General features: G+C 59.2%; 223 protein-coding genes, 3 tRNA genes, 2 pseudogenes and 2 riboswitches (2 of these 230 cut by a window edge). Of the genes and pseudogenes, 142 read left to right on the top strand and 86 right to left on the bottom strand.

Features of this window, described 5'->3' with window-relative positions; translation table 11 throughout:
• From AB3Y40_RS02295 to AB3Y40_RS02245, 11 genes are all read left to right on the top strand, one after another.
• Window positions 1–139, top strand: the final stretch of a protein-coding gene (locus tag AB3Y40_RS02295; protein WP_369437185.1) for a carbohydrate ABC transporter permease. It extends 806 nt beyond the left edge of the window; only the last 139 of its 945 coding nucleotides appear in the window; its start codon lies off the left edge, out of view; the stop codon is at window positions 137–139.
• A gap of 1 nt (window position 140) precedes the next feature.
• Window positions 141–983, top strand: coding sequence for a carbohydrate ABC transporter permease (locus tag AB3Y40_RS02290; protein ID WP_369437184.1), 843 nt, complete (start codon window positions 141–143; stop codon window positions 981–983).
• Window positions 984–1,029: 46 nt separating this feature from the next.
• Window positions 1,030–2,232 (top strand): ABC transporter substrate-binding protein, encoded by a 1,203-nt coding sequence (locus AB3Y40_RS02285; RefSeq protein ID WP_369437183.1) that lies wholly within the window; start codon window positions 1,030–1,032, stop codon window positions 2,230–2,232.
• 85 nt (window positions 2,233–2,317) lie between these two features.
• Window positions 2,318–3,418: an ABC transporter ATP-binding protein gene (locus AB3Y40_RS02280; protein ID WP_369437182.1), complete on the top strand. Its 1,101-nt coding sequence runs from the start codon at window positions 2,318–2,320 to the stop codon at window positions 3,416–3,418.
• Window positions 3,419–3,428: 10 nt separating this feature from the next.
• Window positions 3,429–4,688, top strand: coding sequence for a Gfo/Idh/MocA family protein (locus tag AB3Y40_RS02275; protein ID WP_369437181.1), 1,260 nt, complete (start codon window positions 3,429–3,431; stop codon window positions 4,686–4,688).
• The gene (locus AB3Y40_RS02270) at window positions 4,685–5,689 is read left to right on the top strand and encodes an SIS domain-containing protein (protein ID WP_369437180.1); all 1,005 of its coding nucleotides are present in this window, start codon (window positions 4,685–4,687) and stop codon (window positions 5,687–5,689) included. Before AB3Y40_RS02275 ends, AB3Y40_RS02270 begins: the two co-directional genes overlap by 4 nt.
• Window positions 5,686–6,738, top strand: a complete 1,053-nt coding sequence (locus AB3Y40_RS02265) for an SIS domain-containing protein (protein WP_369437179.1) — start codon at window positions 5,686–5,688, stop codon at window positions 6,736–6,738. Before AB3Y40_RS02270 ends, AB3Y40_RS02265 begins: the two co-directional genes overlap by 4 nt.
• Window positions 6,735–7,640 (top strand): ROK family protein, encoded by a 906-nt coding sequence (locus AB3Y40_RS02260; protein WP_369437178.1) that lies wholly within the window; start codon window positions 6,735–6,737, stop codon window positions 7,638–7,640. Before AB3Y40_RS02265 ends, AB3Y40_RS02260 begins: the two co-directional genes overlap by 4 nt.
• Window positions 7,633–8,862, top strand: a complete 1,230-nt coding sequence (locus AB3Y40_RS02255; RefSeq protein ID WP_369437177.1) for a class II D-tagatose-bisphosphate aldolase non-catalytic subunit — start codon at window positions 7,633–7,635, stop codon at window positions 8,860–8,862. The genes AB3Y40_RS02260 and AB3Y40_RS02255 overlap by 8 nt, the downstream gene beginning before the upstream one ends.
• Window positions 8,859–9,998: an N-acetylglucosamine-6-phosphate deacetylase gene (gene nagA, locus AB3Y40_RS02250; RefSeq protein WP_369437176.1), complete on the top strand. Its 1,140-nt coding sequence runs from the start codon at window positions 8,859–8,861 to the stop codon at window positions 9,996–9,998. The genes AB3Y40_RS02255 and nagA overlap by 4 nt, the downstream gene beginning before the upstream one ends.
• Window positions 9,985–10,710, top strand: a complete 726-nt coding sequence (locus AB3Y40_RS02245; RefSeq protein ID WP_369437175.1) for a copper homeostasis protein CutC — start codon at window positions 9,985–9,987, stop codon at window positions 10,708–10,710. Before nagA ends, AB3Y40_RS02245 begins: the two co-directional genes overlap by 14 nt.
• Before the next feature lie 230 nt (window positions 10,711–10,940).
• Here AB3Y40_RS02245 and AB3Y40_RS02240 read toward each other — a convergent pair whose 3' ends face one another.
• From AB3Y40_RS02240 to AB3Y40_RS02220, 5 genes are all read right to left on the bottom strand, one after another.
• Complete coding sequence (locus AB3Y40_RS02240) at window positions 10,941–12,962, bottom strand: putative bifunctional diguanylate cyclase/phosphodiesterase (RefSeq protein ID WP_369437174.1); 2,022 nt, start codon at window positions 12,960–12,962, stop codon at window positions 10,941–10,943.
• Between the two features lies 1 nt (window position 12,963).
• On the bottom strand, window positions 12,964–13,401 hold the full coding sequence (locus tag AB3Y40_RS02235; RefSeq protein WP_369437173.1) for a molybdopterin-dependent oxidoreductase: 438 nt from the start codon (window positions 13,399–13,401) through the stop codon (window positions 12,964–12,966).
• A gap of 273 nt (window positions 13,402–13,674) precedes the next feature.
• Entirely contained in the window at window positions 13,675–14,652 is a 978-nt protein-coding gene (locus AB3Y40_RS02230; protein ID WP_369437172.1) for an ABC transporter permease, read from the bottom strand.
• Window positions 14,653–14,664: 12 nt separating this feature from the next.
• On the bottom strand, window positions 14,665–16,170 hold the full coding sequence (locus AB3Y40_RS02225; RefSeq protein WP_369437171.1) for a sugar ABC transporter ATP-binding protein: 1,506 nt from the start codon (window positions 16,168–16,170) through the stop codon (window positions 14,665–14,667).
• Window positions 16,171–16,265: 95 nt separating this feature from the next.
• Window positions 16,266–17,438, bottom strand: coding sequence for a sugar ABC transporter substrate-binding protein (locus tag AB3Y40_RS02220; protein WP_369437170.1), 1,173 nt, complete (start codon window positions 17,436–17,438; stop codon window positions 16,266–16,268).
• Between the two features lie 270 nt (window positions 17,439–17,708).
• On the opposite strand from AB3Y40_RS02220, the gene AB3Y40_RS02215 reads away from it, so the two are divergent.
• Window positions 17,709–18,623 carry an AraC family transcriptional regulator gene (locus tag AB3Y40_RS02215; protein ID WP_369437169.1) on the top strand — a complete coding sequence of 305 codons (915 nt, stop codon included), beginning with the start codon at window positions 17,709–17,711 and terminating at the stop codon, window positions 18,621–18,623.
• Here AB3Y40_RS02215 and AB3Y40_RS02210 read toward each other — a convergent pair.
• Window positions 18,607–20,043 carry an arabinose isomerase gene (locus AB3Y40_RS02210; protein WP_369437168.1) on the bottom strand — a complete coding sequence of 479 codons (1,437 nt, stop codon included), beginning with the start codon at window positions 20,041–20,043 and terminating at the stop codon, window positions 18,607–18,609. The genes AB3Y40_RS02215 and AB3Y40_RS02210 overlap by 17 nt on opposite strands.
• A 560-nt stretch (window positions 20,044–20,603) precedes the next feature.
• The gene (locus AB3Y40_RS02205; protein ID WP_369437167.1) at window positions 20,604–21,257 is read right to left on the bottom strand and encodes a GntR family transcriptional regulator; all 654 of its coding nucleotides are present in this window, start codon (window positions 21,255–21,257) and stop codon (window positions 20,604–20,606) included.
• 133 nt (window positions 21,258–21,390) lie between these two features.
• Between AB3Y40_RS02205 and AB3Y40_RS02200 the strand changes: the two genes are divergently transcribed.
• The 11 genes from AB3Y40_RS02200 to AB3Y40_RS02150 all read left to right on the top strand — a co-directional run bounded on the left by AB3Y40_RS02200 (window position 21,391) and on the right by AB3Y40_RS02150 (window position 30,944).
• Complete coding sequence (locus AB3Y40_RS02200; protein ID WP_369437166.1) at window positions 21,391–22,665, top strand: ABC transporter substrate-binding protein; 1,275 nt, start codon at window positions 21,391–21,393, stop codon at window positions 22,663–22,665.
• A 68-nt stretch (window positions 22,666–22,733) separates the two neighbouring features.
• On the top strand, window positions 22,734–23,618 hold the full coding sequence (locus AB3Y40_RS02195) for a carbohydrate ABC transporter permease (protein ID WP_369437165.1): 885 nt from the start codon (window positions 22,734–22,736) through the stop codon (window positions 23,616–23,618).
• Complete coding sequence (locus tag AB3Y40_RS02190) at window positions 23,615–24,430, top strand: carbohydrate ABC transporter permease (protein ID WP_369437164.1); 816 nt, start codon at window positions 23,615–23,617, stop codon at window positions 24,428–24,430. Before AB3Y40_RS02195 ends, AB3Y40_RS02190 begins: the two co-directional genes overlap by 4 nt.
• Before the next feature lie 25 nt (window positions 24,431–24,455).
• A complete protein-coding gene (locus AB3Y40_RS02185; protein WP_369437163.1) occupies window positions 24,456–25,508 on the top strand; it encodes an ABC transporter ATP-binding protein in 1,053 nt (350 codons plus the stop codon).
• A gap of 14 nt (window positions 25,509–25,522) precedes the next feature.
• Window positions 25,523–26,650, top strand: coding sequence for a cupin domain-containing protein (locus AB3Y40_RS02180; RefSeq protein ID WP_369437162.1), 1,128 nt, complete (start codon window positions 25,523–25,525; stop codon window positions 26,648–26,650).
• Entirely contained in the window at window positions 26,650–27,438 is a 789-nt protein-coding gene (locus AB3Y40_RS02175) for an HpcH/HpaI aldolase family protein (RefSeq protein ID WP_369437161.1), read from the top strand. The genes AB3Y40_RS02180 and AB3Y40_RS02175 overlap by 1 nt, the downstream gene beginning before the upstream one ends.
• Window positions 27,439–27,493: 55 nt before the next feature.
• Window positions 27,494–28,135: an alpha/beta fold hydrolase gene (locus tag AB3Y40_RS02170; RefSeq protein WP_369437160.1), complete on the top strand. Its 642-nt coding sequence runs from the start codon at window positions 27,494–27,496 to the stop codon at window positions 28,133–28,135.
• A complete protein-coding gene (locus AB3Y40_RS02165; protein WP_369437159.1) occupies window positions 28,128–28,271 on the top strand; it encodes a hypothetical protein in 144 nt (47 codons plus the stop codon). The genes AB3Y40_RS02170 and AB3Y40_RS02165 overlap by 8 nt, the downstream gene beginning before the upstream one ends.
• Window positions 28,268–29,542 carry a 3-oxo-tetronate kinase gene (otnK, locus tag AB3Y40_RS02160; protein ID WP_369437158.1) on the top strand — a complete coding sequence of 425 codons (1,275 nt, stop codon included), beginning with the start codon at window positions 28,268–28,270 and terminating at the stop codon, window positions 29,540–29,542. The genes AB3Y40_RS02165 and otnK (AB3Y40_RS02160) overlap by 4 nt, the downstream gene beginning before the upstream one ends.
• Window positions 29,539–30,189, top strand: a complete 651-nt coding sequence (otnC, locus tag AB3Y40_RS02155; RefSeq protein WP_369437157.1) for a 3-oxo-tetronate 4-phosphate decarboxylase — start codon at window positions 29,539–29,541, stop codon at window positions 30,187–30,189. The genes otnK (AB3Y40_RS02160) and otnC (AB3Y40_RS02155) overlap by 4 nt, the downstream gene beginning before the upstream one ends.
• Window positions 30,186–30,944 carry a hydroxypyruvate isomerase family protein gene (locus AB3Y40_RS02150; protein ID WP_369437156.1) on the top strand — a complete coding sequence of 253 codons (759 nt, stop codon included), beginning with the start codon at window positions 30,186–30,188 and terminating at the stop codon, window positions 30,942–30,944. The genes otnC (AB3Y40_RS02155) and AB3Y40_RS02150 overlap by 4 nt, the downstream gene beginning before the upstream one ends.
• Window positions 30,945–31,321: 377 nt before the next feature.
• Here AB3Y40_RS02150 and AB3Y40_RS02145 read toward each other — a convergent pair whose 3' ends face one another.
• Window positions 31,322–32,023, bottom strand: a complete 702-nt coding sequence (locus AB3Y40_RS02145) for a GntR family transcriptional regulator (RefSeq protein ID WP_369437155.1) — start codon at window positions 32,021–32,023, stop codon at window positions 31,322–31,324.
• Window positions 32,020–33,384: a formimidoylglutamate deiminase gene (locus AB3Y40_RS02140; protein ID WP_369437154.1), complete on the bottom strand. Its 1,365-nt coding sequence runs from the start codon at window positions 33,382–33,384 to the stop codon at window positions 32,020–32,022. Before AB3Y40_RS02140 ends, AB3Y40_RS02145 begins: the two co-directional genes overlap by 4 nt.
• A 69-nt stretch (window positions 33,385–33,453) precedes the next feature.
• Between AB3Y40_RS02140 and hutI the strand changes: the two genes are divergently transcribed.
• From hutI to hutU, 4 genes are read left to right on the top strand one after another with little or no spacing between them, the layout of a single operon-like run.
• Complete coding sequence (gene hutI, locus AB3Y40_RS02135) at window positions 33,454–34,647, top strand: imidazolonepropionase (protein WP_369437153.1); 1,194 nt, start codon at window positions 33,454–33,456, stop codon at window positions 34,645–34,647.
• Window positions 34,644–36,185: a histidine ammonia-lyase gene (hutH, locus tag AB3Y40_RS02130; RefSeq protein ID WP_369437152.1), complete on the top strand. Its 1,542-nt coding sequence runs from the start codon at window positions 34,644–34,646 to the stop codon at window positions 36,183–36,185. The genes hutI and hutH overlap by 4 nt, the downstream gene beginning before the upstream one ends.
• A complete protein-coding gene (hutG, locus tag AB3Y40_RS02125) occupies window positions 36,182–36,982 on the top strand; it encodes an N-formylglutamate deformylase (protein ID WP_369437151.1) in 801 nt (266 codons plus the stop codon). The genes hutH and hutG overlap by 4 nt, the downstream gene beginning before the upstream one ends.
• Window positions 36,979–38,649 carry a urocanate hydratase gene (gene hutU / locus AB3Y40_RS02120; RefSeq protein WP_369437150.1) on the top strand — a complete coding sequence of 557 codons (1,671 nt, stop codon included), beginning with the start codon at window positions 36,979–36,981 and terminating at the stop codon, window positions 38,647–38,649. The genes hutG and hutU overlap by 4 nt, the downstream gene beginning before the upstream one ends.
• A gap of 194 nt (window positions 38,650–38,843) precedes the next feature.
• On the opposite strand, the gene AB3Y40_RS02115 is transcribed toward hutU, so the two are convergent.
• Window positions 38,844–39,860 (bottom strand): LacI family DNA-binding transcriptional regulator, encoded by a 1,017-nt coding sequence (locus tag AB3Y40_RS02115; RefSeq protein WP_369439585.1) that lies wholly within the window; start codon window positions 39,858–39,860, stop codon window positions 38,844–38,846.
• Window positions 39,861–40,042: 182 nt separating this feature from the next.
• On the opposite strand from AB3Y40_RS02115, the gene AB3Y40_RS02110 reads away from it, so the two are divergent.
• The 11 genes from AB3Y40_RS02110 to AB3Y40_RS02060 all read left to right on the top strand — a co-directional run bounded on the left by AB3Y40_RS02110 (window position 40,043) and on the right by AB3Y40_RS02060 (window position 49,036).
• Complete coding sequence (locus AB3Y40_RS02110) at window positions 40,043–40,186, top strand: hypothetical protein (RefSeq protein ID WP_459553959.1); 144 nt, start codon at window positions 40,043–40,045, stop codon at window positions 40,184–40,186.
• Between the two features lie 21 nt (window positions 40,187–40,207).
• A complete protein-coding gene (locus AB3Y40_RS02105; protein ID WP_369437149.1) occupies window positions 40,208–41,359 on the top strand; it encodes a TRAP transporter substrate-binding protein in 1,152 nt (383 codons plus the stop codon).
• A gap of 117 nt (window positions 41,360–41,476) precedes the next feature.
• A complete protein-coding gene (locus AB3Y40_RS02100) occupies window positions 41,477–41,989 on the top strand; it encodes a TRAP transporter small permease (RefSeq protein ID WP_369437148.1) in 513 nt (170 codons plus the stop codon).
• Between the two features lie 12 nt (window positions 41,990–42,001).
• The gene (locus AB3Y40_RS02095) at window positions 42,002–43,330 is read left to right on the top strand and encodes a TRAP transporter large permease (RefSeq protein ID WP_369437147.1); all 1,329 of its coding nucleotides are present in this window, start codon (window positions 42,002–42,004) and stop codon (window positions 43,328–43,330) included.
• A gap of 12 nt (window positions 43,331–43,342) precedes the next feature.
• The gene (hisD, locus tag AB3Y40_RS02090; protein WP_369437146.1) at window positions 43,343–44,650 is read left to right on the top strand and encodes a histidinol dehydrogenase; all 1,308 of its coding nucleotides are present in this window, start codon (window positions 43,343–43,345) and stop codon (window positions 44,648–44,650) included.
• Entirely contained in the window at window positions 44,643–45,404 is a 762-nt protein-coding gene (locus tag AB3Y40_RS02085) for an SDR family NAD(P)-dependent oxidoreductase (RefSeq protein WP_369437145.1), read from the top strand. Before hisD ends, AB3Y40_RS02085 begins: the two co-directional genes overlap by 8 nt.
• Window positions 45,401–46,381 carry an alcohol dehydrogenase catalytic domain-containing protein gene (locus AB3Y40_RS02080; RefSeq protein ID WP_369437144.1) on the top strand — a complete coding sequence of 327 codons (981 nt, stop codon included), beginning with the start codon at window positions 45,401–45,403 and terminating at the stop codon, window positions 46,379–46,381. Before AB3Y40_RS02085 ends, AB3Y40_RS02080 begins: the two co-directional genes overlap by 4 nt.
• Before the next feature lie 30 nt (window positions 46,382–46,411).
• Window positions 46,412–46,819: a universal stress protein gene (locus AB3Y40_RS02075; protein ID WP_369437143.1), complete on the top strand. Its 408-nt coding sequence runs from the start codon at window positions 46,412–46,414 to the stop codon at window positions 46,817–46,819.
• A gap of 49 nt (window positions 46,820–46,868) precedes the next feature.
• Window positions 46,869–47,375, top strand: coding sequence for a sulfopyruvate decarboxylase subunit alpha (comD, locus tag AB3Y40_RS02070; protein WP_369437142.1), 507 nt, complete (start codon window positions 46,869–46,871; stop codon window positions 47,373–47,375).
• Complete coding sequence (gene comE, locus AB3Y40_RS02065) at window positions 47,372–47,926, top strand: sulfopyruvate decarboxylase subunit beta (RefSeq protein ID WP_369437141.1); 555 nt, start codon at window positions 47,372–47,374, stop codon at window positions 47,924–47,926. Before comD ends, comE begins: the two co-directional genes overlap by 4 nt.
• Window positions 47,927–49,036: an alpha-hydroxy acid oxidase gene (locus tag AB3Y40_RS02060; RefSeq protein WP_369437140.1), complete on the top strand. Its 1,110-nt coding sequence runs from the start codon at window positions 47,927–47,929 to the stop codon at window positions 49,034–49,036.
• 22 nt (window positions 49,037–49,058) lie between these two features.
• Here the strand turns inward: AB3Y40_RS02060 and AB3Y40_RS02055 are convergent, their stop codons facing one another.
• From AB3Y40_RS02055 to AB3Y40_RS02040, 4 genes are read right to left on the bottom strand one after another with little or no spacing between them, the layout of a single operon-like run.
• Window positions 49,059–49,979, bottom strand: coding sequence for an amidohydrolase family protein (locus tag AB3Y40_RS02055; protein WP_369437139.1), 921 nt, complete (start codon window positions 49,977–49,979; stop codon window positions 49,059–49,061).
• Window positions 49,976–50,716, bottom strand: a complete 741-nt coding sequence (locus AB3Y40_RS02050; RefSeq protein WP_369437138.1) for an SDR family NAD(P)-dependent oxidoreductase — start codon at window positions 50,714–50,716, stop codon at window positions 49,976–49,978. Before AB3Y40_RS02050 ends, AB3Y40_RS02055 begins: the two co-directional genes overlap by 4 nt.
• Complete coding sequence (locus tag AB3Y40_RS02045; protein WP_369437137.1) at window positions 50,713–51,768, bottom strand: Gfo/Idh/MocA family protein; 1,056 nt, start codon at window positions 51,766–51,768, stop codon at window positions 50,713–50,715. The genes AB3Y40_RS02050 and AB3Y40_RS02045 overlap by 4 nt, the downstream gene beginning before the upstream one ends.
• A 31-nt stretch (window positions 51,769–51,799) precedes the next feature.
• The gene (locus AB3Y40_RS02040) at window positions 51,800–52,819 is read right to left on the bottom strand and encodes a LacI family DNA-binding transcriptional regulator (RefSeq protein ID WP_369437136.1); all 1,020 of its coding nucleotides are present in this window, start codon (window positions 52,817–52,819) and stop codon (window positions 51,800–51,802) included.
• Window positions 52,820–52,989: 170 nt separating this feature from the next.
• On the opposite strand from AB3Y40_RS02040, the gene AB3Y40_RS02035 reads away from it, so the two are divergent.
• The 9 genes from AB3Y40_RS02035 to AB3Y40_RS01995 are packed head-to-tail and all read left to right on the top strand — an operon-like array spanning window position 52,990 to window position 61,530.
• Window positions 52,990–54,306: an ABC transporter substrate-binding protein gene (locus tag AB3Y40_RS02035; RefSeq protein ID WP_369437135.1), complete on the top strand. Its 1,317-nt coding sequence runs from the start codon at window positions 52,990–52,992 to the stop codon at window positions 54,304–54,306.
• Between the two features lie 25 nt (window positions 54,307–54,331).
• Window positions 54,332–55,216 (top strand): carbohydrate ABC transporter permease, encoded by an 885-nt coding sequence (locus AB3Y40_RS02030; protein ID WP_369437134.1) that lies wholly within the window; start codon window positions 54,332–54,334, stop codon window positions 55,214–55,216.
• Window positions 55,213–56,070, top strand: coding sequence for a carbohydrate ABC transporter permease (locus AB3Y40_RS02025; RefSeq protein ID WP_369437133.1), 858 nt, complete (start codon window positions 55,213–55,215; stop codon window positions 56,068–56,070). Before AB3Y40_RS02030 ends, AB3Y40_RS02025 begins: the two co-directional genes overlap by 4 nt.
• Entirely contained in the window at window positions 56,067–57,209 is a 1,143-nt protein-coding gene (locus tag AB3Y40_RS02020) for an enolase C-terminal domain-like protein (protein WP_369437132.1), read from the top strand. Before AB3Y40_RS02025 ends, AB3Y40_RS02020 begins: the two co-directional genes overlap by 4 nt.
• 3 nt (window positions 57,210–57,212) lie before the next feature.
• Window positions 57,213–58,283, top strand: a complete 1,071-nt coding sequence (locus tag AB3Y40_RS02015) for an ABC transporter ATP-binding protein (RefSeq protein WP_369437131.1) — start codon at window positions 57,213–57,215, stop codon at window positions 58,281–58,283.
• Window positions 58,280–59,443: an enolase C-terminal domain-like protein gene (locus tag AB3Y40_RS02010; protein WP_369437130.1), complete on the top strand. Its 1,164-nt coding sequence runs from the start codon at window positions 58,280–58,282 to the stop codon at window positions 59,441–59,443. The genes AB3Y40_RS02015 and AB3Y40_RS02010 overlap by 4 nt, the downstream gene beginning before the upstream one ends.
• A complete protein-coding gene (locus AB3Y40_RS02005) occupies window positions 59,440–59,784 on the top strand; it encodes an L-rhamnose mutarotase (RefSeq protein ID WP_369437129.1) in 345 nt (114 codons plus the stop codon). Before AB3Y40_RS02010 ends, AB3Y40_RS02005 begins: the two co-directional genes overlap by 4 nt.
• Window positions 59,781–60,671, top strand: coding sequence for a dihydrodipicolinate synthase family protein (locus AB3Y40_RS02000; protein WP_369437128.1), 891 nt, complete (start codon window positions 59,781–59,783; stop codon window positions 60,669–60,671). The genes AB3Y40_RS02005 and AB3Y40_RS02000 overlap by 4 nt, the downstream gene beginning before the upstream one ends.
• 16 nt (window positions 60,672–60,687) lie before the next feature.
• Entirely contained in the window at window positions 60,688–61,530 is an 843-nt protein-coding gene (locus AB3Y40_RS01995) for a fumarylacetoacetate hydrolase family protein (protein ID WP_369437127.1), read from the top strand.
• Window positions 61,531–62,057: 527 nt separating this feature from the next.
• On the opposite strand, the gene AB3Y40_RS01990 is transcribed toward AB3Y40_RS01995, so the two are convergent.
• Both AB3Y40_RS01990 and AB3Y40_RS01985 read right to left on the bottom strand, forming a co-directional pair.
• Window positions 62,058–62,147: transfer RNA gene (locus AB3Y40_RS01990), tRNA-Ser, on the bottom strand.
• A 268-nt stretch (window positions 62,148–62,415) separates the two neighbouring features.
• On the bottom strand, window positions 62,416–62,565 hold the full coding sequence (locus AB3Y40_RS01985) for a hypothetical protein (protein ID WP_369437126.1): 150 nt from the start codon (window positions 62,563–62,565) through the stop codon (window positions 62,416–62,418).
• Window positions 62,566–62,725: 160 nt separating this feature from the next.
• On the opposite strand from AB3Y40_RS01985, the gene AB3Y40_RS01980 reads away from it, so the two are divergent.
• A complete protein-coding gene (locus AB3Y40_RS01980; protein WP_369437125.1) occupies window positions 62,726–64,312 on the top strand; it encodes a helix-turn-helix domain-containing protein in 1,587 nt (528 codons plus the stop codon).
• Between the two features lie 408 nt (window positions 64,313–64,720).
• On the opposite strand, the gene ychF is transcribed toward AB3Y40_RS01980, so the two are convergent.
• The gene (gene ychF, locus AB3Y40_RS01975; protein ID WP_369437124.1) at window positions 64,721–65,818 is read right to left on the bottom strand and encodes a redox-regulated ATPase YchF; all 1,098 of its coding nucleotides are present in this window, start codon (window positions 65,816–65,818) and stop codon (window positions 64,721–64,723) included.
• 88 nt (window positions 65,819–65,906) lie between these two features.
• Here ychF and AB3Y40_RS01970 point away from each other — a divergent pair, with 88 nt between their 5' ends.
• From AB3Y40_RS01970 to trpA, 4 genes are all read left to right on the top strand, one after another.
• A complete protein-coding gene (locus AB3Y40_RS01970) occupies window positions 65,907–66,326 on the top strand; it encodes a VOC family protein (protein ID WP_369437123.1) in 420 nt (139 codons plus the stop codon).
• Window positions 66,326–66,535 carry a hypothetical protein gene (locus tag AB3Y40_RS01965; RefSeq protein ID WP_369437122.1) on the top strand — a complete coding sequence of 70 codons (210 nt, stop codon included), beginning with the start codon at window positions 66,326–66,328 and terminating at the stop codon, window positions 66,533–66,535. Before AB3Y40_RS01970 ends, AB3Y40_RS01965 begins: the two co-directional genes overlap by 1 nt.
• Complete coding sequence (locus AB3Y40_RS01960; protein WP_369437121.1) at window positions 66,516–66,908, top strand: DUF1801 domain-containing protein; 393 nt, start codon at window positions 66,516–66,518, stop codon at window positions 66,906–66,908. Before AB3Y40_RS01965 ends, AB3Y40_RS01960 begins: the two co-directional genes overlap by 20 nt.
• A gap of 215 nt (window positions 66,909–67,123) precedes the next feature.
• Window positions 67,124–67,915: a tryptophan synthase subunit alpha gene (trpA, locus tag AB3Y40_RS01955; RefSeq protein WP_369437120.1), complete on the top strand. Its 792-nt coding sequence runs from the start codon at window positions 67,124–67,126 to the stop codon at window positions 67,913–67,915.
• A 365-nt stretch (window positions 67,916–68,280) separates the two neighbouring features.
• Here trpA and AB3Y40_RS01950 read toward each other — a convergent pair whose 3' ends face one another.
• The gene (locus tag AB3Y40_RS01950) at window positions 68,281–69,327 is read right to left on the bottom strand and encodes a LacI family DNA-binding transcriptional regulator (protein WP_369437119.1); all 1,047 of its coding nucleotides are present in this window, start codon (window positions 69,325–69,327) and stop codon (window positions 68,281–68,283) included.
• A gap of 245 nt (window positions 69,328–69,572) precedes the next feature.
• Between AB3Y40_RS01950 and AB3Y40_RS01945 the strand changes: the two genes are divergently transcribed.
• From AB3Y40_RS01945 to AB3Y40_RS01890, 12 genes and pseudogenes are all read left to right on the top strand, one after another.
• Window positions 69,573–70,607, top strand: coding sequence for a TRAP transporter substrate-binding protein (locus AB3Y40_RS01945; RefSeq protein WP_369437118.1), 1,035 nt, complete (start codon window positions 69,573–69,575; stop codon window positions 70,605–70,607).
• Between the two features lie 83 nt (window positions 70,608–70,690).
• Window positions 70,691–71,254, top strand: a pseudogene (locus AB3Y40_RS01940) (TRAP transporter small permease subunit); the annotation flags it as partial.
• A gap of 174 nt (window positions 71,255–71,428) precedes the next feature.
• Complete coding sequence (locus AB3Y40_RS01935; RefSeq protein ID WP_369439583.1) at window positions 71,429–72,706, top strand: TRAP transporter large permease; 1,278 nt, start codon at window positions 71,429–71,431, stop codon at window positions 72,704–72,706.
• 1 nt (window position 72,707) lies between these two features.
• Entirely contained in the window at window positions 72,708–73,625 is a 918-nt protein-coding gene (ltnD, locus tag AB3Y40_RS01930; protein ID WP_369437117.1) for an L-threonate dehydrogenase, read from the top strand.
• A complete protein-coding gene (otnK, locus tag AB3Y40_RS01925; RefSeq protein ID WP_369437116.1) occupies window positions 73,622–74,893 on the top strand; it encodes a 3-oxo-tetronate kinase in 1,272 nt (423 codons plus the stop codon). The genes ltnD and otnK (AB3Y40_RS01925) overlap by 4 nt, the downstream gene beginning before the upstream one ends.
• Window positions 74,890–75,540 (top strand): 3-oxo-tetronate 4-phosphate decarboxylase, encoded by a 651-nt coding sequence (otnC, locus tag AB3Y40_RS01920; RefSeq protein ID WP_369437115.1) that lies wholly within the window; start codon window positions 74,890–74,892, stop codon window positions 75,538–75,540. Before otnK (AB3Y40_RS01925) ends, otnC (AB3Y40_RS01920) begins: the two co-directional genes overlap by 4 nt.
• Window positions 75,537–76,310 (top strand): hydroxypyruvate isomerase family protein, encoded by a 774-nt coding sequence (locus AB3Y40_RS01915; RefSeq protein ID WP_369437114.1) that lies wholly within the window; start codon window positions 75,537–75,539, stop codon window positions 76,308–76,310. Before otnC (AB3Y40_RS01920) ends, AB3Y40_RS01915 begins: the two co-directional genes overlap by 4 nt.
• Window positions 76,311–76,320: 10 nt before the next feature.
• Window positions 76,321–77,328 (top strand): class 1 fructose-bisphosphatase, encoded by a 1,008-nt coding sequence (locus AB3Y40_RS01910; RefSeq protein WP_369437113.1) that lies wholly within the window; start codon window positions 76,321–76,323, stop codon window positions 77,326–77,328.
• A 66-nt stretch (window positions 77,329–77,394) separates the two neighbouring features.
• A pseudogene (locus tag AB3Y40_RS01905) lies at window positions 77,395–77,565 on the top strand (class II fructose-bisphosphate aldolase); the annotation flags it as partial.
• Between the two features lie 628 nt (window positions 77,566–78,193).
• On the top strand, window positions 78,194–79,357 hold the full coding sequence (locus AB3Y40_RS01900) for an alpha-hydroxy acid oxidase (protein ID WP_369437112.1): 1,164 nt from the start codon (window positions 78,194–78,196) through the stop codon (window positions 79,355–79,357).
• Between the two features lie 50 nt (window positions 79,358–79,407).
• Window positions 79,408–81,267, top strand: a complete 1,860-nt coding sequence (locus AB3Y40_RS01895) for an alpha-amylase family glycosyl hydrolase (RefSeq protein ID WP_369437111.1) — start codon at window positions 79,408–79,410, stop codon at window positions 81,265–81,267.
• Between the two features lie 113 nt (window positions 81,268–81,380).
• Window positions 81,381–82,040 (top strand): 50S ribosomal protein L25/general stress protein Ctc, encoded by a 660-nt coding sequence (locus tag AB3Y40_RS01890; protein WP_369437110.1) that lies wholly within the window; start codon window positions 81,381–81,383, stop codon window positions 82,038–82,040.
• Window positions 82,041–82,357: 317 nt separating this feature from the next.
• On the opposite strand, the gene AB3Y40_RS01885 is transcribed toward AB3Y40_RS01890, so the two are convergent.
• A complete protein-coding gene (locus AB3Y40_RS01885; RefSeq protein WP_369437109.1) occupies window positions 82,358–83,191 on the bottom strand; it encodes a LysR family transcriptional regulator in 834 nt (277 codons plus the stop codon).
• A 130-nt stretch (window positions 83,192–83,321) separates the two neighbouring features.
• On the opposite strand from AB3Y40_RS01885, the gene AB3Y40_RS01880 reads away from it, so the two are divergent.
• Window positions 83,322–83,795 (top strand): ester cyclase, encoded by a 474-nt coding sequence (locus tag AB3Y40_RS01880; protein ID WP_369437108.1) that lies wholly within the window; start codon window positions 83,322–83,324, stop codon window positions 83,793–83,795.
• A gap of 297 nt (window positions 83,796–84,092) precedes the next feature.
• Here AB3Y40_RS01880 and AB3Y40_RS01875 read toward each other — a convergent pair whose 3' ends face one another.
• Entirely contained in the window at window positions 84,093–85,631 is a 1,539-nt protein-coding gene (locus AB3Y40_RS01875; protein ID WP_369437107.1) for a 4-hydroxyphenylacetate 3-hydroxylase family protein, read from the bottom strand.
• A 98-nt stretch (window positions 85,632–85,729) separates the two neighbouring features.
• Here AB3Y40_RS01875 and AB3Y40_RS01870 point away from each other — a divergent pair, with 98 nt between their 5' ends.
• Window positions 85,730–86,362 (top strand): TetR/AcrR family transcriptional regulator, encoded by a 633-nt coding sequence (locus AB3Y40_RS01870; RefSeq protein ID WP_369437106.1) that lies wholly within the window; start codon window positions 85,730–85,732, stop codon window positions 86,360–86,362.
• 1,028 nt (window positions 86,363–87,390) lie between these two features.
• Here the strand turns inward: AB3Y40_RS01870 and AB3Y40_RS01860 are convergent.
• The 3 genes from AB3Y40_RS01860 to AB3Y40_RS01850 all read right to left on the bottom strand — a co-directional run bounded on the left by AB3Y40_RS01860 (window position 87,391) and on the right by AB3Y40_RS01850 (window position 90,109).
• Window positions 87,391–87,702, bottom strand: coding sequence for a c-type cytochrome (locus AB3Y40_RS01860; protein ID WP_369437105.1), 312 nt, complete (start codon window positions 87,700–87,702; stop codon window positions 87,391–87,393).
• 68 nt (window positions 87,703–87,770) lie between these two features.
• A complete protein-coding gene (locus AB3Y40_RS01855) occupies window positions 87,771–89,510 on the bottom strand; it encodes an FAD-dependent oxidoreductase (protein WP_369437104.1) in 1,740 nt (579 codons plus the stop codon).
• Between the two features lie 140 nt (window positions 89,511–89,650).
• Window positions 89,651–90,109, bottom strand: coding sequence for a nuclear transport factor 2 family protein (locus tag AB3Y40_RS01850; protein ID WP_369437103.1), 459 nt, complete (start codon window positions 90,107–90,109; stop codon window positions 89,651–89,653).
• Window positions 90,110–90,474: 365 nt separating this feature from the next.
• On the opposite strand from AB3Y40_RS01850, the gene AB3Y40_RS01845 reads away from it, so the two are divergent.
• Window positions 90,475–91,326, top strand: coding sequence for a helix-turn-helix domain-containing protein (locus AB3Y40_RS01845; protein ID WP_369437102.1), 852 nt, complete (start codon window positions 90,475–90,477; stop codon window positions 91,324–91,326).
• Window positions 91,327–91,552: 226 nt separating this feature from the next.
• Here AB3Y40_RS01845 and AB3Y40_RS01840 read toward each other — a convergent pair whose 3' ends face one another.
• The 3 genes from AB3Y40_RS01840 to AB3Y40_RS01830 form a co-directional block, all read right to left on the bottom strand.
• Window positions 91,553–92,407 carry an SDR family oxidoreductase gene (locus tag AB3Y40_RS01840; RefSeq protein WP_369437101.1) on the bottom strand — a complete coding sequence of 285 codons (855 nt, stop codon included), beginning with the start codon at window positions 92,405–92,407 and terminating at the stop codon, window positions 91,553–91,555.
• 145 nt (window positions 92,408–92,552) lie between these two features.
• On the bottom strand, window positions 92,553–93,431 hold the full coding sequence (locus AB3Y40_RS01835) for a DMT family transporter (RefSeq protein ID WP_369437100.1): 879 nt from the start codon (window positions 93,429–93,431) through the stop codon (window positions 92,553–92,555).
• Window positions 93,428–95,380: an MBL fold metallo-hydrolase gene (locus AB3Y40_RS01830; RefSeq protein WP_369437099.1), complete on the bottom strand. Its 1,953-nt coding sequence runs from the start codon at window positions 95,378–95,380 to the stop codon at window positions 93,428–93,430. Before AB3Y40_RS01830 ends, AB3Y40_RS01835 begins: the two co-directional genes overlap by 4 nt.
• A 71-nt stretch (window positions 95,381–95,451) precedes the next feature.
• Here AB3Y40_RS01830 and AB3Y40_RS01825 point away from each other — a divergent pair, with 71 nt between their 5' ends.
• Both AB3Y40_RS01825 and AB3Y40_RS01820 read left to right on the top strand, forming a co-directional pair.
• Window positions 95,452–96,081 (top strand): TetR/AcrR family transcriptional regulator, encoded by a 630-nt coding sequence (locus tag AB3Y40_RS01825; RefSeq protein WP_369437098.1) that lies wholly within the window; start codon window positions 95,452–95,454, stop codon window positions 96,079–96,081.
• A gap of 553 nt (window positions 96,082–96,634) precedes the next feature.
• Entirely contained in the window at window positions 96,635–96,853 is a 219-nt protein-coding gene (locus tag AB3Y40_RS01820; protein ID WP_369437097.1) for a hypothetical protein, read from the top strand.
• Between the two features lie 239 nt (window positions 96,854–97,092).
• Here AB3Y40_RS01820 and AB3Y40_RS01815 read toward each other — a convergent pair whose 3' ends face one another.
• Window positions 97,093–97,422 carry a hypothetical protein gene (locus AB3Y40_RS01815; protein WP_369437096.1) on the bottom strand — a complete coding sequence of 110 codons (330 nt, stop codon included), beginning with the start codon at window positions 97,420–97,422 and terminating at the stop codon, window positions 97,093–97,095.
• Between the two features lie 85 nt (window positions 97,423–97,507).
• On the opposite strand from AB3Y40_RS01815, the gene AB3Y40_RS01810 reads away from it, so the two are divergent.
• Window positions 97,508–98,236 (top strand): helix-turn-helix transcriptional regulator, encoded by a 729-nt coding sequence (locus AB3Y40_RS01810; RefSeq protein ID WP_369437095.1) that lies wholly within the window; start codon window positions 97,508–97,510, stop codon window positions 98,234–98,236.
• Window positions 98,237–98,548: 312 nt separating this feature from the next.
• On the opposite strand, the gene AB3Y40_RS01805 is transcribed toward AB3Y40_RS01810, so the two are convergent.
• The gene (locus AB3Y40_RS01805) at window positions 98,549–99,220 is read right to left on the bottom strand and encodes a hypothetical protein (protein WP_369437094.1); all 672 of its coding nucleotides are present in this window, start codon (window positions 99,218–99,220) and stop codon (window positions 98,549–98,551) included.
• Window positions 99,221–99,223: 3 nt separating this feature from the next.
• On the bottom strand, window positions 99,224–100,621 hold the full coding sequence (locus tag AB3Y40_RS01800; RefSeq protein WP_369437093.1) for a selenium-binding protein SBP56-related protein: 1,398 nt from the start codon (window positions 100,619–100,621) through the stop codon (window positions 99,224–99,226).
• Window positions 100,622–100,851: 230 nt separating this feature from the next.
• Between AB3Y40_RS01800 and pth the strand changes: the two genes are divergently transcribed.
• Genes pth through AB3Y40_RS01780 form a run of 4 tightly spaced genes read left to right on the top strand, consistent with a single transcriptional unit; the run spans window position 100,852 to window position 103,512 of the window.
• The gene (gene pth, locus AB3Y40_RS01795; RefSeq protein ID WP_369437092.1) at window positions 100,852–101,526 is read left to right on the top strand and encodes an aminoacyl-tRNA hydrolase; all 675 of its coding nucleotides are present in this window, start codon (window positions 100,852–100,854) and stop codon (window positions 101,524–101,526) included.
• Window positions 101,523–102,560, top strand: a complete 1,038-nt coding sequence (locus AB3Y40_RS01790; RefSeq protein WP_369437091.1) for a DUF2332 domain-containing protein — start codon at window positions 101,523–101,525, stop codon at window positions 102,558–102,560. The genes pth and AB3Y40_RS01790 overlap by 4 nt, the downstream gene beginning before the upstream one ends.
• Before the next feature lie 9 nt (window positions 102,561–102,569).
• The gene (locus tag AB3Y40_RS01785; RefSeq protein WP_369437090.1) at window positions 102,570–102,944 is read left to right on the top strand and encodes a DUF2237 family protein; all 375 of its coding nucleotides are present in this window, start codon (window positions 102,570–102,572) and stop codon (window positions 102,942–102,944) included.
• Window positions 102,928–103,512, top strand: a complete 585-nt coding sequence (locus AB3Y40_RS01780; RefSeq protein WP_369437089.1) for a DUF4893 domain-containing protein — start codon at window positions 102,928–102,930, stop codon at window positions 103,510–103,512. The genes AB3Y40_RS01785 and AB3Y40_RS01780 overlap by 17 nt, the downstream gene beginning before the upstream one ends.
• Window positions 103,513–103,515: 3 nt before the next feature.
• Here AB3Y40_RS01780 and AB3Y40_RS01775 read toward each other — a convergent pair whose 3' ends face one another.
• The 9 genes from AB3Y40_RS01775 to rpsA all read right to left on the bottom strand — a co-directional run bounded on the left by AB3Y40_RS01775 (window position 103,516) and on the right by rpsA (window position 110,780).
• Window positions 103,516–104,019 carry a helix-turn-helix transcriptional regulator gene (locus AB3Y40_RS01775; protein WP_369437088.1) on the bottom strand — a complete coding sequence of 168 codons (504 nt, stop codon included), beginning with the start codon at window positions 104,017–104,019 and terminating at the stop codon, window positions 103,516–103,518.
• A 19-nt stretch (window positions 104,020–104,038) separates the two neighbouring features.
• A complete protein-coding gene (locus tag AB3Y40_RS01770; RefSeq protein ID WP_369437087.1) occupies window positions 104,039–104,599 on the bottom strand; it encodes a hypothetical protein in 561 nt (186 codons plus the stop codon).
• 87 nt (window positions 104,600–104,686) lie between these two features.
• Window positions 104,687–105,274, bottom strand: a complete 588-nt coding sequence (locus AB3Y40_RS01765) for a PepSY domain-containing protein (RefSeq protein ID WP_369437086.1) — start codon at window positions 105,272–105,274, stop codon at window positions 104,687–104,689.
• Between the two features lie 174 nt (window positions 105,275–105,448).
• Window positions 105,449–106,696, bottom strand: a complete 1,248-nt coding sequence (gene trpB, locus AB3Y40_RS01760) for a tryptophan synthase subunit beta (RefSeq protein WP_369437085.1) — start codon at window positions 106,694–106,696, stop codon at window positions 105,449–105,451.
• A gap of 223 nt (window positions 106,697–106,919) precedes the next feature.
• Complete coding sequence (locus AB3Y40_RS01755) at window positions 106,920–107,150, bottom strand: N-(5'-phosphoribosyl)anthranilate isomerase (RefSeq protein WP_369437084.1); 231 nt, start codon at window positions 107,148–107,150, stop codon at window positions 106,920–106,922.
• Window positions 107,151–107,184: 34 nt separating this feature from the next.
• Window positions 107,185–107,832, bottom strand: a complete 648-nt coding sequence (locus tag AB3Y40_RS01750; protein WP_369437083.1) for a phosphoribosylanthranilate isomerase — start codon at window positions 107,830–107,832, stop codon at window positions 107,185–107,187.
• Window positions 107,829–108,188, bottom strand: coding sequence for a LapA family protein (locus AB3Y40_RS01745; protein ID WP_369437082.1), 360 nt, complete (start codon window positions 108,186–108,188; stop codon window positions 107,829–107,831). The genes AB3Y40_RS01750 and AB3Y40_RS01745 overlap by 4 nt, the downstream gene beginning before the upstream one ends.
• A gap of 28 nt (window positions 108,189–108,216) precedes the next feature.
• Window positions 108,217–108,498 carry an integration host factor subunit beta gene (ihfB, locus tag AB3Y40_RS01740; RefSeq protein ID WP_369437081.1) on the bottom strand — a complete coding sequence of 94 codons (282 nt, stop codon included), beginning with the start codon at window positions 108,496–108,498 and terminating at the stop codon, window positions 108,217–108,219.
• A 575-nt stretch (window positions 108,499–109,073) separates the two neighbouring features.
• Window positions 109,074–110,780: a 30S ribosomal protein S1 gene (rpsA, locus tag AB3Y40_RS01735; RefSeq protein ID WP_369439582.1), complete on the bottom strand. Its 1,707-nt coding sequence runs from the start codon at window positions 110,778–110,780 to the stop codon at window positions 109,074–109,076.
• A 285-nt stretch (window positions 110,781–111,065) separates the two neighbouring features.
• Here rpsA and AB3Y40_RS01730 point away from each other — a divergent pair, with 285 nt between their 5' ends.
• On the top strand, window positions 111,066–112,256 hold the full coding sequence (locus AB3Y40_RS01730; RefSeq protein WP_369437080.1) for a class I SAM-dependent methyltransferase: 1,191 nt from the start codon (window positions 111,066–111,068) through the stop codon (window positions 112,254–112,256).
• 356 nt (window positions 112,257–112,612) lie between these two features.
• Here AB3Y40_RS01730 and AB3Y40_RS01725 read toward each other — a convergent pair whose 3' ends face one another.
• Both AB3Y40_RS01725 and rpsD read right to left on the bottom strand, forming a co-directional pair.
• Window positions 112,613–113,236 carry a CatA-like O-acetyltransferase gene (locus AB3Y40_RS01725; protein WP_369437079.1) on the bottom strand — a complete coding sequence of 208 codons (624 nt, stop codon included), beginning with the start codon at window positions 113,234–113,236 and terminating at the stop codon, window positions 112,613–112,615.
• A gap of 90 nt (window positions 113,237–113,326) precedes the next feature.
• On the bottom strand, window positions 113,327–113,947 hold the full coding sequence (gene rpsD, locus AB3Y40_RS01720) for a 30S ribosomal protein S4 (RefSeq protein WP_369437078.1): 621 nt from the start codon (window positions 113,945–113,947) through the stop codon (window positions 113,327–113,329).
• Between the two features lie 290 nt (window positions 113,948–114,237).
• On the opposite strand from rpsD, the gene AB3Y40_RS01715 reads away from it, so the two are divergent.
• The 8 genes from AB3Y40_RS01715 (at window position 114,238) to AB3Y40_RS01680 (ending at window position 119,646) form a co-directional block, all read left to right on the top strand.
• On the top strand, window positions 114,238–114,816 hold the full coding sequence (locus AB3Y40_RS01715) for a hypothetical protein (RefSeq protein WP_369437077.1): 579 nt from the start codon (window positions 114,238–114,240) through the stop codon (window positions 114,814–114,816).
• Window positions 114,816–115,499, top strand: a complete 684-nt coding sequence (locus tag AB3Y40_RS01710) for an ABC transporter ATP-binding protein (RefSeq protein ID WP_369437076.1) — start codon at window positions 114,816–114,818, stop codon at window positions 115,497–115,499. The genes AB3Y40_RS01715 and AB3Y40_RS01710 overlap by 1 nt, the downstream gene beginning before the upstream one ends.
• Window positions 115,496–116,665: an ABC transporter permease gene (locus tag AB3Y40_RS01705; RefSeq protein WP_369437075.1), complete on the top strand. Its 1,170-nt coding sequence runs from the start codon at window positions 115,496–115,498 to the stop codon at window positions 116,663–116,665. The genes AB3Y40_RS01710 and AB3Y40_RS01705 overlap by 4 nt, the downstream gene beginning before the upstream one ends.
• A gap of 15 nt (window positions 116,666–116,680) precedes the next feature.
• A complete protein-coding gene (locus AB3Y40_RS01700) occupies window positions 116,681–117,457 on the top strand; it encodes a DUF4198 domain-containing protein (protein WP_369437074.1) in 777 nt (258 codons plus the stop codon).
• Window positions 117,454–117,789: a hypothetical protein gene (locus AB3Y40_RS01695; protein ID WP_369437073.1), complete on the top strand. Its 336-nt coding sequence runs from the start codon at window positions 117,454–117,456 to the stop codon at window positions 117,787–117,789. The genes AB3Y40_RS01700 and AB3Y40_RS01695 overlap by 4 nt, the downstream gene beginning before the upstream one ends.
• Before the next feature lie 5 nt (window positions 117,790–117,794).
• Window positions 117,795–118,685 carry a metal ABC transporter substrate-binding protein gene (locus AB3Y40_RS01690; protein WP_369437072.1) on the top strand — a complete coding sequence of 297 codons (891 nt, stop codon included), beginning with the start codon at window positions 117,795–117,797 and terminating at the stop codon, window positions 118,683–118,685.
• A gap of 89 nt (window positions 118,686–118,774) precedes the next feature.
• Window positions 118,775–119,227 (top strand): DMT family transporter, encoded by a 453-nt coding sequence (locus tag AB3Y40_RS01685; protein WP_369437071.1) that lies wholly within the window; start codon window positions 118,775–118,777, stop codon window positions 119,225–119,227.
• Complete coding sequence (locus tag AB3Y40_RS01680) at window positions 119,224–119,646, top strand: DMT family transporter (RefSeq protein WP_369437070.1); 423 nt, start codon at window positions 119,224–119,226, stop codon at window positions 119,644–119,646. The genes AB3Y40_RS01685 and AB3Y40_RS01680 overlap by 4 nt, the downstream gene beginning before the upstream one ends.
• Here AB3Y40_RS01680 and iolG read toward each other — a convergent pair.
• From iolG to iolD, 5 genes are all read right to left on the bottom strand, one after another.
• Window positions 119,627–120,622 carry an inositol 2-dehydrogenase gene (iolG, locus tag AB3Y40_RS01675; protein WP_369437069.1) on the bottom strand — a complete coding sequence of 332 codons (996 nt, stop codon included), beginning with the start codon at window positions 120,620–120,622 and terminating at the stop codon, window positions 119,627–119,629. The two genes, AB3Y40_RS01680 and iolG, sit on opposite strands and share 20 nt — an antisense overlap.
• Before the next feature lie 75 nt (window positions 120,623–120,697).
• Entirely contained in the window at window positions 120,698–121,522 is an 825-nt protein-coding gene (locus AB3Y40_RS01670; RefSeq protein ID WP_369437068.1) for a class II fructose-bisphosphate aldolase, read from the bottom strand.
• A gap of 72 nt (window positions 121,523–121,594) precedes the next feature.
• Entirely contained in the window at window positions 121,595–122,449 is an 855-nt protein-coding gene (locus AB3Y40_RS01665; protein ID WP_369437067.1) for a 5-deoxy-glucuronate isomerase, read from the bottom strand.
• A gap of 12 nt (window positions 122,450–122,461) precedes the next feature.
• Window positions 122,462–123,439 (bottom strand): 5-dehydro-2-deoxygluconokinase, encoded by a 978-nt coding sequence (gene iolC / locus AB3Y40_RS01660; RefSeq protein WP_369437066.1) that lies wholly within the window; start codon window positions 123,437–123,439, stop codon window positions 122,462–122,464.
• Window positions 123,439–125,304: a 3D-(3,5/4)-trihydroxycyclohexane-1,2-dione acylhydrolase (decyclizing) gene (gene iolD / locus AB3Y40_RS01655; RefSeq protein WP_369437065.1), complete on the bottom strand. Its 1,866-nt coding sequence runs from the start codon at window positions 125,302–125,304 to the stop codon at window positions 123,439–123,441. The genes iolC and iolD overlap by 1 nt, the downstream gene beginning before the upstream one ends.
• Window positions 125,305–125,410: 106 nt before the next feature.
• Between iolD and AB3Y40_RS01650 the strand changes: the two genes are divergently transcribed.
• The 4 genes from AB3Y40_RS01650 (at window position 125,411) to AB3Y40_RS01635 (ending at window position 129,062) form a co-directional block, all read left to right on the top strand.
• Window positions 125,411–126,511 (top strand): Gfo/Idh/MocA family protein, encoded by a 1,101-nt coding sequence (locus tag AB3Y40_RS01650; RefSeq protein ID WP_369437064.1) that lies wholly within the window; start codon window positions 125,411–125,413, stop codon window positions 126,509–126,511.
• A gap of 10 nt (window positions 126,512–126,521) precedes the next feature.
• Window positions 126,522–127,412 (top strand): sugar phosphate isomerase/epimerase family protein, encoded by an 891-nt coding sequence (locus AB3Y40_RS01645; RefSeq protein ID WP_369437063.1) that lies wholly within the window; start codon window positions 126,522–126,524, stop codon window positions 127,410–127,412.
• Window positions 127,413–127,424: 12 nt separating this feature from the next.
• Complete coding sequence (locus tag AB3Y40_RS01640) at window positions 127,425–128,564, top strand: Gfo/Idh/MocA family protein (RefSeq protein ID WP_369437062.1); 1,140 nt, start codon at window positions 127,425–127,427, stop codon at window positions 128,562–128,564.
• 90 nt (window positions 128,565–128,654) lie between these two features.
• Window positions 128,655–129,062, top strand: coding sequence for a RidA family protein (locus AB3Y40_RS01635; RefSeq protein ID WP_369437061.1), 408 nt, complete (start codon window positions 128,655–128,657; stop codon window positions 129,060–129,062).
• 62 nt (window positions 129,063–129,124) lie between these two features.
• Here AB3Y40_RS01635 and AB3Y40_RS01630 read toward each other — a convergent pair whose 3' ends face one another.
• On the bottom strand, window positions 129,125–130,126 hold the full coding sequence (locus AB3Y40_RS01630) for a LacI family DNA-binding transcriptional regulator (RefSeq protein ID WP_369437060.1): 1,002 nt from the start codon (window positions 130,124–130,126) through the stop codon (window positions 129,125–129,127).
• Window positions 130,127–130,296: 170 nt separating this feature from the next.
• Between AB3Y40_RS01630 and AB3Y40_RS01625 the strand changes: the two genes are divergently transcribed.
• The 3 genes from AB3Y40_RS01625 to AB3Y40_RS01615 all read left to right on the top strand — a co-directional run bounded on the left by AB3Y40_RS01625 (window position 130,297) and on the right by AB3Y40_RS01615 (window position 133,236).
• Entirely contained in the window at window positions 130,297–131,256 is a 960-nt protein-coding gene (locus AB3Y40_RS01625) for a sugar ABC transporter substrate-binding protein (RefSeq protein WP_369437059.1), read from the top strand.
• Between the two features lie 86 nt (window positions 131,257–131,342).
• Window positions 131,343–132,455: an ABC transporter permease gene (locus AB3Y40_RS01620; protein ID WP_369437058.1), complete on the top strand. Its 1,113-nt coding sequence runs from the start codon at window positions 131,343–131,345 to the stop codon at window positions 132,453–132,455.
• A 1-nt stretch (window position 132,456) separates the two neighbouring features.
• Window positions 132,457–133,236 carry an ATP-binding cassette domain-containing protein gene (locus AB3Y40_RS01615; RefSeq protein WP_369437057.1) on the top strand — a complete coding sequence of 260 codons (780 nt, stop codon included), beginning with the start codon at window positions 132,457–132,459 and terminating at the stop codon, window positions 133,234–133,236.
• Window positions 133,237–133,317: 81 nt separating this feature from the next.
• Here the strand turns inward: AB3Y40_RS01615 and AB3Y40_RS01610 are convergent, their stop codons facing one another.
• Window positions 133,318–135,597 (bottom strand): adenosylcobalamin-dependent ribonucleoside-diphosphate reductase, encoded by a 2,280-nt coding sequence (locus AB3Y40_RS01610; RefSeq protein ID WP_369437056.1) that lies wholly within the window; start codon window positions 135,595–135,597, stop codon window positions 133,318–133,320.
• 159 nt (window positions 135,598–135,756) lie between these two features.
• Between AB3Y40_RS01610 and AB3Y40_RS01605 the strand changes: the two genes are divergently transcribed.
• Together AB3Y40_RS01605 and AB3Y40_RS01600 are read left to right on the top strand one after the other, a co-directional pair.
• Window positions 135,757–136,188 carry a DUF1489 family protein gene (locus AB3Y40_RS01605; protein WP_369437055.1) on the top strand — a complete coding sequence of 144 codons (432 nt, stop codon included), beginning with the start codon at window positions 135,757–135,759 and terminating at the stop codon, window positions 136,186–136,188.
• 45 nt (window positions 136,189–136,233) lie between these two features.
• On the top strand, window positions 136,234–137,769 hold the full coding sequence (locus AB3Y40_RS01600; RefSeq protein ID WP_369437054.1) for an AMP-binding protein: 1,536 nt from the start codon (window positions 136,234–136,236) through the stop codon (window positions 137,767–137,769).
• Window positions 137,770–137,795: 26 nt separating this feature from the next.
• Here the strand turns inward: AB3Y40_RS01600 and hisG are convergent, their stop codons facing one another.
• The 4 genes from hisG to AB3Y40_RS01580 all read right to left on the bottom strand — a co-directional run bounded on the left by hisG (window position 137,796) and on the right by AB3Y40_RS01580 (window position 141,647).
• Window positions 137,796–138,485: an ATP phosphoribosyltransferase gene (gene hisG / locus AB3Y40_RS01595; protein WP_369437053.1), complete on the bottom strand. Its 690-nt coding sequence runs from the start codon at window positions 138,483–138,485 to the stop codon at window positions 137,796–137,798.
• The gene (locus AB3Y40_RS01590; RefSeq protein WP_369437052.1) at window positions 138,485–139,564 is read right to left on the bottom strand and encodes an ATP phosphoribosyltransferase regulatory subunit; all 1,080 of its coding nucleotides are present in this window, start codon (window positions 139,562–139,564) and stop codon (window positions 138,485–138,487) included. Before AB3Y40_RS01590 ends, hisG begins: the two co-directional genes overlap by 1 nt.
• The gene (hisS, locus tag AB3Y40_RS01585) at window positions 139,564–141,111 is read right to left on the bottom strand and encodes a histidine--tRNA ligase (RefSeq protein WP_369437051.1); all 1,548 of its coding nucleotides are present in this window, start codon (window positions 141,109–141,111) and stop codon (window positions 139,564–139,566) included. Before hisS ends, AB3Y40_RS01590 begins: the two co-directional genes overlap by 1 nt.
• 74 nt (window positions 141,112–141,185) lie before the next feature.
• Window positions 141,186–141,647, bottom strand: a complete 462-nt coding sequence (locus tag AB3Y40_RS01580) for an Lrp/AsnC family transcriptional regulator (protein WP_369437050.1) — start codon at window positions 141,645–141,647, stop codon at window positions 141,186–141,188.
• Window positions 141,648–141,752: 105 nt separating this feature from the next.
• Here AB3Y40_RS01580 and AB3Y40_RS01575 point away from each other — a divergent pair, with 105 nt between their 5' ends.
• From AB3Y40_RS01575 to AB3Y40_RS01560, 4 genes are all read left to right on the top strand, one after another.
• Window positions 141,753–142,544, top strand: a complete 792-nt coding sequence (locus AB3Y40_RS01575; RefSeq protein ID WP_369437049.1) for a phenylalanine 4-monooxygenase — start codon at window positions 141,753–141,755, stop codon at window positions 142,542–142,544.
• Between the two features lie 9 nt (window positions 142,545–142,553).
• The gene (locus tag AB3Y40_RS01570) at window positions 142,554–142,757 is read left to right on the top strand and encodes a SlyX family protein (RefSeq protein WP_369437048.1); all 204 of its coding nucleotides are present in this window, start codon (window positions 142,554–142,556) and stop codon (window positions 142,755–142,757) included.
• Window positions 142,758–142,915: 158 nt separating this feature from the next.
• Window positions 142,916–143,644 carry an NTP transferase domain-containing protein gene (locus tag AB3Y40_RS01565; protein WP_369437047.1) on the top strand — a complete coding sequence of 243 codons (729 nt, stop codon included), beginning with the start codon at window positions 142,916–142,918 and terminating at the stop codon, window positions 143,642–143,644.
• Complete coding sequence (locus AB3Y40_RS01560; RefSeq protein ID WP_369437046.1) at window positions 143,641–144,609, top strand: GHMP family kinase ATP-binding protein; 969 nt, start codon at window positions 143,641–143,643, stop codon at window positions 144,607–144,609. The genes AB3Y40_RS01565 and AB3Y40_RS01560 overlap by 4 nt, the downstream gene beginning before the upstream one ends.
• Before the next feature lie 22 nt (window positions 144,610–144,631).
• Here the strand turns inward: AB3Y40_RS01560 and AB3Y40_RS01555 are convergent, their stop codons facing one another.
• From AB3Y40_RS01555 to miaB, 13 genes are all read right to left on the bottom strand, one after another.
• Window positions 144,632–145,075, bottom strand: a complete 444-nt coding sequence (locus AB3Y40_RS01555) for a GNAT family N-acetyltransferase (RefSeq protein ID WP_369437045.1) — start codon at window positions 145,073–145,075, stop codon at window positions 144,632–144,634.
• A gap of 111 nt (window positions 145,076–145,186) precedes the next feature.
• Window positions 145,187–145,705 carry a hypothetical protein gene (locus AB3Y40_RS01550; protein ID WP_369437044.1) on the bottom strand — a complete coding sequence of 173 codons (519 nt, stop codon included), beginning with the start codon at window positions 145,703–145,705 and terminating at the stop codon, window positions 145,187–145,189.
• 57 nt (window positions 145,706–145,762) lie between these two features.
• Window positions 145,763–146,377 carry a (d)CMP kinase gene (gene cmk / locus AB3Y40_RS01545; RefSeq protein ID WP_369437043.1) on the bottom strand — a complete coding sequence of 205 codons (615 nt, stop codon included), beginning with the start codon at window positions 146,375–146,377 and terminating at the stop codon, window positions 145,763–145,765.
• Window positions 146,374–147,726, bottom strand: coding sequence for a 3-phosphoshikimate 1-carboxyvinyltransferase (aroA, locus tag AB3Y40_RS01540; protein ID WP_369437042.1), 1,353 nt, complete (start codon window positions 147,724–147,726; stop codon window positions 146,374–146,376). Before aroA ends, cmk begins: the two co-directional genes overlap by 4 nt.
• Before the next feature lie 176 nt (window positions 147,727–147,902).
• A complete protein-coding gene (gene trmB, locus AB3Y40_RS01535; RefSeq protein WP_369437041.1) occupies window positions 147,903–148,616 on the bottom strand; it encodes a tRNA (guanine(46)-N(7))-methyltransferase TrmB in 714 nt (237 codons plus the stop codon).
• Between the two features lie 99 nt (window positions 148,617–148,715).
• Window positions 148,716–149,897, bottom strand: a complete 1,182-nt coding sequence (metK, locus tag AB3Y40_RS01530) for a methionine adenosyltransferase (protein WP_369437040.1) — start codon at window positions 149,895–149,897, stop codon at window positions 148,716–148,718.
• A gap of 4 nt (window positions 149,898–149,901) precedes the next feature.
• A riboswitch (SAM-SAH riboswitch) is annotated at window positions 149,902–149,952 on the bottom strand.
• A 36-nt stretch (window positions 149,953–149,988) separates the two neighbouring features.
• Entirely contained in the window at window positions 149,989–151,464 is a 1,476-nt protein-coding gene (gene lnt, locus AB3Y40_RS01525; protein WP_369437039.1) for an apolipoprotein N-acyltransferase, read from the bottom strand.
• Between the two features lie 4 nt (window positions 151,465–151,468).
• On the bottom strand, window positions 151,469–152,347 hold the full coding sequence (locus AB3Y40_RS01520) for a hemolysin family protein (RefSeq protein WP_369437038.1): 879 nt from the start codon (window positions 152,345–152,347) through the stop codon (window positions 151,469–151,471).
• A gap of 23 nt (window positions 152,348–152,370) precedes the next feature.
• A complete protein-coding gene (ybeY, locus tag AB3Y40_RS01515) occupies window positions 152,371–152,871 on the bottom strand; it encodes an rRNA maturation RNase YbeY (RefSeq protein ID WP_369437037.1) in 501 nt (166 codons plus the stop codon).
• The gene (locus tag AB3Y40_RS01510) at window positions 152,868–153,881 is read right to left on the bottom strand and encodes a PhoH family protein (RefSeq protein ID WP_369437036.1); all 1,014 of its coding nucleotides are present in this window, start codon (window positions 153,879–153,881) and stop codon (window positions 152,868–152,870) included. Before AB3Y40_RS01510 ends, ybeY begins: the two co-directional genes overlap by 4 nt.
• Window positions 153,882–154,033: 152 nt before the next feature.
• Window positions 154,034–154,372 carry a hypothetical protein gene (locus AB3Y40_RS01505; RefSeq protein ID WP_369437035.1) on the bottom strand — a complete coding sequence of 113 codons (339 nt, stop codon included), beginning with the start codon at window positions 154,370–154,372 and terminating at the stop codon, window positions 154,034–154,036.
• Between the two features lie 11 nt (window positions 154,373–154,383).
• Window positions 154,384–154,944, bottom strand: coding sequence for an OmpA family protein (locus AB3Y40_RS01500; protein WP_459553958.1), 561 nt, complete (start codon window positions 154,942–154,944; stop codon window positions 154,384–154,386).
• A gap of 212 nt (window positions 154,945–155,156) precedes the next feature.
• Window positions 155,157–156,476 (bottom strand): tRNA (N6-isopentenyl adenosine(37)-C2)-methylthiotransferase MiaB, encoded by a 1,320-nt coding sequence (gene miaB, locus AB3Y40_RS01495; protein ID WP_369437034.1) that lies wholly within the window; start codon window positions 156,474–156,476, stop codon window positions 155,157–155,159.
• 117 nt (window positions 156,477–156,593) lie between these two features.
• Between miaB and AB3Y40_RS01490 the strand changes: the two genes are divergently transcribed.
• Entirely contained in the window at window positions 156,594–157,457 is an 864-nt protein-coding gene (locus tag AB3Y40_RS01490) for a hypothetical protein (protein ID WP_369439580.1), read from the top strand.
• A gap of 4 nt (window positions 157,458–157,461) precedes the next feature.
• Here the strand turns inward: AB3Y40_RS01490 and AB3Y40_RS01485 are convergent, their stop codons facing one another.
• The 4 genes from AB3Y40_RS01485 to AB3Y40_RS01470 form a co-directional block, all read right to left on the bottom strand.
• A complete protein-coding gene (locus AB3Y40_RS01485; protein ID WP_369437033.1) occupies window positions 157,462–157,929 on the bottom strand; it encodes an REP-associated tyrosine transposase in 468 nt (155 codons plus the stop codon).
• Window positions 157,930–158,007: 78 nt separating this feature from the next.
• Entirely contained in the window at window positions 158,008–158,439 is a 432-nt protein-coding gene (gene irr, locus AB3Y40_RS01480; RefSeq protein ID WP_369437032.1) for a Fur family transcriptional regulator Irr, read from the bottom strand.
• Between the two features lie 45 nt (window positions 158,440–158,484).
• Window positions 158,485–159,330 (bottom strand): sugar phosphate isomerase/epimerase family protein, encoded by an 846-nt coding sequence (locus AB3Y40_RS01475; protein WP_369437031.1) that lies wholly within the window; start codon window positions 159,328–159,330, stop codon window positions 158,485–158,487.
• Window positions 159,327–160,310 carry a fatty acid desaturase gene (locus AB3Y40_RS01470; RefSeq protein WP_369437030.1) on the bottom strand — a complete coding sequence of 328 codons (984 nt, stop codon included), beginning with the start codon at window positions 160,308–160,310 and terminating at the stop codon, window positions 159,327–159,329. The genes AB3Y40_RS01475 and AB3Y40_RS01470 overlap by 4 nt, the downstream gene beginning before the upstream one ends.
• Before the next feature lie 274 nt (window positions 160,311–160,584).
• On the opposite strand from AB3Y40_RS01470, the gene fabA reads away from it, so the two are divergent.
• Window positions 160,585–161,094, top strand: coding sequence for a bifunctional 3-hydroxydecanoyl-ACP dehydratase/trans-2-decenoyl-ACP isomerase (gene fabA, locus AB3Y40_RS01465; RefSeq protein ID WP_369437029.1), 510 nt, complete (start codon window positions 160,585–160,587; stop codon window positions 161,092–161,094).
• A 17-nt stretch (window positions 161,095–161,111) separates the two neighbouring features.
• Here the strand turns inward: fabA and AB3Y40_RS01460 are convergent, their stop codons facing one another.
• Complete coding sequence (locus tag AB3Y40_RS01460) at window positions 161,112–161,540, bottom strand: GNAT family N-acetyltransferase (protein ID WP_369437028.1); 429 nt, start codon at window positions 161,538–161,540, stop codon at window positions 161,112–161,114.
• A 28-nt stretch (window positions 161,541–161,568) separates the two neighbouring features.
• On the opposite strand from AB3Y40_RS01460, the gene AB3Y40_RS01455 reads away from it, so the two are divergent.
• Window positions 161,569–162,798, top strand: a complete 1,230-nt coding sequence (locus tag AB3Y40_RS01455; protein WP_369437027.1) for a mandelate racemase/muconate lactonizing enzyme family protein — start codon at window positions 161,569–161,571, stop codon at window positions 162,796–162,798.
• On the opposite strand, the gene AB3Y40_RS01450 is transcribed toward AB3Y40_RS01455, so the two are convergent.
• The gene (locus tag AB3Y40_RS01450; RefSeq protein ID WP_369437026.1) at window positions 162,789–163,700 is read right to left on the bottom strand and encodes a hypothetical protein; all 912 of its coding nucleotides are present in this window, start codon (window positions 163,698–163,700) and stop codon (window positions 162,789–162,791) included. The two genes, AB3Y40_RS01455 and AB3Y40_RS01450, sit on opposite strands and share 10 nt — an antisense overlap.
• A gap of 187 nt (window positions 163,701–163,887) precedes the next feature.
• On the opposite strand from AB3Y40_RS01450, the gene AB3Y40_RS01445 reads away from it, so the two are divergent.
• The 8 genes from AB3Y40_RS01445 (at window position 163,888) to AB3Y40_RS01410 (ending at window position 173,116) form a co-directional block, all read left to right on the top strand.
• Complete coding sequence (locus AB3Y40_RS01445) at window positions 163,888–164,493, top strand: TetR/AcrR family transcriptional regulator (protein WP_369437025.1); 606 nt, start codon at window positions 163,888–163,890, stop codon at window positions 164,491–164,493.
• Between the two features lie 81 nt (window positions 164,494–164,574).
• A complete protein-coding gene (locus AB3Y40_RS01440) occupies window positions 164,575–165,249 on the top strand; it encodes a PspA/IM30 family protein (protein WP_369437024.1) in 675 nt (224 codons plus the stop codon).
• Between the two features lie 27 nt (window positions 165,250–165,276).
• Window positions 165,277–165,561, top strand: a complete 285-nt coding sequence (locus AB3Y40_RS01435) for a hypothetical protein (protein ID WP_369437023.1) — start codon at window positions 165,277–165,279, stop codon at window positions 165,559–165,561.
• 79 nt (window positions 165,562–165,640) lie between these two features.
• On the top strand, window positions 165,641–166,306 hold the full coding sequence (locus AB3Y40_RS01430; RefSeq protein WP_369437022.1) for a lysophospholipid acyltransferase family protein: 666 nt from the start codon (window positions 165,641–165,643) through the stop codon (window positions 166,304–166,306).
• A 23-nt stretch (window positions 166,307–166,329) separates the two neighbouring features.
• Entirely contained in the window at window positions 166,330–167,274 is a 945-nt protein-coding gene (locus AB3Y40_RS01425) for a phosphatidate cytidylyltransferase (RefSeq protein ID WP_369439579.1), read from the top strand.
• Between the two features lie 169 nt (window positions 167,275–167,443).
• Window positions 167,444–169,192 (top strand): hypothetical protein, encoded by a 1,749-nt coding sequence (locus AB3Y40_RS01420; protein ID WP_369437021.1) that lies wholly within the window; start codon window positions 167,444–167,446, stop codon window positions 169,190–169,192.
• A 43-nt stretch (window positions 169,193–169,235) separates the two neighbouring features.
• Window positions 169,236–170,918: a calcium-binding protein gene (locus AB3Y40_RS01415; RefSeq protein WP_369437020.1), complete on the top strand. Its 1,683-nt coding sequence runs from the start codon at window positions 169,236–169,238 to the stop codon at window positions 170,916–170,918.
• 161 nt (window positions 170,919–171,079) lie between these two features.
• On the top strand, window positions 171,080–173,116 hold the full coding sequence (locus AB3Y40_RS01410; protein WP_369437019.1) for a calcium-binding protein: 2,037 nt from the start codon (window positions 171,080–171,082) through the stop codon (window positions 173,114–173,116).
• Between the two features lie 12 nt (window positions 173,117–173,128).
• Here AB3Y40_RS01410 and AB3Y40_RS01405 read toward each other — a convergent pair whose 3' ends face one another.
• From AB3Y40_RS01405 to AB3Y40_RS01395, 3 genes are all read right to left on the bottom strand, one after another.
• The gene (locus tag AB3Y40_RS01405; protein WP_369437018.1) at window positions 173,129–173,602 is read right to left on the bottom strand and encodes a CAP domain-containing protein; all 474 of its coding nucleotides are present in this window, start codon (window positions 173,600–173,602) and stop codon (window positions 173,129–173,131) included.
• A 1,009-nt stretch (window positions 173,603–174,611) separates the two neighbouring features.
• Window positions 174,612–174,688, bottom strand: a tRNA-Arg gene (locus AB3Y40_RS01400).
• Between the two features lie 182 nt (window positions 174,689–174,870).
• Window positions 174,871–175,182: an ETC complex I subunit gene (locus AB3Y40_RS01395; RefSeq protein ID WP_369437017.1), complete on the bottom strand. Its 312-nt coding sequence runs from the start codon at window positions 175,180–175,182 to the stop codon at window positions 174,871–174,873.
• 88 nt (window positions 175,183–175,270) lie between these two features.
• Between AB3Y40_RS01395 and AB3Y40_RS01390 the strand changes: the two genes are divergently transcribed.
• Window positions 175,271–176,236, top strand: coding sequence for a hypothetical protein (locus tag AB3Y40_RS01390; RefSeq protein ID WP_369437016.1), 966 nt, complete (start codon window positions 175,271–175,273; stop codon window positions 176,234–176,236).
• Here AB3Y40_RS01390 and AB3Y40_RS01385 read toward each other — a convergent pair.
• Genes AB3Y40_RS01385 through AB3Y40_RS01375 form a run of 3 tightly spaced genes read right to left on the bottom strand, consistent with a single transcriptional unit; the run spans window position 176,233 to window position 178,835 of the window.
• Entirely contained in the window at window positions 176,233–177,471 is a 1,239-nt protein-coding gene (locus tag AB3Y40_RS01385; protein ID WP_369437015.1) for an aminopeptidase, read from the bottom strand. The two genes, AB3Y40_RS01390 and AB3Y40_RS01385, sit on opposite strands and share 4 nt — an antisense overlap.
• 50 nt (window positions 177,472–177,521) lie before the next feature.
• On the bottom strand, window positions 177,522–178,136 hold the full coding sequence (locus AB3Y40_RS01380) for a hypothetical protein (protein ID WP_369437014.1): 615 nt from the start codon (window positions 178,134–178,136) through the stop codon (window positions 177,522–177,524).
• Window positions 178,137–178,175: 39 nt separating this feature from the next.
• Entirely contained in the window at window positions 178,176–178,835 is a 660-nt protein-coding gene (locus AB3Y40_RS01375) for a VPLPA-CTERM sorting domain-containing protein (RefSeq protein ID WP_369437013.1), read from the bottom strand.
• Between the two features lie 205 nt (window positions 178,836–179,040).
• Between AB3Y40_RS01375 and uvrB the strand changes: the two genes are divergently transcribed.
• From uvrB to AB3Y40_RS01360, 3 genes are all read left to right on the top strand, one after another.
• Entirely contained in the window at window positions 179,041–181,251 is a 2,211-nt protein-coding gene (gene uvrB / locus AB3Y40_RS01370) for an excinuclease ABC subunit UvrB (protein WP_369437012.1), read from the top strand.
• 84 nt (window positions 181,252–181,335) lie between these two features.
• Complete coding sequence (locus AB3Y40_RS01365; protein WP_369437011.1) at window positions 181,336–181,596, top strand: aspartate aminotransferase; 261 nt, start codon at window positions 181,336–181,338, stop codon at window positions 181,594–181,596.
• Window positions 181,597–181,666: 70 nt separating this feature from the next.
• Window positions 181,667–182,089, top strand: coding sequence for an excinuclease ABC subunit B (locus AB3Y40_RS01360; RefSeq protein WP_369437010.1), 423 nt, complete (start codon window positions 181,667–181,669; stop codon window positions 182,087–182,089).
• A gap of 18 nt (window positions 182,090–182,107) precedes the next feature.
• Here AB3Y40_RS01360 and AB3Y40_RS01355 read toward each other — a convergent pair whose 3' ends face one another.
• Together AB3Y40_RS01355 and AB3Y40_RS01350 are read right to left on the bottom strand one after the other, a co-directional pair.
• Entirely contained in the window at window positions 182,108–183,031 is a 924-nt protein-coding gene (locus AB3Y40_RS01355; protein ID WP_369437009.1) for an endonuclease/exonuclease/phosphatase family protein, read from the bottom strand.
• Window positions 182,986–183,492 (bottom strand): NYN domain-containing protein, encoded by a 507-nt coding sequence (locus AB3Y40_RS01350; protein WP_369437008.1) that lies wholly within the window; start codon window positions 183,490–183,492, stop codon window positions 182,986–182,988. Before AB3Y40_RS01350 ends, AB3Y40_RS01355 begins: the two co-directional genes overlap by 46 nt.
• Window positions 183,493–183,840: 348 nt before the next feature.
• On the opposite strand from AB3Y40_RS01350, the gene AB3Y40_RS01345 reads away from it, so the two are divergent.
• The 3 genes from AB3Y40_RS01345 to AB3Y40_RS01335 all read left to right on the top strand — a co-directional run bounded on the left by AB3Y40_RS01345 (window position 183,841) and on the right by AB3Y40_RS01335 (window position 186,107).
• Complete coding sequence (locus AB3Y40_RS01345; RefSeq protein WP_369437007.1) at window positions 183,841–184,095, top strand: hypothetical protein; 255 nt, start codon at window positions 183,841–183,843, stop codon at window positions 184,093–184,095.
• A 54-nt stretch (window positions 184,096–184,149) separates the two neighbouring features.
• Window positions 184,150–185,532, top strand: coding sequence for an aminotransferase family protein (locus tag AB3Y40_RS01340; protein WP_369437006.1), 1,383 nt, complete (start codon window positions 184,150–184,152; stop codon window positions 185,530–185,532).
• Window positions 185,533–185,780: 248 nt separating this feature from the next.
• Entirely contained in the window at window positions 185,781–186,107 is a 327-nt protein-coding gene (locus tag AB3Y40_RS01335; RefSeq protein WP_369437005.1) for a hypothetical protein, read from the top strand.
• Window positions 186,108–186,213: 106 nt separating this feature from the next.
• On the opposite strand, the gene AB3Y40_RS01330 is transcribed toward AB3Y40_RS01335, so the two are convergent.
• Together AB3Y40_RS01330 and AB3Y40_RS01325 are read right to left on the bottom strand one after the other, a co-directional pair.
• Window positions 186,214–187,980, bottom strand: a complete 1,767-nt coding sequence (locus AB3Y40_RS01330) for a DCC1-like thiol-disulfide oxidoreductase family protein (protein ID WP_369437004.1) — start codon at window positions 187,978–187,980, stop codon at window positions 186,214–186,216.
• Window positions 187,977–188,939: a sterol desaturase family protein gene (locus AB3Y40_RS01325; RefSeq protein ID WP_369437003.1), complete on the bottom strand. Its 963-nt coding sequence runs from the start codon at window positions 188,937–188,939 to the stop codon at window positions 187,977–187,979. The genes AB3Y40_RS01330 and AB3Y40_RS01325 overlap by 4 nt, the downstream gene beginning before the upstream one ends.
• A gap of 111 nt (window positions 188,940–189,050) precedes the next feature.
• Between AB3Y40_RS01325 and AB3Y40_RS01320 the strand changes: the two genes are divergently transcribed.
• On the top strand, window positions 189,051–189,746 hold the full coding sequence (locus AB3Y40_RS01320) for a hypothetical protein (protein WP_369437002.1): 696 nt from the start codon (window positions 189,051–189,053) through the stop codon (window positions 189,744–189,746).
• 75 nt (window positions 189,747–189,821) lie between these two features.
• On the opposite strand, the gene AB3Y40_RS01315 is transcribed toward AB3Y40_RS01320, so the two are convergent.
• Window positions 189,822–190,667, bottom strand: a complete 846-nt coding sequence (locus AB3Y40_RS01315; protein WP_369437001.1) for a DMT family transporter — start codon at window positions 190,665–190,667, stop codon at window positions 189,822–189,824.
• 67 nt (window positions 190,668–190,734) lie between these two features.
• Window positions 190,735–190,879, bottom strand: a riboswitch (FMN riboswitch).
• 164 nt (window positions 190,880–191,043) lie between these two features.
• Here AB3Y40_RS01315 and pdxR point away from each other — a divergent pair.
• The 10 genes from pdxR (at window position 191,044) to AB3Y40_RS01265 (ending at window position 202,663) form a co-directional block, all read left to right on the top strand.
• Complete coding sequence (gene pdxR, locus AB3Y40_RS01310) at window positions 191,044–192,498, top strand: MocR-like pyridoxine biosynthesis transcription factor PdxR (protein ID WP_369437000.1); 1,455 nt, start codon at window positions 191,044–191,046, stop codon at window positions 192,496–192,498.
• 179 nt (window positions 192,499–192,677) lie between these two features.
• On the top strand, window positions 192,678–194,447 hold the full coding sequence (gene xsc / locus AB3Y40_RS01305; RefSeq protein ID WP_369436999.1) for a sulfoacetaldehyde acetyltransferase: 1,770 nt from the start codon (window positions 192,678–192,680) through the stop codon (window positions 194,445–194,447).
• Between the two features lie 3 nt (window positions 194,448–194,450).
• On the top strand, window positions 194,451–195,191 hold the full coding sequence (locus AB3Y40_RS01300) for a sulfite exporter TauE/SafE family protein (protein ID WP_369436998.1): 741 nt from the start codon (window positions 194,451–194,453) through the stop codon (window positions 195,189–195,191).
• A gap of 9 nt (window positions 195,192–195,200) precedes the next feature.
• Window positions 195,201–196,136: a phosphate acyltransferase gene (locus tag AB3Y40_RS01295; protein ID WP_369436997.1), complete on the top strand. Its 936-nt coding sequence runs from the start codon at window positions 195,201–195,203 to the stop codon at window positions 196,134–196,136.
• A 9-nt stretch (window positions 196,137–196,145) separates the two neighbouring features.
• Window positions 196,146–197,210 carry an acetate/propionate family kinase gene (locus AB3Y40_RS01290; RefSeq protein ID WP_369436996.1) on the top strand — a complete coding sequence of 355 codons (1,065 nt, stop codon included), beginning with the start codon at window positions 196,146–196,148 and terminating at the stop codon, window positions 197,208–197,210.
• Entirely contained in the window at window positions 197,207–197,962 is a 756-nt protein-coding gene (locus AB3Y40_RS01285) for a TSUP family transporter (RefSeq protein WP_369436995.1), read from the top strand. The genes AB3Y40_RS01290 and AB3Y40_RS01285 overlap by 4 nt, the downstream gene beginning before the upstream one ends.
• Window positions 197,963–198,014: 52 nt before the next feature.
• Window positions 198,015–200,840: a molybdopterin oxidoreductase family protein gene (locus AB3Y40_RS01280; RefSeq protein WP_369436994.1), complete on the top strand. Its 2,826-nt coding sequence runs from the start codon at window positions 198,015–198,017 to the stop codon at window positions 200,838–200,840.
• Window positions 200,837–201,025 (top strand): hypothetical protein, encoded by a 189-nt coding sequence (locus AB3Y40_RS01275; protein ID WP_369436993.1) that lies wholly within the window; start codon window positions 200,837–200,839, stop codon window positions 201,023–201,025. Before AB3Y40_RS01280 ends, AB3Y40_RS01275 begins: the two co-directional genes overlap by 4 nt.
• A gap of 4 nt (window positions 201,026–201,029) precedes the next feature.
• On the top strand, window positions 201,030–201,791 hold the full coding sequence (locus tag AB3Y40_RS01270) for a 4Fe-4S dicluster domain-containing protein (protein WP_369436992.1): 762 nt from the start codon (window positions 201,030–201,032) through the stop codon (window positions 201,789–201,791).
• Window positions 201,791–202,663: a dimethyl sulfoxide reductase anchor subunit family protein gene (locus AB3Y40_RS01265; protein WP_369436991.1), complete on the top strand. Its 873-nt coding sequence runs from the start codon at window positions 201,791–201,793 to the stop codon at window positions 202,661–202,663. Before AB3Y40_RS01270 ends, AB3Y40_RS01265 begins: the two co-directional genes overlap by 1 nt.
• Here AB3Y40_RS01265 and AB3Y40_RS01260 read toward each other — a convergent pair.
• On the bottom strand, window positions 202,575–203,135 hold the full coding sequence (locus AB3Y40_RS01260) for a hypothetical protein (RefSeq protein WP_369436990.1): 561 nt from the start codon (window positions 203,133–203,135) through the stop codon (window positions 202,575–202,577). The genes AB3Y40_RS01265 and AB3Y40_RS01260 overlap by 89 nt on opposite strands.
• 96 nt (window positions 203,136–203,231) lie before the next feature.
• On the opposite strand from AB3Y40_RS01260, the gene AB3Y40_RS01255 reads away from it, so the two are divergent.
• Window positions 203,232–203,792, top strand: a complete 561-nt coding sequence (locus AB3Y40_RS01255; RefSeq protein WP_369436989.1) for a Crp/Fnr family transcriptional regulator — start codon at window positions 203,232–203,234, stop codon at window positions 203,790–203,792.
• Here AB3Y40_RS01255 and AB3Y40_RS01250 read toward each other — a convergent pair.
• Together AB3Y40_RS01250 and AB3Y40_RS01245 are read right to left on the bottom strand one after the other, a co-directional pair.
• Complete coding sequence (locus AB3Y40_RS01250) at window positions 203,789–204,853, bottom strand: ABC transporter ATP-binding protein (protein ID WP_369436988.1); 1,065 nt, start codon at window positions 204,851–204,853, stop codon at window positions 203,789–203,791. The genes AB3Y40_RS01255 and AB3Y40_RS01250 overlap by 4 nt on opposite strands.
• A 2-nt stretch (window positions 204,854–204,855) precedes the next feature.
• Window positions 204,856–205,662 carry an IclR family transcriptional regulator gene (locus AB3Y40_RS01245; protein WP_369439578.1) on the bottom strand — a complete coding sequence of 269 codons (807 nt, stop codon included), beginning with the start codon at window positions 205,660–205,662 and terminating at the stop codon, window positions 204,856–204,858.
• 160 nt (window positions 205,663–205,822) lie between these two features.
• Between AB3Y40_RS01245 and AB3Y40_RS01240 the strand changes: the two genes are divergently transcribed.
• From AB3Y40_RS01240 to AB3Y40_RS01195, 10 genes are all read left to right on the top strand, one after another.
• A complete protein-coding gene (locus tag AB3Y40_RS01240) occupies window positions 205,823–207,082 on the top strand; it encodes an ABC transporter substrate-binding protein (protein ID WP_369436987.1) in 1,260 nt (419 codons plus the stop codon).
• Window positions 207,083–207,218: 136 nt separating this feature from the next.
• Window positions 207,219–208,163, top strand: a complete 945-nt coding sequence (locus AB3Y40_RS01235) for a carbohydrate ABC transporter permease (RefSeq protein ID WP_369436986.1) — start codon at window positions 207,219–207,221, stop codon at window positions 208,161–208,163.
• A gap of 1 nt (window position 208,164) precedes the next feature.
• Window positions 208,165–209,013, top strand: a complete 849-nt coding sequence (locus tag AB3Y40_RS01230; protein WP_369436985.1) for a carbohydrate ABC transporter permease — start codon at window positions 208,165–208,167, stop codon at window positions 209,011–209,013.
• Window positions 209,014–209,019: 6 nt separating this feature from the next.
• Window positions 209,020–211,101 carry an alpha-galactosidase gene (locus AB3Y40_RS01225; protein ID WP_369436984.1) on the top strand — a complete coding sequence of 694 codons (2,082 nt, stop codon included), beginning with the start codon at window positions 209,020–209,022 and terminating at the stop codon, window positions 211,099–211,101.
• Entirely contained in the window at window positions 211,098–211,862 is a 765-nt protein-coding gene (locus tag AB3Y40_RS01220) for an SDR family NAD(P)-dependent oxidoreductase (protein WP_369436983.1), read from the top strand. Before AB3Y40_RS01225 ends, AB3Y40_RS01220 begins: the two co-directional genes overlap by 4 nt.
• Window positions 211,859–212,755 (top strand): 2-dehydro-3-deoxygalactonokinase, encoded by an 897-nt coding sequence (locus AB3Y40_RS01215; protein WP_369436982.1) that lies wholly within the window; start codon window positions 211,859–211,861, stop codon window positions 212,753–212,755. Before AB3Y40_RS01220 ends, AB3Y40_RS01215 begins: the two co-directional genes overlap by 4 nt.
• Complete coding sequence (locus AB3Y40_RS01210) at window positions 212,755–213,360, top strand: 2-dehydro-3-deoxy-6-phosphogalactonate aldolase (RefSeq protein ID WP_369436981.1); 606 nt, start codon at window positions 212,755–212,757, stop codon at window positions 213,358–213,360. The genes AB3Y40_RS01215 and AB3Y40_RS01210 overlap by 1 nt, the downstream gene beginning before the upstream one ends.
• Window positions 213,357–214,178: an SMP-30/gluconolactonase/LRE family protein gene (locus AB3Y40_RS01205; protein WP_369436980.1), complete on the top strand. Its 822-nt coding sequence runs from the start codon at window positions 213,357–213,359 to the stop codon at window positions 214,176–214,178. Before AB3Y40_RS01210 ends, AB3Y40_RS01205 begins: the two co-directional genes overlap by 4 nt.
• A gap of 72 nt (window positions 214,179–214,250) precedes the next feature.
• Complete coding sequence (locus AB3Y40_RS01200; protein ID WP_369436979.1) at window positions 214,251–216,152, top strand: beta-galactosidase; 1,902 nt, start codon at window positions 214,251–214,253, stop codon at window positions 216,150–216,152.
• Window positions 216,149–217,120 (top strand): aldose epimerase family protein, encoded by a 972-nt coding sequence (locus AB3Y40_RS01195; protein ID WP_369436978.1) that lies wholly within the window; start codon window positions 216,149–216,151, stop codon window positions 217,118–217,120. The genes AB3Y40_RS01200 and AB3Y40_RS01195 overlap by 4 nt, the downstream gene beginning before the upstream one ends.
• Here the strand turns inward: AB3Y40_RS01195 and uraH are convergent.
• Window positions 217,117–217,476 carry a hydroxyisourate hydrolase gene (uraH, locus tag AB3Y40_RS01190; RefSeq protein ID WP_369439577.1) on the bottom strand — a complete coding sequence of 120 codons (360 nt, stop codon included), beginning with the start codon at window positions 217,474–217,476 and terminating at the stop codon, window positions 217,117–217,119. The two genes, AB3Y40_RS01195 and uraH, sit on opposite strands and share 4 nt — an antisense overlap.
• A gap of 162 nt (window positions 217,477–217,638) precedes the next feature.
• Between uraH and AB3Y40_RS01185 the strand changes: the two genes are divergently transcribed.
• From AB3Y40_RS01185 to AB3Y40_RS01165, 5 genes are all read left to right on the top strand, one after another.
• On the top strand, window positions 217,639–218,964 hold the full coding sequence (locus tag AB3Y40_RS01185) for a uracil-xanthine permease family protein (protein WP_369436977.1): 1,326 nt from the start codon (window positions 217,639–217,641) through the stop codon (window positions 218,962–218,964).
• 156 nt (window positions 218,965–219,120) lie between these two features.
• Window positions 219,121–220,527 (top strand): cytochrome ubiquinol oxidase subunit I, encoded by a 1,407-nt coding sequence (locus AB3Y40_RS01180; RefSeq protein ID WP_369436976.1) that lies wholly within the window; start codon window positions 219,121–219,123, stop codon window positions 220,525–220,527.
• An 11-nt stretch (window positions 220,528–220,538) separates the two neighbouring features.
• Window positions 220,539–221,549: a cytochrome d ubiquinol oxidase subunit II gene (locus AB3Y40_RS01175; RefSeq protein WP_369439576.1), complete on the top strand. Its 1,011-nt coding sequence runs from the start codon at window positions 220,539–220,541 to the stop codon at window positions 221,547–221,549.
• Window positions 221,550–221,600: 51 nt separating this feature from the next.
• Window positions 221,601–221,677 (top strand) — tRNA-Met (locus AB3Y40_RS01170).
• 156 nt (window positions 221,678–221,833) lie between these two features.
• On the top strand, window positions 221,834–223,258 hold the full coding sequence (locus tag AB3Y40_RS01165; RefSeq protein WP_369436975.1) for an FAD-binding oxidoreductase: 1,425 nt from the start codon (window positions 221,834–221,836) through the stop codon (window positions 223,256–223,258).
• Here AB3Y40_RS01165 and hemC read toward each other — a convergent pair.
• The gene (gene hemC, locus AB3Y40_RS01160) at window positions 223,255–224,190 is read right to left on the bottom strand and encodes a hydroxymethylbilane synthase (RefSeq protein ID WP_369436974.1); all 936 of its coding nucleotides are present in this window, start codon (window positions 224,188–224,190) and stop codon (window positions 223,255–223,257) included. The genes AB3Y40_RS01165 and hemC overlap by 4 nt on opposite strands.
• Before the next feature lie 81 nt (window positions 224,191–224,271).
• On the opposite strand from hemC, the gene hemE reads away from it, so the two are divergent.
• Window positions 224,272–224,900, top strand: the 5' portion of a protein-coding gene (hemE, locus tag AB3Y40_RS01155; RefSeq protein WP_369436973.1) for a uroporphyrinogen decarboxylase. Its footprint extends 400 nt past the window's final position; only the first 629 of its 1,029 coding nucleotides appear in the window; the start codon lies at window positions 224,272–224,274; the stop codon falls past the right edge of the window.

The raw sequence follows: 224,900 nt of genomic DNA, 5'->3' as shown, positions 1-224,900 counted from the left end.
CTACAAGACCGCCATCAGCAACTTCAAATTTGGCGAAGGCTCTGCCCGGGCCGTGATCATCGTGATCCTGCTGGGCATCTTCTCACTGCTGTACCTCAACGTGCTCAAATTCGTGAACCGCAAGTACGGGACCAAATAAGATGATGGACAAGTACACAAAGCTCCAGATGCTGGGCATTTACGCAGCGGTCACGGTTTTCCTGATCTTCATCTTGCTGCCCTTCTTCGAGATGTTCATGGCATCCTTGCGTCCGCTCGAACATCTGTTCCGAAGCCCCTATCAGTTCTGGTCGGATGACTTCAGCTTTCAGGCCTATTCCGACATGTGGGAGACAGTGCCGCTTTTGGGGCGCTACATCTTCAATTCGGTGTTCATCGCAACAGCGGTGACTCTTCTGACGATGATCTTTGTGGTGCCTGCGGCATATGCCTATGCGCGGCTGGAGTTTCCGTTCAAGAACGGGTCATTGGCCATTTTCCTTGGTGTGAACATGTTCACCGGCGCTGTGCTGTTGATCCCGCTTTACCGCGTGCTCAGGTCGATTGGATTACTGAACACCTATTGGGCGATGATCGTGCCGGGTGTGGCGTTCTTGATTCCGACAGGCATCTGGCTGCTGCGGTCGTACTTGGAAAAGATCCCGCGCGAGCTGGAAGAGGCCGCTTTCGTTGATGGGGCCAGCCGGATGTACACGCTGCGCCGCGTGGTGCTGCCGCTGGCGACGCCGGGTCTGATCGTGGTCAGCACGGCGGTCTTTATCGGGGCTTATGCCCAGCAATTCCTTTTTGCGATCACGTTCAACCAGCAGCGTGAACTGCAACCCCTGCCAGCCGGATTGTTTGAGTTCATCGGCTATCAGGATGTCACCTGGAACCAGATGATGGCCGCTGCCCTGACCGGCATTCTGCCTGTCATGGTCATTTTCTTGTTCCTTCAGAAATACCTCGTGGCGGGTCTGACGGCAGGTGCCGTGAAAGAATAGCCACCAACGACGATTGATAACCTAGGGAGAAGACCAAATGAAATTGATGAAACTCACATACGCGGCGGCTTTGCTGTCCAGCGGTGCCTCGGTTGCGATGGCCGATAGTCACGCCACAGAACTGCACTTTATCATGTGCGGCGGCGAAGTGCGCGACGCAGACCAAGCGGTCGTGGACCAGTTCGAGGCTGACAACGAAGGCGTCACCGTGAACCTTGAGGCCGTGCCATGGGGCACATGTCAGGACAAATCCCTGACGCTGGCCGCCGCTGGTGATCCGCCGTCGATCGCATACATGGGGTCCCGGACGCTGCGCCAGTTGGCCAACAATGATCTGATTGTGCCTGCTGAAATTCAGGATGACGTGATCTATCAGGATGGTGTGCTGAACACCGTCACGATCGAGGGTACGCAGTGGGGATATCCACACGCGTTTTCAACCAAGGCGCTTTATATCAACTGTGACATCGTCGAAGCCTCTGGTCAGGAATGTGTTGCGCCGACAACCTGGGACGAGATGTATGCGATGGCCGAAGGCGTGGTTGCCAATACCGATGCAGCTGGCGTTGGCCTGGCTGGCAAAGATTTTGACAACACAATGCACCAGTTCCTGAACTACCTTTATTCCAACGGCGGTGTAGTGATCGACAGTGCAACCGGTGAAAACATGCTGGACAGCCAGCAGACCCGTGAGACGCTGGAGTTCTACGGCAAACTGGCATCTGTCAGCCAAGAGGGTCCGACCGCTTGGGAACGCGATCAATTGAAGGACCTGTTTAACGACGGTCAGATCGCGATGTATGTCCAAGGTCCTTGGGGTTACGGCCAGCACAACGAAGACATTAACCAGTTGGTGGCGCCTGTGCCTGCCGGTCCGTCCGGTGAAAGCGGCACGATCCTGATCACCGACTCCATTGTCGTTTTCAAAGGGTCTGGCCACGAAGAGTTGGCACAAGAGCTGGCACAGCGGATCACATCCGGCGACAGCCAGTACGACCTTGACAGCTCTTGGGGTCTGACACCGATCCTGGACTACGCTGCGATGGGAAAAACCGACCTTTACTATGAGGACGGTATCTGGCCGAACTTCACAGCCACAATCTCGACCGGCGGGCCAGAGCCGCTGCTGGAAGACTTCAAGTCATTGCAGTCGGTCTTCACCAATATGGTGCAGGGGATCATCCTTGAGGACGATACCGTCGACAATCTGGTGACCATCGCCGCGGAAGAGCTTGACGACGCTCTCTAAGCGAAACTCCCTGCCTCCGGGCGACCCGATGATGGGTCGGCCGGGGGACCTCTTATAGCTCTTTTTGAAACGAACGGACGGATCAATGGCGACGCTTTCACTGAATGCCATCAACAAGTCTTTTGGCGCAGCCAAGGTGCTGCATGACATTAGCCTTGCAATCGAGGACAAGGAATTCGTTGTGTTCGTTGGCCCGTCAGGTTGCGGGAAATCGACCCTGCTGCGGATCATTGCCGGGCTGGAAGAAGCGACCACCGGCTCTATCGTGATTGGCGGCGAGGATGTCAGCGCGGCACCACCGGTGGAGCGCGGCATTTCGATGGTGTTCCAATCCTACGCGCTTTATCCACACCTGAGCGTCTATGAAAACATCGCCTTTCCGCTGCGCGTTCAAAGTTTGGAAAGGGCGGACATGGACAGTCGCGTCCAACAGGCCGCCGAGATTTTGCAACTGACCGACAAGCTGCAATTGAAGCCCGGCCAGTTGTCAGGCGGTCAGCGCCAGCGGGTCGCAATTGGTCGGTCCATAGTGCGCAACCCCAAGGTCTTCTTGTTCGACGAGCCGCTGTCCAATCTGGATGCCGCACTGCGCGGGGATATGCGGGTCGAGCTTAGTCAGCTCCATCAAAACCTCGATGCCACAATGGTCTATGTCACGCACGATCAGGTCGAGGCGATGACGATGGCTGACCGGATCGTTGTGCTGAACGGTGGTCGGGTCGAGCAATTTGGCACCCCCATGGAATTGTATCACCACCCCAAGACCAAGTTCGTCGCCTCTTTCATCGGCCAGCCCAACATGAACCTGATCCCCGCCACGGTGCTCGGTGTCGATGCCAGTGGCATCAATGTAGAGCTTTCCGGCGGACATCAGATGGTGCTGCCGGTTGAGGCCGCATCGGTCAGCACCGGCGACAAAGTCGAAGTTGGCATTCGCCCCGAACACGTCAGCCTTGGCGCAAGTGGTCTTGAGATTTCGGTCAAGGTTCTGGAACGGCTAGGTGGCGTGTCGATCACCTATGGCACAATTGGCGACGAGACGCGGTTCTGCGCTTCATTGCCGGGCGATGCAGTCATTGCTGAAGGCGCGCCGCTCAAGCTGAGTGTGGCGCCTCAGGACTGTCACGTCTTTGATGCCGCAGGTGATGTCTTGCGTCGCAAATCAGCACCCGCTCTGGTCGCTTAGGGAGAAGCCGATGAAAGTCGTCACGGCCGGAATTGGACTGCGCGCGGCGCATGTTTTGTCGATCCTCAAACAAGCTATGCCAGAAGCAGAGCTGATCGGATACTACGACCCACAACCAGCCTCGGCCCTTCAAGTCGATGGCGCCACAATCGACAAAGACGCAGCTCGAAATTTGGTGGCTGACAATGTGTACCCGGGCTACCCGGACGCACCCAAGATCAAACAGCTCAAAGAAGGGTTCGCCACTTGCGTTGATATGCGACGCAACACGCCACGCTTTGATGACATCGACAGCATGCTGAAAGAGACCAAGCCCGATCTTCTTTTTGTAGGCTCGCCCAATTGTTTTCATTTGGAGCATATCAAGGCCGGCCTGCGTGCCGGAGTGCGCATTTTCACAGAAAAACCCGTCGTGACCACCAAAGAAGAAACGATGGAGCTTGCGGCGCTTTTGGCGGAACACGGCACCGACCGGGTGATGGTCGGGCTGGTGCTGCGCTATTCCCAGCACATGGTCGATCTGCGTGCGGTGTTGGATGACTTGGGGTCAATCGTTTCGCTAGAGGCCAATGAACACATCGCACCATACCACGGCGCATTTTTCATGCGGGATTGGCGGCGGATGGTGTCCTGGTCCGGCGGTTTCATGTTGGAAAAGTGCTGCCATGACATTGACATCTACAACATGGTGACCAGGTCACGCCCCGCAAAACTGGCAAGCTTTGGCGGGCGCAAATCCTATGTGCCGGACAATGCGCCTACCGCGAATGTCGAAAACGAGATCATGCATCATAAGCCGTCCGTCTGGAACAGCGTGTCGGACGCGTTTCATTCGGACGGCGATATCATCGATCACCAGACCGCACTTGTGCAATATGACAGCGGCGCGTCGCTGGTGTTTCACACCAACCTGAATGTTCCTGACGAACATCGCCGCTTCTGCGTGATGGGGACCCACGGCATGGCAGAGGGCGACTTTGTGCGCGGCACGCTGAAAGCGACGGCGCGCGATGGGTCGGTCATAGCTGCTCATGACTATACCAAGATGGACAGCAAACGCGCCTCTGCCCACTACGGTGCGGACCACATGATGGTTGATGACATCGTCGCCTTCTTGCGCGGCGAAACAGACAATCTGCCGGTCAGCGTCGTTGATGCGCTGGAAGCGGGACTGGTCGCCATGGCGTTGGATGAAGCGCGGATCAGCGGCGCAATGGTAGACATGACGCCAACTTGGCAAGCCTTTGACACATACGGATTACGGACATGATAAACGCAAACAAGACGCCCGGCCGCCTAATGGCCGCTGAATCGGCGGACTGCATCGATGTGCTGACCCGTGCAGCGTCTCAAAGCACGGAACGAGCGCGGTTGGGTGAACCAAAAGCGATCTATACAGTCGCGCGCGGGTCATCAGATGCAGCCGCAAACGTGCTGTCATATGAGTTCATGCGCGAATTGGGGGTTCCTGCGACCTCTTTGCCTCCATCAGTTTTCTCAATCGGCAGCGGTGTCGATTTACGCCAGGCAGCGGCGCTTGTGATCAGTCAGTCGGGATCAAGCGATGACCTTGTGCTGTCGGCAAGAGGGGCGATGCAGGCGGGCGCAAACGTCATCGCCATCACCAATCAACCCGCCAGCGCCGTTGAGGCGGCGTCAGAGACAACCCTGCCCATCTGCGCTGGCCCCGAGCTTGCCGTTCCCGCAACAAAATCGGTCGTCGGCGCGATTGGTGCGGGCATGGCCCTGCTGGGGGCGGCACGTCCGGCCTATGCCCAAAAAATCCAAGAATCCTTGACAGAAATTGCGAATGTCTCGATCCAACATCCACGGGCCGCACAGCTCCAAGCAGCGTTTCTGCGGGCGCGCCATGTTTATGTGATCGGGCGAGACACGGGGTATGGCGCGGCACATGAGGTGGCGCTGAAACTCAAGGAATGCTGCGCACTTCACGCTGAAGCCTATTCAAGCTCTGAGGTCTTGCATGGACCGCTGCAATTGGCCACCAACCCGTTGATGGTGCTCATGTTGGATATTGGCCTTGCAGAGGTTCAGGACAGCTTGGATCAGGCTGAGGCGCGTTTTCGCGCGATTGATTGTGACGTATTCCGCTTGCGATTGAGCGATCTCGGACTGGATCAGATCACCCCTGCTGCGGCGGCTGCCGTGCTGTTGGCAACGATGTACCCTATTATCTTGAATACTGCGCTCGCGCTGGGTCTTGACCCTGATGCGCCTGCGACCTTGTCGAAAGTCACGCAAACCACATGACCGAGCATCTTTCAAAGTGGGCAACCTGGCGCGAAATCCACAATCAACCTGCGATCTGGCGCAGTTGGGGGGCCACCTTAGATGTGGCCGGTCTGCGGGACTGGATTGCTGACCAGACCTTTGATGAGGTTTGGTTCGTTGGGGCGGGCACAAGTGCTTATATCGGCGACATCATCGCGGCATCACTTAAAGGAACTCGGTCCGTCCCAAGCACAGATATCGTCGCTGATCCGGCACATGTCTTGTCTGGTGTGCGGCCCCTAGTGGTCAACTTCGGGCGATCCGGCAACAGCACCGAGAGCATCGGCACCCTTGATGCGCTGGACGCACTGCTACCTGATGCGCCCCGCCTGAATATTACCTGCAATGCGGACAGTGCGCTGGCGACACGAGCCTCGCGCGGGCCGACAGAGGTGGTCATCTTGCCTGACGCTACGCACGACGCCGGATTTGCGATGACGTCAAGCTTTTCCACGATGTTGTTGACCGGGCTGGCGCTGTTTGATGCCTCCAGCGATTGGACCAACCGGATGACTGCGCTGGCCGATCAACTGGACCGGCTGCTGCCAACGCTCGCTGCGGGGCCACGCCCTGAACGGGTTGTCTATGTGGGTTCAGGGCCGCTTTGCTTTGCCGCGCGCGAAGCGGCACTTAAGGTGATGGAGCTTTCGGCAGGCCAAATGCCCGCGCTTTGGGAAACCACGCTGGGATTTAGGCACGGACCAAAGGCATTTGTCACAGACGCAACAGACATCACCATTTTCCAAAGCCCCCACGCACCGACCCGGAACTATGACAGTGATCTGGCGGCAGAACTGCGGATGCAATTTCCTGCGGCAAGCGTGGAAACAATTGGAGCTGGAGGAGACATCGACATCGCAATGCCATTTGGACCTGCGTGGGCCGCCCCCTTATGTGTCGCAGCGGCCCAGATCCGAGGGGTGATGTGGTCCGACGCGCTTGGCTTGAATGTCGACGATCCGTTTGCTGGTCAGTCCACTCTGAGCCGGGTGGTGTCTGGTGTGAAGCTTTATCAGGTGGCGTCATGACCGCCATCGGCATCGATCTGGGCGGCACAAAGATTGAAACGCAGCTCTTTGATGATGACTGGGCCGTCGTCGCCCGCCAGCGGCATGATACGCCGGGCATCTATGAAGACCTTGTGCATGTGGTCGCCGACCAAATCCGATGGGCAGAGGCGCAACTGGGTGTAAGCGCGCCTGTTGGGATTGGGGCAGCTGGCCTTGTGAACCCCAGAAACGGCAAAGCACTGACGGCAAATCTCGTCGCGACCGGCCAGCCCTTTCCAGCGGACATTGCAGGTGCTGCTGGGCGCGCTGTGACATACATCAACGACTGTCGGGCGCTGGCGCTTTCAGAGGCGGTCTTTGGTCAGGGACGCGGGCATCGCACCGTCATGGCACTGATCCTGGGAACCGGTGTGGGTGGCGGATTGTGCGTAGACCAACGGATCTTGCAGGGTCCAACCCACACAGGTGGAGAATTTGGGCATACCGCCGCCCCGGCGCATCTTGTCGCACAACATGATCTTCCGATCCTGACATGCGGCTGCGGGCGCAAGGGCTGTATCGAGACCTATATCGCGGGGCCCGGCCTATCTGCTCTTGCCAAACACCTGACAGGCCAAGACACGACACCGCCCCAGATCGCGGCATCAAAGAGCGGCCCGATGAAGAACGTTTGGCGGATATGGTGCGCGCTGACGGCAGAGTTGATCCACACGCTGACCTTGACGGCTGACCCTGACTTGATCGTCCTTGGCGGCGGATTAAGCCGCATTGATGGCATCGTGGACGATCTGAAAAGCGCAGCCCAAGCCACGCAATTGCCCGGTTTTGGCACCCCACCGCTGGTACTGGCCGAGGGAGGCGATACCAGTGGCGCGCGCGGGGCTGCGTTTGCGGCTTGGCAGGCAGATCAGAATGACTGACGTGCTGCGCGATATCATTCGGCGCAACCGCGCAGGGCAGCGGGTCGCTATTCCATCAGTTTGTTCTGCCCAACCTGATGTTTTGCGCGCCTCTCTGGCGCTCGCCCAGCGCCTTGACCGGCATGTGGTGATCGAGGCGACCTCGAACCAGGTCAACCAAGACGGCGGCTATACCGGCATGACACCAAGCGATTTCATGCGCTTTGTCAGTCGCTTGGCGGATGAAACCGGGACGGATCGCGAACGGATCATCTTTGGCGGTGATCACCTTGGCCCGCAGGCGTGGCGCAATCTGGACCCCGATGCCGCGATGGCAAAAGCCGACGTTTTGGTCGGCGACTACGTGGCGGCTGGTTTCGGCAAAATTCACCTGGATTGTTCCGAAGGCTGTTTTGGTGAGCCCGCACAACATGACGATGAGGTGACCGCCGCGCGTTCGGCCCGATTGGCGAGAATCTGCAGCAAGGTGCGGGATGATGTCCTGTTTGTGGTCGGTACAGAGGTGCCGCCGCCGGGCGGCGCGCGTGTCGACGAACACGGCGACATCAGCCCCACAAAGCCATCAGACGCGCGTCGCACCCTTTTGGCCCATGATGCAGCATTTGGCGATCTTGCAGGGCAGATCGGCGGCCTTGTGGTGCAGCCGGGCGTGGAGTTCGGCCCTAAATCCGTCCATGCCCTAACGATGGATCGTGATCCGAACCTATTGGGTGCTTTGGACGACCATCCGCATGTTTGTCTCGAAGCGCATTCGACCGACTACCAGGACCCGGGCGTCTATCCACGACTGGCCGAACTCGGCTTTGCGTTCCAAAAGGTCGGACCGGCACTGACGTTTGCCTATCGCGCGGCTCTTTATGCGCTTGACCAATTGCGTTCGCCCAGCGGTGAACTGCAAGCCACGATGGAAGCAGAGATGCTGGCCGATCCATCCCATTGGCAAGCGCATTGTGCGGGTGACGCAGCCGCGCAATTCGCGCAGCGCCATTATGGGCTTGCCGACCGGATCCGCTATTACTGGCAAACCCCCAGCGCGCAAAAGGCGGTGCAGGTCCTAAAGGCGCAATTTGAGCAACCGATACCTGACGCCAAATTGCGCGCTGCATTCGATCCGCTTGTTCTGGATCGCGCAGACGGGCTACACGGTCCACAAGTCCAACGGCTTATTGATGCGCAAATATCCCACGCGCTGGCCCCTTACTTTTTTGAGGAAGCATCATGAGTGAGAATTGGATTGCACCGGATCAGTTGTTCGATGGCAAATCCGTGGTGTCTGGGCATGCCCTGCGCATCGTGGATGGCAAAGTGGCAGACCTCGCCCCTGCCCCGCATGCAGCCGTTCCGATCAAAGGGTGCCTGACACCCGGGTTTGTCGATTTGCAGGTGAACGGCGGTGGCGGTGTGATGCTAAACTCTGCCCCGGCACGCGACAGCATGGTGACAATCGCAGCGGCGCATCGCACATTCGGCACGGTTGCGATAATGCCCACAGTGATCACGGATGCGGCTGACGTGCTGGACCGCGCCGCCGACGCTGTTTTGGCCGCCCGGCAAGATGATGGGATCGTGGGGCTGCATATTGAGGGACCGCACATTTCGGTAGCCCGGCGCGGCACCCACAACGGGGCCAACATCCGCAAACTGGATGATCGCACCATGAATGTGGTGCAAATGCTGCGCCAACATGGGGTCGCGGTGATGATTACCGTCGCGCCAGAAGCCGCGACAAACACCCAGATCGCTACACTTGCCGCCTTGGGCGCTGTCGTTTCAATTGGTCACACGGACGCAACGGCCGACGCGGTTGAAGCGGCAATCGCGGCCGGCGCGTCCTGCGCGACACATCTGTTCAACGCAATGTCCCCGATGACCGGGCGCGGGCCGGGCGCGGTTGGCGCAATTATCAATTCAGATATGCGGTCCGGTATTATTTGTGACGGCCACCACGTCGATGATCGCATGATCCGGTTGGCGATCCGGGCGCGTCCGAAAGACGATCTGATGTTCCTTGTATCAGACGCAATGGCCACTGTCGGTGGACCGGATCACTTCGACCTTTACGGTCAGGGCGTTCACCTCAAAGAGGGTCGCTTGATCAATGCTGAGGGTGGTCTTGCCGGGGCGCACATTACGCAAGCCGAAGGCGTCGCGCGCCTGGTACACCATGTTGGCATTCCACTTGACCACGCGCTACGCATGGCGGTGACGATCCCGGCCCAGGTGATCGGACGTGATGATTTGGCGAGTTTGGTTGGCCGCAAGACTCGCGATCTTGTGGTGCTGTCCAACAACCTTGCGCAGGCCGATGCGCTTAATGCGATGCTTGGCGCAACTTTGGCATATGATGCCGCGGAATAACCCCTACACGCTTGAAATCTGCGCCAGTTCGCCCGATGCCGTCGCGGCCTGTGCCGGAATCGCGGACCGGATAGAGCTGTGCAGCGCGCTGGATCTTGGCGGGCTGACCCCAGACATAGGCATGATGGAGCTAGCGGCATCGTTGGGGATCGAAACACATGTCCTGATCAGGTCGCGCAGCGGCGACTTTGCGATGACAGCAAGCGATCAGGCGACCGCCGTCACAAGTATTCGTGCCGCACGCGCGATAGGGTTAAAAGGTGTTGTTATCGGCGCAGAAAGCAATGGCGCCTTGGACCGTCGCTCACTTGAAACTCTGGTCGCCGCTGCGGACGGCCTGGACATCACATTGCACCGGGTCATCGACGTGGTCGACGATCCTTTTGCCGCGTTGGAGGTCGCCATCGATCTTGGCATCCGGCGCGTTCTGTCATCCGGCGCGGCCTCATCAGCGATCGAAGGGATTGCTGGCCTCGACAGGCTACATGCGGCGGCAGCGGGTCGGATCGAAATTATGGCTGGTGCTGGTATCAACAGCGCCAACCTTCCGGTGATCATGGCAAAGACAAGGTTGACCGCTTTCCATACGTCCTGCACGCGCGTTGAAGCCGCGAAACCGCATTACGCGAAGCTAGGATTTGGCACCACTCAACGATCGATCGACCTGACCGAACTGGATCGGCTTGCGCGGCTTTGTCACAAATTGAGCTGATCTGGCGGCACGGCGAACCATTATTCACCAATTTTGATTGACATGGCGCGCACATTCCCTGTGGGCCGGATTGTTTGTCACCTCATTGGGACCTTCGAGCCATCGGCAGGGATGCTATCCAGCAAGGGTGAAAGGTAACCAACCGCGGCTTGGAACACAGTCTAAGCTGCGAAAGTGCCGCTGTGAATGGAAATGGATACGACCAGGCGAATGGGAATGTCACACTGGCTCTAGGCCGCTCCACTACATTCATCGAAATGCTTTGAGACATCAGAATGGGAACGTGTCCGCTCCATCGCCACATGCGGAGGTTCAGGTCTGCCGTACAAAAAACCCTGCGCCTGCCGTGCGCCCATCTCTTGAACAACCTGTGCAACCTCGACGGTCTCGATACCTTCAACCGTGACGTCCATCTCAAGATCTCGCGCAATATTCAGGACTGACGAAAGCAGCATTCGTGCCTTCTTGGACGTCTCGATTTCAAGCACAAGCGACCTATCAATCTTCAGCTCGTTTGCCTTGGTCGTGCGAAGATAAGCGAGCGAGGAGTACCCGGTGCCGAAGTCATCAATCGCAATTTTGCAGCCCAAGTGGTGAAGCGCCGCAATGATTTTTTGCGCCTGCTGCCAATCCCGCACCTCCATTGTTTCCGTAATTTCGAGGGTTAGGAATTCCGCTGGAAGATTGGAGCAATTGAGAACGCCTTGGACGAGCGCAACAATCCTATCGGTATTGAAATGGAGGGCCGAAAGGTTAACGCTGACCGTAAAGCGGGTTTTGTTTCTTTCGTTCCACTCTGCGACGTACTCCGTCGACCGTTCGAGGACATATCGGTCAATTTCGAGGACGAGGCCACTCTCTTCAGCCAAGGCGATAAATTCAATGGGCGGTACAATTCTATCACCTCGTCTCCAACGGACTAAGGCCTCGAACCCAAACACTTCGCCTTCGGGAAGCATCACCTTGGGCTGGAAATGCACCTCAAGGTCACCGGCATTTATTGCCTGAGGCAACTCTTCAAGCATTGCGCGACGTTCAAGGAACCGCTGTTCAAGCGGTTGATCGTAGATTGTGAATTGATTGCGACCTTCCGATTTCGAAGCATAAAGCGCAAAGTCGGTCACTCTGGACAGGTGATCGACCGATGGATGCTTTTGGTAGCCAATTTGCTTCGTTGAACAGGCGCCGACACTGACGGTCGTCGATAGCGTCTCGCCTTCAAAGGTGATGGCGGACCGTGTTTGGACAATCGCTTCTTCACAGGCTTCTATGACCATGTCGGTATCGTCGCCTGGAAGTACAATTGCAAATTCATCGCCACCAAGTCGCGCCGCAAATCCGAGGTTCGCGGCGGCCAAATGCCCAAGTTTGGTTGCAATGTGCTTCAGAACCGCATCGCCGGCGGCATGACCGTAGGTGTCGTTAACGATTTTGAAGTCATCAAGGTCAACTAAAAGCAGTGCCAATGGTTGACCTTCATCCAACTTCTTTTGCAGTCGTTCCTGAAACTGAACCCTGTTCGGCAAGTTGGTCAATGGGTCAAAGTAAGCAAGGAATTCGACCCGTCTTTCGGCAACTTCGCGGGCTCTGCGACCCAGCACCTCGCGACGCAATAGCAGAATGGCAACACTTCCAAAGATACTCAGGCCGCCGAGGCTGGCGAGCAAAAATAGCTGTTGTTCACGGACGGCCACGGACTGCGCTTCGAGGACAGTGTCAGCCTTCCGGCGTGTTTCATCAAGGAATTGCACCATATGACTACGCGCTTCAGAGCCGGCTTGCACCAGTTCAGTGGCCAGCCCCTGAACATTTGAAAAATCATCTTTGATCGCGGCGTCAGCGATATCCACAATGTCCCGAAGTGCGGCGACTGATCTGACACCTGTTTGCAAACCATCGCTTTTGGCCATTTGCCGTTCGAAGTTGTCTGCGCGAACATAGAGAATGTCGGTGGCATTCTTGAAGTCATCCTTTAGCGCTTCGGTAATTTCACCGATTACGACTGCGGACTGGACAATGAGAATGAGCCTTTGAACGTCGCTCATCCCTACGTATCCATTCCGAACTTGAGTATCCCGAAAGACAGAGTGGTTCTCTTCAAGCTGCGTGACGACCGTCTGAATGTAAAAACCTGCACCAACACAGATCGAAACAAGAACTGCTAACGCAGTTGAAATTCCGACCCGTGCAGCCAATACATCGAGAAAGCCATCGACTTGGTTGGCATTGTCGCGAGCAGGCCGAGGGTACATTTCAGTCTGCGGCCTCGATACGAGCGGCCATCCAGACAAAATTCGACTCCGACGTCAAAGGCGAACCTTCGAACTGGGACTTTTCGATTACGAATTGGATTGGTCCGCGTTCTCTGCGGCTATGAGGCTCACCATTGACGCGCGTCGCGACCAGGATTTCAACACTATCGATCAACTCTCGGGTCAGGGTGGTAGTGTAGTCGTTTTCAGCAGTGACCAAAATCGCGTCCGCACCGCCAAGTCCGTTCGCGTCGAGCAAGTCGGAAAGCAAGACACCATCAAAGTCTGCGGGTTGTTCGCGCCAAGGGGTCGTTGTGGTCACTCTGTAGGTTGGAAGAGTTTCGAGCTCTGCGGGGCTATAACTCATCTCGGTGCTGTCTTGCCCGACGATGACCAATGTGGCCTGGTCATGTGCAATTGGCTCAAGTGAAACTTGCACAGAAGGACCAGCGATTGCGACACTTGAAGACAATATCCAAGACGCAACTATGACTGATACAAATCGTTGCACGTGATTCTCCTTTGTTGTTGGAGCAATCACGTTAGGAGTTTTCTAGAAATAAGAGGTTAAGAGGCGCGGGTACACTAGAGGCAACAATTCACCCGATCACAAAGGCAGCCGCGGTGGCCGCAACCGTTTCCCAGCGCCGGCTGACACGCTTCTAAGTTTGGGCTCTCGTTGAGGTACGGGCATTCGATTGGTGCCATTGCACTAACCCATCCGTTGCCGCAAACCATCGAATCCGACCGCAAGGATCAAGACGACTCCGCGTGTGACGTCCTGCCAAAAGCTGGTGACGTTCATCAATGTCAGCCCATTGTTCAGCGTTCCAAGAATAAGCACAGCCACCAGCGTACCCCACACAGAACCACGTCCGCCTTGCAGGGATGTCCCCCCTAGAATGATCGCAGCAATGACGGTTAACAGGTGCGGGCCTGCGGCATTCGGAGCGGCAGCCCCCAGCATGGCCGCCAGCACGGTGCCAGCAATTGCACCCGATACGGCTGACAAAACATAGAGCGAGATTTGCGTGCGATCCACGGGCAGACCGATCAGGCGACTGGCGTCAGGGTTTCCACCCACGGCAAACGCATGACGCCCGAAATGCGTCTTTTGCATGACCAGCCACAAACCGATGTACACGGCCAACATCAACAACGCAGGTACAGGGATACCCAAAAGACGGCCTTGCCCGATCCAGTTGAAACCGTCCACCGACAACGGTTTGGTCAGTCCCCCCGTCAGGATCAACGACACCCCAGAAACAATGGACATCGTCGCAAGCGTCACAATCAAAGGGTTCAACCGCAGATAGGTCGCCAAAATCCCATTCACCAAGCCGACGACAACAGCGATCCCAACCGCGCATAGGACGGCAAACCATATAGGAATACCCGCAGCGTGTAGCAAAGCAATGATGACCCCTGTCAGACCCGCAATGGCTGCGACAGACAAATCCAACCCCCCCGCGATGATAAGGGGGGTCCCCGCAGCGGCCATAAGCCCAATCAGTGCAATATTGGAACTGATAGAGGTCATGTTGCGCATGGTCATGAAGAAGGGTGACAGGAACGAAAACACGACGAGCAACAGAACATAAAAGACGAGCAGGATCAGAACGGTCGTTCCGACTCCTGATCCACCGAAGAGGCGTTTCAACACACCTTGGGACAACGTTGTGTTAGACATCTCAAGCGCCCCTTAAGGATGGTTTGCGGTCATTGCGGTGGCCGACATCAAATCGTTTGCAGTAGCTCTGCTTCCGAATTCCGCCAAGATGCGCCCCCGATCAATCACAAGGGACCGATCCGACAGACCTGCGATTTCTTCCACATCTGACGATAAGACCAGCACGGCAAGACCGCTTCGGGCAAAGTCGACCAGATGACTATAAATCTCGCGTCGCGCGCCGACATCAACCCCGCGTGTCGGTTCTTCGAGGATCAGCATCTTAACCTTTGGGTTCAGCCAACGGGCGACGCAAACCTTTTGCTGATTGCCGCCAGACAGTAGTCTGATCGGTTGTTCCGGCCCGGAGGTTTTGATCCCCAGCTTACTGATCCAATCATTCGTATGAGCAGTTTCGCGGGCCGGGGACGTGAAGACGGTATTTCCGAAATCCTGTTGGAACGCGGCGACAAGATTCTCGCGCACGCTCATATCTGCCATGATGCCATCGGTTTTACGCTCAGCCGTGACAAACCCTATACCAGCGTCTTTCCCTTTCAAGGGAGATACGGGCTGATACGGTTTGCCAGATAACATCATTTCGCCGGCAGACGGGCGGCCCTCTGCCCCGAACACCAGACGCCCCAGAACCTCAACACCAGAGCCAATCAAACCGAATACGCCCAAAATCTCGCCCGCGTGCAGATCAAAGGAAACGTCTTCGATCTTGCCGGGCTGCGTCAAACCTTTGCAAGTGAACACGACAGGCGCATTGGCCGGCAAAGGATCACGATCCTCAAACATGGACCCGGCCACCTTGCCCAGCATCGCATTGACCACTTCCCCCACTTGCGAGGTATGCGGATCAAATTCGCCTGCATTCAAACCATCTCGCAGCACAACGATCCGGTCTGAAATCTCGAACACCTCCTTTAGGAAGTGCGAGATGTAGACAATGCTTGTGCCGCGCTCTTTAAGGCGGCGCAGAATGGTGAAAATCTGTTCGCTTTCCTGTTCAGACAACGACGCTGTCGGTTCGTCCATCACCAGAATTTCAGCCTGCGATTCAAGGGCCCGGGCAATTTCGATAATGCGCCGCTCGGCGACAGGTAGATCTGCTACCAAGGTATCCGCGCCAAGGTGTCCAAATCCTAGGTCTTCAAGCACCGCTTGCGCGCGACGTGCTATGTCTGACCAGTCAACCGTCCCCTTGCCGTCAGCATTCATGCAGATGTTTTCCGCGATGCTGAGCTCTGGAAAGACAGAAATTTCCTGCGGCAAAAACGTGATCCCAACACGCGCGGCGTCGCGCGGAGAATTGAATTGAACCACCGCATCGTTGACCCGAATTTCACCAGAATTTTTTGTATAATTCGCAGTGAGAATTTTCATCAACGTCGATTTGCCAGCACCGTTGGACCCCAGTAACGCAACGATTTCTCCGGCTTTCACATCAAGTGACACCCCTTCCAGAACCTGCACAGGACCAAAGCTCTTGTAGATGTCGCGCATCTGAATTCGGGGAAGCGGGGCGTTCATCGGAACATGCCTTGGTAGGTTAAGAAAGGAATGAAGTCTTCGAGAAAGCAGTGCCACGCGGCCTTTCAGCCACGTGGCCTAGCATTTTCAACGTTTTATTGCGTCGGGATCAAGTTTTGCACATCCGCCAACGACGGATCATCCCGCAGCGCTTCGAGGTGGGCTAGAAAGCCCTCTTCGGGGAACGAATAGTCAACGACGTCGACCTCTTGGCAGGCGATGTTGGCGTTGAATTCACAGATATTGGCCGGCGTCACCATTTGGTGGTTGATCAACACCGCATCAGGAAGCTCTTCACCGGCCAAAGTTGCAAGCGCGATCGGGATCAGTGAATTGCCGTAGCGTTCCGGAAAGGACCCGACAGCCGCAACAAAGTCTTTTTCGTTTGCAAGTGTTTCGCCTTCATCGGCGCCAAGCCCGACGACTGTGATCATGTCGCGCCCGTCCTGCTGGGCTGCGCGCAAGATGCCGGTTGCCGCCTGGTCGTTGATCGCGGTGCCCATGATCGGCACACCTTCAGGCACACGGCTGAGCAAGTTATTGGTCTGGGTAAAGCTCTCTTCGAGCGTGTTTTTGCTGTCAAACGTCAGGATCTGGTCTTCGGGAAAATCCGGCAATGCGGCACGAAACCCTGCGATTTGTCCGCCCGTTCGCATCGCTGGGATGGGGCCGGATTGTGGCAATTCACCTTCGATGAAAAAGCCGTTCATCACGGCATCCATGCCATGACGCGCAACAGCAGCCTGCGCGAGATATGACCCGCCCATGAATCCGGCACGCGGGTTGTTCACACCGAAAAATCCGGCGCCCGGCATCGGAATGTCGATTGCGACGACGGGGATGTTGGCCGTGTTCAATTTGTCCATGATGACGGCCCCAAATTCGGCGTCTGTCTGGAATTCAATCACGAAGTCGACATCCCGGATAATGAAGCTCTCGGCGTTCGCAAGGGCCGTTGCACCGTCCAAGCGGTTGTCGGCTATAACAACTTCAATTCCGGCCGCCTCTGCGTTCTCAAGGATACCCTGTTCAACCAGCCCGCAGAACGGGATGTCGCGTTGCAAGTTGGCAAACCCGATCACGTAGTTTTCACCGTTCTTGGGGGGTGTTACTTCCATCGCGGCTTTTACCATTGCCATCAGGCTCTCAGCCGGGAACATCGATCCATCGTGTGTCGCAGGATCAAAGCCTTGGAAATCAGCGTATGCAGGTGCCGCAGCGACCGATAGTGCGAGCGCGGCCGCCGTGGACAGAATGAAATGTCTCATTGATGGGTCTCCTCCCTATTAACGTGGTGCCGTGACCCGCGGGGGTCCGGCACCCTCCCTTCAAAAAGACTAGACGAGGTCGATTGCAAAAATCTGGCAAAAGAAATACACTTATTGCTCAAATATGCGGTGCAGTATTCTTCCTTGATTGATCGGCATTTTTCGATTCTTTTTCAGCATTTCATGGACTTACTGATCACCCCGCCCCATCAGAAGTCGCAATGTACATATCTTAGTTGATTTGTGGACATCCATGGTCATGCTGCTGTCATGACCGATCAAAGCGAAAACTATTTCAGCTACATCCCTGAAAGTCGTCTTTGCCGGACACTTGGGTGCACGCTGCGTTCTTCGGGGTTTACCCGGGTCTTGCCACACGCTCAGTATCCCGCTCAGACCCATCCACAGGGACACCTTTTTAGCCGGACCCGAGGGCGCGTTCTGCAAGCCTATCAACTCGTCTATATTTCAGAGGGCCGTGGGCGCATTGAACTTGGACGCGGCAGCAAGCCCCAAGACATCCGCGCAGGACAGGTCTTTGTGCTGTTTCCAAATGTCTGGCATCGCTACGCGCCCGAACCCAGCGTGGGCTGGACCGAACACTGGGTCGAGTGCGAAGGCACAGTGTTTGACATGTGTACCAATGCTGGCCTTCTTAACAAAAGCAGGCCCATTATCCGCAATCCAAGCATCGCTGCGATAGAGACGTCCTTTTCAGAAATCCACATGCTTTCAAGACAGGACGCCGTCGGCAACCAACCCGTCCTGTCCATGCTTGGCCTAAAGCTTCTTGCCATTCTTGCTGGCCCTCGCAATGCCAATGAAGACAGCACCAACCAGTTGGTCAACAGCGCGCGTATGCTGTTGCTGGAAAGGTGCGCGGCGCAGCATCCCATGGAAGATATCGCCGATGAGCTAAACGTCAGTTATTCGACCCTGCGGCGTACTTTTCGCGCACAAACCGGCATGTCCATGAAGGACTACCAAATGGCAATGCGGATTCAAAAAGCCAAAGACCTGCTTGATAATACAGAGCTGTCCATCAAAGGTGTTGCGGCACACCTCGGTTTTAGCTCGGCATTCCATTTCTCCAACCAGTTCAGGAAATCTGTCGCGTGCCCGCCGTCAGATTGGCGGGCACGCCTTGGCCAAGGACGGGAGGACGGCCCTAGCAAACCCGAATAACGTCAAGCCCCAACAAAGCGCCAAGTTTCTCGATCCGGCTTGCAACATGACCAACCCCGACGGCGCAATGATGCGCAGGGGCCGCCGCATTCCATGCTTCGACAAACTGGCGCGCTCCAATGTCAAAATGGTATCGACTGTTGGTGTTGCCGATTTCAAGAATTGGGCCCGGAACAGATTCCCCTTCGGCAACCAAAAGCGACACCCGACCGTCGTGCTCGAGAACGGAAAGGCATGTCACCGGCCCGTGCTTCACGCTCATCTCGACACTCAGTCCCGCGCCCACTTTTCCGTGGAACACCTCGAGTGGCCGTACCTTGGTCTTGCCTTCGGCAATCTGCGTGTGTCCTGGCCCGTCATGGCCCATCAGGACAACATCTTCGGCATAATCAATCGCGTAATATTCGGTGAACGACCCCCCTGCCCCGAAAGAATCCATGATCTTCATGGCCTGGGCGTTTTTGACTTCGTATTCGCCTGCGATCGGCACACCTGACGCCGTCAACATTGAACATCCAAGGATAACGGATGTGATAATATCTTCATGTACGGTGCCGGGAGTGGATTCGTAATAGTATGCCATCGCCCCCAAGCCATGCTGCTCGACCATTTTGAACAGGGCTGCTGCGGTCGATGCTGCGCGCCAGAGCTCGAACTCAGAACAGTCCGATTGGATATCAAAGTCGTCATGGATACGCGCAAGCGCAGTGTCGATTTCAATGTCGGTCAACCCTGCGCGAATAGACGCGAGCTCATCAATCTCGACGATCTCAATGATTGTTCCAAATGCCGCTGACTGCAGCGCCATGTCGGAATAGATATCCAGCATGCCATTGTAGTATCGGCCCATGACGCCCAATTTCGTATGGGCCATCACATGACCAACACGCGCGGCTTCGATCCAGTCTTCTATTTCGGAATCGACGTGATCGTCACCCTCCAGAACGCCCGTGATCTGATGGAAATCAATGCCGGCGCGTGTAAAAACATTTGCGATTTCGGGTACAGGACAAGCGGCACAATGGGCCAACCATTCACCGGTCATTTTGGAACGGCTTCCCAGTGCGTTAAAGCTGGCCAAATCGATTGATGCGACAGGCTGCAGGTTTAGAATGATCACTGGAACACCGGCGCGGCGCACAACAGGCAAGACCGTCGACGACACTGCATAGGTCGTCACATACAAAAATATGACATCAACATCGGCCGATCTGAAGTCATGCCCTGCCTGCAGCGCTTTTTCCGGTGTATCGATCAGCCCCAAGTTGACGACTTCGACATCGTCCCGTTCCAGCTTTCGCTCAACGACCTCAACGTAGGATTTCAGTCGATCCTCAAGCCCATCGAATTGCGACCAATATGCTTCTAACCCAATGCCAAATAGACCGACTTTTAATTTGCTCGCCGCGATTTTGACCATTTCGTATTCCTCCGCAACAGATGGATCAGTTGCCTCTATTGCAACCCAATCCGGCCCTGCATGATCCGTTCATGAATGATGCTACGCAGTAAGACATTGCAAATTGTGACCGCACGCATGCAAAAATTGCTCAGTTTTTTGAATGCCGCGCATCAGGCCAAGAGCTCTACTGCCAGCATGTCTGGCTGAACAACTCAAAGCCACTGTGGCGCACAATCTCAGCAATACGGGCCACTCGAATAGTTCTCCGTCCGCAGGGCCTGCACCTTCGATGACAACAAGTTCGAACCATTGGCGCGCCAAAGGCGTAGGTTGCATTGCAAAAGGAAGCCTGGAAAATCGCCGATCCAATGCGAAACCGGCAAAAGCCAGAAGCGTTGGCGGCGTTTTCGCGGCTTGGACAGTGCAACCTCCTGAAATTCCAAAGTAGAACCAAGCACTTTCGTCGGCTCGACAATCAGGACCAGTCGGAGGTTTTCCGTGTTGCGACACGAAGGCAATTCTTGACTGCCCTCAATCGGATGTCTTGCGACTGTTTCGGGAAGGTCGCGCTGACGGTGTTAGGCTGTCCGGGCGCGCGCTCCGAAACGGCGGTTGTAAAGATTGCGGTAGGCTTCTGCGGACGCAGGCAAATGCGCGCGAACCGCTGCGACAAGTGCATCTTGCGACGTGCCGCGCAACGCCGCGATGATGTCAAAATGCTGGCTGACGATCCGATTCATATGGGCCTCATCTTCGTATTTGACGACGCGAATGGGCTGCGCAGCGCGGGCATGATTGCTAATCAATTCGGCCAAGCGCGGATTTCCGCAACAGGAATACTGCACTTCGTGGAATTCTTGATTGAGCCAGAAAACCGCCCGAAAGTCGTGCTCTTTGACCGCTTTTTCATGGCGATGTGCAATGTCTTCCAACCTTGCCGAAATCTCCGTGTCACAGGGAAGCTTGGTCCGTTCCGCCGCAGCCGTTTCGAGTATGACGCGCACATCATATAGGGCGTCGACTTCATCTGGCGTGAAGTCCACCACTTCGACACCCCGGTTAGGTCGCCGCACGATAAGACCGCGGGATTCAAGCTCAGTGAATGCGTTTCGGACGGCGTGCCGTTTCGCCCCGTGATCCTCCATGACGCGGTCTTCGATGATTCGGGCGCCCGGAGGGAAGACCCCAAAGATGATGTCGTTTTCGAGTTCTTCTACCAGTTGGTCGGGCATTGCGCGCGCTCCGTCTCGTTCAATAAATCAAGACTATCAGCTAGATTAATTCTGTCCATTCAAGATTATCAATAATTTTATTGACGAAATCTGGTTCGCCCGTCTACGGTTAAAGAACTTTAGGGAGGAAACCATGAAATTATTTACCAGTGCGATTGCGATCGCAGCATCACTCTATGGCGCGCAGGCCTTCGCTTGGGAGGCAACCGAGGGCAAACCATATGAAGGCCAGACCGTGAACGTGCTTGCGGTGAAATCCAGCCAGTTCGAAGCGCATGAAGCCCGCCTTGCTGAGTTCGAAGAGGCCACCGGCATTGACGTCGTATACGACTACGTACCGTTCCCTAACATGAAAGAGGCACTTACAACCGAGATGGTTGCAGGTGGCGACTATGACGTTGTCTCGGTCATGGATCAGTGGGTTCACTCGCTTCAGATGCTCATGGAGCCGATTGGGCCGGGCATTGAAGCGCAGGGCACCGACCTGAGCGATTTTCCTGCCGCGCATTTGCGTCATGGCATGCTGAACGGCGAGTTGATCGGTCTGCCAGTACGTGGCCACGTGCAGTTGATGTTCTACCGCACGGATATTCTGGAAGAAGCCGGTGTGACCCCCCCACAAACCTGGGAAGAAATGGTTACAGCAGCGAAAGCCATTCAGGAAAAAACTGACGCCGCTGGCGTGGCGCTGCCTTATGGCAAGCTGAATGGTCAGAACCTGATGGTTTGGATGAACCTGCTTTGGGGCAAGGGTGGTGATCTGTTTGATGCAGACGGCAATGCGATCTTCAATTCCGAAGCTGGCGTTGCGGCGACTGAAACCTACATCAGCTATTTGACTGAAGAAGAAATCGTGCCCGCAGGTTCTGCGGTGTTTGTTGAGCAGGACGCCGTGACCAGCTTTAAGCAGGGCAACTCTGCGATGCTTCCTGTCTGGTGGTGGGTGCGCTCGCAGCTGAGTGATCCCGAACAGTCCACGCTTACGGCCGACCAAATCGGGTTCACAGCCCTTCCATCGGTCGCTGGTGCAGATCGCACAACTTTCACCAACACGTGGATTTTCGGCGTCACTGCTGAATCCGACAACAAGGACGCGGCGACCGAGTTCCTTGGTTGGCTGACCGATCCCGCACTTGAACGTGACGTCTTGATGGACCCTGATCTGTCCGAGGTTGTTGCCGTTCACATGTCCAACCTGACCGACGCCGAAGTCAACGAACGCTGGGGCGGTATGCACCAAGCGGCGGCCGACGCCCTGGCGACGGCAGACGGTGTGGAATTCGGCGACAACTGGCCGCGTATCGTGCTGATCCTTGAGACAGCGATCTCGAGCCTCGCCTCTGGCGAAGCGACGGACGTGCAGGCCGTCTTGGACGCTGCTGCCGAGGATATCGCGGCGATCCGCTAACCTCCCGAGGGCTGGGCGGCATCTGTCGCCCGGCCCATTTCATTTCCCAACACGACATGAGGTGCCCCGTGAAAGATCGGCTGCTTCCATATTGGTTATTGATCCCGGCCTTCGTCATCGTGCTGGCGACAACGATCTACCCACTCGCCTATTCCTTCATCACTTCGTTTCGGGCGTGGGACCTCACCAAAAGCCGGCGGCCCGAAGGTTTTGTCGGCATCGACAATTACATTTACGCCATGGGTGAAAGCCAATTCCTGAATTCGCTTTGGGTGACGTTCATTTTCGTCATTACCAGTGTCATCCTGACGGTGATCTTGGCCATGGCGCTCGCGCTACTGCTGCGCCGCAAGGGGCCAATGCACACCTTCACGCGCATCATTCTGATCTTGCCCTTTGCGATGAGCCCGGCCCTTATCGGTGTCAGCTACCGGTTCATGTTCAACCCTGAATTCGGCGTGATCGCCAATGGTCTGGGCGCAGTTTTCCCGGCCTTGCAAGGCGTGCCGTGGCTGGCCGATCCACAACTGGCGATGGGCATCTTGGTGCTGACGGACGTTTGGCACTGGACCCCCTACATGACGTTCATGTGCCTCGGCGGCCTTGCGTCCATTCCGCGAGAAACGGAAGAAGCCGCGCGCATTGACGGTGCATCCAACCTGCGCATCATCTTTGGCATAATCCTGCCGCAGATGCGCGGTGTGATCCTTGTGATGGCGGTTCTGAAAACGATCTTTGCCCTTAAGATGTTCGATCAGGTCGTCACGCTGACGGGTGGTGGCCCGGGCACATCGACCGAAACCCTTGCTTATTTCATCTTCAACGTTGGCTTCCGCTGGTTCGACATGGGCTATGCCTCAGCACTGGCGTGGATCCTGACCGCGATCATGATGTTCATCTCAATCTGGTATGTCCGCATGCTGCTGAGCGAAAGAAAGATGGCAACCGCATGAAACGCACACTTTCCTATGTGGGCGAACGCGCCCTTCTGGTTGTCATTTCCATCGTGGTCCTGTTTCCGATTGCATGGATGTTCCTGACCGCTTTCAAACAGCCGCGCGACGCTTATTCCCTGTCGCTGATTTTTGAGCCGACTTTGCAGAATTTCATCACGGTGTTTTCAGCACCATGGAACCTAGGCTCAATGGTGATGAATTCGGTGATCGTCGCGACAGTCACAGTGGCAATTGCGGTACCCTGCGCGGCACTGGCGGCCTATTCCTTTTCGCGCTTCCGGGTGAAGGGGCGCAAGTTTCTGTTCTTCCTGATCCTGTCTACCCAGTTCATTCCCGCCGTCGTCATCGTTCTGCCGTTCTTTTTGATGTTCCGCCAACTTGATATGCTGGATACGCGGCTGGCCCTGATTATCGTCAACCTTGCGATCGTCACGCCATTCGTCATCTGGATGATTAAAGGCTTCATCGATGCGATCCCCACCGACAGCGAAGAGGCCGCAATGATTGATGGAGCATCGCGTCTGCGGGTCATCAAAGACATCGTTTTGCCCATGGCCGCGCCCGGGATCATGACGTCTTCGATATTCTGTTTCATCCTGACATGGAACGAGTTCCTGTTCGCGCTGATCTTGTCACGCCGTGAGGCGGTAACCCTTCCCGTGGGCCTTGTCAGTTTCCGCACCGAACGCGGTGACCTTTGGGAGTTGATGAGCGCCGCAGGCGTCATGATCACAGTGCCAATCTTCGTGATGGCCCTGTTCATCCAGAAACACTTTACGCGCGGCATGACGGCCGGCGCCGTGAAATAAGAATTTAGAGAGAAGGAACAAGATCATGGCCGAAGTCCGTCTTGTCGATATCGAAAAGAAATACGGTGCGTTTCTTGCTGTCCCAAAACAAAGCCTGACAATTCATGATGGTGAATTCCTGGTTCTGCTGGGGCCGTCAGGCTGCGGCAAGACAACAACCATGCGCATGATTGCAGGGCTAGAGGACATCACCTCGGGCGACATCATGATCAAGGGCGAGCGGATCAACGACAAGCCGCCCAAGGACCGCGATATCGCGATGGTGTTCCAGAACTATGGTCTTTACCCGCACATGACGGTGCGTCAGAACATCGAATATCCGCTTAAGCTGCGCGGGATGCCCAAAGCTGATCGTAAAGAGCGCGTGCGTGAAACCGCTGAGAAAGTCGAACTCGACGCCCTGCTGGATCGGCGCCCGTCTGAACTGTCCGGTGGTCAGCGACAGCGTGTGGCCCTGGCCCGTGCAATCGTGCGCACACCCAGCATCTTCCTGATGGACGAGCCGCTTTCAAATCTGGACGCCAAACTGCGCGTGACAATGCGGGCCGAACTTAAACACCTGCACCATGAATTGGGCGTGACCACCGTCTACGTGACACACGACCAGATGGAGGCAATGACGCTGGCCAATCGTGTCGCAGTCATGCGCGAAGGTCGGATCGTACAGCTTGATACGCCCAAAAAGATCTACGCCGAACCGGCTGATCTGTTTGTCGCGGGCTTCATTGGTTCGCCGTCGATGAATCTGATCGACGGATCCGTAAAAGGCGGCGTTTTCAGCGCGAGCGGCGTGGAAGTTGCCGTCGATCTTGCGGACCGAGACGGGGTTGTTCTTGGCATCCGCCCGGAAGAGCTCGACATCGTACAAGATGAAAAGGCCCCGATCACTGGTAAGCTCTACGCGCTCGAACTCACCGGAGAGTCGACCCTGGTCACTTTGCGCAACGGACAGTCTTCGGTCTGCGCGCGTGGACACGCCGATTTTGAGGCGGACATCAATTCACCTTGCCAATTGGCCCCCAAAGATGGCGCCCGCATTCATTTGTTTGATCGCGCGTCAGGCGAACGGCTCGGATAATAAGGGGACAGACCATGACGACCGAAATCACTCAGGACATCGCCGATGCGCGTCACATCAAGCGGGAGGAATATGTGTCCTGTACGGTGGCCTTCATTGACTGCAAAAAGCCTGGATCAGACACCAAGGAAAACTATTCGATCATCGGTCCGGGTGTGACGTCATCTGATGATCAGGTCATCAACCTGCCAGAGGCCCATGGGTTCAACATCGGCGCTGCGGCCATGCCTCATGGCATTACCAACAACTTGCATATTCATTTTACCGCCGAAGTTTTCATTGTGCAGGCGGGCGAATGGACGTTCCGCTGGGGTTCAAACGGAGAAAACGAGATCAAGGGCACCAAAGGCGACATCGTGTCGGTGCCGACATGGATCTTCCGGGGCTTCACCAATGCTGGCCCTGATGACGGCTGGTTGTTCACCATCCTGGGCGGCGACAACACTGGCGGCGTGATTTTCCACCCCGAGATCATCCGCGAGGCCGCCGACTACGGCCTTTATATTTCGTCCGAAAATCGCCTTATCGATACATCGCGTGGGGATGAGGTGCCGCCCGAAAGCGGGCGTATCCCACCGATGCCCGACGAAGACGTGGCCGCCCTGCGCAATGTGTCACGCAATGAAATGTTGTCGCGTATCGTCACCGCTGACGCCCGCGATTTCCGGCCTGCATTCATCGATCAGGCTTCGCCGAATGGCGGCGCAGAAATCGCCCCTGTCATCGGGTTCGGCATGACGCAGAACCGCGACCATGCAGCACCTATCACCAACCCTCACGGGTTCTCCGTCGAATGGCTTCGCATCGCGCCCGGCCAGTCTGTCGGCCCATTCCTGCTGGACGAAAAGATGGTCCTGATGATGCATGAAGGTCAGGCGCGGCTGGACTACGTCAACGGTGGCGCATCTGTAACCTTGAACGCATGGGACACATATTCGGTCCCAGCCGGCATGTTCCGCACCCTGACGGCAACAGGCCACACCGCCGTAGAGGCGCTCGTTGTGCTGAGTGGTGATCACCGAAAGCGCCCTGTTTTTGCGACTGAAGTGCTGGAAGCCGGACGGGATGCCGGACTTGGTCTTGACGCAGGGGGCTTTGTCGCCAAAGCCAGCCTTTTGCCAACCTACGGGCGGGCGGGTTGATGCGCGCCAACACCGTCAGGACCCGCCTCGCAGCGTCTGAAGTTGTGATAAATGGCTGGCTGTCGATTGGGTCCTCCTATTCGGCCGAAGGTGTTGGCCACAGCGGCGTGCATGCGGTGACCGTCGATCTGCAACATGGAATGCTTGGGTTCTCGGATGCGCTTACCATGATGCAGGCGATTTCTGCCACTCCAGCAACACCGATGGTCCGCGTGCCCGACTTGAACCCAGCGCAGATCATGCATCTTCTGGATGCTGGCGCTTACGGCATCATATGCCCGATGATCTCAACACCAGAGCAAACCAAAACGCTTGTGGATGCGTGCCGCTATCCACCTTTGGGCAACCGCAGTTTTGGTCCGTCGCGCGGGTTACTATACGGCGGGCCCGATTATGTGACGCAAGCCAACGAGGCGGTGATGGCCATCCCGATGGTCGAGACCGCAGAAGCTGTGGACCGGATTGAAGAAATCCTCGATGTGGATGGCGTTGATATGGTCTATATCGGTCCGAACGATCTGGCGTTTGAATTGGACGGGCACTCCGGCCACCCACGTCCCGAGTCTGAGGCTGCGATACACCATGTGCTGAACGCGGCCATCAAACGCAACATACCTGTGGGTATCTTTTGCGCCTCTGGCGAAGATGCCCGCCTGCGGATTGAACAAGGGTTCCGCCTTGTGACACCCGGCAATGATTTCGCCCATCTCACGCGCAGCATGCGGGAAGCCGTGCGCATCGCGCTTGAGGAACCTCCCGTCACAGCAGCCGCGCAAAATGGGTACTAGGGACCTATCGGACAAGCCTTGGATCTTGCTGTCAGGCACGTTGTGCACAGGTACGATGTTTGATCCCTTTCTGGACGTTCTGGGCATCGCAAAGGCGAACCGGCGGTATATTGAGCTGGATCGCCCTAATGCGGAAGACTTCCGCGATGTCTTTGAAAGTGTGACACCAGAGACCGTTGTTTGTGGTTTTTCGCTTGGCGCGATCGTTGCGGCTCATGCAGCTGGCCAAATGATGCCCTACTCATTGATCCTATTTGGCCTGAACCCCTTTCCGGATCCTCCCGAGAGGGCCCCGGGTCGACATGTGCTTTGCGATGATGTCCAGCGACTTGGTGGGGCAGCTGCGCTCGCTACACAAAATCTTGAGTTCCACGGGCCTACATCAGATACGGCCCGCACGGCAGTCTTGGCGATGGCCGACCAAACAGCCGATTTGATTGCGCCGCAGACCCAGCTTGCGCTGACGCGGCCCGGCGCATTACCCCAATTGGCCAAATGCGCCGCGCCGGTGCTTTGCCTGACCGGATCGTGCGATGCCACTGCGCCACCGGCACAGGGCCGTGCTGCGGCCGATCACGCGCCCCATGGACAGTTTTATGAACTGAACAAATTGGGACATTTCGCCCTGATTGAAGACCCTGACGCCTGTGCAAAAGCAGTGCGCGAAATGCACAAGGCCTTGCATGAACATGTCTGATCTGAATGGGTTGATTGCCCGTCAAGGTGACGGTGACGCGCTGATCACGTGCAATGCGACCAATGCTGCTGGCCCGTGGTACGGCCTTGACGGCTTCATGGCTCTTTGGACCGATTTTCGGAAGGCACGCACATGAGCGGAACAGTACTGGGCGTCATCGCGGACGATTTTACCGGGGCGACCGACATCGCAGGGCTTCTTGCACGATCCGGTGTGCAGGTGTCATTGCGCATCGGCGTGCCAAGCACACCGCCCGTGGACACCAGCGCATTTGAAGTCATCGCACTCAAATCCCGCACTGCCCCGGTGCAAGACGCGATCGACGAAACCCGCGCCGCGCTGGCCTGGCTTCGCACTGCAGGCGCTCGTCGTTTCTTCTGGAAATATTGCTCGACCTTTGACAGTACCGCCGAAGGCAATATTGGCCCCGTGGCCGAGGCGCTGATGGCTGACCTCGACTCAGACCAAACGATTTACTGCCCTGCCTTTCCCGAAAACGGAAGGTCGATCTTTATGGGGCATCTGTTTGTTGGGCAACAGCCATTGTCCGAGAGCCCGATGAAGGACCACCCGCTGACCCCCATGCGCGACAGCAGCTTGGTGCGATTGCTAAAGCCGCAAGTGACCAAACCGGTCGGCCTAATCGACCGAATGGTCGTCGCTCAAGGCGTCGATGCGCTCCGTGCCAGCCTTGCGCAACACCGCACCGAGGGCACCGCTCATGTCATTGTCGACGCAGTGGCCAACGCCGACCTTGAAACCATCGCAGCAGCCTGTCGCGACATGCCGCTGATCACGGGCGGTTCCGCCGTAGCGATGCCGTTGCCCGCGCTTTTTCTGGCTGACGGGCTATTGTCTGCGGATGCGAAAAAGCAGGCAGTTCACAGCATTGATCAAAAGACCATCGTCCTTTCAGGCAGCTGCTCTGCGATGACGAACGCGCAAGTGGCCGCGTATATCGCAACCGGTGCGCCATCGTATCGCCTCGACCCGCTGACGCTTTCGCAATCGGGCCTGCATGCGGTGCTTGTATGGCTCGCCAAGCAGGATTTGACCGAAGCCCCACTGATCTACGCCACCGCTGATCCCTCAACCGTCAAAGCAGCGCAGGCCAAACTCGGTGTTGCTGAGGTCGGATCTTTGATCGAAAACACTCTGGCCGCCTGTGCCGTTGCGTCCCGCGATGCTGGTGCGCGCCGCATCATCGTCGCGGGCGGTGAAACATCCGGTGCCGTGACCAAAGCGCTGGACGTTTCCCAGTTGGATATCGCTGCCGAAATCGCGCCCGGTGTTCCGTGGTCCTATTGCACTTCGCAGGGCACGCAGATCGCCTTGGCCCTCAAATCGGGCAACTTCGGCGCAGAAGATTTCTTTAGCCTGGCCCAAACAAAACTGAACGACACATGACCTCCGAAGCCCAGCTCAGGGAACAAATCTGTCTGCTCGCGAAATCCATGTTTGATCGCGGGCTTACAGGGGGAAGCACGGGCAACATTTCAGCGCGCACGGCCGATGGCGGACTGCTCGTTTCACCGACCGGGACAAGTTTCGGGCGCCTTGATCCTTCCCGCCTCAGCCGGTTTGACGTGAAAGGTGTTCTGATCGACGGCGATCCACCAACCAAAGAAATGCCGCTGCATTCCGCATTCTACGACACGAGGTCCACAGCGGGCGCTGTTGTGCATCTTCATAGCTGTCATTCTGTGGCGCTGTCGATGATGCCTAATGTGAATGAGGATGATTTTCTGCCGCGCCTGACACCCTACGCAATCATGAAGCTGGGGCGTGTAAAGCTGCTCCCGTTCTATCTGCCCGGTGATCCGGCGATGGGGGATGCGGTGCGAGGTCTTGCGGGAAAACGCTCGGCAGTGATGTTGGCCAATCACGGTCCTGTAGTCGCCGGCAAGGACATTGAAGCCGCCTGCAACGCGATTGAAGAACTTGAAGACACCGCGCGCCTGGCGATGATGACGCGCGGCATGTCACCGCGCGGGCTGTCGCAAACTGATGTGGAGCGGCTGGTGACGACATTCGACGTGGAGTGGGATATATGAAGTTTTCAGCCAACTTGGGTTTTTTGTGGTCAGAGCTGTCGCTTCTCGATGCCATACGCGCGGCAAAATCTGCGGGTTTTGATGCGGTCGAATGCCATTGGCCCTTTGCAACGCCAGCGGCTGAGGTGCGCAGCGCCTTGGACAAAACCGGTTTGCAAATGCTGGGATTGAACACAGTGCGGGGCGACGTGGCGGCCGGTGAAAACGGTCTTTCTGCATTGCCTGATCGCGTTGATGATGCGGTCTCTGCAATTGATGAGGCAATTTCCTACGCAAGCGCCATTAGCTGCAAAGCAGTGCACCTTATGGCGGGCTTTGCGAGCGGAGCAAATGCCCACGACACCTTTGTAAGGAACCTGAAATACGCATGCGCCCAAGCGGCGCCGCACGGGATCACGATCTTGATCGAGCCACTGAACCGCTATGACGCGCCGGGGTATTTTCTGACAACGACGACGCAGGCCGTCGATCTAATCGGTGCCGTGCAAGCGCCCAACCTTAAGCTCATGTTTGATTGCTATCATGTGCAACTGATGGAGGGCGATCTTTGCCACAAGCTGGAAGATCTTATGCCTTACATTGGGCATATCCAGTTTGCTTCGGTGCCTGATCGTGGACCGCCCGACACCGGGGAGGTGAACTTCGACCACATATTTAAAGTGCTTAGCGCAATGGGATACGGCAAACCGATAGGCGCGGAATATAAGCCAAATGGCCCAACGGATAAGACCTTGGGCTGGCTGACCAAACATTGATCTCGCCCGGACCACGCTTCCCGCTTCAGCACCAAGACCTCAAACGTCGTCCCCACAAAAAGATCTGATTTCGGTTCAACATGATGCGGCAAACAGCTCACTTCGAAATACGGACAAATCGAAGACCGCCATGCGACTGAGCCTAGGCTATCCCCGGAAATTTGGACACGGATACAAACAGCGATTTGTAGCCCGCTGATCTTCGAAGAGAACGAGGCCAGAAATGTCGAAACGGAAGCAATGGGAAAACGCGCCGACATTCAGTTGCAAGAAGTTGGAACAATTGGTGAGCAGCGCTGGTTCTACGTGCGTCCGCAAACTGCGCTAACTCTGCAAAACATCAAACGGCAAAGTTTCAGTGCAGCAACACAGATCGACTAAAGCGCCGTTCGAATTTCGTGTCCTGGCGCAAAAAGCAAACGGACTTGCGTTACTGCGTTTTCGCGGTCCCACGTTACACGCTCAATCGCGAACAGGGCGCTTTGGTCTGGGCAGTGAAGCAGCGCGGCGCTATCCTCGGTCGCTGTGGCTGCGGAAAAGACGATTTCGCCATGCGTATATGGTGTGTTCCTCAGAAGCCATTCGTTGGCGCTCACGGTCTCGAAACTCTCGTTGGACACGTTCGGCACAACTTGCGGATCAATCCAGCGGTCCTCGAAAGCATAAGGAGCACCGTCAGCGAGATGCAGGGCAGTAAAATGCAAGAGTGAACGTGCCTCGCCTGAATTGAAGGTCTCCTGAATTGGTTTTGGGGGCACAGCCTCTTTAGATGAAATCCGTCGGTAGCCATATTTTTGGCCTCGCGCCTCGACCTCTTTGCGGATCACGGCAATGTTCAACTTGGCCATTGCAACCGGCTGTGCAGCAACACGTGTTCCTGCTTTGCGGCGTCGATCCAAAAGCCCGCTCTCGGCCACGGCGCGCAAGGCGCGGTTGACAGTTGTGCGCGCGCAGCCAAACTCTTGCGCGAGATCGGCTTCGTTGGGGATGAGGTCGCCCGGTTTCCATTCGCGCGCATGGATACGACGCCGAACCTCTGTCTGAACGCTTCGCCAGTCCCGAAAAGTTTGAGTTTTCATAGGGCGTCCTTCAAGGCGTCAATGGTCCGTTTATAGGCCGTTGTAATCTCTTCTTTCGCAAAATGTCTTCCGTCAGCAACCAAGTGACGGCCCGCCGACCAGACATCCCGCACGCGGCGATCATCACCTGCGAAAATCCAAGCATCAAGAGCGGTATCGCCGGCCCGGCCCCACAGGTGTGGATGGTCCGTATCAAGAGCCAACATATCAGCCCAATAGCCCGTTTCGAGCCGACCAGTTTGTCGGCTCGTTGCCTGCGCACCGCCGGTCAACATCCCCTCGAACAAGCGCCGACCTGTTGAAAACTCCCCCGTGGCGAGCGCAGCCCTGGTCCCGTCGCGCAAGCGCTGCGAATACTCCAGCGTCCGCAGTTCTTCGGTAAGCGAAATGCGGATGTTGCTGTCAGACCCAATGGCAACCTGACCACCCGCCCCCATCCAGCGGACGGCATCAAAAATCCCGTCTCCAAGGCTACTTTCCGTAATGGGGCAAAGTCCAGCGACTGCCCCGGTTTGGGCAAGACGTAGGGTTTCTGCAGGGGTCATCTGCGTACAATGGATCAGACACCAGCGCGCATCCAGCCCCATGTTGTCCAGCGCCCATTCCACGGGCCTTGCGCCCCAATGCGCCTTTACCTCGCTGACTTCAGGGATCTGTTCCGCCAAATGCATATGGAGCGGACCTGTCGGGAAATGCTCTCCATAGGATCGCAGCGCATCAACACCAACGGCCCGCAAGGAATGCGGGGCCACGCCATGTGTTGTGTCATCAGGGAGCGCAGAAAGCGCGGCAACCGCTTGTTTGTGCAGCCGCCCGAACCTGTCCAGATCATTTCCAAACCTAATCTGACCCGCAGTCAGCGCACGTCCGTCGCAGCCGCCGAATTGATAGTGAACCGGCAGCAGACAAAGCCCGATCCCGCTTTGCGCCGCTGCCGAGGCAATGCGTTCAGACATCTCAGCCAAGTTGGCGTAAGGCGTCCCTCCGTGCTGATGGTGGAGATAGTGAAATTCGGCGTTGGTGGCATAGCCTGCTTCCAGCATTTCCATCTGAACAAAGGCAGTGATCGCCTCAACGTGTTCCGGGCTCAACTTATCAAGAAACCTGAACATTAGCTGTCGCCAAGTCCAAAAGCTATCGCTTGGATCTGGACCGCGCCGTTCGGTCAATCCCGCCATAGCACGTTGGAACGCATGGCTGTGCACGTTCACGGGTGCGGGCAAAAGAAGATCGGTTTTGGTGCCTTTTGGGGCGGTTTGGGTTTGCACCCCAACAATGCGCCCGCCACTGCCAACCTCGACACAGACATCCGATGCCCAACCGGATGGCAGCAATGCCGCTTTAGCCCAAACAGTTTTCATGACGCTCTCGCTTGACAAGCATATTATGTATGCACATAAAAACACCGAAACGCAAGCAAGGCAATGCGGATGCTTTTGACCAATGCACATATTGCGACGCTCCAAACTGATGACAGCTATGGTCTGATTAAGGATGGCGTCATCGCGCTGGAGGGTGAGCGGATCGCGTGGGTTGGCCTTGCTTCGGACCTTCCTACGCACTTCCAGAACCACCCACGCCACGATCTTGCGGGGAAACTGGTCACCCCTGCCCTTATCGATTGCCATACCCATGTTGTCTTTGGCGGCAACCGGGCGACGGAATTCGAACAACGCCTGAATGGCGCCAGCTACGAGGAAATCGCCACAGCAGGTGGTGGTATCGTCTCGACCGTTACCGCAACACGCGCAGCATCCGAAGACGACTTGCTTGCAGATACTTTGACGCGCGTTGATGCGATGATTGCCGAAGGCGTGTGCTTGATTGAGGTGAAGTCCGGTTATGGATTGGACAAGCACACCGAGCTGAAGATGCTGCGGGTCGCACGAGAGATTTCAAACGTGCGCCCGATTGACGTGCGCACCAGTTTCCTTGGGGCCCATGCCGTCCCTCCTGAATATGCAGGAAACCCGGATGCGTATATCGACAAGGTGTGTATCCCGACCCTGCGCGCCGCTCATGCCGAAGGGCTGGTCGATGCGGTTGACGGTTTCTGCGAGGGCATCGCTTTTGACACGGCACAGATTTCGCGCGTTTTTGCGGTCGCAAAGGATCTGGACGTGCCGGTCAAACTTCATGCCGAGCAATTGTCCCACGTCGGGGGTACGGCACTGGCCGCGCAATTCGGAGCGCTCAGTGCGGATCACGTGGAATACGCGACTGAAGCCGACGCCATGGCATTGTCCAAGGCGGGGACCGTTGCTGTGGTTTTGCCCGGCGCGTTCTACACGCTCCGCGAGACCCAAATGCCGCCCGTCCAGTCCTTCCGGGATCATGGTGTTCCGATGGCGCTGGCAACCGACTGCAATCCCGGCTCGTCTCCTCTGACCTCGCCTTTGTTGGCAATGAACATGGCCTGCACGATGTTTCGAATGACCCCGCTGGAAGCACTGCTTGGCTTAACGGCGCATGCCGCGCGCGCACTGGGCGAGACAAACCTAGGCCGTCTTGTTGCGGGGCATCGCGCCAACCTGAATGTCTGGGACGTCTCTCACCCAGCAGAGTTGTCCTACCGTATTGGCTTCAACCCTTTGCACGCACGCTTTTTTAAGGGATCGCTATGACCATCTCACTCCGGCCCGGCAGTGCGACCTTGGCGCAATTGCGCGATATCTGGTCTGGTGAACATGCGGTCAAGCTGGACCCTTCGTCGCATCCGGCGATCACGGCTGCGGCCAATGCTGTTGCGAAAGCCGCCGCTGGGGATGGTGCGGTCTACGGGATCAACACCGGGTTTGGAAAGCTGGCAAGCGTCAAGATTGCGCCTGACGATGTGGCAACCCTTCAGCGCAATCTGATCCTGTCGCATTGCTGTGGTGTGGGCGAAACGCTGGACATCGCCACGACCCGGTTGATGATGGTTTTGAAGCTTTTGTCGCTCGGACGTGGCGCATCTGGGGTCGCCCTTTCGACAGTGACCAATATCGAAGCGATGTTGGCCAAAGGTGTGACGCCTGTGATCCCGAGCCAAGGGTCGGTCGGTGCATCTGGCGATCTTGCCCCGTTGGCACACATGGCCGCCGTAATGATTGGCGAAGGTGAGGCCGTGTTCGAAGGTGCGCGCATGAGCGCCGCTGATGCGATGCGAAAGGCCAAGATCACCCCGATTGTGCTGGGCCCAAAAGAGGGCTTGGCGCTGATCAATGGTACACAGTTTTCGACCGCCTGCGCTTTGGTCGGCCTTTGGGGCGCATGGCAAAACGCGGCGACCTCTGTTGTGACCTGCGCAATGTCAACAGATGCGATCATGGGCTCAACCGCGCCGTTGCAAGACGCTATACACACCCTGCGGGGGCACCGGGGCCAAATCGCGGTTGCACGGGCACAATCCGCGTTGATGGCCGGTTCAGAGATCAGAGCAAGCCATGTTGACGGCGATACCCGAGTGCAAGACCCCTACTGCATCAGGTGCCAGCCACAGGTCACCGGCGCTGCGATGGATTTGTTGCACTTCGCGGCGCGCACCCTGGAGATCGAAGCGAACGCTGTGACGGATAATCCGCTGGTTTTGGTGGACGCTGACATGATCGTCTCGGGCGGAAATTTCCATGCTGAACCAGTCGGCTTTGCCGCGGATCAGATTGCCGTCGCGGTTTCTGAGATCGGCGCGATTGCGCAGCGTCGCGTGGCTTTGATGGTTGATCCGACGCTCAGCTTTGATCTTCCGCCCTTTTTGACACCGGACCCTGGGCTAAATTCGGGCCTGATGATCGCCGAGGTGACGACCGCAGCGCTTATGAGCGAAAACAAACATCTGGCCAATCCTTGCACGACGGACAGCACGCCGACCTTTGCAAACCAAGAGGACCATGTGTCGATGGCCGCACACGCGGCCCGTCGTTTGCTGCGCATGAACGCAAACCTTAACGTAATCCTCGGGGTCGAAGCGGTGTGCGCCACGCAAGGGATTGAGTTCCGCGCGCCATTGAAAACCAGCACATCACTAACGGCAGCCATGGATGTTTTGCGCGCCAAGGTGCCTGCCATCGACAAGGATCGCTATTTGGCCCCTTCGATCGAAGCGGCCGGTGATCTCGTAGCGAACGGCGTGCTGACCGCCGCGGTTGATCTTCCGGGTTTTGTCAAAGGAGAGAGCGATTGACGCCTGTTTCTGTCGTTCAAGGCTCTGGCCCTCTGGTTTTAGGTTTGCCGCACGCGGGTACTTTTGTGCCTGATGACATAGGCGCGAACCTCAATGAGAATGGGGAAAGACTGACCGACACAGATTGGCATATTGACCGCCTCTATGACGGTCTCTTGCAAGACGTCACAACGGTCAAAGCCAACTTTCATCGCTATGTGATTGACGCCAATCGCGATCCATCGGGCGAAAGCCTTTATCCGGGGCAAAATACAACGACACTTATTCCGCTCACGGATTTTGACGGCAAGTCGATCTGGAAAACGCCCCCATCAACCGAAAACCTCGCGGCGCGGCGCGACGCTTTTCACGCACCCTATCATGCGGCGCTTGCGGCAGAGCTTGCGCGTGTGCGTACCATTCATGGCATCGCAATCCTTTATGACTGTCATTCAATCCGCTCTGTCATTCCGCATCTTTTTGACGGGACATTGCCGGACTTCAACATTGGCACAAACTGTGGCGAGACATGCGCGCCAAAGATCGAGGCCGCCACCATTGCGATCTGCGAGGGCACGTGCGCCTACAGCTCTGTCCTGAACGGCAGGTTCAGGGGGGGATGGACAACGCGCCATTACGGCAAGCCTCAAACCGGCATTCATGCGATTCAGATGGAGCTCGCGCAATCTGCATATCTGACGGATGAAGCCGCCCCTTGGACCTACGACGAAGACAAGGCCGCGCGCCTGCGCCCTTTCCTGACGAACATCCTTGCAACTCTGGGCGCATTGGCCCCCACACTTGGAGCTTCCAAATGACCAAAGCACGCCACAATACGCGAGACGTGTTTCCCCCCACCGGGTCCGAGATCACTGCGAAAAGTTGGCTGACCGAGGCCCCAATGCGGATGCTGATGAACAATCTGCACCCGGACGTCGCCGAGAACCCGCATGAACTGGTGGTCTATGGTGGGATCGGTCGCGCAGCCCGCACATGGGAAGACTTCGATGCAATCGTGGCCGCTTTGAAAGACCTTGAAGAGACGCAAACACTTTTGGTGCAGTCAGGCAAACCCGTGGGTGTGTTCAACACCCACAAGGATGCACCGCGGGTTCTGATCGCGAACTCCAATCTCGTGCCGCATTGGGCGACCTGGGACCACTTCAATGAGCTCGATAAAAAGGGCCTTGCGATGTACGGGCAAATGACGGCCGGGTCGTGGATTTACATTGGAACGCAGGGCATCGTTCAAGGCACCTACGAAACCTTCATGGAGGCGGGGCGCCAGCACTATGATGGCAACCTCAAGGGGCGCTGGATATTGACTGGTGGCCTTGGCGGCATGGGTGGTGCGCAACCACTTGCGGCAGTGATGGCCGGTGCTTGCTGTCTGGCAGTTGAATGCGATGAGACACGCGCCGATTTTCGACTGCGCACCCGCTACGTCGACGAGAAAACCCACGACCTGGACGAAGCGCTCGCCATGATTAATCGCTGGACCGCAAAGGGCGAAGCAAAATCCGTGGCGTTGATCGGAAATGCGGCGGACGTGTTCCCAGAATTGGTCAAGCGCGAGGTAAAGCCTGACATCGTCACTGACCAAACCTCGGCTCATGATCCGAGCCACGGGTACCTGCCGCAGGGATGGACGGTCGCTGAATGGCGCGCCAAGCAGGAAAGCGACCCTATCGCCGTGGAAAAAGCCGCGCGAGTCTCAATGAAAACCCAAGTTGCGGCGATGGTCGACTTTTGGGATGCCGGGGTGCCAACGTTGGATTACGGCAACAACATCCGGCAGGTCGCTCAGGAAGAAGGGCTAGAGAACGCCTTTGCATTTCCGGGCTTTGTTCCTGCCTACATCCGCCCGCTGTTTTGCCGCGGCATAGGCCCGTTCCGTTGGTGCGCCCTGTCTGGCGACCCAGAGGACATCTATAAGACCGACGCCAAGGTGAAAGAACTGATCGACGATCCGCACCTGCACAACTGGCTCGACATGGCGCGCGAACGAATTGCATTCCAGGGTCTTCCCGCGCGGATTTGTTGGGTTGGGCTGGGACTGCGACACAAATTGGGGCTGGCGTTCAACGAGATGGTCCGAACCGGCGAATTGTCGGCGCCAGTCGTCATTGGCCGCGACCACCTGGATTCGGGTTCAGTTGCCTCGCCCAATCGCGAGACAGAGGCCATGAAGGACGGCTCGGACGCTGTGTCTGACTGGCCGCTCCTGAACGCTATGCTGAATGTCGCAGGTGGCGCGACCTGGGTGTCGCTGCATCACGGCGGCGGCGTTGGCATGGGATTTTCCCAACACTCAGGCATGGTGATCTGCTGTGATGGCTCTGAGGATGCGGATCGACGCATCGCAAACGTGCTATGGAACGACCCCGCGACTGGTGTGATGCGTCATGCGGATGCCGGATATCAGCACGCACGAGACTGTGCCCGCGAACATGGCCTGAACTTGCCCGGCATTTTGGGGAGGTAAGCCTGTTAAGCGACGCCTGGTTTATCTTGGAATAGCATCCCGAGATTGCGCGCGCGCTTCAAACCGATCGCCCAGCGCCATATTTGCCTTGTGTCAGATGAGACCCCGAAAATCTTAGGCTCGGAAATCCGACGCCAATTTGAAACAGTCGACTTGATGCGATCCTGCCGGTCTAGGGTGCGTCTTTCTCGGTCCTAGGCCTGCGTCAAAGACCCGCGGATTTCTATCCTGACATCCAGCTTTCGCGTGACGGCTGAACTTTGCTTTTCGACCATATTGATCAGTTCCTGCGCCGCTATGTGGCCCATCTCGCGGTGCGGAACATGGACAGTTGTCAGCGGGGGGTGCAGGATACTTGCCAATTCAATGTCGTCAAATCCCGTAATGGAAATCTCTTCGGGAACACGCAGACCCAACTGTCTTGCTCTACTGATCGCGCCTGCCGCTAAAACATCGTTGCCGCACATGATGACGGTGGGCTTCACTTCAGCTTGCATCAACGCCTCAAATGCATCTGCCCCGTTCTCAATTTCATAGGCTGTTTCGATGATCGGCAGCACGGCCGGGTCAAAGCCATGCGCTGATAAGCTTTCCTTGATACCCCTTAGTCGGCCTTCGGCCCGGTCGTTGCCTTCGATGATACCTGAAATGACAGAGATCCTCGTATGCCCCAACGACAGGACATGGTCGGCCAGTCTTCGCATGGCTGCGCAGTTGTCAAAGCCGACTGATGCGTGAACACCCTCTGGCGTTGTTATCCATGCCAACATCGTTGGAATGCCACGCCTTTCGAGGTAGTCATAAATGGATTGATCCCGCTCATGACCGATCAGCAAAAGACCATCTGCGCCGCGGGCAACAAGGGCCCGGATCTGTTCCGCCTCCAGTTCCGGCCGATAGGCGCTACTGGATACCAGGAGGTTGTAGCCGCTGTCGTGGAGGGTTTCCTGAAATGCCTGCAAACCTCTGGCAAAGATCGCGTTTTCCATCGTGGGGATGATGGCACCGATGGTGTGGGTGCGTTTTGCGGCCATGGCTCTGGCATTGAAATTGGGCGTGTATCCCAAAGTATCAATGGCCTTCATCACGTGCTCGAGGGTCTTTTGGGAAACCTTCTGCTTTTCATTGAGACACCGCGATACCGTAGCCGTTGATACACCTGCAAAGCGCGCCACATCATCCAGCGTCGGTATGTCTGGGGTCTGAGACATAAAGCAGGTGCTCTCCATTTGTTGCCTTTAGCTATATCTTAGAACCAAATGCGGTCTCGAGCACAGGGAAAATGTAAGGGCTTGCACGAATCGTTTGTAAGCGCTTACACTTTCTTGGAACCAGTCGCTTGGAGGCTTGCATGTTCCTCATCAGTTCATTCGTCGTTTTCGCGATTTTCTTTTTGAACGTCGCCTTGGGCGCTTTTGCAGACAGCGCATTTCTGGGGGATGTCGGCGAGATGTTGGTTCTGTTTTTCGCGACGGTTCTTTTTGTCGTCGCCATTTTGAAGAAAGAAGCTGATCGGAAAAAAAACGACAGCGAGTGATTCCAACGGGAGGAGAACCAAATGGATAAGCAAGATCGTACCGAACTCGAGTCGGTGGAGCGCCGGAATTTTCTGAAGATTGCGTCAACGACTGGGTTTACAGCGGCCCTGGTCGCCGGGGCTGCAGGAACGCTCTGGTCGACCGAAGCTGCGGCGCAATCTGCCAACGAAGAACGCGAGCGTGAGCAAGCGGCAGAGCACACCATGACCATCGCCACGGCCTATGTTCTGGGTGCATCTCGCAGCTATCCAATCATGCAGTTGGACCTCAAAGAGAACATCCAGAATGCAACCAACGGCAAGGTCTACGTCAAATTGGCGCCGGGCGGTCAATTGGGTGCAGGTGGCGCCCTTGTGCAGGCTGTTCAAGGTGGCACGATTCAGGCGGCCCAGCATTCGCTGTCTAACTTCGCACCGTTTGCGTCTACAGTTGACCTGATCAACATGCCTTACCTGTGCGGATCCAATCAGCGGTTCACAAACCTCGTGAATTCTGACTTCTGGAACGCAAACGTTACGCCGAAAATTGAAGAAAACGGTTTCAAGCCGCTGTTCTACATCAACATTGATCCACGTGTTGTTGCAGTCCGCAAAGGCGGTGCCGGTGCGGTCATCACACCCGGCGATCTGGATGGCGTGAAGTTCCGCGTTCCCGGGTCAGCAATGCTGCAGCAGTATTACCGTTTGGTCGGTGCGAACCCGACACCCGTTGCATGGGGCGAGACACCGTCAGCCATTCAGCAAGGCGTGGCTGATGCGCTTGACCCGTCAGTTGGCGCGCTCTTTGTCTTTGGCTTCAAGGACATCCTAAGCCACGTGACCTTCACCCAGGCAGTGCCGGACAGCCAAGTCTACTCGTGTAACCTTGAGTGGTTCAACTCGATGCCAGCCGACGTTCAAGACGGCATCATGTGGGGCTCTGAAATGACCGCACATCAGAACCTTGCAAAGGTGCCATCGGCCCGTGCCTATGCCATGGCCGAGTTGAGAAAAGCCGGCGTCGAATTCCACAGTCTCAGCGAAGATCAGCTGGCAGAATGGAGAGACGCAGGTGGCTACCAGCGCCCAGAATGGGATGAGTTCAAAGTGGAACTCGCAGGCTCCATGGATGCCTTTGCCCAGATGGAAGAAGCGGCAGGCACGCAGGGCAAATACTACGTCCACGACGCCTAAAGCGACCTATTGGGGCGTCCCCTTGCCGGGGGCGCCCGACAACCCTTTTCGACATGACCAAAGATCTCTCGCGAACCAAGCGCCGTCTTTTGTCGTGCAAACCAAATGGGCCACGTCATGAACTTGCTTCGCAAACTTGACCAAAATGCAGAACGCTGGCTGCTTCTGACCTTCTACGTGATGTTGGTCATCACCATGGCGGTCGAAGTGCTGCGCCGCGAGATTTTTGCTTACTCATCAATCTGGGGCGAAGAGATCGTGCGCTACGCGTTCATCTACCTCGCCTGGATCGGGGCCGCCGCCGCTGTCAAGGAACGGGCGCATATCCGGATCGACGTGATCATGCACTACCTATCGCCGCGGCCCAAAGCGCTGCTCTATATCTTTGGCGACGTGATCATGATGCTTGTGGCCGTGATTGCCCTCTACTGGTCTTACGAATCTGTTCACGTGTCCTGGAAATTTGGCTCCGTGACCGACGGTCTGCGCATTTCGAAGGTCTGGTTTCTGATGGCTGTGCCGACAGGCTTCGCCCTCATGATTTTGCGACTGCTGCAATCCATGCGCCGTGATTTCACCTCCCTCCGGACAGGTAAGCCTGTCTACGAGGGCGACACATTGTTCGACTAAGGAGCGCGGAAAATGCTTTGGAATACTGTCGCGCAAACGGTTGAGCTGGGGTGGGATTTCTACCTGCCTGTCATCATCTTCGTTGCTCTTATCGCCATGGCCGTGCCCGTTTGGGCCGCCATCGGCTCCTCTGCCATCCTGATGCTGCTGATGTCGGGGGATCTGCCCCTGTCCTTGGTCGGCGAGCGTCTTTTCACCGGGATCGACGCTTTTGCACTTACAGCGATCCCACTGTTCATTCTCACGGGTGACGTGCTTGTTCGTACCGGGCTCAGTCGAAAGTTTCTGGACGTCGCTGAGGCGCTGACTTGCTTTACCAAAGGCGGTTTTGGCTCGGCGACGGTTCTGGTCTGCGGCATGTTCGCAGCCATCTCTGGTTCGGACGCCGCGGGTGCTGCCGCAGTTGGTCGCATGACGATCGCCCGTCTGGTCGAGGCTGGCTACCCGCGCCCTTATGCTTGCGCCTTGGTCGCGGCAGGTGCCTGTACTGGCATCCTGATCCCGCCTTCAATTGCCTACATCATCATCGGCCTTGTTCTGGGCATATCCGCATCGACCTTATTCCTTGCAGCGCTGATCCCGGGCCTGTGCATTCTGTTCGCGATCCTGATCACCAACCTCATCGTGAACCGCATCTATGCCTATGAAGGCGGCGGCAATCTGACGTTTGGCGAGTGGCTGGGTAATCTTGGCCGGTCCCTGAAGTCCGGCTGGTATGCCTTTATCGTGCCGGGCATCATTTTCTATGGCATCTTCTCGGGCCGTCTGACCCCGACCGAGGCCGGGGCGACAGCTGTTGTTGTCACGATCTTGATGGGCTTTCTGCTGCGGACACTTAAATGGTCTGATTTTCCGGCCATGCTGGTCAGCTCCGCCAAGGTGAATGGCGTCATTTTGCCAATCATCGCCTTCTCAGCACCGCTCGCCGAAGCGCTTGCCATCATGGGGGTGCCGCAGGGCTTTGTGACATCCGCAACAGGCCTTACCGAAGAGCCTTGGGTGCTGATACTGCTCATGATCGGAATTCTGGTCGCGGCAGGCTGCGTCATGGAGACGACGCCCAACATCGTGATCCTTGCGCCGATCCTTCAGCCCCTTGCTGAAAACATCGGCATGAACGAAATTCAATTCTGCATCATGATGATCACGGCATTGGGTGTGGGCTTCATCACGCCTCCGCTTGGGCTCAACCTCTTTGTGGTGTCGGGAATTACCGGTGAATCGATCCTCAAGATAGCTGCGCGCGCCGTTCCTTTCGTGCTATGCATGTTTGTTGTGGTCTTGTTCATCGCCTATGTCCCGGCCGTCTCCACGACCCTACTTCCAGACATCTACAAATAGGACTTCTTTGACATGGCATATGAATACCTGAAGAAAGCGACGCTGACCTCGGCCTCAGGTGCGTCGGATGTGCATGAAACGGTTGTGTCGATCCTTGATGATATCAAGGCAGGCGGTGACGCCAAGGCGATGGAATATGCGGCCAAGTTTGATCGTTACGACGGCAACGTGTTGCTGACCAAGGAAGAGATCGAGGCAGCCATCGCGCTGGTCCCGGAAAAGCTCAAGTCGGACATCCAATTTGCCCATGACAACGTGAAACGGTTTGCCGAATTGCAGAAAAGCACTGTTGCTGATGTGGAGATGGAGATTCAGCCGGGCTATGTCGCGGGTCAAAAGGCGATCCCTGTGAATGCAGCCGGTTGTTATGTGCCGGGCGGGCGTTACAGCCACATTGCCAGCGCCATCATGACTGTCACCACAGCCAAGGTCGCTGGCTGCAAGCACATCACAGCCTGTTCGCCACCGCGCCCGGATGTGGGCATCGCTCCGGCCATTGTCTACGCCGCTCATATCTGTGGTGCCGACAATATCCTCGCCATGGGCGGGGTGCAGGGCGTGGCCGCCATGACTTATGGTCTGTTTGGATTGCCCAAGGCCAATATTCTTGTGGGTCCGGGCAATCAGTTCGTCGCCGAAGCAAAGCGCATCCTGTTCGGCAGCGTAGGCATCGACATGATTGCCGGCCCGACCGACAGCCTCATCTTGGCGGACAGCACTGCGGATGCCCACATTGTTGCCACCGATCTCGTGAGCCAGGCTGAACACGGCTACAACAGCCCGGTCTGGTTGGTCACGGATGATCGCACGCTCGCAGAGGATGTGATGAACCGCGTGCCTGCCTTGATCGAGGATCTGCCCGAACTGAACCGTGACAACGCCTTTGCAGCATGGCGCGACTATGCCGAAGTCATCGTCTGCGCCGACCGCGTCGAGATGGCAAAATGCAGCGATGACTACGCACCCGAGCACCTGACCGTGATGGCAGCGGACCTTGATTGGTGGCTTGAGAACCTGACCTGCTACGGTTCCCTTTTCCTGGGCGAAGAAACGACTGTGTCTTATGGCGACAAGGCCTCGGGGACGAACCACGTTCTGCCAACTTCTGGTGCCGCGGGCTATACCGGTGGGCTTTCGGTCCACAAGTATATGAAAATCGTCACATGGCAGCGCGCCACAAAAGAAGCCTCCAAAGATGTGGCAATTGCGACCGCACGGATATCACGCTTGGAAGGCATGGAAGGGCACGCCCGCGCAGCCGACGTACGTCTGGCCAAATACTTCCCGGGTGAGAACTTCGACCTAACCGCAGATGGCTAACCCAAGTCCACTTTTTGATCTGAGCGGAAAGGTGGCCTGCATCACCGGCGCAAGCTCAGGACTGGGCCGCCGTGCGGCCATTGCCTTGGCTGATGCCGGGGCAAAGGTCGTTGGTGTGGCCCGCCGGCAAGAGGCGCTGGACAGTCTGAATTCAGAAATTGGCGCCTCGGCGACGGGTGTTGCGGCGGATGTGGCTGATCGGGCGAAGCTGTCAGAACTGGTGGACAGGGTGTCGGCACCCTTTGGCGCGCCGGATATTCTGATCCATGCTGCTGGTGTCAACACCCGCGAAGTCGCGGACGAGGTGACGCCCGAAGGCTGGGACCAGACGCTTGCGCTCAATCTTTCGGCCCCGTTTTTCCTGAGCCGGGCCATGGTGCCCGCGATGAAGAAAAAGGGCTGGGGGCGGATTGTGAACTTTGCCTCCTTGCAGTCGACCCGCGCCTTTCCAGGAGGCATTGCCTACGGCGCAACGAAAGCCGGGATCGGCCAGTTGACGCGCGCCATGGCGGAAGCCTGGTCCAAAGACGGGATTACAGCGAATGCAATCGGACCGGGGTTCTTCCCCACCGAACTGACCGCCGCCGTCTTCGAAGACGATGCACGCGCGGCGCGCAACGCCGCGCAGACCTGTGTGGGTCGCAATGGGCGTTTGGAAGACATTGATGGACCTATCTTGTTTTTGTGTTCAGACGCCTCTTCGTTCGTCACGGGACAAGTGCTGATGGTTGACGGGGGGTTCACTGCAAAATGAAGGCCTTGGTTTATGACGGCGTTGAAACGTTGGGGTATCGCGATGTGCCGGATGCAGTTCCCGCGCCGGACGAGCACCTGATCAAGGTTGCCGCTGTGGGCATCTGCGGATCCGACATGCATGCCTATCTGGGCCATGACGACCGCCGACCTGCCCCCCTGATCCTTGGCCACGAAGCTGCGGGAAACGTCCAGGGCGGCGTCCGTGATGGGATGCGCGTCACCGTCAACCCGCTGGTAACATGCATGACATGCTCTGCCTGCCAGAGCGGCCGGGAAAACCTGTGTCCGACGCGTCAGATCATCTCAATGCAGCCGCGCGAAGGCGCATTTGCACAATACATCACGATGCCGGACCGCAATCTGGTTGAAGTCCCGCAGAATGTACCGCTGGAAAAGGCGGCACTTGCCGAACCACTTGCGGTCAGTTGGCACACCGTTCGGCTTGCGCTTGAAGCACTGCATCCGTCAATGGAGCGTCGCGCGTTGGTTTTGGGTGGCGGCGCAATCGGCCTTGCTGCGGCTTTGGCGCTTGCTGCAATGGGTGTGGAAGACATCACCATCGCAGAGCCAAATGATGCGCGCCGGGCCATGCTGACGGATACCTGCGGGCAGCATACCGTTGCAAATGTGGCCGAGAACTACCCGTTGATCATTGATGCAGTGGGCTTTGCCGCAACCCGGGCAACGGCCTCTGAACATGTGCTGCCCGGTGGGGTCATTGCGCATGTCGGTCTTGGTCAAGACGACGGCGGCGTCAACGTGCGTCGCTATACACTACAAGAAGTTACATTTATCGGCACCTATACCTACACAGCTCAGGACTTCCGCGATACGGCTCAGGCCATATTCGACGGCCGCCTTGGCCCGCTCGACTGGACAGAACATCGCCCCCTCGCGGATGGTGCTGCCGCGTTCAGGGATCTGCGGGCCGGTACGGTCGCATCCCCAAAGATCGTTCTGGACCCTTGGGCCTGAAGCAAAACCCGCAATTGATGGAGTTAGATCATGTATAAGAAGATACTTGTTCCCATGGCGCTTGATCACGGTGTGTCCGCGAACACGCTCGAAATCGCGCGCGCGCTAACAGGCGGTGCTGGCGAAATCATTGCGCTGCATGTCTACGAGGCACCGCAAGGATCGGTTCAGGCCTATGTAGACGAAGACATCCGAAAAGAGGCCATGGCCCGCGCAAAGGCGGAACTGGCGTCCAAGACCGCTAACCTTGACGGTGTCGCAGCCGAAATGGTCGTCGGGCACACCTATCGGTCCATCATCGACTATGCCACAGCGCATAAGGTGGATTGCATTGTGATGGGATCACACAAACCGGGCTTTAGCGACTACTTGCTGGGCTCCACCGCGGCCCGCGTCGTGCGTCATGCGCCCTGCGCCGTGCATGTTTACCGAAGCTGATAATCATAACCCACGCGCTCCGGCGCTCCCTCGAAAGGCAAAGACTGAAATGAATATCGACAAAAAGATCGTAGACGATCTTGTCGCCAATGAGGTCTCGTTCGTCACAACCGTTCCCTGCAAACAGCTGGCGGGTGTGATCGACGAGGTCGAGAACCGCGATGAGATTTTCCACATTCCTTCCAACAAGGAAGACGAAGGCATGGGGCTTTGTGCCGGGGCCTTCATGGGCGGCAAACGCCCGGCGATCATCATGCAGAATACGGCAATTGGTGTGACGATCAACACGCTGGCCACCCTGACACAGTTCTACCGGATGCCGCTGCCGATGATCATCTCTTACCGGGGCGAGCTGCGCGAACCCGTGGCCTGCCAGGTCGAGATGGCGGTGCATACCAAGGCGCTGTTGGCGCAGTTGAACATTCCGACCTACCATTTCCATTGGCAAAAGGACGTCGAAGAGTTCGACAACATCCTCAAATACACCTTCATGTCCAACAAACCCGTGGCGATCCTGACCGACGCCAACTTCTGGGGAGGCTACGGCGACCAATGATCCGTTCTGAAATTCTGCGCGAAATCGCGCCCATCCTGAACCCGCATCTTGTCGTCTGCAACATCGGTCTGCCCAGCCAAGAGCTGCACATGATCGACGACAATGAGCGCAACTTTTACATGCTTGGCACCATGGGCCTTTCGTCCTCCATCGGCTTTGGTCTGGCATTGGCGCAGGATAAGCCTGTGATCTCGATCGACGGAGACGGGTCTGTCCTGACCAACCTCGGCACGCTGCCGACCATCGCCAATAACGCCACAGGCAACTACACGTTGTTGATCATCGACAACGGCTCTTACGGCTCCACCGGCGATCAGCCGACCTATGCCGGCCAAAAGACCAACCTTACGGACGTGGCCCGCGCCTGCGGATGCGACAACGTGATCGAAGTGCAGGACAAGGAGCTTGGCCCAGTTTTGCAAGGCGCGATTGATAGTGATGAGATGACGATCATCGTCTGCAAGTGCGACAGCGGTAATATCAAGCTGCCGGTTATCACACTTGATCCGGTCGTGATCCGTCATCGCTTTATGGAAGCCGTGAAGGCCTAAATGGCGGCCGCCGACATCCATAGCGCTGCGGATGCCCGGCGGCTTGCCAAGCGCCGCCTGCCGTGGATGGTCTTTGACTACATCGACGGGGCGGCGGGCAATGAAACGGGGGCTGCGCGCAACCGCGCGGCCCTTGACGCCCTTACGCTGGAACCGCGGATTCTGCGGGACGTCAGCGACCGAAGCCTAGCAACAACGCTGTTCGGCGCGCCCGCCGACCGGCCATTTGGCATCGCGCCCATGGGAATGTGCAACCTGTCGGCCCCCGGTGCCGACCTGATGCTGGCCCGGTTAGCCGCAAAGTACCGGGTGCCACATGGGGTCAGCACTGTCGCCTCCACGCCCATGGAGCAGATCATCGAGGCGGCCGAAGGACACGCCTGGTTTCAGCTTTATTTCTCAGGTGACGGCACAGGGACCTTCAAGCTGGTCGAACGGGCAAAGACCGCAGGCTACGACGTGCTGGTCCTGACGGTGGATGTACCCGAGGTTGGCCGCCGCCCGCGCGAGCTGCGCCACGGCTTCAAGATGCCATTCTCCATCGGGCCCCGCCAATTCGTCGATTTTGCGCTGCATCCCTACTGGTCACTGGCCCAACTGGTTGCGGGAAAGCCGCAAATGGCGAATTTTGAGATGGAAGGCTATGATTTCGACCGCACGGAAAGCCGCGCAAAGGCAGATTGGAATACGCTGGCGCGCCTGCGCGAGATGTGGCCCGGCAAGCTGGTGGTCAAAGGTGTCCTGAACATCGACGACGCTGTGGCGTTGAAAGCGGCAGGTGTGGATGCCATTCAGGTTTCCAGCCATGGCTCACGCCAGCTCGAAAGCGCACCGGCGCCTATCCTGATGCTGCCAAAAATCCGCAAGTCTGTAGGACCGGATTTCCCTCTGTTTTACGACAGCGGCCTCAGATCCGGCGAAGATGTTCTGAAAGCGTTGAACGCCGGGGCAGATTTTACGTTCTTTGGGCGGTCCTTGCAGTTCGCCATGGCTGCGGGCCGCGAGGAAGGCTTGCGGCAACTGTGGGAGGTCTTCAGCGAAGAGCTGTCCTCTGCCATGGCCCAAACCGGAATGACCCAGGTCAGCGAGGCTGACGCGAATGCGAATTGACCCCTGTCACGTTTTGCGGCCGTTACGCGAGACGATACAGGTTTCGCGCAGTACCAGAGAATATCGCTTGAATTGCCGCATCCGGCACGTCCGAAAGGATCTGCTCCAGACTGTGAAACTGTTGCAGCGCTGAACAGTTGACGCCCTCCACTGGAAGATTCGAGCCATAAAGAATCCTTTGTGGGCCTAAGTGCGCAAGCGCATGCATGACGTATGGACGAAGCACCTTGGCAGACCATGACTTATCGACGGTCCACAACCCCGACAGCTTGAGAAAGACATTCTGCCTTTGGGCGATGCTTGCAATGCCTTCCAACCAAATGTCTGCATTACCCGGAACAGCGGGCTCCAACGTCGCAAAATGGTTGATGACAATTCGAAGCGCGGGCATGGCGCGCGCTAATTCCGCGACTTCGGGCAGTTGGTCGGGCACGACCACCATTTCGAGCACCAGATTGCGGGCAGCAAGTTCTCGTGCGGATTTGCGAAAGCCAGCATCAGCCAGCACGTTGGCGCGAGAGGCGACGCGCCACCGCCCGGCTTCATCCCATGCAACCGGAGTGCGAATGCCGCGCAAGCGGGCGCTGGCTATGGCGTGCCGCGCAATGTCCACGGCTGCATCGGGTGCCAATAGATCAACTTCGGCAATTATGGCGCTTGGCCAGCCGCTCTGGTCGGCAAGCTTCTCTAGCCATCGCGTTTCATCCACGGGATCGGCGGCTCCGGAATTGGCCTGAACATGGACGCTGCCCACTAAGTCGATGGCGGTCATATCTGACAGGTAGTCTTGTGGCAGATAGTTCCTCTGGATCGCATCCTTGGCGCCGAACCGCGCGGGGCCGGAATCCGGGGCCAACCAGCGGTATGGAAAGCGGCTCAATTCCCAGAAGTGGTGGTGCCCGTCGATCACCGGCACAGCGGGAAACCGACGGGTGATGCTCAATAGGTCGCCCGCCCGCCGGACAGATCGAACACAGCGCCGGTTGTGAAACTGTTTTCTGGGGAACAAAGCCAAGCAATCATCGCGGCAGCCTCATCAAGTTCCAGAAAACGCCCGCGCGGGATTTTGGAAAGCATATAGTCAATGTGCTCCTGGCTCATCTGGTCAAAAATCCGGGTGCGAGCGGCAGCCGGGGTGACACAGTTCACAGCAATGTCGAGGTCAGCCAGTTCTTTGCCCAGCGATTTGGTCAACCCCATCACAGCAGCCTTGGACGCGGAATAGGCCGAAGCGTTCGGATTGCCGTCCTTGCCAGCGACGGACGCGATATTCACGATCCGTCCGTAGCCTGCGGCGGTCATCGAAGGCACGACCGCACGGTTGACGTGAAAGGTGCCCAAAAGGTTGATTTCGGTAATCGCGCGAAATTCGTCCACGGGGTATTCAGCAAGTGGTCCGTTTGACCCCGCGACACCGGCAGAGTTGACCATAATGGCAATCGGTGCGCCGGGCGCGAGCGTGGCCTTTGCCGCGGCTTCGACACTCGACCAGTCCGCAATATCAACGGCATGTGCCGTTGCTCCGCCGCCAATTTCAGCCGCGGCTTGCTTGCATAAGTCGGCATCGCGATCCCACAGCGCGACCCGCGCGCCACCCGCGGCGAGCCTGTCCGCCACCGCGCGCCCGATCCCCTGTGCGCCGCCGGTGACAACGGCAAGTTGGTCTTGAAACTGTTTCATTCGATTTCTGCCTTTTCGTTCTGCGAAATATCAAAAGGAGCGCCGCCCGCCTCGCTTGAGCTTAAGAGCGCGTGCAGCGCCTCTACTGCGCGCGCGCCAACATTGCCGGGGCTTTCGTTGCTGCCCTGCCCCAATGCGATGTCCACCAATCGGTTAGCGGGGCCTTCGCAGCTATAGCGCCAGGCGCCGGGCGTGACGGGCGCGATCTCGGTCTTGCCGTCTGCGGTTTTCAAGACCAATCGTTCAGTCTCAATGTCGAGCACAAGCGATCCCTTGTCCCCATAAAGCCGGATGTCGACTTCAAATCCGTGCCCCTCGGGGACACCGCAACTGCCTGAAAAGACACCTGTGGCCCCGTTGGTGAACCTCACCGCCGCAGCGTCGTGCAGGTCGATGGTGCTGGGGGCCTGAAAAACCGACGCCTGCACCGAGGCGGCACGCAAGTCAGTAGCCCAGAACAGAATGCCAAGCGCGTGCGACAGCTGCCCAAAAGCATAACCGCCGCCCTGATCGGGGGCCTCCCAAGTGCTTCGGTCAGGTTGGATAGCGATATGCTTCCACCGCTCCATGCCACCACCCGAAAATATCCCGCGCGTGAATGACGCCATGTGGCAGACGACATGCTCAATGGTTCCAATGCGGGCCGCAAAGTCACGAATCTGCGTGAAACCATCCTTATAGTTCCAGCCATAGGCCACCAGCAGCTCGCCCTTCGAGCGACTTTCCACGTCAACAAGGCTCCACGCCTCGTCAGGATCGAGGGACATGGGTTTTTCCACCAGAACATGGCAGCCCTTCTCAAGAAAGGCGCGGGCCTGCTCGTAATGCAGATCATGAGGAGAGGCGATGACCACAATGTCGATGTCGCGGTCAAGAACGTCGCGCCAGTTCTCGGTTGCAAAAGCAAAGCCAAATTCGTCGCGAATGAGGTCCAGTTCGTCCCGTCCCAGACGGCACACGCTATCAAGCGTCACTTCGCTGCGCGCCGCCAGAACTGGAATGTGCATGCGATAGGCGAAATGCCCTGCCCCGATAATAGCGGCCTTCAACATGCCATCACCCAGTAAGGGTTTGAATCCAATGTCATGTGCTTTTCCTGATTTGCAATGTGTAGCCGATGTCATGCACCGTTTGGTCGGTGTTGCCGCTGTCTAGTCGGGAATGAACCAACTTAGCGGACTGGGTTCCGATGGTATGGCCGGGAATGCGCACTGTCGTCATCGGGACCGGCAGAAGCGATGAGATGCTAAGGTCACCAAACCCCGCAATGGCCACATCCTCTGGCACCCGCACGCCATGTGACATGCACCACAGCATCGCGCCCTGCGCGGGCAGTTCAGCAAGGAAAAAGACAGCATCCGGCGGGTTCGCGCGTTGCATCAGCGCTTCAATGATTGGCCCCCCCGCTTCGAGGGTGGCCGGATTGTCAAATTCGGTGATCGTGTCCGGTTCAATGTTGCGCCCGGCAGCGCGCATCGCATCCTTGAAGCCGCGTGTCCGGTCAGAGGCCTGATCGTTATGGATTGCGGCCCCGCCAACCATGACGATGTTCCGATAACCTTTGTCGATAAGGTATCGCGTCATGTCGACCGTCGCGGCATGATTGTCAAAGCCAACGGCACAATCGATCACGTCGTCGGCAATGTTCCAAGCCTCGATAACCGGTCCATCATAGCGTTCCAGCATATTCCGGGTGCCTTCGGTGTGCGAAAATCCCGTGAGGATGATGGCATCTGCTTGCCGTGCAATGAATGTACGCACCGCATCCTCTTCAGCCTCGGGCGACCAGTTTGATACGGCCAGAAGCATGCGCAAACCATGCGCGTCCAGTTCGGCAGTGATCCCTTCGGCGAAATCCGAAAACAGCGAGCTGGCGAGAATCGGCACAACAACGCCAACCATGTCAGAGCGCTTCGAGACCAGCGAACGCGCGGCAAGATTGGGGACATACCCCAGCTCCACAATTGTATTTTGTATCCGCTCGCGGGTGTCGGGGTGCACCGTGTCAGGCTGCCGCAAGGCACGAGACACCGTGATCAATGAGAGGCCCACAGCCTTAGAAACATCCTTCAGCGTGATCGGTCTCTTTGCACCAACCGCCATCAATTTGCCCTCCACATGGATTGCATCGACCTGGGGTTGCCCTGAAAGAAAGTTGCAAAAAACATCGTTGACATACGAGTATCATTGCCCCTAACGTACGTCAATACGAAATGACACACGAATAGCATCAAAGATTCCAGGGACAACCCCTGAACGACTGGGAGGAAGAAATGAACAATTCAATCAACAGACGCCGTTTCATGGGCACAACTGCCGCAGCAGCAATCGCCGCCGCCGCGCCGTTGCGCCCGGCGCATGCTGCCTCTGGCAGCGTGTCGGTTTGGAAATTCGGGGGCACGCCCACCGAGGTCGAAAACTGGGCGTCGCGCAATGACGCCTTCACTGCCGCTCACCCGGATATCAACCTCGACTACTCTTACTTTAATGGACAGATTCGCCGCCAGAAAATCCTGGCAGGTTTCCAGACGCGGCGCCTTGCGGACGTGATCATCGCATTTGGTCAGGACATTCCTGAATTTGCCGGCTTTGACATGATCCAGCCTCTTGATGACATCGCATCGGACAAGATCGACGGCTGGAAAGAGCGGATCGTGCCAGAGGTGCTGGAATCCGGCATGCATGACGGCAAGCTTTATGGCCTGCCAACTTATGTCGACATGGCCAGCTTCCTTGCCGTCAACCTTGACGCGCTGGAAGAGGCCGGCTTCGACCGTCCGCCGGCCACATGGGAAGAACTGCGCGAATACGCCAAGGCAATGACCAAACCTGACCGCCCAGGCCTCGCGTTCCCCGCGACAACAGCGCCGGTCGATATCAATATCTTTGAAGGCATCGCCTATGCGAATGGCGGACGTATCTTTGACGAGGAAACCGGCAAGGTCACGCTGAACGACGCCGGTGTCGTGGATGCCTTGCAGCTCTATGTCGATCTGATCGCAGACGGCTCAACGCCACCTGCCACTTCGCTGACAGAGACATTCTTCCGCGATACAGCGCAATTGTTCGGTCAGGGGCGTTCGGCCATGTGGATCGGTCTGTCGTGGCTGAACACACCATGGGGTGTGTCAGAGGATGTGCGCTGGACCGGCGTGCCATTCCCACGCCCGGACACCCCAACCGGTGCCTTCTCCCCGGTGAATGCGATCATGGATCCAACCGCGATCCTGATGGTGTCGTCGCGCGCCGAGAACCCCGAAGCCGCTGTCGAGTACCTCGATTTCTGGTCGCAGGACGAACAGTTGGAAATCTGGGGCGGACAGCCCGAGGTGGCGCGAATTCCTGCCGGCAAGGCCGCTTGGGACAATGCGGAACTCGAAGAGGTGTGGCCCAACTGGGTCGAGGCCTACAACGCGGGCACATTGTTCGAAGGCGCGGCCCCAATGCCGCGGTTCATCGGCGTCTCTGCCATCGAATCCGCACTTGGCACCGCCATTCAGGAAGCCGTGTTGGGCCAGAAGACGCCGCAACAAGCGCTTGATGACGCAACCACCGCCGCGCAGGCTCAAATCGACCTGATCCGCGGTTAACTTTACCTCCCAAGGGGGCCCGACGATGATGCCGAATGACCGCCGCTTGGCGTATTTCATGATATTGCCTGTGGTGGCGGCTGTTCTCGCCTTCGTCGTCGGGCCAACTTACAACGTGGCCACGTTGAGCCTGACGCAAGTCGTCATGGGACAGGAACGTGGCTTTGGAACGCTCTCGAATTTCGACGCGCTCTTTAACGATCCCGTCTTTTGGACCGTGATGAAAAACACCGCGATCTGGATTGTTGGCGGCACGATCCTATGCGTCACAGTTGGTCTTGGTGTTGGAACCTTTCTTGCGGTCGACAGCAAAATGACAACATGGCTGCGCGCCTTGATTCTTCTGCCATGGGTGTTGCCCGATGTGGTGACCGCCATGGCCTGGAAATGGATGCTACACGGCCAAGTCGGCATCATCGGCCAAACGCTGGAAAGCACCGGAATGACCGAGGGAACGGTTTCATTCCTGGGCAACCCTGACACTGTGATGTGGACGCTTGTGGTGGTCCTGATCTGGCGCAAGATGCCTTTGGTGGCGTTGATCCTTTGCGCGGCAATCCGGTCTGTCCCGGACGACCAACTGGAAGCCGCACGTATGGATGGCGCAACGGCCTTCGAACGCTTCCGCTTTGTCGTCCTACCGAATATCGCCTTTTCGCTGACCGCTGTGACCGTGATCTCGATGATCTGGATCACCGCAGAATTCGCCCTGCCCTGGATCATGACAGGTGGCGGCCCCGCAAACTCCAGCCAAATCATGGCGACCTACATTTACCAGCAAAGCTTCGAATTCTTCAACTGGGGCGTCGCCTCCGCCATGTCCGTGGTGAACCTGGTGATGCTGGCCTCAATTGTCGGACTGTACCTCTATATCAATCGACGGTCCTGGGCATCGGAGGGCGCACAATGAACGAGACACCGCGCACATGGTATTGGATCGGGCTTAGTCTGGTCGGTCTGGTCATCGCCGTTTATGTCCTGTTTCCGGTTTTCTGGCTGTTCCTTGCATCGTTCAAATCCGAAGCAGAACTGGTGCAACTGCCAGTGGCTTTCTGGCCCGAGGCCCCTACGCTTGAAGCCTATGCAGCGCTGTTTTCGGACACGCATCAAAAAGGTCAGCTTCTGGATTGGCCACGCCTGATCTCAAACAGCTTTTTTGTTGCGATCACCTCAACCGTCCTTGTTGTCTTTTTCGGTACGCTCGCGGGCTACGCATTTGCCCGCCTGAACTTTCCGGGTCGTGACCTGATCCTGGGCGGATTGCTGATCAGCCGGATGTTTCAAGGGGCGGCGTTGCTCTTGCCGACGTATCGTTTGATGAACAGTCTCAACCTCCAAGACAGCCTGATCGGCCTTGTCCTTCTTTACAGCGCCTTTGGTCTGCCGTTTGCGACGTGGATCATCGCCTCGTCCTTGCGTGAAATCCCGCGCGAGCTCGAAGAAAGCGCAATGATGGATGGCGCCACCCGACTGCAGAGCATGGTGATGGTGGTCCTTCCGCTTGCAACCCCTGCATTGATAACAGCAGCGATGTGGCACTTTGTCGGCGCATGGTCAGAATTTGCGTTTGCCTCGATCCTAATGGAATCCAACGAGAACAAGACGGTCACAATCGGCCTGGCGAGTTTTGTTGAACTCTTCACGCTGGAATTTCAGTTCGTCGGCGCTGCCGCGACCATTGTGGCCTTGCCAATCATGCTCGTCTTCTTCTTTGGCCAGCGATACTTCACCCGAGGCCTGCTCGCCGGGGCGGTCAAGGGATGACCATCGCCAACATCACTGCACGGGCCATCGATTGCGGCTTTCAGAAGCAGAAGTTGCAGACCTCTCGCGTGGCCTCTCCCATGTCGCGGTTCCCGCAATTTGCCGAGCAGCGCGCCAGTTGGATGTGGCCCACGAAAAAAGTGTTCGTGCGCATCGAAGATACCGACGGCACGCTCGGCTGGTCCTGCACCAATGGCGGTGAAATCGTCGAGATGATCGTGAATACACATTTGTCTCGGCTGTTGCAGGGACAAGACGCAGACGAGATCGAAACCATTTGGGGACAGATGGTGGCGGCGCTGTTGCCCAACGACAGGTCCGGCTTTGCCATGATGGCGGTCGCGGCCATCGACATCGCGTTGTGGGATCTGCGCTGCAACCAAAAGGGTCGACCGCTGGTCGATCTGCTTGGCGGATCGGAAGCAACGCATCTGCACACCTATGCCACCACCCCACGCCCCGAGGCATTGGCCGGTGCGGGATGGCATGGCCTTAAGGCAGCCGCGCCTTTCGGCCCGGAAGCGGGCGCTGATGGGCTGGCAGAGAACATCGCCCTGATGCAGCGTTTCGCAGAAGCTGCCGGGCCGGATGTGCCGATCATGATCGACGCCTTCATGGCCTGGGATGCAGATTACACACTGCGCTTTGCTGAGGCCGCAAGGGACCTACCATTGGCCTGGATCGAAGACCCGCTGCCGCCGAACGATATCGAAGGTATGGCCCGTGTACGCGCCGAAATGGATCCCGCCCTGCCGCTCGCACTGGGAAACTTCGCCTTCTCGCGCGCCGATTGCGCGGAACTGATGCGCGAAGGCCTTGCCGGCATCTTGCAACCTGATGTGGCCTGGGCCGGCGGCATCACCGAAGCAATGCGCATACTGGCGATGGCCGACGCAGCAGACACCCCTGTCATTCTTCACAACAGCTGTGAACAACCCTGGGCGCTGGCCCTTGCGGCGACCTGTCAGACCGATCCGCTGGTGGAATTCGTCGACCGTGGCGACACCTCACCACTCTATGGTTTGATTGCACCCCGCCCTGCCATTCAAGCCGGTCAGACGCCTGTACCTCGCACCGCAAACCAGCCCTTTGACCTGGCCGACAAGGCCTTTTCCCCAATGTCACTGCAAGGAGCCTGATCCATGGGATCTGTTACCCTGAAAAACATCCGCAAGTCTTATGGCGCCGTTGAAGTGCTGCATGGAATTGATCTTGAAATCGAAGACGGCGAATTCACTGTCCTCGTTGGCCCGTCGGGCTGCGGCAAGTCCACGCTCTTGCGGTCAATCGCGGGGCTCGAGACGATCAGCAACGGCGACATCATGCTGGACGGTGACGTGATCAATACGCGCCAGCCAAAAGAGCGTGACATCGCCATGGTGTTTCAAAACTACGCCCTCTACCCGCATATGAGCGTGGCCAAGAACATGGCATTCTCTCTGCGCTTGGCGAAGGTCCCAAAAGAAGAGCAGGATCGCAAGGTGCGTGCCGCCGCCGACATTCTGGACCTCACACCTCTGCTGGACCGTTATCCCAGACAGCTATCGGGCGGTCAGCGCCAGCGCGTCGCGATGGGCCGGGCCATTGTGCGTGATCCCAAGGTCTTTTTGTTCGATGAGCCGCTTTCAAACCTCGACGCCAAACTGCGCGTGCAGATGCGATCAGAGATCAAGGAACTGCATCAGCGGTTGAAAACCACCACGGTCTACGTCACGCACGATCAGATCGAAGCCATGACCATGGCCGACAAGATCGTTGTGATGCGCGGCGGTCACGTCGAACAGATCGGCTCTCCGCTTGATCTCTACGACAACCCCGCCAGCGTTTTTGTCGCCGGTTTCATTGGCTCGCCGTCCATGAACTTCGTGCCTGCGCGCGCTTCGGGTGGACGGATTGTGACACTGGCAAGTGAAGACATTGGCCCCGCGCCTCAGGGGGTTGCCGAAGGACAAGATGTGACCGCGGGCTTCCGTCCCGAAGATATCCGCCTTAGCGACGCTGGCCTGCCCGCTCGGGTTTCTCTGATCGAACCGACAGGTGCAGAGACACAAGTGATGCTCAAGGTCGGTGATACCCCTATTGTCTTTACGACCCGCGACCGCGTCACACTTTCTCCGGGCGACACCGTCCACCTGGCAGTCGAACCCGGCAAGCTGCACTGCTTTGATGCTAAAACAGAAGAATCCCTGTCCGGAGGCATGGCCGCGGCATGAAGATTTCCGATGTCAGGGTGTTGCGGTTCAAGACCCATGCCGACCGCTGGGACATCGGTCACGCGGTCCTCAAACCGCAGGCAGACGTGATCCAGACAGTAACCTGCATCGACACCGACGAAGGGCTAACCGGCTACTTCTTTGGCGGCGGCAAGCACGGCGATCAGGACGGCATGACACCGGATGAACAACGCCTGATCGAAGGTCAGGTCCGAGACATGATCCTGGGCGCCGACCCGTTCGACCGAGAGTTGATCTGGAAATGGATGTGGGTGCGCAACATACCGGAAGTGGCACAAAGCGTGATTGACTGCGCCTTGTGGGATTTAGCGGGTCGCCACGCGGGCCTGCCGGTCTACAAGCTGATGGGGGGTGCGCGCGACAAAGTGCCTGCCTATGCCTCCACTTATCCCAACATCGGTCAGCCCCAAGTCTATGCAGAACACGCACTGGCGTGTCAGGCCGAAGGGTACCGCGCCTACAAAATCCACCCGCACTACTTTTGGAACCCAGACACAGGCAAGCCTACAAATGGCCGCCCTTCCAACATCCGCGCGGATATCGAAACGATCAATCTGGTCCGCGAAGCGGTGGGGCCTGACATGGTGCTGATGTATGATGTCTGGGGCACCTATCACACGATCGAAGAAACCATAAAAGTCGGGCGAGAGTTGGAGCGGCTGGACTTCTACTGGTTCGAACATCCGATGCCCGAGTATCGCGTCGAAAGCTATCGGCGTCTTTGCCGCGAATTGTCCATCCCGATCCTTGCCCCCGAAATAGCAGCCGGTGGTGTCTTCACCCGTGCGGAATGGATCCTGCAAGGCGCATCAGACATGAGCCGGATGGATATCCGACGCGGCGGGGTGACGGGTTGCCGCAAGACCGCGGTTGTGTGCGAGGCATTTGGCCAACGCTGCGAAATCCACATGGCAGGGTGGGGCAACCTACAGGTCATGGGTGCCACGTCTGAGGACACAAGCGAATGGTATGAAAAAGGTCTTCTGGCCCCTGGTGTCGACTATGACGCGCCGCACCCCTATCTGGAACGCAACTGTGATCCGATGGACGCCGAAGGCTACGTCGCACTGCCGGAACTTCCTGGGCTCGGTTATGCGCCAGTGTGGGACTACATCGACGATGCAAGGGTCACGTCATGACGATCCATCGACGCGCCTGGACAATGCAGCTGAAAGACGGGGCAGAGGCCGCGTATGACGACGCCCACGCCGCTGTCTGGCCAGAATTGACCGAACAGATGATCCAAGACGGGGTTAGTCGCTTTTTTCTCTTTCGCTCCGGTCTGACCGTCTTTGCCATTCAGGAACGGTCCCGCCCTTTTCCGGACGGTGAAGCAAAACCAAAAGATGTGACCCGAAAATGGTGGCAAACCATGCAGCCGCTCATGGTCACTGATGAATCCGGTCGGCCGATCCGCACAGACCTGAAAGAAGTCTTTTCTCTCCAACCTCAAGATGCGCAACGGGAAAAATCAGCATGAACGGTCTCTCTGGCATTATCCCGATCCTGCTCACGCCCTTCGATCAGAACGAAGCGATCGACTTTGACAGTCTCCACCGAGAGGTTGAAATGACGCTTGCAGCCGGTGTGCATGGCATCGGCATTGCCATCGGCAGCGAGATTTTCAAACTGACACAGGACGAACGGTTGCGCATGCTCCGCGCCGTCGCAGATCAGGTGGCAGGCGAAATTCCGATTGTCATGAACACTTCGGCACCGGGCACCGAGGTTGCCGTCCGCTTGGCGGCTGAAGCCCGCGATGCGGGTGCCACCCGCTTGATGATCTGGCCCCCAGATTTCTTCCCAACTGGCGCGGATTCCGTCGTCGAACACTTGTCGCGCATCGCGAATGCAGCCGGATTGCCCATCATCTTGCAGGATGTGCCCCAGTCTCCCATTTCCCCAGCGCTTGCGAACCGCATCGCAAACGAGGTCGCCTTGGTCGACACTATCAAGGTTGAAACCCAACCAACGGTCGAACAGGTCAATGCCATGGTACGCGAGGCCGGAGATCGGTTGACCATTCTCGGTGGCGCCGGGGGCGGTACGCTGGTTGAAGAGTTCCGGCGCGGCGCTCGTGGCACAATGCCCTTTGCAAGCCAATCACGTGAATTCATGGCGGTTTGGGCGGCTCTGCAAGGCGGGGACGAAAGCGAAGCCGAACGGATCATCGAAACCCGCATCCTTCCGATCAGTCGCCTTGGGTTTCAAGGGCGCGATTTGTTTTATCATGTCCATAAAGGGCTCTTGCAAAAAGAGGGCCTTTTCCAAAACGCAACTGTCCGCATGCCAACGGCAACCCCCGATGCCACGACCCAAGCCGAAATCATCGGGCTTCTGGATCGGGTCGGACCTAAAACCAAGTGAATAAGGATTTGAACGAATGAAACTGCTACGTGTCGGCGCACCAGGGGCCGAGCGCCCTGCCCTGCAACACACCGATGGATCCATCTACGACCTTTCATCCGTGATTGATGATGTCGCCGGTGACGTGCTTTTGCCGGAAAGTCTCGACCGGCTGCGCAGTCTCGACCCTGTCTCTTTGCCGGTAGTTCCCGCGAACGAAAGGGTCGGTCCTTGCGTCGGACACGTTGGAAAGTTCATTTGCATCGGGCTCAACTACGCGGATCACGCGGAAGAAAGCGGGATGCAAGTGCCAGCAGAACCTGTGATTTTCGCGAAAGCGACGTCAGCCATCTGCGGGCCTTTCGACGTGGTCGAGCTGCCGCCGGGATCGGAAAAATCCGATTGGGAAGTCGAACTGGGTGTCGTGATCGGCGCCGCGGCCAAGAACGTCACTGTCGAAGATGCAATGGCGCATGTCGCCGGCTATTGCGTCGTAAACGACCTGTCCGAACGGGCGTTTCAGCTGGAACATGAGGGACAATGGGTCAAAGGCAAATCCGCCGACACCTTTGGTCCTATCGGCCCGTGGCTTGTGACCCGTGACGAGGTGCCGGACCCAAGTGCCCTTGCGATGTGGCTAGAGGTGAACGGGCATCGTTATCAGGACGGTTCAACCAAAACCATGGTCTATGACGTGCCGTTTTTGGTGTCCTATCTTTCGCGGTTCATGTCCTTGCAGCCAGGCGACATTATTTCGACCGGAACACCGCCGGGCGTGGGTATGGGCCAAACTCCACCACGTTACCTGAAATCCGGCGACGAAATGCGCCTTGGTATTGCGGGCTTGGGCGAGCAGCACCAAACGGTGCGCGCCACTTGATCAAACACCTGGCCGGGCCATCCGCTTCGGCCAGGAAAACTGTCGCCAAGTCTTTGCTGTGCCAACAAATGGGCGGGCAACCTTCTGATCCGTGCAATTCTGCGGCCATCATGATCAGCCCCATCTGAGTGGCCCAGTTTGCATGTCAGTGCATGATTGGCCTGGTTTCGATCGGAACGATGGGTTCCGGGGCCGGTGGGCGGTATGGTCTCGCGAATTTCTTCAAGGCGTCGATAGACAGAATTGATCTGGCATCTCTTCTCTTTCGTCGCAGCGGTGGCCCGCTGAAGCGCCTCTGATTTGTCAGAGGTCTTTTGCGAAACCCAGTGTTCCTTACGCCAAAGCTTCTTCTACATAGCCTTCGGCACCTGGACGCGGACAAACCACTTGTTCCCATGCAGGAAGATTTTGGGACTGATACACCTGAGTTCATAGTAGATGCTGGAACAGTCGATTGTAGGAACGCAAGTTGCGCAAAGCCTTGTTTTGCGGCATCTCCCTGAAAAACAAGGGTAAAATAGGCAAGGTGGCGGAGACGAAGGGATTCGAACCCTCGAGACGGTTTCCCGCCTACTCCCTTAGCAGGGGAGCGCCTTCGACCACTCGGCCACGTCTCCGCTGACCCGTTTAGGGAGGGGTCGCGCGGAAAACAAGAGCAAAAAACACAAGCGTTTCAGACCCATCGCCCGATGTGCCAGAATCAACGCCCGCGCGGGGGAGAACAGGGTAAACGGAATGCGACCCTGCAAACGCCGGGTACACAAACCATGCACATCCCATACACATCCCGGAGGTACGCAAGACCGAAACCGGGCCGCTAAGGCCCGGTACGGTGGGGCAAAGCCCCCAAACCAGCGATTTTGGAAAGGGTCTGTTAACCACGCGTCAGCAGAACGAAAGTGCCACGTAGAGAAGTGCCGACAGAAACGCCATGCGCCGGGGACAGAGGCCAAACGCGGCCCACAGGCAGAGGCCCGCGAAGGCGAGGTTCAGGGTTTGTGGTGTCAGCAGCACCGTGAGGAATGTTGTCGTCATGTGTCTCATCCTTTCAGGGATGTGGAAGGTGAGACTTGGCCAAGTCAGGGGCCGATTGACCCCATGACTTGATTATGTTCGTTTCAGAACAGCGGGTCGCTGAAACAGAGTTTCCCGAATTGGGCAATTGTGGCCCGGAGTTGCCTAGGATTGCGAGAAGTTGCCCAAAGTTGACCCGGACATTCTCAAGGCCTTTGGCCGGACGTTGAAACGCGAACGCGCACGGCGAGGAATTGGCCAAGCTGAACTTGGTGGGATGGTTGAGCCGCCCGTTGGCAATTCAATCATCTCTAAGATTGAAAAGGGCCAAAAAGAGGCACTTGGTGTCCTGACCGTCGGAAAGTTTTGCAAGGCGCTGAACCTGGACGAAAGCTGGATCGACAAGTTTCTGGATGCCGAGGAAACTGCCGAGAGTGGCGAGACAAAAGCGGAACGCGAAGCGGACCAGCTTGTCGCGCGCCTGCAGCGCGAAGATGCGACTGGCGGCGCTAGTGACGACCTGTTAATCCAACTCGCCAATCGCTACACGGAAGGCGACCACAAGGACCGCGAGACTGCGTACACCAGTGTGCGTAGCGCGCTTGAGGAGCTGGTCCGCAACAAAGAAATCGCCGCCCTTGCCGGAAATGCGGATGCGCAATTTGCACTGCTCATGCAGCAGGTGGATGACCTGAACACTGATGGTGATTTTGACGCGGCAGCCAAACTGTTGGATGACGAAGGCGACCGGATCGACAGGCTGGCGGAACTACACCTGAAAAAGCAGATTAGCCAGGACCGTTTGCGTAATGATCCTGGCAAAGCGGCAGTGCGTTTGATCCGGGATATCTACCGGCAAGCCCCGGCTGGTGGGGTTTTCCGGGCAGTGGATGATCTGGCCTATCAATGGCGCGTTGACGCGGATCCGGTGGGCGATCTGTTTGCATTGCGGGTGAGCTTGTCATTGGCCAAGGCGAACTATCAAGATCGCGGCAAAGGCAAAAGGCAGTTTGAGGCTAAGGCTCTTTATACCCTGGGTTGGTGCCACTTTCGCATTGCGGAGCGCTCGACGAATGACCGCCATCTGACCATTGCCAAGAATGCGTTTGAAGCGGCCATCAAGAGGACCAACAAAGCAAAAGAGCCAATCAATTGGTCGGCGCATCAAGACGGCCTTGGTGGCACCCTACATGAAATTGGTAAACGCAAAGCTGATCCAGCGTTATTGACCGCTTCGGTCACAGCCTACCGTGTCGCCTTGGACTTAGACCAGGCAGAAAACAGCGCGAATTTAAAAGATGCCTGGAACAACCTTGGAAATGCCTTGAGCTCGCTAGGTGAAGTCGAGCGATCGGCGGATCATCTGACAGAGGCAGAAGCGGCCTTGGGCACTGCCCTTTCGCTCGAAGACAAGAAGACCGATCCACTGGGTTGGGCTTCGACACAAAATAACCTCGCACTTGCACGACGTTGGCTGGGAGAAGTGACAGGTGACTTGACCAAACTGGATGCAGCGCGGGCGGGTTATGCAGCCTGCGAAGATGCGGACTTGGAAGATAGAGCGCCATTCAAATTTGCCCGTCTGCAATGGAACATCGCGGACCTTGCGCTTGCGAGGTATCGGATTGAGCCGGACACCGCCCTCCTGACCGAAGCGCGCGAGCGGATTGCCAAGGCGCGGGCGTTTTTTGTGGAGGGGTCGGATTATCAGACGCAGCAGTGCGATGATTTGTTGGCGGAGGTTGAGGCGGCGGGAGCGCCAGTCTGAAGCCCGGCCTACCGGAGGATGCAGTGTTGCGCCGGACGAACGACGGAAGAGTGCCGGGGAAAAACCCGACCGTCCGGTGGTGGCGACGTCTTGTCGGGAAGTTCGCGGGTTGCTGGCCGGAGGAACGCCGGCCTACGGGTAGTTGCAGTCTATCACCCAGAAGGTCAACTGAGTGGCTGGGCATTGCTTTGCAACGCCCTTTGCCACACGTAACAAAAAGACTGGGCTTTTTGCGCATCAGCACCCAGCAGATCATCTGTGTGGCTGGGCATTGCGTTGCAACGCCCCCTGCCACCCACCTAAAAAGTCTGGGCTTTTGGTGCATCAGCACCCGGCAGATCGTCTGAGTGGCTGGGCATTGCTTTGCAACGCCCTTTGCCACCGGTAACAAAAAGACTGGGCTTTTTGTTACGTGTTAAACAGGAAATGCATCACATCGCCGTCTTTGACGATGTAGCCTTTGCCCTCGGCGCGCATTTTGCCGGCCTCTTTGGCGGGGCCTTCGCCGCCAAGTTCAACGAAGTCGTCGTAGGCGATGGTTTCGGCGCGGATGAAGCCGCGTTCAAAATCGCCGTGGATCACGCCAGCGGCTTTGGGGGCAGAGGTGCCTTCCGTGATCGTCCAGGCGCGGGCCTCTTTGGGGCCGACGGTGAAGTAGGTTTGCAGGTGCAAAAGTTCGTAGCCCGCACGGATCAAGCGGTCTAACCCGGCCTCTTCAAGGCCCATTTCGGAGAGGAACATCTCGGCCTCGTCCGCGTCGAGCTGGCTGATTTCCTCTTCGATCCGGGCAGAGATCACCACGTGGGCATTGCCTTGGGCAGCGGCCATTTCGGCCACGCGCGCGGATTGGCCGTTGCCTGACCCGGCGCTCTCTTCTTCGACGTTGCAGACATAGAGCACCGGCTTGGTCGTCAAGAGTTGCAGCATCTTCCAGGCGCGCGCGTCTTCGTCGTCGACATCCACCACGCGGGCGGGTTTGCCGTCTTCCAGCACGGCTTGCGCGGCTTCCAGCAGGCGGACCTGTTGCACGGCTTCCTTGTCACCGCCACGGACCTTGCGCACGAGGTTCTGCATCCGCTTTTCGATCGATTCCAGATCCGCGAGCATCAGTTCGGTTTCGATGACAGAGGCGTCCTCGACCGGGTCAACGCGGCCTTCGACATGGGTGATGTCATCGTCTTCGAAGCAGCGCAGCACATGGGCGATGGCGTCACATTCGCGGATATTGGCGAGGAACTGGTTGCCCAAGCCTTCGCCCTTGGAGGCACCTTTCACGAGGCCCGCGATGTCGACGAATGTCATGCGGGTCGGGATGATCTGTTTGGAGGCAGCGATGGCGGCGAGTTTATCAAGGCGCGCGTCAGGCACGGCGACCTCACCCACATTGGGTTCGATGGTGCAGAACGGAAAGTTGGCGGCCTGTGCGGCGGCCGTCTTGGTCAGCGCGTTAAAGAGGGTCGATTTGCCGACGTTCGGCAGACCTACGATGCCCATTTTGAAACCCATGATCCGGCACTCCTTTGGCTTTGGCGCCTGTTACGCTTCTTGGTGGGAATCGGCAAGCGGGTCTAGGGTGGCGGCAGGAGGGCGCGCGATGAAACTAGAGACTTACCTGACATTTCCAGGCACCGCAGAAGCGGCGATGACGTTTTATGCAGATGTGTTTGGCAGCGAAGTCACGGATCTGCAGCGGATGGGCGAGATGCCGGGGATGCCGCCGATGAGCGATGAGACAGCGCAAAAGATCGGGCATGCGCGGGTCATGGTGCAGGGGCGGTTGCTGATGGCGTCGGACGCAATGGAGGAATTTTCGGGCCCGCATCAGGGGTTCCACGGGTTCAACCTGTCGGCGCAGTGTGACAGCGTTGCAGAGGCCGAAGCGCTGTTTGACAAGCTGGCGGCGGGCGGCACGATTGTGATGCCGATGGATCAGACGTTCTGGGCGGCGGCCTTTGGCATGTGCCGCGACCGGTTCGGCGTGCCGTGGATGGTGAATTGCGATCAGGAGGGATGATGCGACATATTCCCAAGCAACAGAAGTTCGAGAGCTTTTACTACAACAAGGTTGGTCTGGGCGAAGGCTGTGGCTGTGCCGAGCGGATCATCGACAATCACGAGATCGACCGGCTGGCGCAGCAGCGCCAGCTGGGTCTCGGGCGGATCGGTCTGTGGGCGCGGGTGAAACGCTGGTTCGGCGGCAATCATGAAACCGCAGACGATTGAGGCCTATCACGCAGCACAGAACGCGGGCGACCGTGCGATCTGTGACCGGCTGCGCGCGCTGATCGACACAGGCCTGCCAGAGGCGGAAAGCAAGATGTGGCATGCCCATCCGGTCTGGTTTCTGGATGGCAATCCCATCGTGGGTTACAGTAAGTTGAAGGACTGTATCCGGTTGATGTTCTGGAGCGGGCAAAGCTTTGAGGCACAGGGTCTGGTCAAGACCGGAATGTTCAAGGCCGCCGAGGCGCGGTTCACGGATGTGGGCCAGATTGACGCCGCGGCACTGGCCGCGTGGCTGGCGGACAGCCGACGCATTCAGTGGGACTACAAGAACATCTACAAGACCAAGGGCGTGCTGAACCGGCTTTTCTGAACGCTCTCTGATCGCGGTCGGCGGTCTGCGCGGCATCCCCTTGCACCAGCGCGCCGCGTGGTGGCCGCGCGGTGACCAGAGCCTTTGAAGGCTCTGACCAAAACCCTTTGAAGGGTTTTGTGCCCCAAAGGTGATGCGGCGCAAGACCCCCTGCCCCATTGCGTTTTCCGGCCACATGTCGCACAGACGAACCCGGTCATGATCGGGGACAAACGATGAGCAGAATCGACGCCAAATTTGCAGAACTCAAAGCTGCGGGCAAAAAGGCCTTTGTGGCTTATGTCATGGCGGGCGACACCGACTATGACACCGGGCTGGAGGTTGTCAAAGGCCTGCCGGGCGCAGGTGTCGATATCATCGAATTGGGTCTGCCGTTCACCGATCCGATGGCCGACGGGTCCACCATCCAACTGGCCGGACAGCGGGCGCTGGAAGGTGGACAGAACCTGCCCAAGACGCTCGACTATGCGCGCGCGCTGCGCGAGACAGACGACACCACGCCGATTGTGCTGATGGGGTACTACAACCCGATCTATTCGCGCGGTGTGGACCGGTTTCTGAAAGAGGCGAAAGAAGCCGGGATCGACGGGCTGATCATCGTGGACCTGCCGCCCGAGGAAGACGACGAACTTTGTATCCCGGCCCAAAAGGCGGGCATCAACTTTATCCGGCTTGCCACGCCGACCACGGATGACAAGCGTCTGCCCAAGGTGCTGCAGAACACATCCGGCTTTGTCTATTATGTCTCAGTCACCGGTATCACCGGGGCCGCCGCCGCACAGGCCGCGGACGTCGGGCCAGAGGTGGCACGGATCAAGTCCCAGACCGACCTGCCGGTGATTGTGGGATTTGGCATCAAGACACCTGACGCCGCACAGGCGATTGCCGAGATCGCAGATGGGGCGGTTGTTGGATCGGCCATCGTCGAAAAGATCGGCGCTGGCGAGAGTGCTTCCAACGTCCTGAAATTTGTCAAATCACTGGCTGACGGGACGCACCGCGCATAAGGGTTGCGTTTCAGGTTTGCGGGACAAAACCGACCTTGGATTCTAGGCTTTCGCTGACGCAGCAGTCCTTCGCGCGTGCAGCGCACGTGCTGCTGCGGTTCAGTGCATGTCACCAGAACGGTCGTTCACGGATGTCGAATTCTCTCGATCAGATACCGTGCTTTCGCTGCTGCTTATTCCGATCATCCAGACGCGGACTATGCGACTTTGTTCTGTCGCAGAGAATTACCATAGCCGATCGCATAATGCAGCACAGATCAGTGGGAACAAATCCCATCTCGCGCTGCGGGTTATCTTGGCACTCAAGTCGAGAGACATCTCTGACAGTTTGCGAGCACAGCTTTCAAGGCGGTAGACCGTCGAAGTCAGTCCGGCTTGTTATTGATCTCAGCCAGTTCGCCAAGCGATATTTCTGGCTTCAGGATATGCAGTTTTTCCGTTTCGGCAGCGGAGTGTTCCAAGGTCTCAAGGATCGTCCGCGCGGCTTGCTCGCCAATCTGTTTGCGCGCTGTCCGCGAAGTTGCGATCTTGCCGGGAAACCCTTCGATGAGACCCAGACCGTTGAAGCCAGCCAGTGCGACATCGCCCGGGACGTTGATACCTGCCGAAATACAGTGACACAGGCCGCCAAACGCAAGATCATCGTTAGAGAAGTAGATGCAATTAAGATCGGGCTGGCGTTTCAGAAGGTCGGCAGTCAAACGGCGGCCGCAATCGACAGCAGAAAGTGCGGTCACTTCGACCGGCAAATCCGATCCATCAATTGAGTCGGCGAAGGCGAGTCCATGGTCGCGTAGTCCGCTTTGGAAACCTAGTTTCCGTTTTGCGGCCCTAAGGTCCTTGTCGAGATTGCGCCCGACGTAGCCGAAGCGCCGTAAGCCCTTCTCAAACAGGGCAATGGCAATGTCATGACCTGCCTCGCTGTGCGAAAACCCGACACAGGTGTCGACAGGATGGCCGTCGATATCCATGATTTGTACAACCGGAACGCCTGCGTCTTTCAACAGCTGGCGGGTTTCGGGCGGTTGGTCGATCCCGGTCACGATCAACCCGGCAGGGCGCCATGACAACATGTTTCGCAAGGTTTCGTATTCTGTTTCGGGATCGTAATCCGTGACCCCAAAAACCGGCTGCAGCAAGGTACCCTTCAGCGCATCGGTTACCCCCGACATGACCTGGGGAAACACGATATTCGACAGGCTGGGAACCACGACGCCGATCAAGTCGGTGTGTTTACTCGAAAGGGAAGAGGCGAACTGATTCCCGTAGTAGCCTATCTCGCGCGCTGCCTGTTTGACCCGTTCTATGTTGACCTGTGAGACGTCCTTGTCACCACGAAGGGCGCGTGACGCTGTCATCTTACTGACACCAGCAGCTGCTGCGACGTCTGCTAAAGTTTTTCTGCTTTTCATAGACTTGCTTCCATTCCGCCCATCGCGACGCGGCCTGTCGCCGGCAAGGCCCCAGCCTCTATTCAAGCATCGGCATCCTAAAGTCGACGCGAAAGTGTTGACAGCTTAGGGCAAATAGATCACTGGTATCAATACCGGTATCGGTACCGGTATCGGTACCGAATAGATGGTCCGGGATAATCGTGGTTTCGGAGGAGACCACAAATACTGCAAACCAGCGCTCCTGCGGCGCTTTGGGAGGAACCATGACAAACTACACACTTAAATCTCTCGTCCTGAGTGGCATCGTTGCCGTTTCAACGCTTTCCGCCAGCACTGCGCTCGCGCAAGATTACCAATGGACGTTCCAGACCTCTGCACAGGCTGGAGACAACTTCTTTCCAATCGAGGAAGCCTGGGCTGATCGCGTCAATGAACTGTCCGACGGGCGCATCGAAATCACTGTCGTGCCAGTGGGCACCGTGGTGGCACACAATGAAACGCTTGACGCGGTTGGTGCGGGCATTCTGCAAGGCCACATCACGGACCCCTCATATTTCTCTGGCAAAGATCCGGCCTTTGCCATGTTGGGCAACCTTGTTGGTGCGTGGTCAGCGCCCGAGCAAATGTTCGACTATATGGAAAACGGGGGCGGCAAAGAGCTCTTCAACGAGTTGGTGAACCCCTATGGTCTGCAATTCCTCGGCGCATCCGCAACGGGCGTCGAAGCCTTCCTTTCCACGGTTCCGATTTACGGTGTTGATGACCTTGAAGGCATCAAGATGCGCGCACCAGAAGGCATGGTGCAGGAGGTTTTTGCCGCAGCCGGTGCTTCGCCGGTGAACCTGCCCGGTTCTGAGGTCTACACCTCTTTGGAAAAAGGCGTCATCGACGCCGCGGACTACACTGTATTTTCGACCAACCATGCCCAAGGCATGCACGAGTTCGCCAAATATCCGCTGTATCCCGGTTTCCATTCCATGCCTGTGATCGAAGTTTCGATCAACAAGGACATTTATGACGGTTTGCCCGAAGACCTTCAGGTTATTCTGAACGATTCCGTCTCAGTGTTTGCGCGCGACATGGTCAGCCAGTTGGAGGCGCAAAACGAAACCGCTGTTGCTGAAGCAGAGGCTGATCCCGAGATCACAGTCATCAACTGGTCTGACGAAGAACGAGCGCGGTTCCGCAGCATTGCCAAGTCGCAGTGGGCCAATTGGGCCGAGCGTTCCGAGATGGCAGGTAAAGCCTATGGCAGTGTCACGGCCTACCTGATCGGTGCCGGTCTTCTGGTCGAGTAACGCACTTTTTTCGCAGCGTCGCGAAGGGGCCGTTTCTGGCCCCTTCGCTCCTAATACATCAGCTCACGTTCCGGGAGGGGACCATGGCACAGCAGGAAACGGCAATGACCGAAGCCGAAGTCGAGGCGCAACTCGAAGCCTTAAAAAGAGTCCATGAAGACGACAGTGCAGGTCCTCAGAATGGGTTGGACCGCGGAATAATTACGATAGGGACCGCCTTTAGCTTTCTGTTTGCGATCGCGACACTGATCTCGCTTTACGAAATCGTCGCGCGGTATTTCTTCAATGCTCCGACGATTTGGGCCCATGAAACAGTGATCGCGCTGATCGCCGCCTGTTACCTTTACGGCGGGATGCAGTGTCTGGCAGCAGATAAGCATATCCGCATTGGGCTGATTTACTTTGGTACCAGCGGAGGCACACGAAGACTTTTGGACGTTGTGAACGGACTGCTTGCGCTGTTCTTCGCGGCCGCAATTGCCTACGCGGCCTACACGATGGTCGAAAAGTCGTGGTGGACGCCGCAGGGTGACATTCGCCTTGAACGCTCAGGTTCGGCGTGGAACCCAATTACGCCTGCCATTATCAAAATGATGCTTCTTATCACCTCGATCGTTTTGGCGATCCAATCGGTCGGCCATATTTTGACCGCATGGAAGGGCACCGGCTACCGCCAAAGCGCGGGCGAGCCGCCAAGCAAATGGGCCATTATTGGCATTGGGGCCGTTTTTGCGATCCTCGCGATAGGCGGTTACCTGTTGTTTTCCGAGGGTCGAAACCTTGGTATTCAGACCGGTTCCCTTCTGCTCGTCGGGTCGATCATGGTGTTGATCCTGACCGGCATTCCACTGGCCTTTGTCACCGGCTTGATTGCTATCCTATTCACGATTGCATGGTTCGGGACATCAGGCGTGCCGTTGGTGTCGAGCCGGATCTATTCGTTCGTAAATGAATACGTCCTTGTCGCTATTCCCATGTTCGTTCTTATGGCGTCTCTTCTGGACCGTTCAGGCATGGCGCGAGATCTTTACGACGCCATGCGCCTTGTTGCTGGTCGCATCAAAGGCGGTGTCGCTGTCCAGACTCTGGTCGCAGCCGTTTTCCTTGCGTCGATTTCTGGCATCATCGGTGGCGAGATCGTTCTTCTGGGTTTGATTGCCCTGCCACAGATGCTGCGGCTTGGCTATAACCGCGCGTTGGCCATTGGTACGGTGTGTGCCGGTGGCTCGCTCGGCACGATGATCCCACCGTCGATTGTTTTGATCGTCTACGGGCTGACCGCCAGCGTTTCCATTGGCGACCTGTTCCTTGCCACCGTGACACCAGGCCTGATGCTGGCGTCTTTCTATATCATCTACATTCTGATCCGGTGCTACGCGAACCCCGAGATGGGCCCACCGATCTCGGACGAAGAGCTGAACATCTCGATGTCCGAGAAACTGCGTAAGATGCGCGGCGTAATCCTGCCGGTCGGCGTGGCCGTTACCGTATTGGGTTCGATCTACGGCGGCATTGCCTCTGTGACAGAGGCGGCAGCTATGGGCGTGGTCGGTGTGTTCCTTTCTGCGGCCGTTCGGGGCGAAGTGACTTGGGGACTTATCCGCGACAGCCTGAAACAGACCCTTGAAACATGCGGAATGATCATCTGGATCGGCCTGGGTGCGGCAGCTCTGGTGGGTGTCTACAACCTGATGGGCGGCAACCGGTTTATCGAGAGCACGATCCTGGACAGTGGTGCCTCACCGATTGTCATCGTGCTGATCATGATGGGTATTCTCGTGGTGTTGGGCTTGTTCATGGATTGGATCGGCATCGCATTGCTAACCATGCCGATCTTCGTGCCGATCATTATCAAGCTTGGCATGGACCCAGTATGGTTCGGTATCCTTTTCGCTATGAATATGCAGGTCAGCTATCTTTCGCCGCCTTTTGGCCCGGCGGCCTTCTACCTGAAATCTGTCGCGCCCAAGGACATGAGCTTGTCCGAGATCTTTCGCGCGCTGATCCCTTTTATCTGCATTCAAGTCGTTGCGCTTGCTATCGTGTTGTTCTTCCCTGACGTTGCACTGTGGCTGCCAAACTGGGTGAAAGGAGACTAACATGACCATGGACACCAAGAACTCTAGGAATGTCGCGATAATTGGCCTTGGTTCGATGGGGTATGGTATGGCCGCTTCAGCACTGCGTGGTGAGCACAAGGTCTGGGGCGTTGATATCAACCCAGACCAGATCGCCAAGTTCAAAGCCGAGGGGGGGCAAGATACTCCTCTTTCTGAGGTCGCCGACACGCTGGATGCAATTGCGGTGGTGGTACTGAATGCCGCCCAAACCGAAAGCGTTCTGTTCGGAGAAGACGGCATCGTTGCGAAACTGAAACCTGGCGCGGTTGTGCTGGCATGCGCGACCGTCCCTCCGGCCTTCGCAAAGGACATGGCTGCAAAGTGCGATGAACGCGGCGTTCACTATCTTGATGCGCCGATTTCCGGGGGGTCGATCAAAGCCGCCAGCGGTCAACTTTCGATCATGGCGTCTGGCTCCGCGCAGGCATTCTCTGCTGCGCGCCCGCTGCTGGATAGTATCGCCGAAACGGTTTTCGAGCTTGGTGACGAAGTTGGGGCTGGCAGCGCGATGAAAGCAGTGAACCAGCTTTTGGCTGGCGTCCATATCGCCACCATGGCCGAGGCTTTGACCTTTGGCATGACCCAAGGAGTGACGCCTGAGAAGTTTGTTGAAGTAATCAGTAAATGCGCCGGAACCAGTTGGATGCTGGAGAACCGGGCGCCCCATATCGTGGCGGGGGACTACACGCCGCACAGTTCGGTCAACATATGGCCAAAGGATCTGGGCATCGTGCTCGACATCGCCAAATCGGCGCAGTTCAGCGCGCCAATCACTGCGGCCGCGCTTCAGCAGTTTGTAGCTGCTGCAGGAATGGGTCATGGACAGGAAGACGATGCTGCCGTCGCCAAGGTTTATGCCCGCAACGCGCGTTTGACTCTACCGGGGAAAGAGAAATGACCACAGTCCTTGGCTGCATCGCCGATGATTTTACGGGTGCGACCGACATCGCGGGGCTTTTAGCCCGGAGCGGTGTGCGGGTGTCTTTGCGGATTGGGGTGCCCGATACCCCGCCCGACGCCACCAGCCCGTTTGAGGTGATCGCACTCAAATCCCGAACCGCGCCGGTCGCGGAGGCGGTCAACGAGACACGCGCGGCCCTTGCGTGGTTGCAGGCGGCAGGCGCGCAGCGGTTCTTTTGGAAATACTGTTCAACCTTTGATAGCACAGCAGACGGGAATATCGGCCCGGTCGCAGAAGCGTTGATGCGGGATCTGGATACGGACCAGACGATCTATTGCCCGGCCTTCCCCGAAAACGGGCGGTCCATTTTCATGGGCAATCTGTTTGTCGGGCAGCAGCCATTGGCGGAAAGCCCAATGAAAGACCATCCGCTGACCCCGATGCGTGATAGCAATCTGATGCGTCTGCTTGCGCCGCAGGTGACAAAGCCCGTGGGGCTGACAGACAGACGAACGGTTGAAAAAGGTGCTGATGCGCTGCGCGCCAGCCTTGCGGACCATCGGGCAGACGGCACAGCGCACGTGGTTGTGGATGCCGTGGCACATTCAGACCTTGAGACCATCGCCGCCGCCTGTCGTGACATGCCGTTGATTACGGGGGGGTCTGCTGTGGCGATGCCACTTCCGGCGCTTTATCTTGCGGATGGGTTGCTGTCTGCGGACGCGCCAAGGGCGCAGGCGCCGCAGCTTGGGGTTGGGACGATCGTTCTGTCAGGCAGCTGCTCTTCCATGACCAACAAGCAAGTGGCCGATTACACCAGCCGTGGCGTTCCTGCTTTCCAATTGGACCCGCTGTCTTTGGCAGAGAACGGCCCGCAGAAAGCACTTGACTGGCTGTCCAAACAGGACCTCGACAAAGCCCCGATCATCTATGCCACGGCCAATCCCGAAAGCGTTCGCGCAGCGCAGGAAAAGCTGGGCGTGGCGGGTGCCGGAGAGATCGTCGAGGCCACGCTGTCGGCCTGCGCGGTTGCCGCGCGGGACAAGGGTGCGCGCCGGGTGATCGTTGCGGGCGGTGAGACGTCAGGCGCTGTCACCAAGGCGCTTGCAGTGGCCCAACTTGATATTGGGACAGAAATCGCGCCTGGCGTCCCATGGACCTATTGCACATCGGATGGGGCCAATATCGCGCTGGCCCTGAAGTCCGGAAACTTTGGCACCGAAGACTTCTTTTCGATCGCCCAGACCAAACTAGATACCGCATGAGCATTGAAGCCCGTCTAAGAGAGCAGATTTGCCTGTTGGCAAAATCCATGTTTGATCGTGGCCTGACCGGGGGCAGCACCGGCAACATCTCTGCCCGGACGGACGACGGCGGACTTTTGGTGTCTCCCACCGGGACAAGTTTTGGCCGGCTCGATCCGGGCAGGCTGAGCCGGTTTGATGCGCAAGGCGCGCTGATTGATGGCGACAAGCCGACCAAGGAAATGCCCCTTCACACGGCGTTCTATGACACGCGCAGCACGGCGGGTGCGGTGGTGCATTTGCACAGCTGCCATGCGGTCGCGCTGTCTTTGATGCCCGATGCCGATGAGGACAATTTCCTGCCGCCGCTGACACCTTACGGGATCATGAAGCTTGGAAAGGTGAAGTTGCTGCCGTTCTTTCTGCCCGGCGATCCTGCGATGGGAGACGCCGTGCGTGGCCTTGCCGGAAGGCGCAGTGCGGTGATGCTTGCCAATCACGGCCCCGTGGTTGCAGGCAAGGATATTGAGGCGGCCTGCAATGCCATCGAGGAACTGGAAGACACCGCGCGCCTGGCGATGCTGACGCGCGGAATGAACCCGCGCGCACTAACAGAGACCCAAGTCCGGGCGCTTGTCACGAAATTCGATGTGGAGTGGGACGCATGAAGTTTTCTGCCAACTTGGGCTTTTTGTGGAACGACCGGCCCCTGCCCGAGGCTATCCGCGCCGCCAAGGCTGCTGGCTTCGACGCCGTGGAATGCCACTGGCCCTATGATGTGCCAACCGACGACGTGAAGGCCGCCCTGAGCGAGACCGGTCTGCCGATGTTGGGCCTCAACACCCGTCGCGGCGATGTCGCCGCCGGGGACAACGGGCTTTCCGCAATCCCCGGACGCGAGGCCGAGGCACAGGCCGCCATCGATGAGGCCATTGCCTATGCCACCGCCATCGGCACACCAAACATCCATGTCATGGCTGGATTCGCCGATGGATACCAAGCTCATTGTACCTTTGTCGAAAACCTGAACTACGCCTGCGAAGCCGCCGCTCCACACGGCATCACCATTCTGATCGAACCGCTTAACAGCTACGATGCCCCGGGATACTTCCTGACCACAACCGATCAAGCGCAAGCGATCTTCGATGTTGTCAACGCTCACAATCTGAAACTGATGTTCGACTGCTACCATGTGCAGTTGATGGAAGGGAACCTGACCCGTCGGATCGAGGCGCTTCTGCATCGGATTGGGCATATCCAGTTCGCTTCTGTTCCGGATCGGGGGGCTCCGGATCACGGTGAGATCGACTACGGCTATTTGTTTAAGGTCATTTCTGATCTTGGCTACGACGCGCCTTTGGGGGCGGAATACAAGCCCTGCGGCAACACTGACGATACGCTCGGCTGGGTGAACGACCATGCGGGACTTTCAGGATAGGACACATGTCATGAGCGCTCAGCAGATCACCTTTCGCGAGTTCCTATTGCAGGACTACCGCAATCACGGCGTCGAGAAGGATTTGATTTTCCTTCTTGAGGATATCGCCACTTCATGCCGCATAATCTCTCATCAGATCCGTGGTGGGGCGTTTTCGGGCAGGCTCGGCGCCACCCAGTCAACCAATGTTCAGGGGGAAACTCAGAAGCAGCTCGACGTGATCGCAAACGAGGTCTTCGTCCGGCATTGTTCGAATTGCAGTCGGGTCGCTGCTTTGATCTCCGAAGAGGTCGACGAAGTCTACTGGCTGAAAGATAAGCCGCAGGCCGGCGACTATCTGGTCTATTTCGATCCACTTGACGGCTCGTCGAACCTCGACGTCAATCTCTCTGTGGGTTCGATCTTCTCGATATCGCAGCTGCCCACGGCGATCGACGCCACCGACGACCGCTCGGTGCTTCGCGTTGGCTCTGAGCAGATCAGCGCCGGCTATTCCGTCTACGGCCCCTCGACCGCTTTGGTGGTCACCACAGGCACCGGCGTCAATGGCTTTACCCACCAGCAGGGCACCGGCGAATTCCGCCTGACTTACCCCGATATGATGATCCCCGAAAACACGAGTGAATTCGCGATCAATGCCTCTCGTTACACACTTTGGGATCAACCGGTGAGGCACTATTTTGACGAATGCATCCGAGGCGAAGCCGGCCCGCGTAAAAAGACCTTCAACATGCGCTGGACCGCTTCGATGGTGGCTGAAGTCCACCGGATCCTGATCCGCGGCGGCGTATTTCTCTATCCACGTGACGCTGGCAATATCGCTGACGGCGGCAAACTACGCCTGATGTATGAAGCTAATCCGATGGCGCTAATTGTTGAACAGGCAGGTGGTTCCGCGTCTACAGGAACCGAACGCATTTTGGATGTGCAACCTAACTCGCATCATCAGCGTGTTCCTGTGATCCTTGGATCGAAAGAGGAAGTGGCCGTTCTGGAGCGATATCACCGCGAGAGCTGAACACAGCTCGCCCGAGCCGCCTTCTTGAATTTTTCTGGTGCTTTGCGCCACAATTGAGCGCTTGGAATGCCGCTGATTTCCCTTCGCCAACTTCGTGATCACGTAGCCGAGCATGGCTACGGCCTCCCCGCATTTAGCGCCAATAATATGGAGCAGATGCTGGCCATCATGAAAGCGGCCGACAAGGCGAACAGCCTGGTCATCATGCAGGCCAGCCGTGGGGCGCGGGCACTGGCGTGATCCGTAAGGTGTTTGCCGAGGACAAGGGGTAATTCGATCCCCGGAAATATCTGGCACCGGGTGTCGATGCCATGTCGGCGGTCTGTTTCGACCGGTTTGAACGGTTTGGCTGCGCTGGAAAGGCGTCAAAAATCTCGTCAATTCCGCTCTCGGACATGGCCCAACGAGACCAATCCGGAAGTATGAAGCCCTCTTTAGGTCGCTGAGACCTCACCCTTTTGTCTTGGTCTTCATTGCATGCTTCGGGCCCGCAACTACTGCTGGCACGCGACGTAACGCTGAATCTTTTTTATCAGGAAATTCATTCCGTCTGCTTACGGCTATTTCGGTATTTTGGGCGGTTGTCGCAGTGAGCCTCGGTCGTCCGCCCTATTTCTATGGGCTTCAACCGCGTCAGCGATGAACAGGCATGTGCGGCAAACGGCAGAATGGCCGGCTTGTCGCGTTTCGTCCTTCGATCAACAGGGAAACGGTTTGGCATGGGGTGGGCATGTTGCGCAGGGCCACCTTGCTGACCCACGCCGTGCGGCGGCATCACGTCAGTGCAAACCAGCCATGCATCAACAGGCCTTGCCCCGAAATCCCCAAATTGGTAAGCAAACATAACCAATACGAGGATTTCGCCATGCCGATCATCACGACGATTGACGACCTGAAGCGTCTACACAAACGCCGCGCGCCAAAGATGTTCTATGACTACGCAGAAAGCGGCAGTTGGACGGAACAGACGTTCCGCGAGAACACTTCGGACTTTGACAAGATCCGGCTGCGCCAACGGGTGGCGGTGGATATGTCCAACCGCACGACCGCCAGTCAGATGATCGGTGAAGATGTGGCGATGCCGGTGGCACTTGCCCCGGTCGGGTTGACGGGGATGCAATCAGCGGATGGCGAGATCAAGGCCGCGAAGGCGGCGGAAAAGTTCGGTGTGCCGTTCACGATTTCGACCATGTCGATCTGCTCGATCGAGGATGTGGCGGCCCATACCAAAGCACCGTTCTGGTTTCAGCTATATGTGATGAAAGACGAGGAATTCGTCGACAACATCATCGCGCGCGCCAAGAACGCGGGCTGTTCGGCGCTGGTGTTGACGCTTGATCTGCAAATTCTGGGGCAGCGGCACAAGGACATCAAGAACGGGCTGACGGCACCGCCCAAGCTGACACCGAATACCTTGTTGAATTTGTCGACCAAGTGGAGATGGGGGCTGGAGATGCTGGGCACCCACCGCCGCACGTTCCGCAATATCGTAGGCCATGCCAAGTCGGTGGAAAACATGTCGAGCCTGCAAAGCTGGACCGCCCAGCAGTTTGACCCCAAGCTGAACTGGGACACGATTGCCAGGCTCAAGGAAAAGTGGGGCGGCAAGCTGATCCTCAAGGGCATTCTGGACGTGGAAGATGCCCGCAAGGCCGTTGAATGCGGTGCGGATGCGATCATCGTCAGCAACCATGGTGGGCGGCAGCTGGACGGGGCGCTCTCGGCCATTCGGATGTTGCCCAGCATCGTGGCAGCCGTGGGCGACCAGATCGAGGTGCACATGGACAGTGGCATCCGGACCGGTCAAGACGTGCTGAAGGCTTTGGCGCTGGGGGCCAAGGGTGTCTATATCGGACGCGCCTATATCTACGGGCTGGGCGCGATGGGTCAGGCCGGTGTGACCAAGGCGCTGGAGGTCATTCACACCGAGTTGGACACGACCATGGCGCTTTGCGGCAAGCGTGACATCAAGGATGTGGACCGCGACATCTTGCTGGTGCCAGAGGATTTTGAGGGGCGGTGGGCCTAAACGCCCGCTGATCGGCTTGCCCTTGTCGCAAACCGCGCCATACTTGGGTCATGTCCGTGACGCCGCGCAAACCGATTACCAATGCCGAGTTGTTTGCCCTGCGCTGGGACCGCGGGCGACGTGATCTGATTGGGCCGTTCACCCGGCTTTATCCTGGTCACGACGCGGCAGCGCTGCTGGACCGTACCCGCGACCTGCTGGACCGGCATTGGCGCAAGCGCCCCGCTGATCTGCGTCGCCTTGATCTGGAACGTGACCTGAACCCTGACTGGTTCTTGTCGCAGAAGATGGCAGCCTATGTGTTCTACATCGACAAGCTGGCCGGGCGGCTGGCCAATGTCCCGGCCAATATTCCTTATATGCAGGACTTGGGCATAACCTATGCTCATATGATGCCCTGTCTGATGCCGCGCCCCGGGCCGTCGGATGGCGGTTACGCAGTGATGGATTACACGCGCATCAACCCCGCCCTTGGGACCATGGCCGAGTTTCAGCAGGTCAATCTGCAATTGCGCGCCGCAGGGATCAGCCCCTGCATAGATATGGTGTTGAACCACACCGCCAAGGAACATGACTGGGCCCAGCGCGCCCGTGCGGGCGACCCGTTCTATCAGGCGTTCTATCGGATGTATGACGATGACACGCTGCCCAAGCAGTTTGAGGAAACGCTGGTCGAGATCTTTCCCGAGCAGGCGCCGGGGAATTTCACCTATTACCCCGACATGGGCAAATGGGTCTGGACCACGTTCAACGAATACCAATGGGATCTGAACTGGGAAAACCCAGAGGTGTTTCTGGCGATCCTCGACACCATCCTGTTTCTGGCCAACAAGGGGGTGGAGGTGTTCCGCCTCGATGCTGTAGCCTTCATGTGGAAACGCATGGGCACGGGCTGTCAGAACCTGCCAGAGGTGCACGACATCCTGCAGGCGCTGACGCAGGCCACGCGCATCGCCGCCCCTGCAGTCATCCACAAGGCCGAGGCGATTGTTGGCCCCGCTGATCTGGTCCCCTACCTTGGCACCGGCAGCCATGCGGGACGCGAAAGTCAGCTGGCCTATCACAACAATCTGATGGTGCAGTACTGGTCCTCGCTGGCGGCGGGCGACACGCGGCTGATGACCCATGTGATGAAGACGCATTTTCCGCAAAGCGTGCGGCGCGCCTCCTTTGCCCCTTATATCCGCTGCCATGATGATATCGGCTGGGCGATCACGCCTGAGGATACGGCACATGTTGCGCATCTGGACGCGGTCGCGCATCGCAATTTTCTGGCCGATTTCTACAACGGCAGCTTTCCGGGCAGTTTCGCGCGTGGCGCGGATTTTCAATCGAACCCTGATACCGGCGACAGGCGGACCAATGGCACACTCGCCAGCCTCTGCGGGCTTGAGACCGCCACGACACCGCAAGAGGTTGACCATGCCGTGGCGCGCATCCGACTGGGTCACGCACTAATTGCCAGCTACGGTGGCATCCCCCTGATCTATATGGGCGATGAGGTCGGGATGCTGAACGATCACAGCTATCTGGATGACCCCACGCGCGCGGATGATGGCCGCTGGATGCAGCGCCCGGTGATGGACTGGAACCGGCGGGATGACCCTGCCGCGGCCCGCATTCTGAGCGATCTTAAACACATCCTTGCCACCCGCCGCGCCACGCCGCAATTGGCAGGCGACGTGCCAACGCGCGTGCTGGACGCAGGCGATCCGGCGCTGTTTTGTTATCAGCGTCTAGGGGATGACCGGACGGTCACCTGTGTGGCGAATTTCACAGCGCATCCGCATAGCGTCGCGCCGTCCACATTGTCGCTCGTCTCACCGGTCATGGACCTGCTGACGCAGACCCTGTTCGCGGCTGACATCACCCTGCCCCCCTGCGGCATCTTGTGGCTGACGCCGGCGTAGCCGCAAGGGTGCGAAAACCCCTTTTCAACAGATGATTCTGCCCCTATAGGAGCGGTTCATCTGGGCCGCACACCCTTGGAGGGCGGCCCTCGTTTTTATTTTGGAGACATACAATGGCTGACAAGATCCCAGATCTGCACGCCACTGCACGCGCGGGGACAGGCAAGGGGGCCGCCCGCCAAGCTCGCCGTGATGGCGACGTGCCGGGCATCGTTTATGGTGGTGGGGTAGACCCGCTTCCGATTTCGATCAACTTCAACAAGCTGCTGACACGCCTGCGCAAGGGCCAGTTCATGTCCACGCTGTTCAACCTCAAGGTTGATGGCCACGACGATGTCCGCGTGATCTGCCGTGGCGTTCAGCGCGACGTGGTCAAGGACCTGCCGACGCACATCGACCTGATGCGCCTGAAGCGGACCAGCCGCGTGAAGATCTTTATCCCGGTTGAATTCCTGAACGAAGAGACCTGCCCCGGCCTGAAAAAGGGCGGCGTGCTGACGGTTGTTCGGAACGAAGTTGAGCTGGAAGTGCTGGCTGGCGATATCCCTGACAGCATCGTGGTTGATCTGGGCGAGGCTGAAATGGGTGACACCATTTCGATCAGCAATGTGACCCTGCCTGAAGGCGCGAAGCCAACCATCGACCGTGACTTTGTCATCGCCAACATCTCGGCACCGCGTGCTGTTGTGGCCGACGACGACGAAGACGGCGAAGAGGTTGCAGCCGACGAAGTGCCGACCACTGGCGACGAAGAAGCCGCTGCCGAAGAATAAGCCCGCAACGTGCGACGCTTCAAAGGGCTCCCGTTTCGGGGGCCCTTTCTGTTTGGGGTATCAATCCGAAATTGTTTTGAGCAAAACGGCAAGATGCGGCTCGGTCCGCCTAGAGCCAAGACGGTAAATTCGGCTTTCTCGCTGCGCGTGCTCGCAGTACGAAAAGGCTAAATGAACGGGGACCGCAGCACCGCCATGCGGTTTGATAAACCAGTCTTTCTTGTTGGTGGCAGCGAAAATCTGAGTGCGAGATCGCAAAGTGCCGGATTAGACGGCATTTCTTGACATACGCTAGGCCACTGGGTCTTCAGTCTTCTTCACAAGCTGGAAAGGCCCATCTCGCGTGCGAAAACCCGGGCTATTGGACTCGGCAAGCGGTCGCGAAAATGGCACTTGAGATCGATTGATCCAAAATCGTAGTTCGGTAAGATTTCGACTAAATCGCCGCTCTCCAAATCAGCAGATACTGATCCTCGCATGACCATAATGGCCCCCAGTCCGCTGCGGGCCATTTGCAAGCCCGCCGCGCGATTGGTGATTTGATGGGATTGGAAGAATGTTAGTGGCAAAATGCTGCCGTCGTGGCGGGACGTTGCCAATAATTTTCGATCCGCACGACTATCAATCAAGGGAATGTTCACCACCCCGTTTGGATCAACAACCGCCGATCCACCCGAAACAACGACAAGCGGCAAATTGACCCTTGATTGGCTTTCCTGTGCAGGGGCGACGTATTCAGTCCGGATTGCCACTTCAATTTTGCTCGCGCGTAGGTCAACGACACTGTCTGTTACATCTATGTCAAAGACGACCTCAGGATGTTTTGCCCGAAAACCACTTAGCATTCGCGGCAACCAAAAACCTGCGATCTCAACCGGAACTGTAAGGCTCAATCTTCCCTGCAACGGGCGATCCGTTGCGGTGAGATCGGATAGTCCTTTGGCCCTGTCCAAAATGTCCTGCGCTGCACGTTGGGTCCGCTGTCCCACATGTGTCAGCTTAAAAGACCGCGTTGTGCGGGTTGCGAGCGTCACGCCCAATTCTGCTTCGAGGTCTGACAGCGCTTCTGACAGGACCGGCACTGATAGGTTCAGCCGTGCTGCTGCACCTCGAATTGAACCAGCCTCTGCAATCGCGGCGAAATAGACCAAGCGGCGAAGGGTTTGGTGCGAGACCATATTGTTTTGCAGTACCGAAAAGATTTTTCTATTATTCCATACTACCGCTTAATTGAGGGTTCGTCCAATTTTTGTGAACATTCACACGAAAGAGGACACCCAAATGAAGACGTTACAAACACTTGCCGCAGCTGCGGCTGTCTCGCTGATCTCGATACCCGCTTTTGCGGACGATATGGCGACAGTTCGCAGCTTTTACGAAGACTTGCTGACGACCCCAGCCGATGCCACAGCAGAAGCAGTGCGCGCGGTCGTCGCAGAGGATTGGAAATCCACACCTACTCCTCTTGGTGGTCCGGGGGCAGAGGGTTTCTTGACGACGCTCGGTGCTTTCGGTGGGCTGATCCCTGACCTGAAATGGGAGGTGCAGGAGATTTGGCAGGACGGTGACACCTATATCGTGCGCGGGATTGCGACCGGTACGCCCCAAGGTCCGTTCCTTGGTGTTGATCCTGCAACGGGCAAAAGCTTTGAGATCATGTCAATCGACGTGCACCGTGTCGAAGACGGCCGCCTCAAGGAATCCTATCACATTGAAGAATGGCTGACTGCCATTTCGCAGCTGACCGCCGAGTAGATCGGGATCGGCTCTCTTCGGATTGTTTCGGGGGGAGCCACTCCGTCTTGACCGCTGACACATTCGCTTTTGGTTGCAAGATCATGACCGCAACGTTCAAAAAGAAGCGTTCCGCAGTGGGGCCAACTTATGTTGTAACCTTATGGTGCCGGAGATTGGTGCATCCACTGCTCGATGATGTGACAACAGTCGAGAGTTACCTTTATCCTGCAACCACCAAGGTGCTGCCCATGTGAAATAGCGTGAGTTTGGACAGGGCAGCGTCATTTCACGCCACCTTGTTTCTGCCTGCCAGATCTATTTTGCTGGAACGGCTTCTGGACGCGCCACGGTGGCGGGCGGCTGGCAGCCTGTGTCGCAGCAGCGTCCGGGCTGGCGCGTCACCTTGCGCCCCTCGGCCAAAACACCGCGATCCAGCAGATCCGTGACCAGTTCCTTGCGCTCTGCAACCGGATAGTTCCGCCAGATTTCACGTTTCATTGCTTCCGGAGAGCCGCCGCCGTGCAACGAAATTACAGAGTACCAGCCAGCCTGATTGGAAACAGTCAGGTCCTCGATCATCCGCGAGACCTCCATCCGACGCTCCATCGGAATATCGGCGCGACCGCCAAGAACCGCCGAGAGGGAAGCTTTTGTCTCGGGGTTATGGTCTTCGTCGGGTCCTGGCAGCGCTACGATAAGGCCGCCCGAGACATAGTGCGCGACCTTGTGCATGTCGTAGATTTTCGTGGCCAGCAGCAGTTTTCCGACATTGGAAAATACTGCATCAGGCATCACCGATCCGGCTGGGTCGTTTTCGTAGTAGACTGACGCGGCAACTCCACAGGCATAGAAGCTTTCGGTGATGGTGATTAGGTCGACCATCGCCTCGCGGATATGGTCATGCCGATCCGCGTCCAGCCCGTTGGCATCGACCATTAGGGCCCCAGCACCGATGAGCAGGTCACCGAAACCGGCGCGGGCACCAATGCAGGAATGCCTGTGATGGTTCGCATAGGAGGTGGTCATAAACCCGCCTTCGTCGTATTCGCCAGCAAGGAAGACACGGTCGTGCGGGACGAAAACGTCCTCGAAGATCACAACCCCGGTCGACTGCCCATACTTGGCTGAAAATTTGGCAGCGGCTTCTCCGGGCCGACCGGCTGGACGGGCGACGATCGTCACGCCCGGAGCATCGCAGGGTACTGCGCAGCATACTGCAAAATTTGCATCTTCCTTTGTATGTGTCCGGCACGGCATGACAAGAAACTCATGCATGTAGGGCGCACCGGTAACGATGGCTTTGGTCCCGGAAATCACAATACCATCTGGCCGCCGTTCCTTGATGTGCACGTAGACATCTGGGTTGGCCTGCTGTCCGGGACGTATCGACCGATCGCCTTTCGCGTCCGTCATCGCAACACCAAGGGTGAGGTCGCGTTCCTGCACATCATGAAGATACGCAAGGAAACGTTTTGAATAGTCGGTGCCGTGATTGGCATCGGTGCGATGCGTCGCTTGATAGATTCCATTCAGCGCGTCATGGCTGAGGTAGCGCTGCGCACAGCCCGAGACTTTGCAAACAAGGCGAACGGCTTCGAGCTTCATGAGAAGATCGTCAGACGTTGTGTTGATGTGCAGCATTCTGTTGATGGTCTGCCCGCTGGTCGATTGAACTGCCGTCATGAGCTTCTTGTGCTCGGGGCGGTGTGCAAAATCGTAAGTCACACCCACGCTGTTTATGCCCGGCTCCAGCAGCGGCTCGTCAGCCACGCTTTCAACGCGAGTTCCGTTGATGAAAACCCGAGGCGCGTAGGACCTCAGTGAGTCCCGGTAATCCGATGCGGTCATCAGCATGGCCATTCCTCCGTAAGAAAAAACGAACAGTGTTCGAATCTTGTTATCCTTATCGAACACTGTTAGAACTTTCGTCAAGCAATTTCCGTGAGGAACGTATGGCTGAGCAAAAAAGACTGCGAAAACAAGTTCTTGCGGAAGGCAGGCGCCAACTGATCCTCGGCGCTGCGAAAGAAGTTTTTGCATCCGAAGGCTTGGAGGGAGCTAGTCTGCGCGCGATCGCTGCAAAGGCTGGTTATACTCCCGCTGCGCTGTATTTTCACTTTCCATCGAAAGAAGCCATCTATGCGGATCTGCTGCGATCATCGCTGCATTCTCTGCAGTCCGAAGTCTCCCACGCGGTTTCGAAACTCGACCACCCGCGGTGCAGGCTACGTGCGGCGGCCATGGCCTTCTACCACTATTACGCTCGCAATGCCCGGGAACTCGACCTGGGGTTTTATCTTTTCAGGGGCGGCATGAAACCTGCCGGGCTGAGCACGGAAACGGATACAGAACTAAACAAGGCTCTGGACAACGCCTTGCGACCCGTCGCGGTGGCGGCGGTGGAACTCGGAGTGTCGCAGCAGGAAGCCGATCTTTTGATGGTCGGCGTTTTCGCTCATGCGACAGGTTTGCTGCTGCTTCTTCATACCGGCCGGATCAAGATGTTCAATGCAGCGCCGAAGGCCCTCATGGAAGCTTTTGTCGAAAGCAAACTGCGTGAGATCGAAACAGGGATACAGCAATGAAAATGCGGTCATCATCCCTATTGGGATCGAAGTGCCTGTTGAGAGTGACCGGTTATTCCACCGTGTTCCTTGCACAGCTCTGAAACGGACGAGCCTCGATTGGCAACTGCGGTTTGTGCCACACGAACTTGAGCTTTGGAGAGGGCGAATTTGCGCCCCCCTTCTCGGCCTAGGGCGCGCACTGTCGGAAGACCGGTCGTGGCGTCGATTTGGGCTCTTTGGCCAGTAAGCGCCACCAAGCCAGCACCGCGTTCTGACAACACGGTTGTCGTCTTCACCAGATGGTTCGTAAGCGGTGCGCCGATCACACGGGTTTGGCGCAGTTTCAGGGCGGAAACTCGCTGATGTCCACTTGTTTTGTCCGCCAGCAATGACCGTGAGAACGCCAGACAGATGGCCGTGGGGTTCATCCCGATGAGTTTGCATGTTTCGATCAGCGACGCGATGACGGCCCGGTTTTGTGCGCCGACATCACGCCCCACAAAGTGCAAGTTTTCTGTGGCTGAGCTCTATTGGACGGGTGGTGCGGTGCGCGCGTCTGCATTGGTCTCGGCTTCCACCTGAAGGTTTATTCCGGCTCGATGCCCAATTGTACGGTGAGAGAATGAGATTTTGAAATTTACAGGAAATTTCGCCGGAGAATCTTGGCCCTACTCAACAACCTACCGGCTGGCGCCGGTGGAAATTGTTCAGAGGGTATCAATATGTGATCTTTGATTCACGCCAAAGTGGGACCGACTAGAAGTCGGTGGGTTTGCTGCAAGGCGTGACTGCTGATAGCCTCTTGGATCATTAGATTATGATAATACGGTATAAGTTTCCCGAGAGTGCTTTTCTGCACTGAGCCAAAATCGACCCCTGCCGATCATTCAGAAGTGCATGAAGTCTCTCCAGCGGTCGGCGCCATCAGATACAATGCGCCAGGTTTTTGCACTGTTCTGATGACGCCCTCAGCCCTTCAAAAGGCAGAATCGAAAGTTTCCAGTTTCAAACGTTCCTATTTTCAGGGGTAAAGAAACCGCCCTGCACTACGTCGGCGCAAGCGACGCGACGAAGGCAGCGATGTCGCGCATTTCCATCTCGCTTAGTGCCGAGGCGAAACCGGGCATGCTGTCTGGCGGGTTTTGGATGAAGAAGACAAAGCCATCAACGTCGAAGGCTTCTGCGGCTGGACGCAGATCGGGGGCCGAACCGCCCGCGCCGGTGCTGCCGTGGCAGGCTGCACAGACTTCGAAGTAGAGCGCGCGCCCGGTCTCGATGTTGGGGGGTGCCACGTCTTCGGCCCAGGTGGCGGAGGCAAAGAGTGCCACGGCCATGGCGGTTGAAAGGATCTTATTCATGATGTGAAACTCCGGAATCGGGAAATAGGGAGCAATCCGCACCCTTGCAGGGGTGCGAGCTGCCTGCTTCAGATTTGCCGCACGGGCTCTTTGTTGGCTTGGATTGACGCCCGGTAGGAGAACGCCAAGAGCGGACCCAACGTCCCGCCGCCCGACCAATAGGCCCGGCCGGTAGGCGAGGCCACGCAGTTCCCGCATCCGTACAGCCCCACGATGGGTGTTCCTTCGGTATCAAGTACCTGTCCGTGGCTGTTTGTTACCGGCCCACCCTTGGTGTCGAGCGTGCCACCGACCACCAACGCCGCGTAATAGGGGCCGTTCTCCGAGATCGGGTGCATCGTTGGATTATCCGGATTGGCATCCTCGCCGACTGGTCCGGTAAACAACAGTTCCACCTGCCGTTCGCCCCGCGCGAAATCCTCGTCCTTTCCCGCGGCGGCAAAGCCATTGAATCGCTCGATCGCGCTTTTCAGGTTTGCGGTGAAATCTTCCGCAAGTGAAATGCCACCGGTGTTGCCGGCGTATTGCGCCAGCCGTTCTTCGGTCGCCGCGCTTAGTTCTTCTAGGGTTTCGCCCTTGATGACATGCCGATCATCGCCACCATCAGGCGTGATAAGCCCGCCAAAATCTGAGCTTGCGCAGTTGTCCTGCGCGTGTTGGTCCCAGACCATGATCTGCACAAGGTCCGGCATCTCAGCTTTGGCGCCGTCCCAACGGAAGAACTGTTGCGCCAGTTCGTTATACTGCAACTTTTCGTTCAGGGTACGATGGCCGTATTTGTTGACGAAGATCATTGAATCGCCGGTTACCGTAAAGATGCCGCTGATCGAAGGGTCCTTTGCAACGGCCTTTTCCAACGGAATGGGGCAGAACCAAGCGTAATTGAGATTGCCCAGAGCCGCCCCGGAGCTGCTTGCGATATTGATAAAGTCACCTTCGTTTGACAGGGCTGCACAGCCGCCAAAGATCGGTACTGACAAAAAGTTTTGTCGCATGACCGGGTTGTGTGTGTAGCCCCCGCTGGCAAAGATGACAGCCTTTCTGGCGCCGATCACCCGCAATCCTTCGGGGGTCTCGACCTGCACGCCAACAACGGCACCCGCATCATCGAAGACCAGCGTCGTCACCCGGTTCTGGGTGCGCACTTCGATCTCTTCTTCGGCGCAGGACCTCAGCAGCGAGGCAATTGCTGCAGCACCGCCGTTGGAGCCGAGATCGTTGCCCTCCAGCGGATAGAGCACGCGCCCTTTGGGTGTTTTGTTCTCAGGCAGTTCAGCAAAGTAATCCGGGGCGAAATCGAGGTGCCGATACTTGAGCGCACCGCGTTCGTCCAGAAGGTCTGCCGCGTCTGAACCGCTGTCCCAGACCGCGCCGATCATCTCGAACTGCCAGTCGGTCAGACCCAGTTTGGGGTCATCAGCGTTATAGCTTTGTGGATAGCTGATCCGCGCGGCGTATCGCATAAAGTCTTCCCGCGGGTCGGTCAGGCCCGCGTTGCGCAGGGGCGTGTTATTCGGGACCCAGTACCAGAAGGCCGATTTCTGCGTGGTGCCGCCGGGCGTGCGCGCCTTTTCCAACACGAGCACGTCGTTGCCGTTCCACTTGCCGAAAAGCGCGCTGGTCAGCCCCCCGGCACCGGCGCCGACGCAGATCATGTCGCGGGTTTCGTCGAATTGGATATCGCCTGCGTGAAGTGGCTGCGCCTCGGCCTGCGATCCGCCAATCATGGCGGCCCCGGCGGCCGACCCGGCGGCCAGGAACTGGCGGCGCCCGATGGTTGCGGTGTGTTTGTCGTATTCTTTCGTCATAATGTCCTCCGTTTTGCGTGACCCTGCCCCCCCTTCGAACGAGCCCCCGGATAAGCCGGACGGGCCCTGCCTGGGGGTCAGGGGAAAGGTCGGAAAGTGTGGCGGCCAGGCCGTTTGAATCTTGACCCGGCCAGCGCCGCCTAGCGGTCTTTCAGCCAAGGATAACGATCGGTATCCTCGCCGCCGTAATCAGGATCGAGGTAGATCGCGAGACGGTGGATTTTGAAGTCGCGGATCTCAAACACGTCGCACCAGTTTCCGGCATGGCCAGTGCCCGCACGCCATGGGATATCCTTGGCGGTAACGCCAGCGGTTGTGCCCTCAATGACGACCATGTCGCCCTGAATGACGTAGTTGAAGTAGCTGTTGTGGTGTTCGACAGATTTCAGAATACCCATCAGATCGGTAAAAAGCTGGGTGTATTGCTCGCGGCCTTTCGCCAAGCCCCACTTTGGGAAATAGACCCGCGCGTGGTCATCCAGCAGCGACAGAAAGTCTCCTCCGCGATCCATACGCACAAGATATTCTAGTGCGACGGCTTTGCGCTGTTCGTCGGTCATAACGGCGGTCTCGAACCCGCCATTTTCATGTATCGTCATTGCATCTCTCTCCCTTGAATCATGCAATCCGTTAGGGGCCGTTTGCCGATCAGTGGCGCGCGACGCCGCCGTTTTCACAGCATTCGAACGCGCGCCCGGGACCGGGCGCAGAGGCCCCACTTTCCGTCATCTGACGGGAAGCAGCCCCAAGCTTTCCCACCCCAGCACCGAAAAGCTTCCAGATTAGCCTCGGAGCTTTTACAGATTCTGACTGCCAGCGTTGCAGACAAGGCGGATCGGCGGCCCGAACACCGAGCGATGGCGCGGATGAAAAAGATTTTTTGTTAAAAAAATCTTTTTTAGGGTAGGATCGGCCCTGCGTCCAGGGCACCAGGGCGTTGGCATGGCAGAGGGGAGGCTGAACAATGCGCACTCAGACGGAGGAGACCGGAAGTCTTTCACAGTTCGCGCGTGGCGGGCCAATCGGAGGGGTCTGCTACGCTGTTTCGGGGAACCAAGGCTATTCGCTGGATATCGAACCTGAGGAAGATCTGATCTGCCTCGTGCTGGGGAATGTCTACGCGGATATGCAGCTCGACGATGGCCAAATGAAGCGGCAGGATTTCATCGCCGCCTCCTGTTCCTTCCATGCGCGGCAGGAGCGGGTCCGGGTGGACGGTCACAAGATCGACAGCGCATTCATTGCGTTTTCCTACGGGCGGCGCTTCTTGCAGATGACCTGCGAGGATAGCATCGCCAGCCTGCGCCGCGGCGGACATGCGCTGAACCTTCAGAGCGATAAGATTTTCCACTTAGCACGCTACGCTAAGTCGATGATCAATCGCCGGCACGACACCGACAGCCTAGAGCTGCAGTGCCTTGCCAGCATGGTTCTATTGGAAACGACAGCCATTCTGAAACCCCGGCACCGGCGCGGCGAGAAGCACGGCACGTCGGGTTTTCGCAGTGCACGGGATTTCATCGACGCGAACCTTGATCAGAAACTGACTGTCGACACCGTGGCCGGTGCCCTCGGGCTGCCAGTTCGGGTCATTTTCGACGGGGTTAAGACCAAGACAGGGCTGTCGTTTTACCAGTACGTGCTACAGCGGCGCCTGTTCCGCGCCTGTGACATGCTGGCCCACACGCAGCTTTCGATCTCTGAAATTGCGCTCGACTGCGGCTTCAGCTCGCAGCAGCACCTCACCTCGATGCTGTCGCGCCGTTACGGATGCACGCCGGGATGGGTACGCGCCAACAAAAGCTGGGTCAAATGAACGCGTCACAAGCTGACTCTGGACATACAACAACGAAAGACCAAACTTCGGCATCGGCGGCATCAGACCGCGACAGGTTCACTTCAAGCGCAACCTTGGCCGTAGATTTCGGCGTATGGTTCTTTCGTTTCTTCATTTGGGATCGCCACTTTCAAAATGCGATCCACATTTACGACCAGTCTGAATGTCCGCGAACACCTCTGTCTTCATCGCGGCCCCGAATTGGTTATTCGATCACGAGCGATCGAATTGAAATGCGAGGCGGCTGGCTTAGGATAAACATGATCGTTTCAACGACCTCGCGGTTACTGAGCTGCGCGTTAGACCCAGTACGCTCCCAAGCGGGATCCATGGGGGATACGTCTTCAATAACGCCGGGAAAGACCGACGTAACACGAACTCTGGTTTCCGCTAATTCATCTACCAAACCGTAAACAAACCCAGCTTGCGCAGATTTCGCAGCCCGAAAGACGACAGAAGCGAGTGTTGATGGGCGATTAAGGAGGCCGCTGGTGGACACCACGGTGTGGATGTCCGCCTGCGCCCGTGCTTTCAGGTTAGGCAAAACATGTCTGGTCAAGACCAAAGCCCCGATTGCAGCTGAGCTGATACAATCATGAATGTCCAAATCTGAAAGTTGATCCAGCGACCCTGGCAACCACATTGCGCCGTTGTGGATAAGGCCAACCATGTCGCTATGCTGAACGGCCAATTGCCGCCCTGCACTCTCGACGCTTTCGCGATTGGCAAGATCACAGCCCACCAAACTGACCTTCTGACCTGTCTCCTCAAGTATTGTGCTGGCTGTCTCTTGAAGCGCGGCGACAGGTCGCGCGAGCAAAACAAGGCGCGCGCCAGAACGGGCCATTTCTAGCGCCAATGCTGCGCCAAGGCCTCGGCTGGCCCCGGTAATCGCGAACTTCCGTTCCGCGAAGACTTGGGGGCGGACCGCCGGTTCCTTATCCGACCGGCCCGTCAAAGCGCCGCCACTGTTGTATTGAGCGAGCTCGGGAAATCCCTCGGTTATCGTCGCCCTTGATTGCAACATGATGTGATTGTCGTCGAGGTTTAGCCCGCTCATGCTGGCGACCCCTGCATCAGCCTTGCGACCACAGAAGACCCGATGTTTTGGTGATATTCCAATGACCGCGCCAAGTCGCTTAGCATCAAGTTTGGGTATGCTTTTCCCATTCCAAGTCCTTTATCCAAGGTGTGAGGTTCGCGCCTTATGCCGTTTTTGAGGGTTGCCGCGTTGACCAAATCGCGCCGCCGATAATCAGGCCGAAGCCTAGAATTGTGACGCGTCCCAGCGTTTCGTCCAGAAACGTGACACCGAATAGGACGGCGGAAACTGGGATAAAAAACGCCAAAAGCGACGCGCGGGTTGGGCCAACCCTTTTGACCAATGTAAACATAAGAAGCACCGGCACGGCTGTACTGATGACCCCGATCGCAAGCGTCGCGAAGATCGCAGGCCAGCCCGGGACCGTCGTGAGTGCGCCGCCGGTGAATGCCGTCAAGGGCACAAGGATGATGATCGCAGAGGTGAGCTGCCCTGCCGCCATCTGAACAGGGTCGAGATCGCCACGTGTGCGGGCAAAGATGTTTCCACCCGCATAGCTAAGTGCTGCAACAAGCGTGATGACAGCACCGGTCAGCTGCGCGCCAATGGATGTCAGGTTGCTTGGTCCAATGGCAAATACGACACCGGCAAACGCCACGAACAGGCCGACACCTTGTGACGCAGATACTCGCGCGTCATCGGTGAAAACCGGAGCGATCAGCACGGTAAACAAGGGGATCGTCGCAAAAAGGATGCCACCCAAGCTGCTAGAAATATGGGTCTGGCCCCAAGCAATGGCGAAATAGGGAATGGCCGCGGTCAATGCCCCAAGGGCGAAGAGGGGAGCCCACTTGCGACCAATTGGCGGCAACCGTCGTCCACTTTTGTAGAGAAAGAAAACCACAACCGGAGCGGCCACAATCACCCGCGCCGCCGCCAATTGAAGTGGTGGAATATCAGCCACTGCGAAGCGGATCATCGGGAACGAAGACCCGAAGAGAGCCGCCGTCAAGACGAGTAATATCCAATTGAAAGATGTCATGATCGTGTGCCCTGTGTTTGATGCAGTGGCGCCGGCATCGCGGGGTGCGGGCAATCAATGATTTCGGAATAGGCTGTGAACCGAAACGGATCAGTAAATTGCGCAACGCTGCGCAAGCGATCTATCGCAGCGCCTTTGCTTTCGGTGATGCGGGGGGCGGTGCCAAAGGCCTGTTCTGCGGCCACGGCCATCTGCAACGCCAGTTCGTTATCCCCAGCTGCGATCATGCGGCGCAGACCTTTTGCGACCTGCGCCTCGTTTAATCCCAGATAGTCCTTGAGTAGGCGTGCGCGCTCGACTGTGGTGATCGTGTCCAATCCTTCGGGCGATTGCCCTGTGCGGTCTTCGCGCCAAATTCCGACCATTTGATCCGCCACACGCGCGATGACATTGTCGCGCGCCGCTGCATAAGCCAATGCGGCCTCAGGATGGGTGGCGAGATCGGACGGCACCAAATTGAGGCGGATAATATCCTTGGCACTGTAGCCATTTCGAACAAAACTCTCGGCCGTGTCGACCAGCCACTTGTGCATGCGGCGGTAAACCTGAAGGTTCTCGCCACCGTAGAGCACTGTGAGCGGAAAGTGCCCATGCAAGACATGCGTGGCCTCCAGTGCGATCACACGATCCATCGTGTCCGTGGCCGTGGAAACGAAGCCCTCGTTGACCCACGGCTCGCCATACCACGGCATAACAACATCCCCAACAAAGACGGTTTCCAGCCCCTTGATATGGATCAACATCGCGTCTTCGGTTTCACCACCCGTCACTGGAATAAGAGAGATATCCGTCCCGCCGATGGTCAGGGTTTCGGGGGCGGAAATCGGATGTGTCGGGGCATAGGATTCCACCCAGGTGTGATCAAAATTGGCACCTCGGAAAAAGCTGTAACTGTGGTCGCGATTGACGCGCTCAGTCACGGTCGCAAAATTTGCACTGCCATAGATCGCGATGTCTGGGTTGTGCTCGCGCAAGTATTGATGCCCGCCCACGTGATCCCAATGGGCATGGGTAATCAGTGCTGTGGTGATGTTGGGCAGGTTGGGGTGCGCGGCCAAAAGTAAGTCATGTGCCGCCTTAAGGGAATGCGGTTGCGTCCCCGCATCAACCGCGATGAGTTCTTTGCCGTCGTCGGATAACACAAAAAAGACGTCCGAAAAGCCAAAGCCGTAAAGCGCGAAAATGCGCCCCTCAACGACTTCATCCAGGACAGGGCGCGGTGACATGGTTGTGCCTTCAGGCCCCGTGGTGAACCACCCGATCAATGGAGCCTGCGGTTGCTGCACGCCATAACCAGAAAGCCGCAACCATTCTTTGCCTGCCTTCGGGTCATTCGTAAGCGCCGCAAGCTGACGGTAGACCTCCCGATAAAATCCGAATGTCGGCTCTGTTTCCGGACGTTCGGCCAACCATGTCAAATGCTTGATCGCGTCCGATTTTTTGAAGAAGAAACCCGGCACTTGAGCGTAAACCATACCCGCCGCCCAATGCGGCACAGGGTGTTCATGGGCGGTGCGCTTTAAGGCACCCTCGATCAGATCAAAGCTTGCCTTAACCCATGAAATACGCCGCATGAGCGGAACATGGTCGGCGTAGGTTGCCCGCAAAACACCTAAGGCTGATTCGTAAATCGCGAGGGTCTGTGGCTCCATCGTTCCGGCATATTGCGCCAGAATCTCGGTAAACAGTTCGATTCCAAATTTCTGTTGCTCAGACACGAGATAGAAATTCATCGCCTGAAGGATCACCCGTGGATCTGTTACTTTCCCATAGGACAAAACGATCTCGAATTGCTGGAGCATGGATTGAAAACTGCGGTCCGCGCTGGGGTCCGAAAACCGTTGAAACCCCTCCGCGAGGTTCAATGAAGTCGCAAAATCGAAGTGCGAATGTCGGATCGAGGGGGCGGGCTGCGTCTCAGGCCTGTCAATCAAGGTGGTCAAATTCATCTTCGTCTCTCCGATTATCACTGCAAAGCACCGCTCCCATTTTAGATGATGCTTGTCATCTATTTGTTTAGATGATAGCCATCATCAAAATTGTCAAGGAGCCAATTTTGCCGAGAGTGTCAAAGGCCGCGAAAGAGAAAACGCACGAAAACCTGTTGGAGAACGCAGCACAACAGTTGCGACTGAACGGCTATGCGGGGTTGAACCTGTCAGAGGTCATGACATCGGCTGGCATGACTCATGGCGGATTTTATCGGCACTTCAAAAACAAAGAAGATCTTGCCATCTCGGCCACCCGACGCGCTTTTGATGCATATACTTCGCGGCTTGAGCATGATCTGGAGACCATGTCGGCACGCGACGCCCTCGGTTGTTTTGTAGAACGCTATTTGTCCATGAAACACGTCCAGAACCCCGCAGGCGGTTGCCCCGTCGCGGCGCTCAGTGGGGATGTGCATCGCTGTTCGGCTGCCGAGCGCACCGCATTGGAAACGGGAACAAGGTCCCTAATTGCGTTAATTGACACCGCGCTTGCTGGCTGTACCCCTCCAATTCAAATGTCGGGAGCGGCACTTCTGGGCGCGCTAGCTGGCGCACTCAATCTTGCTCGATTGCAGACCCAGGCGGCGGAGCAAGAGGCAATACTTGTCGCGGCTCAGCGACACATGAGGGTCGTCGGGGTTTTGCCCAACACGCTATAACAAAATCGTTTCCGAGTTGCTGCAGTATTACCGATTGGATTGGAGGGATTCATAATCCCGGCGAAAGCTGGTATTGTTTAGCCCTCGGGTGTCCAGTCGGGCTGAGGGTCACAGTTAGATGGTTCGGTGCGCGCGTGTTTGTACCATTGATTGAACTACGGCAGTTTGCACAAAACACTTTGGCGACAGTTGAGCCTTAACCTGAGGGATATATGAACACACACAACGCGCCCTCAAGGGATACCGCTTTTGCCGCGAGCATTGCACCAACGGAGTGGCCCACTCCCCTCAATCACCAGCATTCATCACAAAGGCACTGCGCACCAACGACGAGCGGCCCTTTGGCAAGGTAGATGACGTTTCCGCAAAGACATTTTCCAACAAATGATTTTCCCGTCTGTACCCATTTCGGGTTAGGTTTAATGCCGATGGCGAGGTGCGCGCCATTGAACCTTCTGTTTCAATAAGCGTCTCGGTGGTATTCCTTGAGCGTTCTCAATGCGCTGGAACATCTTGGCGACACCGGTACCGCACAACCACGGAGTTGCAGAAAATGGTGTTCCTTGAACTGGACCAGGACACTGTGCGGCACAATCAAAAGATTATTGTTATGACGGAGAAGGGCAATCGTTTCGCCAACGATGCGCGCAGTGTCCTCGAATGTGTTGAACAAGAGCTTGCCGATCGGATCACACCCGAAGTCATTCAATCCATGCGCAGCGCGTTAGAAGCCGACTGGGGAATTTCGGGTTTGGGTTCTCCAACGGATTAGAACCTGAAATTGGGCTATCTGATAAGTGGGATTGCCGGTGATCCCGACTTTCAGAGCGCCGAAAAGTTGCGTTACAAACCATGCTGCAACTGAGAAAATGGAACGGTCGAGGGGTTGATAATCCCAAGCATCTCGCATCGTAAATCACGCGCGGCAAAGTGAAACCAGTCAGGTGAGCCAAAGGCGCATTTGCGCAAACGCGCCCTTGCCTCAAGATACCGACGGCGGATTGCAAGTCTTCAGGGTTCTGCTTTGAATGATCGCAGAACGGCGCAGTGTTCGACGCCCTCATCCATTTTTTCGGGGTCGATTTTCATATGAGCGAAATAGCCGCCGGCCGCCTCGGATTGCATCGCGCGTTCAAACACGGCGTCTGCTTTGGCGCGGCTTTCCCAGAGGATTATGTCTGTAAATGTTCCGTCAGCTCGGCGCACCATATCGCGGCGCAGAAAGCCGTCTTGATGATCTAGAAATTCGCTCTGAAAGGCCTCGGACGCGCGAAGCAACTCTGCTTCGGATTTGCCGTCGGCAAGTGTGATCGTGGCAAGCTCAAGGATGGTTTGTGTCATGTGTTCTCCAATTCTAGGTTCTGATTCCTTGCTTGTAAGAGGGTAATATGCCAAAAAATGGCATATTTTATGCGACGCTTGGTCTATGGGAACACACGCACGTATCGAACGTCTGGACCGGCTGGAATACTGGTTAAAATCCGACGACCCTCTCATCCTTCGTGACGCGGCCAAAGAACTTGGCGTGTCATTGCGCACAGTCCATCGTGATCTGGACATACTTCGCGAACGCGGATTACCCATTGAGGCAGAACGCGGGCGCGGTGGCGGGGTTCGTTTACCTTCAACATGGGGCATCGGTCGCGTGTCGCTAACCCGTGGAGAAACTCTTGATTTGTTAATTGGTTTGGCCATCGGCGAAACGGCTTATGGGGCGTTTCAAATGGGGCATTCCGGTGCAATTCGGCGTAAATTGCTGGCCTCGTTCTCGCATGTTGATCAGCGCCGGATCGGGACGTTGCGGAGGCGTATTCGAATTGGGGCAACGGCATCGGGTGCCATCGTTGACAGCTTTTCCACCACGCCAATGCAGATCAGCAGCGCGCTAAAAGAAGCCTTTGTACTGTGCCGCAATCTGCAGATTGACTATCGCGATGGCCAGAGCCAGATGACCACCCGTGAGATTGAACCACATTATCTACTGGTCAATCCGCCAGTCTGGTACGTGATTTGCTGGGATCATCTGCGTGGGGCGCCGCGGACGCTCCGCTGTGACCGAATAGCAAAAGCAACGCTGGCACAAACCCCATTCGATATGCGCCCATGGGCTGATTTTGCGCCGACACAGGACGGAAATCCAACGCACGAAGTATGACGGCTGGGGCGCCGCGTGTTGGGGTAAAAACAATCAACTCAGCGTCGGTTACAGCAGGGACGCGCTGACAAGAAACGCTTGATCCCGGGTATGATTGAACTGACACGCCAGTAATGAGCGCTTTGCACGTCTCACAGAGCTGCGACAAACGTAGGGTTTCAGTTTCCTTCAGATCGACGCTGATGAACGACCGGATTGGTGCCATACGCCGCATCGCGACTGAACATGCGCCGCACCTGCGAGCGGATGCCACATCAGCAAACGCCCAAATGGGCAACGGCGGCAAATCTCCGCATTCTGAACCTTCGGCCCTTAGCCGTGACCAGCATATGCGTGCCAGATACCCAGCACACCCACCAAAATCAGGCTGAGCGCCCAGACCACATCAAGATTGAACCAAGTCTTGGACAGGAATTTGAGGCCGAGCCAGAAGTACATGCCTGCGGCCAGCGCGCCCCCTGCCAAGGTCATGGCAAGCGTGTGGGCAAAGGCCACGGTGAAGGCGATGCCGATGTTGGCGGACATCAGCGTGCTTGCCGCTTGGTGACCTGCGTCCAATTCTTCGACCGCGCAAATGCCAAGGTAGATCGGCACAAGCATCAGCCCAGCGCCATGCGCCATGGCGGCGAGGAATGACCAAAGCCCAAGTTGCGTTGGTTTGACCCGCGCCAGAAACCGGGGATGCCGTCGGTTGATCAGCAGATAGACACCAAGGGCGATGACAAGGATACCGGCCCCGATGCGGATTTCGACCTCGTACTGCGCCAAGGTCAGCATCATCGAAAACGGCAAAAGGATCGCGGTCATCGCGATGAAGTGGCCCACGGCCAAAGCCACAAGCGCCCGCAGCAATGCGGCCGTCTTTTGTTCGAACAGCGCAGCAGAAACCGCCAAGGGCCAGCCCATGCCGGGGTTCACGCCGTGATATATGCCTGAAAAAATGACGGCCCCCCAAAGGGCCGCCACTGAAGTCACGTCTTCCAAAGGTTAGACGTTCGGGTAGCAGAAGCTGTCGGTCGAACAATCGCCACCTTCCAGCCTGATCTGGTGTGAACGGTAGCCTTTGGGGAAATCGACGTAGAAATCCTTGTCCAGATGGAAGCCGTTTTCGTCATTGTTGGCCATGACCATCTGCCCGCCTTCGTCATCGGGGTAGAACTGGTCATCCCAGGTCGAATAGAGCGAGTTGGTCCAATAGACGCGTTTGCCATCGCGGCTGATCTCGACCATCTGCGGGCCAAAGGCAAAGGGCTTGCCGTTAGGATGATTAGCACCGCGAGCGATGCCGCCCACCTCGACCTTGCCGGCAAGGACCGGGTTCATCGGATCGCTGACGTCGTATTGGTGCATTTCACCCAAGCCCCAGCAGGCGACATAAAGGTATTTGTCATCAAGGCTGAGGTCGATGTCGGTGACCAGTGGCGGCACCGCGCCAAATCCCTGCAGAAGCGGTGGCAGGTTCTCTGGATCCTCTGGCCGGGGGTCGATGGTGATGGTTTTCTTGGACTGCCAATTGCCATCGTCATCGCGCCACCAGGTAAAGATTGCGCCCTGCAGGTTGGTGGTATCGACCACGACGCCGCAGAAGCCATAGGACTTGGCCGGGTCATGGGCCGGGCGGATTTCCAGCGCCATCTGGTAGTTTTCGCCGAAATCCATTGTCTGGATGTTCTTGCGCTTGCGCAGATCCCAGAAATGGATGGAGTGGCCGTATTTGTTGCTAAGCAGGTCATCCGGCACGATGCCGCCTTCGAACTGTGGCGGCAGGCCCCATTCAGAGCTGACCATGTAATCCTGCGGCAAGTTCCACCAGAAATCGTAGTGCTTGTCCTGTTTGCCGCGATCCATCTCGTAGCGGCCGATAATTTCGAAGGTTTCGCAGTCCATGATGAAGATGCCCGGAGGGCCATCTGTGCCATCTTCGCCACCGCCCCCAAGGGTTGAGACATAGATGCCCTCTGGCCCGCAGTGAATCGTGTGAGGGCGGGAATACCCTGTCTTTTCAAAAACTTCCTCTGGCTCGATCGTCTTGTGGATCTTGGCCTTGAGCGGGTCTTTGACGTCGATGATGTAGATGCGCGACGAGCGGATGCCCGGCACGATCAGGTAGCGCCGTTCAAGAAAGGCATGGCCCGTCAGAGGTGACAAGGCCGAGGAACAGGCGTTCCAGCCAAAGTGGTGAAATTCGTCGCCCTTGTTGGGGACGATGACCTGATGCACGATCTCGCCGTAGGTCTTGGATTTGGGGTTCACATCGACCACGGCGATCCCATCGGATTGCTCGCCGTCGGGGCTTAGCATCACGGTGAACGCATAGTTTTCGGTGGGTGCCGCCATCGCAAGCTGCGGGGTTGCGTGGAACGTCGGATCTGGCCGTAAATTCATGTGGTATCCTCCCAGATAACTGAAAACCACACCTGACCTGGCGAGGTTTTGCCTTGAATGACCGCTACGCATGTCTGCCCAAGTAGCAGAGGTGGAGCGGCGCCACCTTTCTAAATGTCTGACAATTGAACGAAGTCCGGTTTCTAAAATCAAGAACTTTGTCCGCTGCACTGCCGCATTGACCGCGTTTGGGCCTGTTGCACAGGCAGGTTTCGCTATAAATTGTTGGTATGAAATTGATTGTAGGGCTCGGCAATCCGGGCGAAAAATACGCAGGCAACCGCCACAATATCGGGTTTATGGCACTGGATCGGGTCGCCAATGATCATGGATTCGCAAGTTGGCGGTCCAAGTTTCAGGGCCAGATCAGCGAGGGTCGCTTTGGCGCGGACAAGGTTCTGTTGCTCAAGCCAGAGACCTTCATGAACCTTTCTGGTCAGTCGGTCGGAGAGGCGATGCGGTTTCATAAACTCGCCCCTGAGGATGTGATTGTCTTTCACGATGAGATTGATCTGGCCCCCTCAAAGGTGCGGCTGAAAACCGGGGGGGGGCATGCGGGGCACAATGGCTTGCGCTCGATCCACGGGCATATCGGCCCCGATTACGACCGCGTGCGGCTGGGTGTCGGGCATCCCGGCCACAAGGACGCCGTGCCGGGCTATGTGTTGCGCGATTTTGCCAAGGCGGATCAGGACTGGCTGGATGATGTATTGCGCGGGATTTCGGACGGGATCGCGCAGCTTGTCGCAGGGCATGGTGACAAGTTACTGAATGCGGTTGCCTTGCGGGCAGCACCGCCCCGGTCCTCTACCACCAAGCCAAAGCCAAAGGCGAAACCGGAACCGGCGCCTGTGCCCGAAGACACCCGGTCGCCGATGCAAAAACTGATGGACAGGTTCAAGTGACGCCGCCCCAAGTTGCTGAGGCTTTTGATTTCCAATCAAAGGCTTGTGCCGCACTCGGCTCGCCCTTCATGGGGCAGTTGATGGCGCTTTTTGCCACGCAGGACTGGCCGGAGGGTCTGATCACTGAGCGGGTCTTTGGCTGGGAGGGTGACCTTGGGCCGCGGGCGCAATCGGTGCCGTTGCGGCTGGCCGGGGCGCTGCATGCGCTGCATCTGCAAGGGCACGCGGTGCTGGCCCCGGTCTATCCGCCGCAAAAGGCCAGCGATGCCGCTTTGTGGGACGCTGTATGCACGGTGCTGCAGACCGATGCCGGTGCGATCAATGCTTGGCTGGACAGTGCGCCGCAAACCAATGAGGTACGCCGCGCTGCAACCCTGATTGGTGCGGGCCATCTGCTGGCTGCACGGTTTGGCCTGCCGATGCGGACATCCGAGCTTGGCGCAAGTGGTGGGCTGAACCTGCATTGGGATGCCTATGCATTGGCGGCGGGCGGGCAGACCTTTGGCCCTGACGCCCCTGCCCTGACGCTGGCGCCGGAATGGTCCGGGCCCGTGCCCCCCGCCACCCGGCCCGTCGTGGCCATGCGCGCGGGCGTGGATTTGAACCCGCTGGACCCTGCGGCCGATGCGCTGCGACTGCAGGCCTATCTGTGGCCGGATCAGCCAGAACGCCTGTCGCTGACGCGCGCCGCGATCCAGGCAGCGGCAACGGCTGTCGATCAGGGCGACGCGATTGACTGGCTGGCGCCGCGCCTGCCGCATCAGGCCGGGGTGCTGCATCTGATCTATTCCACAATCGCGTGGCAGTATTTTCCGGCGGACAAACAGGCCCAGGGCACTGCCCTGATTGAAGCCGCTGGAGCGTCAGCAACCGAAGAGGCGCCGCTGGCGTGGTTCGGGATGGAAAACGATGGTGGCACGCGGGGGGCGGCATTGACCCTGCGGCTTTGGCCCGGCGATGTGACGCTTGATCTGGGGCGCGCCGATTTCCACGGGCGTTGGATCGACTGGCGGTTGGCCGCCATTCCGCGTTAGGGTCGGGACATGGAAAAAGACCCCTCTTTCAACGTTCTGGGCAGCACCTTGCAAAGCTGCTCGACCGATCCGATGACCGGCTTCTTTCGCAACGGTGCTTGCGATACCTGCACAGAAGATGCGGGCAGTCACACGGTCTGCGCGGTGATGACGGCCGAATTCCTCGCCTATTCGAAATACGTCGGCAATGATCTGTCGACGCCCCGGCCCGAATTTGGCTTTCCCGGCCTGAACCCAGGCGACGGCTGGTGTTTGTGCGCCTCGCGGTTTCTGCAGGCCCATGACGAAGGCTGCGCGCCGCAAGTGAATCTGCATGCCACCCATGTGCGCGCGCTTGAGATTGTCCCGATTGATGTGCTGCGCCAGTATGATGCGACTGATTAGCCTGCTGTTGGCGTTTGCCGCCCTGCCCGCTGCCGCACAAGACATGCGCCCGCAAGAGGCCGCGCGACTGGCGGATTTGGACGCCACCGCGGGCGAAGCGCTGTTGGGGGCCTTTGCCGCGGGCCGTCGCGGTGACATTGACCTGCTGCAAGAGGCTTTGGCCGGGTCGCCCCTGCCCCCGCTGCAGACCACGCTGGCAGGCGATTGGTCGTGTCGGACGTTCAAGATGGGCGGTCTGGTCAGTCTGGTGGCTTATGCCAAGTTTGACTGCCGGATCACGCCGGATGGGACCAGGTTCACCTTTGAAAAACTGACCGGAAGCCAGCGCACGTCCGGTACGATCCAGATCATCGACGGGCGGATGATCTATCTGGGTGTGGGCACAGTGAATGACGCGCCACAGCGCGCCTATGACGCGCTGCACCCGGCATTTATTGGCAACGGAGAAGTGCAGCCGCAGGTCGGGTTGGTCGAACAATCCGGGCCCGATAGCGCCCGCATCCTGTTCCCGTCACCGGTGGTGGAAAGCGATTTTGATGTGCTTTGGCTGACCCGCGCGCCCGGCTAGGCGTCACTGTGCTGCGACGCGCAATCCGGTGGCACCGCCGTCCATCAACTCTTCAATAAAGAGGCTCAGCAATTGGGGCCGTCCACTGACGCCGGCCTTGCGGTAGATCGCGTTGGTTTGGGCCTTCACGGTGCCCTCGCTGGTTTCGCGCAGCACGGCGATTTCGGCGGTGGATAGCCCTTTGATCGCAAAAAGCGCCACGTCGCGTTCGGCCGGCGTAAGCCCCCAGTTTTCGAATCGTTCTTCAAGCAGGTCCATGAAAGCACCCGATGCCGCCTGCAACTGGCGTTCGATCTTGGCGTTGCGCTGCAGGGTGCGGCGCAACAACAGGCCGCCGTAGACAAGGCCAAGCAGCAGGCCAAGGGCCGCACCAAGCTCGATCAGCTCGTTGACTATCCAGGGGAAGGGACGCAAGCCGGTGATGGCCGAGAAGAGGTTCACCAGATAGAGGGCCGCGCAAATCGCTTGCACGGCCAAAACAACGATCAGGATCAGACTACGCCCCATGATCCCGATGCCCGTCTAGTTAATCGTCATCATCATCGTCGTCATCACCGTCGTCGTCATCATCATCATCGTCGTCGTCATCATCATCGTCGTCGTCGTCATCGTCATCGTCGTCGTCATCATCGCGGTCTCGATCCCGGTCATCGTCATCATCGTCATCCCGGCTGCCGCGCCCGGAATTTGACGACCCGCTGCCGGAATTGTCCCGCTCAGCGCGGTCATCCTTGTCGTCATCATCATCGTCACGGTCACCGCCGGAAGACCGGCTGCCGCTGCCTGAATTGCTGCCGGATGAGCGGTTGGGGTCCACCACATTGACCCTGGGCCGATCAGCGCTGTTGCTGCGAGGTTCCCAAAAGTCACGCAGGATCTCGCCCGTTGTGGGGTTGAACACCATCTCGCGTTCCAGGGTGTTTGAATAAGCCTTGAGTTGCACGCGGCCCAGCAAGGTGCGTTGCACTTCGATGCGGGTAAAGCCCTGGGCCTGCAATTGCGAAACGATCTGATCCTGTACCGATTGGGCCGACGCCCCGACGGGCGACAGAAGAAGCAGCGCTGCAATAACGATCAATCTCAACATGTTGCCCACCAAGGTCACCCCCGCACCAGGTTGGTGCGAGGGCACAGCTCTTATTGTGATCTGCGTCCGCGATGAACGCAACGACGATCAATCGTCATCATCATCGTCGTCATCATCATCATCGTCATCGTCATCATCGTCGTCGTCATCGTCATCGTCATCATCGTCGTCATCGTCATCATCGTCGTCGTCATCCCGACCACCCCGGCGATCATCATCGTCGTCGTCGTCATCGTCCCGACCACCCCGGCGATCATCATCGTCGTCGTCGTCATCGTCCCGACCACCCCGGCGATCATCGTCGTCATCATCATCGTCGTCCCGGCCACCGCGACGATCATCGTCATCGTCATCATCGTCATTCCGGTTGCGATCGCCGACGAAGTCCCGGTTTTCATTGCGGACCTCGATGCCGGGGGCGGTATCGTCATCTGCGTCGACGCGGTTCACCTCTTGCTTGATGATCTCGCCAGTGCGGGCGTCATAGACAACCTCCAACTCGCGGTTGCCGCGAATGGCCTCGACCTTGATCTGACTGAGGCCGTTTTTCACTTCGATCCGGGTATAGCCCTGCGCTTGCAGCTGCGGGATGACCTGATCAGCGATGGATTGGGCGGTCGCCGCACCGGCCAGCAGCGACAGGGTGACGGTCGAGACTTTCAGAAGCGTTTTCATGGACATGTTCCTTTGGTTCGGATGCTACGGTCCGTCCGCAGCGATGCCCCGGTGATGCCGCGACACAGCACTCTGAGATATTGTCCCAAGGTTTAGGAGCGTCGCCATAAACCCAACGCATAAGGGCCTAAACTATTGGTCTAGGCCCTTGGACTTGCAGTTTATCGCGCGTGCCTATTCCACGCTTCGCCCCTCTGGCCCTGACATATCGAACCCGAGCGCGCGCGCCACGGTAAAGATATCCTTGTCGCCACGGCCACACATGTTCATCACGATGATGTGGTCCTTGGGCAGATCGGGGGCGATCTTCATGACGTGGGCCAGCGCATGGCTGGGTTCGAGCGCGGGGATGATGCCCTCTGTGGCGCAAGACAGCTGGAAGGCTTCCAGCGCCTCCTTGTCAGTGATCGAGACATATTGCGCGCGGCCGATTTCGTGCAGCCATGCGTGTTCGGGACCGATGCCGGGATAGTCGAGGCCGGCGGAGATGCTGAAGCCTTCGAGGATTTGTCCGTCATCGTCTTGCAGCAGATAGGTGCGGTTGCCGTGCAGCACGCCGGGGCGTCCACCGGTGAGTGACGCGCAGTGTTCCATTTTCATGTTCACGCCTTTGCCGCCCGCCTCAACGCCAATGATGCCGACATCTTTGTCATCGAGGAACGGGAAAAACAGGCCCATGGCATTGGACCCGCCACCAATTGCGGCGATCAATGTGTCGGGCAAGCGGCCCTCGGCGGCCATGATCTGTTCTTTGCACTCTTTGCCAATGATCGCCTGAAAGTCGCGCACCATGGCCGGGTATGGGTGCGGGCCCGCCACCGTGCCGATGCAGTAGAAGGTGTCGCGCACATTGGTGACCCAGTCGCGCAGCGCGTCGTTCATCGCATCCTTGAGCGTGCCGCGACCGGATGTGACGGGGATCACCTCTGCCCCCAAAAGCCGCATCCGGAAGACGTTGGGCGCTTGGCGTTCGACGTCATGTGCGCCCATGTAGACCACGCATTTGAGGCCAAACTTGGCGCAGACCGTGGCGGTGGCCACGCCGTGCTGACCGGCGCCGGTTTCGGCGATGATCCGGGTCTTGCCCATGCGGCGCGCGAGGATGATCTGGCCGAGCACGTTGTTGATCTTGTGCGCGCCGGTGTGGTTAAGCTCATCCCGTTTGAGGTAGATCTTGGCACCGCCCAGATGGTCGGTCAGGCGTTCGGCGAAATACAGCGGGCTGGGGCGACCGACGTAGTGGGTCCAGAGGTCGTGCATCTCGGCCCAGAAACTGTCGTCGGTTTTGGCGTGTTCATACTGCGCCTCGAGGTCGAGGATCAGCGGCATCAGCGTCTCAGACACAAAGCGCCCGCCAAAGTCGCCAAAGCGGCCGTTTTCGTCGGGTCCGGTCATGAAAGAGTTGATCAGGTCGTCAGGCATCGGGCCACCTTCGTTTTTGCACGGAAGAGAGGTATCGCGTGGCCCGGCAATGGTAAAGCGGCAACCGGTCGCAGGGCACAGTTTCAGTTCGGCGGATCAGACCCTTCGAAGGGTCTGCAGCAAAGCCTTCAAAGGCTTTGCACCTGCGGGTGTCCTGCGCGTCCCAGACCCTTCAAAGGGTCTGATCCAAAGCCTTCAAAGGCTTTGGACCCACCACGCCCGCTCACTCAATCTGACGGACATCAGACCGATTGCACAGAATGATGTAGTCGCCGCCATTTTCAATCGCGCGATACCCGCGACGTCGAATTTCGCCTTCAAAGGCCTGCCTGCCGACAAAGCGTTCAACATCCCGCACCTTCCGGCGCACCACGCCACCGTTTTGGGCAGCTTTGGCGCTGAACAGATGCTGCAACCAATGTGCAGCGCTCAGATACTCGGGAACCTGGGTCATGACCATACTCTGGCCCGACATGGTTAAAGTGGGGTTAAGCGCCGCGCGCCGCCGCACAGAAGGCGGCCATCAGCGCGGGGTCCTTGACCCCGGGTGCCGTTTCCACGCCTGAGCTGACGTCAACCTGCCGCACGCCAGTCTGACGAATGGCTTCTGCCACGTTGCCGGGCGTCAACCCACCCGCCAGCATCCAGGGCACCGGCCAGCGCCGCCCGTGCAGAAGCGTCCAGTCAAACACCAGCCCATTGCCACCGGGCAAATCTGCGCCCTTGGGGGCCTTGGCATCCACCAGAATTTGATCGGCCACGCCCAGGTGCGTGTCTAGCTCGGCCAGATCAGCGGCCTCAGCCACGCCGACGACCTTCATCACTGGCAGGCCATAACGCGCCTTGACGGCGGCGACACGCGTGGGCGTTTCGTGGCCGTGCAACTGGATGATGTCGGGCAGGGCCTTGTCCACAATCACATCCAGCGTGGCGTCGTCCACATCCACCACCAGTGCAACCTTGGCCACGCCCAGAGGCACATGGAGGGCCAAGGCGGCGGCCTGATCCACTGTCACGCTCCGCGGTGATTTGGCAAAGAAGTTCAGGCCGATGTAACGCGCCCCCGCATCTGCCGCAGCCGCAATGGTGTCGGGCGTTTTCAGCCCGCAAATCTTGACCGCAATGTCAGATGTCACCGCGCCGGTGCGTCCAAGAGCGCCAGCACGTCGTCGCCCTTTTCGGGGCTGGCCGATTTGGCGCGCAAATCGGCAACCTCTTTGCGCAGTGCGGCCACTTCGCGCGCCTTGGCGCGTGCATCAGAGCGGATGCGGAATTCGCGCACCCATTCCCACAGGAAGCCGATTAACAGACCCACGCCGACGCTGATGAAGATGACCACAAAAAGCGGTAGCGACACATCGGGCGAGATACGCAACAGATCTGCCAATGGCGTAGGCATTGCGTGCACGGTGACCTCACCGCGGTTGCCCAACCCCACAATGATCAGGCACAGCCCGACAATCGCCCAAAAGCCGTAACGCAGCGTCTTCATTCTTGATACCCTTTGGCAGCGGGCGCAGTTACGCCCCGTTCAAACGATCTCGTAGCAGTTTGCCGGTCTTGAAGAAAGGCACATGCTTCTCTTCAACTTCTACAGCCTCGCCGGTGCGCGGGTTCCGACCGGTGCGGCCGTCGCGCTTTTTCACCGAGAATGCGCCAAATCCGCGCAGCTCGACCCGGTCGCCATCGGCCATCGCACCTGTGATCTCTTCGAAAATCGTGCTGACAATGCGCTCGACATCGCGTTGAAACAGATGGGGGTTCTCGTCTGCGATCTTCTGAATCAGTTCCGAGCGTATCATTCCGTGTGACCCCCCAAAGGCATTGAACATATGGCGCAGGTTTGCCCCGCATTGGGGCCGACTATAGGCGCTAACTTCCGATCACGAAATAGTGCCATTGCCCTGATTTGCGGGAAATTGTGTGTTTCCTTGGCGTTTGCGCGCCTTGCAAGCCCTTGATTAGCGACATGCTTTTGCCCGCGCGTCTGAAATCGGGTGACGCCCCTGATCCGATTCGCACCAATGCTGCGCTGCGTCATGGGCGCGTCAGCCGGGTCCGGCGTAGCGCGTGCGCAACCGCAGCTTGTCGTGGGGATGTGGCTGATCTCTTTCATCGACCGGCTTTATTGGGTGGGTCGAGTACCCACTGCCGTCTGCGCGGGCAACCTGACACCCTTGGAAACGGGATCTTGTCGATCATGCTTGTGGCGCGCATCTGAGACGGTCACATCGCGCGACAAAATGTAGCGGTCATTCCCAATGCAACGCAGGTCGGGATTGATCAGAATCTATGCATCTGAGAAAAAAAAGGCCCCGCCGCACGGGTGTGCGACGGGGCCATGATTTCAGCGGGCAGAGCGATCTGCCCGGCGGGATTAGTCGTCGCCCTTGAGCGCCGCACCCAGGATGTCACCGAGCGATGCACCGGAGTCAGAAGAGCCGTACTGCTCAACCGCTTCCTTCTCTTCGGCAATCTCGCGGGCCTTGATCGACAGACCCAGCTTGCGGGTCTTGCTGTCGATGTTGGTCACGCGCACGTCGACCTTGTCGCCCACGCCGAAACGCTCTGGGCGCTGCTCGGCACGGTCGCGCGACAGATCAGAGCGACGGATGAAGGATTTCATGCCTTCATACTCGACCTCGACACCGCCATCTTCGATCTTGGTCACTTCAACAGTGATGATCGAGCCGCGCTTCACGCCGCCAACCGCATCTGCAAAGGGATCACCGTCAAGAGCCTTGATCGAGAGCGAGATACGCTCTTTCTCAACGTCGACTTCGGCAACCTTGGCTTTGACCATGTCACCCTTGCGGAAATCGCCGATGACGTCTTCGCCGCGGCCTTCCCAAGTCAGGTCAGACAGGTGAACCATGCCGTCGATGTCGCCTTCAAGACCGATGAACAGACCGAATTCGGTGATGTTCTTGACCTCGCCTTCGACCTCGGTGCCCTCAGGGAACTGCTCTGCAAAGACTTCCCATGGGTTGCGCATGGTCTGCTTGAGACCAAGGGAAACGCGACGCTTGGCACTGTCGATTTCCAGCACCATGACTTCGACTTCCTGAGAGGTCGACACGATCTTGCCGGGATGCACGTTCTTTTTGGTCCAGGACATTTCAGAGACGTGAACCAGACCTTCAACGCCCGGCTCCAGCTCTACGAACGCGCCGTAGTCGGTGATGTTGGTCACGCGGCCGGTGTGCACGCTTTCCAGCGTGTACTTGGCTTCAACAGCATCCCATGGATCATCCTGCAGCTGCTTCATGCCAAGGCTGATGCGGTGGGTTTCCTTGTTGATCTTGATGACCTGCACCTTGATCGTTTCACCAATGGTGAGGATCTCGGAGGGGTGGTTCACACGGCGCCATGCCATGTCAGTCACGTGCAGCAGGCCGTCAACGCCGCCAAGGTCAACAAACGCACCGTATTCGGTGATGTTCTTGACCACGCCGTCCACTTCCTGACCTTCGGTCAGGTTGCCGATCACTTCGGCGCGCTGCTCGGCACGGGATTCTTCCAGGATCGCACGGCGCGACACAACGATGTTGCCACGGCGACGGTCCATTTTCAGAATCTGGAATGGCTGCTTGAGACCCATCAGCGGGCCCGCGTCGCGCACGGGGCGGACATCAACCTGAGAGCCGGGCAGGAACGCAACAGCGCCGCCAAGATCGACGGTGAAGCCACCTTTGACGCGGCCAAAGATTGCGCCATCGACGCGTTCTTCGTCGGCATATGCCTTTTCCAGACGATCCCAGGCTTCTTCGCGGCGGGCCATTTCACGCGAAATGACGGCTTCGCCGCGCGCGTTTTCGACCTGACGCAAGAACACTTCAACCTCGTCCCCTACGGACAGGTCAGCATCTTCACCGGGATTTGCGAATTCTTTGACATCAACGCGGCCTTCCATCTTGTAGCCTACGTCGATGATGGCTTGGCCTGCTTCAATTGCGATGACCTTGCCTTTGACAACGCTGCCTTCGGACGGCGTGTCGATTTCGAAGCTTTCGTTCAGGAGGGCTTCGAATTCCTCCATCATGTTATCAGCCATGTGGCGTGTTTTTCCTAATCTAGCTTTTATACGGGCCGTGCGGTTGTCTCCGCCGGTCTTTGGATTGCGGTTTGGTCGCGGCGCCAAGGCGGATCACAAAACAACAGGGCCAGCTTTCGCTCGACCCTGCTCAGTCTCATGTCCGCACCTGTCTCGGCGCTTAGACAGGGGCGCTATATGGGGTTTTGGGCCGTAGGGCAAGGGTGATTGGCTGCATTGCTGCGGGCACGGGCGTCCGGGCATGATCGCCGCAAATTGCGGCGTGGGGTGAATTGGGCTAGGGACGTGCAAAGTTGACGATTTGCCCGGTGCCCCATGTCTGACGTGCGCGACCAATACGAAGCCTACCCCTACCCTGCACGCGCGCCTGCGGATGAAGCCGAACGCCTGATTACAGGGTCGCCGTCTTTTCCTGCTGAGATGGATCATTGCCTGTGGGGCGGGCAGCGGGATTGGTCCCAGCCCCTGCGGGTGCTCGTGGCTGGTGGCGGCACCGGTGACGGGCTGGTGCAACTGGCGCAGCGGATGACCGATGCGGGCAAACCGCATGACATCTTATACCTTGATCTATCAAAGGCTTCGCGCGCCATCGCCGAACAGCGGATCGCCGCGCGCGGCCTTACGCATGTGCGGTTTGAAACCGGGTCATTGCTGGACGCGCCCGCATACGGGCCCTTTGACTATATTGATTGCTGCGGCGTGCTGCACCATTTGCCCGACCCGGTTGCAGGCCTGCGCGCGCTACGCGCGGCACTCGCCGCGGGCGGCGGGCTTGGTTTTATGGTCTATGCGCCGCACGGCCGCGCGGGTGTCTATCCGCTGCAAGCGGCCTTTAACCGACTTTATGGCCACCTGCCGCCGCGGAGCCGGTTGAAAGCCGCGAAGAAGGCCTTTGCTGCCGTGCCAGAGGGCCACATATTCCGCCGCAATCCGCATCTGGGCGATCATCATCAAAGCGACGCTGGCTTTTACGATCTACTGGTACATAGCCAGGATCAGGCTTTTGGCATCGCGGATTGGTGCGCCGCATTGACAGAGGCGGGATGGTCGCTGGCCGCGATGACGCAGCCGGGTCTTTATGATCTGACGCAGCTGATCGATGGTGCTGACAGGCTGGACCCGATTGCCGCGATGCAGACGGCAGAAGACCTGCGCGGTACGATCAAGACACATGTGGGCTATGCCCGCCCGGCAGAAGAGGCGGCCCCGCCACTTCCCGCATGGTCCGCGCGCATTCCACATCTGAACAACGTCCCGGCTGCACAGCTCGCACAGGCGATTGCCGCCGGAAAGATGCCGCCGCTACGGGTTGGTTCGGAACAGGTGCAGATCAAACTGCGCCCCGATACGGCCCCGCTGATCGCAGGCATCGACAAGCAGCGCACGCAATCGCAGATCGCCGATGCCGCTGGCCTGTCGGGCGACAAGGCCGCGCGGCTTTGGTCGAGGATCGAGGCCGCGCTGACCCCTTGGGGCGTGCTGCATTATTCGGGGATTGGCCGATAGACCTGCGTCATCAACCGCACGGACATCCGCAGATATCCCTGCCATGATGAGCCACACCACCTAAACACTGATCGGAAGCTGAATGGGCTGCATCAATGAAACAATGGCCTGGCCCATGGGCATCTTCTAGTCACTGGGTGCTCTGATGACGATCTACACAAAGTATGAGAGATCGCTCACGTGGTTCCAGGCGCTGCAGGTGACTGGGGGGGTCATCCGGATCAAGTTCACGGTCAAACGTGCAATCTTGCATGCCGCGATTGTCGGCATACCAATGGGATTGTGGATGTACCTTATAGTGCAGTGCAATCCCGGCGCGTTCTCAGGGATACTGAACGTTTCTGGGGCCTAACCCATCAAACCTCATTTAACGCCCCTTGCACCGCCGAAAAATAGGCCCCGACCTGTTGGCCATCGACCAGCGCGTGGTGCACCTCGAGCGTCATGGCCATGTCCCAGCGCGCGCCGTGGTCGCAGAACTTGCCCCATGACACCCGCGGGATGCAGTCGTGCGCGCCGGGGAGTGCGTTGTTCAGGGAGGTGTAGTCGAGCCATGGCATGCAAGAGGCATAGGCCACCGCGTCGGTCTGGCCGGTGTTGGCGTTGAGCACGGTGCCTTTCGCAGCTTCCGCAATCAGATCGGCGCAGACCCGGTCAAAACCGGCAAAATCCACCTGCCACGGCACATAGGCATAGCCGAAACTGCCGCCAGCGCGCGGGACGGTCATCGACAGGTCAATCGCGTCGTGCCGCACCACGGTATCGCCGCGAAAACGCATACACAGCTCTGGCACCGCGTGCAGACCTGCGCCGATGGCATAAAGGCTGGCGCGATAAGTGCTGATCCCATCTGCCTTGCGGGCCATCAGATGGGTCACGTCCATCCGCGAGGTGATGGCATAGTGCGGGCGGTCATAGGTTCGAAAGAACCGAAACTGATCCGCGCGCGGCCAGCTGTCCAAATCAACGATATGTTCCATGAGGGCAAGCTGCCTCACCCGCGCGCAAAAGCAAAGGGCCGCGTCCTTGCGGACACGGCCCCTGCAATGACTTCCCAATCGCGGGTGCGATTAGTTCTTGGCGTAGAATTCTACCACGAGGTTCGGTTCCATCGTGACGGGGTATGGCACATCGCCCAGACCCGGTGTGCGCACGAAGGTCGCCGCCATTTTGGAGTGATCGACATCCATGTAGTCAGGCACGTCACGCTCTGGCAGTTGGCTTGCCACCAGCACCAGCTCCAACTGCTTGGATTTCTGGCGGACGGAAATCACGTCGCCTTCTTTCACGCGGTAGGATGGGATGTTGACTTTTTTGCCGTTCACTTCGACGTGGCCGTGGTTCACGAACTGGCGTGCGGCAAAGACGGTCGGCACGAACTTGGCGCGGTAGACAACAGCGTCAAGGCGGCGTTCCAGCAGGCCAATAAGGTTTTCACCGGTGTCGCCTTTGACACGCTCGGCCTCAGCATAGATGCGGCGGAACTGCTTTTCGGTCAGGTCGCCGTAGTAACCCTTCAGCTTTTGCTTGGCGCGCAGCTGCAGACCAAAGTCAGACAGTTTGCCCTTGCGGCGCTGACCGTGCTGGCCGGGGCCATATTCACGACGGTTGACGGGGGATTTCGGACGACCCCAGATGTTTTCGCCCATCCGGCGGTCAATTTTGTACTTGGCAGCGGTACGCTTTGTCATACGCTGATCTCCTTCGTTAGGTTTTGAAGGGCGTTGTCCTTTCCCCTGATTTTGCAGGGGCGACAGGGTTCCGGTTGCCCGGTCCACCAACACCAATGAATGCGCGGCTTATAAGGGGGTTGGAGGCGGAGTCAACAACCTATCCGGCGATGCGGGGCACATTGATGTGGGCACTCCATTTGCGGCCCGCCCGACACTGGCGGGATTGTGATGAGAAGCGCTTGCGATGGGTCATTTTCTGTAAGAGGTTGCGGGTCGAAAGCACCTTGTGACAAAGAAACGTGGCCCGCATGAAACGCACATACGGTCTGATTGGTTTGGCCCTGCTCGCCGTTGCGGGTGTGGTCGGCATGATGCTGTTGCCAAAGCAGGGCCAGGTGTCGGAAACGGCTGCATTTGCGGCACCCGGCCTTGAGCCGATGACCATTGAACAGGCACGCGCAGAGTTTTGGCGATTGACCCCTGCGCTTTTGCTGGTTGTCTACGATGCGTTTGGCCAGACCGAGGAAGACGCGATTTACGACACGCTTGCCAGTGTCACCCACGGGGACGCGCTGGAATACCTCTATCTGGAACGGGTGGGCGCAATGGCCGGTGGCGGTCTGGAAGAGGCCGACCAGACCATTCACGAGATCAAGCTTTTGAACACGCAAGTCGCGCGGCAAGGTGGCACTTTGGCCATTGATGCGTCCTGGCAGGTGATCGGAACCGTCGGCCATGCCGAGCATCTGCATGTGCGCGGCAATACCTATAGTGCTGATCTGTCCGTCGCACCGGTTGATGGCGCGTGGCGGATCACCGATTTTGAGCTGCTGGATGTGAACCGCGACACGGCGGGCGAAACCTTTTTGGCGGCCGAAACCAACTGATGATCAGCATCGAAAACCTCTCATTCCGCTATGGCGGTGCCGACTTTCGGCTGCGGGTGCCTGCCTTTTCGCTGCAGAACAAAGAACGTGTGGCGATTGTCGGACCCAGCGGCAGTGGCAAGACCACGCTGTTGAACCTGATCGCGGGCATTCTGACGCCGGAGGCTGGCACGATTGACGTGGCAGGCACGGACGTCGCCACCCTGTCAGACACCCAGCGCCGCCGGTTTCGCGCCAGCACGATTGGCTTTGTGTTTCAGGACTTTGCCTTGCTGGATTACCTGTCCGCCCGGCAGAACATCCTTTACCCCTACCGGATCACACCCGCGCTGACCTTGACCGCCGCGGCGCGCGACCGGGCAGAGGCGCTCGCGACAGCCTGCGGGATTGGTGACAAGCTGGACCGGCACCCCACCGCGTTAAGCCAGGGCGAGCAGCAGCGGGTTGCCATTTGTCGTGCGCTGGTCACGCAGCCCAAGCTGATCCTGTCGGACGAAGCCACAGGCAACCTTGACCCCGACAGCAAGGCCCGCATCCTTGATCTGCTGTTTGAGCAGGCGGCAGAGGCCGGGGCCGCGGTTCTGGCTGTCACCCACGACCATGAGTTGCTGCCGCGCTTTGAGCGGGTGCTTGATTTCGCGCAGTTCCGCGAAGGCGCGCCAGTCGAAGGGGCCGGGGCATGAACGCGCTTTTCCTGGCATACGCCTATCTGCGGTATCACTGGGCGCGCAGTCTTGTTCTGACGCTTGTGACGGCGCTGATCCTTTTTGTACCAGTAGCCACGCAAATCCTGCTGTCCACAAGTGAGCGCGCCCTTGTCGCGCGCGGCGATGCGACGCCGCTTTTGCTGGGCAGTCGCGGATCGCAGTTGGATTTGACCATGGCGGCGTTGTACTTTTCGGACGAACGGCCCGATCCGGTGCCGATGCGCGAGGTTGAGGCGGTGTGGGACAGTGGTCTTGGCATCCCGATCCCGGTGCACACGGCGTTTTCGTCCGGTGGTTTCCGGATCATTGGCACCACACTGGACTATTTTGATTTCCGCGGATTGACCCCTGCAGCGGGGCGCGGGCTTTCGGTGCTTGGGGATGCGGTGATCGGGGCTGACGTTGCAAAAACCCTGAACAAAGGGGTTGGTGACACGTTGGTGTCATCGCCCGAGAACCTGTTTGACCTTGATGGGGTCTACCCGCTGGAGATGCCGATTGTAGGCGTGCTTGCGCCGACCAATTCACCAGACGATCAGGCGGTTTTTGTCGATATCAAGACGGCTTGGGTCATTCAGGGCATTGGTCACGGGCACGAAGATGTCGTGACCGCAGCCGAAGTTGCCGCCGGAAGTGAAGCAGTCGCCAACGCCGCCGTTGTGCAATACCAGCGCATCACCGAGGACAATATCGACAGCTTCCATTTTCATGGCAGTCAAGACGGCTTTCCCGCCTCGGCTGTGATCGTGGTGCCGAACGACACCCGGTCCGGCACGATCCTGAAGGGGCGCTACCTTGACGGTGAAAATCCAACCCAGTTGATCGAACCGGCTGGTGTGATCCAGGGGTTAGTTGACCGCATCTTTCGCATCAAGTCACTGCTGGACGTAGTGACCGCGATCATCGCGATTGCGGCCTGTGCGGCGATTGGGTTGGCGATCTTCCTCAGCTATCGGTTGCGCGCGCGCGAAATTGCCACCGCCGTCAAGCTTGGCGCGCGGCGCGGCATGGTTCTGCGGCTCTTGTCGGCAGAAACTTTCACATTACTCTCAATTTCAGCGGTTATTGCCGGGGTTGGCGCGACGATTGTGTCGCGCAACGCTGAGAGTTGGGTGGGCTGGTTGCTTGCCTTCGGTTCATAAAACACAGGAGGTTCAATGACACGTTTTCATCTTTCCGCAGCGGTTGCCGCACTGATCGCCGCCACGCCAGCGGTCGCGCACTACGGCATGATTATTCCAAGCGATCCGATGATCAGTCAGGAAGATGGCCGCAGTGTCGGGCTGACCATGTCGTTTTCGCATCCGTTCGAACTGGACGGGATGATGCTTGACACACCTGTCGGTTTTTCGGTGACGCACGAGGGCACAACGACCGATCTGCTGGGCGCGCTGAACGGTGCGACGGTCATGGACGATCAGGGCTATACGCTTGATTATCCGCTGGACCGCCCGGGCACCTATATCTTTGCCATGGAACCCCAGCCCTATTGGGAACCGGCTGAAGATGCCTTTATCATCCACTACACCAAGACCTATGTCACAGCTTACGGCGATGACGAAGGCTGGGACACCGAACTGGGCCTGAAAACAGAGATCGTGCCGCTGTCCAAGCCGTTTGGTCTGTGGGAGCACAACGTGTTTCAGGGCATCGTCAAAATGGACGGTGCACCGGTGCCCTACGCAGAGGTCGAGGTCGAGTTCTTCAACGAAACCGCAGGTGCGACCGCCCCTGACGAGCTGATGATCACCCAGACCGTCAAGGCTGATGCGAACGGTGTCTTTACCTATGCACCGCCTGCCCATGGCTGGTGGGGTTTTGCGGCGCTGAACACGGCGGATTACACGATCAACGAACCGGAATCCGGTGAAGACAAAGCTGTTGAGCTGGGTGCGGTGATCTGGGTTCACTTCGAAGAATGGACCGGCCAGTGATCCGGCGCGCCGCACTTGCCTGTCTGATGGCTGCCATCCCGGTTGGGGCGGCAGCACACCAGTTGGTTGTCTTTGCCTCTGTTGACTGCGCTGCCGTGCTGGTCGAGGCCAAGTTTTCAAACGGCAATGCCGTGCAGCAGGCAGACGTCCGTGTGCTTGACGGCGCAAATGCGCTGTTGACGACGCTACCGATTGGCAAAGATGGCACCGTCTCTGTGCCGCTGGACAGTGTGGACCATTCCGGCGGCCTGACTATCGAGGTCGATACCGGCAGCCACGACAACTATTGGATCGTCACCCCTGACGACATTGCCCGAAACTGCCAGAGCTGATGATGATGGGCGTTCTAAGACATTTCTTGGCCGCTTGTCTGGTCCTTGTCGCATTGGGCAGCGCCATGGCGCAGGATCGCCCGCGTGTGGTCGCTGTGAATTATCCGTTGCAGTTTCTCGCGGAACGCCTGCTGGGTGACGCGGCAGAGGTGGTTTTTCCGGTCCCCGAAGACGTGGACCCGTCATTCTGGCGGCCAACGATTGCCGATATCAGCATGATCCAATCGGCCGATCTGATCCTGTTGAACGGGGCTGGCTTTGCAACCTGGATTGACCGCGTGTCCCTGCCCCGGTCCAAGCTGGTGAACACCTCGGCTGCTGTCGACGACATGTTTATCGTCACCGAAAGCATCACGCACAGCCATGGCGATGGCGGCGCGCACAGCCACGAAGGGCTTGCGTCGTATCTATGGCTTGATCCGATGCTGGCCATCGCTCAGGCCGAGGCGGTTGCGGCCGCCATCACAGCGCGCGATCTTGCCCCTGCGGCCGAGGTCGAGGCGGCCATGGACGCGTTACGCAGTGATCTTGAAGCGCTGGACGATCAGACGCGCGCGGCCTTGGGCGACCTGCAAGGCGTCAGCATGATCGCCACGCACCCCCGCTATCACTATTTCGCCCGCCGCTATGGTTTGTCGGTGACCGCGCTGGAGTGGGAAGCGGGTGCGATGCCGGGTGACAGCGACATGGCAGACCTGCGGGATCTGGCAGAAGAGACCGGCGCGCAGGTTCTGATCTGGGAGGCCGCGCCCCCGGCGGAGGCATTTGAGATGACCCGCGGCCTGGGGCTTCGGAATGTTGTTTTTGCACCGCTGGCGCATGGTGTCGCGGGGCAGACATACATTGATACGCTGGCCGGGGCGGTCGCCGCGATGGAAGAGGCTTTGCCGCGATAAATGACGCGCCGGCCTTGCGGCAACCTATGTCCCATAGTTTGCAAGATTGATATTGTTGTTTGGGTGTGACCAGTGAATGTTAGGGCCTCATGATCCCGGGTCCCTTTCATCTTGTGATCGCCTTTGGTGCGGGCGTTCTGCTGTCGCTGATGGTGCTGTTTAACGGCACTTTGGCGACCTACGGCACGCTGCTGTTTGCGTCATGGGTGCCACATGCCACCGGCACGGTGGTGGCGCTGATCCTGCTGGCCCTTCTGCGTCCGGCCAAGGCGCAGACAAAGCGCCCGCCGCTTTGGGCCTATGCGGGCGGGTTGGTAGGTGCCTTCACGGTGATGGCCACATCCTACACCATGAACACAGCACTGGCGTTGTCGGGCACGATTGCGATCGGGCTTGCGGGGCAGATGGTGTTTTCACTGGTGGCCGACGCGCGCGGCCTGTTCGGGCTGCCGCAGAAGTTTCCCAGCCTGCGCGACTGGGCGGCACTGGCGCTGATCATTGCCGGCAGTCTGATCCTGATCTTCTTTGGCGGTGCGGCATGATCTGGTTTGTGCTGATTGCCTTCCTAGGCGGCGCTTCTGTCAGTTTGAGCCGTCAGATCAACGGGCGGTTGTCACTGTCGACCTCGGCGCTGCATTCATCATTCTGGAACCACATTGTGGGGCTGGGGCTGCTGACATGTATGGCGCTGGTGTTTGGCGGGCTGTTTACGCCGGGGATCGCGGATATTCCCTCTTGGGCGTATTTGGGCGGCACTGTGGGCGTGGTTTTCATCGCGCTGTCAAGCTGGCTGGTGGCGCGGATCGGCGCGGCACAAACGGCGCTTTTGATTATCGCGGGGCAGATGATTTCCGGCGTTGTGCTGGACATTGTGATGGGCGCACCCGGACAACCGTTGGCGCGGGTTGCCGGTGTCGCACTGATCCTTGCGGGCATGTGGCTTAGTCAGAAGAAACGTTGACCGGTTTGCCAGTTTGCCAGCTTAGTGTGGCGGCATCCGCCAAGAGTTGTGCCCGCAACCCATCGTAGATTGACGGGCTGGGTTGGGTGCCGGATTGCACGGCGTCGATGAAATGCGCCAACTCGCGGCGGTAGGCCTCGGCGTAGCGTTCCAGAAAGAAGTTCATGGTGGGTGCGGCCGCGATGCCCGCGCCTGTGGCCAAATGCACCGTGGTTTCGGGAATGTTGGCCACGGACAGCATACCCTTGGACCCGTGCACCTCTGCCCGCTGGTCATAGCCATAGGTGGCGCGGCGCGAGTTGCTGATCTGGCAGATCTTGCCGCTGGCGGTGGTCAGGGTCACGGCGGCAGTGTCCACATCGCCCGCCTCACCGATGGCCGGGTCCACAAGCGCCGATCCGACGGCGTAGACGGTCACCGGTTCTTCGGCCAGCATGAAGCGGGCCATATCAAGATCATGGATCATCATGTCGCGAAAGATGCCGCCCGAGGAGGTGATATAGCCGATGGGGGGTGGCGAGGGGTCGCGCGACAGGATCGTCACCATTTCGACCGCGCCTATTTCGCCTGCGCGGATGCGGGCCTGCATGTCGGCAAAGCTGGGGTCAAAGCGGCGGTTAAGTGCGGTCAAAAAGGCCACGCCGGCGTCTTCCACGACCTTGATACAATCGCGGATACGGTCGGCGGACATGTCCACCGGCTTTTCACAAAAGATCGCCTTGCCCGCGGCCGCGGCGGCATGGATCAGATTGTAATGGGTATCGGTGGGTGTGCCGATGATGATGGCGTCAATGTCATCGCTGGCGATGATCTGGTCAGGCGTGCGGATGTTTGCGCCTGTGCGGTCGGCAAGGGCCTGGGCCGCTTGCGGAAAGACGTCTGCCACCGCCTGCACCGTGGCGTCGGGGGATTGCATGGCGGACCCTGCGTGGACCTGCCCGATCCGCCCGCAGCCCAGAATTCCCAATCGCAGCATGTTGCCGTCCCTTTCCTTGGGGCGCAAAAATCTGTCACAGTTTTTTGGCCAATTTTTGTGTCAAAAATTGCGCACCTAGCGGAAGGCGCGCAGAACCTCGCGGGTATTGGCGACCAGCGGATCGTGGGTTTCCTGCAGGATTTGCACCCGGTCGAACCTGCCGGTATCCGCGTTCACGGCCGCGCGCAATGCGTTGCCAAAGGCCATGCGCAGCTCTGTCCCGATGTTGAACTTGCAGACGTGCGAGCCGCGCGCAAGGGCGGTCCGCTGAGCAACCGGCACGCCTGATCCGCCGTGGATGACCAAGGGCACGTCAGTTGCGGCCTCAATCGCGCGGATGCGGGGTTCGTCCAGCCCGCCGTCTTTGTCTTGTTGCAGATGCACATTGCCGACGCTGATCGCCATGGCATCAACCCCGGTTTCGCGGGCGAATTGCGCGGCCTCATCAGGGTCGGTCCCGGCAGAGCTTTCGCCGTCAGCGTAGCCGACAAAGCCGATCTCGCCCTCGCAAGAGATCCCGGCGGCATGGGCCATCTCGGCGATCTGCGCGGTCTCGGCGATGTTCTGCGCCAGTGGCTTGCGCGAGCCGTCGAACATTACCGAGGTAAAGCCTGCATCAAGCGCCGCCTTGCATTCGTCCATGGTATAGCCGTGGTCCAGATGGGCCACGACCGGCACAGCGGCGGCTTCGGCCAGATGCCGGAACATCGCCCCCAGCACCGGCAGCGGTGTGTGGGTGCGGCAGCTGGGCCCGGCTTGCAGGATCACCGGGCAGCCTTCGGCCTCTGCTGCTGTCACATAGGCGCGCATGTCTTCCCAGCCCAGCGTCACCAGCCCGGCCACCGCATAGCAATCGCGCAGGGCGGGTTGCAGCACGTCTTTCAGCGTCACAAGCGGCATCGGATTTCAGTCCTTGTTGCAAACGCCGGAGCCTCCGGCGGGCATATTTTCATTCAAAAGAAAGACAGGCGCTTATTTGAATTTCGCCACCATGTCCTTGATGCCAGGGATGGTTTCGACCTGATAGGCGTGGGTCGGCTGGAAGAACTGGATCAGGCTGCGCTGGGTCAGTCCGCCGAGGATGGTGAAGTAATACATCTCGTACCCCGGCATCACCGCGCAGGGGTGATAGCCCTTGTCGATCATGATCGTGGAGCCATCCATCAGCTGGTAGGCGTCACCGGGCTTGCCCTCTTCGCGCTGCAGGATCTGCACGCCGGACCCGTGGTTGGGCCGGAAGCGGAAGTTATAAGTCTCATCATGGCGGGTCTCAATGACGTTGCCCGCGTCATCGGTCCGGTCGGTGTCGTGTTTATGCGCAGGAAAGCCGGACCAGCCGCCTTGCCCCACGGTGAACAGCTCGCTCACCAGCAGGCGGCCGACCTTGTCGTGCTGTTTCTGGCCCAGGATATGTTTGATCTTGCGGTGGGTCTTGGTGTCGTCAGAGCCGTATTGCACCTTGTCGATTTCTGCCACGCGCACGTCAAAGGGGTCGAGCACCTTGTCGTATTTCGCCCCGGCGATGAAGGTTTCGGTATCTGCTGTGCAGGTCAGTGTGACGCGCGCGCCGACGGGGACATAGACGCCCTCTGGCTCGCCATCCCAGACGTCGGTGCCGCGATTGCCGAGAGCGGCATAGGCCACGCCTTCGACGTCCACGTCCACCGTGCCGGTCGCAGGCACAATGCAGGTTTCATAGCCCGGCACCTGATATTCAAATGTCTGGCCTGCCGTCAGTTTGACGATGTTGAAGTAGTTCAGCGGCACAGTCGGATCATCGGCACCGACGATCGGCTTATTTTGATTGTCATGGGGTGCGATGTGCATACGCGGTTCCTTTCAGGTCTCGGACGGGCCGGGATGGCTGGCCAAAAAAGCCTCGAGCGCTTGTGTATCAGGCATGGCGGGGGCGCAACCGGGTTTGGCAACAACGATGGCAGCACAAGCAGAGCCGCGCAGCACCGCCGCGCCAAGGTCGTGGCCCGCAGCAATCGACGACAAGAGCCCGGCCATGAAGCTGTCACCGGCGCCGGTGGGTTTCAGCGCTTCGACCGGGTAGATGCCGGTGCGCATTTCTTGCCCTTCGGAGAAGGTGATCGCGCCGTGTTCGCCCATTTTGTAGATGACGATCTGGGCCGAGGTCGCGGCCAGCGCGCGAGCCTTGGAGAGCCCCTTGTCGATGCTGCCCGCCATGAAGCCGAATTCTTCGTCATTGCCGACAATCACATCTGCGGCAGCGCCTGCGCGCGACAGCACATCAGCGGCCACCTGCGGCGAGGGCCAGCTATAGGGGCGGTAATCAATGTCAAAGATCACCGGAAGGCCAGCGGCGCGCGCCAGCGCAAACGCGCGGAATGCCGCCGTGCGGCTGGGTTCGGCCGCAAAGACGGTGCCTGCGGTGACCAGCGCTGTGAATTGGCCATAGTCCACGGCTTCGACGTCAGCGACGGTCATTTCAAAGTCCGCCGCACCGTTACGGTAGATCACCGATTGGTGGCCCGCGACCCTGCTTTCATAAAGCGCCAGCGAGTTGCGCGCCTCGCCGCCTTGCGGGGTGACATAGGTGGTGTCGACGCCGTAGTGGTGCAGCTTGTTGGTGCAAAAGCGGCCAACGGCGTCATCGGACACGCGGGTCACAAGTGAGGCCTGACCGCCCAGTTTCACGATGCCTGCCGCGATATTGGCCGATGATCCGCCCATGTCGGCGGTAAAGCTCTCGGCGTCCTCGGTGGCGATGCCGAGGGCTGGGAACAGGTCCATGCCCACGCGCCCGACCACCACAAAGCGGTTGCCCTTGATGCCTTCAATGGCGTCCATCACACGCCTCTCCGCTGCTTGGCGCGGCTGGATTCGACATCTTTGTGCGCGGCGGCCACTTTGGCGTTGTCGGTCACATGGGGTGTGCCGACTTCCCACCATGTGTGGCCCTGCGTGGTCCAGCCGTCATAGGCATCGACCTGCATGACGATGACATAAGTCTTGTCGCTGGCTTTGGCCCGCGCGAAGGCTTCGCCCAATTCGGCAGGGTTGGCGACGGTTTCGGCGGTGGCGCCCATCGCGGCGGCGTGGGCCTCAAAATCGACGGCGAATTGCGTGGTGGCTGTGGGCGTATCGGCAATCAGGTTGTTAAAGCTTTCGTTACCGGTGTTGTTTTGCAGCTTGTTGATCACCGCAAAGCCGCCGTTGTCGAGCACCAGCACGATCAGCTTTTTGCCGGTCAGCACGCTGGAATAGATGTCGGAGTTCAGCATCAGATAGCTGCCGTCACCGCAAAAGGTGATCGTATCCTGATCCGGTTCGCGTTCCATCTGGGCGATGCGCGCGCCCCATGCGCCCGCGATTTCATACCCCATGCAGGAAAAGCCGAATTCCACATCCACGGTGCCCACGTCCAGCGTGCGCCAGTTGGCTGTCACCTCTGCCGGTAAGCCACCGGCGGCGGCCACGACGCGGTCGCGCGGATCGCAGAGCGCGTTTACGGTGCCGATGGCTTGGGCATAGCTGTTGGGGCGGTTGCCGGGTCTGACGTTGTCAGCCACATAGGTGTTCCACGTGGCGCGTTCTGCCTGCGCGGTATCGACCCAGGCCTGATCCCCGGTCCAGTCGTCAAGTGCTGCTGTCAGCGCCGAGAGGCCCAGTTTGGCATCGCCGACCACGGGCAAAGAACGGTGCTTGCCCGCATCATGGCGGCCTGTGTTCAACCCGATGATCTGCGCATCCTTGGCGAAGGCAGTCCACGACCCGGTGGTGAAGTCCTGCAAGCGGCAGCCCACAGACAGGATCACGTCGGCCTTTTCGGCGATGGCATTGGCGCTGTCCGAGCCGGTGACCCCAATGGGGCCGATGTTCAGCGGGTGGGTGTCCACCAGATTGGCGCGGCCCGCGATGGTTTCGACCACAGGGATGTTGTGCGCCTCTGCAAAGGCGGTCAGCTCGGCCACAGCGCCGGAGTACTGCACGCCGCCGCCTGCAATAATCATCGGGCGTTTGGCGGCTTTCAAGGTGGCGGCAGCATCACCCACCTCGCCTGCGTCAGGGGCCTGCCGCCGGATGCGATGCACGCGCTTTTCGAACATCTCGACCGGGTAGTCATAGGCCCAGCCCTGCACATCCTGCGGCAATCCGATGAAGGCAGGGCCACAGTCAGCGGGGTCGAGCATGACCGCCAGCGCGTTGGGCAGGCTTTGGATGATTTGCGCAGGATGGGTGATCCGGTCCCAATAGCGGGTGACGGATTTGAAGGCGTCATTCACACCCAGCGTCGGGTCACCAAAGTGTTCCAGCTGTTGCAGCACCGGGTCCGGCAGGCGGGTGGTATAGGCATCGCCGCAAAGCATCAGCATCGGCAGACGGTTGGCATGGGCCAGCGCGCTGGCGGTCAGCAGGTTCGCCGTGCCCGGACCGGCACTTGCCGTGCAGAACATGAACCGCTGGCGCAGCCACTGCTTGGCATAGCCTGCCGCTGCGAATCCCATGCTTTGTTCATTCTGCCCGCGATAAAGCGGCAGCGTCGCGCGGTGATCGTAAAGCGCTTCGCCCAGACACGTGACATTGCCATGCCCGAAGATGCCAAAGCCGCCACCACAGAGCCGCCATTCTTGCCCGTCAATCACGATGAATTGCGCGTCAAGATAACGCATGATGGCCTGCGCCGTGGTCAGGCGTATGGTGGTGCTCGTCATGGTGTGGCTTACCCTCGTTTGCGCGTTCCCACTTGCGCAGGTCTGATTCTGAGGTTACTCATTTTGCAACCGGTTGCAAACCGAATTTCACAAAGGGTGCCGCGAGATGGCTGAGATTGGCATTGGGATCGTCGGCGGCGGCTACATGGGCAAAGCGCATGCTGTGGCAATGGCAGCTGTGGGCGCAGTGTTCAACACCCGGCTGCGGCCCCGGCTGGAAATGGTCTGCGCCAGCAGTGCCGCATCTGCCGAGAAATACCGCGCCGCCTTTGGCTTTGCCCGCGCCACGGACGACTGGCGGGCGCTGGTCCATGACCCCGCCGTGCAGGCCGTTGTGATCGCCAGCCCACAAGCCACACATCGCGCCATCGCAGAGGCGGCGTTTGCCCTTGGCAAACCGGTGATGTGCGAAAAGCCGATGGGGGCGACGCTGGACGACGCGCAGGCCATGACGGCTGCCGCAGACGCCGCCGGTGTGGTCAATATGGTCGGCTACAACTACGTCCGCACGCCCGCCACGCAATACGCGCGTCAATTGATCGCCGATGGCGTGATCGGCGATGTGACATGGTTTCGCGGCGAACATACCGAAGACTTTTATGCCGACCCCGACGCCCCCGCGACATGGCGCACAAGCGGAGAGGCGAACGGCACCATCGGTGATCTGTCACCACATATGATCAACTGCGCGCTGGCGCTCCTCGGTCCGATTTCGTCCCTCGTCGCGACACATGAAACAGTCCACAAGACCCGCCCCGGCGGCGCAGTCACCAATGACGATCAGGCGCAGCTGATGTGCCGCTTTGCGGGTGGCTGCATGGGGCAGATGCACTTCAGTCGGATCGCGACAGGCCGCAAGATGGGTTATGCCTATGAGGTCACGGGGACCAAGGGTGCGATCCGGTTCGATCAGGAAGATCAGAACGCGCTGTGGCTGTATCAGCATGACGCGCCAGAGGCGCAGCGCGGCTTTGCCAAGATCCTGACCGGCCCGGCGCACCCCGACTATCTGCCGTTCTGTCAGGGGCCGGGTCACGGCACCGGCTATCAGGATCAGATCATCATCGAGGCCCGCGATTTCCTGCAGGCCATCGCCACCCAAACCAACATCTGGCCCACCTTCGCGGATGGGTTGGCCGTTTATCACGTGATCGACGCGATACGTAAATCTGCCCAGACCGGGCAGTGGCAGGACGTGACCAGCTAAGGACAACACCATGACCATCACCATCGGCAATGCCCCCTGTTCATGGGGCGTGGAATTTGCAGACGACCCGCGCAACCCCGCATGGCGCGAGGTGCTGCGCCAATGCCAGCAGGCGGGCTACACCGGGATCGAGCTTGGCCCGGTGGGGTTCATGCCCGAAGACCCGGTGGAACTGGGTGAGGCGCTGTCCGAATTCGGCCAGACGCTGATTGGTGGCGTGGTGTTCCGGCCCTTTCATGATGCAGGCGCTTGGGATGACGTGATGGACGGATCGGTGCGCACCTGCAAAGCGCTTGTGGCCCACGGCGCGCAGCATCTGGTGCTGATCGACAGCATCTCACCCCGGCGCGCACCAACGGCGGGCCGTGCCACAGAGGCCGAACAGATGGACAAGGCGGAATGGATCGCCTACCGCGACCGGATCGCCACGATTGCGCGCATGGGGGCAGAGGAATACGGGCTGACCGTCGGCATTCACGCGCACGCCGCAGGGTTCATGGACTTTGAGCCAGAGCTTGAACGTCTGCTGGACGAGGTGGATGAAAGCATCCTGAAGATCTGCTTTGACACTGGCCACCATTCCTATGCCGGGTTTGATCCGGTGGCCTTTATGATGCGCCACATCGACCGGATTTCCTATATGCATTTCAAGGATATTGATCCGGCGGTCAAAGCCGATGTCGTCAAGAACCGGACCGACTTCTACACCGCCTGTGGACAGGGGATTTTCTGCAATCTGGGTCAGGGCGACGTTGATTTTCCCGCCGTGCGGCAGGTGCTATTGGATGCGGGATTTGATGGCTGGTGTACGGTGGAACAGGATTGCGACCCGACGCTGGGGACCGATACGCTGGGCGATGCCGTGGCTAACCGCACGTACCTGCAATCCATTGGTTTTTAAGGAAGATCACCTATGAAAAAGCTGAATTGGGGTATGATTGGCGGCGGCAAAGGCAGCCAGATCGGACCGGCCCACCGTCTGGGCGCGCAGGCCGATGGCAACTTTGTGCTGGCCGCAGGTGCATTGGATCACGACCCGGACGCAGGCCGCGCCTATGCGCAGGAACTGGGCGTTGCCCCGGACCGCGCCTATGGCAACTGGCAGGACATGCTGGCGGGCGAAAAGGACCGTGATGACCGGGTTGATCTGGTCACGGTCGCTACGCCGAACAGCACGCATTTCGAGATCACCAAAGCCTTTCTGCAGGCGGGGTTCAACGTGCTGTGCGAAAAGCCGATGACTATGACCGTGGAGGAAGGCGAAGAGATCGTGAAGATAGCCGCGGCCTCGGGCAAGACCTGTGCCGTCAATTACTGCTACAGCGCCTATCCGATGGTGCGCGAGATGCGGCAGATGGTGCGCACGGGCCAGATCGGCAAGGTGCGGCTGGTGGTGACCAGCTTTAGCCACGGGCACCACGGCGATGCAACGGATGCCGACAATCCGCGGGTGCGCTGGCGCTATGACCCCGCGATGGCCGGTGTGTCGGGCCAGTTCGCGGACTGCGGTATTCACGCGCTGCACATGGCGAGTTTTGTGGTGGGCGATCAGGTTGAAACGCTCTCGGCGGACTTTGCCAGCACGATCCCCAGCCGCGTATTGGAGGACGACGCGATGGTCAATTTCCGCATGTCAGGCGGCACGGTCGGGCGGCTTTGGACCTCTTCCGTGGCGATTGGCCGCCAGCATGGGTTTGACATTCAGGTCTTTGGCGAAACCGGCGGGATGCGGTGGGCGTCAGAGCAACCCAACCAAGTCTATTATACCCCGGTGGGTGGCCGCACGCAGATCATGGAAAAGGGCGAAGGCAGCCTGTCGGACGAGGCCGCGCGCTTGTCCCGCGTTGCCATTGCCCACCCCGAAGGCTTTCCACTGGCGGTCGCCAATATCTACGTTGATCTGGCGGCCACGATCCGGGGCGAGGCCCGCGATGGATTGCCGACGGCAGAGGATGGGCTGCGGTCGATGGCGGCAGTGCATCAGGCCGTCATGTCGGCCAAGCAACAGGGGGCATGGGTCGATGCCCGCCCGCCGATGTTCCGAACAGGCTGATCCATTTGCGACATTTGCAGGCGTCGATCGCGTGACAGACCCCGCACGCCTTTGCGCTATGATCTGACGGATCATAAAGCGGAGGCGACCATGTACGAACGACAGCTTGTTTCAAACGGCAATCCGATGGAAGAGATTGTGGGCTTCAGCAGAGCCGTCCGTGTCGGCCCCTATATCGCGGTCGGTGGCACCGCTCCGGTGGATGCAAAGGGGCAAACCGTGGGTGTGGGCGATGTCTATGCCCAGACCTGCCAATGCTTCGAAATCATCAAGCGCGCGCTGGAGGATGCAGGATCGGGGTTGCACGACATCGTCCGGACCCGTGTTATCCTTACCGATATCGACACTTGGAAGCAGGCGATCGAAGCGCGCAAACGCTACTGTATCGACGCGCGCCCGGTGGATACGATCATGGCAATTGACCGCTTTGTGAATCCTGAATGGCTGGTCGAAATCGAGGTTGACGCGATCATGGCCGGATCGGTTGGCGCAGACTAGGCCACCGTCGCCAGAGCCGCAGCATCCGCGTCGTCATCAAAGAGGGCACGCCCCGTGTCGTGTCAGGATCCGACCCGGCGCAGGGTGCCACGTTCAACCACATCGCAGGGAAACAGCCGCGCTTCGGGGTAGCGTTCGGGGTCATCCAGCATCGCTGTTATCAGCTCGACCGAGCTGCTGATGATCTGCCCGATGGGCTGGCGGATGGTGGTCAGGTCAATGTTCGCCCAGCCCGCCATTTCCATGTCATTGAGGCCGATGATCCCGATGTCATCCGGCACCCGCAACCCGGCATCGCGCACCGCTGACAGTGCCCCGATCGAGAGCACGTCGTCGCCGCAGAAATAGGCCTCTGCCATCTCGCCCTGCAGCAGGCGCTGCATCTCTGCGCGGCCCGCGTCAAAAGAGTATTGCGCGGCAAAGGAATGGCTGACCGTGACGTCGTGGTGATTTGCGATCTCGGTCATGAAGCCCTGATAGCGGTCTTGCGTGGATGTCGCGGCCTCTGGCCCGCCCAGGAATGCGACGCGCTTGTGCCCCCGCGCCAAGAGCGCGCGCGCAGCCATGCGCCCGCATTCCACATTGTCGACACCCACCACATGCACATGCGGATTGGTGGCGTGGCGTCCAAAGGTGTGGACCACCGGCAGGCCCGCGTCGCGGAACGCCTTGGAAAAGTCCGGGCTAAGCGTGGATGAGGCGACGATCACCCCGTCCACCGAATATTGCCGCATCATTTGGACCGAATTTTGCGGATCGGTTTCATCGGTCAGATTGACCAGCAGTGGCCGCAGCCCGCGTTCCTGAAGCGCGCGGGTAAAGCGGTCAAAGACGGTCAGAAAGATCGGATTGTGAAAGTTGTTGCTGATCAGACCAATCATCTTGGTCCGCCCCGTGGTTAGCGATGACGCCAGCGCATTGGGGCTGTAACCCAGCTCTGCTGCTGCTTTCTGCACCTTTTTGCGCATTTTGGGCGACACGGACGCCCCATCGGTGAACGTGCGCGACACGGCAGAGCGTGAAACGCCCGCCCGTTCGGCAACATCTTTGAGCGTCGCGGCCATGAACCCTCTTTCCCTGTCCTGCTATCGTTTTAGCCCAGCACGCCCTGCGCTGCATCCTCTGATTTTCCATCACTATTTGCAACCGGTTGCAAAATTTCTCGAATCGTGGTTCCCTGTCCCATGGGCAGCCCGGCCTGGGCCGCGTTGCCCACAAATCAGGGAGAGAACTTATGACATCCAAGATCAAGACACTGGCCCTTGCGGCCTCTGTTGCGGCAGCGCCGTTCATGACCGCGACAAGTGTTGCGGCTGATGGGCACGCGGACCTGAGCTATGTGCTGGTCAGCCATGCACCCGACAGCGACACATGGTGGAACACCATCAAGAACGGTATCGCGCTGGCGGGCGAACAGGTTGGCGTGAACGTCGAATACCGCAACCCGCCCACCGGTGACATCGCCGACATGGCGCGGATCATCGAACAGGCCGCAGCCTCGCAGCCTGACGGCATCATCACCACACTGGCCGATTATGACGTGCTTCAAGGCCCGATCACGGCTGCCGTGGACCAAGGCATTGACGTCATCATCATGAACACCGGCACGCCAGAACAAGCGCGCGAAGTGGGTGCGCTGATGTATGTGGGCCAGCCCGAATATGACGCAGGCTTTGCCGCCGGGCAGCGCGCCGCTGGTGAAGGCGTGACCAAGTTTCTTTGCGTAAACCACGCCATCCAGCAGCCCACCGTCGGCGAGCGTTGCCGCGGCTATGCTGATGGCCTTGGGATTGAGCTGGGTGACGCGATGATGGACAGCGGCACTGACCCGGCTGAAATCAAGAACAAGGTTCTGGCCTATCTGTCGGCCAACCCCGATGTTGACGGCATCCTGACGCTGGGCCCTGTGTCGGCTGACCCGACCATTGCAGCACTCCAGGAAAACGGCATGGCCGGTGACATCCACTTTGGCACCTTTGACCTTGGCGAAGAGATCGTCAAAGGCATCAAGGATGGCACGATCATCTGGGGCATCGACCAGCAGCCCTTCCTGCAGGCCTATATGCCTGTCGTGATCCTTGCCAACTGGGACCGCTATGGCGTGCTGCCGGGCAACAACATCAACTCTGGCCCCGGCTTTGTCACCGCTGACGGCCTGTCCAAAGTTGAAGAGTTCGCAGGCGAGTTCCGCTAGGGCGGCCGAAACGACACGAGCGGATCCCGGCGCTGCCGGGGTCCGCTTTTTTCATCGCACGCAGCATCATACCGGGGGCAACGCACATGGCTGTGACCGACCAGAAAGACGAACGCGTCAAGGAAATCTCGCGCTTCAGACAAGCCTTGATCCGGCCAGAACTGGGCGGGATCGTCGGCACGATCGCGGTTTTTACCTTCTTCCTGTTGTTTGCTTTTGACAGCGGCATGTTTGCCGCACAGGGCGTGATGAACTGGGGCATTGTATCAGCGCAATTCATGATTATCGCCGTGGGTGCCTGCCTTTTGATGATCGCAGGAGAGTTTGATCTGTCCGTGGGGTCGATGATCGGCTTTGCGGGGATGATGATCGCGGTCTTTGGCGTCGTGCTGGCCTGGCCGATGTGGTTCGCGATCCTGATCACCTTTGCGCTTTGCCTTGCGATTGGCGCGCTCAACGGGTTCATCGTGATCCGCACCGGATTGCCGTCCTTCATCGTCACACTTGCCTTTCTGTTTATCCTGCGCGGCTTTACGATCTACATCCCGCAGACGCTGGAAAGCAAAACCATCATCGGTGGCATCCGGGACGCGGCAGAAGGCGACTGGCTGGCCCCGATCTTTGGCGGCAAGATCGGCCAGCCGATCTTTCAATGGCTGGGCGACGCAGGGATCATCAGTGTTTTTGAGCGCGGCAACCGCATGGGCGAACCGGTCGTTGACGGCATCCCGATGATGATGGTCTGGGCGGTGATCCTGATTGTCTTCGGGCATGTACTGCTGACCAAAACCCGCTTTGGCAACTGGATCTTCGCCGCAGGGGGCGACGCGGAAAGTGCACGCAACTCTGGTGTGCCTGTCAATCAGGTCAAGATCCTGATGTTCATGTTCACCGCCTTCTGCGCCACCATTTTCGCGATCTGTCAGGTGATGGAATTCGGCTCTGCCGGGGCCGACCGGGGCCTGTTGAAGGAATTTGAGGCGATCATCGCCGTAGTCATTGGCGGTGCGTTGCTGACCGGCGGCTATGGGTCGGTTCTGGGGGCGGCATTGGGTGCGCTGATCTTTGGGGTGGTGCAGCAGGGGCTGTTCTTCGCCGGCGTCGAAAGCTCACTCTTCAGGGTTTTTCTGGGGCTGATCCTTTTGGGGGCCGTGATCCTGAACACCTATATTCGCCGCGTCATCACGGGGGAACGTTGATATGACTGCACCACTGATCCAGATGAAAAACATCGAAAAGCACTTTGGCAGTGTGATCGCACTCGCCGGTGTCTCGGTCGATGTGATCCCCGGTGAATGCCATTGCCTGCTGGGCGACAATGGTGCTGGCAAATCGACCTTCATCAAGACGATGTCAGGCGTACATCAGCCGACCGCGGGCGAGATATTGTTCGAAGGCCAGCCGATGAACTTTGCCGACCCGCGCGACGCGATGGCCGCGGGCATCGCCACCGTGCACCAGCACCTGGCGATGATCCCGCTGATGTCGGTCGCGCGAAACTTTTTCATGGGCAATGAGCCGATCAAGAAGATCGCGGGGATCAGCTTTCTCGACAGCAAGAAGGCGGACGAGGTCACGATGGCCGAGATGAAAAAGATGGGCATCAACCTGCGTGGTCCCGACCAGGCCGTAGGAACCCTGTCGGGGGGTGAGCGCCAGACCGTTGCGATTGCCCGTGCGGTGCACTTTGGCGCGAAGGTGCTGATCCTGGATGAGCCGACCTCTGCCCTTGGTGTGCGCCAGACGTCCAACGTGCTGGCGACCATCGACAAGGTGCGCAAGCAAGGCGTTGCCGTGGTCTTTATCACCCACAACGTGCGCCATGCGATGGCGGTGGGCGACCGCTTCACCGTGTTGAACCGGGGCAAGACGCTGGGCACCGCAATGAAGGGTGAGATCACGCCAGAAGAGCTGCAAGACCTCATGGCCGGCGGTCAGGAACTCGCCACACTCGAAGGGTCGTTGGGCGGGACAGTTTGACCCCCCGTTGGTGATTTTGGGTAGGGCGGGGTTTACCCCGCCGCGCCTGTCAGTCCCCGCCCCGAAACGGGCGGGGTTTTCTTACCCGCACTTGCTGTAGCCGCAGGACCCGCAGGTCATGCAGCCCTCGACCATGCGCAGCTCGTAAGACCCGCAAGACGAACAGGCCTTGCCGCGCGGCTTGCCCAGCGCCTCGACATTGGACTGTGGGTCGGCCTTCAGGCCCATCCCCTCACCTTCCAGAAAGCCGATGGCGATCATATGCTTTTCGATGACGCCACCAATCGCGGCAAGGATCGACGGCACGTATTTGCCCTGCATCCAGGCCCCGCCGCGCGGATCAAACACGGCCTTGAGTTCTTCCACCACAAACGACACATCGCCCCCGCGCCGGAACACGGCAGAGATCATGCGGGTCAGGGCGACGGTCCAGGCAAAATGCTCCATATTCTTGGAATTGATAAAGACCTCAAACGGACGTCGGTGCCCCGCAATCACCAGATCATTGATCGTGATGTAGATCGCGTGCTCTGAATCCGGCCACTTGAGCTTGTAGGTCGCACCATCCAGTTCCTGCGGGCGGTCCAGCGGTTCGGACATATAGACGACCTCGGCCCCGTCGCCATCAATCTGGACGGTCTGCGGCGCTTCTTCTGGGGTTTTTTCCGCGCTCACCGACAGCACCGACCCGGTGACGTCATTGGGGCGATAGGTTGTGCAGCCCTTGCAGCCCTGATCCCAAGCGGCCATGTAGACTTCTTTGAAGTCATCGAAACTGATGTCCTCGGGGCAGTTGATGGTCTTGGAGATGCTGCTGTCGATCCATTTCTGCGCCGCCGCCTGCATCCGCACGTGATCCAGCGGGGCCAGCGTCTGGGCATTCACGAAATGATCCGGCAGCGGCGCATTACCCTTCAGGTCGCGCCACATCTGCACGGCGTAGTCCACGACCTCTTCTTCGGTCCGGCTACCATCCTTTTGCAGCACCTTGCGGGTATAGGCATAGGCAAAGACCGGCTCGATCCCCGATGAGACATTGCCCGCATAAAGGCTGATCGTCCCCGTTGGCGCGATTGAGGTCAAAAGCGCATTTCGTATGCCATTTTGACGGATTGCATCACGCACATCCTCATCCATGTCCTGCATTGCGCCAGAGGCCAGGAACTTCTCTGCATCGAAAAGCGGAAAGGCGCCTTTCTCCTTTGCCAATTCCACCGACGCCAGGTACGCGGCGCGGGCGATCGCGTGCATCCATTGATCGGTCTGACGCGCCGCCTCTTCCGAGCCATAGCGCAGCCCGACCATCAGCAAGGCATCGGCCAGACCGGTCACACCCAGCCCAATCCGGCGCTTGGCCTGCGCCTCTTGCGCCTGCGCTTCCAGCGGGAATTGTGACGCGTCCACGACATTGTCCATCATCCGCACCGCGGTGCTGACCAGCTCTGTCAGGGCCGCGTCATCAAGGCCCGCGGCATCGCCGAACGGATCACTGACCAGCCGCGCCAGATTGATCGACCCCAGGAGACACGCGCCATACGGCGGCAGCGGCTGCTCACCACAGGGGTTCGTTGCGGCAATCGTCTCGCAATAACTCAAGTTGTTGGCTTGATTGATCCGGTCGATGAAAATCACGCCCGGTTCGGCATAGTCATAGGTCGACTGCATGATCTTGTCCCACAACGCGCGGGCCTGCACGGTGCGGTAAACCTGATCCTTGAACACCAGATCCCAAGGTCCATCGGCCTTGACCGCTTCCATGAAGGGATCGGTGATCAGCACCGACATATTGAACATCCGCAGCCGCGCGGGGTCGGATTTGGCGGTGATGAAATCCTCTACATCGGGGTGGTCACAGCGCATCGTCGCCATCATCGCGCCCCGGCGCGAGCCTGCCGACATGATCGTCCGGCACATCGCATCCCAGACATCCATGAACGACAACGGGCCGCTGGCATCTGCCGCCACGCCATGCACTGCAGCCCCTTTTGGCCGGATGGTGCTAAAGTCATAGCCGATCCCGCCGCCCTGCTGCATGGTCAGTGCGGCCTCTTTCAGCATGTCAAAAATGCCGCCCATGCTGTCGGGCACCGTGCCCATCACAAAGCAGTTGAACAGCGTCACCTGCCGCGCTGTACCAGCGCCTGCCGTGATCCGCCCTGCGGGCAGGTATTTGAAGTCTTCCAGCGCGCTATAGAATGTCTTTTCCCACTTTTTGGGGTTCTTCTCGACGGCGGCCAGTGCGCCCGCGATCCGCTTCCACGTATCCTCAACACTGGCGTCAATCGGGGTGCCGTCCGCCTCTTTGAAGCGGTACTTCATATCCCAGATTTGTTCGGCAATCGGGGCGGCAAAACGGGTCATAGCGGTGGCTTTCCGGGCTAAGGTCGAAGGGCGAGATTCGGTCGTTTCTGGCGGGAATTACACAATATGTTGTGTTGCCCCACCTCGCAACACCCATATAGGCCAATAATTCGATATGTCGCACTTGCGCAACCATGCGCAAACTGCGAGACAGTATTCATGACAGGAACCGTCCACCTCCTCAAGCTTTCCGTTGGCACCGAAGACGTCGCTGGCCTTGATGCGTGGCAGTCGACCAAGCGCGCGCAGACCCCTGATGGGCTGCCGCGGCACATCACCCGCATGTGGCCCAAGCGGGGCGAAGAAATCCTGAACGGCGGGTCGATCTTTTGGGTGATCAAAGGTGTGATCCTGTGCCGCCAGCCGGTCGTGCGGCTGGACGAATACATCGGCGCTGATGGCATTCGCCGCTGCGCCATCGTGTCCAGGCCCGGCTTGATCCGCGTGGCCGCCACCCCCAAGCGCCCGTTTCAGGGCTGGCGCTATCTGCCCACGTCGGACGCGCCCGAAGACCTGCCCGATGGCATTCAGGATGAAGAAGCGCTGCCGCCTGAGCTTTCAAAGGCGCTTGCCGCTATCGGTGTACGCTAGGCAGATCGCCCGCCCCGTGCCATGCTGCCGGGCAGGAGGATCGCCATGACTATCTTTCAAAGCCCATTTCCCGATGTCCCGCTGCGGGACCAAACCATCACCGAACGGGTGCTTGACGGTCTGTCGCCGCGCGGTGATGCCGTTGTCCTGACCGATGGCCCAACGGGGCAAACCGTGACTGCCGCCGCACTGATCCAGCAGATCAAACGCCTTGCCGGTGGTTTGAACGCGCGTGGCACGGGGGCGGGCACCACCATCGCGCTGATGTCCCCCAACATCCCCACCTATGCCACCATCTTTCACGGTATCGCCTATGCCGGTGGCACGATCACCACGATCAACCCGACCTATACCGCGCCCGAGGTGACGCATCAGTTGAACGACAGCGGCGCCACGATCCTGATCACGGTCGAGATGTTTGCTGACACAGCGCGCGAAGCTGCCGTGGGCACCGCTGTGGACGAGATTGTCATCATCGGAACCCCTGCGTTCGAGGCCCTCTTTGGCGCTCCGCAGGCGGCGCAAACCCCCGTTGAACTGGACCAGCACACCGTTGTGCTGCCCTATTCATCCGGCACGACGGGTCTATCCAAGGGCGTGATGCTGAGCCACCGCAATCTGGTGGTGAACATCGACCAGATCCTGGGAACCATTGTGATTGAACCTGACGATGCAATCGCGGGCTTTCTGCCGTTCTTTCACATCTATGGCATGATGGTCGGCCTGAACTGTTATCTGGCGCGCGGCGCGCATGTGGTGACCATGCCGCGGTTTGATTTGCCGATGTTCCTGCAACTGGCGCAGGACCATCAGACCAGCCGCATGTGGGTCGTGCCGCCTGTGGGCATCGCGCTGGCCAAGCATCCGCTTGTGGATGACTATGATCTGTCCGCGGTGAAAGAGGTCTATATCGCCGCGGCACCCTCTGGCTCCGAATTGACCAATGCCATCGCCGCGCGCATGAATTGCACCGTATTGCAGGCCTATGGCATGACCGAACTGTCGCCAGCGTCGCACCTTGTTCCCGGCACCGCCCCGCGCGCCGGTGCGGCCGGGCTTTTGGTGCCCAATACGCAGGCCCGGATCGTCGATATCGAAAGCGGCCACAACTGCGCCGCCGATCAGGAAGGAGAGCTTTGGCTCAAAGGTCCGCAGGTCATGCAGGGTTATCTGAACAACCCCACAGCCACGGCTGAGACTATTGTCACCGATGGTTGGCTGCGCACTGGCGACATCGCCCGGATTGATCCCGACGGCTATATGTTCATCACGGATCGTCTGAAGGAATTGATCAAATTCAAAGGCTTCCAAGTCGCCCCGGCAGAGCTTGAGGCGACGCTTGTGGCCCTTGACGGGATCACCGATGCGGGCGTCGTGGGCCGCGCCGATGACGACGCGGGCGAGGTGCCGGTGGCCTTTGTGGTCCGCGCCGAAGGTGGCCCGGACGATGCCGCGATCCACGCGCATATGGCCGCCACGCTGTCGAGCTACAAGCAACTGCACGCGATCATTGAGGTGGACGAGATCCCCAAGAACCCCTCCGGCAAAATCCTGCGCCGTCTGCTGCGCGACCGCCTGTAGGCCGCGCTTCAGACCGGCGACGCGCCTTAGACGCCCAGCTTGTCCTGCAGGTCCTTCAAGGTCGCGCGTTGCGCCTTGGTCCAGCAATCGCGCCGCCCCCGGAACAGGGTCGCCTGGCTTGCGTGGATCAAGCCATCGCCCAGAATTTTCAGCCCATTGGCGCGCAGGGTTTCGCCGGTGGATGTGATGTCGGCAATCGCCTCTGCGGTTTCATTCTTGACCGTGCCTTCGGTCGCGCCCTGGCTGTCCACCAACCGGTAGTCCGCGACCCCTTCGGCCTTCAGAAACTCGCGCACCAGACGGTGGTACTTTGTCGCAATCCGCAACCGGTGGCCGTGGGCCGCACGAAACGCGGCGGCGGCTGCATCCAGATCATCCAGCGTGTCCACATCGACCCAAGACTGCGGCACCGCAATGATCAGGTCTGCACCGCCAAAGCCCATGCGCGCCACTTCCTGCACCTGGGTTTCCCACAGCGCCAGCTTTTCGCGCACCAGATCGGACCCGGTCACACCCAGATGAATGCGCCCCGCCGACAACTCCCGCGGGATTTCGCCCGCCGACAGCAGCACCAGTTCGACCCCTGCGATCCCGTCCACGGCACCGGCGTATTCACGGTCCGACCCGGATTTGCGCAACGTGATCCCGCGCTGCCCGAACCAGTCAAAGGTCTTTTGCATCAGCCGCCCCTTGGACGGCACACCCAGCTTGAGCATCACAGGCCCCCCCGCAACTGCAAGACCAGATCGGGCCGGATCACCCCGCCCACCGCTGGTACCGCGCGCCCATCGCCCAGCCGTGCGGTCAGCGCGTCATAGCGTCCGCCCGTGGCCACCGGCGGCAGGTCGGGCGCGTCACTGGCAAAGCCAAAGACGAAACCGTCATAATATTCCAGACTGGTGCGGCCATAGCTCCCTTCGAACGGCAGCGCATCGACCGCCACGCCGCGCGCGCCCAGCGCGTCCAGCCGGGCGGCCATTGCGGTGACCGCGTCGCCAATCGCGGGCAGGTCCACGGCGATATCGCGCAGCGCGCTGAGGACATGCGGTGCGGTTTCGCGCAGCCCCAGCAGCGCATCTATCAGCGCCATTTCCTCGGTTGAGATGGGGTCGGTGGCTGCATCTTCCCGCAGAGCCGCGATCCGCGCTGCGATCTCGTCGCGCGACCGTTTGCCTTGCACCTGATCGACGCCCGCCAGAGGGTCGGCCTGCGCCAGCAGAGCGATCCGGCTGGCTGGCACCTCTGTGCGGCCACCAAATCGATCCAGCAGCGCGCGGAACTTGCGGGGCCGCCACAGGTGTCGCATCAGAGCGGCCTTGCGCGTCTCAGAGGTTTTGAGCCCCCGCACAGCCGCCATCAGGATGCCAATGTCGCCCGTCACCGGTGTCACGGGCAGCCCATCCAACGCATCGGAAATCGCGGCAAAAACGGCGGCATCCGCCCCCGCCGGGTCGCGCCCGTCGAAAACTTCAAAACCCACTTGGGTATATTCATGCGCGCGGTCGGGGTCGTCTTCCTGCTTGCGAAACACCTTGCCCGCATAGGTATAGCGCGCAGGCTCTGCGTGGCTTTGCATGTGCTGTTCGACCACCGGCACGGTGAAGTCCGGGCGCAGCACCATTTCGCCGCCAAAAGGATCAGCAGTCAGATAAGCGCGGGCGCGAATATCCTCGCCGTAAAGGTCCAGCAGCGTGTCCGCAGACAGCAGGATATCAGCATCGACCACCTGCGCGCCAAGTTCTGCAAAACCCGCGCACAGCCGCGCGGCTTCTTCTGTAATTTCAAGGGCTTGCATCAGTCATCGCCCGCCAGAATGGCGCGGACCTTGGCGACCATCTGATCCCGCGCAATTTCAAACTGCTGCGGGCGGTCCTTCCATTCGTCGGCACTGGCGCTTTCCGCGATCTTGGCCCCCAGCACAAGGTCCTTGATCTGCACGACGCCCCGGTCAAACTCATCCCCGCCCGCGATCACCGCGACCGGGCTGTTGCGCTTGTCCGCATATTTCAGCTGATTGCCAAAGTTCTTGGGGTTGCCCAGATAGACCTCTGCCCGGATGCCTGCATTGCGCAATTCCGCAACCATCGACTGATAATCCGCCATCCGGTCGCGATCCATCACGGTGACAACCACTGGCCCTTGGGCTTCGGCGTCCATCCGCCCCTTGGCGTGCAAGGCCGCCAGCAACCGGTCCACCCCGATGGACACCCCCGTCGCCGGCACCGCCTGCCCGGTGAAGCGCTTGACCAGATCGTCATACCGCCCGCCGCCCGCGACAGAGCCAAAGTTGCGCGGCCGCCCCTTTTCGTCGGTGACTTCAAAGGTCAGTTCCGCCTCATAAACCGGCCCGGTGTAGTAGCCGAGGCCACGGACGACGGATGGGTCAATGACGATGCGGTCAGGGCCGTAGCCTTGGGCGGCGAGGAGATTTGCGATCATCTCAAGTTCGTCAATACCTTCTTGACCCACTGCGGAGTGGCGCAAGACTTCCCTCAACTTTGAGATAGTTTGCTCGTTGCTATCTCCTCTTGCGAGCAAGAACTCAATAAATCCCTCTGCCATTTGGTCCGATAGATTCACACCATCAATGAACGCCCCGGATTGGTCATGCCGGCCTCCCGTCAGGAGGTGCCTAACTCCATCAACACCAACTTTGTCGAATTTATCGAGTTGCCTCATAACGGCATCTAGGACCGGATCGTTTTCCAGGCCCTCAGATTCTTGCTTCCTGTATTCGGCAAATTCTGATGGGCTCATCGATGAAAGATCGTGTTGCTCTGCACCACGTGTCACAGAAGTAAGCACCCCGTTCAGCACTTTGCGGTTATTCACCCGGATCACATAGTCGCCGCGCGGGATGCCAACCTCTTCCAGACAATCCGACAACATTGCACAAATCTCGGCGTCCGCCGCCACAGACGGCGCACCCACGGTATCCGCATCACACTGATAAAACTGCCGAAACCGGCCCGGCCCCGACTTTTCATTGCGCCAGACCGGCCCCATCGCATAGCGGCGATAGGGGCTGGGCAGATCGTTGCGATATTGCGCCGCGACCCGCGCCAAGGGCGCAGTCAGATCATAGCGCAGCGCCAACCAATCCTTGTCTTCTTCCCAGGCAAAGACCCCTTCGTTCGGGCGGTCCACATCGGGCAGGAACTTGCCCAGCGCCTCGACCGTTTCAACCGCCGATGTCTCCAACGCGTCAAAGCCATAACGATGATACACCCCGGCGATCTGGCGCAGCATCTGTGCGCGCTGTTCGACCTCTGCGCCGAAATAATCGCGGAAACCCTTGGGCGTTTGCGCCTTGGGGCGGGGTTGTTTCTTGTCCTTGGCCATAACCGGTCCTGTGGTTGGTTCGGGGGCCGTTTACCGTGGCGGGACATGGGGGGCAATGGTCTTGCCCGCCGTGGTCAGACCGGCAGCGCCGTGGTGAACTTCAGCGCCTTGAGGCTAAAGGCCGATTCCACTGATTTCACTACGCCCGCGCGCAGCAGATGGTGGGTCATGAAGGCCTCGTAATCCTCCACATCGCGGCAGCGGATTTTCAGCATGTAATCGGCAGAGCCAGAGATCGCGTGCGCCTCAAGAATATTGGGCTGCGTGCTGACGACGCGGGCGAAACCGGCAATCGCTGCCTCGGAATGGTCGCGCAGGCGCACGGTGGCGAAAACGCACAGCCCTGCGCCCACGGCCTTGGGGTCCAAGAGTGCGACGCGCCCGACCAGCAGGCCCGCAGCTTCGAAGTCCTGCACCTTGCGCCACACCGTGCTGGTCGCCATGCCGCAGCGTTCGGCCAGCTGCGCCAGCGACGCGCCCGCATCGGCCTGCAAGGCCCGCAACAGGGCGCGATCCTGATCTGATAATTCCGCCATTTGCCATTTCTCGAAAAATTCTGACCCCAAGATGATCAAATTCCGGGTCAAAACGCAAACTTTTCCGCAACATCACGCATATCCTCCCCAACAGGAGGAGTCGCCATGCCGAAAGATCACGTCTACCGTTCCATCACCGCCGATGCGCAGGGCCGCTACCCCTATACGGCCGAGGATGATGCCGTCTGGGGCGAATTGTTCACCCGCCAGATGCAGACCCTGCCTGACGTGATGACCCCCGCCTACCTTGAGGGTGTCAAAAAGCTTGGCCTGACCCCCGACAAAACCCCGCAGGTGGTCGACATCGACGCCCGTCTTGCGGCCCTGACGGGTGCGGGCGCACAAGGCGTGCCTGCCATCATCCCGCCCAGCAAGTTCTACGCCCTGCTGGCAGACCGCAAGTTTCCGGTTGCCACTTTTCTGCGGCGCCGCGAAGAGATGGACTATATCGAGGAACCCGACCTGTTTCACGAGGTGTTTGGCCATTGCCCGCTGCTGACCAATGCCGCCTACGCCGATTTCATTCAGGCCTTTGGTGCTGCGGCCATCGCGCTTGGCAAAGGGTATAGCTGGCACATGTTCCGACTGTTCTGGTTCACGATCGAGTTTGGTCTGATCCGCACCGATCAGGGCCTGCGCGGCTATGGCGCGGGTATCGCATCGTCCCCGGCAGAGGCGGCGCACGCGATGTCGGCCACCCCGGTGATCCGCGATTTCGACCTGCTCGAAGTCTTTCGCACCCCTTATCGGATCGACATTGTGCAGCCGGTCTATTTTGCGATCACCGACTTCGCGCAACTGACCTCTTCCTTGGACCAAGACATCACGGCCCTGATCGACAAGGCCAAAGCCCTGGGCGATCTGCCCGCCCTTTTCCCGGCCAAGGAAGCGGTGTAAGCGGTCGTTATGACCGATATCACCGCGCTTGAAGAAAAAATTGCCCACCTGACCCGCACGGTCGAGGAATTGTCGGACGTTGTCGCCCGTCAGGAAAAAGAACTCGCACTGGCAACCCGCCGGGTCGCGATGCTGATGGAACGTGAAGCGGGCCGTGACCTTGATGCTGGCGGCTCTGTCCCACTGGCCGACCAGAAACCGCCGCATTGGTAAGCGGGCACATCTGGTCGCCCCATGCCCCCCACGAAACAGCAGAGGTTCAGTAACGGCGATCACCTCTCGCCGTGTGCGGGCAGTGCCGGTATAGTGCGACTCGCGCGCGGTCTGACCGCCACGGCATCACACCCATCGAGCAAGTGAAAAGAACCCACATGAACCTGATCTGTCTCGCGGCCGGCAAAGGCAGCCGATTTGGCAACCTTGGCGGTTACCTGCAAAAATGCATGTACCCCATCGGCCTCAACCCCTTTCTGGAACTGTCAGTGCGCAATCTGACCATGTCGGGCATTGATCTGTCGACCTCCAGCCTGACGCTTGTGGTGGGCCATTTCAAAGAGCAGATCCAATCTTACTTTGGCGACAGCTATAACGGTCTGAAAATCAACTATGTGGTGCAGGACGCGGCACTTGGCACCGGCCATGCCATCCAGACGGCCTATCAAAAAGCAGGTCTGACAGGTCCTTGCGTGGTGTGGCTGGCGGATGGTTATGTCAAACCAACGCAGTTTTCCGCAATTCTGGCGCACAAGATGCCCATCGTGCAAAGCGTCGCCGCCGATCGCGACCCGGCCCATGCCAAGATCCGCGTGTCCCTGAACGATCACCAGATCACGCAGGCCTGGGAAGGCGACAGCGACTACGTGGACATTGGCCTTTGGAAGTTCTCCGAAGCGATGGTCAAACGCATGACTGGCCGCAAAGAGGTGGAATACCGGATCATGCCGAACTTGCAGGACGCGATCATGGACGGGGAAAACATCGGCTATCTGATTGAAGACGAATGGTTGCATCTGGGCGGCACAGAACCCACGCCAGAGATCAACACACTGCGCATCGCCCAGCGGGTCAGGGTGCTGGAAGGACTGGAGGCAAAGATATGATCGTCACCAAAACGCCCCTGCGCTTGCCCCTTGCGGGCGGCCTGACCGACATCAAATCCTATGCCCACCAATTTGGCGGCGTGACCGTCAGCATGGCCATCGACAAACATGTCTATGTCGTCATCAAAGACAGCATGGATGGCTTTTTTGATCTGCGTTACACCGATGTGCACGAAAAGGTCATTGCGCTGGACGACATCCGCAATGATCTGATCCGCGAAGCTTTGCAGGTTGCAGGTCTGGAGGAACATCCAGTGCATCTGGTGGTCATGACCGATCTGGCGGGGGAATCCGGCCTTGGAACGTCTGGCGCAGTTTGCGTCGGGCTGCTGAATGCAATGTTCCGTCTGCAAGGCATCGACAAAACCCAGCAAGAACTGCTTGAGGCCGCCGCACATATCGAGGTTGATATTCTCGAAGGCGCGTCGGGTTATCACGATCCATCTATCTGCGCGTTGGGCGATATCCGCTATATCCAGTACGACGCGCACGGCATTCATCCGCAACCGCTGGTGCTGTCTGATGACGTGCGGGCACAGTTTCAGCACAACATGCTGTTTTTCTATGGCGGCCACCACGCCAAAAGCAAACCCTCGCTGAACCTGCTGGAAAGCCATCTGGACAAGGGGTTGGACCACCTGCACGAGATCAAGGCCATCGGGGTCGAGCTGAAATCAGCCTTTGCGGCGGGCGACATGCGGCGCATTGGCGAAATCATCGGGGAGCAGCAACGCCTGAAGATGACCCTACCGGGTAAGTTCACCGACGATTACGTCAAGGACATCGTTGCCAGCGTCCGTGATCTTGGGGCCTTTGCGCAGCTACCGGGCGGCAAAATCTCGGCCTTTGTGATGGTCTATTGCCCCGATGGCCAGCAAGAGGCGGTGCGGACATTGATGAACAAGGCCCACCACGAGGTGCCCTTTGCCATTGAGCCCACCGGGACCTTTGCGCGGGTGATCTAAGGCGTCACTGATGCTGGCGGTCTCAGACCAGCAGATCATAGGTCACCCAGCCGGTTTTTGCGGCCATGCGGTCATAGACCTTGCGCGCCCGCGCGTTGTCTTCGGCAGTGATCCAGCGGATCACGCCCCAGCCACGCGCCACACCCAGCGCGCGAGCCGCGTCGATCAGCGCGTCCGCCGCGCCGCCGCCCCGTGCGCCGGGGTCCACATAAAGATCATCCAGATAACCACCCGTTGCCGCCGCCAATGGCCGGGCAAATTCACGCACATGGGCAATCCCGATCAGGCCAGTTGCCCCTTCGGCCACCAACCCTGTCACACTATGGCCGTCGTCCATCACCCAGTCCCACACCCGGTCGCGCATCGCTTCGGTTTGGGTCACTTGATAGAATTCCGCATAGGCCGCATAAAGCGCACCCCACGCGGCGCGATCCGTGGCAGCAGCAGGTCTAATCTGAATGGACATGGGCGCAGACTCCTTTCCTTGGCATGAAAGGTTAAGTTAACAGCCCTTCATCCTTGCGTATGCCCACAATGTGTATGGTCTGTGCATCATTTGTGCATCGCGGACGGTGCGTTAAATGTCTTGACCCTTTTTCAGCAATTCTTCCAGCAGCTCTTGCTGCAAATCCTCGCTGTCGCCGCCACCAAACTGTGCCGCCCCGCCGTGATAGAGCGTGCCATAGGTCAGCGCGATATTCACTGTCTGCCCGATGCCGGAAATCAGCTGATCCCGTTCCAACTCTCTCAATGGATGGATAAAAACTGCCCAAAGCTGCCCGCGTGCGATCGCGTAGCGTGCATCAAGGGCGGTATCAAAATTGGCCTGCATGGCGCGCGCCAACTCGTCCTGGGTCATGCCCTCGACCCGGCGGATTGGCACCATCGCGCGCATCCGGTTCATCGCAGGGTCAGCAAAGACAAGCACTGGAACATCCTCAATTGTAAAGGAAATTCCGCCGCCTTCCGGGCTGACATCGGGATCCAGAGCGTTGATGATTTCGATCATCCGGCCCACTGACATTGGCGGCTCGGCCTCTTGAGCGGCCAGCGGCGCAGCCGCAAACAACAGGGCAAAGACGAGGGGTTTGAACATGGTGTGGGCCTCCTGTCTGTCAGGCTAGCCCATTCGATCCCCACATCTAAGGCACACTTACGTGACCGGATATTTCGCCCGCACCGCCGCAATCGCAGCCGCGACGGCCGCCTCTATCGTCAGGTCAGAGGTATCAATCGTCACCGCGTCACTTGCGGCCCGCAAAGGCGCTGTGGCCCGGTTGGAATCGCGTTCATCGCGGTCCTTGACCTCTGCCAGGACCGTTTCAAAGGCGGTGGAAAACCCCTTTTCCGTCAATTCCTTGTGCCGCCGCTCGGCCCGGCGCGTGGCCGAGGCGGTGACATATAGCTTCGCCTCTGCGGTTGGACAGATCACGGTGCCAATGTCGCGGCCATCCAGCACCGCACCGCCGTCACGGCGGGCGAATTCCTTTTGAAACGCCACAAGTGCGGCACGGACCTGCGGGATCACCGCCACCTGACTGGCCGCATCTGCAACCGCTTGCGTGCGCAGATCGGGATTCTCCAGATCAGCCGGGTCCAGCGCCCGCGCCACCGCCACCGGTTCACCGCCCGCGATCACACCGGCCCCCACCGCACGGTAAAGTAATCCGGTGTCCAGATGTGCCAGGTTAAACTCTGCCGCGACCGCCCGACTGATGGTGCCTTTCCCCGCCGCTGCGGGGCCGTCTATGGCGACGGTGAACTTCACCCGTTGCTCCGCACCAATTGCGCGCCCAGGCCAGCCATCAGCCCTTCAAATATCGGGAAAGACGTGGTGATCGGGCCACCATCATCCAGATGTATCGGTTTTTGGGCGGCCATCCCCATGACCGCAAAGGCCATGGCGATCCGGTGATCCAGTCTTGTTTCTACCGTGGCCCCGCCCGGTACGTTGCCGTGGCCCAAACCATTGATTTTCCACCAATCCTCACCCTCTTCCACGTCCACTCCTGCGGCGCGCAAGCCCTGCGCCATGGCGTCAATTCGATCCGATTCCTTGACCCGCAATTCCTTGACGCCCTGCATTTCCGTCACCCCGTGGGCAAAGGATGCCACAACCGACAGCACCGGGTATTCGTCGATCATGCTGGCCGCACGCGCAGGCGGCACCGCAATGCCATGTAAGTCGGGCGAGAACCTCGCCCGCAGGTCCGCCACAGGCTCACCACCTTCTTCGCGCATGTTCTCAAATGTCAGGTCCGCGCCCATCTCTTGCAGCGTGGTGAACAGCCCCGCGCGCGTCGGGTTCAGCCCGATATTGGGGACGAGCACATCCGACCCCGGCACGATGACCGCCGCACAGACCGGAAACGCGGCAGAGGATGGATCGCGCGGCACCACGATGTCCTGCGGCGTCAATTCTGGCTGGCCTTTCAGGGTGATGACCCGGCCCGCGTCAGTTTCCTCCACCGAGATCTTTGCGCCGAACCCCGCCAGCATGCGTTCAGTGTGATCGCGGGTCGCTTCTTTCTCGATCACCACTGTTTCACCCGGCGCGTTCAGTCCCGCCAGCAAAACCGCTGATTTGACCTGCGCCGACGGCACAGGCGTTTCATAGCGCACCGGCACAGGGGCCGCAGCCCCCACCAGCGTCATTGGCAACCGCCCCTTTTGCCGCCCCACCGCTTGCGTGCCAAACAGCGCGAGCGGGTCGGTGATCCGCGCCATCGGACGGCTGTTCAATGATGCGTCCCCGGTAAATGTCGCTGTAATCGGAGAGGTCGCCATCGCCCCCATAATCAGTCGCACCCCGGTGCCGGAATTGCCGCAGTCGATCACGTGGTCAGGCTCTGCAAAGCCGCCAACACCGACCCCTTTCACTGACCATTCGCCCGGCCCGTGCTGTGTCACCTCTGCCCCGAAGGATTGCATCGCCTTGGCGGTGTCCAGAACGTCGTCACCTTCCAACAACCCGGTGATCCGCGTCTCGCCCACACTCAGCGCGCCAAGGATCAACGACCGGTGAGAGATCGACTTGTCCCCCGGCACATGCGCCTCGCCTTTCAGCGGGCCACAGGGGCGGGATGTCATGGGGATCGGGGTGCCGTGGCCGGACATGGATGCTTCCTTTTTCACTTGCACGCCTGATAGCGCAGCACATCGGCAGGGTCCACGCCCCTGCTTCTTCTGGCCAAAAATATCCCGGGGGTTTGGGGGCTGGCCCCCAATAATACGGCGCGTTTGGGGGCTGGCCCCCAATAATACGGCGCGTTTGGGGGCTGGCCCCCAAGACGTCAGACCTTGCGAAACGTCAGATAATGCTGGGGCCGCCCTTCGCGGATCGCCTTTTTCTCGTACCGGGTCGAAATCCAGTCGCCCCACGGCTGCCGCCAATCGTCAGGCCCCTCCGCCAGCCAGTCAAAGCCTGCCTTTGGCACCTCTTCGAGTGTTTGCCGCACATAGTCGGCGATATCAGTCGCCACCCGCAATTCCGCGCCCATCTTCATCACTCGGTGCAGCGGGCCAAGGTGTTCCGGCGTTACAAACCGCCTGCGGTGATGCCGCTTTTTGGGCCAGGGATCAGGGTAGTTCAGGAACACTTTGTCCAGACAACCATCCGGCAAAACGTCAAACAGATCACGTACATCGCCGGGGTGCACGGCCAGGTTTTCCACTTCCGCCGCGCGGATCTTCCCCAGCAGCATCGCCACACCGTTGATGTAGGGCTCGCAGCCGATGATCCCCACCTGCGGATAGGTCTTGGCCATATGCACCAGATGCTCGCCCCCGCCAAAACCGATCTCAAGCCAAACTGGCTTGCCGTCAAACAGCCCTCCTGGATCAATCGGATTGCGGTCAGGGTTTTCATCCCATGTCACCGCACCGGGCGACAGCGCCACAAGATCCTTATCAAGGTAATCCTTCTGGCTGTCGCGCAGGCCCTTGCCCTTGAACCGGCCATAGAAATTGCGCCACGGCGCGCCGCTGGGGTGTCTGTCTGTACTCATGGGGCGCGCCTTAGCAATCCCGCCTTCCAAACGCAACAAAGGCGGCCCAAACGTGCCGCCTTTGCATCCATGGGTCGGGCGGGGTGGACCCCGCCGTGGCTAGACCGCTTTTTTGAGCGCCTCGGCCAGATCGGTGCGTTCCCAGGAAAATCCGCCGTCTGCATCGGGCTCGCGCCCAAAGTGGCCGTAGGCCGCCGTGCGCTGATAAATCGGCTTGTTCAGGCCCAGATGCTGACGAATGCCGCGCGGGGTCAGGTCCATGACCTGCGGAATCGCCGCTTCAATCGCAGCCGGGGCGACCTCTCCGGTCCCATGGGTGTCGGCATAGATCGACAAGGGCGCCGCCACGCCAATGGCATAGGACAGCTGGATCGTGCAGCGCTCAGCCATGCCAGCGGCGACGATGTTCTTGGCCAGATAGCGCGCCGCATAGGCCGCCGAACGGTCAACCTTGGTTGGGTCTTTGCCGGAAAACGCGCCGCCACCGTGGGGGGCTGCACCACCATAGGTATCCACTATGATCTTGCGGCCCGTCAGGCCCGCGTCACCATCAGGACCGCCAATCACGAATTTGCCGGTGGGGTTTACGTGCCAGACCGTCTGATCGGTCAACCAGCCTGCGGGCAGAACCTCGTGGAAATAGGGCTCGACGATGGCGCGGATATCGGCACTGGTCAGGTCCGGGTCCAGATGTTGCGTCGACAATACCAGCGAGGAAACACCAACCGGCTTACCATCCTTATAGACCACCGACAGCTGGCTTTTTGCGTCGGGGCCAAGGGCGGGTTCGGTGCCGTCCTTACGGACCTCAGCCAGCCGCCGCAGGATCGCATGGCTGTACTGAATGGGCGCGGGCATCAGCGCGTCGGTTTCCGTTGTGGCGTAGCCGAACATAATACCCTGGTCGCCAGCACCTTCATCCTTGTCGGCAGCCGCATCCACACCTTGCGCGATATGCGCGGATTGTTCGTGCAGCAGGTTCGTAATCTCGCAGGTGGCGTGGTGAAACTTGTCCTGCTCATAGCCGATGTCTTTGATGCAGGCACGGGCAATGTCTTCGATCTTGCCCATGTAGTCATGCAGTTTGGCCTGATCCGACAGGCCCACCTCACCGCCGATGACAACGCGGTTGGTGGTGGCAAAGGTTTCAGCCGCGACCCGCGCTTCGGGTTCTTCAGCGAGGAATGCATCAAGCACGGCGTCGGAAATCCGATCACAGACCTTGTCAGGATGCCCCTCTGAAACGGATTCAGAGGTGAAGATATAGTCGTTTCGTGCCATGAGATGCTCCGATAAAATGTACCATTGTCACGTCAGGAAGCCGTTGTGACAAACCAGCCGCTTCGATACGCGGCTGGTCCAATTGCGTCAATCACGAAAAGCGTCGCTGCCGCCACGTCGCAGCCACCAGTGACAAAAGCGCCAGCATCAAAATCGGCAGATCGCCGGTCTGTGCATAGACCGTCAAGGCGCGCACTGGTGGCAGCGGCACATCGGGTGCGCCCGCCTGCCCCAGCGGCACCATTGCGGTGATCCGCCCGCGCGCATCAATCATCGCGCTGACCCCGGTATTTGCCACCCGCACCATCGGCACGCCCTGTTCAATCGCGCGCAGCTGCGCTTGCGCCAGATGCTGATAGGGGCCAGCGGCAGTGCCGAACCACGCGTCGTTGGTGATCAGCACCATCAGGCGCGGGCGGTCAGTGTGGCCCACTTCTTCGGCAAAGATGCCTTCATAACAGATTAGCGCGCGCGCAGGGCCAATGCCGGGGATTTCGACCAGCGGCTGGACACCGCCTGCGGTGAAACCGCCGCCCTGCGATGCGGCCAGCCCCCGGATGCCGAATTGGTCCAGCCATTCACCAAAGGGGATGTATTCGCCAAAGGGGGCCAGATGCGCCTTGTCATAGATACGGGTGGTCACCCCACCCTGCCCGAGCAGCACAAATGAATTGTAGTACCGCTGCCCGTCGCTGCGGTTGATGCCGGTGATCAAGGGCACACCGCCCGCCGCATCTGACGCGAGATCAAGCTGCGGCTGCGCAAAATCCATCAGCACCGGGATCGCCGTTTCAGGCCAGACGATCAGCGCGGGCCGCGCGCCCGCGGCTGTCATTGCAAGAATGCGGTCAAAGTTTGCTTGCCGCTTGGCGGGGTCCCACTTTTGATCCTGCGGCACGTTGGGCTGTACCAACCGGATCATCGGGCCGGTATTGTCCGGGGCCGGTCCGGGGTTCAGCAACAACCATGCGGCAACAGCCAAAATCTGAACCGCCGCCGCGCGCAGGTCAAACCGCACTGAAACGGACAAAGACCAGGCGATCACCAAAGTGATCAGCGTCAGCCCGTGAGGCCCGACAAGTGCTGCCGCCTGCGCGATAGGCGTGTCCACCCAGACATGGCCAATCAGCGCCCAGGGGAACCCGGTGAGGATCAGCGACCGTGTCGCCTCTGCCAGTGTGAGCATCATGGCAAGGCCCAGCGCGCCGCTATGCAATCGCGCAGCACCCCATGCAGCGGCACCCCAGAACAGCGCAGCCCCACTGGCCATCAGGACAATCGCAAACGGGGCCATCCATCCGGTGCTGGCGGCATCGACCAGAAAGGGTTCAACAATCCAGCGCAGCGTCAGCGCGAAATAGCCCAGACCAAAGGCCCAGCATGCACCAAAAGCGCGACGCGGCGTAGGGGCGGCAGGGACAAGGATCAGGACGACCGCAAGGGCCGCAAGCGTGGCCCACCACAGGCCCAACGGGGCCTGCCCCAGCCCGCAGATAGCGCCCAATGCCGCAAGAACAGCTGCCCTGCGCCAGCGCGGCCCGTCGTGCAACCAAGAGGCAATCCGCACCGTGTCAGCCCTTGGGCATACGCACCCGCAGGCGCTTGATTCGCCGAGGGTCGGCGTCCAGCACCTCGAATTCCACGCCATTGGGATGCGGGATCAGCTCGCCCCGTGCAGGCACATGGCCGGACAGCATGAAAACCAGACCGCCAAGCGTGTCGATCTCTTCCTCGTCGATATCCTCGTGGTCGGTCAGCGCCATGCCAATCTCGGCTTCGAAATCCTCAAGATCGGTCTTGGCCTGCGCCAGATAGACGCCGCTGCCTTCGGCGACCCAGCTTTTCGCCTCGTCCACGTCATGTTCGTCTTCGATGGCGCCCACAACCTGTTCAATCAGGTCTTCGATGGTGACAAGCCCATCGGTGCCGCCATATTCGTCGATCACCAGCGCCATATGGGTGCGTTCGGCCTGCATCTTTTGCAGCAGCACACCCAGCGACATCGACGGTGGTACGAACAACAGAGGGCGGACCATATCGCGCAAATTAAAGCTGTCGCCGTCGCCGTTAAAACCATAGCGCAGCGCAAAATCCTTGAGGTTCACAAAGCCAATCGGCGTATCCAGCGTACCGTCAAACACCGGCAAACGGGTCAACCCGCAATCGCGAAACACGCCCACCAGTTCATCCTTTGACGCCCCAACGGGCGTGGCCTTGATATCTGCCGAGGGGATCATCACATCCTCGACCCGCATCCGGCGCAGGTTCAACAGGCCAAGCGTGGTTTGCTGCGGCGCTGTCCGCCCCGCATCTTCTGTCAGTTCTGCTGTCTCTGTCTGGGGGTTGAGCGCGTCAATCAAGCGGCTGAAAAAGCCGCGATCATCTTCGTCTCTTTGGTCGTCCTGCGCGCGTTGCGCCGCGTTAGACGATCCGTCATTGGTGTCGTTCATTGTCTCCAGCCATCTAGCGGGCGCTATTCGCCCTGATCCCTATATGGGTCAGAGAGGCCCATATTGCCAAGTATCTGTGATTCCAACCCCTCCATCAGGGTGGCATCCGCGTCACGCTCGTGGTCATAGCCCAAAAGGTGTAATGTCCCGTGAACGATCAGATGGGTGACGTGATCGGCCATCGGTTTGCCGGCTGCGGCTGCCTCTGCTGCGCAAGTGTCGTAGGCGATGGCGATATCACCCAGTTCGGGTTCAGTCGGGTCAGGTGGCAAAGGGGTTTCGCCTGCGGCGGCCACACCGCGTTCGACGGACGGCCACGACAGCACGTTGGTCGGCTGCGGTTTGCCGCGAAAATCCGCGTTCAGCGTGGCGATCCGGGCATCGTCGCAGGCCATCAGGCTGATATCCCAGACGGTCGGTTCCAGCCCCACACCTTCAAGTGCGGCCGCAACGGCGGCCTTGGCCAGCGGTTCCAGTTCAAATGCAGCCCAGCGTGTGTCCTCGATCAGGCAATCGACAGTCACTTCGCCTCTTCCGCCTCGTAGGCTTCGATAATTGCGGCGACCAGTGGGTGGCGCACAACATCCTTTGAGGTGAAGTAGTTAAAGCTGATCTTGGGGATGGATTTCAGCAGCCGTTCCGCATCCCACAGCCCCGAAGACACGCCGCGTGGCAAATCAATCTGGGTGCGGTCCCCGGTGATGACCATGCGCGAGCCTTCACCCAAACGGGTCAGGAACATCTTCATTTGCATCGACGTGGCGTTCTGCGCCTCGTCCAGTACCACAAAGGCATTCGACAGCGTCCGCCCGCGCATGAAGGCCAGCGGCGCGATTTCGATCCGTTTTTCTTCGATCAGTTTAGCGGCCTGTTTGCCCGGCAAAAAGTCGTTCAGCGCGTCATAAAGCGGCTGCATATAAGGATCGACCTTGTCCTTCATGTCACCCGGCAGATAGCCCAGCTTTTCGCCCGCCTCGACCGCCGGACGCGACAGAATGATCCGGTCCACATGGCCAGAAATGAACATGTTCACGCCCACCGCCACCGCAAGATAGGTCTTGCCAGTGCCCGCAGGGCCGATGCCAAAGGCCAGTTCATTGTCAAACAGGCTGCGCACGTAGGCCTTTTGCGCCTCTGTGCGGGGTTCGACCAGTTTCTTGCGGGTCTTGATCTCGATCCGGTCGGCGTTGCCGCCTTTGAACAGTTCTTTCTGGTCGCCCGGCTCGGTCGGGTTTTCGGGGCCGGGGTTGCCCATGCGGAATTCGCGGTCGATGTCGCCGGGTTCCAACGTCTTGCCTGCTTCCAACCTTTGGTAAAGCGCGCGCAGCACCTCGGCGGCTTCTGTCCGGGGGCCTTCCTCGCCCACAATGGCAAGCTGATTACCGCGCCGCAAAATCTGCACGCCGGTTTGCGTTTCTATGGTGGCCAGATTGCGGTCATGTTCACCGCAGAGGTCGATCAACAAGAAGTTGTCGGGAAATTCCAGCAAGGTTTCCGAAATGTCGTCAGCGGGGGGAAGGGCGGTTGTCGCCAATCAAATCTCCTGATCACAAAGTGGCTGATTCCAATGGTGGCAAGGCGCTGTGGCAGACGCAAGGGACAGCGTGGTAAATGTCACGAGATTGAGACGAAAAAGGGCCGCAACGTGATGTTGCGGCCCCTTCGTGATTGGTTTTCCGGCAACCCTTAAAGCGGGTCGGGAATGTTGGTGCCCTGACGGAACGGGCCGGTCGCAATGTTCGGCGGCGCGATGCCGGAACAGACCGGGCGGCCATCGGGTGTCAGACGCTCTGACAGGTAACCTTCGATGCCGTCGTCGATGATCCAGTGGTCACAGCCGTTGGGGTCAACCCAGATACCGGCCACGAGGGTCGACAGGTTCTTGGCGTCGGTGCCGGCGTCAACAAAACGTTCAGCGCCGGTACGGTTGCCGCCTTCGATGCCAGCGATGCTGACCAGCTGTTCAGCACAGCCAGAGACGGACAGGCCGGCAACCAGAAGGGCGGAGATTTTCAATGCAGTCATCGTGCCGCTCCTTATTTAATGCAGTAGATTTCAACGCGACGGTTCTGCGCGTAGGCAGCCGCCGAATGACCTTCGGCGCGCGGACGACGCTCGCCAAAGCCGCGCACATCCACAACCCGCTTGCCAGCCGCTTGGGCGATGCCCGCGACCATGTTGGCGCGGCGCTCTGACAGGCGCATGTTGTATTCATCCGATGCGTTGGCGTCGGTGTGCCCGTAGATCAGGAACCCAAAGGCGTCGGCCTGATTGAAGAAGTCCATCAGCTGCGCCTTGGCATGGGCCGGGATCCACGGTTCGTCATTGGCAAACAGCGTATCGGTCGGGATCACGCCGCAGATTTCGCTGCGGTGGCAGACCGGGCTGCCGTCACGGTTGCGGTGCGGGGACATATAGCCTTCAAAGCCGTCGTCCATCACCCAGTGTTCGCAGCCATCGGGGTCAATCCAGATGGTTGGCGTATATTCTTCACCTTCGATGACACGCTGTTCTTGCGCCGTGGCTGGTCCAGCGACCATGCCAAGCACGAGAGCAGCGGCCAAGGCTGACTTTGCTTTTTGAAATGTTGATGCCACGGCTTTCACCCCTTGATTTTTGCAGCGCGCCACACACTGCGCGCGTTTGGCCCTACTTAGCGGAAATTTCCGTAACCTTAGCAAGGTATATGCCCGAGAAAAGACATATTTACCATATATTGTGTACGCACCGGCAACAATTGGTGCTGAATGGGTTGATTGGGTGACCTTAGGTAACGAAATGTACCGAAAATGGGGCAAACCGGGTGTGATCAGCCCATTTCGCTGATCAGCACCCCTTTGAGGGAGTTCGGGCTCGACTGTGTGATTCTGACCGGCACAACCTGACCCAGAACACTATCCGGTGCGTCCGCATAGACCGCGTGCAAATAGTCTGATTTTCCAATCATTTGCCCCGGCTCGCGCCCCGCCTTTTCAAATAAGACCTTCACATCGCGCCCGACCATCGTCTCTTGCACGGCCTGTTGTTGGCTGCGCAGCAAGGCTTGCAGGTCTTGCAGGCGGGCGTTCATCACATCCTCTGGCAGTTGCGGTTTTTCAGCCGCAGGCGTGCCGGGACGGGTGGAGTATTTGAATGAATAGGCCTGACCGTAATTGACCTGACGGATCAGGTCCATCGTGTCGGCAAAGTCCTGATCGGTCTCACCGGGGAAGCCCACGATAAAATCGCCCGACAGCAGGATATCAGGCCGCGCGGCGCGAATGCGTTCGATCAGGCGGATATAGCTTTCGGCCGTATGCTTGCGGTTCATCGCCTTGAGGATGCGGTCAGAGCCTGATTGCACCGGCAGATGCAGATAGGGCATCAGCTTGTCGCAAGTGCCATGCGCCTCGATCAGCGCGTCGTCCATGTCATTGGGATGGCTGGTGGTAAAGCGGATGCGCTCCAGCCCGTCGACCTTGTCCAGCGCCCAGATCAGCCCCGCAAGCCCACCTTCGTGCCCGTGATAGGCGTTCACGTTCTGGCCCAGCAGCGTGATTTCACGCACGCCTGCCGCGACCAGTTCCTGCGCCTCGCGGATAACGCGGTCAGCGGGGCGGCTGACCTCTGCCCCGCGGGTATAGGGGACCACGCAAAAGGCGCAGAACTTGTCACAGCCTTCCTGCACGGTCAAAAACGCCGTCGGACCACGCTTGGCCTTGGCCCGTGTCTTGAGCGTTTCGAACTTGTCATCCTCTGGGAAATCGGTGTCGAGCGCCTTTTTGCCCTTTGCCACAGCTTCTTCCATCGCGGGCAGACGGTGATAGCTTTGCGGGCCAACGACCAGATCGACAAGCGGCTGGCGGCGCATGATCTCTTCACCCTCCGCTTGCGCGACGCAGCCCGCAACACCGATCTTCAGGTCCGGCTTTTCAGCTTTCAACCCCTTGAAGCGCCCCAGCTCTGAATAGACCTTTTCCGCAGCCTTTTCGCGGATGTGGCAGGTGTTCAGCAGGATCATGTCCGCGTCATCGGGGGTCTGGGTTTCGACATACCCCTGCCCGCCCAGCGCCTCTGACATGCGTTCGCTGTCATAGACGTTCATTTGACAGCCGTAGGTTTTGATAAACAGTTTCTTAGGGGCGGACATGGTTTTTTCCATTACGCTGGGGGATGATCGCGCGGGTTCTATCCGGGGCGGCGCGCACTTGCAATGACACCCAAACCGCGCGACCTTGCGCAAAACACGAACGACAGACAGCAGCAGATGATCTTTGACAGCCTTCAGGCATTTTCACGCGGTAGCAAAGCGGCCCTTGGCAAAGGGGCGGTTGCGGTGATCCTGCTGGAAGACGAGGTCGAGATTGACAGCACCGTGCGGCACCATCTGGACATGGGCTTTGGCACGGTCGTGGTCGCAGGGGCCGGCGATATCATGCTGGATGATGCGCTTGGCGATCAGGTGGTCCGGGTGCATCACAACATGATGGAAGACGCCGCACTGGAAGACGTGGTCAACACCGTCATCAAGGCGGTTCCGGGCCGCTGGGTCTATTACGGCTACAACAGCGAATACCTGTTCTTTCCGTTTTGCGAACACCGGACCATTGGCGAGATGCTGGCCTTTGCCACCGAAGAACGGCGCGATTCCGTGCTGACCTATGTGGTCGACCTTTATGCGGGTGATCTGGGCGCGCATCCCGATGCCGTGTCGCTGGATGACGCGCATCTGGACAAATCCGGCTACTACGCGCTGGCCCGCCGCGACAACCGCGGCACCGTGCAGGAACGGCAGTTGGATTTCTTTGGTGGCCTGCGCTGGCGGTACGAGGAACATGTGCCCTACACCCGCCGCCGGATCGACCGGATTGGCCTGTTTCGGGCCCGACCGGGGCTCAAGCTTTTGGCGGACCACACGCTGAATGATCCCGAATACAATACCTACGCCTGCCCCTGGCATCATTCGTTGACCGCATCGGTCTGTTCATTCCGTACCGCCAAGGCGCTAAAGCGTAATCCGGGCAGCGGCTATCAGATCGACAGCTTTCAGTGGCGCAATTCCACGCAGTTTTCGTGGCATTCGCAGCAGTTGATGGATCTGGGGCTGATGGAACCGGGGCAATGGTTCTGACGCGTCACTCGACCAGTTCAGCATCCCACGTCCGCGCACGCGAGATGGTGCAATAGGGCCAATCCTCTGGCCGTTTGACCAAGCCTTCGCTGACCGCGGCATGCCAGATCATCGCCTCGTATTCGTCTAACTCGCCCTGGGCCAGAACCGGCACTTCCCAATAGCGGCGCTGCCACAGCCCATTGGTGACCGCGCGGCGCGGCACTTGGGCATGGCGCGCAAAGGTGGTTTTTATCATCTTCCAGCGCTTGCCATAATCATCGTCGCCGGGCGGCAACGTCCAGATCGTGTGCATTCTGTTGGGCAAGACCACACTTGACCCGATATGAAACGGCATCTGCTGGCGGCAAGCCCGCACCGCCTGACGCAGCAGGTCGACCTGACTGATCAGCAGCTTCGACGTCGGATCCTTCAGGCGAACCGTAAAGAAATACGTGGCACCAGGCACCAAAAGGGGGCGTAGCTGAGACATATCTCAGCTTCACTCGGACTTCGTAAAGAAATGGTTAACGCATTTTGCGGTTCTGTTAACCTTTTGCGCGCAGCGCGCTTAGGTGCGGCGCAACCGGATGACAACGTCCACGCTGGCAATCTCTGCCCCCGCAGGGGTGCCGGGCAGACGGGCGATTTCCAGCTCTTCGGCCGGGGCATCTGTCAGCTCTGCTGTGTCTTCCCAGTAGAAATGCGGGTGATCGCTCATGTTGGTGTCGAAGTAACTTTTTGACCCGTCCACAGTGATCTCGCGCACCAGACCCGCATCACAGAAGGCCCGCAGGGTGTTGTAGACTGTGGCAAGCGACACTTTCTCATCCGTGCGGGTTGCCGCATCAAACAAGCTTTCGGCGGTGACATGACGGTCCTGCCCGTCGCCAACAAGCAAAGCAGCCAGCGTCACACGCTGCCGCGTCGGGCGCACATCCGCAGATGCCAGCCATGCGGCACCGTTGCGGGTTTTGTCATCTGTCAGAACGAAATCCTTCATAATGTCCCCAATATCGGGAATTTGATCCAATAATCAACGCATATGTCAGTGATCATCGCCGCCAAGATCATCCCAGATGTCCTGCACCCAGCCCTTGATCACCTGCGCCTCGTGCCAGCGATTGGACATTTCCCGCCCATCCGGTCCAGTCATGGCGTATTCCGGCGGGCCAAGTTCACACACGAAAATGCAATCGCCAGAGGCGTTGCGCGCACGCCAATCGGCGAGGCCCTCGCGCCACCAGCCCTTGAACAGGTCCACCCACTTTTGGTGCTGCGGAAAGTCCAGTTGCAACTGAATCTGCTGACGGCTGGCGACGCGGCCCTGAAAACTGTCAGACCGCTGCAAGACCCTGCTGATCAGCCCCATGTCGTGGTCGGACAGGGGGAACCAGAACTCACGATCCACCACATAGTGGCTTAGATCAGCGCAAATGCGCATATCGGGGATGCGGTCCAGCAGTTGCAGCGTGGTGTATAGGTCGTTGGTGATGCAGTTGCGGTGCGTTTCAAACTGGACCGGCACGCCGATCCGGTCGGACATCTGCATCCATGTCTTAATGACCGGCACCATGTCATCCAGCGCAATCGGCATCACCTGCCCGATGATATCCACAAACGGCGCGCCAAAATCGCGCGCCATATGCAGCGTGTCTTCCATGCTGTCGATGGTCTTGGGAAAGGCCACGATCAGCGGCGTCAACCCCTGGGCTTCCATGTGCGGACGCAACTGATGGGCCACCGCGACATCTGCCGCGCCCAGATCAATCGCCATCCCGTCAAAGCCCGCGGCTGCGACCATTTCACACACCTGATCGTAGGGCAGTTTCACCCCCGTTGGGTCATGCGGCTGCATCGCCCAGAGCGAGGTGTAGACCTGCAGCCGCCTCATTCAGCGGCGATCCGCGCGGTGCGTCCACCGCTGACCGGTACAATCCAGACCTCGTTCATCGGATATTGGCTTTCATCCTTGGCCCGCAGTTTCTTGATCACTTCGATCTGAAACTCGATCCAGCCCATACGGTGGACCGCACCCGCCTGTGCCTCGATCTTGGCGTTCAGCTCACGTAGTTTCCAGAACGGAACGGCAGGAAAAGTGTGATGCGCGGTGTGATAGGGCATCTGCCAGCATAGCCACTTGATGAACGGTCCCGCACGGGTGCTGCGGGTGTTTTCAAGGATGTCGCTTTCGTGGCTGAGCCCCAGATGTTCGATGGTGTTCTGCAACTGATGGATCGGCTTGGTCAGCACCATCGGCACGATCCAGAACGTCAGCGCCGCCCATGACCCCAACCACACCGACACCAGTGCGATCAGCGCATAGCCAAGCAGATGCAACCGGCTTTCGCGGATGACCTTGGCTTCTTCTTCGGCGCGGATATAGGGCTCGACAATAATCCCCCTCGCGCGTCGGATGATGCCAAATACGCGGTTGCGCCAATAGGTCACCCCGCTCAGCCACAACAGATAGGTGGTCAGCGTGTAAGGTTCGCGCACCAACTCGCCATCGCGTTCCCAGTCTTGCGTGTACTGGTGGTGGGCAAAATGCATGATCTGATCGTAGTCGCGCGGGAACATCTGCACAAAGCCGATCACCCGCCCCCACCATTCATTCAGCCGCCGCGTCTGGAACACGGTGGCATGGCTCAACTCGTGCTGCGCGGCATAGGTAAAGTTCAGCAAGACACCCAGCGCCAGCCCGGTCAACACAACCCACCATGTGTCAAGCGCCACCGCATGCAGCATCGCGACAACGGCAATCGCGCCCAGATGGCTGCCCATCTGCTGCCAACCTTTGGCATCTGACCTTGCGGTCAAGGCCCGCAACTCCGGCGGGCTCAGCAATTGGCGGCGTGAAAATTCTGCGTCCATATCAATCTCCCGCTTCAAAGCGTAAACCTGCGCGTGGGCGTTGCGCAAACCCCATCTTCTTCTGGCCAAAAATATCCCCGCCGGAGGCTCCCCCGGGCTTCAACCAGTCCGCAACCTGCAAGAGCGCGGACCCTGCGCCACCGGGCCCCAAATTTTTGAAAAATTTGGCGGCGCCCAAAGTCACCGACACTGCCCATGATCCCCTGCCCTTGCCCCGCCAATCCCCCTAGTGGTAGTGGTCGACAAAGCGCAAACAACAAGAAAGCCCGATCATATGGCTGATTTCCCCACCAGTTTTGACAAAGAAGGCCTGCTGGCCTGTGCCCGTGGCGAACTTTTCGGCCCCGGCAACGCGCAACTTCCTGCGCCACCAATGCTGATGATGGACCGGATCACCGACATTTCAGGCGACGGCGGCGCACATGGCAAAGGCCATGTGGTGGCGGAATTCGATATCACACCCGATCTGTGGTTCTTTGACTGCCACTTCCCGGGCAATCCGATCATGCCCGGCTGCCTTGGTCTTGATGGCCTGTGGCAGCTGACCGGTTTCAACCTTGGCTGGCGCGGCTGGCAAGGGCGCGGTTACGCGCTGGGCGTGGGCGAGGTCAAACTGACTGGCATGGTCCGCCCCGGCCGCAAGATGCTGACCTACAAGATCGACTTTACCAAAGCCCTCCAAACCCGTCGCCTGACCATGGGCGTGGCCGATGGCATCGTCGAGGCGGACGGTGAAGTGATCTATCAGGTCAAGGACATGAAAGTGGCGCTGTCAGAATCCTGACAGGCCCCGGGGCTGCGTCACAGCGCGTCGTCCCAGCCAAAGAACGATCCTTTCACCTCGTCCGCCTTCATACTGCGGTATAGGCCAAGGGCCGCTGCATTGTCGTGCTCGGTTCCCAGCCAGACACCTTCGCACCCCCGTTTGCGTGCCAGATCAATCAAGGCCTGCGTCACACGGGTCCCGATCCCGCGCCGCTGATAGGCGTCGCGCGTGCCAATTTCATTGATGAACATCGCCGGCGCTTTATCAGGGTGCAGCAACACCGTGCCCGTGGCCATGGCCACCGCCAGATCGCCCTCAAACGCCAGCACACATACATGCATCGGGTTGTCCAGAAATGCGCGGGCCTGATCGGCGCGCATCGGCGCGTCAAACAAACCCGGTGTCACGGCCATCAGCAGTTCAAAGTCATCTGGACCCAAAACCCGAAGCGTGATTGTGTCCATTTCAAATTCCTCCTGCGCGGACATTATCATGAAACTCACCGACCTCGACATCATCGTCACGGCACCGCCCGCACCGGGCTGGGGCGGACGCTACTGGATCCTTGTGAAAGTGACCACAGACACCGGGATCACCGGTTGGGGCGAATGCTATGCCAGCAGCGTGGGCCCTGATGCGATGACCCATGTCATCCGCGATGTCTTTGCCCGGCACATGGCCAACCAGAACCCCGAAGACATTGAGCTGATGTTCCGCCGCGCCTATTCCGCAGGCTTTACGCAGCGCCCGGACCTGACCGTCATGGGCGCATGGTCGGGGCTGGAAATCGCCTGTTGGGACATCCTTGGCAAGGACCGCGACCGGCCTGTACACGCGCTGATCGGCGGGCGTCTGAACGACCGGATCCGCGCTTATACCTACCTTTATCCCAAAGACGACCACCCTTTGCCCGCCTTCTGGGCCTCGCCCGAGATGGCCGCCGAAAGCGCTGTGGCCTGTGTTGAGGCGGGTTATTCGGCCGTGAAATTCGACCCCGCGGGCCCCTACACGATCCGCGCAGGGCACATGCCGTCGATGTACGACATCTCGACCTCGGTCGCCTTCTGCCGCGCAATCCGAGAGGCGGTTGGCGACCGCGCGGACCTGCTTTTTGGCACCCATGGGCAATTTTCGACCGGCGGGGCGATCCGCATGGGTCAGGCGTTAGAGCCCTTCTCGCCGCTCTGGTACGAAGAACCCTGCCCGCCCGACACCGACCTGACGACCGTGGCCGATCAGGTGCGCATCCCCGTCGCCACCGGCGAGCGTCTGACCACCAAGGCGGAGTTTGCAGCCGCACTGCGCCAAGGTGTCAGCATCCTGCAACCAGCGCTGGGGCGCTCGGGCGGCATCTGGGAAACCAAGAAGATCGCTGCAATCGCCGAAGTTCACAACGCCCAGATGGCCCCGCACCTTTACGCCGGTCCCGTCGAATGGGCCGCCAACGTGCAGCTTGCCGCGGCGATCCCCAACATCCTGATGGCCGAGACCATCGAAACCCCGTTCCACGCGGCGCTGATCAAGAACACGCTGACGGTCGAGGATGGCTATATCCCCGTCCCCACGGCCCCCGGTCTGGGCATCGAGGTGGACGAGGCGCTGGCGCGGGCGCATCCCTACACCGGCGACGGGCTGCATTTGCAGATGCAGGAAGACCCGATCGACTATCACGCCGTGAACAACTTTGCCGGTGGCGCACCGGTCAAGCGCGATCAGGACTGACCCAGCGCCACAACCCGAACCCCACCCACCTTTGCGGCATGGCTGGCGCAGCAGGGCACCGCATCCTCATAGCCATGTGGCAGCGGCGGAATGACCCGGCCGTGCACGCCCGCAAGGTGGTAAACGGCCACGCCCTTGTCCGTCATCAGCTGCACGTCGCGGCGTGACGGGCAGGGAAAGACCTCATTCAAAACCACCAGCCCGGGCCACATCTGCGGGATGTAGGCGCGGATCGCCCCTTTGCGGGCGATGTCCACCAACAGGCAGGGCTTGCCCTGAAGGGCGATGGGCAGGGCCTGCACCCCGCTGCGCGGATCGACCGGGTGCGCGGTATAACCATCTGCCGTCAGGGCCGCGCAGACCGCGCGCCCGATCCGGCCCGCGCCACCCAGCACAATCACATCCCGCGCGCCGCAGTCGGGCAGCGCCTTGGCAAGAACCTCTTCCACCGCTTGCGCGACTGCCGCGACAACCACGGGGCGGGAATCGTGCACCGCAAGCGCGTTACTTTGGGACAGAATACCCGGCAGGATGCCTGCCATGTTGACCGTTTCGACCCGCATCAGTTGCGCAATGCGCGCGACCCGCCGCTGCAAGCGCAGAAACTGCACGGCATTGGCCGGGTCCATAAATTCGGCCTCTGTCACAGGCGACGCCAACACCACCCCCCAGCGGCCATCCTGATACAACACACCGATTGGCGAAGGCCGCCAGCGAAACAGCGCGACCGTGCCCGGTGGCGCATAGCTGTCGATGAACTTTGTTGACCCCGCATAGCAATAGAACACCGACGCCCAGGTGCCGCGCCTGCGGTTCCAGACGCCGATGGCCCAATAGGTCACCCCAGTCAGACTGAGCACCGCTAGGACAAAAACTGCCGCCTTGATGGCCACACGCCGCATATCAATTCCCATCGCTCTATAAATCGCTCAAATGCGCGAACCTTCGGCAATCAGCGCCCGCCCCGCAAGTCAGGCATTCCCGCCCAACTTTCTTTTGAACAAAAATATGCCCGCCGGAGGCTCCTGCCCTTTCCAGCGCCCCTGCCCTCGCCTATGACTGAACCACGTTCAACATCAGGCACCCCATATGGCCCGCAAAACCGAAGCCCGCCGCACCGAACTGCGCGACAAACTGATCGACGCCGCAGAGCAGATCATCACGACCCACGGGACGAACGCCATCAAGGCGCGTGATCTTGCGGGGATGGCGGGTTGCTCAGTCGGGGCGATCTACAACGTCTTTCACGATCTCAATGCGTTGATTATGGCGGTGAATGGTCGCACGTTCCGCCGCTTGGGCGCGCATGTCTCGGGCGCGCTGGCCGGACAAGACATCGCCCCGCAAAACCAGCTAATCATCATGGGCCATGCCTATCTGGGCTTTGCGGCCAGCAACACACTGGCGTGGCGTGCGCTTTTTGATCTGCAAATGTCAACAGAGATGACGGTGCCCGATTGGTATCTGGCTGAACTGGGTCAGGTGTTTCAGCTGATCGCCGGCCCCTTGCGCGATATCTTCCCCGATTGGGACGACAACAAGATTGATCTGATGACCCGCGCCTTGTTCTCCTCCGTGCACGGGATCGTGTCCCTTGGGCTTGAACGGCGCATCTCTGGCGTCCCGATGGAACGCATCGAAGATATGATTGCCGTGGTCCTGACAAATATCACTTCGGAACAAACTGTTTCCTGAACGCCGTTCATTTTTTTCTTGAACATCGTTCACGCTTTCCTATATGCAATTCATGAACAGCGTTCACGAAAGGATATGAGGATGTTCAAGACACTGTCCACTTTGATCGTCGGGGCCAATGCCCGCGCCGAAGACCGCGTGCGCGATGCATTTGCCATCGAATTGATTGACCAGAAAATCCGCGAGGCAGAGGCATCGCTGAAAGCCGCCAAAGCCACACTTGCCAGCCTGATCCAGCGCCAGCGGTCCGAACATGCACAACGCAGCGCGTTGCAAAAACGGATCACGGATTTGACCAAACGCGCCGCAGAAGCGCTTGAGGCCAAGAACGAAGACATGGCGCTGCAAGCGGCCGAGGCCATCGCGCAGATGGAAAATGAACTGAAGCTGCGCGAAGACACCTGCGACCGTCTGGAACAAAAGGTCATGCGCCTGCGCAGCTCAATCGAGAACGGACATCGCCGGATCATCGACCTGAAACAGGGTGCCATTCAGGCCCGTGCCGTGCGCCGCGAACAGGACATCCAGATGAAGCTGGGGTCGATCAGCCAGACCTCTGCCACCGAAGAGGCCGAAGAGTTGATCGCCCGCGTGCTGGGCAAGGATGACCCGTTTGAGCAAAGCCAGATCGTGGCCGAGATCAACCGCGACCTGAACCAAGGCGGGATCATCGACCGCATGGCTGATGCAGGCTACGGCGACCCGACCCGCTCTACCGCACAAGACGTGCTCAACCGCTTGAAAACCAAGAAATAACGACACCTGAACGAGGAGACTTCAAAAATGCAAAATACATTCAAATCTGACAACGCCCTGATCATGTTCTTTAACGGCTTCGCCGTTGTGGTGGCCTACGGCATGCTCGCCCTGTCGCTTTACATGTCCCCCGATGTACCGCTGGCGACCAAGGGCTACTGGGGCATCGGCATTCTGCTGCTGACCCTGAGCCTGGTGAACTTTGTCAAGTATCGCTTTGACGAACGCCTGTCGGACGACCGTATCCAGCGGCTGGAAGATGCCAAGAACGAACGTCTGCTGTCCGAATACGTGGACGGCGACATCAAATAAATCACGCCCACGCCCCGCGCAGCCCTGCGCGGGGCGGTTTTCCTTTGCAAACCAATCGTTTCACGGCAAAGTTTCTGACATGAATAGCGTTATCGCCACCCTGCGCCGATTGGCCGCCGACATCGTTGGCAACATCATCCGCCTTTTTGTGCGCTTCCTGACTGCCGTGCGCGCCGACTGGAAAGGCATAGAACCGGTGCCGAAACAGCGGGTGTTCTTTGCCAATCACACCTCTAACGGCGATATGCCGATGATCTGGTCGGTGCTGCCGCCTGCGATCCGCCGCCAGACCCGCCCCGTGGCCGCCGCCGACTACTGGCTCAAGAACAAGCTGCGCGCCTTTGCAGGGGGCGAAGTGTTCCGCGCGGTCCTGATCGACCGCCGGCGCGAGGTGAACGACGATCCGATGGCCAAGATCCTGGCCGCGATGGAACAGGGGGACAGCCTGATCATTTTCCCCGAAGGCAACCGCAACATGGGCCCCGACCCGTTGTTGCCGTTCAAGGCGGGCATCTACAACATGGGCAAGGCCTTTCCGGATGTTGATCTGGTGCCCACATGGGTCGCCAACCTCAACTCCATCATGCCCAAGGGCGAGGTGATCCCCCTGCCGCTGATCTGCACCGTCACATTTGGCGAACCGCTTCGCATTGGCGCGGATGAAACCAAAGACGCGTTCCTTGCCCGCGCCTCTGCGGCCTTGGCCGATCTGCGTCCTGCTGATCCAGAGGAGCCCGCGCCATGAACAACCCGGTTCTTGACGCCGCCATGACCGGTACAACTGGCAGCATCGTCTTTCTTGCACTTGGCGGGTTTGGCATCCTTGTGGCGCTGACCCTGTTTGGCGAATTCATCCGCGCGCGCCAGATGCCCGGCACCCAAAACCCGGTACTGGACACCTATACCACCCGCGTCGAAAGCTGGTGGGCAATGGTGGCGCTGATTTCTCTGGCGCTGCTGACAGGACGGCTGGGCGTGATGATCCTGTTCCTGTTTGCCTCTTTCGCCGCAATGCGCGAATTCCTGACGCTGACGGCCAAGAACCGGGCCGACCACATGTCGCTGGCGCTGGCCTTCTTTGCGGTGCTGCCACTGCAATACTTCTTCATCTGGTGCGGCTGGCACGGGATTTATACCGTGTTCATCCCGGTCTACGCCTTTCTGCTGCTGCCCATCGTCAGCGCGTTGCGCGGCAATTACACCCGCTTCATGACCCGCGTGGCCGAGACCCAATGGGGCCTGATGATCACCGTCTTCTGCGTCAGCCACGTGCCGGCGCTGATGGCGCTGGACATCCCCGGCTATGGCGAACGCGGTGTGCTGCTGATCGCCTTCCTGATTGTCGTCGTTCAACTGGGCGATCTGTTGGACTTTTTCTTTGGCCGTCGGATCGGCAAGACCCGCATCGCGCCTGAACTCTCGCCCAAAACCTGGGAAGGGATGGCCTGTGGCGTGGCCTCTGCCGCGGTGATCGGCGGGTTTCTGGCTTGGCTCACGCCGTTTGGCATACTCGGTGCTGCGCTGATGGCGGCCATGGCGTCACTGGTGGGCATGTTCGGAAATCTGGTTTTCGCCGCAATCAAGCGCGACCGCGGGGTCAAGGACTGGTCGCATCTGATCCCCGGGCAAGGCGGCTTTGTTGACCAGCTGGACAGCGTGGTTTTCGCCGCCCCGATTTTCTACCACGTCACCCGCTACCTATGGGCGGTCTGACACAGGCCCGCCTCCGCCCCGCGATTGATCCCCCCAACCGCCGCAGGCGCGGCTGGCCTACCCTGTGCTAAGCGCGATTTCCGCTTAGTGTTTCAAAGGCTTTGCGCTAGGCTCTTGCCATTGTTTTAGGAGATGCACACCAGCATCGGTGGTTTTGAGGGGTAAAGTCTTGGCACAATTTATTTCCACATCAGGTGGCGGAAACGGCGTTCAGGTCAGTCTGGCGCAAGGCGCGGACGTGATCATCGGCAACGGTGTGACGCTATTCAGCAACGACAATGATGTCATCACGGGGCTCGGCGGCAACTCTGTCCTGCTGGGGGCCGGATCATCAGTGATTGCCGTGGATGAAAGCGCAGGCCGTGCGATTGATCTGGCCAGCGGCGCCGGGGCGTCCCACAACGTGCAGATCGGGGATGGTGCCTCGGTCTCGGGCGGCATCTACGCCATCACCAACCTGACCAGCATCGCCAATGATGGCGCGATCACAGCCCTTGGCACGGCGGTGCAAATGGGCGGCCTAGGGCAGCTGACCAATACCGGGCGGATCACCTCTGCGGATGGGACCGGCGTCTTCGTGGAAAACGACACGAACGTGATCAACAGCGGGACGATCTCGGGAGGAACAAGCGGTGTTACCTTCATTCTGGATGGCGGCGTGCTGGACAATTTTGGCACCATCACCGGCGATATCGGCGTGCTGGCCGACTGGATTGTCCCCGATCAGGCCAGTGTGACGATCCACAACGCCGGGACGATCCACGGCACAACCTCTGCCATCAAAACAGAGCTTCAGCAGGGCACGATCCTGAACACCGGCACGATCAGCAATGCGGCGTCCAATCGCGCGGCGATCTGGCGGGCGGAATCCGATCCGGGCGAGGATTACCGGCTGGTGAATGCTGGCGACATCATTGGCGCGCGGATCGCCTATATCGGCGCCGTTGGGCGCGACACGATCATCAACACCGGCACGATTGTTGGCGATGTGTCCTTAGGCGCAGGTATCAACACCTACCAGGGCCGCGACGGTTCCGTGATTGGCGTCGTGTCGGGCGGGTCTGAACGCGACTTCATGTATGGCGGGTCAGAGGCCAACACCTTTGAGGGCGGCTTTGGCAACGACACCCTGATCGGCGGCGGCGGCGACGATGAGCTGCTGGGCGATTCCAGCAACGACACTGTGCGGGGCGGGGACGGCGATGATTTTGTTGATGGCGGGGATGAGGATGACTTTGTCTTTGGCGGCAATGGCCGGGACTCGGTCTTTGGCGGCGAGGGCATGGACAACATCTTTGGCGGCAGCGGCAATGACACGCTGGATGGCGGCGACGGTGATGACCTGATCCGCGCAGGCGACGGCGATGATCTGGTCACCGCCCTGTCAGAGAACGGCAACGACAGCGTCTTTGGCGGCAACGGGCAGGACAGCCTGTTTGGTGGCGGCGGTTTTGATGTGCTGCATGGCGGTGCGCATGATGATGACATCTCGGGCCAGGGCGGGCAGGACACGCTGTTTGGCGGTGGCGGAGATGATTGGCTTTACGGGGGCACAAGCATCGACACGCTTATCGGCGGTGCGGGCGACGACACGCTGGATGGCGGGGCGGGCAGCGACCGGATCAGCGGCGGCGCTGGCGACGACTGGCTGACAGGTGGCAAACAGGCGGATACCTTTGTCATCAGGCGCGACGCAGGCTTTGATGTCATCACCGATTTTGTCGACGGCGAAGATCAGATTGACCTGCGCGACTATGGCCTGCGGGTCACAGATTACGCAGGCATCGTTGGCCCCGCCCTGTCAGATGCCGGAGGCGGCGACAGCCTGCTGGACCTGTCGCAACTTGGCGGCAGCGGCTCTGTCCTGATCATGGGGTTCGATATTACCAACGCGGATTCCGGCGACTTCCTGCTTTAGCCCGCTCTTCTTTTCTATTCATTTGTAAAGATTGGACATTTTTATGCCTAACATCATTTCTTCCGACCTCAGCAGTGGCATCGTCACATACTTTCTGCCTGCCGGTGAGGATCTCATCGTTCAGCCCGATGTGCTGATCTATAGCACCGGTGAATTCGCAATCTATGGCCAGGGTGACAACATCGTGTTGCTGCGCGACGGTGCCACAATCCTGTCCTACAGCGATCTGACAACAATCGTGCAGACCGCGGCGCTACAGCTCGGTTTCAACAGCACAGACGGGAAAAACGACCTGACGATCCAGGATGGCGTGTTGGTGCAGGGTGCATATGATGGCGTCAAGATTGCGGGGAACAACAATGATCTGAAAAACGACGGCAGCATCCTGGCCGAAAAGACCGCTGTCAGCATCGAGGGCAACCTCAACTATCTGCTGAACCACGGAGACATCAACAGCGACAACGGCATCGCCGTCAAAGCGGGCACCAACGCTGATCTTCAGAACTTCGGCAACATCACATCGTCGGCCTTTGCCTTTAGCGGCGAGGCATATGGTGTCTGGATCGACGGGGTGAACGCCTCGGTGATGAACGCGGGCGACATCACCGGGCAAACCGCTATGTTCTTTGACGGCATTGCCGATTTTGACGGCGATGCCCGGCTGGACAACGCGGGCCAGATCGTCGGCTATTACTATGGGGTCGCCACCGCTGATGAGGGGCTGACCATCAACAACTCCGGCCTGATTTCTGCGACTGATGACAACTTTGCCACGATCGCGCACAATGCCTCTGACCCGGACGAAGAGCAGTTTCTGAACAACACCGGCACAATTCTGTCTGCCGGGACGGCCTATAGCGGCAGCGTTGGTGAGGATCGCATCACCAACACCGGAACAATCAGCGGCGACATCAATTTGCGCGACGGCGATGATAAATATCTCGGCCGCACTGGCACGGTTGATGGCATCGTGGATGGCGGCGCTGGCAATGATGACCTTGTCGGCGGGGCCGAAGCGAACGAGCTGCGCGGCGGCGATGGCGACGACAAGATCTTTGGGCTGGGCAACATCGACATCCTTGAAGGTGGCGCTGGCAATGATGAAATCTATGGCGGCGGCGGCACCGATTTTGGCGGTGGCGGCGATGGCAACGATCTGATCCGTGGCGGCGACGGTGACGACTGGTTCCTTGGCGGATCAGGCGATGACCTGATGCTGGGCGGTGCGGGCAATGATGAGATGGACGGCGAAGGCGGCAACGACACACTACGGATGGGGTCGGGCGACGACATCGCTGAAGGCCGCGGTGGTCAGGACATTATTCATGGCGGGTCCGGTGACGACCGGCTTGGCGGCGGCACCAGCTCGGACACGCTCTTTGGCGGCGCGGGTGCAGATACGATTAACGGCGGCGCGGGTGCGGACCGGATCAATGGCGGCACGGGCGATGACCTTTTGACCGGCGGAAAACAGGCCGACACCTTCGTATTTCACCGCGGCGCGGGCTTTGACGTGATCATCGACTTTGTTGATGGCGAAGACACGATTGATCTGCACGATTTTGGCCTGCGCATCCTTGACTATGCAGGCATCGTGGCCCCGGCCCTGTCCGACGCGGGCGGTGGTGCGACGCTGCTTGATCTTGGTCAGCTTGGCGGCACCGGAACGATCAGGATCGAAGGTCTGGCCTTTGCGGATGCTGACGCCGCGGACTTCTTACTGTAGCTCGGCCAGGCTGCGCGCGGATCAGTCAAGTCATCTTTTCCACCGCCTGCCCGGCGTGGTTTTTTCTTAAAATTGCGGGCCCATTGCGTTAGCCTATTTCTACTTTTTTGGCACGCGCACCGGCGCGAGGCTGCATTGCAATTCAAAATCAGGGGACAATTATGGCACAAGTCAGAACAATTACAGGCGGCGGCGCTGGCGCTCAGATCACCTTGGCAAACGGTGAGGACCTCGTCGTCGTCGATGGCGTTCAAGTCTACAGCGACGACGACAGCGTCATCGAAGGCGTTGGACGCAACGACGTCTTCCTGTCGGCCAATGTTGGGATTTTCACCTTCACCGACAGCACAATCGAACCCGCGATCCTGCTGGGCACCAGCACCGCCCCGGTTTCGAACAACACGATCTTTATCTCGGAAACCGCCTCGGTTGTCTCAACCGCCGACGCGATCGAGACCTATGGCAGCAGTTCGGAAATCACCAATTACGGGGTTATCGCGGCAGAGCAGATGGCCGTCGACATGGTGGAGAGTTCCAACAAGTTCACCAACTTCGGCAGCGTGAATGGCGCCAACAACATTGGCGTGCGGACATGGATGAACGGCGAAGTTGCCAACTATGGAAACATCAACGGCGGTTTCTGGGGCGTGGTCCAGCGCGAGGGTGGCAACACCCTGTTCAACGCAGGCACCATCACCGGTGACACCGGCGTCTACATGGGTGGGTTGGGTGAAACCACATCCGGCAACGAGGTGAATAACACCGGTGATATTCTGGCCGAGCGCTACGGCATCAACTCCATTGGCGAAAGTGCCACGATCGTCAACGCAGGCCGCATCCAGGTGACCGAGACCAGCAATGCCGCAATCTGGCACAACCAATCGGCCTCACCGGAGATTTACCTCCTGGTCAACTCGGGTGAGATCTCTTCCCCTAACTTGGCCTATCAAGGCAACGACAACGGCGAGACGATTGAGAACTCCGGCCTCATCAACGGCAATATCAATATGCTGGACGGCATCGACATCGTCGACAATGTCGGCCTCATCAACGGCAACATCGACCTGGAGGATGGGGACGATCGGCTGGAAAGCCGCAATGGAGAGGTCAACGGCAGCGTCTATGGCGGCAATGGCAGCGACCGGCTGTTTGGCGGTGACAGCGCGGACTTTTTCTTTGGCGGCAACGATTCCGACACGCTGCACGGACGCGGCGGCGATGATGAGTTGTCAGCCGGTTCCGGCAATGACTTCCTATATGGCGGTGACGGGTCGGACATCCTGAACGGCAGCATTTACCGTGAACTGATGGTCGGCGGAAACGGAGAGGACTTCATTTACGCCGGTGGCGGCAATGATGATATCTATGCGGGGGCCGACAGCGATGTGGTGCTTGGCAGTGGTGGGAACGACGACATCTTTGGCGGGACGGGTGATGATTCACTCTACGGCGGGACCGGCGATGATGACATTCGTGCAGGCGATGGCGATGACCTCGTGTTCGATGAAAGCGGCGCGAATGAGATTTTTGGCGGTGCCGGGAACGACGACATCACCACTTTGGGCACCGACAGCCTGATCTATGCTGGTGACGGGGATGACAGTGGTGTGGCAGGCACCGGGAATGACATGATCCGGGGCGGCAAAGGCGATGATGCCTTCTTTGGCGGCGCTGGCGATGATGCCATGTACGGGGGTGCGGGCAACGACACCTTTGACGGCGATACCGGAATTGACATGCTGCGTATGGGCGATGGCGACGACATCGCCGAGGGCCGCGGCGGTCAGGACATCCTGCATGGCGGGCGCGGCGACGATCAGCTTGGCGGCGGCACCAGCAGCGACAGGCTCTATGGCGGTGCCGGGAACGACACGTTGGACGGTGGCGCAGGTGCGGACATCATCGCGGGTGGCTCTGGTGATGATGAACTCACCGGGGGCAATCTGGCCGACATCTTCGTGTTCCGGCGCGACGCCGGCTTTGACACGATCACCGACTTTGCAAACGGCGTGGACAAGATCGACCTGCGCGACTTTGGCATCCGCATTCCAGACTATGTCAGCGTTGTGGCTCCGGCGCTGTCGGACGCAGGTGGTGGCGCGACGCTGCTGGATCTGACCCAACTTGGGGGCACCGGTTCGGTTCTGATCGAGGGCCTCGCCTTTGTGGATGCGGACGCGACCGACTTCCTGCTTTAGGGGGTCTTTGCCTTAGAACGCGGTGCCCACGACCAGCACCCAATGTCGCCGGGACCCGGTCCCGGCGATACCAAAGCCGAACTCTTGCGCGCGGGGGTGCATCTGGTTGGACCGATGATCGGAGCGGCCCTGCCAAAGCCGCAGCACCCCGCCCGTTTCATAGGGACCCCAAGCGAGGTTTTCGGCCACCAGCCGCGGGTTATAACCTGCCGCTTGCGCCCGCTGCCAGGACCCGCGTCCATCCCGGCCCTGATGTGAAAAACGGCCCGTGCCGACCATGTCGGCTGCATGTGACTGGGCGATCCGGTCTAGCGTTGCATTGCGACGCAGGGGTGGCAGCCCGTTCTGCGCGCGCATCTGGTTCAGCACCTGCCCGACGCTGACCTGAGGCAACGGGGCAAAGGCCATCTGATTGCGTGTGACTTGGGGCGGTGGTGCGGCACAGGCCGCCAACGCCAAAATGGCGCTTATCATAAGTGCTTTCATGGTCCTGCCTGCTCGACCTTGGGCCTGTTTTGGGGCAAGCTACCAGATATTGCGTGAACCGCACGTCATTTTTCTGTCCTCCACCCACCGCGCGAAAGTCCGCCAATTGTCCCGTTTTACCGATGCCGACCGCGCCCGCGCCCTGACCGCCGCCCAGACCCACCTGGCCGCGATCCCCGCTTGCCAATTGACAGGGACACTAAAGCTGGGCGACCGGTCGCAGGTCTTTGCCGGGCAATACGGCACCGCACCTGCGGTCTTCAAATGGTTCCTGACCGACGATGCCGCCGCCATCGTGACCGCAACGCAGGAAGAGCTGGCAGAGGTCACACCGCGCCTGTCCACCGGTCCGCTTCAGATCAACCGTTGCCTGGCGGCACTACCCGATTTGGGGGTTGTGGTGCTGTCCCATGCCGCCGGTCCGCGCCTGACCGGGGTGATTGCGGATGCAACACCCGCCGAACGCGCACAGCTGATGCAACAGGCCGGGGCGTGGCTCGCGACCTATGTCGGCCCGCGCAACCGGGTCGGATCTTTTGGTCCGGGCTATTGGCTGAAACGATTGCAAGGCCGTGCGATCCCGCCACTTGATGCGGGCATGCTGGGGGCACTGCATAACGCGCTCAGCGATATGGCCGCGGACCTGCATGGCGTCGATGTCACGCAGGCTGCGTCCCACGGCGACTTTGCCGCGATCAACCTGCACTATGCGGACGGAGTGATGACCGGTGTTGATGTGCAAGGCACTGCATGGCTGCCGCTGGCACGTGACGTTGCCAAGTTTCTGGTCTGGGCCACGATCCACTGCCCCGCCCCCGGCCCCACCCTGTGCGGTGTGCCGCGCGCTGATCTGGCCGCCATCCTCGCCGGGCACCCGATCCCCCTGTCCGAGGTCGAAACCACCCTGCCCTTTTTCATCGGCACACAGCTTTATGGCCGTCTGATCGAAAACCACCGCCACGCCACCCGTGGCGACATCACCCGGCAGGCGATCCTCAATTTTCTGGATTGGCGATCCCAGAAGGACTCGAACCCTCAACCTGCTGATTAGAAGTCAGCTGCTCTATCCAGTTGAGCTATGGGACCGCACGCGCCCGATATGGCGCGAGGGGGCGGCCCTTGGCAAGCCCCCGATTGCGTCGGATGTGGATTGCGCCTGTGGCAGTGGCAATGGGCCGGCATATGTCCGCGGACCGGTGCGCGTGGTCGGTCAGGACATCTATGGTCTTGACCGTGATGGCAACGGGATCGGCTGCGAATAACGCGGCTTAGTGAGTCCAGGCCCCGCGCCGGTCGGTCGCAAAATTCTCGCCATAGCCGCCCTTGCGGATGTTGGCGCGGCGCGGTTTGGGTTCGGTGACAACCGCATCAATCCCGTTTTCGCGGGCATAGGCGACGGCGGCCTCTTTGCTGTCAAAGGTCAGGCGCACCTGGGTCTGCGTATCGCTTGAAGATGTCCAGCCCATCAGCGGATCAATCTGGCGCGCACTGTCCTTTTCGTAATCCAGAACCCATTGCTTGGTCTTGGCCGTGCCGGATGACATGGCGGTACGGGCGGGGCGATAGATTCTGGCTCGCATGATGGCACTCCGGCTAAGGTCGCCCTTACTTGCCACACCCAACGCCCCTGTTACAAGGGGCCAGCGCCCGCAAGAAACCGAGACCCCCGTGACAGATCAGCCACCGTTTCAGCCCGTCAAGCTTAACGCCCCGGCCCATTGGGCACATCACTTGCTGTATGACACCGGACGCTATGTGCTGGACGGCTATTTCTATGGCACCGGAACCCTAGTGATCACCTTTGAAAACGCGCAGGGCGACTTTTCGGAAACGGACCTGTTTCGGCACGGCTGGGGGGCCAAACTGTTTCGCGCGCAAAAGGTGTCGCACATTGCGGTCAAACCCAAGGCAGGCGACTGGTATCAGGCGCCGTGCCTGTCGCCCGCCTTGGCAAAGCTGCGCGCCGCTGGCCTGTTCGACCAGTTCGACAACATCGTGACCTATGGCACGTCGATGGGCGGCTTTGCGGCCATCGCCTTTGCCGATCAGGTGCAAGCCACCACCGTTCTGGCCCTGTCGCCGCAGACAACGCTGAACCGTGATCTTGTGCCATGGGAAAAGCGGTTTCCGGTGGCGCGCAAACAGACATGGATGGGCGACAACAACGACGCTGTGGGCAAATCGCTGCATGCCAAGCGGGTGCTGTGTGTCTACGACATGCACCATCCCTTGGACCGCGCCCATGTCGCACGGCTGGATCAATCCAACCTGCACCACATCAACACACCGTTTCAGGGCCATGGGATCGCCATCCCGCTGGTCAAACTGAAAGCCGCCAAGCCGCTATTGGCCTACGCTTTGGGTGAAACCGAAGACCTGACGCCTTTCTATGCCGCATTGCGGGGGCGCAAAGCACAGGAGCGCTATTTCAAGCAGATCGCTGGCAAGGACCGCGTCAAAACCTCTGACGCGTTCACAAAGATTATCAAGCGGGAGCGTAAAAAGGCGGGCTTCAACGCAGCCGCGTCAAAGGCCAAGACCGCAGAGGGTAGCAAGTATCTAATGGCGCAAGCCACTGGCCCCGGCGGTTTGCGTAAGATCATTAGACACCTGCGCCGCCGGATCGTGGGTTAGCTGGCCCACTCACCCCCGCGCATCACGGGCACGCGGTCGCCGGACCGGGTGATGCCGTCGATGTCTACCGCGTCGCTCCCCATCATCCAGTCCACGTGGATCAGGCTCTGGTTGCCGCCCTTCTGTTTCAGCTCTTCAGGTGACAGCTCTGACCCGCCCTCAATCGTGTCGGCATAGCACTGGCCTAGTGCGATGTGGCAAGATGCGTTTTCGTCAAACAGCGTGTTGAAAAACAGCGTGCCGGACTGCGAGATGGGCGAAGAATGCGGCACCAGTGCCACCTCTCCGATCCGACTGGCCCCATCGTCCACGGCCAGCAATTCGCGGAACACATCTTGTCCCTTGCTGGCCGTCGCCTCCACGATCTTGCCCGCTTCGAACCGCACAGAGATATCCTCGATCACCGTGCCCTGATGCGCCAATGGCTTGGTCGCGGACACCGTGCCGTCGACCTTGTAGGCATGCGGGCAGGTAAACACCTCTTCCGTGGGGATATTCGGCTGGCACGTCACGCCATTCAGCGCAGGCGAGGCACCGCCTTTCCAGATATGCCCTTCGGCCAAGCCCAGCATCAGGTCGGTGCCCGGACCGGTGTAGTGCAGGCTGGCAAAGTTGTGGTCGTTGAGCCACTTCACCCGCTTCTTCAGCTCTGCGGTATGCGCTTCCCAGTTGGCGACCGGATCGTCGCCTTCCAGACGCGACGCCGCATAGATCGCATCCATCAGCTTGCCTTGTGCCTCTTCCACCGGCAGGTCCGGAAAGACTTGCGCCGCCCAACCGGCACCGGGATAGGCCACAATATTCCAGTTCACCTCAAAGCCCACAATCGGGTCCATCGCGGGTTTACGTGCAATCGACGTGGCCTTGCTGACGCGGGCGACTTTGGCAGGGTCCACCTCGGCCAACAGCATCGGATCCTCGGCAGAGACAGCCATGCGCGCCGCCCCTTCCCTGAACGCCTTGCCCATGCCTTCGAAGAACCAGCCGGGGGCCTTGTCGAAACTCTCGTCATGGCCATGCGTGAACCTGGCCAGCGTGATCGCATCGTCGGAAAAGAACGGCAGCACCTGCCCCGCACCGACCTTGTAGGCGTGCTCTGCAATCAGCCGCACCAGCGGCAGCGCATCCATGGGTGCCGTGATGATCAGGTCCTGCCCCTTTTGCAGGTTCACACCGGTGCGCACGGCCACCTCGGCCAGACGGTTCAGTTTTTCGGGATCAATATGCTCTGACATCGGGCGCTCCTTCATCGGTTATCCGATAGGTAGGGATGCCGCGCGTGGCGTCAACGGCGAAAGGCCGCAACCGCCAGATCGGCAGGGAAATTTTCGGTATCGCACACGCCGGGATGACCACCAGAAAGCCCTTTTGCCAGCCATGTCGCCCGCTCTTGTAGCCCCACTTCGACCCATGGACCGTTTGACAATGGATCACGGCCCCAATGTGGCCTGGCAAAGGGTTCAACCGCAAATTCCTGTGTCAGGTCATATTCCTCTTGGCCTGCAACCGAAAGGATCACACCAGCAAGGCAATCAACCATGCGCTCAACATCCCGGCGCAATTCGGTTTCGCGGTCGCGGTTCGCGCTGATCGTGCGCAGGGCAACATCAGCAATGCCATGGCGCACCTGGACCGCATGACCAAAAAGATGTGCCACATAATAAAGGTCTTGCTCCGCGGTCTGTCCGGCCTCGGCCCGGAAGATCATATTCTGGCTGGTGCAATAGGCGGCATGGGGGTCAACGCCCGCGTCAGCCCCGCAAAGCCCTGCGATCTGATCGACCGTTTGCACGTCTGGCAACCTGTCAAACGACCGTTCGGCCGCAGCGATTACATTTTGTACCGGATCGGCCGTGGCAGGGCCGCAAATCAGAAGAGCTATAAGGATTGCGCGTATCATTGGCCGACTGTGACACAGCAGCCGCCTTGTGCAATGCATTTATCCGCGACGCCGCCGCATCGCCACCAAGCCGCCCAGACCCGTCAGCAGCATCAAAGCAGGGGCAGGAAGCGGCACGGGGGCAATGGGGGACACAACGGTGATGTCACGCGACACTGTAAATGTGGCACTGTCGACTTCGACGTTGCGCAATTCGGTGCGCACAACATCTGTGTAACCCGCGCAATAACTTCCGAAACGCGTACTGACCCGATTACAGACAGATTCGATAAAGGTGACGCTTTGTTCTTCAAAGAATTTCACTGACCCGGTCAGCGTCTGCGTATAGACACCCGGCGCGGTATAATCCGGCACAAAGTCTGGGAAAAAGCTGATCGGGTTCAAATCAAACAGGTCTGCGGTCGCGATATTCGGAGATGGCGCCGACGTGTCGGTCATCGTCACATCTTCCATGTAACCGTTCCCGCCATCGAAGCTTGCCGTCAAAACCACCTGATCCCAGCTTAGCAACTGCGGTGCGCCAAGGACAACGACCGGATTGCTGCTCGGCGTCACTTCGATATCAGCGATCACCGCAAAGAATTCACCGACCTCGAACATGTCTGGCCCACCAATAGTGGCATTCACCGTCGCAGCCTGCGCGCCACTGGCCGCAAGCGTGAAAGCCAGACTTGCCGCTAAATACCTGATATCAAACATGTAAGGGTCCCTGTTTTCGCAAAGCCAGCGATAAAGGTTATCTGAAATCGCGTCAACTTTTGGCCACAATTGGCGACGATCCCGCGACAAAGCGGTTTTCTCCCTCGGATTGGGCCAAAAGACTGCTGACATGTCCTGTCAGGAGGTGGGGTTGATCCTGACAGCCGTGGGGCCAACTATAGGCCAACCCGCAAAGGAATCCCCCATGGCCTACGCACAGACCGACAAGCGCGAGATTTCCGACGCCGCCTATCTGTCCAACCCCGCACCCGACGTGCGGTCCCGCGAAAAGTTGGAAGGCGGCAAAGCCTTTGTGATGAAGACAGAATTCGAACCCGCAGGCGATCAGCCCACAGCGATTGTCGAACTGACCGAAGGGATCAACGCAGGTGAACGCGACCAGGTGCTGCTGGGGGCGACCGGCACCGGCAAGACGTTTACCATGGCCAAGCTGATCGAGGAAACCCAGCGCCCCGCCATCATCCTTGCCCCAAACAAGACGCTGGCCGCCCAGCTTTATGGCGAATTCAAAGGCTTCTTTCCTGACAATGCCGTCGAATACTTCGTCAGCTACTACGACTACTACCAGCCAGAGGCCTACGTCGCCCGGTCCGACACCTACATCGAAAAAGAAAGCCAGATTAACGAACAGATCGACCGTATGCGCCACTCGGCCACGCGGGCGCTGTTGGAACGCGACGATGTGATTATCGTGGCTTCGGTGTCCTGCATCTACGGTATCGGCTCTGTCGAAACATACGGCGCGATGACGCAGGACATCCACGCCGGCAAAAGTTACGACCAGCGCAAGATCATGGCCGACCTGATCGCGCAGCAATACCGCCGGAACGATCAGGCATTTCAGCGCGGCTCGTTCCGCGTGCGCGGCGACAGTCTGGAAATCTGGCCTGCCCACCTTGATGACCGCGCGTGGAAGCTGTCATTCTTTGGCGAAGAGCTGGAGAGCATTACCGAATTTGACCCGCTGACCGGCGAAAAGACGGATACCTTCGACAAGGTCCGCGTTTACGCAAACAGCCACTATGTGACACCGAAACCGACGATGCAGCAGGCCATCATCGGCATTAAGAAAGAGCTGCGTGTGCGGCTGGATCAACTGGTGGCCGATGGCAAACTGCTGGAAGCCCAGCGGCTGGAACAGCGCACCAACTTCGATCTTGAAATGCTAGAGGCGACCGGCGTCTGCAACGGCATTGAAAACTATTCGCGCTACCTGACGGGCCGCGCACCGGGTGAACCACCGCCCACGTTGTTTGAATTTATACCCGACAACGCCATCGTCTTTGCCGATGAAAGCCACGTCTCCGTGCCGCAGATCGGTGGCATGTACAAAGGCGACTACCGGCGCAAATTCACGCTGGCTGAACACGGCTTCCGGCTGCCGTCCTGCATGGACAACCGCCCGCTCAAGTTCGAGGAATGGGACGCCATGCGCCCGCAATCGGTCTTTGTGTCCGCCACGCCCCAGTCGTGGGAGCTGGAACAATCCGGCGGTGTCTTTGTCGAACAGGTAATCCGCCCGACCGGCCTCCTCGATCCGCAGGTCGAGATCCGCCCGGTCGAAATGCAGGTCGATGATCTGCTGGACGAGGTGCGCCGCGTGGCAAAGGCCGGCTATCGCACGCTCTGCACTACGCTCACCAAACGCATGGCCGAAGACCTGACCGAATACATGCACGAGCAGGGCATCCGCGTGCGCTACATGCATTCGGACATCGACACGATCGAGCGGATCGAGATCCTGCGTGATCTTCGACTTGGGGCCTTTGACGTGCTCATCGGGATCAACCTGCTGCGCGAGGGGCTGGATATTCCCGAATGCGGGCTTGTGGCCATTCTTGATGCGGATAAGGAAGGCTTCTTGCGGTCCGAAACCTCGCTGGTGCAAACCATCGGCCGGGCGGCGCGGAACGCAGATGGCCGCGTGATCATGTACGCCGACCGCATCACCGGGTCGATGGAACGCGCGCTGAAAGAGACAGAGCGCCGCCGCACCAAGCAGATCGCCTATAACAAAGAACACGGGATCACGCCTGCGACGGTCAAGAAGAACGTCGAGGACATTCTGGCCGGTCTCTACAAAGGCGACACCGACCAATCCCGCGTGACGACCAAGATTGATAATAAGCAAGCCGGTTCGAACATCGAAGCGGTGATGGAGGGCTTGCGCGCAGACATGCGCAAAGCCGCCGAGAACCTAGAGTTCGAAGAGGCCGCCCGTTTGCGGGATGAGCTGAAGCGGCTTGAGACCGTTGAACTTACTTTGGCTGACGATCCGCTCGCGCGGCAATATGCGGTGGATAAGGCCGTGGACGACGCGCAGAAGTCTTCGGGCCGCTCAACGATGGGTCGGGGTGGGATGCGCGGCGGCGTGAAACGGCGCAAGGGACGGTAGTGGCTCTCTCGCGCCTAACGTCGATGCGGCGGTGACCCGGCTGGTTTTCACTTTGTATTAACTTTGACGAAAGAGGGTTGGGCGATGCAGATACGCCCCTCCCCCCTGTCGCCAGAGGTCTGGCTGAACGATCTCTTTGCAAGCAAAGCCGTGCAACAAGGTGCCGTGATCCGGCGCAAGGCGAAAGATGTGGAGCGCTATGCAGGTCTGGACCGCTTTCTGATGGAAATTGACCGACGCGGCTTTCAGGTCGTCGAAAATGCCGGTCAATTCGTGATCTTTTGTAATCGCGCACCGATCCGGCGGGTCACAACACCTGCCATTTCGCGCCGCCGCAGTCTTTGAAAGACTGCGGACGAAATCCTTGAAGGATTTCGGCACTGGCCGAAACGGCGCCGCGGATTAAGTTTCTGTGATGCGCCACCTTATCCCCCTTCTCCTCTTCGCCAGCCCCGCCGCCGCGTGGGAGTTCTCGCCCATCCCGATCTGCACCCTGACACACACCACGGACGCGGCAGAATTCACCATCACCTATGACGCAAGTCTGCCGGAATATGCGCTGACCCTGACGCTCTTGCAGGACACGTGGCCCGACAGCCCCACCTTCGGGATGCAGTTCGCAGGCCCCAACCCGATTGCCATTGGCACCGACCGGCACGTCACGGACGGCGCGCGCCTGACCGTGAAGGACAGCGGCTTTGGCAATGTGCTGAACGGGTTGCAATTCAACGACCGGGCGACTGCCACGGCAGGGCCGCTGACGATTACCGCCGATCTGGCGGATGCCGGTGCCGCCGTTGCCGCCTTCCGCCGCTGCCCGGCCCCCGCGACCTCATAAGCACTGCCTCACCCCAGCTCACTCGATCACAAAATCGCCCACCACCGGGTAATGATCGCTGGGCCACTCACCGCCGAATTTCTGGCGCAGAACCTGCGTTTCACCCACCAGCCGCACCCCGTCAGACACCCCCAAATGGTCAATCGCACCGAACAGGTTCAACCCCCGGTTCACATGATAGGTCGACCCGCGGAGCGGCACGAAATCGATCCCCACCTCTTCAATCAGCGTCAGCGGCACCCCACCGCTCCGCGCATTGAAATCGCCCACAACCATCACCCGCTCGCCTGCGTCGACCCAAGGTTTCACCCGCGCAGCGATCAGCTCTGACGACAATCGTCGGTTCGACCGGCTGGCGTAATCGTTGTGCACATTGACCACCCGCAGCGTGGCCCCATCGACAGCAAACAGCGCCCAGGACGCAAACGCCGGGAATGATCCGTTGAACGTCCGGCTATAGATCACATCCGGCGTCTCGCTGAAAAAGAACCACCCCTGATCCTGCATCTCTAGCCTGTCGGTGCGGTAAAAGATCGGCTGCGTTGACGGAAAGACCCGTGCATCACCGCTCGCCGCTGCGGCATAGCCGGGGTTCTGCGCCAGCAACCAGTCGCGGGCAAGGTTCACGTTCCCGTCGCCGCCCCGGGCGAAACTCTCCATCTCTTGGAAGGCCACGATGTCAGCCCCCATGGCCTTAAAGGCGGCATCCATCGGACCTTTGCGCCGCTCCCAATCGCCCACAGACCACGCCCCGGTCTCCTGGTTCAGGATGATGTAGTGCACGTTGTAACTCGCCACCCGCAACGCCCCATCTGGGGCTGCGCGCAGGTCTGCCGCGCGCGGACTGCAGGCGACCAAAGCCCCCAATCCGACCGCTGCAATGCCTGCCAACCACTTCAACGTTTTCGCCCAGACCCCCACACGACCGATCCCTGTTTCCATGTCCCGCGCCGGAACCTCCGGTGATCTTTCACCCAAGGGTGTGTCACTGTCCAATCACGAAACCGATCGTTGGTCACAATGGACAAGGCGTGCTCTGCGGCGAGGTCCAGCAGCACGCCATCCGCGATCACACCTTTGTCCACCACAAACACCTGTTTCGGGGACAGTCCCAGTTTTGCGGCCATTGCATCATGACCTGCAAACCGATCCCCCAGCTTGTAGCCCACATTGGCATCAAAGCAGATGTAAGGCTTCAACCCTTCATCCTCCAGCTTTTTGACAACGCGCGTCAGCACCTTCAGCGACGGATCACCGCCCCATTGCATGACGTTTGACCCATCCACTAGGATCGCATTGCCCGGCATCCGGTCCGGGTCGCGCCGCCGCAGCCGCAGCCGCAAAACCACCAATAGGATCAACAGCACCGCGCAAAATGCCGCCGCCACCTCAAGATCGCTCAATTCAATCTGCCTTCTGCCCTTTTTGGCTCAACCGACGGTCAGGACCCCGGCAACACCAGATCACCTGACCGAAAAGTCAAATGTAGACAACCTGCGCACCAATGGGGACGCACTTGTTCGACTTCATCAAATCGACCTGCCTTGCTGACCTGCAGCCGCGCTTTGTGACAACCGGACTGGCGCCGGGTGCTGCACGGGATGAAAGCACGGTCGCCAGACACTACGGGTTCGCGCAAGCCGCCGCACCGCCCAAACAAAGATGACAAACGCGCTGACACTAGTGGAATACGCCCGGCTAGGTGGTGATCGCAACTGGGGCGTCATCTTGGCCGGCTTTGGGGGACCAGCGTGCGCCGTATCTTTGGCATTGGGCATCACCGGATCGTGGTCCGCAACCGGCCTGCATCCGACCCCGACATGGCGGTCACCAACCGCCGCATCGCCGACGTCGCTCGCACCCTTGACCGCGACCTTGCCGCACCCGCGCCAAAAAGGTTTCTGCCTGCGCTGGCGCGAAATTCGCGCCGGAGCAGAGCTTTAGCCTGGTCTTACGCAAGGGTCGAACTGGCCCTATTGGCAGACCGCGATTCTTGGGCAAACTAGGCCATCCTTGTCCCGCTGCGCGCGGGGGATTCGCATGCCTGATAGGAGGACGCCATGAACCTGCAAGCCCTGACCAACGACCCCGAAAAGATTGTCGAAGCCGACCGTGCCCATATCTGGCACCACCTGATGCAGCACAAACCTTTTGAGTCCATTGACCCGCGCATCATCGTCGAAGGCAAGGGCATGCGCCTGTGGGATATCAAGGGCAAAGAACATATCGATTCTGTCTCTGGCGGCGTCTGGACCGTCAACATCGGCTATGGCCGCGAGCGTATGGGCAAGGCGATCTCTGACGCCGTGACCAAGATGTGCTTCTTCGGCGGCACCCTTGGCACGATCCCCGGCTCGCAATTCGCCGAAATGCTGATCGACAAAATGCCCGGACTTGATCGCGTCTACTACGCCAACTCCGGGTCAGAGGCGAACGAGAAAGCCTTTAAGATGGTTCGCCAGATCAGCCACAAGCACCACGGCGGCAAAAAGTCCAAAATCCTCTACCGCGAGCGTGACTACCACGGCTCCACCATCGCCACGATGTCCGCAGGCGGTCAGGACGAGCGCAACGCGCAATACGGCCCCTTCACCCCCGGCTTCGTCCGCGTCCCGCACTGCCTTGAATACCGCAGCCAGGACGGCTCCACTGGTGAGGCATACGGCATCAAAGCCGCCGAAGCGATTGAAGAGGTGATCCTGCGCGAAGGTGCCGACACCATTGGCGCGCTCTGCCTTGAGCCGATCACCGCAGGCGGCGGCGTCATCACCCCGCCCGAAGGCTATTGGCAAAAGGTGCAGGAGATCTGCAAAAAGTACGACATCCTGCTGCACATTGATGAGGTCGTCTGCGGCATCGGGCGCACCGGCACTTGGTTTGGCTACCAGCAATACGGCGTCCAGCCCGACATCGTCACGATGGCCAAAGGCGTCGCCTCTGGCTATGCGGCGATTTCCTGCTGCGTGACCACCAATGCGGTGTTCGAACAGTTCAAGGACGACACCGACAAGATGGGCTACTTCCGCGATATCTCGACCTTTGGCGGCTGCACCGGCGGCCCTGCGGCGGCGATCGAGAACATGAACATCATCATGGAAGAGGGGCTGCTGGAGAACTCCACCACCATGGGCGCGCATCTGAACAGCAACCTGCTGGCCCTTCAGGACAAGCACAAATGGATCGGCGACGTGCGTGGCAAAGGCCTTTTCGCAGGTGCCGAACTGGTCACCGACCGCGACAGCAAAGAGCCTGTGGGCGAAAAGGAAGTCGGCGCGATTGTCGCCGACTGTATGGCCCAAGGAGTGATCATCGGCGCCACCAACCGCTCACTGCCGGGGTTCAACAACACCCTCCTCTTCGCCCCCTCGCTCATCGCGACAGCCGATGATCTGGACCAGATCACCGACGCCGTCGACCAAGCGATCACGCGGGTTTTGGGATAATTGCGCTGAAACGTAGGGTGAGCAATCTGCCCACCTATCCGGGCAAAGGGCCCCGCACATCTGTGGGGCCTTCCTTTATATTAGATGTCTGCTTTGAGCCCACGTTGACCGATGCTGCAGCCTGCTCGAATGGCGGCTAAGCCCTGTCGGTCAAATAAACACGCCAAGTGTCCTTCTACGCGGCCAGTCCAAGTGATAGCAGTGTCCTGAAGCAAACCTCGCCCAGAAATCCGAAGGGAAGAACGTAAATGATGGGAGCAGGCTCGATAGGTTGTCTGGGCTATGGCCTGTCAGTCGTTGGCTTTGCAGGTTGCGTTTTTTTCGGATTTTTTTTGTTTCAGCGCAAATTCAAACAAAAGATGGCAATGCTTGAAAACAAGCCCAATCGAATACCGCTGACCCGAGATGATCGACCGTTTGTTTATCGGTTTCTTACCCTCTGGCTTTGCGGTGCAGTTCTGTTTTTCGTAGCAGATTTAATTGAAGTTCGTGGTGTGGAAGCCGGATGGTTTGAGGGGCAGACCGAATGTCCACACATATGGCCGACACCCCGAAGTTTGCGCGACCTAGGTTAGCCCTACGGTCGCTATTCTTCGGATGAGTTCCGATTTACGTTTTCTTGAAGCGGACGTTCGTTCGAGCGCAGCGAATTGACCCTTCTCCCGCAAGACTGCCGTTCCCCTAAAGCGTACACCCCTCAGGCCGCTCCAGTTGCACCGGCTGAAAATGGAACCACTTGCGCACCCATGGCCCGTGCAGCATCCCATCGATATCGCTCTGGACATCAGCGGCAGAAACATTTGTGTAGCTCTGCCCGCCCATGTCAAAGCTGACCGTCACGCCCGGATTGTCTGCCAGATGCGCGATCAGATCGTAGTAGACGATCGCAAAACCACGCTGCTGATAGTCCCGGAGGAACCCGCTTTCAGAGGCTTCCGTGACCACCGCTACGTCCTCAAGATAAGTAAACGGCCCCGGCGGATTGGGGAACACGACGTGGTTGCTTACGCCTTCCTCCAGCCGCAGGTTCGCGAACATATTGATCGACTGCGCGGTCTTCAGTCCAAAGTAAGGGGCGGCCCCACCGGCAAAGTAAATCCCTGCCGCGACGAACCCAATGACCCAGGCCGCCTTGGTGTGGCTCTGGCCCGTCTCCTCGCGCCCATAGCGCAGGATCAACCAGCAAAGCGGCAGCACAAAGGGCAGCAAACACAGGTTCGACAGGCTGAAATCATGGCGGTACATCGCCAGCGCACCACCGGTCAGAAAGATCAGGAACGCGGCCACGCCCAAGGGCTGCTGGATGCGTTCCCGGATAAACGCCATCTCGGGCGAACCCACCATGCGCGCGGTCTGGGTCCGGCTCAGGAACAGCACATGCATGGCAATCGACAGCGTCGTGAAGGCGATATAGGCGGCATAATCCGACAGCCCCAGCATCAAGTGGAACCCGATACCGAAGACCAGCCCAAGATAGCGCGTTCGCGGAATGATCAGGGCAATCGCAATCGCGCCTTCCACTCCAAAAGTGCCATAGATCGCAAGCTGGTCCATCCAATACCCCTGCACCATGCTCAGCGGCGCCGGCATGTCCTGCCACAACGTCACTGCGCAACTGGTCTCAGGGTTCAGGAAGTCGGTGTTAATCTTGTGAAAGATGCCGAAAATATACATCACGATAAGCGACCCGCGCCCGGCGAGAACGAAGTTGTCGAAAATCTCGCGCGAGTCCTTGGCACGGACAAACGTCCACAGGAACGACAGCCAATAGCCGATCACCACCACCGTGCGCAGCATCGTATGGTTTGATTGCGCCGGGGCCTGCGCGATCGTGGAAATCAGGCTCGCCAGCATCAAAAGTGCCAGCGCGCGGGCCGAATGCGGCCGCCAGAGCAGCAACAACGCCGCCGCAAAGACCGCAATCAGGTCAGCCGCCGGTGGATAACGGCCATAGGCAAAGGCGTAGTTGAAGACGTGAAACAGCGAAAAGAGGCCAAAAAAGAAGCTGAACAGCATCTGCCGCGTGCCTGCCTCGGCGCGGGCATTGATCCCCTCGCGGCCCATGGCAAACAGCGTGATCCAGCGGCCCGCGCGCAGGATGGGGTAGAAAATCATCGCCAGAAACGGGATCGCAAAGACCGCGCGGTTCAGCCTGTTGAACCAGCCCGCATTGGTCGACATCAGCGCCAGCGCGTTGGTGGCATCGGCCCCGCCGACGCGGCGGCCATCCATCTCGACCACCATGCCTTGGTCCACGTCAAAACCTTGTGCCGCCAATTCCGCCCGCGCATCCGCGTCTTCGCGCAAGTCAATCAACATGACGCGCCCGACGGTTTCCCGCAGGCGCAACATCGTTGTGTAGGCCGCACAGAACGGGCATTCCCCGTCATAATAAACCCGCACCTCTGCCGGGTCGGCCACCACCCCGGTCATATCCGTGGCACTCATGACCGTTCCTCTGCCTTGGCCAGCGAGGTGCCTTTGGTGATCTCTTCCCAGACCTCTTCAAACGGGCCGATCAGCGCGTCTTTCAGGGTCGGGTGCTTCTGCGGGATCTTGTTGCCTTCGCCATCGGCCAAGCCATAATCCAGCGTCTCGTATCCATCCGGCACGTAAAGCGTGCCAAACATCCAATCCCAGATCGCAAAAACCTCGCCATAGTTCTTGTCGTGATGGATTGGGTCGCTGGAGTGGTGGATCTGATGCTGCGCCGGGGAAATCAGGATATGCTCCATCACCCGGCCATAGCTGACCCAGATATGGCTGTGCCGCAGATGCGCGCCGAAAAACACATAGGTGTTGAACGCAATCGTGCCCGCATAAATCGCCCAGGGCTCGATTTGCCCGACCAGCGCCCACAGGATCAGGGCCTGCACGATGCCGACCAGTGCGGAAATCATCAGCGCCTGCAAGGCAGAATACATCGGATGCGCCCGCAGAAACGTGAGCGGCGTCATCACCTCGGCCGAATGATGCACCGCGTGGAACGGCCACAAAACCTTGGTCTCATGGTGCAGATAATGGTTCCAGTAGCGGCAGAAATCCTGAGTCAGGAACAAAAGCGCTGCGGCCAGAACCCCGTGCCAAACCCCGCCCGCATCGGCCAGTTCTCCGCCCAATTGCTGTAGCACCGCGATTGTCACATAGGGCGTCACCAGCAGGGCCGAGATGGCCCCGGTTGCTGTGAACAAGGTGTTAAACAGCCCCACCTTGATATCGACCAGCGTCGAGGGATGCACATAAAGCTCGCGCGGCAACATGAACCGCAAGAACCCCGTCGGCTTGCCGCGATATAGCCAGACGGCCCAGACGATCAATACCGTCGCACCCAGATAAACCGGCGATAACAAGAACTTGACCCCAAAGGTCTGTTGCAGATTCTGCCAAGACGTTGCCCAAAAATCCATCACGGACTCCCACTTTCTTCGTCATCTTGTCGCGCGCAAAAGGGGCAATTGCGGGGCTGATTGGTGATGATTTGGGGACAATCCGCCGATCTGATATTGGATAACGCTGTCATGTTGGTGTTTCTCTGCTATGTCGCTGCCAACCTGATTGCGGAGCCTTTGATGCGCGTGTTTTTGACCATCCTGTTTACCAGTTTCGCCACTTTGGCGAGCGCGCAAACCTTCCAGCTTTCACTCGGCAGCGGCACCATCGGCACCATGACCGTCACGGGCGACAGCATCCGCGCGAACGTCACGGATTCGCCTCTTGGCCTGGCCAATGGGGCCTTCACTGCCACCGCCAAGCGCGTTCAGATGACCGACGGTCGTGTGGTGACGCAGTACCTGTCCGATACCCCACGCAAAGGCCGCAAGATCTCGGTTCTTTCCGACAAGGGCCAAGTGATCGAAACCACTGTCAGCCCATCGGATGACCGCACGGACCTTTCTGACCCCGCCGCCGTGCCGGGTGCCGTCTCGACCCCTGTGGCGGTGCTGAACGGGATGATCAATGCCACCGGCTGCCCCGGTGCCATGCGGTTCTACGATGGCCGCCGGGTGATCACATTGTCGCCCACCGGATCGACCCAGACCGGCGCGATGCTGTCGTGTGACATGTCCTACCGCGTGACGGCGGGGCCGGGGCATCTTTCGCCGCTTTATATCAAGAACGCCACGATGGAGGTGACATATGACACCGCCGCAGGCCAAAGCCTGACCGAAATCCAGATCGGCAACGGCCCCTTCACGCTCTATGTCACGCGCTGACAGCCGCGCATCAGTCTAAAGCACGACATTTCCTACCGAGGGTAGGCCGGGGTTTACCCCGGCTCCCCCGCCAAATCACTCGCGCAACGCCACCGCTGCCGCCGCGACAATCACAGCCGCCCCGATCCACATGGCACCAGGTGGCGCAAAGCCAAAAACCAGCAAGCCCAGCCCCACATTCAACGGCAGCTTCAAGTGGTCAAACGGCTGCAAGAACGCCGCATCCGCCCGCCGGTAGGCACTCGCCAAGGCCCATTGCGCAATCACGGTGAACACCGCTGCTGCTGCCACCGGCCAAACCGCCGTTCCCACCGAAAACCCGCCGGGCAGCGCCAGTGCTGCATTCACCGGTACCAGGAGCACAAGCAACCATAGCGTCAGCGTCGCGGCACTCTCGGTCCGGGTCAGCCGCTTGGTCACCAGCGATGACGCGGCCCAGAACGCCGCCGCCCCTACCGGCAAAAGAGCCGCCCAGGCAAACGTATCCGACCACGGGGCAAGGATAATCACCCCGCCCAGCGCGCCCGCGACCACCGCACCCAATCGCCGCCAGCCCAACGGCTCGCCCAGCAACAGCCCCGCCCCCAGCGTGACAAACAGGGGCGATGTCAGGATCAGCGCAATCGCCTGCCAGATCGGCACCACCGCCAATCCAGTCACCCACAGCTGGACGCCCACGGCAGCCAGCGCCACGCGGGTCAGATGCAGCAGTGGCTGCGTTGTGCGCCAGTCGCGCAGCAGCGGCACAGCCAAGACCAGCGCACCCGCATATTGCCAGAACGCCACCGCACCGGGGCTGGCCCCGTGCCACATGCCAGCGGCCTGCACGGCCACATTTGCCCCGGCAAACAAACCGCCTGCCAGCACCATGAACCCGGCCCCGGCCCATGCGGGGTTTTTCATCAAAGTTGTAAAGGTCACGTGCATCTCCTTTCGTTGTCCCGTGACCCAAGGCAACGCGGAACCGGGCAGCTAAAAGCCACCCAGCACCCGCTCTCTTTCATCCGGACTATGACCGTCGGCTCTGGCATCTCACCAGATCTGCTTGACCCCGGCGGTGTGCCGGGCGCTCGCGGGCTCATCATTGCTGACATACCGCCGGTGGGGAATTTCGCCCCGCCCTGAGAACGCGCCGCATCAGTGCGGCAAAGCCAGCCTAGCCATAGATCAATCATGTATCAATACCCATTCTAACATCACGTGCTGTACAGGTCTTCCGGCTCTGGGATGCATGTCCTGAGCATGGCTTGTGTCTGATCACGCTTAGGGCCAGACTACCGCGAAACTAAGGCCAGCCATGTCGATTTCTGTCGAAACCTTCTTTCTTGATCCCACCGCCCCCGGCACCTTGCAGGCGCGAATCCAGCAAATGGTGGCGCAGGGCATCCTTGCGGGCCGGTTTCGCCCCGGCGAACGGCTGCCGTCATCGCGGCGTATGGCAAAACACCTTGGGGTCAGCCGGATCACCGTGACGCTGGCCTATACCGAGCTTGTCGCGGATGACTACCTGACCTCCCGCGGACGATCCGGCTATTTCGTCTCTGACAACGCGCCAGAACCGCCCGCCTTTCCCGCGCAGCGGGCGACAACCAGCACGGTCGATTGGTCCCGCGCCATCGGGCAGAAATTCAGCCCCGGCCTTGGCATGGAAAAGCCCGCCGATTGGGCCGACTACAAATACTCCTTCATCTACGGGCAGGCCGATCCGACACTGTTTGACAGCGCCAACTGGCGGCTCTGCGCTCTGCAAGCACTTGGCAAACGGGACTTTTCCGCCCTCACCGTCGACTACTTTGACGGCGATGACCCGCAGCTTGTGGAATTCATCGCCCGCCAGACTCTGCCCCGCCGCGGCATCCTTGCCGGCCCGGATGAGATCCTTGTGACGATGGGCGCGCAGAATGCGCTGTGGTTGACCGCTCAGGTCCTGCTGACCCAGCGCCGCCGCGCCGTGATCGAAGACCCCTGCTATCCTGCCTTGCGCGCGATCCTGACCCAATCGCGGTGCCAGTTGTCACCTGTGGCGGTGGACCGTGATGGCCTGCCCCCCGATGCGCTGCCCGATGACACCGACGTGGTTTTCACCACCCCCAGCCACCAATGCCCGACAACCGCCACCATGCCCCTGCCGCGCCGTCACGCGCTGTTGGACCGGGCCGAGCGGGATGATTTTCTGGTGGTCGAAGACGATTACGAATTTGAAATGGCGTTCCTCAAACCGTCTTCCCCAGCCTTGAAATCGCTCGACCGGAATGGCCGGGTGATCTATGTGGGCTCGTTCTCAAAATCGCTGTTTCCCGGTCTGCGACTGGGCTATCTGGTGGGGCCTGCGCCTTTCATCAAAGAGGTCCGCGCGCTGCGCGCGTCCCTGCTGCGCCACCCGCCCGGTCTGACCCAGCGCACGGTCGCCTATTTCCTGTCGCTGGGCCATTACGACGCACTGGTCCGCCGGATGAGCCAGGCCTATCACACCCGCCGCAAGGTGCTGGATGACAGCCTGAACAGCCACGGCATCCATGTGGCGGGTCAAGGCGCTTATGGCGGGTCGTCGGTCTGGGTTGCGGCACCTGACCACATCAACACCACGCAACTGGCCACCCAATTGCGCGGCTGCTCTGTTCTGATCGAACCCGGCGCACCGTTCTTTGTTGGTGACGCCCCGCCGCAGCACTACATGCGGCTGGCCTATTCCTCTTTGCCCGCGTCACTGATCCCCGAAGGCGTCGCGCGAATTGCTCGGGCGATCTCTTAGGTTACGCGACTTCTGATTCATTGCATTATTGAGACTTATGTTCTCAATATGTGATTGACTGGCGCTAGGCGGGGGTGGTAACTGGCCCTACTGAATGCCACGCTGCAACTCTATTGTGGCGCCTGATACGACAGGCGCCGTGCTGTCCGTAAAACTCTGCCACACAAGGGATATGACCGATGAAAATGACGACCGAGGAAGCCTTCGTCAAAACACTACAGATGCATGGAATCAGGCACGCTTTTGGGATCATCGGCTCTGCCATGATGCCGATCTCTGATATTTTCCCTGCCGCTGGCATCAAATTCTGGGACTGCGCCCATGAAATGACCGCAGGCATGATGGCCGATGGCTACACCCGCGCCACTGGTGAGATGTCGATGATGATCGCCCAGAACGGCCCCGGCATCACCAACTTTGTGACCTCCGTCAAAACCGCCTACTGGAACCATACGCCGCTGTTGCTAGTGACCCCGCAGGCTGCCAATAAGACCATCGGTCAGGGCGGCTTTCAGGAAATGGAACAGATGAACCTGTTCGCGGATTGCGTCGCCTATCAGGAAGAGGTCCGCGACCCATCACGCATCGCAGAGACGCTGAACCGCGTGATTATGCAGGCCTACCGCGCCTCTGCCCCTGCTCAGATCAACATCCCGCGCGACTTCTGGACTCAGGTGGTCGACATTGAACTGCCCGTGAAGGTTGAATTTGAGCGTCCCTCTGGCGGTGAAGAAGCCGTCAAAACAGCGGCTGAACTTCTGTCTTCTGCCAAATTCCCGGTCATCCTGAATGGTGCCGGTGTGGTGCTTGCCGACGGCATCGACGCCTCGCGTCAACTGGCGGAAAAGCTCGATGCGCCGGTCTGCGTGGGCTATCAGCACAACGACGCCTTTCCCGGCAACCACCCGCTCTTTGCTGGTCCCTTGGGCTACAACGGCTCCAAGGCCGGGATGGAGCTGATCTCGAAGGCGGACGTGGTGCTGGCCCTCGGCACCCGCCTCAACCCGTTTTCAACCCTGCCGGGCTATGGCATTGATTACTGGCCCACCAACGCCAAGATCATTCAGGTCGACATCAACCCCGACCGTATCGGCCTGACCAAAAAGGTCACCGTGGGCATCGTCGGCGACGCCAAGAAAGTCGCGACCGGCATCCTGAACCAGCTGTCCGACGATGCGGGCGACGCAGGCCGCGCCGACCGCAAGGCGATGATTAGCCAGACCAAATCGGCTTGGGCGCAGGAACTCACCTCGCTTGACCATGAAGAGGATGATCCCGGCACCACCTGGAACGAACGTGCCCGCGACGCAGAGCCCAACAAGATGTCGCCTCGCATGGCGTGGCGTGCGATTCAGGCCGCCCTGCCCAAAAACGCGATCATCAGCTCGGACATCGGCAACAACTGCGCCATCGGCAACGCCTATCCGTCATTTGAAGAAAGCCGCAAGTATCTGGCACCCGGCCTCTTTGGCCCGTGTGGCTATGGTTTCCCCGCAATCTGCGGTGCCAAAATCGGCTGCCCGGATGTGCCCGTGGTTGGCTTTGCCGGTGACGGCGCATTCGGCATCTCGATGAACGAAATGGTCTCTGTTGGCCGGGGCGACTGGCCTGCGATGACCATGATCATCTTCCGCAATTACCAGTGGGGCGCTGAAAAGCGGAACACGACACTGTGGTTCGATGACAACTTTGTCGGCACCGAACTGGACACCAACGTGTCCTACGCCAAAATCGCAGACGCCTGTGGTCTGACCGGCGTGCAAGTGTCGTCGATGGACGAACTGACCGACGCGCTGAACACCGCGATCAAAGGCCAGATGGAAGGCAACGTCACCACCTTCATCGAGGTGCTCTTGAACAAAGAGCTGGGCGAACCCTTCCGCCGCGACGCGATGAAGAAACCTGTGCGCGTGGCAGGCGTCACCGCCGCTGATATGGCAGCCGAGTAATCGGTGCCTTTCGACCTTGGCCCCGGCACCGCGGCGGCTCTTGCAGTTGCACTGCTGGGGGCCGCCTACGTCCGGGGCTATTCGGGTTTTGGGTTTTCGGCGATCTTCATCGCCTTTGCGGCCCTTCTGACCAACCCGCTTCCTCTGATCCCGGTGGTATTCACGTGCGAGATCATCATGACCGCCCTGCAGGCCCGCGGTATCCGGGGTCACATCGACTGGCCCCGCGTGGGGTGGTTGCTGCTGGGTGCGGCCATCGCACTGCCGGTGTCGGTTTCGATCATCATTTCAGTGGGACCGGACACCGCGCGGCTAACTGTCTCGGCCATCGTTTTCGTGATGTCGCTGATCCTGCTGTCCGGCTGGACCATCCGCGGCACCATTCCGCGCCCCGGCTACGCGGGCGTTGGTGTGATTTCGGGCATCTGCAACGGCGCGGGCATTGGCGGGCTGCCTGTGGCGGCCTTTCTGACGGCCCAGCCCATCGCCGCTCCGGTGTTTCGCGCCACGATGATCGTCTATCTCACCGGGCTCGACTTCATCACCATGCCGCTGATGTGGCACGGCGGGCTCGTGACCTGGGACACGCTGCGCGGCGCGGCCATCGCCTTTCCCATACTGGCCCTTGGCATCTGGCTTGGCGGGCGTCAGTTTCTGTCCGCATCACCGACCGAATTCCGCCGTTTCGCGGTTCTGCTCCTTCTTGCGCTCTCGGCCCTTGGCCTGATCCGCGCCGTTCTCTGAGGTTCCTCCATGTCCAGCCCGTTCATTGACCCGCTCCAACCCGCCGCCCCTGCCGACCTGATGGCGCTGGCGGCAAAGTTCGCCCCACCCCGCGTGGCCATCGCCCGTGCCGGTGCGCCACTGCCAATGGCCGCTGCAGAAGAAGCCACCAAATCGGGCCTGATGACGCCCGTGTTCGTAGGCGAAGCGGACGACATCCGCGCCGAGGCGGCCAAGCTTGACTGGGACATCACCGGCTACACCGTCGTACCAACACAGGGCGAGGAAGAGGCCGGGCGCACCGCCGCCAACCTTTGCGGCGCGGGCGAGGCGGATGTGCTGATGAAAGGCCAGCTGCACACCGATGTCTTCATGAAATCCGCTGTCAGCCGGGATGCAGGCCTGCGCACCGGCAACCGCTTTGTGCATATCTTCCACATCTCGCCACCAAATGGCGGCAAACCGATCCTGATCACGGACGCCGCCGTCAACGTCTCGCCCGATCTGGCCACGCGGCAGTCTTCGATCCAAGAGGTGGTCAAACTGCTGCACAAGCTGGGCAACCCGCGCCCACGTGTCGCGATGCTCTCTGCCACAGAAAGCCCGATCCCCGCGGTGCCCTCTGCGATGGACGGGCGGGCGCTGGCCGATTGGGCCACGGCCAATATCGCAGATGCCGATTTCTCTGGCCCGCTCGCGCTTGACCTGATCCTGTCGTCTGACGCTGTCGCGACCAAGGGGCTGTCCGCTGATCCCGTCGCGGGCAAGGCGGATGCGATCATCGTACCCGACATCGTGTCGGGCAACGCGCTTTTCAAATCCTTCGTCTATCTGGCGGGCGGCTGTGCCGGTGGCATCGTCTCGGGCGCGAAAGTGCCGATCCTGCTGACCTCGCGCGCAGACCCGGCTGCGGCCCGCCTCGCTTCGGTCGCTTTGGCGTCCATCACCTGCGCTTTGCCGAAATAGGCCGCTGACATGATCCTGGTCCTCAACGCCGGTTCCTCATCGCTCAAGGTCGAAGTTTTCGACCCCAGCCTGAACTCTGTGCTGTCGGGACAGGTGCAATCCATCGGCACGGCGGGCACCCTGACGCTGGGCGACCGCGAAGAGGCGGTTGAAACCCGCAACCATGCCGCCGCACTGACCCTGATGCTGGCGGCCCTGGCCGACGCTGGCCACCCGGTCAACAGCTTCACCGCCGCCGCCCACCGCGTGGTGCATGGCGGCACGATCCTGACCGCCCCGGCGCGAGTCACAAACGTGGTGGTCGAGGCGATCCGGTCCTGCATTCCGCTGGCACCCTTGCACAACCCCAACAACCTCGCCGGGTTGCTCGCCTTGCAAGAAGTCGCCCCCGATCTGCCGCAATACGCCAGTTTCGGAACCGCCTTTCACGCCACCAACCCCGATGTCGCGACCCGCTATGCGATCCCGCAGACCCAGACGGATGCAGGTATCCGCCGCTATGGGTTCCACGGGCTGTCTTATGCCAACATGGTCGCGGAATTTGGCGCCGACATTCCTCGCCGCTTGTTGGCGCTGCATCTGGGCAATGGCGCCTCTCTTTGCGCGATCCTCAAGGGGCAGTCCGTCGCCACCTCAATGGGCTATTCGCCGTTGTCGGGCCTGACGATGGGCACGCGGTCCGGCGACATCGACGGGGCCGCCGTGCTGCGCATGTCCCAGGCCTTTGGCGAGGACGAAACCGACCGGTTGCTCAACCGCGCATCGGGGCTGAAGGCGCTGGCAGGTGACAATGACATGCGGACGCTGCTGGCGCGCGACGATGACGCCGCCGCCTTCGCCATCGACCACTTCTGCTACTGGGCCGCGCGGCACGCCGGGTCGGCCATCGTGGCGATGGGTGGGCTCGACGCCGTGGCCTTCACCGGCGGCATCGGCGAAAACGCCGCCCCCATTCGCGACCGCATCATGGGGCATCTGGCCTGCTTTGGCGCGGTCCCGGTGCATGTGATCCCCGCCGACGAAGAAAAGGCCATCGCCCGCGACGCGCTGACCCTGATCGAGGCAGGGCAATGATCGACATCCTGAACCTCACGCCTTCGGAAATCGGCTGGCTTGTCGTCATCACCTTTCTGGCCGGTGTCGTGCGTGGCTTTTCGGGCTTTGCGCTGTCAGCACTGATCATGGCCAGCGCCGTTGTGTTCCTGCCCCCGGTGGAACTGATCCCGATGCTCTGGTGGCTGGAAATGTCCGCCTCTCTGATGATGCTCAAAGGTGGCTGGGCCAATGCCGACCGCCCGACAGCCTATGGCCTTGTCATCGGCTCAACCATCGGCTGGCCCTTTGGGCTATACCTGACCACGAGCCTGCCGGTTGCGACGTCCAAGGCCATCGCACTGTCATTGATCGTCACACTTGCGGCGACCTTGCTTGCCAAGATCCGGCTGAACTTCCTCGACAGTAAGCCGGGGATCTATGGCGCAGGTTTTGTCGCCGGCATCGCCAGCGGTCTGGCCCATGTGGGCGGCATGGTTGTGGCGCTTTACGTGCTGGCCCGCAACGCGCCCGCAGCCTCGATGCGGGGGTCGCTGGTGCTGTTTCTATTTCTGGGCTCGCTCACCTCGATGATCACGCAGCTGGCCTTTGGCGTCATGGATATGTCGGGCGTGGCCCGTGGCCTGACCTTTGCCGTGCCCACCATGATCGGCGTCTTCGTCGGGCAGCAGCTCTTTATTGAGCGGCTGACCCCCTACTACCGCCCATTCTGCCTAAGCCTGTTGATCTGTTTGGCAGGCGTCGGGCTGATCCGACAGGTAGTCTTTGCATGACCACTTGGCGGATTGATACACCTTTGATACCGTTCCCTCTGGGAGGCACCACATGAACAAACAACCTGTGCTCGATACCTCGCCCGCCGTCAGTGACGAGGTCCGCAAAACAACGTGCTACATGTGCGCCTGCCGTTGTGGGATCAACGTGCATATGAAGGATGGAAAGGTTGCCTATATCGAAGGCAACAAGGATCATCCGGTCAATCAGGGTGTGCTCTGCGCCAAGGGCAGTGCGGGCATCATGCAGCACAACGCGCCCTCGCGTCTGCGCGCCCCGCTCAAGCGGGTCGGCCCGCGCGGGTCTGGCGAGTACGAAGAGATCTCTTGGGATGAGGCGCTGACCATCGCCACCGATTGGCTGAAACCCATCCGCGAAGAGGCCCCTGAAAAGCTTGCGTTCTTCACAGGTCGCGACCAGTCGCAGTCGTTCACATCGCTCTGGGCGCAAGGCTTTGGCACGCCAAACTATGCTGCCCACGGTGGGTTCTGTTCGGTCAACATGGCCGCCGCTGGCATCTACACGATGGGTGGCGCGTTCTGGGAATTTGGCCAGCCCGATTGGGACCACACCAAGATGTTCATGCTCTTTGGTGTGGCCGAAGATCACGACAGCAACCCAATCAAGATCGGCATCGGCAAGATCAAGGCCCGCGGCGCGCGGGTCATCGGCGTGAACCCGATCCGCACCGGCTATAACGCCGTGGCCGACGATTGGGTCGGCATCACACCGGGCACTGATGGTCTATTCATTCTGGCGCTGGTCCACTGCCTGATGAAGGCGGGCCGCGTTGATCTGGATTACCTCGCGCGCTTCACTAATGCCTCTGTTCTGGTGAACGAAGACCCCAAGTCCGACCAATTCGGCCTGCTGTTGCGCGACAAGGACGGTGAACCGCAGGTCATTGACCGCCGCACCGGCAAGCTGGCGGCTTGGAACGGCCAAGGCGTGGAACCTGATCTATCCGCCAGCTACCGCCACAAGGGCGTGACACATCGCCCGGTCTTTCACCATATGGCCGACCGCTATCTGGCCGATGAATACGCCCCCGAGGCAGTGGCCGATCGCTGCGGCATCCCCGCCAAGCGTATCCGCGCCATTGCCGCTGATCTGGCCCGCGTCGCCTTTGACGAAGCGATCGCGCTGGACCGGGAATGGACCGATTTCCGTGGCGTGAAGCACGACAAAATGGTCGGGCGTCCGGTGTCGATGCACGCCATGCGCGGCATCTCTGCCCACTCCAACGGCTTCCAGACCTGCCGCGCGCTGCACACCCTTCAGATCATCCTCGGCACGGTTGAGGTCCCCGGCGGTATGCGCTTCAAACCGCCCTACCCCAAGCCGCCCCATGCGCATCCCAAGCCGCATGGACGCACCCAACCCGGTGGTCCCTTGAATGGCCCGCACCTTGGCTTTGTGCATGGCCCTGATGATCTGATGATCAAGGACGACAACAGCGCGATCCGCATAGACAAGGCGTTCACGTGGGACAACCCGATGTCCAGCCACGGGCTGATGCACATGGTGATCTCCAACGCCCACGCGGGCGATCCCTACAAGATCGACACGCTGTTCATGTATATGGCGAATATGTCGTGGAACTCTTCCATGAACACGTCCGGTGTGATGAACATGCTGACGGACACGGATGAGAACGGCGACTATGTGATCCCGCGCATCATCTATTCGGATGCCTATAGCTCTGAGATGGTGGCCTATGCCGATCTGATCCTGCCGGACACCACCTATCTGGAACGCCACGATTGCATCAGCCTGCTGGATCGCCCGATTTGCGAGGCGGACGCCGTGGCCGACGCCATCCGCTGGCCAGTGGTCGAACCCGACCGTGACGTGCGCGGGTTCCAGTCTGTGCTCTGTGAACTGGGTGGCCGTCTGGGCTTGCCCGGTTTCGTGAACGACGACGGCAGCCAGAAATACGAAGACTACGCCGACTATATCACCAACCACCTGCGCCGCCCTGGTGTCGGGCCACTGGCCGGTTGGCGCATGGGCGAAACGGGCTTGCAGGACGGACGCGGGGAACCCAACGCCGGACAATTGGACAGCTATATCGCCAACGGCGGCTTCTGGATGGAACACGTCCCCGAAAACTGCGCCTATTACAAACCGTTCAACGTCGACTATCAGGACTGGGCGGTAAAAATGGGCTTTTACGACAGCCCGCAACCTTACATCTTCCAGCTTTACGTCGAACCCATGCGGCGCTTCCAACTGGCCGCCGAAGGCCACGGCACCCGGCAGCCCCCGGATCATCTGCGCGAACAGATCAAGCGTGTTATGGACCCGCTGCCGATCTGGTATGCCGCTCTTGAGGATGGCTATGTCGATCCGGTCGAATACCCGATCCACGCACTGACCCAGCGCCCGATGGCGATGTATCATTCGTGGGGCACGCAGAACGCTTGGCTGCGGCAAATCCACGGGGTGAACCCGCTTTATGTGCCAACCAAAATCTGGGAAGCAAATGGCTTCAAAGAAGGCGACTGGGCGCGCGTAACCTCCACCCATGGGGCGATCACTGTTCCTGTTGCCCATCAGGCCAGCCTGAACGAAAACACCGTCTGGACGTGGAACGCGATTGGCAAACGCAAAGGCGCCTGGGCGCTGGATGAAGACGCGTCAGAGGCGACCAAGGGGTTCCTACTCAACCACCTTATTCATGAGCTTCTGCCGCCCAAAGGCGACGGGCTGCGCTGGTCCAACTCCGACCCGATCACCGGTCAGGCGGCATGGTTTGATCTGCGCGTGAAGATCGAAAAGACCGGCGCGCCGGATGTGTCGCAACCGGCCTTCCCGGCGATCAAGTCACCGGTGCCCAAGGGGCCGAAAGGTCAGGCATGGAAGGTGGGCAAATGACCAATCTGCAAGTCTTGATGCTGATCGCCGCCTTCCTGACGCTGACCATCGGCAGTTTCATCTGGTATATCGCCACTTGGGACAGCACCGCACGCACGGGTCAGGTTAATGGGCCTTCAGACTTTCATGCGCATGGGATGTGCATGGGGTGTGCATTGGTTCTGCATCCCGAAATTCGAGGTTAATGACATGACGACACTTCCGACCTCAACCGACAAGAAACTCGGCCTCGTGATCGACCTTGATACCTGTGTCGGCTGTCACGCTTGCGTGGTGTCCTGCAAAGGCTGGAACACTGAAAACTACGGCGCGCCGTTGTCAGATCAGAACGCCTATTCAGGTGCGGCCTCTGGCACGTTCCTCAACCGCGTGCATTCGTATGAGGTGCAACCGGCTGATAAAGCAGCACAATTGATCCACTTCCCCAAGTCCTGCCTGCACTGCGAAGACGCGCCCTGTGTGACCGTCTGCCCCACCGGGGCCAGCTACAAGCGGGTCGAGGACGGGATCGTTCTGGTCAATGAACAGGATTGCATCGGCTGCGGTCTTTGCGCCTGGGCCTGCCCCTATGGCGCGCGGGAAATGGACGCCGAAGAGAAGGTCATGAAGAAATGCACCCTCTGCGTGGACCGCATATATAACAACAACTTACCCGAAGAAGACCGGCAACCGGCCTGCGTCAGAACATGCCCTGCTGGGGCCCGTCACTTTGGTGATCTGGCTGATCCTGACAGCGACGTCAGCCAGCTTGTCGCGGAACGGGGTGGCTTTGACCTGATGCCCGAACAAGGCACCAAGCCGGTCAACAAATACCTGCCACCAAGGCCCAAGGATGTGGAACCCGAATTTGACATTCTGGCCCCATATCTTGAACCGGTTGCCACCGACGGCAAAGGCTTTGTCGGCTGGCTCGACAAAGCGCTGTCCGCCCTTCCAGGAGGTGCCAAATAATGCATCCCGCACCGTCAGTTATCATTTTCACAACCTTCTCCGGGTTAGGATTTGGCCTGTTGTTCTGGTTGGGTCTGGACACATCCGCCCCCACCGGCTGGATCGCATTTGTGTTCTTTGCCATCGCCTATCTGATGGCCGTGGGCGGCTTGATCGCCTCGACCTTTCACCTTGGCCACCCCGAACGGGCGATCAAGGCGTTTCGCCAGTGGCAGTCGTCGTGGCTTTCGCGCGAAGGGATCGCCGCAGTATTTACCCTTCTTATCATGGCCTTATACGGTGCCGGATTGGTTTTCTTGGGCGCGCAATGGTCGATCCTTGGTTGGCTGGGCGCGCTTGGCGCACTGGCGACGGTGTTCACCACGTCAATGATCTACACCCAGCTCAAGACCATTCCGCGCTGGAACCACTGGACCACACCCGCGCTTTTCCTGACCCTGTCCTTGGGCGGCGGGGCGTTGCTGTCAGGCCGCGTGACCATCGCGACGATCCTGCTTTTGGCCGCAGCCGCGGTGCAGATTGCTGCATGGTATCTGGGTGATAGCCGCCTCAAAGAATCCGGCACCACGCTGGCCTCTGCCACCGGTCTTGGCGGCATCGGAAAGGTCCGCGCCTTTGAACCACCGCACACCGGCACGAACTATTTGCTCAAGGAATTTGTGCATGTGGTGGGCCGCAAACACGCCACGCAATTGCGCCTGATCACGATGTTGCTGGCCTTTGCCGTGCCCATCGCGATCTTGCTTTTGGGTGTCAATCACGTCACCGCGCTGCTGGCCGTCATCAGCCATGTTGCCGGTGTTTTGTGCCTGCGATGGCTTTTCTTTGCCCAGGCCGAGCATGTCGTCGGGCTATACTACGGCAAGCGCTGATTGTCCCTGCGATCAACAGCCAAGAGAAGGCGACGGTGCTAAGACCACTCTTCAGCACCGTTGCCCAACCAGCCCAAACCAATGGCCCATCAGGCATTTCCGGGTAGGTCAGCAGCAGCCCAACGATCAGCAGGTTTTCGATGTAATCACAAAGGCTTGCGGCGACCGCGACGGCGGCCCCTTTGCGGCCAAGCCAACGCAACCATCCCGCCAGCGTCAGTGCCAGCAAACCGGGGTAAATCATATCTAGTGGGATCTGCCGGGTCAGGTAAAGCGACCGCCCCGCGCTCCCCAAAGCGTTCAGAAACGCCTTGGCATCATCGGGCGCATAGCCAAACGGGCGCATATCAAGCGGGGGCGCACTGGCAATCGCCTGCAACCTCGCAAGTGGGCCAAAAACCATAGAGAGATAAAGAAGAACTGTCAGCCCGGTCAGGGCGCAGAGGGTTCTCATCGAAGGGCGGTAGGGCATGTGGGCAATCCTTTTGTTTGATTGCCCCAACTGGTCGCGCCGGTCAGAACCGCGCATTATCAATTGTTAAGACGCCCCAGATTTCCAAGGACTCAGATGACAGATGCCGTGCCATTTATGAACGATCTGCCAGCGCAGGCCGCAGCCAGACTACGCGACATTCTGCACAGCAGCGTCGTGCGGCGGGGGGATGTGCTGGTGGATCAGGGCGATCCCGCACCAGACGAGCTTTTGTTGCAGTCTGGTTTCGCCGTTTCGCAAATCATCGATCAAGAGGGGCGGTACACCTGCACCGGGCTATATGCCGGGCCGCAGATCATCACGCCGCAAATCGCGCGCGCCAGGAACGGCGTGTCGATGGTAACGATCGAGATGTTGTCGGATGGCGTTGTTGCGCGGATCAATGCGGACGCGCTGCAAGCACTGATGGTGGCTGACGCCGATGTCCGAGACTGGGGCAACGCAGCATTGCGGGCCGACCTGATTGCGCGGGTAGCGCGAGAATGGACCTTGGCGGCGCTGCCTGCAATCGAACGTCTGGCATGGCTCAGGCAGACTTATCCGCAAGCAGAGGCGCAGTTTCCGCACCATCTGATCGCGGGATTTCTTGGTATGACGCCGGTCACTTTCAGTCGCGTCCGGCGTGCCAACAGTTAGGTGCGGATGCGCTGCTCTGTCTCGGCATCAAAAAGGTAAAGCCGGGATGCCTCGAACGTCAGACCAACGCGGTCGCCTTCGCTCACGCGCACATCGCCGCGTTCTTCGACCACGATCCGTTCGCCCGTGTCATCCGAAACGAGGTAGGCATAAGAGACACCGCCCAAGCTTTCCGTCAGATCAACCCGCAGTGTATCGGCGGATGGATCAATCAGCAGATGCTCTGGCCGCAGTCCCGCGCTAACCTTGTGACCCTTGTGGGCGGCGGCCAGCTCGGCGGGGATGACCTGTTTTAGCGCAGGCACCTCAACGCCACCATCAACAACGGTGCCCTCCATGAAGTTCATGGCGGGCGAACCGATGAAGCCCGCGACGAATTTGTTGTCGGGATCACGATAGAGGTCCATGGGTGCGCCGACCTGTTCGATCACACCCAGCCGCAGCACCACGATCTTGTCGGCCAGCGTCATCGCCTCGACCTGATCGTGTGTGACATAGATCATCGTGGCACCAATTTCCTTGTGCAGGCGCGCGATTTCGACCCGCATTTCTACACGCAGTTCGGCATCAAGGTTGGACAGCGGCTCGTCGAACAGGAACACCTCTGGCCCGCGCACAATGGCGCGGCCGATCGAGACACGCTGCCGCTGACCACCTGACAGGGCGGCGGGCTTGCGGTCCAGATAGGGTTCAAGCTTCAGTATGCGCGTGGCCTCTGCCACTTTGCTTTCAATCTCGGCCTTGGGGTGGCCGTTCATCTTCAGGCCGAACCCCATGTTATCCTTGACCGTCATATGCGGATAAAGCGCGTAAGTCTGGAACACCATCGCCACGCCGCGTTCGGACGGGTCAAGCTTGGTCACATCACGTTCGCCGATGTGGATGTTGCCGTCGCTGGTTTCCTCCAGCCCCGCGACCATCCGCAGCAATGTCGACTTGCCGCACCCAGACGGGCCAACGAACACGCAGAATTCACCGTCATCGATTTCAAGGTCAATCCCGTGGATGACCTGCACGTCGCCGTAGCGCTTGATCGCGTTTCTGAGTGTGACCCCGGACATATCTAGATCCCTGATTTTGAGTGTTGCTGATTGTCGGGAAAGCTCCAGGCTTGGGCCTCTCCCGCGATTGATTTTGCTGCCTGTTGCAGCGCCGGAAGCTGGGCTTCGAGCCCGGCAAGGTTGGTGCGGCTGGTCGTGCTGGTGACTGAAATCGCGCCCAGAACGCGGCTTTGATCGGTCAGGATCGGGGCCGCAATACAGATAATGCCCGGTTCGTGCTCTTCGCGGTCAAAGCCGTAGCCATGCCGCCTGATCTCGGCCAGTTCTTCGCGCAGTGCTGCGGCATCAGGTAGGGTCTGCTGTGTGAACTGGTGAAAGGACTGCTGTTCGATCACATCGGCACTTTGATCCTCGGTCAGATGCGCCAACATGACCTTGCCGACACCAGTGCAATAGACCGGACCAACCTTTCCTGCCTGGCTGTACATCTCAACCGGTTGGGCCGCGTTCAGCTTATCAAGGTAAAGCACCTGCGCGTGATCAAGTTTCGCCAGATGCACCGTTTCGCCGGTCGCAGCACTTAGCGCGACCAGTTGCGGCCTTGCGACCCGCGCCAAAGACGACTGCGCCCAGGCCGCATGTGCCAATCGCACCAGACGCCCTCCCGGCGCATATGTCTGGCGGTCAGAATCGTATTCCAGCATCCGCTGATTCGTCAGTGTCTGCATAAAACGGTAAAGCGTAGGCTTGGGAAAATCGGACACGGCCAGCACTTCCGTGAACCGCACAGGGCGTCCAAAATCCGCAACCTGTTCCAGCACTTCCAGCGCCTTGCCAACTGTTCCGTCACCCGCTTCGCGTGCCACGATATTCCTCCCGTCCTTCAGCGGCTTTTCGCGCTCCTCCCGAGTGCGATTTGCCGCCTGGACTGTTGACAAGCATAGGTGAGTCGCGATTTAGTATCAATATCCAAAACCGAGTTTCAAATATTGAGACTTGAAAATCTATGGAAGCACTAGGGAGGACACCATGCATTCCATTCTTAAAACGTCGCTTGCGGCGTTGGTTGCTGCTGGCATGGCAACAACTGCAACTGCTGATGGTCACGCGCTGTCAGGCGAGCTGCGCATCATTTCAGATATGTCGAACCCTGCACCGCGCGCGGTGATGGAAAAGCTAGCGGCTGACTTTGACGCCATGCACGACGATCTGACCGTAGATCTGACAATTGTTGATCGCGAAGCGTGGAAAACACAGATCCGCAACGCACTGGGCGCAAACCCACCGGACGTTGTGAACTGGTACGCCGCAACCCGCATGACACCTTATGTCGACGCTGGCCTGTTCATGGACATTTCTGATCTCTGGGCAGAGCCCGAGTTCGAAGCACTGGCATCGACCAAAGGCGCGATGACGCTGGACGGTAAGCAGTGGGGCGTGCCCTACACATACTACCAGTGGGGTGTCTACTATCGTAAGGACATCTTCGAAGAGCTGGGCCTGACAGAGCCTGCCACCTGGGACGAAGAGATTGCCAACTGCCAGGCGATCATCGACTCTGGCCGCAAGTGCTACACCATTGGTTCCAAGTTCCTGTGGACCGCTGGTGGCTGGTTTGACTACATCAACAGCCGTACCAACGGCTATGATTTCCACATCCAGCTTGCCAATGGCGAGATTGAGTGGACCGACGATCGTGTGCGTCAGACATTCGCCAACTGGCGTCAGCTGATCGACATGGGCGCTTTCATCGAGGACCACCAGTCTTACAGCTGGCAGGAAGCGATGCCGTTCATGGTGGACGGCGAAGCAACTGCTTATCTGATGGGCAACTTCTCTGTCGCGGCGTTCCGTGACGGTGGCTTGACAGACGATCAACTGGACTTCTACCAGTTCCCGACGATCAACCCTGATGTGGCACCAGCAGAAGATGCACCAACAGATACGTTCCACATCGCCTCTGGCGCGCAGAACGTTGAAGCGGCCAAGGCATTCTTGCGGTTCGTGACCTCGGCTGAAGTGCAGTCCGAGATCAACGGCGGTGACGCTCTGGGTCAGTTGCCAGTGAACGCAAACGCAACCGTCTCTGATGACAAGTTCATCCAGGAAGGTTTCGACATGCTGTCCAACAACGCATCCGGCGGCATCATGCAGTTCTTCGACCGTGACTTCCCCGCCGAAATGGCGTCGGTCGGCATGGAAGGCCTGCAAGAGTTCATGGTGTTCCCGGACAACCTGGACGACATCCTGGCCCGTCTGGAAGAAGCACGTCAGCGCATCTACCAGTAAATCATCGGTGACGGCGGGGTGAACCCCGCCCTACCCAAGGTTCCGTCCGCATCACGCGGGCGGAACCGTCCCACCCAACCCATCCGCAAGCCCAAAGAAGGGTTTTCGCATGTGTTGACCGCGAGGGAGGAAGACCATGTCATCCGCGACCACGAACAGCGCGCGCAGCCAGCGCGGTTGGTACAAGCGCAACGAAATTGCGATCACGCCATGGCTATTTCTGGCCCCCGCGATCCTGTTCTTTGCAGTCTATGTGATCATTCCTATTGGTCAGTCGTTCTGGATTTCGTTCCACCAATGGGACGGTCTGGGAGAGGCGACATGGGTCGGCACCGCCAACTATGAGCGCCTTTTGGGCATTGGCGAGCAGAACATGGACCGCAAGTTCGAGACATCGTTCTGGAACAACCTCAAGTGGCTTGTGCTGTATCTTCTGGCGATCCCGATGGGCCTGTTTATCTCGCTTTTCCTGAACCAGACGGTATTTGGCATCCGGCTTTACAAGTCGCTGTTCTTCTTTCCATTCGTCATTTCTCAGGTCGTTGTTGGCCTCGTGTTCAGCTGGTTCTATCTGCCCAACGATGGTCTGTTTGACCAGATCACAGGCCTTGTGGGGATCGACATCAAGGGCGGCATGCTGGGCAATCCCAACACCGCGACCTATGGCATTATTGCCGCCGGTCTGTGGCCGCAGACGGCCTATTGCATGATCCTGTATCTGACCGGCCTGAATGCCGTGGACCCCGAACAGGTCGAGGCTGCGCGTCTTGATGGCGCGAAAGGCCGCAAGATGCTGTGGTACGTCATTCTGCCACAACTCAAGCCCGCAACCTTCATTGCCTTTGTGGTGACAATCATCGGCGCGCTGCGGTCGTTTGACCTGATCAGCGTCATGACCAATGGTGGTCCGTTCGGGTCAACCCGCGTGCTGAGCTTTTACATGTTCGAGGAATCGCTGTCTGAATTCGGCTTCCGCATGGGCTATGGCGCGGCCATCGCGGTGGTGCTGTTCTTCATCATGCTCTTCTTCATCGTCTACTTCCTGTGGTCGATGTACCAAGACGAAAAGGGAGGCCGCTAAGATGTTTCCACGTCCGATCCAGCAGCAGTCGCAGGCGCGGCAAGCCGGGTATCAGACCCTTCTTCCTTTGGCGTTGATTGTCTGGCTGCTTCCACTGATTGCGGTGTTCATCTTTTCGATCAAGCCCGACGCGGATTTCGTGAATGGCAATTTCTGGGGCGTGCCCTCATCGTTCGAGATGTTCAACAACTACGGCAAGGTCTTCTTTGAATCGAACATGCCGCGGTATCTGATCAACTCCTTGTTCATTACCGTGCCGACGGTGATCGGGGCCGTGGCCCTGTCGGCCATGGCGGGCTTTGCGCTTGGCATCTACCGGTTCAAGGGCAACCTGCTGATCTTCTTCATGTTCATTGCGGGCAACTTTGTGCCGTTCCAGATCCTGATGGTACCGGTGCGCGACTTGACCATCAACCTTGGTCTCTACGACACGATCACAGGTCTTGTGTTGTTCCATGTGGCGTTTCAGACCGGGTTCTGCACGCTGTTCATGCGCAACTTTATCCGCGCGCTACCTTTCCCGCTGATCGAGGCGGCACGGGTCGAAGGCATCTCTGAAATCCGTATTTTCTGGTATGTGGTGCTGCCGCTGATGAAGCCCGCGCTGGCCGCGCTGGCGGTCCTGATCTTTACCTTCATCTGGAATGACTATTTCTGGGCCGTCGTGCTGACCCAAGGGCCAGACGCCCAACCCGTTACTGCCGGTATTACAGAGTTCAATTCGCAGTTCCGGGCCGCTTATCACCTGATGAGTGCCGGATCCATTGTCGCGGCATTACCGCCGGTTGCGATGTTTTTCCTGATGCAGAAACATTTTATCGCCGGACTGACACTAGGCGCTGTGAAGTAAGAAAACATGACACGACAGTATCGCCTCGATGATGGCCGCCAGACGCTTGTTCTGGCGGCTCAGAATGACCGACTGCCAGAAGTGGTATATTGGGGGCCTGCCCTGCCACAGGATGACGATCTGCGCACCTTGCAGGCGGCGCATGTCATCGACGTCACAGGCGGGATGCTGGACGAAAACCCACCGTTGTCGTTGTGCCCCGAAGCGACGCGCAGCTTTCCCGGCCAACCCGGCCTGATCCTGCGTGACACCGATGGCACGCCGTTGTTGCCCAAGTTCTGTTATCAATCCGAAGACAACATTGACGGGCTTGCTTTGTCCTATGAGGATGCGGACAACGGGCTGACGCTGACATTCACCTTCCGACCCGATCCCGACACACATATTATCACCTGCCAGACGGTGCTGGACGCCACACGGCCCGTCCATCTGCATTGGCTGGCGGCCCCTGTGCTGCCCGGCCCGCAACAATCGGACGAGATGATCGACTTTTCCGGTCGCTGGTGTGGCGAGTTTCAGACCAATCAGACACCGTGGTCCGCTGGCATCCGCTACCGCGAGAACCGCACCGGGCGCACCGGGCATGAACATTTTCCGGGCCTGATCGTGCCCTGCACCGGGACGACAAACACCAAGGGTGAGGCTTATGGCTTTCACTATGGCTGGTCCGGTGGTCACCGCATGGTCGCCGAGGAATTGCCCGACGGGCGGCGGCAAATTCAATGGGGCCACGCGGCCCGGATGGAAACCGCAGCAGCAACCCAGTTCAAGACCGCCCCGCTTTATATCACCTATTCCGACAGCGGGTTGAACGGTTGCGCGGTGGCGTTCCAACGGCATTTGCGCGACCGGATCGTCACATGGCCGAAACCGTCGGTGCAGCGCCCGGTGCATTACAATTGCTGGGAAGCGGTTTATTTCGATCACAAGCTGCCAGTGCTGCAGGACATCGCCAGCCGCGCCGCCGATCTGGGGGCCGAACGTTTCGTGCTGGATGACGGCTGGTTCGGGAACCGCGATGACGACACCCGGTCGCTGTCGGACTGGACAGTGGACCCCCGCAAATACCCCGACGGCCTCGGGCCTCTGATTGATCATGTGCATCACTGCGGCATGACGTTCGGCATCTGGTTTGAACCTGAGATGATCAATGAGGACAGCGATATTCACCGCGCCCACCCCGATTGGGTGCTGGGAAGCGAGGATCAGACACTGGGCCGCCAGCAAAAGGCGCTGAATATGGCGCTGCCAGAGGTCCGTGACTACCTTTATGACCGCATGTCCGCGATCCTGGCCGCCCACGACATTGACTATATCAAGTGGGACCATAACCGCGTGCTGCCGATGCCCGATGCCGCCCAGACCCGTGGGTCTTATGCGCTGATCGACCGGCTGCGCGCCGATTTCCCATTGGTCGAGATCGAAAGCTGCGCGTCGGGTGGCGGGCGGATCGACTTTGGCATCATGCAGCGCACCCAGCGGGTGTGGCTGTCTGACAGCAACGACGCGCTGGAACGACTGCGAATTCAGCATGACGCCGCCCTGTTCCTGCCGCTTGCTGTGACCGGCAGCCATGTGGGACCGCGCAAATGCCACACCTCCGGCCGGGTCTTTGACATCTCGTTCCGGGCATGGGTCGCAGCCCAGCGCCACATGGGGTTTGAAATGGACCCGCGCGAATTGGACGATCACGAGGCTACCGTGCTGCGCGAGGTCACGACGTGGTGGAAGGCCAACCGCGACTGGATGCGCACCGCTGATATTCTACGGCTGGACAGCGCCGATGCGGCAGTGCTGGCCGAAGAACAGCTTTCCCGCGATGGCGAACGGTTCGTGGTCTTTGCAGGCAAGGCTGCAACCAGCCAGCAGATCGCCCCGCGCCCGCTGCGCCTGACCGGGCTTGACGCCAATGCGCACTACCGCGTGCATCTTGCCAACCGCCATGCGGCACCGACCCTGTCGCGCGGCGCACCGGCGCTGAAGACTGACAGCATGACGCTGTCGGGGCGTTATCTGATGCACCACGGCGTGGTGCTGCCGTGGTCATTTCCAGACACGATGTGGGTGCTCGAAGGGGAACGGCTGTGACAGGATTTGCGCGCTATGATGACTTGGACGGGGCCTCGGTTTTCATCACCGGCGGCGGCACTGGCATTGGCGCAGCCCTGACCACAGCCTTTCTGGAACAGGGCGCGCGCGTGGCCTTTGTGGACCTCGCAGATTGTCGTGATGCAGCGGCAATGATGGCGCAAGCCACCGGCAACACGCCACTGTTCATCCAATGCGACGTCACCGACACGCAAGCCCTGCACAATGCGATGGATCAGGCCGCCGCCGCGCATGGACCGTTCAAAGCCACGATCAACAATGCCGCCAACGACATGCGGATGCCCGCCGCGACCGTGACAGAGGCGGAGTGGGCACAGATGATCGACGTCAATCTCAAGCACTACTTCTTTGCCAGCCAAAAGGCCGCAGCGCTCATGGGTGACGGCGGGTCGATCATCAATTTCTCGTCCATCAGCTACATGATGGGGGGCAAAGGGATGGCCCCCTATGTGACCTCTAACGCAGGCATCACCGGCATGACCCGCGCGCTGGCACGGGAATGGGGGCCACAGGGGCTGCGGGTGAACGCGATCGCTCCGGGCTGGGTCCTGACCGACAAACAGATGGAAAAATGGGCAACACCGGAAACGCTTGCTGCGTTTCTTGACCTGCAGTGCCTTAAGCGGCATCTGAAGCCCGAAGATGTTGTGGGGACTGCGCTGTTCCTGGCATCTGACAGCTCTGCGATGATGACGTCGCAGGTGCTGGTGGTCGATGCAGGTGTGGTGGTGACAGGATGAACGACGCAATCGAACCGACGTGGATCGCCGTGGACTGGGGTACGACGCATCTGCGCGCCTGGGCGATGTCAGGCGGTCACGACGTTCTGGCAACCGCGCAGTCCTGCGATGGCATGGGCAAACTGGCGCGCGATGGGTTTGAGCCGGCCTTGCGGGCGGTGGTGGCCCCCTGGCAGGTCACCAATGACACGCCCGTTGTCGCCTGCGGCATGGTCGGCAGCCGTCAGGGCTGGGTCGAGGCACCTTACGCCAGCGTGCCATGTCCGGCACTTAGCCCCGCACTGGCCAAACCCGCATCCCCGCTGAACGTGCGCGTCATTCCCGGCATCAAACAAGAAAGCCCTGCCGATGTGATGCGCGGAGAGGAAACCCAGATCGCAGGTTTTCTGGCGCTGAACCCCAACTGGGACGGCGTGATCTGCCTGCCCGGCACCCATACCAAATGGGTGCATGTCTCCGCGAACGAAGTCGTCAGTTTTCAGACCGCCATGACAGGCGATCTGTTTGCCGCGATTTCGGGCCACACCGTGTTACGTCACTCGATTGATGACGGCTGGGATGACGATGGCTTTGCCGATGCGCTGAATGCCAGCCTGTCACGGCCCGAACGCCTTGCCGCGTCGCTTTTTGCGATCCGGGCAGAGGGGTTGCTGAATGGCCTGACCAATGCCAGCGCGCGTGCGCGCCTGTCTGGCCTTTTGATCGGCGCAGAGCTTGCCGCCGCGAAACCCTATTGGCTGGGCCAGCAAGTTGCCGTGATCGGCGAAGGCGGGCTGTCACGGCTTTATGTGGATGCGCTAATGGCGCAATCTGTTGCCGCCACCCAAGTCAACGCGGATCGCGTCACCCTTGCCGGACTGACCGCCGCCTATCGCGCATGGAAGGACATCTGATGTCACGCCCCCTGATTGCCATTTTGCGCGGGGTCACCCCCGATGAGGCCGTCGATATCTGCGAGGCCTGCATCAACGCAGGCATCACCCGGATCGAGGTGCCGCTGAATTCGCCCGACCCGTTTGACAGCATCCGGCAGATGGCCAACGTCTTTGGTCACAAGGCGCTGATCGGGGCAGGCACGGTGCTGTCCACTGATGATGTGGGCCGTGTCGCGCAGGCAGGTGGCAAGCTGATCGTGTCGCCCAACTGCGACCAGCGCGTGATTGCCGCCACCAAGGCCGCTGGCATGCAAAGCTGGCCGGGTGTGATGACCCCGACAGAGTGCTTTGCCGCACTCAAGGCCGGGGCCGATGGGCTGAAGATCTTTCCGGCCAGCCTGATCGGCCCCGCCGGGATCACCGCGATCCGCGCAGTGCTGCCAACAGGCACCCAGGTCTTTGCCGTGGGCGGTGCCGGCGCTGACAACTTTGGTGAATGGCTCGCCGCCGGTGCCGACGGCTTTGGTATCGGGTCTGCCCTTTACAAGCCGGGCCTCAGCGCCGCAGATGTCGGCCAGCGCGCCACCGCGATGGTTGCCGCTTATGACGAGGCAACAGCATGATCTTTGACGACACCAAATGCCAGCTGGGCGAAGGCCCGTTGTGGCACCCAGAACGCAAGCAATTGTTCTGGTTCGACATTCTGAACCACCGGCTACACACCAAGGGCCAACACTGGCAGTTTTACACCTATGTGTCCGCCGCGGGCTGGGTCGATACCGACACGCTGCTGGTCGCCTCGGCCCGGTCGCTGAGCACCTTCAACCTGACCACGGGCGCAACCGAAGAGTTGACCCCGCTTGAGGCGGACAACCCTGTCACCCGGTCCAATGATGGCCGCGCAGACCCGCAAGGCGGGTTCTGGATTGGCACCATGGGGATCAATGCCGAACCCGGTGCCGGGTCAATCTGGCGCTTCTACAAGGGTGAGCTGCGCAAACTGTTTGGCGACATCACCGTCAGCAATGCCATTTCCTTTCACCCCGATGGCACTACGGCCTGCTACGCGGATACCGACACGCAAAAGATTATGCGCGTGGCACTTGATGCCGACGGTTGGCCCAAGGGGGCGGCAGAGGTTATCGTTGATCTGACCGGCACAAACCTGCGGCCCGATGGCGCGGTTTTTGATGCGGCTGGTAACCTGTTTTCGGCCCAGTGGGGTGCGTCCCGTGTGGCGGTCTATGACCCCGATGGCGCTTTTGTCGAAAGCTATCCGATCCCCGGCGCGCAATCCTCTTGCCCAGCCTTTGGCGGTGATGACCTTGCGACGCTTTACTGCACCACGGCGGCCGTGGGCCTTGATGGGCCGCACGACGGCATGACATATGCCGTGGACACCACATACACTGGTCAGGCAGAGCATCGGGTGATCCTTTAAAGTGGACCCCCGCCTCGTCTGACCACGACACTCTCCAGATCCGGCCCTTCCGCCGGAAACAAGGTTACGATCATGAAACGCACCCTTGGCGTCTGCTATTACCCAGAACACTGGCCGGAAGAGCAATGGGCGCGCGATGCCGCTCAGATGGCCGACACCGGCCTGACATGGGTGCGTATCGGTGAATTTGCATGGGCCCGAATGGAGGCAGAGCCGGGCGTGTTCACCTGGGACTGGCTGGACCGCGCCATTGAAACGCTGGGCAAGGCGGGCCTGAAGGTCGTGCTTGGTACGCCGACCGCCACGCCGCCGCGCTGGATGCTCGACAAGCTGCCCGACATGTTGCCCGTGGCCGAGGACGGCCATGTCCGCAAATTTGGCAGCCGCCGTCATTATGATTTCAGCCACCTTGGCTACCGGGCCGAGGCTGTGCGCATCGCCACGTTGATGGCCGAACGCTATGGCAAGAACCCGCATGTGGCCGCCTGGCAGATCGACAACGAATACGATTGCCACGACACCACGCTCAGCTATTCGGACGCCGCCCGCGACGGGTTCCGCGACTGGCTGGCGCAGAGGTATCAATCCACCGATGCCCTGAACCGGGCGTGGGGCAATGTGTTCTGGTCAATGGATTATGACAGCTTTGACCAGATCGAACTGCCCAATCAAACCGTGACGGAACCCAACCACCCGCATGTGCTGGCCTTCCGGCGCTATAGCTCTGATCAGGTGGTGGCCTTCAACCGTGCGCAGGCGGATGCGATCCGCAAACATTCATCCGCGCCGCTGATCCACAACTACATGGGGCGCACGCTGACGTTTGACCATTTCAAAGTCGGTGCAGACCTCGATATCGCGTCCTGGGACAGCTACCCCATTGGGTTCCTGTCGGATCGGATCGAGGGGACGCCCGCAGAAAAGCAGTTCTATCTGCGGCAGGGCCACCCCGACAATCAGGCCTTTCACCACGACCTTTACCGCGCCGTGGGGCGCGGCCGCTGGTGGGTCATGGAACAGCAACCCGGCCCCGTGAACTGGGCGCCCTATAACCCTGCACCACTGCCCGGCATGGCCCGGCTTTGGGCGTGGGAGGCCTTTGCCCATGGGGCAGAGGCGGTCTGTTATTTCCGCTGGCGGCAAGCACCCTTTGCGCAGGAACAGATGCACGCAGGCCTCTTGCGCCCGGATTCAGAGCCTGCCCCCGCACTGGCCGAAGCTGCGCAGGTGGCCGAAGAAATCAGGGGCTTGCCCCAGATTGATGAGGCACCAGCCCCCGTCGCGCTGATCTTTGACTATGAAAGCGCATGGGCCTGGGACGCGCAGCCGCAAGGCGCGGATTTCGATATGTTCCGGCTGGCGTTTTCGGCCTACCGGGCGCTGCGCCGTGCAGGCGTGTCGATTGACATCCTGCCGCCTGATGCGGCTGATCTGTCAGATTACAAACTGGTGCTGGCCCCGGGGTTGATGCGCCTGTCTGATCCGCTGCGCGCTGCCCTTGGCGCTTATGACGGCATTGCCTTGATCGGCCCGCGCACGGATACCAAGACCGACGAGTTGTCGATCCCGACCCCGCTTGGCCCCGACTTGCCTGACACAGACGTCAGCGTTGTGATGAGCGAAAGCATCCCGCCCACAGACGCCATTGACCTGCAAGGCGGCGGGCGCTTTCTGCACTGGTTCGAACACCTTGAGGGCCGCGCGCCGGTGCATATGTCCACGGTGGCGGGCCTGCCCGCGATCATGGGCGGCGACACTCTGCGCTACCTTGCTGGGTGGCCGGATGATGCGACATGGGACAGCATCGTCGGCGGGCTTTGTGACGCCGCGGATCTGACGACCTTTGCCCTGCCCGAAGGCCTGCGCATCCGTGACACCGCCACCCACCGTTTTGTCTTTAACTACGCGCCGCAGCCGCAGACATGGAATGACACCGTCATCCCTGCAGCCGGCGTCCATTGGGAACCGAAATGAAGCACTTTGGCACCACGGCGACAGGGCAGGATGTCCACGCCCTGACCCTGCAAGACGGCGATCTTGCCGTCACTGTTTTGACCTGGGGCGCCACGGTGCAGGATGTCCGGCTGGCGGGGATTGACCGGTCGCTGACGCTCGGCTCTGACAGGCTGTCGGATTACGAAGGTGACATGCGTCACCACGGCAGCCTGATCGGCCCGATTGCCAACCGGATCAGCACGGCGCGTGTGAAGATCGACGGCATGATGTATGAATTGGAACGCAATCAGGACGGCCGCATTCACCTTCATTCCGGCGCGCAAGCCACCCACCGCCGCCTGTGGCAGTTGGCCGATCACAGCGCCAGCCACGTGGTGCTGACCTGTGATCTTGCGGATGGTGACTCCGGGTTGCCCGGCAACAGAACCATCACCGCAACCTTTCGCGTCAGCGGCAAGACGTTGCATCTGGATGTCACCGGCACCACCGATGCCGATACGCTGATGAACTTTGCCAATCATTCCTACTGGAATTTCGATGGCACCCCGCGCTGGGACGGCCACGTCTTGCAAGTCGCGGCAGACCGCTATTTGCCAGGCAACGCAGACCTTTGCCCGAGCGGCGAGATTGCGGATGTAACCGGCACCGACATGGACTTTCGCACACCCCGCGCGATTGCGCCCAACGCGCCGTGGCTCGACAATAACTTCTGTCTGTCTGACGGCCCGCAACCGCTGCGCGAGGTTCTTACACTGACCGGCACATCAGGCGTTGGCATGACCGTCGCCACTGACCAGCCCGGCATTCAGGTCTATGACGGGCGCGAGGCGATCCGCCCCGGGGGCGCCCATTACGAAGGCCTCGCGGTCGAGGCGCAGGGCTGGCCCGATGCGCCCAACAATCGCGCGTTTCCGTCGATCAAGGTCACGGCTGAAACGCCCTACCGGCAGGCCACCACCTACCGATTCTTTGCGCCGCAGGCTTAGCTGCCGCGATAGGTCGAAAAGCTGAAGGGCGAGACCAGCAGCGGCACGTGATAATGTGAAGCGGGGTCGCTGATCCCGAACCGGATCGGAATGACGTCCAGAAAGCGCGGACTGGCATCCGTCAGACCATTTGCGTCCAGATAGTCGCCTGCGTGGAATTCCAGTTCATAGGTGCCGACCGCAAAATCGGCGGCGGGCAGGATCGGGCCATCGGTGCGTCCGTCGTCATTGGTGGTCTTGCGCGCCAGCTCTGTGCGGGTGCCCCCATCCCGCCGGAACAGCACGATCACCATCCCCGCTGCAGGCACACCACGCGCGGTGTCCAGCACATGTGTCGTCAGAAATCCTTCGGACATGGCATCATTTCCCATCATTTTGCCGCTTGAACAAGCACTGATGCCACATCGCAAGTCAACCCTTGCAAACGTATGCGGAAATCTCTTTGTGATGGCCGCATTTGGTGCTTCAATCCGCCGCAGGCCACCACAAGTTGTGGCTATGGGAACAGGGGACACAAGATGAACACCACTCACACGGCGGGATCGGCCTATTCAGATCCAAACGTGACACCACCCATCGGGCAGGCGGTGCCGCTTGGTTTGCAACATGTTCTGGCGATGTTTGCGTCCAACGTCACACCGTCGATTATCGTGGCCGGTGCGGCCGGGTTGGCCTTTGGCGGGCCGGAACAGATCTACCTTATTCAGATGGCCATGCTGTTTGCCGGCATCGCGACACTCTTTCAAACTGTCGGCATCGGACCGATTGGTGCGCGTCTGCCGATCATGCAAGGCACATCCTTTGCCTTTGTCGGCGTGCTGGCCGGGATCGCCGCGACCCAAGGGCTGGGCGTGGCGTTAAGCGCCTGCATCATCGGCGGCGTGGTACACTTTGCACTGGGCACCGTCATCGGGTCACTGCGCTGGCTCTTTCCGCCGCTGGTCACCGGCTTGGTGATCCTGGCCATTGGTCTTTATCTGATCCCGGTGGCCATCAAATATGCCGCAGGCGGCGCGGCCGACTTTCAGATGGCCGCTGAAAGCTTTGGCTCGCTCAAGCATTGGTCGGTCGCACTTTCGGTGATCATTGTGGCGCTCATCGTGAAATTCTTCACCAAAGGCACCCTGTCCAACGCCGCAATTCTTGTGGGTCTCTTGGTCGGATACGCGCTCGCATTCGCGCTTGGTATGGTCAACTTTGGGCCTGTGGCTGGCGCAGGCTGGGTCACAGCCATCCAACCCCTGCCTTACGGGTTTGAATTCAGTCTTGGCGCCGTGATCGCAGTCATTCTGGTCAGCATCGTATCGGCCATTGAAACTGTCGGTGATGCCTCTGGCACGACAAAGGCCGGGGCGGGACGCGAAGCAACCAAGGAGGAAATCGCAGGAGCAACCTATGCCGATGGTCTGGGGACCGCGATCGCTGGCGTCTTTGGCGGCCTGCCCAACACCTCGTTCAGCCAGAATGTCGGCATCGTCGGCATGACCGGCGTGATGAGCCGCCATGTCGTGACCATCGCCGGTCTCATCATGATCATCTGCGGCCTGGTGCCCAAGATCGGTGCGGTCATCGCGTCAATGCCCCTGCCGGTGCTGGGTGGCGGCGTGATTGTGATGTTCGGCATGGTAGCCGCGGCTGGCATGAACATGCTGACAGAGGTCACGATGAACCGCCGCAACATGGTGATCATCGCCATCTCGCTCGCGGTGGGTCTGGGCCTGAACCTTGTGCCATCTGCGGTCCAGTACCTGCCCGGCGTGGTCAAGACACTTGCCACCTCGGCCGTTGCACCAACGGCGCTTCTGGCGATTAGCCTCAACCTGATTTTGCCCGACGAAATCTAGGCGATTTCACACACAACCAGATGGCCCGCAATCCAATCTGCGGGCCATTTTCGATACGGAAACCATGATCGCGATAAGCTGTCGCACCCGCCTGTCAATTCCTTGGAACCAGTCTAAATCAGGTCTAACAAACGCCGGAAGGCAAAGGACAAGATCATGATGGAAACTCTGCTTCTTTCGCGGATTCAATTCGCGGCCAATATTTCGTTTCACATCCTCTTCCCGACGATCACCATCGCCCTGGGCTGGGTGCTTTTGTACTTCCGCCTGCGCTATAACCGCAGTGGAGAGGCGCGCTGGATGGAGGCTTATGGCTTTTGGGTCAAAGTCTTCGCGCTGTCCTTTGCGATGGGCGTGGTGTCCGGCATCACCATGTCGTTCCAGTTCGGCACCAACTGGCCCGGTTTTATGGAAATCGTGGGCAATATCGCGGGGCCCTTGCTGGCTTATGAGGTGATGACCGCCTTCTTCCTGGAGGCGGTGTTTCTGGGCATCATGCTATTTGGTTTTTCCCGTGTGCCGCGTTGGCTGCATACGACGGCCACGGCACTTGTCGCCTTTGGTACAACGATGTCCACTTTCTGGATCATCGTGCTGAATTCCTGGATGCACACGCCGCAAGGCTTTGAAATGATTGACGGTGTGGCGCATGCGACCGATTGGTGGGCGATCATCTTCAACCCCTCAATGCCATATCGGTTCTTTCACATGTTGCTGGCCAGCTTCCTGACCGTCAGCTTCCTGATCGCCGGTGTGTCCGCGTTCCGTTGGCTGATTGGTGGGCGCACAGGTGGCGTGCGCACAGCCTTGACGACAGCGCTTTGGGCCGCTGCGCTGCTGATCCCGGTGCAGATCTTTGTGGGTGATATGCACGGGCTGAACACAAAGGAATATCAGCCCGCCAAAATCGCCGCGATGGAGGGCGTCTGGGAAACCGAACGTGGTGCGCCACTGCTGCTGTTCGCATGGCCCGACGATGAAGCGCGCGAAAACCACTTTGAACTGGGCATTCCCGGCCTTGCGTCGCTGATCCTGACCCATGAATGGGATGGTGAAGTGAAGGGCCTGAACGAATTTGTGGCCGAGGATGGCACACCGCTGCATCCGCGTGTGGCACCCGTCTTCTGGTCGTTCCGGGTGATGGTCGGCACTGGCGTGCTGATGCTGCTAATCTCTTGGGCGTCGGTCGTGATGATGCTGCGCAAACAGCGCAACGGCGACGGGCGGCGCGGGGTCGAAGGGCTGCCGAAGCTTTGGCTTTACGGCCTTGTCGGCATGACGTTCTCGGGCTGGCTGGCGACGCTCGCCGGGTGGTATACAACCGAAATCGGCCGCCAACCGTGGCTGGTGCAAGGTGTCATGACCACGAAAGAGGCTGTCGCCGACGTGCCCGCACCGATGGTGCTGTCGACGCTGATCGCTTATCTGGCGGTCTATGCGATCCTGTTAGGCGCCTATATCACGGTGATCTTCTATCTGGCGCGCAAGGCATCCAAGGGTGAACCTGTCATGGAACCGCGCCGTGCGCCCGAAGCGGTCGCAAAAAGCGTCCCGGCGGAGTAAGCATTATGACAATGGATATGTTCGGTGATCCCGCCCAATGGCTACCCTTCACCTTTGCAGGGCTGATGGGTGCGTCCATCCTGATCTACGTGATCCTTGATGGCTATGACCTTGGCGTCGGCATCCTGTTCCCCTTTGCCGATGACGCGGAAAAGGACCGCATGATCGCCTCGATCGGGCCATTCTGGGATGCCAATGAAACCTGGCTGGTGCTGGCGGTGGGGCTGCTTCTGGTGGCCTTCCCTGCAGCGCATGGCGAAATCCTGACTGCACTCTACCTGCCCGTTGCGGTGATGCTGATCGGGCTGATTATGCGCGGTGTGGCGTTTGAATTCCGCGCCAAGGCCCCCGCCTCCTACAAACCCTTGTGGAACAACGTTTTCTTTTCAGGCTCGTTGATGACGGCGCTGGCACAGGGGTTCATGCTGGGCATGTATGTCATGGGCCTCGATTACACTTGGGGCCACTTTGCCTTTGCGCTGCTCACAGCCGTCTTCCTGACCGTCGGCTACAGTTTCATCGGGGCCACTTGGGTGATCTACAAGACCGATGAGCATCTGCAGCGCAAGGCGATCAGCTGGGCCAAGGGCGGCATCTGGGGGTTGGTGCTGGGCATCGGTGCCATCTCTCTGGCGACGCCCTATGTCTCGCCGCGCATCTTCGACAAATGGTTCAGCTTTCCGCAGATCCTGTGGCTGGCACCGCTGCCGATCCTATCGGGCGCTTTGGTGCTTGGCTTGTGGACGATGCTGCGCCGGATGCCATTCGCGGGCGACCGGATGTCATGGCTGCCGTTCGCGACGGCCTCGGCCTTGTGGTCGTTGGCTTATGGCGGCATGGCCTACAGCTTTTACCCCTATGTCGTGCCCGACAAGCTAACGATCTACGACAGCGCCAGCGCACCTGAAAGCCTGTGGATCATCCTGCTTGGCACCTGCGTCGTGCTGCCGACAATCGCGGCCTATACCTTCTTGGCGTATTACATCTTCCGCGGCAAAGCGACGGAGTTGCGGTATGACTAAGAATCGGTTTGACAGACCCCGCAGGTGGGCTTAATCCCCCCCAAGTGGTTCGGCGCGGTAGCTCAGTTGGTTAGAGCGAACGACTCATAATCGTTAGGTCGGGAGTTCAAATCTCCCCCACGCCACCACCACCATCCCCTTCAGGTCGACGCCCCGCCAACTGACACCGGCGGTCCCGACGTACGGGCGTTTGCTACGCAAGCCACCCCGCGCCGGACCTTCAATTCCCGCCTAACGCCGCGCGACCCTTCACCTTTGCCAAGCCACATGATTACTCTGTCGCCATGACAGAGAATGTGATGCTTGATGACCTGCGCGCCCTGTTGGGACATGACAATGTGCTGACGGACAATGACCGCGCCAAATGGCTGACGGATTGGACCGGCGGGTATACCGCCGACCCTGTGGCCGTCCTGCGCCCTGCTGACACGGCCCAAGTCGCGGGCGTCATGAAAATCGCCAGCGCGCACGGCTGTCCGGTCGTGCCTGTTTCGGGCAATACCGGTCTGACCGGTGGCACCTCGGGGCAGAACATGCTGATGCTGTCTCTGGACCGCTTGAACCGGATCGAAACCATCGACGCCGCAGGCCGCACCGCCACAGTCGGCGCAGGCGTCATCCTGTCCGCGCTGCATGATGCCGCGGACGCCTATGATCTGATCTTTCCGCTGACCTTTGGCGCGCGTGGCTCTGCCATGATCGGCGGCGTACTGGCCACCAATGCCGGCGGGTCCAACGTGCTGCGCTATGGCAACACCCGTGACCTTTGCCTTGGTCTTGAAGTGGTCACTGCCACGGGCGAGGTCATCGACATGATGGGCCGCCTGCACAAGGACAACTCTGGCCTCAGCCTCAAGCACCTGATGATCGGATCAGAGGGGACGTTGGGCATCATCACCCGCGCGGTCATGAAACTGCACCCCAAGCCGCTGGCCTATGCCACGGCCATGGTCGCAGTGCCGTCACTATCTGACGCGCTTGACCTGTTGAACCGCGTGCAATCGGAAACCTCCGGCGCGGTCGAAGCGTTCGAGCTGATGCCTCGCAACTTTATCGAGGGGCACCTGGCCGTGATCCCCGGCGCCCGCGCGCCGTTTGACGACAGCCATGACGTCAACATCCTGCTCGAAGTGGGGGCCATAGCGCCACGTGACGCGACCCCAGACGTGAACGGTGCCATCCCTGTGCAAGAGCGGCTGACGATGATCTTGGGCGCGATGATGGAAGACGGCGCGCTGCTCGACGCCGTCGTCGCCCAAAACGACACCCAAAGGGCAGAGATGTGGGCACGTCGCGAATCCGCGGCAGAGATCGCCTTTCACAAACGCCCCTACGTCGACACAGACGTGGCCGTCGCCTTGACGGATGTGGCTGCTTTCCTGACCCGGGTCGCAAAACGTCTGGCCGCCCTTGACCCCGGCGCGACTGACCTTTTCGTGGCTCATCTGGGTGACGGCAATATCCACTATACGGCCTATCCCAGCAGCGACGATCCCACGTTGAAAGACACGATCCGCGAAATGATCGAAGACGTGGTGGTGGACCTGCGCGGTTCCTTCAGCGCCGAACATGGCGTGGGCAAATCCAAACTGGGTTCCATGGCCCGGCGCAAAGACCCCGCCTCTATCGCAGCGATGCGCGCAATCAAACTGGCCCTTGATCCAGACAACCTTTTGAACCCGGGCAAGGTGTTTCCAGCAGCGCCCTAAAAGAACCCCGGACCCGCACGCCCCAGCAAATCAGCGGCCATCGCGCGCCCCATTTCTGCGCCGTCTTCAACCGCGCCGCGCAGATCACCGGTCAACACCTCTGATCCATCGTGGCGCAGGATTTCACCGCGCAGCCGCAATCCATCAGCACCCAGTTCTGCCAGCCCGCCAATCGGGGTCTCGCAAGACCCGTCCAGCCCCGCCAACAGGGTGCGTTCTGCGCGCAAGCGCAGTCCGGTCGGGGTGTCGTGGATCGCCTCGAGCATTTCGGCGGCGCGCATGTCGTCGCCACGCCGCTCAATCCCAATGGCACCCTGTGCAATCGCAGGCAGCATGTCGGTAACCTCAATCGGATGATAGGGCACATCATCCATGCCCAACCGCTTCAGCCCTGCGGTCGCCAGAAACGTTGCATCCGCCACGCCGTTTTCCAGCTTGCCCAGCCGCGTCTGCACATTGCCGCGAAACTCGACCACTTTCAGATACGGAAACTTCGCCGCCAACTGCGCCCGTCTGCGCGTGCTTGACGTTCCAACAACCGAGCCTTCCGGCATCTCGCTCAGGCCTTGGTACTTCAGTGACACAAAGGCATCCCGCACATCCTCGCGCGGCAAGTAAGTCTCCATCACCAGACCCGCGGGTTGAGCGACGGGCATGTCCTTGGTCGAATGCACCGCAATGTCGATCTGACCTGCCAACAACGCCTCTTCGATCTCGCGGGTGAACAGCCCTTTGCCGTCAATTTCGCGCAAAGCCTTGTCCAGAATCTGATCGCCCTTGACCTTGATCACCACGATGTCAAAAGCTTCATGCGGCAGCGCAAAAGCCTCTGCCAGCCGCGCGCGCGTCTCATGCGCCTGCGCCAGCGCAAGCGGCGACCCTCTGGTTCCAATACGAAAAACGGCGGCGGGGGTCGGCAAATCAAGTGTCATGGGACAAGTCTTAGACATGTCAACTTGGGTTGACAACGGGCCATTCCGTTGCGACCACAGGAACAAGACAAAGGAAGCACGATGACAAAGACAATCCTGCGCGCACTGGCGGGCGAAACCCTGCCCACCCCCCCGATCTGGATGATGCGTCAGGCGGGGCGCTACCTGCCGGAATACCGTGCCACCCGCGCACAGGCGGGTGACTTTCTGTCACTGTGCTACAACCCCGAACTCGCAGCAGAAGTGACCCTGCAACCGATCCGCCGCTATGGCTTTGACGCGGCCATCCTGTTTGCTGACATTCTTCTGCTGCCGCAGGCGCTGGGGGCTGATTTGTGGTTTGTGACCGGCGAAGGTCCGCGGCTTTCGACGATTACCACGCAGGCCGAGCTGGACGCACTCAAGCCGAAATCCGACATCCACGACACCCTTGGCCCGGTCTATGAGACAGTCAAAATTCTGGCGTCCGAACTGCCCAAGGACACGACATTGATCGGCTTCGCCGGTGCCCCCTGGACCGTGGCCACCTATATGATCGCCGGTCGCGGAACACCCGACCAGGGCCCCGCCCACGCGCTCAAGGCAGATAATCGCGCGGTCTTCGAAGGGCTGATCGACATCATCACCGACGCCACGATTGACTACCTGTCGCACCAGATCGACGCTGGTGCCGAGGTGGTCAAGATTTTCGATAGCTGGGCCGGATCTCT

It is taken from the genome of Yoonia sp. R2331 (assembly GCF_041103235.1).
GTDB lineage: Bacteria > Pseudomonadota > Alphaproteobacteria > Rhodobacterales > Rhodobacteraceae > CANMYO01.
The sequence above is the reverse complement of the archived record's forward strand: the minus strand, read 5'-3'. Positions and strand labels throughout refer to the sequence as shown.

What these genes read in the sequence shown, in the direction of transcription:
- AB3Y40_RS02290 (WP_369437184.1), top strand. Translation starts at nt 141, where the DNA reads ATGATGGACAAGTACACAAAGCTCCAGATGCTGGGCATTTACGCAGCG.
- AB3Y40_RS02285 (WP_369437183.1), top strand. Translation starts at nt 1,030, where the DNA reads ATGAAACTCACATACGCGGCGGCTTTGCTGTCCAGCGGTGCCTCGGTT.
- AB3Y40_RS02280 (WP_369437182.1), top strand. Translation starts at nt 2,318, where the DNA reads ATGGCGACGCTTTCACTGAATGCCATCAACAAGTCTTTTGGCGCAGCC.
- AB3Y40_RS02275 (WP_369437181.1), top strand. Translation starts at nt 3,429, where the DNA reads ATGAAAGTCGTCACGGCCGGAATTGGACTGCGCGCGGCGCATGTTTTG.
- AB3Y40_RS02270 (WP_369437180.1), top strand. Translation starts at nt 4,685, where the DNA reads ATGATAAACGCAAACAAGACGCCCGGCCGCCTAATGGCCGCTGAATCG.
- AB3Y40_RS02265 (WP_369437179.1), top strand. Translation starts at nt 5,686, where the DNA reads ATGACCGAGCATCTTTCAAAGTGGGCAACCTGGCGCGAAATCCACAAT.
- AB3Y40_RS02260 (WP_369437178.1), top strand. Translation starts at nt 6,735, where the DNA reads ATGACCGCCATCGGCATCGATCTGGGCGGCACAAAGATTGAAACGCAG.
- AB3Y40_RS02255 (WP_369437177.1), top strand. Translation starts at nt 7,633, where the DNA reads ATGACTGACGTGCTGCGCGATATCATTCGGCGCAACCGCGCAGGGCAG.
- nagA (WP_369437176.1), top strand. Translation starts at nt 8,859, where the DNA reads ATGAGTGAGAATTGGATTGCACCGGATCAGTTGTTCGATGGCAAATCC.
- AB3Y40_RS02245 (WP_369437175.1), top strand. Translation starts at nt 9,985, where the DNA reads ATGCCGCGGAATAACCCCTACACGCTTGAAATCTGCGCCAGTTCGCCC.
- AB3Y40_RS02240 (WP_369437174.1), bottom strand. Translation starts at nt 12,962, where the DNA reads ATGTACCCTCGGCCTGCTCGCGACAATGCCAACCAAGTCGATGGCTTT.
- AB3Y40_RS02230 (WP_369437172.1), bottom strand. Translation starts at nt 14,652, where the DNA reads ATGTCTAACACAACGTTGTCCCAAGGTGTGTTGAAACGCCTCTTCGGT.
- AB3Y40_RS02225 (WP_369437171.1), bottom strand. Translation starts at nt 16,170, where the DNA reads ATGAACGCCCCGCTTCCCCGAATTCAGATGCGCGACATCTACAAGAGC.
- AB3Y40_RS02220 (WP_369437170.1), bottom strand. Translation starts at nt 17,438, where the DNA reads ATGAGACATTTCATTCTGTCCACGGCGGCCGCGCTCGCACTATCGGTC.
- AB3Y40_RS02215 (WP_369437169.1), top strand. Translation starts at nt 17,709, where the DNA reads ATGACCGATCAAAGCGAAAACTATTTCAGCTACATCCCTGAAAGTCGT.
- AB3Y40_RS02210 (WP_369437168.1), bottom strand. Translation starts at nt 20,043, where the DNA reads ATGGTCAAAATCGCGGCGAGCAAATTAAAAGTCGGTCTATTTGGCATT.
- AB3Y40_RS02205 (WP_369437167.1), bottom strand. Translation starts at nt 21,257, where the DNA reads ATGCCCGACCAACTGGTAGAAGAACTCGAAAACGACATCATCTTTGGG.
- AB3Y40_RS02200 (WP_369437166.1), top strand. Translation starts at nt 21,391, where the DNA reads ATGAAATTATTTACCAGTGCGATTGCGATCGCAGCATCACTCTATGGC.
- AB3Y40_RS02190 (WP_369437164.1), top strand. Translation starts at nt 23,615, where the DNA reads ATGAAACGCACACTTTCCTATGTGGGCGAACGCGCCCTTCTGGTTGTC.
- AB3Y40_RS02185 (WP_369437163.1), top strand. Translation starts at nt 24,456, where the DNA reads ATGGCCGAAGTCCGTCTTGTCGATATCGAAAAGAAATACGGTGCGTTT.
- AB3Y40_RS02180 (WP_369437162.1), top strand. Translation starts at nt 25,523, where the DNA reads ATGACGACCGAAATCACTCAGGACATCGCCGATGCGCGTCACATCAAG.
- AB3Y40_RS02175 (WP_369437161.1), top strand. Translation starts at nt 26,650, where the DNA reads ATGCGCGCCAACACCGTCAGGACCCGCCTCGCAGCGTCTGAAGTTGTG.
- AB3Y40_RS02170 (WP_369437160.1), top strand. Translation starts at nt 27,494, where the DNA reads ATGTTTGATCCCTTTCTGGACGTTCTGGGCATCGCAAAGGCGAACCGG.
- AB3Y40_RS02165 (WP_369437159.1), top strand. Translation starts at nt 28,128, where the DNA reads ATGTCTGATCTGAATGGGTTGATTGCCCGTCAAGGTGACGGTGACGCG.
- otnK (WP_369437158.1), top strand. Translation starts at nt 28,268, where the DNA reads ATGAGCGGAACAGTACTGGGCGTCATCGCGGACGATTTTACCGGGGCG.
- otnC (WP_369437157.1), top strand. Translation starts at nt 29,539, where the DNA reads ATGACCTCCGAAGCCCAGCTCAGGGAACAAATCTGTCTGCTCGCGAAA.
- AB3Y40_RS02150 (WP_369437156.1), top strand. Translation starts at nt 30,186, where the DNA reads ATGAAGTTTTCAGCCAACTTGGGTTTTTTGTGGTCAGAGCTGTCGCTT.
- AB3Y40_RS02145 (WP_369437155.1), bottom strand. Translation starts at nt 32,023, where the DNA reads ATGAAAACTCAAACTTTTCGGGACTGGCGAAGCGTTCAGACAGAGGTT.
- AB3Y40_RS02140 (WP_369437154.1), bottom strand. Translation starts at nt 33,384, where the DNA reads ATGAAAACTGTTTGGGCTAAAGCGGCATTGCTGCCATCCGGTTGGGCA.
- hutI (WP_369437153.1), top strand. Translation starts at nt 33,454, where the DNA reads ATGCTTTTGACCAATGCACATATTGCGACGCTCCAAACTGATGACAGC.
- hutH (WP_369437152.1), top strand. Translation starts at nt 34,644, where the DNA reads ATGACCATCTCACTCCGGCCCGGCAGTGCGACCTTGGCGCAATTGCGC.
- hutU (WP_369437150.1), top strand. Translation starts at nt 36,979, where the DNA reads ATGACCAAAGCACGCCACAATACGCGAGACGTGTTTCCCCCCACCGGG.
- AB3Y40_RS02115 (WP_369439585.1), bottom strand. Translation starts at nt 39,860, where the DNA reads ATGTCTCAGACCCCAGACATACCGACGCTGGATGATGTGGCGCGCTTT.
- AB3Y40_RS02105 (WP_369437149.1), top strand. Translation starts at nt 40,208, where the DNA reads ATGGATAAGCAAGATCGTACCGAACTCGAGTCGGTGGAGCGCCGGAAT.
- AB3Y40_RS02100 (WP_369437148.1), top strand. Translation starts at nt 41,477, where the DNA reads ATGAACTTGCTTCGCAAACTTGACCAAAATGCAGAACGCTGGCTGCTT.
- AB3Y40_RS02095 (WP_369437147.1), top strand. Translation starts at nt 42,002, where the DNA reads ATGCTTTGGAATACTGTCGCGCAAACGGTTGAGCTGGGGTGGGATTTC.
- hisD (WP_369437146.1), top strand. Translation starts at nt 43,343, where the DNA reads ATGGCATATGAATACCTGAAGAAAGCGACGCTGACCTCGGCCTCAGGT.
- AB3Y40_RS02085 (WP_369437145.1), top strand. Translation starts at nt 44,643, where the DNA reads ATGGCTAACCCAAGTCCACTTTTTGATCTGAGCGGAAAGGTGGCCTGC.
- AB3Y40_RS02080 (WP_369437144.1), top strand. Translation starts at nt 45,401, where the DNA reads ATGAAGGCCTTGGTTTATGACGGCGTTGAAACGTTGGGGTATCGCGAT.
- AB3Y40_RS02075 (WP_369437143.1), top strand. Translation starts at nt 46,412, where the DNA reads ATGTATAAGAAGATACTTGTTCCCATGGCGCTTGATCACGGTGTGTCC.
- comD (WP_369437142.1), top strand. Translation starts at nt 46,869, where the DNA reads ATGAATATCGACAAAAAGATCGTAGACGATCTTGTCGCCAATGAGGTC.
- comE (WP_369437141.1), top strand. Translation starts at nt 47,372, where the DNA reads ATGATCCGTTCTGAAATTCTGCGCGAAATCGCGCCCATCCTGAACCCG.
- AB3Y40_RS02060 (WP_369437140.1), top strand. Translation starts at nt 47,927, where the DNA reads ATGGCGGCCGCCGACATCCATAGCGCTGCGGATGCCCGGCGGCTTGCC.
- AB3Y40_RS02050 (WP_369437138.1), bottom strand. Translation starts at nt 50,716, where the DNA reads ATGAAACAGTTTCAAGACCAACTTGCCGTTGTCACCGGCGGCGCACAG.
- AB3Y40_RS02045 (WP_369437137.1), bottom strand. Translation starts at nt 51,768, where the DNA reads ATGTTGAAGGCCGCTATTATCGGGGCAGGGCATTTCGCCTATCGCATG.
- AB3Y40_RS02040 (WP_369437136.1), bottom strand. Translation starts at nt 52,819, where the DNA reads ATGGCGGTTGGTGCAAAGAGACCGATCACGCTGAAGGATGTTTCTAAG.
- AB3Y40_RS02035 (WP_369437135.1), top strand. Translation starts at nt 52,990, where the DNA reads ATGAACAATTCAATCAACAGACGCCGTTTCATGGGCACAACTGCCGCA.
- AB3Y40_RS02030 (WP_369437134.1), top strand. Translation starts at nt 54,332, where the DNA reads ATGATGCCGAATGACCGCCGCTTGGCGTATTTCATGATATTGCCTGTG.
- AB3Y40_RS02025 (WP_369437133.1), top strand. Translation starts at nt 55,213, where the DNA reads ATGAACGAGACACCGCGCACATGGTATTGGATCGGGCTTAGTCTGGTC.
- AB3Y40_RS02020 (WP_369437132.1), top strand. Translation starts at nt 56,067, where the DNA reads ATGACCATCGCCAACATCACTGCACGGGCCATCGATTGCGGCTTTCAG.
- AB3Y40_RS02015 (WP_369437131.1), top strand. Translation starts at nt 57,213, where the DNA reads ATGGGATCTGTTACCCTGAAAAACATCCGCAAGTCTTATGGCGCCGTT.
- AB3Y40_RS02010 (WP_369437130.1), top strand. Translation starts at nt 58,280, where the DNA reads ATGAAGATTTCCGATGTCAGGGTGTTGCGGTTCAAGACCCATGCCGAC.
- AB3Y40_RS02005 (WP_369437129.1), top strand. Translation starts at nt 59,440, where the DNA reads ATGACGATCCATCGACGCGCCTGGACAATGCAGCTGAAAGACGGGGCA.
- AB3Y40_RS02000 (WP_369437128.1), top strand. Translation starts at nt 59,781, where the DNA reads ATGAACGGTCTCTCTGGCATTATCCCGATCCTGCTCACGCCCTTCGAT.
- AB3Y40_RS01995 (WP_369437127.1), top strand. Translation starts at nt 60,688, where the DNA reads ATGAAACTGCTACGTGTCGGCGCACCAGGGGCCGAGCGCCCTGCCCTG.
- AB3Y40_RS01985 (WP_369437126.1), bottom strand. Translation starts at nt 62,565, where the DNA reads ATGACGACAACATTCCTCACGGTGCTGCTGACACCACAAACCCTGAAC.
- ychF (WP_369437124.1), bottom strand. Translation starts at nt 65,818, where the DNA reads ATGGGTTTCAAAATGGGCATCGTAGGTCTGCCGAACGTCGGCAAATCG.
- AB3Y40_RS01970 (WP_369437123.1), top strand. Translation starts at nt 65,907, where the DNA reads ATGAAACTAGAGACTTACCTGACATTTCCAGGCACCGCAGAAGCGGCG.
- AB3Y40_RS01965 (WP_369437122.1), top strand. Translation starts at nt 66,326, where the DNA reads ATGCGACATATTCCCAAGCAACAGAAGTTCGAGAGCTTTTACTACAAC.
- AB3Y40_RS01960 (WP_369437121.1), top strand. Translation starts at nt 66,516, where the DNA reads ATGAAACCGCAGACGATTGAGGCCTATCACGCAGCACAGAACGCGGGC.
- trpA (WP_369437120.1), top strand. Translation starts at nt 67,124, where the DNA reads ATGAGCAGAATCGACGCCAAATTTGCAGAACTCAAAGCTGCGGGCAAA.
- AB3Y40_RS01950 (WP_369437119.1), bottom strand. Translation starts at nt 69,327, where the DNA reads ATGAAAAGCAGAAAAACTTTAGCAGACGTCGCAGCAGCTGCTGGTGTC.
- AB3Y40_RS01945 (WP_369437118.1), top strand. Translation starts at nt 69,573, where the DNA reads ATGACAAACTACACACTTAAATCTCTCGTCCTGAGTGGCATCGTTGCC.
- AB3Y40_RS01935 (WP_369439583.1), top strand. Translation starts at nt 71,429, where the DNA reads ATGGTGTTGATCCTGACCGGCATTCCACTGGCCTTTGTCACCGGCTTG.
- ltnD (WP_369437117.1), top strand. Translation starts at nt 72,708, where the DNA reads ATGACCATGGACACCAAGAACTCTAGGAATGTCGCGATAATTGGCCTT.
- otnK (WP_369437116.1), top strand. Translation starts at nt 73,622, where the DNA reads ATGACCACAGTCCTTGGCTGCATCGCCGATGATTTTACGGGTGCGACC.
- otnC (WP_369437115.1), top strand. Translation starts at nt 74,890, where the DNA reads ATGAGCATTGAAGCCCGTCTAAGAGAGCAGATTTGCCTGTTGGCAAAA.
- AB3Y40_RS01915 (WP_369437114.1), top strand. Translation starts at nt 75,537, where the DNA reads ATGAAGTTTTCTGCCAACTTGGGCTTTTTGTGGAACGACCGGCCCCTG.
- AB3Y40_RS01910 (WP_369437113.1), top strand. Translation starts at nt 76,321, where the DNA reads ATGAGCGCTCAGCAGATCACCTTTCGCGAGTTCCTATTGCAGGACTAC.
- AB3Y40_RS01900 (WP_369437112.1), top strand. Translation starts at nt 78,194, where the DNA reads ATGCCGATCATCACGACGATTGACGACCTGAAGCGTCTACACAAACGC.
- AB3Y40_RS01895 (WP_369437111.1), top strand. Translation starts at nt 79,408, where the DNA reads ATGTCCGTGACGCCGCGCAAACCGATTACCAATGCCGAGTTGTTTGCC.
- AB3Y40_RS01890 (WP_369437110.1), top strand. Translation starts at nt 81,381, where the DNA reads ATGGCTGACAAGATCCCAGATCTGCACGCCACTGCACGCGCGGGGACA.
- AB3Y40_RS01880 (WP_369437108.1), top strand. Translation starts at nt 83,322, where the DNA reads ATGAAGACGTTACAAACACTTGCCGCAGCTGCGGCTGTCTCGCTGATC.
- AB3Y40_RS01875 (WP_369437107.1), bottom strand. Translation starts at nt 85,631, where the DNA reads ATGCTGATGACCGCATCGGATTACCGGGACTCACTGAGGTCCTACGCG.
- AB3Y40_RS01870 (WP_369437106.1), top strand. Translation starts at nt 85,730, where the DNA reads ATGGCTGAGCAAAAAAGACTGCGAAAACAAGTTCTTGCGGAAGGCAGG.
- AB3Y40_RS01860 (WP_369437105.1), bottom strand. Translation starts at nt 87,702, where the DNA reads ATGAATAAGATCCTTTCAACCGCCATGGCCGTGGCACTCTTTGCCTCC.
- AB3Y40_RS01855 (WP_369437104.1), bottom strand. Translation starts at nt 89,510, where the DNA reads ATGACGAAAGAATACGACAAACACACCGCAACCATCGGGCGCCGCCAG.
- AB3Y40_RS01850 (WP_369437103.1), bottom strand. Translation starts at nt 90,109, where the DNA reads ATGACGATACATGAAAATGGCGGGTTCGAGACCGCCGTTATGACCGAC.
- AB3Y40_RS01845 (WP_369437102.1), top strand. Translation starts at nt 90,475, where the DNA reads ATGCGCACTCAGACGGAGGAGACCGGAAGTCTTTCACAGTTCGCGCGT.
- AB3Y40_RS01840 (WP_369437101.1), bottom strand. Translation starts at nt 92,407, where the DNA reads ATGAGCGGGCTAAACCTCGACGACAATCACATCATGTTGCAATCAAGG.
- AB3Y40_RS01835 (WP_369437100.1), bottom strand. Translation starts at nt 93,431, where the DNA reads ATGACATCTTTCAATTGGATATTACTCGTCTTGACGGCGGCTCTCTTC.
- AB3Y40_RS01830 (WP_369437099.1), bottom strand. Translation starts at nt 95,380, where the DNA reads ATGAATTTGACCACCTTGATTGACAGGCCTGAGACGCAGCCCGCCCCC.
- AB3Y40_RS01825 (WP_369437098.1), top strand. Translation starts at nt 95,452, where the DNA reads ATGATAGCCATCATCAAAATTGTCAAGGAGCCAATTTTGCCGAGAGTG.
- AB3Y40_RS01820 (WP_369437097.1), top strand. Translation starts at nt 96,635, where the DNA reads ATGGTGTTCCTTGAACTGGACCAGGACACTGTGCGGCACAATCAAAAG.
- AB3Y40_RS01815 (WP_369437096.1), bottom strand. Translation starts at nt 97,422, where the DNA reads ATGACACAAACCATCCTTGAGCTTGCCACGATCACACTTGCCGACGGC.
- AB3Y40_RS01810 (WP_369437095.1), top strand. Translation starts at nt 97,508, where the DNA reads ATGGGAACACACGCACGTATCGAACGTCTGGACCGGCTGGAATACTGG.
- AB3Y40_RS01800 (WP_369437093.1), bottom strand. Translation starts at nt 100,621, where the DNA reads ATGAATTTACGGCCAGATCCGACGTTCCACGCAACCCCGCAGCTTGCG.
- pth (WP_369437092.1), top strand. Translation starts at nt 100,852, where the DNA reads ATGAAATTGATTGTAGGGCTCGGCAATCCGGGCGAAAAATACGCAGGC.
- AB3Y40_RS01785 (WP_369437090.1), top strand. Translation starts at nt 102,570, where the DNA reads ATGGAAAAAGACCCCTCTTTCAACGTTCTGGGCAGCACCTTGCAAAGC.
- AB3Y40_RS01780 (WP_369437089.1), top strand. Translation starts at nt 102,928, where the DNA reads ATGATGCGACTGATTAGCCTGCTGTTGGCGTTTGCCGCCCTGCCCGCT.
- AB3Y40_RS01775 (WP_369437088.1), bottom strand. Translation starts at nt 104,019, where the DNA reads ATGGGGCGTAGTCTGATCCTGATCGTTGTTTTGGCCGTGCAAGCGATT.
- AB3Y40_RS01770 (WP_369437087.1), bottom strand. Translation starts at nt 104,599, where the DNA reads ATGTTGAGATTGATCGTTATTGCAGCGCTGCTTCTTCTGTCGCCCGTC.
- AB3Y40_RS01765 (WP_369437086.1), bottom strand. Translation starts at nt 105,274, where the DNA reads ATGAAAACGCTTCTGAAAGTCTCGACCGTCACCCTGTCGCTGCTGGCC.
- trpB (WP_369437085.1), bottom strand. Translation starts at nt 106,696, where the DNA reads ATGCCTGACGACCTGATCAACTCTTTCATGACCGGACCCGACGAAAAC.
- AB3Y40_RS01755 (WP_369437084.1), bottom strand. Translation starts at nt 107,150, where the DNA reads ATGACCCAGGTTCCCGAGTATCTGAGCGCTGCACATTGGTTGCAGCAT.
- AB3Y40_RS01745 (WP_369437082.1), bottom strand. Translation starts at nt 108,188, where the DNA reads ATGAAGACGCTGCGTTACGGCTTTTGGGCGATTGTCGGGCTGTGCCTG.
- ihfB (WP_369437081.1), bottom strand. Translation starts at nt 108,498, where the DNA reads ATGATACGCTCGGAACTGATTCAGAAGATCGCAGACGAGAACCCCCAT.
- AB3Y40_RS01730 (WP_369437080.1), top strand. Translation starts at nt 111,066, where the DNA reads ATGTCTGACGTGCGCGACCAATACGAAGCCTACCCCTACCCTGCACGC.
- AB3Y40_RS01725 (WP_369437079.1), bottom strand. Translation starts at nt 113,236, where the DNA reads ATGGAACATATCGTTGATTTGGACAGCTGGCCGCGCGCGGATCAGTTT.
- rpsD (WP_369437078.1), bottom strand. Translation starts at nt 113,947, where the DNA reads ATGACAAAGCGTACCGCTGCCAAGTACAAAATTGACCGCCGGATGGGC.
- AB3Y40_RS01715 (WP_369437077.1), top strand. Translation starts at nt 114,238, where the DNA reads ATGAAACGCACATACGGTCTGATTGGTTTGGCCCTGCTCGCCGTTGCG.
- AB3Y40_RS01710 (WP_369437076.1), top strand. Translation starts at nt 114,816, where the DNA reads ATGATCAGCATCGAAAACCTCTCATTCCGCTATGGCGGTGCCGACTTT.
- AB3Y40_RS01705 (WP_369437075.1), top strand. Translation starts at nt 115,496, where the DNA reads ATGAACGCGCTTTTCCTGGCATACGCCTATCTGCGGTATCACTGGGCG.
- AB3Y40_RS01700 (WP_369437074.1), top strand. Translation starts at nt 116,681, where the DNA reads ATGACACGTTTTCATCTTTCCGCAGCGGTTGCCGCACTGATCGCCGCC.
- AB3Y40_RS01690 (WP_369437072.1), top strand. Translation starts at nt 117,795, where the DNA reads ATGGGCGTTCTAAGACATTTCTTGGCCGCTTGTCTGGTCCTTGTCGCA.
- AB3Y40_RS01685 (WP_369437071.1), top strand. Translation starts at nt 118,775, where the DNA reads ATGATCCCGGGTCCCTTTCATCTTGTGATCGCCTTTGGTGCGGGCGTT.
- AB3Y40_RS01680 (WP_369437070.1), top strand. Translation starts at nt 119,224, where the DNA reads ATGATCTGGTTTGTGCTGATTGCCTTCCTAGGCGGCGCTTCTGTCAGT.
- iolG (WP_369437069.1), bottom strand. Translation starts at nt 120,622, where the DNA reads ATGCTGCGATTGGGAATTCTGGGCTGCGGGCGGATCGGGCAGGTCCAC.
- AB3Y40_RS01670 (WP_369437068.1), bottom strand. Translation starts at nt 121,522, where the DNA reads ATGCCGCTTGTGACGCTGAAAGACGTGCTGCAACCCGCCCTGCGCGAT.
- AB3Y40_RS01665 (WP_369437067.1), bottom strand. Translation starts at nt 122,449, where the DNA reads ATGCACATCGCACCCCATGACAATCAAAATAAGCCGATCGTCGGTGCC.
- iolC (WP_369437066.1), bottom strand. Translation starts at nt 123,439, where the DNA reads ATGGACGCCATTGAAGGCATCAAGGGCAACCGCTTTGTGGTGGTCGGG.
- iolD (WP_369437065.1), bottom strand. Translation starts at nt 125,304, where the DNA reads ATGACGAGCACCACCATACGCCTGACCACGGCGCAGGCCATCATGCGT.
- AB3Y40_RS01650 (WP_369437064.1), top strand. Translation starts at nt 125,411, where the DNA reads ATGGCTGAGATTGGCATTGGGATCGTCGGCGGCGGCTACATGGGCAAA.
- AB3Y40_RS01645 (WP_369437063.1), top strand. Translation starts at nt 126,522, where the DNA reads ATGACCATCACCATCGGCAATGCCCCCTGTTCATGGGGCGTGGAATTT.
- AB3Y40_RS01640 (WP_369437062.1), top strand. Translation starts at nt 127,425, where the DNA reads ATGAAAAAGCTGAATTGGGGTATGATTGGCGGCGGCAAAGGCAGCCAG.
- AB3Y40_RS01635 (WP_369437061.1), top strand. Translation starts at nt 128,655, where the DNA reads ATGTACGAACGACAGCTTGTTTCAAACGGCAATCCGATGGAAGAGATT.
- AB3Y40_RS01630 (WP_369437060.1), bottom strand. Translation starts at nt 130,126, where the DNA reads ATGGCCGCGACGCTCAAAGATGTTGCCGAACGGGCGGGCGTTTCACGC.
- AB3Y40_RS01625 (WP_369437059.1), top strand. Translation starts at nt 130,297, where the DNA reads ATGACATCCAAGATCAAGACACTGGCCCTTGCGGCCTCTGTTGCGGCA.
- AB3Y40_RS01620 (WP_369437058.1), top strand. Translation starts at nt 131,343, where the DNA reads ATGGCTGTGACCGACCAGAAAGACGAACGCGTCAAGGAAATCTCGCGC.
- AB3Y40_RS01615 (WP_369437057.1), top strand. Translation starts at nt 132,457, where the DNA reads ATGACTGCACCACTGATCCAGATGAAAAACATCGAAAAGCACTTTGGC.
- AB3Y40_RS01610 (WP_369437056.1), bottom strand. Translation starts at nt 135,597, where the DNA reads ATGACCCGTTTTGCCGCCCCGATTGCCGAACAAATCTGGGATATGAAG.
- AB3Y40_RS01605 (WP_369437055.1), top strand. Translation starts at nt 135,757, where the DNA reads ATGACAGGAACCGTCCACCTCCTCAAGCTTTCCGTTGGCACCGAAGAC.
- AB3Y40_RS01600 (WP_369437054.1), top strand. Translation starts at nt 136,234, where the DNA reads ATGACTATCTTTCAAAGCCCATTTCCCGATGTCCCGCTGCGGGACCAA.
- hisG (WP_369437053.1), bottom strand. Translation starts at nt 138,485, where the DNA reads ATGCTCAAGCTGGGTGTGCCGTCCAAGGGGCGGCTGATGCAAAAGACC.
- AB3Y40_RS01590 (WP_369437052.1), bottom strand. Translation starts at nt 139,564, where the DNA reads ATGCAAGCCCTTGAAATTACAGAAGAAGCCGCGCGGCTGTGCGCGGGT.
- hisS (WP_369437051.1), bottom strand. Translation starts at nt 141,111, where the DNA reads ATGGCCAAGGACAAGAAACAACCCCGCCCCAAGGCGCAAACGCCCAAG.
- AB3Y40_RS01580 (WP_369437050.1), bottom strand. Translation starts at nt 141,647, where the DNA reads ATGGCGGAATTATCAGATCAGGATCGCGCCCTGTTGCGGGCCTTGCAG.
- AB3Y40_RS01575 (WP_369437049.1), top strand. Translation starts at nt 141,753, where the DNA reads ATGCCGAAAGATCACGTCTACCGTTCCATCACCGCCGATGCGCAGGGC.
- AB3Y40_RS01570 (WP_369437048.1), top strand. Translation starts at nt 142,554, where the DNA reads ATGACCGATATCACCGCGCTTGAAGAAAAAATTGCCCACCTGACCCGC.
- AB3Y40_RS01565 (WP_369437047.1), top strand. Translation starts at nt 142,916, where the DNA reads ATGAACCTGATCTGTCTCGCGGCCGGCAAAGGCAGCCGATTTGGCAAC.
- AB3Y40_RS01560 (WP_369437046.1), top strand. Translation starts at nt 143,641, where the DNA reads ATGATCGTCACCAAAACGCCCCTGCGCTTGCCCCTTGCGGGCGGCCTG.
- AB3Y40_RS01555 (WP_369437045.1), bottom strand. Translation starts at nt 145,075, where the DNA reads ATGTCCATTCAGATTAGACCTGCTGCTGCCACGGATCGCGCCGCGTGG.
- AB3Y40_RS01550 (WP_369437044.1), bottom strand. Translation starts at nt 145,705, where the DNA reads ATGTTCAAACCCCTCGTCTTTGCCCTGTTGTTTGCGGCTGCGCCGCTG.
- aroA (WP_369437042.1), bottom strand. Translation starts at nt 147,726, where the DNA reads ATGTCCGGCCACGGCACCCCGATCCCCATGACATCCCGCCCCTGTGGC.
- trmB (WP_369437041.1), bottom strand. Translation starts at nt 148,616, where the DNA reads ATGAGTACAGACAGACACCCCAGCGGCGCGCCGTGGCGCAATTTCTAT.
- metK (WP_369437040.1), bottom strand. Translation starts at nt 149,897, where the DNA reads ATGGCACGAAACGACTATATCTTCACCTCTGAATCCGTTTCAGAGGGG.
- AB3Y40_RS01520 (WP_369437038.1), bottom strand. Translation starts at nt 152,347, where the DNA reads ATGAACGACACCAATGACGGATCGTCTAACGCGGCGCAACGCGCGCAG.
- AB3Y40_RS01505 (WP_369437035.1), bottom strand. Translation starts at nt 154,372, where the DNA reads ATGACTGCATTGAAAATCTCCGCCCTTCTGGTTGCCGGCCTGTCCGTC.
- miaB (WP_369437034.1), bottom strand. Translation starts at nt 156,476, where the DNA reads ATGTCCGCCCCTAAGAAACTGTTTATCAAAACCTACGGCTGTCAAATG.
- AB3Y40_RS01490 (WP_369439580.1), top strand. Translation starts at nt 156,594, where the DNA reads ATGATCTTTGACAGCCTTCAGGCATTTTCACGCGGTAGCAAAGCGGCC.
- AB3Y40_RS01485 (WP_369437033.1), bottom strand. Translation starts at nt 157,929, where the DNA reads ATGTCTCAGCTACGCCCCCTTTTGGTGCCTGGTGCCACGTATTTCTTT.
- irr (WP_369437032.1), bottom strand. Translation starts at nt 158,439, where the DNA reads ATGAAGGATTTCGTTCTGACAGATGACAAAACCCGCAACGGTGCCGCA.
- AB3Y40_RS01475 (WP_369437031.1), bottom strand. Translation starts at nt 159,330, where the DNA reads ATGAGGCGGCTGCAGGTCTACACCTCGCTCTGGGCGATGCAGCCGCAT.
- AB3Y40_RS01470 (WP_369437030.1), bottom strand. Translation starts at nt 160,310, where the DNA reads ATGGACGCAGAATTTTCACGCCGCCAATTGCTGAGCCCGCCGGAGTTG.
- fabA (WP_369437029.1), top strand. Translation starts at nt 160,585, where the DNA reads ATGGCTGATTTCCCCACCAGTTTTGACAAAGAAGGCCTGCTGGCCTGT.
- AB3Y40_RS01460 (WP_369437028.1), bottom strand. Translation starts at nt 161,540, where the DNA reads ATGGACACAATCACGCTTCGGGTTTTGGGTCCAGATGACTTTGAACTG.
- AB3Y40_RS01455 (WP_369437027.1), top strand. Translation starts at nt 161,569, where the DNA reads ATGAAACTCACCGACCTCGACATCATCGTCACGGCACCGCCCGCACCG.
- AB3Y40_RS01450 (WP_369437026.1), bottom strand. Translation starts at nt 163,700, where the DNA reads ATGCGGCGTGTGGCCATCAAGGCGGCAGTTTTTGTCCTAGCGGTGCTC.
- AB3Y40_RS01445 (WP_369437025.1), top strand. Translation starts at nt 163,888, where the DNA reads ATGGCCCGCAAAACCGAAGCCCGCCGCACCGAACTGCGCGACAAACTG.
- AB3Y40_RS01440 (WP_369437024.1), top strand. Translation starts at nt 164,575, where the DNA reads ATGTTCAAGACACTGTCCACTTTGATCGTCGGGGCCAATGCCCGCGCC.
- AB3Y40_RS01435 (WP_369437023.1), top strand. Translation starts at nt 165,277, where the DNA reads ATGCAAAATACATTCAAATCTGACAACGCCCTGATCATGTTCTTTAAC.
- AB3Y40_RS01430 (WP_369437022.1), top strand. Translation starts at nt 165,641, where the DNA reads ATGAATAGCGTTATCGCCACCCTGCGCCGATTGGCCGCCGACATCGTT.
- AB3Y40_RS01425 (WP_369439579.1), top strand. Translation starts at nt 166,330, where the DNA reads ATGACCGGTACAACTGGCAGCATCGTCTTTCTTGCACTTGGCGGGTTT.
- AB3Y40_RS01415 (WP_369437020.1), top strand. Translation starts at nt 169,236, where the DNA reads ATGCCTAACATCATTTCTTCCGACCTCAGCAGTGGCATCGTCACATAC.
- AB3Y40_RS01410 (WP_369437019.1), top strand. Translation starts at nt 171,080, where the DNA reads ATGGCACAAGTCAGAACAATTACAGGCGGCGGCGCTGGCGCTCAGATC.
- AB3Y40_RS01405 (WP_369437018.1), bottom strand. Translation starts at nt 173,602, where the DNA reads ATGAAAGCACTTATGATAAGCGCCATTTTGGCGTTGGCGGCCTGTGCC.
- AB3Y40_RS01395 (WP_369437017.1), bottom strand. Translation starts at nt 175,182, where the DNA reads ATGCGAGCCAGAATCTATCGCCCCGCCCGTACCGCCATGTCATCCGGC.
- AB3Y40_RS01385 (WP_369437015.1), bottom strand. Translation starts at nt 177,471, where the DNA reads ATGTCAGAGCATATTGATCCCGAAAAACTGAACCGTCTGGCCGAGGTG.
- AB3Y40_RS01380 (WP_369437014.1), bottom strand. Translation starts at nt 178,136, where the DNA reads ATGATACGCGCAATCCTTATAGCTCTTCTGATTTGCGGCCCTGCCACG.
- AB3Y40_RS01375 (WP_369437013.1), bottom strand. Translation starts at nt 178,835, where the DNA reads ATGTTTGATATCAGGTATTTAGCGGCAAGTCTGGCTTTCACGCTTGCG.
- uvrB (WP_369437012.1), top strand. Translation starts at nt 179,041, where the DNA reads ATGGCCTACGCACAGACCGACAAGCGCGAGATTTCCGACGCCGCCTAT.
- AB3Y40_RS01365 (WP_369437011.1), top strand. Translation starts at nt 181,336, where the DNA reads ATGCAGATACGCCCCTCCCCCCTGTCGCCAGAGGTCTGGCTGAACGAT.
- AB3Y40_RS01360 (WP_369437010.1), top strand. Translation starts at nt 181,667, where the DNA reads ATGCGCCACCTTATCCCCCTTCTCCTCTTCGCCAGCCCCGCCGCCGCG.
- AB3Y40_RS01355 (WP_369437009.1), bottom strand. Translation starts at nt 183,031, where the DNA reads ATGGAAACAGGGATCGGTCGTGTGGGGGTCTGGGCGAAAACGTTGAAG.
- AB3Y40_RS01340 (WP_369437006.1), top strand. Translation starts at nt 184,150, where the DNA reads ATGAACCTGCAAGCCCTGACCAACGACCCCGAAAAGATTGTCGAAGCC.
- AB3Y40_RS01335 (WP_369437005.1), top strand. Translation starts at nt 185,781, where the DNA reads ATGATGGGAGCAGGCTCGATAGGTTGTCTGGGCTATGGCCTGTCAGTC.
- AB3Y40_RS01330 (WP_369437004.1), bottom strand. Translation starts at nt 187,980, where the DNA reads ATGAGTGCCACGGATATGACCGGGGTGGTGGCCGACCCGGCAGAGGTG.
- AB3Y40_RS01325 (WP_369437003.1), bottom strand. Translation starts at nt 188,939, where the DNA reads ATGGATTTTTGGGCAACGTCTTGGCAGAATCTGCAACAGACCTTTGGG.
- AB3Y40_RS01320 (WP_369437002.1), top strand. Translation starts at nt 189,051, where the DNA reads ATGTTGGTGTTTCTCTGCTATGTCGCTGCCAACCTGATTGCGGAGCCT.
- pdxR (WP_369437000.1), top strand. Translation starts at nt 191,044, where the DNA reads ATGTCGATTTCTGTCGAAACCTTCTTTCTTGATCCCACCGCCCCCGGC.
- xsc (WP_369436999.1), top strand. Translation starts at nt 192,678, where the DNA reads ATGAAAATGACGACCGAGGAAGCCTTCGTCAAAACACTACAGATGCAT.
- AB3Y40_RS01295 (WP_369436997.1), top strand. Translation starts at nt 195,201, where the DNA reads ATGTCCAGCCCGTTCATTGACCCGCTCCAACCCGCCGCCCCTGCCGAC.
- AB3Y40_RS01290 (WP_369436996.1), top strand. Translation starts at nt 196,146, where the DNA reads ATGATCCTGGTCCTCAACGCCGGTTCCTCATCGCTCAAGGTCGAAGTT.
- AB3Y40_RS01285 (WP_369436995.1), top strand. Translation starts at nt 197,207, where the DNA reads ATGATCGACATCCTGAACCTCACGCCTTCGGAAATCGGCTGGCTTGTC.
- AB3Y40_RS01280 (WP_369436994.1), top strand. Translation starts at nt 198,015, where the DNA reads ATGAACAAACAACCTGTGCTCGATACCTCGCCCGCCGTCAGTGACGAG.
- AB3Y40_RS01275 (WP_369436993.1), top strand. Translation starts at nt 200,837, where the DNA reads ATGACCAATCTGCAAGTCTTGATGCTGATCGCCGCCTTCCTGACGCTG.
- AB3Y40_RS01270 (WP_369436992.1), top strand. Translation starts at nt 201,030, where the DNA reads ATGACGACACTTCCGACCTCAACCGACAAGAAACTCGGCCTCGTGATC.
- AB3Y40_RS01265 (WP_369436991.1), top strand. Translation starts at nt 201,791, where the DNA reads ATGCATCCCGCACCGTCAGTTATCATTTTCACAACCTTCTCCGGGTTA.
- AB3Y40_RS01260 (WP_369436990.1), bottom strand. Translation starts at nt 203,135, where the DNA reads ATGCCCTACCGCCCTTCGATGAGAACCCTCTGCGCCCTGACCGGGCTG.
- AB3Y40_RS01255 (WP_369436989.1), top strand. Translation starts at nt 203,232, where the DNA reads ATGACAGATGCCGTGCCATTTATGAACGATCTGCCAGCGCAGGCCGCA.
- AB3Y40_RS01250 (WP_369436988.1), bottom strand. Translation starts at nt 204,853, where the DNA reads ATGTCCGGGGTCACACTCAGAAACGCGATCAAGCGCTACGGCGACGTG.
- AB3Y40_RS01240 (WP_369436987.1), top strand. Translation starts at nt 205,823, where the DNA reads ATGCATTCCATTCTTAAAACGTCGCTTGCGGCGTTGGTTGCTGCTGGC.
- AB3Y40_RS01235 (WP_369436986.1), top strand. Translation starts at nt 207,219, where the DNA reads ATGTCATCCGCGACCACGAACAGCGCGCGCAGCCAGCGCGGTTGGTAC.
- AB3Y40_RS01230 (WP_369436985.1), top strand. Translation starts at nt 208,165, where the DNA reads ATGTTTCCACGTCCGATCCAGCAGCAGTCGCAGGCGCGGCAAGCCGGG.
- AB3Y40_RS01225 (WP_369436984.1), top strand. Translation starts at nt 209,020, where the DNA reads ATGACACGACAGTATCGCCTCGATGATGGCCGCCAGACGCTTGTTCTG.
- AB3Y40_RS01215 (WP_369436982.1), top strand. Translation starts at nt 211,859, where the DNA reads ATGAACGACGCAATCGAACCGACGTGGATCGCCGTGGACTGGGGTACG.
- AB3Y40_RS01210 (WP_369436981.1), top strand. Translation starts at nt 212,755, where the DNA reads ATGTCACGCCCCCTGATTGCCATTTTGCGCGGGGTCACCCCCGATGAG.
- AB3Y40_RS01205 (WP_369436980.1), top strand. Translation starts at nt 213,357, where the DNA reads ATGATCTTTGACGACACCAAATGCCAGCTGGGCGAAGGCCCGTTGTGG.
- AB3Y40_RS01200 (WP_369436979.1), top strand. Translation starts at nt 214,251, where the DNA reads ATGAAACGCACCCTTGGCGTCTGCTATTACCCAGAACACTGGCCGGAA.
- AB3Y40_RS01195 (WP_369436978.1), top strand. Translation starts at nt 216,149, where the DNA reads ATGAAGCACTTTGGCACCACGGCGACAGGGCAGGATGTCCACGCCCTG.
- uraH (WP_369439577.1), bottom strand. Translation starts at nt 217,476, where the DNA reads ATGTCCGAAGGATTTCTGACGACACATGTGCTGGACACCGCGCGTGGT.
- AB3Y40_RS01185 (WP_369436977.1), top strand. Translation starts at nt 217,639, where the DNA reads ATGAACACCACTCACACGGCGGGATCGGCCTATTCAGATCCAAACGTG.
- AB3Y40_RS01180 (WP_369436976.1), top strand. Translation starts at nt 219,121, where the DNA reads ATGATGGAAACTCTGCTTCTTTCGCGGATTCAATTCGCGGCCAATATT.
- AB3Y40_RS01175 (WP_369439576.1), top strand. Translation starts at nt 220,539, where the DNA reads ATGGATATGTTCGGTGATCCCGCCCAATGGCTACCCTTCACCTTTGCA.
- AB3Y40_RS01165 (WP_369436975.1), top strand. Translation starts at nt 221,834, where the DNA reads ATGACAGAGAATGTGATGCTTGATGACCTGCGCGCCCTGTTGGGACAT.
- hemC (WP_369436974.1), bottom strand. Translation starts at nt 224,190, where the DNA reads ATGACACTTGATTTGCCGACCCCCGCCGCCGTTTTTCGTATTGGAACC.